Origin of the sequence: Mammaliicoccus sp. Q-M61 (assembly GCF_022386055.1) — a bacterium.
GTDB classification, from domain to species: domain Bacteria; phylum Bacillota; class Bacilli; order Staphylococcales; family Staphylococcaceae; genus Mammaliicoccus; species Mammaliicoccus sciuri_A.
The window spans coordinates 1-230,686 of record NZ_JAJNJL010000002.1; the positions used below are offsets into that span (position 1 = coordinate 1).

Consider the following 230,686-nt stretch of genomic DNA (forward strand, 5'->3'; position numbering starts at 1 on the left):
TGTAACAGTAGTTACAACAGACGAATCAGGCAACAAAACAGAAACAACATTCACAATAACAGTTGAAGATACATTGCCACCAACGGTAGATCCAATTGAAGATCAAACAACAGAAGTAAATACGCCAATCAAAGATGTAACATTGAATGGCAAAGATAATAGTGGAAAACCAGTGACACATGAAGTAAGTGGCTTACCAGACGGTGTAACATTCGATCCAGAAACAAATACAATTTCAGGCACACCGACAAAAGCTGGTGAATACACTGTTACAGTTGTAACTAGAGATAGTGAAGGCAATGAAACAACGACAACTTTCGTTATAATTGTAAAAGATGATTCATCAAATGATGGTAACAATCCCGGCGATGATGACGGTGACGATAACTCAGGAGGTAACGGAGATGATTCATCCAACGGTGGAAACGATAACTCAGGAGATAACGGAGATGATTCATCCAACGGTGGAAACGATAACTCAGGAGATAACGGAGATGATTCATCCAACGGTGGAAATGACAACTCAGGAGATAACGGAGACGATTCATCAAACGGTGGAAACAACAACTCAGGAGATAACGGAGATGATTCATCAAACGGTGGAAATGACAACTCAGGAGATAATGGAGACAATTCATCCAACGGTGGAAACGATTCTAAAGTATTACCAGATACAGGTGAACAAGATAAAAACTTAACTTTATTTGCATCTGTTATTGCGTTATTTGGTGGAATTTTAACATTTAGAAGAAAGAAAAAAGATTCTAAGACCGATAAGTAAAATAGTTAGAATCTTAACTAAAAAATAAACACTTTTAAACACAAAAGGACTGATAAGAAAATTTATTCTTGTCAGTCCTTTTTATTTTGTCATAGATATAAATGTATCTTTTCGTAAGAAGCATTATAAGTGATATCCTAAATAACATGCTCCGATTGATAGTATGACTGTAGATACGATATAAATAGTCATCATTTTATATGATTTTAATAAGTATCGTTCATATATTTCTAAAAAGTGAGTAGAGAATGTTGTAAATCCACCGCAAAAGCCTATTGCGATAATTGCATATGAATAACTATTATCATTTAAATATTGTGCGGCAAATCCTATTATAAGGCTTCCGATTACGTTAACAGTTAGAGTAGCTACTGGGAAGTGATTTGTATATAGTTTAGTGAAGAATTCATTCACGAAATTTCTGCAAAGAGCACCTATACCTGAACTTATCATAATATATAATAACGTCATGCTTCATCAGTTCCTTTCCTATAACCTATTGCAATAAATATGAATCCGAGAAGTAAACTAACGAGTAAATATGTGCCTGCAAGGAAGATATGTCCACGTTCTAGTAACTCAACTGTTTCTAAACTTAAAGATGAATATGTTGTTAAAGCACCTAAGAAGCCTGTTGTAATTAATTTTTTAATATTTGGATGTGCTTTGAAATAGCTAATGAAATATGTAGAGAATATACCCATTAAAAGAGCTCCGATTACGTTAACAGTTAAGGTGGAGAACGGGAAAGCGTCATTAGTGATCATTAACGAAACTAAATATCTTAGCCCTCCACCTATAGCACCGCCTAAAAATATTGCTAAATATACCATTTAATAAACCTCCTCATTAAAAAAAGGAAACATTATGTTTCCCTTAAATTATTCCGAAAAATCTTATTATAACGACAATATGATATAAAATGACGATGAATAAAACAATTGGTAATAGTTTATTCAATTTTGATAGTGTTGAGTGTTTATCAGTTTGATATTTAATTGACTTATCAGTTGTAAAGACAGCAATTAATAATAAAATACCGTTTAATATACTACTTATTAGTACGAGCGACACTAAAGATCCAAACATTGTTTCTAAAAATGGGTTTTGTGCACTTAAAAATAAACTAATAATAATAAGTATAATTGATATATAAAAATAGCGTTTAGCTTTATCCATGATGCCCTCCAAAAATTCCATATAATCGTTTATGTTATCATATAAATTATTTTATTGCATCTAATAATTCCATTACTTCTTCAAAGTCGTCCATTTTTTTACAATGACTAGGAATGATAAAAAGAGAGGTATTCGCATTTTCTTTTAAATCAATAAGCTTTAAATGGGTTTCAATGAAAAGTTCGCCGTTGTATGCTTTGCGCAACAATCTTTTAGTAGGAAGGTCATTCTTTTGAATATTTGAACGGCACCATGCGGCATCGCTACACATAAAAATCATTAAATTAGAGAATGTCATCATTAAGCCGAATTGACCTGGCATGGCTCCTGGCAAATCATAGCTAACTAAGGCATCTTGATTGAAGACTTTATATCCTTTACCCAAAATAGGGTGTTCAGTTTGTACAAAATCTTCTACAAATTCAATGCGTTCTTTAAAGTTATCCGGCATAACATGAAAGCTTAATTGAAGGTTATTGTTGTTGGAAACTTGTTGTGTAATAAAATCGTGATAAGCTTCACTTGAAGTTATGATTGTCGCATTTTTAAACGCATTTAAATATCCGAGATGATGACTTGAAAAATTTGTAATGATACAATAATCGATCTCATCTGGATGTACGTGATCTTTCAACAATTGACTTGGCAAAGTTTCGTACACTTTATAGTCTTGTCTGCGAAATAATTTTAAAGTTTTTAAATCCGTACTTGGTTTCACATGTTCGGAAAAGCCTGTATTTATGAGTATTTTGAAATCATTAATTTCTAAATAGTAGGAAAAAATATAGTACCGTTCAACTCGGCTCGTAGGACTATTATTGATGACTGCTTCGTCACCTAAAAATGAACCGGTCGTATATAGTTTGAAATGCTTTATTGTTTCTATATTATCAGCCATCAAAATACACCACCTAAGCAATTTATATTACTTAAAAAATATTATTTGATTTATATTTATTCTTATTATGCCATAAAGCACCTCAAAATACATTTAAAATAACTCGGATATTGGCGTTTTAAACAAATAATTTAGTAAGCGATTGCAAATTATGGTACGATAAATGCACAACATGTAGAAAGGAATGAAATTCATGAGTAATCTTAAAGTACAAGTTTTTGCTGATGGTGCAGACATTGAAGAAATGAAACAAGCCTATCAGAATAAAGAAGTTGATGGTTTCACAACAAATCCAAGTTTAATGAAAAAAGCAGGTGTAACGGATTATAAAACATTTGCTGAAGATGTCGTTAAAGCAATACCAGATGCTTCGATTTCATTTGAAGTATTTGCAGATGATATAGAAACAATGGCTAAAGAAGCAGAGATTTTAAAACAATACGGTGAAAACGTATTTGTCAAAATTCCTGTTGTAAATACAAAAGGTGAATCAATGATTCCTTTAATTAAAAAATTATCAGAAAGTGATGTTAAAGTTAATGTCACTGCTGTTTATACAATTGAACAAGTTAAAGAAATAGTAGAAGCAATTAAACCAGGAGTTGAAACATATGTTTCAGTATTCGCAGGTAGAATTGCTGATACAGGTGTAGATCCACTACCATTAATGAAAGAATCAGAAAAAGTTTGTCATAGTAAAGAAGGCGTTAAATTATTATGGGCAAGTTGCCGTGAATTATTTAACGTTATTCAAGCAGACGAAATTGGCGTAGATATCATTACATGTCCTAAAGATGTAGTAGCAAAAGTACCAAACATCGGAAGAGATATTAATGAATTATCTGTAGATACAGTTCAAGGGTTTGCTAAAGATATTAAAGCAAGCGGATTAAGCATTTTATAAGAATGTAGTTCATCAAACTCAGCAAAGTTATCTAACTTTGTTGGGTTTTTTAGTTTTGTAAGTAAAATGATTTTTAGACGTTACAAAAGTCGCAGGAATTGTAACTAAGGCGGCACATAGTAACAAAAGTCGGAGGAATTGTAACTAAGGGGGTCTATTGTAACAAATATCATCTGAACATATACTGAAAATTTTTAGATATATAAATACTATATTATAAGAGAATGTGTACTTGAAATATAGGTATGCCTAAAACATAAATATGCGAAATAATTTATATTATTTTACGATAACTAATTCATTAACTTGTCTCAAATTTTGTTATATAATCATATTTCAGTGAAAAAATTGGAGTGTTGGAAATGGCAAATAATTTGAGAATTGCACAACGTGGCGCATATATAAGTTTGGTTACTTATATTATTCTTTCTATTTTGAAATATGTAGTAGGGACAACTTATAATTCAGCTGCATTAAAAGCGGATAGTTTAAACAATTTAACAGATATATTTGTTTCTGTGGCAGTACTAGTAGGGTTGAAGATTTCGGTCAAACCTGCAGATAAGAATCATCCTTATGGGCATATGAAGACGGAGAATATTACAACTTTAATTGTATCTTTTATCATTATGTTTGTCGGGATAGAAGTTATTTCTAGCAACATTCCTAAGTTAATTCAAGGTGATTATAGTGAACCTAGCACACTGACAATATGGGTCAGTTTTATAAGTGGTATTATCATGATTTTAGTATATTTATTTAATTGGAAATTAGCGATTAAGACTAAAAGCACATCACTTAAATCAGCAGCAAAAGATAATTTGTCTGATGCGTTAGTCAGCATTGGTACTGGTATTGGCCTTATATTTACACAGTTTGGTCTACCTATAATTGATATTATTCTTGCTGTCATTCTTGGCTTTATTATTGTTTATACAGGTTTTACGATTTTTAAAGAATCGATATTCACGTTGAGTGATGGTTTTCATGAAAAAGATTTAAATAATTATATAGAAGAAATTGAAAATATAGAGGGCGTATTAGACGTACCATCTATAAAAGGGCGTTATCATGGTAATAGTGTATTTCTTGATGTAACGATCATAGTAGATAAAGATTTAACATTAGATGAAGCACATGATATATGTGATTTAGTTGAACATCAATTAAAAGAAGCTGGCGCTTATTCATCTTATGTACATCCTGAGCCTAACTTGTAAACAATTTATTGTGAAATTCAAATATTAAAATAAATTAAATAAGTATGATACTATTAGTATATGAGTGTTTGATATATATCTAAGGGGATGTTATTCATGCAAATACTAGGAAAAGGATATGAGAATGACCATCATTATTTTCATGTTATTACTGATAAAAATCATCTTATAAAAGTTAGAGTTCCAGATGATATGGATGATCATGATTTAAGACACTTACTTGAAGCAGTTTGTAATGATTATGACGAGGCTAATAGCTAAATTTAATGAATATATGAATGCATTTAAATATTTGTATAAAAAAAAGCATATCACGTGTTATCTGAAATTAATTTCAGATACGTGATATGCTTTTTATTTACACTGTATTTAATCTATTATGTCGTCTCCATAAGAAGAATTCAATAATTGCGACTGGAATAAGTGATAATCCGAATAATGGCATTGCGATTCCTAGTATAACTAGGAAAACAATGAGTCCAATTGGAATTTGATTAGTAGTTCTTATTGGTGCGCTAAATGAGTTGGATTTCTTTCGTTTCATCCATGATAAGAAACCAAATGTAATGCCACCAATAAAGGCTAAACATACTAATAGGTTAATGATTTTATTTGCAGTTCCAAATAGGTGACCTTCATGTAAAGGTATGCCGAAACTGAACCATTTACCGATAATACCATAATCATCATAGTCTACTTTATCTAAAAGTTTACCTGAATATTGATCGAAATATGCTGTTGATTCTTCTTTTGGTGCAACGTCAAGTCCTGTAACACCTGTATTACTACTTTTCGAAACAGTGAATACTCCTTTTTCATCAGAAGGGTAAACGATAGAGAATGGCTTTTTAATGCCATTTTCTTCAGCACTTGCGATAATATTTTCTAAACTTTGTTGTCCATCTGCACCAATCACATTACTCATAGAACCGTGATGTGCGGCATGTGGATCTTTTTTAGATGACGGTTTCTCCTTAGTACGCGTTGCCCATGGTAATTCATTGTCTTCTGATTCTGGTGGGTTAGCTTGTAGTGCTGTATAACCAAGCTTTGGATGATCCTCAGCAAATTGGTTAATTTGTTTACCCATAAGTGCTGACCATGGTAAGCCTGTTAGAACGATTATGAATATAGGAATTGCAATAATAAGTCCTATGATCGCGTGTAATCGTCTATTTAATAAGAATGATGATTTCTTTTTAGTTGGTTTCAATGCTTTTGATTTAAAAGTTAAATAAATACCTGATATAATCATAAAAATTGTCCAACATGCTGCTAGCTCAACTAAATAATTTACAAAACTACCACCAACAAATAAAGAACTATGTGTTTCTCTTAATACGTTGGAATATGTATATTTAGCGTTTTGATTTGCAACTCTTTGATTATGTTCATCCAAGAAAATATAGCGTGAATCTCCATCTTCATTCCCGATTGTAACTCTGTTATTGTATGGCTCATCCATAATACTAATCTTTTGAATGTCGTATCCTTTATATACATCTCTAATTTCTTGAATAGCATCATCTAATGATTGATGACCTTTCGTAGCGCTATCTTTAAAAAATTCATCATGGTAAATATTATTTTCTACATTTGTATAAAATAAATAACCAATACCTGTAAGTGAGAGTGTTAATAATAAAGGTGTGATAAAGAAAGCTGCATAAAAATGTAACCGTCTCAATGGATTAAAACTTTTGTTCATGTACTCAACCTCTATTTCAAATAATGTATAACTTCTATTTAACATTATTATTTTTTGAAATTAATTACAATATGGAAACGACGTAATTTTTGACGCTTTCGTGAATGCCGAAAAACTTATGTAATAAATGACTTGAAAATGTAATAATAAAATACTCTAAATATTCAGTTTAAGATGTTAAAATATAAGCAACGGGATGAGGTGAATGACTATGTTAACAAACCTAAAATTATTCGACGATCACGATAATCGTACTCAAATTATTAATCAATTTTACAATGGATTAAATCAAGAGAATATACACGATGCAGTCATTTCTTTAGAAGAAAGAAAGCATCAAGATTTTCCTCATGGTTCAGTGTATTTTAAGAATGATTTATTAAATGCAAAACAAGATGAATTAAACTTAAATGAGTCAGATGGCTTATTTATTATTGAAGAGAATGGGACACAAAAAGGTTCTATTATCCCATTACATGATATCGTGCAATATTTAGCAACAAATAGAGAGCGCATTGCACAGGAAAAATCACTTAGTTTAATTCAATTAGAGAACATTATCGATCGTTTAGAATTGACACTTAAATCAGAAGATTTATAATCAAAATAAGAGACCGGGATTAAGAATAGTCCTAGTCTCTTATTTTTTTAGAATGGAGTGTATGAACATGTACGATGCAATCATATTTGATTTTGACGGTACGATAATAGATACAGAAATTAATTTATTTAACACGTTAAATAAACACATTGAACAAAAGAATAACGAAAAGATAAGTTTAGATGAATATAAAGCTTCAATAGGATCAGTATCAGAAGAATTAAATGATAAAATATTGAATGCTTTAGGTTCAAAACAGGCTTTAGAAGAGATGTTTGAAGATCATTATGAAGGTACGAAATCTCTGCCTATTAAACCAGTGGTTAAAGATTTAATAGAATATGGTACTCAAAATCAAAAGAAAATGGGTATCGCGACTAGTAGTTATAAAGCACATATTATGCCTAATGTACAAAGATTAGAATTAGATAAATATGTCGATGTTATAAAAGGGCGTGAAGATGTTGCGTTTGTTAAGCCGAATCCAGAATTATATATTCAAGCAGCACATGATCTTGAAGTAGAACCAGAAAAGTGTTTAGCAATTGAGGACACGACGAATGGTGCACAAGCTGCAATAGATGCTGGTATGGACGTAATCGTTATAACGCATGAAATTACAGAAGATTTGAATTTTGATTCATTAAATATTTTAGCAAAGAATATAGAAGCTGAAGAAATTATCAATCGCTATTTGTAATGTGAATATACATTGTATCTTTTTCTAAAATGAAGCGGCGTCATATTTCGGTGATTTTTAAAGACTTTTGTAAAATGAGCTTGGTCATAAAAGTCATATTCTAAAGCTATATCTGAAATAGATTGATGTGTATTGAAGATAAGTGCAACAGTAGCTTCAAACAATTGACGGTTTCTATAATGATTGTGGTGGTAAAGACTTACATAAGAATCGTTAGTTGAAATTTTAGGATAAGGTGGCTGTTTAATATCATCTAATAACGTAATGATACTCGTTGAAACGGTCGTCGTTAATTGTTCTTTATGATAAGGTGCAAGAATATTAAGCGTATTTAAGTGATCATATACTTTATCAAATTTGAAAGACTGAATAATAGGATAGAAATTTTTGAGTAAGAAGTATTCATAGATATTTGAAGCTAACGTATATATTAATAATTTATTAATATTCAGTATACATATTTGACCATTAACTGCATAAATAAAACTATATTCATCAAATGGTACAATGCACAAAAATCCTTTGTTCAATGTCATCATGTAATTCGATGTATGATAAAAAATATTAATATAACCATTTGTGACATATATGATCGATGCGTATTCATTATGATAAATCCATTTATTTTCATGTGAAATAAAGTTGATATTAAAATTAAACATTATTTTCACTCCTTCAAAATAGCAATTTTGAAAAATAATCAACGTAGTGATTGATTAATGTTATAATTAAAATATTAATGAATTTTAGAGGTGTGTAATGAATAACGAACAATATAAATCCATTGTTTATAAAAAGCTTTGGTTTATCAATAAAAAAGAAAAAAATATAGCGCATGAAAAATTAAACCATCATGCAGATAAAAATTTAATCGATGAATATGGTAAACCAAGTAAATTTGTGAATGAATTTGTAGAAAATGAAATTATAGATAAAGCAACACCACCAAGTAGTTTATATAAAGTAATTACGTTAGGTGGACTATTATTTGGAAATGTCTTAATGGCGGGCATTTTAATAACAGCTGCTTTGTTGATATTAGGGACATTTACATTATATTTCACAAAACCAATTGGTGAAGCATTAACATTACAAGCCTTATACCTTGTTATAGGTATTGTGTTATTTTTTATAGGTTATAAAGGTATCAAATGGGTAAATGCATTCTTTACAAGGCGTTTATTAATCGCTAGAAGATTTAAAGAATTTTCATAGATTACTGACTAGGGGGTGTTGTAGATGAGCTTGTTATATTTTGATGAATGGCGTGATACACGTGCAACAATAAGATATATTGTTCAAATTATGGGGAAATGTTGTTTAGCTGTGAATACACCTGAACCATTATATAAGCACGTCATGTTAACTGTCAATCAAGTTGGGCTATCTACAGGTGAATTAAAAAAGGACAACCATACATTTGAAATTAACTTAGATTTAATCGATCAGTTATTAATCGTTAAAATAGATGAAAAGGAAGAATCAATGATCGTCAAATCTGGACGTACAATACAAGAATATTATCACTTTATATTTGATACATTGCATGATAACGGCATTGATATTACAATCAATACGAAGCCATATAATATTCCATATGAAAAAACGTTAGATGAAGATGATAAAGAACGTATCTTTAATCCAAAGACTGCATATCACGCACTAAGATTAATGCAGCAAGCTCAATATGATCATTATCAATTTTTGCATTCAAGAAATATTAAAGATGTCAAAACAGGATTGTTTTGGGATAAATTTGATGTAACATCTATTTTTTACGTAGAAGGTAATGATGAGTATACCGTATCACTTTGTTATTACTTTGGAGATAAATATAGAGAGTCTCCTTATTATATTATTAAGATTAATCCGTTTAAGCAAGATAAAATCAACTTGAAACAAGTAGAACCATCATATGCTGAATATAATGGTAAAGATGGAAGCTTTTTAATTTATGAAGAAGATTTAGAAAGTATCATTAGAAGAGATGAAGTACTGCTGACATTCTTTAATAGTGCATACCAAGCATTGTTATCAGGTGTAAGTAGCAAGTTAATATAACATGACAAATAAAGCCGTTACGCGTTTAAAGCGTAACGACTTTTATATATATGAGGGTAGATTTAGTCTGTTAAGATGATGCTTTTGAAACTGAATGAGTCTTAATGATTCACCGAGTTTTCTACTGATGATAGGATATTCATGATATATCACTTTCGTATGCTGATTAATTAAAAACAATTTAGTGTAATGTTTGTATGCGTCGATATGAACAATGTGTTTACTGTTAATCAGCATATAATTGTAGTTAGATTTAGCACTTGTTGGAAATAATACGAAATCCTCAGTGGCATAGATGAGAATAGGAAGAAGTTTAGAAATTTTTAGGACATATTTGGCGTAACGTTCTCTTGATTTTAAACTAGCACCTTCAATTTTCAGTGCATCGTTAATAAGATAAGGGATAGAATGATTAGTATAAATGGTTGATTGATCTAAATATTCGATTTGGAATCTATAAGCTGAATCATCAGCGTATTTCAGTAATGTCATATTAGGGTTGATCAAAGTCAATTGATACACCTCCCTATATAACATGTTACTTAAATTTTGGAAAAAATGATTGTAATTTTTGAAGATTCATTTGTAATTAAAATAAAAAATGAGATTTCAATTTACGACGTGCATTTTTGCGATAATACTTAATGGACGATTCACTTTTATTTAAATATATCGCAATTTCTTGAGTTGAGAAGCCTTGTAATGTTAACTTTAGCCACATAAGTTCATCTTGAGACAAAATCTCTAACATACTAAACGTTTCAAATTGATGAGATTCAATGAAACTTTGATCTAACATTTCATTATTTGAAGTGGGGGAAACACGGTTTGAATCTTTACTTTGCTTTCTGATACAGTCAATGAGGTAATACTTTAATTTCGTATATAAATATTTATCTAGTGAAGCGGTCTTTGAAAAATCATAACGCTCTATTTCAGTCCATAGTTTAATTAATAACAGTTGATAATAATCTTCGTAACCATATTTGATTTGATATCGATGCAGTAAATAATGAATCATATTTTTATATTGCTTATAATAAAGTTCAAATTTGTGTTGTTTCATGTTGTCCTCTTTGGTGAGCATGCACACGGTTATTTCCGGATAAACGCATTGTAAATAATAAATAAGCACTTTAAAAATCAGTTAAATATTAAAAAAACGGACAAACTTTAAAATAGAACATAATTTATGAGATTATTTTGAAAAAATAAAGACTTTTTCTCGAAAATATCTTATAAAAACATAGATTGAAATGATTTACATTTTCGCTTCAAACGTGTATATTTGGTTATATATATGGACATATGTTTTATTGGGGCAAAGATTAGGAGGCTCATCATATGGATTACGAACATCTAAATTTAGAACACTTTTTTGCAAGAAATAATGACTTGAATACGATAAGAGATAACGCAGATTTTGTAATGATTAACAACGTAAACAGATTTATGAATTATAGAAATGGCGAAGAAGAGGGTACAATCAATTTAAGCCACTATAACTATAAGAATAGATCAGCGGCAATGTCATTTATATTTATGAATTATTCAACTTATAAATAAGCAAACATACTTTCAAAGCATGTTTGCTTTTTTTGTTGAAATATAATAGTAATTAAAACGTAACATTCTTATTTTTGAATAATAAGCCCTTATCCTATAGAATATAAAGAGTAAACTTTAATACAATTGTAAAAATTAGGTAATAAATTATGATTGATGGTGGTTTACAAACATAGAGGTGAAACGATGAAAAATGCCAGGCTAGAAACCATTAAAAATTTAGTCATATTATCAATAGTCTTGTTAGTTATTGTTGGCCTGTTTTATTATTTGATTTCAGATCATTTGAAATTTTATGAAGTAGATAAACAAGAAGATAATGTAGAAGTTCCATTAACTTTAAGTAAAGCGGTAAATAAACAATATAAAAATGATACGAAAATGCAAGTAGCAACAGAGTCAGGCAATTGGAAAAATGCAACACGAAGCGAAATATATGAAGTGATGGATGTAGAAAAAATCTTAAATGATAAAAAACAAGTATATCAATTCTTGAACTTATCAGAGTATCAAGGAATTGAAGAAAAACGAATTCATCATATGTTAAGAAAACAAGAAGTACTTGAAGATTATACAACAGAATTTTTAAATGCTGCTAAGAAAGAGCATGTTAATGAAGTGTATTTAATATCTCACGCGATATTAGAAACAGGTAATAACAAAAGTGAATTAGCAAATGGTGTCATGTTAACTGAGAAAGGGAAAGTAACGAAATCTAAAGAAGAATCTGATGGTAAAAAGTATTATAACTTTTATGGTGTCGGCGCTTTAGACAGTGATCCTATTGGTACAGGCGCAAATTACGCTAAAAAAAGAGGCTGGGATACACCTCAAAAAGCCATATCAGGTGGCGCGAAGTTTATACATGATCATTATTTATCAAACCCAGAGCAAAACACATTATATAGTATGAGATGGAACCCAGAGAAACCAGGCGTACATCAATACGCAACAGATATCAAATGGGCACAAAGTAATGCACGTATAATAGCAGATTTCTATAACGAACTTAAAACAGAAGGAAAGTACTATATCGTATATAAATACGAAGATACAGATAAGTCACTTTCAATCAAAGCATTAGATGAAAAATTAGATAAACAAGAAGAAAATAGTAATTAAGAAGACTCGAGACACATGTTTCGAGTCTTTTTTGTGTGAGTGGAGTATAGAAGTAGTCGTAATGGACTATTGTTATTAGCAGATTTGGTGAGAAGTGCAAATACTGGTGCCGTTAACTGGGTTCCTTAGTTACAAATCTCAGGAGTTTTGTAATTAAGGAGGCCGTTAGTAACACTTTGGCCAAGTTTTGTAACTAAGGCGGTCCATAGTAACACTTCAGCCGAGTTTTGTAACTAAGGCAGTCCATAGTAACACTTTGGCCAAGTTTTGTAATTAACAATCCCGTTATGAACAAGTTTGGGCGAAAGTGTTCACAAGACCCCCGTTATGAACAAGTTTGGGCGAAAGTGTTCACAAGGAACCACACCTGTCCAAATCAAAAAAGACTCGAGGCATTAACCTCGAGTCTTTACTATTTATGATGCTTTATCTGAACTGTTTGATGAACTACTGCTTGATGAGCTAGATGATCCGCCTTGTAAGTCTTCTATTTTCTTAGCGTCTTTTGCTTCATCTGGAATCTTAATTTCATCAATTTCGTTTAACTTATTATATGTGACGTTTGTCTTCATATCAGCGGTTTCGTCATCTTTAGTTAATTTAGCATTTAATTTGTATGAATCAATATGATTATCTTTATTTACTTTCAATACAGCATTACCTTTAACTTTATCAACTTGTGATTCAAATTGTTCTAGTTGATCTTTGTTACCTGAGGCGTTAGCTAACTTAGTGAAATCTTCTTTGTTTTTGATGTCATATGTAAGTTCATATCCATCGTCAACTTTTTTAGCTTTCGCATCTTTAAAAGCACTTAAAGTTTTTGCGTATTTTTCATAATTTAATTGATCTAGAGAACTATCGATATTCATATTTTCTACTTGAGAAGATAAGTCTACCCATTGGTCATCTACTTTAGCGAGCATTTTATCGCCTTGTACATAAATTGACATTTTCTGACCAGCTTGGTCCATATCTAATTTAGCTGTTTCTTTTTCATCAACATCCATGCCAACTTCTACAGTTTGACTATCTTCGCCTTCAGCAGAAACTTCGATTTTGTTATCAGTGTGATAACTTTTAACATCTTTCGCACTACTTTGTAAGTCTTTTACGACTTGGCTAGAACTTTTAGTGTCATCTTTCTTTTCTGATTTTGTATCAGAATCTGAACTATCTGAGCCATTCCCGCATGCTGCTAAAACAAGTGTTGATGATAAAAATAAACTTCCAAGTATTCTATATTTCATATTACTTCCTCCTTTGTTTTAACTATACTAACACTATGCAATTCATAATAGCAAAAAATTATATAATTACATAAGTTATTAATGTAAATTATTTGAGTTTTTTCTTAGGTGAAAGTATTAAAATAACAATAGTTGCTACAATTACTTTAAATATAAATTTCATTTAATATCACTCCGAAAGTGTTTGAGGTTGTGGACCTTTTTGCTTTCTCTTTGTTGGGTCTAATTTCTTTTCAATATATCCTAAAAATAAATCACTTAATACTGCTAATAAAGCGGTAGGGATTGCACCGGCTAAGATTAATGATGTACCATCTGTAGCGTTTGTACCTCTAATAATGATATCACCAAGTGTAGATGAACCAATAAATGATCCGATTGCAGTAACACCAATTGCAATAACGAATGCGATTCTTATTCCACCAATCATAACAGATAAAGAAAGGGGAAGTTCAACCATCGTCAAGATTTGACGTGATGTCATACCCATACCTTTACCAGCATCTTTTATACTAGAATTTACGTTATTAATACCAGTATACGTATTTTTGATAATCGGTAATAAAGCGTATAAGAATACTGTCATAACAACAGTGTTAGAACCAAGACCCATTACAAGCATTAGTATAGCTAGTAGGGCAAGTGCTGGAACCGTTTGAATTATATTAGCTAGTGAAATAACAAAGCCGGATAATTTAGAATATCTAGCAATGAAAATTCCTACTGGTATACCTATTATAACCGCAAATAACACACCATAAACAGAAATAAGTAAATGAGTTAGAAAAAGTTGAAATATATATCCACCATTTGTTGCATAATAATCGACTAATTGTGACCATACATGATTATCAACCACTATTACTCACCATCCTTTTCATCGTCAAAATAATTGTGCTTTTTAAGGAATTCTTCAGCTACTACGGCAGGTTCTTTAAGGTTATTATCTGCTTCGTAGTTTAATTTTTGCATTTGTTCTGTTGAAATTTTTCCTCTTAATTTATTCATTGCACGATCAACATAAGGTTTTTCTTTAATTAAAGATTTTGTAACTAATGGACTTGCATCATATGGAGGGAAGAAGTTCAAGTCATCTTCAAGCACAACTAAATCATAGCTCGCAATTCTTCCGTCTGTCGTGTAACCTAAAACAACGTCCATTTTACCTGTGTTTAACGCATCATATACAAGACCAATTTGCATTGGACGAGTACGTTTAAAATCGAAACCATATTTTTCTTTAAATGCTGGGTATCCATCGCCAGGACGTTTCATCCAAGATGAGTCAACGCCTGCTTCTAATTTGTTTGCTACTTTTTTCATATCTGAAACTTTTTTAAGGTTGTATTTCTTCGCTGTTTCTTTCGTAACCATCATGGCATAAGTGTTTTCAAAACCATATGAACCATACCATTTTTGGTCGTAATCTTTATCGAATGCATCTCTCACTACTTTTAAAGCTTTTTTAGGATCAGTGATAGGGTCTTTACCCAATGCACCTGTTAAATCAGTTCCCGTATATCTAGCACTTGAAATGTTAACATCACCACTATTTTGTGCATTAAATGTAACAGTTGATGATCCTAAATTATTGATAAGCTGAATGTTGTTTTCTTTTACGTTATCTTTTTTAGCTTCATGTTCTATCATCAATTTATCAATATGTCCCATAATTTGTGATTCACTTGTATTTTGCATACCTATTTTTATTGAGTTTTCATCACCTGAAGCGCCAAGAAAAGGTAATGAACATCCAGATAAAATGACAGATAAAGCCATGATAGGCAATAACAGTTTAAAATATCTATTCATGTTTATATTTCCTCCTTATCTTGAAACTTTTAACCCTTTAGGTGTAACCCATAGTTCAACTTTAGAAAGTACAAAGTCCATAATAAGCGCGATTAATGTAACACTTATGGCACCGCCAATAATTAAATCAGGTTGGTATAAGTTCAAACCATTAAAGATAAAGTCGCCTAAACCACCAGCACCAATGAAACTTGCTAATGTTGCCCAACTGATTGCATAAACACTTGATAAGCGTACGCCACTCATAATAACTGATATAGCAAGTGGTAATTCGATCATGAACATTTCTTGGAATTTTGTCATACCCATACTTAGTCCAGCTGCTTTAACATTTTTATCAACATTATTAATACCGATATATGTGTTGTTTAAAATCGGTAATAAGATATAAATAAATAATGCTAAAATGGCAGGTAATTTACCAACACCTATGAAAGGAATCATAAGTGCTAATACTGCTAATGACGGAACGGTTTGTAGAACACTTGCAATAGATAATACGACTTTGGCTAACTTTTTAGTTCGTGTTAATAAAATGCCAAGCGGTATCGCTACGATCATTGCTAAAAGTAAAGCTAATAATGAAATATAGAAGTGTTCCAGTGTTTTCTGAAGTAGTTCGTTTCCGTTAACTTGTAAGAATTCAATCACTATTTTTCACTCCTTATTTAATATCACTTTTTTCAGTTGCTTCTGCTTCTTCAGGTTGTCCCCATATAGAATCGTAAACAATATCTACTAAGCTTGCTCTTGTTATAACACCTTTTATGTAATATTGTTCATCAACCACAGGAATTAATCTCACATTTCGTTTTAAAATTGTACGAACAGAGTCTTGAAGCATCGTACCTGTCTTAACTGTATAAATATCTCGATGCATAATATCGATAATGTCTGATTTTTTACGATATCCTTCGTTTAAATCTTCAATATCAATATATCCGACAAGTTTACCTTTTACATTTGTAATAAATAGCGTATCTACGCGTCGCTCTCTCATAATTGAAACTGCTTCGTCAATAGTCTTCTCAGAAGTGATGGCTATTGGATCTTTCATTGCATCATCAACAACACGTATGTTAGGTCTATCTTGAATAAGTCTGTTCTGACCGATAAACTCGCGCACGAAATCATTAGCTGGATTTTTTAAAATATTGTTTGGTGAATCAAATTGAATGATTTCACCTTGAGACATAATACAAATTCTATCTGCCAATTTAATTGCTTCATCCATATCATGCGTAACAAATATAATGGTTTTACCAAGTTTTTGTTGTAGCGTCTTAACAAGGTCTTGCAATGTATCTCTCGTAATAGGGTCTAACGCGCCAAATGGTTCGTCCATTAAAATGATATCTTGGTCTGCTGCAAGTGCTCTTACAACACCAATACGTTGTTGTTGTCCACCAGATAATTGAGATGGATATAAATCTAAATATGATTCTGGTAAGTCTACTAATTTAATAAGTTCTTTAGCTTTTTTCTCTTTTTCTTCTTTAGTCCATTTAAGTAATTTAGGAACTAATACGATATTTTCACGTATTGTCATATGTGGCATTAAACCAATTTGTTGAATGACATAACCTATATTTCTTCTTAAATTAACTGGATTCATCTTGCTTAAATCTTTCCCGTCAAGCGTAATTGTCCCGCTAGTTGGCTCAATCATGCGGTTAATCATTCTTAAAGCAGTTGTCTTCCCGCTACCACTCGTACCGATAAAAGCTATGAATTCACCAGATTCAATTTCCATATTGATGCTATTAACGGCTTTTTTACCGCCACGATAAACTTTAGTTAAGTCTTGGATTGATAACATAACACTTCTCCTTTTTTTGAAATTTATAATAATGACGTTTATTATTATAACACATTAGTTGCATAATTATGAAAATCGCCCAAATCGTGTAATTTATGTTTATTGTTATTTAAAAAAAGGAATAAATACAAAAAGTGTGAATTAGGCTAGAGGTATGTATAAAGACAAGTCATGTTTTTCACATGTATAATAGATTTATAAAATTCGGTATTTTTTGCATATTATGCATTGAAAGATTTGGAGGGGTACAATTTGAAAGTAGCAATAATAGGAATGGGAACTGCTGGTGTTAGTACATTAAACCAATTAGCAAAACATAAAAAATTCAAAAAAATTACGGTAGATATATTTGATAGTGTCGAAGATATGGGTATGGGCAAGCCATTTCAAAATGATAGTGATCGCTTACTCATTAACTTACCAGCTAATCAAATGTCTTTAAGTCCAGATGATACGAAAGATTTTAAGAAATGGTATAAGAAAAATGATGATTTTGACTATGGAAAAGCGAAATATTTACCAAGATTAGTATTTGGCCATTATATGAAATCTATTTTAAATGACTTGTTAAATAAACACGATAATATATTCGTACATAAGCATAAAGTTGATAGTTGCTATGTCGAAGAAATTAAAGATGAAAGAGGTCAATATAAAATAGATGTCTGTTATATAGAAGATGATGAAGCGGTATGCCAAAAGTATGACTATGTATTTTTGACTATTGGAACTTTACCTTATAAAGATCCGTACAATTTATCTGGATTAAAAGGTTATATTGAATCACCATATCCAACAATTAAAGCATTGCGTGATGTAAAAGAAAATGACGATATTGCGATAATTGGAACGGGACTTAGTTCAATAGATGTTATTAGATTTGTAATGGAAAATCATAAACAACTGCCAATTACTGTAGCATCAAGACATGCTCAATTTCCGACAGTTAGAGGTATTAAACATGAAATCAATTTGAAGTATATTACGAAAGATGCAATAGAAAAATTAAAAAAGACGCATAAAGGTATCGCACCATTAAAAGAAATAGAAAATCTCTTTGCGAAAGAATGTGAATATCAAAATATTAACTTGAAAAAAATGCTTTATCGATTTAAAAAAGATAATGTAGCGAATATGAAATATGATCTAAGACATGAAGATGAAGTAGGGCATTTCCAATCATTTGTTGAAGAAGTAAAACATCATATGATTCCTGTTTGGAATGCCATGACAATCGATGATAAGACGACATTTTTAGAAAAGTATGGGCATCACTTTAAACGTAATGCGAATCCAATGCCTCAATCGTCTGCTAAGCAATTAATCGAATGGATTGAAAATGGAGACATTGTTGTTAAAGAAGGATTAGAAAATGTACGAAAATATTACGGTAAATTTAGAGTTAAATACGAAGGTGAACAAGAAGAATCAAGTTACCATTATGTCATAAATGCAACTGGTCCTAAAAAACATTTGTCAGAACTGACAGAAGAAGAGCATTTTATTAAAGGATTAGAGAATAAACAAATTATAGCTGCACATCCATTTGGAGGTATTCTAGTCATGCCATATTCAAATGAAGTCATTAGTCCTAAATTTGGTACAATGCCTAATTTAAAAGTGATTGGACAATTAACAAGTGGTGTTAATTTTGACGTAAATGGTGTTTCATTATTAGTCGATCAATCCGTAAGAGCAGTCAATGACTTATACGTTGAATTAGAAGAAAGAAAAAAAGTTAAAAAGGCGAAATCTAAAAAGAAATAGAATAGGGAGCGGGACAGAAATCTAATTTGTATAAAAAGATTTCGTAGTCCCGCCCCGGCAAGGATGACTAGAGTTGAAAAAAGCTTGATACAAGCGCATTTTCAATTCAGTCAGCTACTGCCAAGATGCTAAAAGAGTCTGAAACATTACATTATGTCCAGACTCTATTTTTATGTGTATGGGTGATGGGGAGTTATAAGCAGTTTTGGCTGAAAGTGCAAATAGTGGTGTCGTTATTAGCAGTTTTGGTAAGAAGTGCAAATAACGAGTGTGTTAGTAACAATTCAGCCGACTTTTGTAACTAAGGGGGCACATAGTAACAATTCGGACGAGTTTTGTAACTAAGGGGGCTCATAGTAACAATTCGGACGAGTTTTGTAACTAAGGCCGGCCATAGTTACAATTCTGATGAGTTTTGTAATTATGGGTGTCTATAGTTACAATTCTGATGAGTTTTGTAAATAACAACCCCGTTATGAACAAGTTTCATTAAAAGTGTTCACAACGCCCGCCGTTATCAGCTTTTTGAAACCATCACACAAATCCCAACTAAATAAATTTAACTTCTTCATTTGTAATTCTTAGTGAAATGGTATAGAATGATGTCATCAGTGATTACTGATATATAATTTAATAATATATTCTTTCGGGGCAGGGTGAAATTCCCAACCGGCGGTATAATAGCCCGCGACCCATAAGTGAATTTTCATTTATGGCTGATTCAGTAACATTCTGAAGCCGACAGTATAGTCTGGATGGGAGAAAGAATAGACGACAGCGTATACTATACGCTTATTTCGTTATACTTAAAATGTTAAAGTCTTTTTTATAAAAGGCTTATTTCGTGATACATTTTTACTCCCAACCACCGAAAAGTGATTTTCGGTGGTTTTTATTTTTAGGAGGTAAAGAAATGAATCAATATTTAGATTTTGCAATTGATTTAGCTGAACGTGTACAAGGACAGACGGGTACGAATCCTTCTGTTGGTGCAGTTATTGTTAAAGATCATAAAATTATAGGTTTTGGAGCGCATTTAAAAAAGGGTGAAGCACATGCTGAAATACAAGCTTTAAAAATGGCAGGTGAAGAAGCTCAAGGTGCAACAATATATGTTTCTTTAGAACCTTGTTCACACTATGGTTTAACACCACCTTGTGCGAAAGCGATTATCGATAACGGTATTCAATCAGTTGTATATGCAGTCAAAGATGGTTCTCTTAAAAATAGTGGTCATGAAATGTTGTACGAAGCTGGAATAGATGTAAAACATGAGCCTTCTAAAAGAGCAGAAGACTTATATGAAGCATTTTTTCAACAACAACAAACGAAATTACCTTTTATTACTTTGAAAATTTCTACGAGTCTAGATGGTAAAGTTGCGACTGATTACAAAGAAAGTAAATGGATTACATCTAAAGAAGTTAAACAAGATGTATTAAAGTTGCGCTCACAACATGACGCTATTATTACAGGTGGGATGACAGTTCGTGAAGATAATCCATTATTAACTTCTCGTAATCCTGAGTTAAGTAATCCAACTAGAATTGTATTAACAGAGCAATCAAGCTTTGAAGGTGATTATGAGATATTCAAAGATGAAGATAATCCTGTCGTTGTTGTAACGAGTTCGGAATCATTTCACACGTATGAGAATCAACATATTAAAGTTAAGAACAGTGATTTATCAAATTTAAAAACGATTATGAAAGATTTATATGAAGAAGGATATGCTCAAGTGATGGTTGAAGCAGGTCCTAAACTTGTAAGTCAGTTTATTGAACAAGACTTAGTAGACCAATTAATTATTTATCAAGCCCCGAAGATGATTGGTGGTCAAGGAAAATATCAATATTATCAAACGCAAGATGTCGTTCCTTTATCCAATAGTAAATTATTTCAAATTATATCAACAGAAATCATTGGTGGAGATCTTAAAATAACATTAAGAAAGAAGTGACAAGATGTTCACAGGACTCATTGAAACAGTTGGTGTAATCAAGAATACAAGTACAAACCAAGGCGTTAAAACATTAACAATTGAAGCCACTGAAATAATGGATGATTTATCACTAGGTGATTCCGTTGCTGTTAATGGTGTTTGTTTGACCGTTACTGAGAAAGCAAGTTCTACTTTTAAAGTGGAAGTGATTACTGGAACAATCTCAGTAACTTATTTAGAACATTTGAAAATGAATGACAAAGTCAATCTTGAAAGAGCGATGTTAGCGAATGGAAGATTTGGCGGTCATTTTGTAAGTGGACATGTAGATGGTCAAGGCATTATTAAACATATTTCAAAGAGACAAGATGAATGGATTATTGAAATATCTACAGAAGCACATTTATTAAATCAAATGATTGATAAAGGATCTATCACAGTTGATGGTGTTAGTTTGACAATTTTTAAATTATATCCTCAAAAATTTGAAATCCATTTAATTCCTGAAACGAGAGATCGTACAATCTTTGTTAATAAGAAACAAGGTGACAGCGTACATATTGAAACGGATTTGTTATTTAAATATGTGCAGAAAGCAACAGGACAAAATCATTCAAATTTATCAGAAGAGAAATTACTTAATCTAGGATTTTAGGAGGCTATAACATGTTTGATAACGTAGAAGATGCCATACAAGAACTTAAAAGTGGTAAACCGATTATTGTAGTAGATGATGAAGATAGAGAAAATGAAGGTGACCTCGTCGCTATATCTGAGTATTTAACAGCTGAAACGATTAATTTTATGGCTACACATGCGAGAGGTTTAATCTGTGCATCGATTAGCAGTGAAATTGCTCAACAATTTGGTTTGAAATTGATGACTGAAACGGGTGATAAATATAAGACTGCATTTACTGTAAGTATTGATCATGCATCGAGTACGACAGGTATAAGTGCTTTTGAAAGGGCAGATACGATTAAAGCCTTAATAAATGAAACGTCACCAACAGCATTTGTTCAACCAGGTCACGTATTTCCATTAATAGCTAAAGACAATGGTGTTCTTGAAAGAATAGGTCATACAGAAGCTTGTGTTGATTTAGCGAAACTTTCTGGAGCGAAACCAGCTGGTGCTATTTGTGAAATTATGAATGATGATGGCACGATGGCTCGTAGAGATGATTTATATCAATTTAAACGTAAACATGGTTTGTTAATGATAACAATTGATGAACTTGTAAAGTATAGAAAACGACATGATCAAATTATTCATCTTGAATCTAAAGTTAAATTGCCAACTTCATACGGTGAATTTGATATGTACGGCTTTACATCTCAATTAGACGATAAAGAATATATTGTCATTAGTTCAGGTGAAATCAAAAATGGTATGAATGTACGTATTCATTCCGAATGTGTGACAGGTGATATTTTCCATAGCGCTAGATGCGATTGTGGAGAACAGCTTGAATATTCAATGAAATACATTCAAGAACATGGTGGCATGATTTTATACTTACCTCAAGAAGGTAGAGGAATAGGTCTGATCAATAAACTTAAAGCGTATGAACTTATTGAACAAGGTTATGACACGATTACTGCTAATGAAGCTTTAGGATTTGAAGCGGATTTAAGAGATTATACTGAAGCGAGTCAGATTTTGAAATACTTTAATATAGAAGAAATTCAACTCATCAGTAATAATCCAGATAAATTTAATCAATTACAAGATTTAGGTATACATGTTTCTAATAGAGTTCCAGTTGTAATTGAACCGAACGAAACAAACGCATCATATATCAATACTAAAAAGCATGAAATGGGACATTTAATATAAAATAGAATGGAGTTTTTAAAATGAAATTTGAAGGTAAAATGGATGGATCACAATTAAAAGTAGCAATCGTCGTGAGTAGATTTAACGATTTTATAACAGGTCGTTTATTAGATGGAGCTAAAGATACTTTAATTAGACATAACGTGGATGAAGAAAATGTTCATGTCGCATATGTACCTGGCGCGTATGAAATTCCTTTAGTAGCTAAAAAGTTAGCGAAGTCAGGTAAATACGATGCAGTCGTAACATTAGGCTGTGTTATTAGAGGGGCGACTACACATTATGATTATGTATGTAATGAAGTTGCGAAAGGTATTTCTAAAATAAATGATGAAACGGAAGTACCTGTAATATTTGGAATCGTAACGACAGAAACAATTGAACAAGCGATTGAAAGAGCAGGAACAAAAGCAGGTAATAAAGGTGGAGATGCTGCCTTAGCTGCAATTGAAATGGCAAACTTACTTAAAAATATCGAAACACAAATATAAAAACAAATAAGCCAGGACGAGCGTCCTGGCTTATTATGTGTTATTTTTTCTTACCTTTAGCAATGCCGCCAATACCCAATAGCGTTAAGCCAGCTAATACACTAGCTCCGATAGCGATTTTTCCTTTATTCTTTTCACTAAAGATATCTAATAACATTAAATTAATATTTTGTGGTCTTTCTGCTAATCTTCTCATAAAGTAACCGAACCAATCTTCCCCAAATGGTACGTACATACAGAAGTTATAGCCTTCGTTAGCAATTTGATATGCATAATCTGTTCTAAAACCATATAACATTTGGAATTCAAATGAATCTCTTGAGATATTATGATCTTTAACAAATTGTTTAACATGATTAATTACATTATGATCGTGTGTTGCAATTGAAGTAAATGCTTTAGCAGTTAATAATCTTTTTTCAATTAATGCTATATAATTTTTATCAATTTCTTCTTTAGTTTGAAAAGCAATATGTGGTGCTTCTTTATATGCACCTTTTACTAATCGTAAACGTACATCATTGTATTTATCCATAATATTCATAGCATCAAATAAGTATGCTTGAATAACTGTTCCTACATTTTTAAATTCACCTTTAAGTTTATCTACTATTTCAGTAGTACCAACTAAATCTTCATATTTTTCAGCATCGATGTTTACAAATGTATTTCCATATTCATGAGCTTTTAACAAAATTTCTCTCGTATTTTGATAAGCAAACTCTCTATCTATATTAAGACCTAATTGTGTAAGTTTAATAGATACATGCGCATCAATATTAGCATTGTAGTTTCTTCGCATAATTTCAACAATATTTTGTTGAGCTTCTAAAGCTTCTTGACGTGATGTTACGAATTCCCCTAGATTATCTAACGTACATGAAATTCCTTTCATATTTAATCTTTCAACTGTATCGATTGTTGAATCAATATCAACGCCCGCTACGACCTTGTTTGCACCTAGTGCAGGACCCATTTTCTTAGCTGATTCATTCATGAATTTGTTGTTAGATAATGCAATAAAAAAATCTTTTACGACAGGCATAGCAAGTCCTCCTTAAATATATATGTTCATTTAATTTATTTTATCATGGAAATACAAATTTAGTTAAGCGTTTACATTTTTAATATAATGTAAAATTATACTAATTATGAATTCTGACACGAAAAAGAACGCCCCCGTAAGGCGTTCCATAATATTGACAATATTTTGTCCGAAATTAGAAATTGTATACACGTATATTAATGTAGTTTAAATAGATTTGTATAATGCCATTGAACAATTAAATCTTAACCGTATTTAGGACTTTCTCCATATTTGTTTGGTGCTTTATGTCCGTCACCACACGCCATAATTAGTATTGCTAGATTCAAAAAGAAACAGATAATCATTAAAACAGCATATATTACAATAATAGTTGTATTTGTAACGTAACTATTAAATAAACTATACAAAATATCTAAAGTCAAAGTAAGTGCATAAGTTATAGTTGGAAATGTCATTGTCATATTTAAATCATGGAATCTTCTACTAGTTACAGAAATAGAAGCAATAAAAGTTGCGAAATTAAATATGAAAGAAATAACAACTGTAATAAGTTCAGGAATAGGTATCAATCTAATTAATAGATTTCCCAGCATAGTGATAATGATTGTAGCAAGTATTGGATACCAGAATTCTTTACGTCTAGATCGACCGTGAATATTAAAAGCATTTAACCAAAATAGTTTGTAGTAATGCAACATAATAAATCCCTCCGAGAATACTTTTCTTAGATGTAATTAATACTATTATATACATAAATGTATAAAAAAGGAATTTATATTGTAATAAAGAAACTGATCGGGAAGGTCAGTTTCTTTGTTAGTTCATTATTATTTAATTTTTTTAATATTGCTTATTATGGTTTAGGGGGTTGATGTTGAAGTTACTTGCTCATAGTTTGGTGAAATGGGTTCTGCTGCTATGCTAATTGCATGTGGTAGAAATGTGAATATAAACAAAGAAATAATTATTTTTTTAAAGAAATGCATTTTATCATGCTCCTTTAAAGGCGTCTTATGTTACATCTTTAAAGTAACACGACAATATGAATTGATTGCTAATTCAATGTAAAGATTTAATGGCTATTAATGTTAATTTTATGTTAAGGAAAGTGATGAATCTTTAAAATATCTTAATAATTATAGCTCGTTTATCGTGATACAATTAATGTATTAGAAATGACTGTAAAGGAGAAATCGGGATGTTTAGGGATATGGCATTTTATATGTTTGGGAAACCTTTAGATAGTTTCGTGCAATTGTTTATTTTTGAGCCAATTGTGATTGGTATTATAGCAATTTTAGTGGCGATGATTACTAAAAAGTCATGGACAGTTTTTATAACAATCATTGCTTTAAATATTATTGATAATTTCTTACTCGTTAACTACCATTTTAGTGGGGCAGGTATAGGCACAATATTAGTTCAGAATGTTGTCTTCTTCTTTGAGAAGTTCTTCTCAATGTTTTATGAAATAATTATCGCTTATATCGTTGTAAAATTACCGTTTATGCATAGCAAATTTAAAATAGCGTAACAAAAAAGGATTGGGACATTGTGTCTCAATCCTTTTTATTATTTATTGATCTGCTTTATAAATCTCAGCTTTTTCAATATATGATGCATTGATTCTTTTTAATTCATTATAATCATCTTCTGTTAGTTCTCTAATGACTTTTGCAGGACGACCAAACGCTAACGTATGTGGTGGGATTTTCTTTCCTGGTGGAACGAGTGATCCAGCACCGATAAATGCATATTCTCCAATTTCTGCACCATCAAGAATAGTTGAATCCATTCCGATTAACGCGTGCTTACGAATAATACTAGAATGTAATGTCACTTTATGACCAACTGTTACAAAATCTTCTATTATAAGTGGTTGGTTAGGACTTTGGTGTAAACAACATAAATCTTGGATATTAACACCTTCACCAATAATTGTAGGTGCAACATCTCCTCTAATAACTGAGTTGAACCATACTGAGCTTTTAGGACCTATCGTAATATCACCAATTAAAGTTGCATTTTCAGCAATATAACAGCTTTGATCGATTTGTGGTTTTTGACCTTTAAAAGATTTAATCATTCAAGATTCTCCATTCTTTTGAAAAATTTTGTTATACTAAGTTTAACAAAAAAGTAGCTATTTAGGTAAAAGGAGTAATATATTATGTGGAAATGGGAAACTGAGAAAGAAGCTAAAGGAATTGTAGTAATTGTACATAATATGCTAGAACATACAGGAAGATACGCATACGTAATCACTAAGCTACGAAGAGAAGGTTACCACGTTATTATGGGTGACTTAAAAGGGCAAGGACAAACTTCCCGTGTACATAGAGGACATGTTGATAAATTTGAAGAATACCATGAGCAAGTACTTGAATGGATATCTATTGCTGAAGAATATCACTTACCAGTATTTACATTAGGTGTTGGTCTAGGTGGACTTATTCTTCTTAATTTATTAGAAAAAGTAGATTTAAAAGTAGAAGGCGTACTATTGATTTCACCGTTAGTTGCTTTTCAACAAAATATTTCAACAAGACGTAATTTCTTAGCTTCAAGTTTCGGTACAGTCGCGAAAGATGCTAAATTTGATACAGGTATTAAAGTAGAAAGTTTAACAAGAAATAAAGAAGTAATAGATGATACGAATAAAGATGCTTTAATGCTAAATAAAGTGAGTTACCACTGGTATAAGACCATTTTAGAAACGATGAAAACAACTATGGAAAATATCCACCACATATCTCCAATTCCTACATTGCTGATGCTAGGTACAGAAGATAAAATAGTAGATACAGAATCAATTCGACAAATCGGTAAAACAATCAATACAAACGAATTATATTTCAAAGCTTGGCATGGACTTAATCACGAAGTACATAATGAACCAGAACGCGAAAATGTTATGAAATATATCATTTCATTTATGAATAATCGCATTCACTATGTAGGATTATTAATAGATGATGAAACAGAATAATTTATAAAATATCATACAAATAAGCTTAAGCGTTACTATATCGGGTATATAACACATATAGAGAACGTTGGGGGCGAGTTTATGACAGAGAAAGTAAATAACGTAAGTGACTTAATTCTATTAGATGATATTCAAAAAAATATAAATATTATTTTTTATAAAATCGAAGAAAAGTTTGATATAGAAAAAGAAGAGTTTCTTACATTAATCATGTTATGGAATAATGGTTCAATGAGTTTGAAAGAATTGGATGGTTATATAGATATCAAGCCATACAAACGAACAAGATTATACAATAACCTTGTGAAAAAAGGGTGGATTAAGAAAGTACGCCCAGAGAATGATGAAAGAACAGTAATCGTTGAAGTGAATAAAGACTTCGAAGACAAGAAAGATGCAATAATCGATTTCGCTTGTGAAGAAATCAAGAATAGAAAAGAACATTTTGAAAAACAATTTGAATCAATCGTTAATACATGTAATATATAAGAACGCAAACCTGATGATCAGGTTTGCGTTTTGTCATTTTCGAGGAATTTTGGGGAGGTATATAGGTTTTGGCTGCAAGAATTAAGAAAGAAGAAGGTTAAAAAATGAGTGAGCAGTTTAGGAGTGAAAAAGATGTGAGTTAAAGGTGGAATAAACCCACGAGTCATGGCTTAAGTACCGAGTAAAGCCAAGAGATGAACCAAGTCATGGCTTAAGTACTGAATAAAGCCAAGAGATCGTCCAAGTCATGGCTTAAGTGCTGAATAAAGCCAAGAGATGGACCAAGTCATGGCTTAAGTACCGAATAAAGCCAAGAGATCACCCATGTCTTAGCTTAACTACTGAATAAAGCCAAGAGATCGTCCAAGTCATGGCTTAAGTACCGAATAAAGCCAAGAGATAGTCCAAGTTATGGCTTAAGTACCGAGTAAAGCCAAGAGATCACCCATGTCTTTGCTTAACTACTGAATAAAGCCAAGAAATGAACCAAGTCATGGCTTAAGTACCGAATAAAGCCAAGAGATGAACCAAGTCGTGGCTTAAGTACTTAATAAAGCCAAGAGATCGTCCAAGTCATGGCTTAACCACCGAATATATCCAAAAAACCTCAAATCTCACACATGAAAAAACGCAAACCTATTCCTAAGGTTTGCGTTTACTCATCTTACTCATTTTTATCTTTTTTCTATTGCTAATATATATGGTGGATTGTTTTTTTGGTTTATAAATTGATAGTGAAGTACGTGTGCTGATTGTTGATCTATTGAACTTACGTAATTGATGACTTCGTTAGATTCTATCTGGCCTTCTGGGTGTCCTGGATATACGACTAATACGATGATGCCATTTTTACTTGTCATTTCGAATAGACATTCAATTGCTTTAATTGTTGTCGGTGCATTCGTTGTAATATGTTTATCGCCTTTTGGTAAATAGCCTAAATTAAATATTGAAGCATCAATTTGCTGATGACGTTCTTTTATTATAGGTGCTGCATTTTCATGACCAGATTGATAATAATGGATATTACTAAATGCTTCTGTTTTGATTTTAGTATTTTTAATGGCTTCTTCTTGTATGTCGAACGCATAAACTTCTCCGTTTGGAACTTGATTTGCAAGGAAAAGTGTATCGTTGCCGTTACCGCATGTTGCATCAACTACGATACTTTTGTCTGTTATATGTGTTGTTATTAAATCTCTTGCGAATGGTAAAATTCCTTGAACAATCATTTTTGAACTTGTTCTGCTTTCTTGAATTTAGATCCTTGCATTGTGCCACGTTCTTTAAGTTCATTGTCTATAGCGTTAAGGACTTCCCACTTATTTACACTCCACATAGGGCCAACCATTAAATCGATAGGGCCATCACCTGTAATACGATGAATGATCATTTCTTCTGGTAAAATTTCTAACTGGTCACAAACGAGTTGCGTATAATTATCTTGAGTCATGAATTCAAGCATACCTTTTTCGTATTGTTTAACCATTGGAGTACCTTTAAGTAAGTGTAACAAATGAATTTTAATCCCTTGAACGTCCATTTGTGCGACTTCTTTAGCAGTTTCCATCATCATATCGTAATCTTCACCAGGTAAACCGTTAATGATATGTGTACATATATTGATATTATGCTTTCTTAATTTAGCGATACCTTCGTAATAGCATTTCATATCATGAGCACGGTTAATTAAATCAGATGTTTCTTGGTGTACAGTTTGTAATCCAAGTTCTACCCATAAATATGTTCTTTCATTTAATTCTGCTAAGTATTCTACAACATCATCTGGTAGGCAGTCTGGTCTGGTCGCAATTGATAGTCCGACTACATTTTCTTCTGATAAAGCAGCTTCGTATTTTTCTCTTAATACTTCAACTGGTGCATGCGTATTTGTAAAAGCTTGAAAATAAGCGATATATTTTCCTTCAGACCATTTTTCATGCATTTTGTCTTTAATTTCTTTAAATTGTACATGAATTGGTTCTGCACGATTACCTGCAAAGTCACCGCTCCCGGCTGCTGAACAAAATGTACAACCCCCATGAGCTACTGTGCCGTCACGGTTTGGACAATCAAATCCACCATCTAATGCGATTTTAAAAATCTTCTCACCAAATTTATTTCTTAAATGATAATTCCATGTATGATATCTCTTGTTATCAAATGCATAACGGAATTGTTCTGTCATTATATTTCACATCCTGTTCTACAAACTTATCTAAAGCATTTTAACATATAATATTGAACTTTTGCAGAAAAAGGTTTAGACTATTAAAATTGACAAAATTTGAGAGGAGGTCGAAATCCTTGAGAATGCCGAAAATTGTTAAAATGCTCATCATAGGAATGGCGATCAATATTACAGGATCAAGTTTCTTATGGCCACTTAATACAATATATATGAATGAAGAGTTAGGTAAGAGTTTAAGTACAGCTGGTATCGTTTTAATGATTAATGCATTCGGGAGTGTAATTGGGAATTTATTAGGCGGAAGTTTATTCGACAAAATTGGTGGGTTTCGTTCTATTATTTTTGCGTCTATTTTAAATATTTTAAGTTTAATCGGGTTAAACTTTTTAAATGATTGGCCATGGTATCCTTTCTGGCTTGTGATACTTGGTTTTGGTGGAGGCGTAATTGTGCCAGCTATTTATGCGATGGCTGCTGCGAGTTGGCCTAACGGAGGACGCACAACATTTAATGCAATTTATCTTGCACAGAACTTAGGTGTTTCTATTGGGGCTGCAGCAGGTGGATTTGTAGCGGATTTTAGCTTTAATTATATTTTTATGGCGAACTTACTACTATATGTCGTGTTTATCATAATAGCGTTAAAATATTACAACATAGATTTAGATATTCATTTGAAAAATGATGAAGGCATCACGAGTGCTATGCAAGTTAAAGATAAAAGTAAATTCACTGCACTTATACTTCTATGTATTATGTTTAGTTTATGTTGGATCGGATATGTTCAGTGGCAAACGACAATTGCAACCTATACACAGTCAGTTGGAATTTCCTTGAAACAATATAGTTTCCTTTGGACAATAAATGGTGTATTGATTTTAGCAGGACAACCTTTAATTGCGCCATTTATCAATAGATTTAAAGAGAAATTGAAATTACAAATGTTTATAGGGCTGACGATTTTTATATTAAGTTATGTCATTACAAGTTTTGCTGAGCAATTTACTATGTTTGTAGTAGGGATGGTTATTTTAACATTTGGAGAAATGTTTGTATGGCCAGCAGTACCTGCAATCGCAAATAAATTAGCACCTAAAGGCAGAATGGGTGCATATCAAGGTATTGTAAACGCATCTTCAACAGTAGGGAAAGCATTTGGGCCAGTTGTAGGTGGCGTAATAGTTGATATGTTTGATATGAAAATGATGTTTTACAGTATGATATTACTTATTTTAATAGGTTATTACTTCTTATACATTTATGATAGAGGTATTCCAAAGCAAGATACATGATATTAATAAATAAGACTTGCAAAATATATTGAAATTGCATAATATTAGGATGTATATAAGTAAAGTAGCTTTAATGCGAATCTTAAGAGAGTCAGTGGTGCTGTGAACTGATGATATCCATTAAGTGAACTTATGAACGATTTATTATTTATTAAAAGCAATCTTAAACCATATAAATGAAGCGCACTTAATTGTGAATTCTGGGTGGTACCGCGGCATATTTATTCAAGTCGTCCCAACTGTTATGATGGTTGGGATGGCTTTTTTTATTTTATAGGAGGAACGAACAAATGAATTATAATCATCAACAAATTGAAAAGAAATGGCAAGATTTTTGGGCAGCTAATAAAACATTTAAAGCTAACGATAATCTTGGACAAAAGAAATTCTACGCTTTAGATATGTTTCCATATCCATCTGGCGCTGGTTTACATGTAGGACATCCTGAAGGTTATACAGCTACAGATATCGTCTCAAGATATAAAAGAATGCAAGGTTACAATGTACTTCACCCAATGGGTTGGGATGCATTTGGTTTACCAGCTGAGCAATATGCTATCGATACAGGGAATGACCCTAAAGAATTTACAGCTAAAAATATTGCGACTTTTAAAAGACAAATTCAAGAGCTAGGTTTCTCATATGACTGGGATAGAGAAGTGAATACAACTGACCCAGACTACTATAAATGGACGCAATGGATTTTCATTCAATTATATAATAAAGGATTAGCTTATGTTGATGAAGTAGCAGTAAACTGGTGCCCAGCTTTAGGCACAGTATTATCTAATGAAGAAATTGTTGATGGTGTTTCAGAACGTGGAGGACATCCAGTTGTTCGTAAACCAATGAGACAATGGGTATTAAAAATCACTGAATATGCAGATCGCTTATTAGAAGATTTAGATGAATTAGATTGGCCTGAATCTATTAAAGATATGCAAAGAAACTGGATTGGTAGATCTGAAGGTGCTGAATTAAAATTCAATATTGATAATACGGATTTATCATTTGAAGTATTTACAACTCGTCCAGATACAATTTACGGTGCAACTTTTGCCGTACTTTCACCAGAACATCCTTTAGTAGATTTAATTACGACTGAAGATGAAAAAGAAGCAGTTGAAGCATATAAATTAGCAGCTTCTCGTAAATCTGATTTAGAAAGAACAGATTTAGCAAAAGATAAAAGTGGTGTATTCACTGGTGCATTTACAACAAACCCATTCACTGGTAAAAAAATGCCGATTTGGGTTGCTGATTATGTGTTAATTAGTTATGGAACAGGTGCAGTTATGGCAGTTCCAGCACACGATGAAAGAGATGCTGAGTTTGCAGAGAAATTCAATTTAGATATCATCACAGTATATGATGAAGATGGAAAAATGATTGATTCAGATGTATTAAATGGCTTAACAAAAGAAGAAGCGGTACCTAAAGCAATTGAATTACTTGAAGAAAAAGGTATCGGTCATAAAAAAGTAAGTTATAAATTAAGAGATTGGTTATTTAGTAGACAACGTTATTGGGGTGAACCAATTCCAGTTATTCATTGGGAAGATGGTACAATGACAACTGTTCCTGAAGAAGAACTTCCATTAATCTTACCTGAAACAGATCAAGTTAAACCATCAGGTACAGGAGAATCTCCTTTAGCTAATATCGATGATTTTATTAATGTTGTAGATCCTAAGACAGGCATGAAAGGTCGTCGTGAAACGAATACGATGCCACAATGGGCAGGAAGCTGTTGGTATTACTTAAGATATATAGATCCTCATAACAATGAACAATTAGCTGATCCTGAAAAACTTAAACACTGGTTACCAGTAGATTTATATATCGGTGGTGTAGAACATGCCGTGCTTCATCTATTATATTCAAGATTCTGGCATAAAGTGTTATACGATATCGGTGTAGTACCAACTAAAGAGCCTTTCCAAAAATTATTTAACCAAGGTATGATTCTTGGTGAAGGTAATGAAAAAATGAGTAAATCAAAAGGTAATGTTGTTAACCCTGATGATATTGTACGTTCTCATGGTGCAGACACATTACGTCTATATGAAATGTTCATGGGTCCTTTAGATGCAGCAATTGCATGGAGTGAAAATGGATTAGACGGTTCACGTCGTTTCTTAGATAGAGTATGGCGTTTATTTGTTACTGAAGAAGGGAACATTACGGATAAGGTCGTTGAAAACGAAACACCAGACCTAGATAAAGTGTATAACCAAACAGTTAAGAAAGTAACTGAAGACTTCGATACACTAAACTTCAATACTGCAATCAGTCAAATGATGGTATTCATCAATGATTGTTATAAACAAGATCAAATCAGCAAAACATATGCTGAAGGTTTTGTTAAAATGTTATCACCAATTGCGCCACATATTTCTGAAGAATTATGGCAAAAACTTGGTCATAACGATACTTTATCTTATGAAGAATGGCCTACATTTGATGAGTCATTACTAGTAGATAACGAAATAGAAATTGTTATCCAAGTTAACGGTAAACTAAAAGACAAAATCAAAATTTCTAAAGATTTATCGAAAGATGAAATGGAAGCAGTTGCGATGGATAATGAAAAAATCAAAGAAGCGATTGAAGGTAAAACAGTCCGTAAAGTGATTGCAGTTCCACAAAAGTTAGTTAATATCGTAGCAAATTAATCAATTAGGAGTGTTCTAGTGATGAAAGAAATTACAGTAACAGAATTAGCAGAAAAAATTACATCTAATAGTCCAATTAATATAGTTGATGTGAGAGAAGATCATGAAGTAGCATTAGGTGTAATCCCTGGTGCTAAACATATTCCAATGGGAGAAATTCCAAATGAATTAGATCATTTCTCTAAAGACCAAACATATTATATTGTATGTGCAGGTGGCGTTAGAAGTGCTCGAGTAGTTGATTATTTAAATGACCACGACATTGATGCAGTAAACGTAGAAGGCGGCATGAATGAGTGGGGCGACGATGGTTTAGAAAACAAAAGAATTTAATGAAGAAATAAATAAGGGAGCGGAACAGAAATCTAATTTGTATAAAAAGATTTCGTAGTTCCGCCCCGGCAAGGATGACTAGAGTTGAAGAAAGCTTGGTACAAGCGCATTTTCAATTCAGTCATCTACTGCCAAGACACTATATAAGGCTGAGACATTACATTATGTCTCAGCCTTAAAATATGTGTGAGTATAATATTATTTAGAGTTAGTAACAATTCTAGCCAGTTTTGTAAATAAGGATGTCATAAATCACAGCTCACACTAAAAGCATGCTATAGAATTTTAATCATTAAATTGTGCTGCGTTATAGCCTGCTACATATCCTGTGACAAGTGCACTTGTTATATTATAGCCACCTGTATAACCGTGGATATCTAGTACTTCTCCTGAGAAGTATAGTCCTGCACATATTTTGGATGCCATTGTATTAGGTTCGATTTCTTTAATATTAACACCGCCACCTGTTACGAAAGCTTTATCGAGTGGAAGTGTACCATTTACTGTGAATGTAAATGATTTAAGGTTTTCTACGAATGTTCGAATGGCTTGCTGGGACAGATGATGGTATGTCACATCTAAATCAATACTTGACTGTTGTAAGATAAAATGTAAATATCTTTCTTGGACTAGTCCTTTTAGTGCATTTTTAATTGCTTTATTTGGTTCGTCTTTTAATTTTTTTACAATTTGTTGTTCTAAGTCATGTGCTTTAATTTCTGGAAAGGCATCTATAGACATTTGTATGTCGGTTTTCTTTTGAGATTTTTGTTCTTTGTAAACAAATTGACTACATCTTAATGCTGCTGGTCCTGAAACGCCAAAATGTGTAAACAACATATCCATTTGATGTGTGATTCTAGGTTTACCATTTTTCTTGAGGACGGATAGTCCGACATTTTGTAAACTTAATCCTTGAAGTGTTTTGTTTTTAATGAATGGTTCACTAGATTTAATTGGTACTTCTGTTGGGAATAGTTCTGTTATGGAATGACCTAAACACTCAGCGAATTTATACCCGTCTCCTGTCGATCCAGTATGTGGTACACTGCAACCGCCTGATGCGATGATGACAGTCTTTGCAGGGATAAATGTACCATCTTGTAGTGTGACGCCTGTTATTTGTTGATTTTCACTTTCAACAGATGATACTGTAGTTTCTTGGCGTATTTCTACACCATTTTGTTTAATGGAATCAACTAGTGCATCAACAACATCTTGAGCGCGATTTGAAACAGGGAACATTCGTCCGTGATCTTCTTCTTTTAATTGTACAGATCTAGATTCAAAAAATTGTATAATAGATTCATTATCGAATGTTGAAAATGGACTATATAAGAATTTTCCATTACCAGGAATGTTTTTTATAATTTCTTCATAAGGTAAGCGGTTGGTAACGTTACATCTACCGCCACCAGATATGCGGAGCTTTCGTCCTAAGCCTTTTTTCTTTTCGAGTAGCAAGACGTTTTTACCATTTGAACTTGCACTATATGCGGCCATTAAACCACTAGGTCCAGCGCCGATAATTATTGTGTGATACATAAGTTACCTCCATAAGTCGATGTAATAATATTTTAACGAATAATGTGTCTTTAAAAAAGTAGTAGAATAGAAATAAACCTGTTATTATTAAATTTAAAAGTAAATTAGATAGGGATGAAATTATGTCAGAAAGTAAAGCGCTAGTAAGGGGAACCTTCCTACTTACTGCAAGTATTTTAATAACAAAAGTAATTGGTATTCTTTATTTAATACCTTTTTACGCTATTATAGGCGATGAAAAAAATCTTGCTCCATTTACATATGCTTATCAACCATACACAATCATGATAACAATAGCAACTGCGGGCGTTCCTTTAGCAGCTGCGAAATATGTATCTAAATATAACGCATTAGGTGCTTATAAAGTAAGTAGAAAATTGTACCGGTCAAGCTTTTTAGTTATGACGGTATCAGGATTTATCGGATTTTTATTACTTTATTTCTTATCACCAACTATTGCTCAATTAACTTTAGCAAATAAAGGTGGTATAGAAGGTGGATGGGGTATAGAAGATATTACAACTGTTATTAGAACAATAAGTTTTGTAGTATTATTTATTCCATTACTCGCAACATGGAGAGGGATCTTCCAAGGATTTAATTCAATGGGTCCTACAGCTGTATCTGAAGTAACTGAACAAGTAGCACGTATCGCATTTATACTTGGAGGAAGTTATATCGTATTAAATGTCATGGATGGTTCTGTGTTAATGGCCAACCAAGTTGCAACTTTTGCAGCTGGTATCGGTGCAATTATCGCATTACTGACTTTACTTTATTTTTGGATGAAGAGAAGACATTTAATAAAAGCAGAAGTTGAACAAGATACAAGTGATATTGATGTATCGTATATCAAAATATATAAAGAAATCATTAAATACAGTATTCCATTTGTAATCGTAAGTTTATGTTTCCCAATTATAAACTTAATCGACCAGTTTACACATAATACTGGGTTAGCGATGGCGGGTGTAGGCAGTGAATTACAAGATATTTATTTCACAATGCTAAGTATGACAACTAATAAAATTGTTATGATTCCGACATCTCTTGCAGCAGGATTTGCAGTGAGTTTAGTACCATTTATTACGAATACTTACAATTCAGGTAGAATTGATGCAATGCATCATCAAATCAGAAAATCATTAGGCGTATTATTATATTTAACAGTTCCAGCATCACTTGGCATTATGGTATTAGCACAGCCTTTATATAACGTGTTCTATAGTTACAATCCAATGGGTACAGAAATATTATTCTGGTATGCGCCAGTTAGTATTTCAATCGCATTATTATCTGTAACAGCTTCAATGTTGCAAGGTATTGATAAACAAGCCTTAACAGTATGGATCGTTATCGCGTCATTAGTCATTAAAGCAGTTATTAACTTACCACTTATTATGGTATTCCATACGTTAGGTGCTGTTATTGGTACGGCAATCGCATTATTAGTAGCTGTTATCTTAAATTGTGTAGTTCTATATAAATATGCAGACTTTAAATTTAATATCACAATTTACCATACATTAAGAATTACTTTCTATACTATAATCATGGTATTATTCGTTGAGTTAAGTTACTTTATTGTGTCATTAATCATTGATCCAACATCAAAATTAGGTGCGCTTATCACACTTATTGTAGGTGGATGTGTAGGTGTAATCGTATATGGATATTTAACAATGCGTTCACGTTTAGCGGATGAATTTTTAGGTGATTTAACTGCAAAAATTAGACGCAAAATTAAGTGGGTGTAAATGATGAGATTAGATAAATTTTTAGCAAATTCAGGTATCGGAACAAGAAAAGAAGTTAAAAAGTTTCTAAAGAAAAATCTCGTTACCGTTAATGATGAAATCGTTAAGAAACCTGAAATGCATATTAATCCAGAAGAAGATGTCATAACATTTGATGATATTCCGATAGAATATGAACCAGTTGTTTATTTAATGATGAATAAGCCATCAGGATTCGTTTCAGCAACAGAAGATGATGAACATGAAACTGTCATTGATATTGTCCCAGAATATATGCATTTAGATTTATTCCCGGTAGGGCGTTTAGACAAAGATACAGAAGGTTTATTACTTTTAACAAACGATGGTAAATTCTCGCATCAACTTATGAGTCCGAAACAAAAAGTCGCTAAAAAGTATTATGTTGAAGTATCTGGACACATTTCAGAAGATGCAATAGATATTTTTAAAGTAGGCATTGATTTAGGAGACTTTACATCTTCTCCAAGTGAATTAGAAATTGTAGAAAATGGGGAAGACTCTATTGCTTACGTTACGATTTATGAAGGTAAATTCCACCAAGTTAAGCGAATGTTTCATGCGATAGGTTGTGAAGTGACTTATTTAAAACGTGTTCAAATTGCTGATTTAGAACTTGATGAACGTTTAGAACTTGGTGAGTATAGACATTTGTTAGAAGAAGATTTTAAACTTTTAAATTTATCTGTTTAAAATGTTTAGAAAGATTTCCTCGGGGTAATATAATAAATATTAACTAAATAGAGGTGGATACAAATGGCTAAAAAAGCAGGATTATTTAGAACGTTAGTAGTATTAGGGGGAACTGCAGCAGCAGTTGTCTTATCTAAAAAAGAAAATAGAGATAAATTAAAAAATGAATACGGGAAATATAAAGAAGATCCAGAGAATTACAAAGAAAATGCTAAACAAAAAGCAAATGAACTAAAAGGTAAAGCACAAGACGAGTACTCAAAATATAAAGAAGATCCAACTTCTTATAAAGAGTCAGCTAAAGAAAAGGCAAAAAATGAATTCCAAAAAGCAAAAGAAGATCCAAAAGGTTATGCATCAAATGCTAAATCTCGTCTAAAAAAAGAGGATCAAGATCCAACTGAACAAAGAGAAGCTAAATTTGATGATGAAGGCGGAACTGCAAACAACAATTTAAGAGTTGTTACAGAAGAAGACTTGAAGAAATAATTTTCTTCTTATGTTCAATATTGGCTAAAACTAGGGCAACTTATTTGTCCTAGTTTTTTTTGTTAACAACTTTTGTCGTGTCGGGAAATAATAAGATTCAAAAAAATAATTTTATATAAGACTTTAGTCGTACGTAAAAGGAAATAACTTTTCGCATAAAAAATTAAAAATTTATCGGTAATTCTATTTCATATTTACAAAAATATCATGTATTATATAGATAACTATTCAAGTTAAGAAAGAGATGATTTTCGATGTGGAGAAATAAAGTTAAAGAATATGAAGAAGATATTATAAATGATTTAAAGGGGCTATTAAGCATCGAAAGTGTAAGAGATGATGCAGCAAGTACATACGATGCGCCAGTTGGACCAGGTCCAAAAGAAGCGTTAAATTATATGTATAAGTTAGGGGAAAGAGATGGATTTTCTCACGTTGATATAGACAATATCGCAGGTAGAATTGAAGCGGGTAAAGGTGACGATTTATTAGGTATACTTTGCCATGTCGACGTTGTGCCAGCAGGTGCTGGATGGGATTCTAATCCGTTTGAACCTGTAGAAACAGAAGATGCAATTATTGCAAGAGGTACACTTGATGACAAAGGACCAACAATTGCAGCATACTATGCCGTTAAGATACTTGAAGATATGAAAGTCGAATGGAAAAAAAGAATACATATTATTGTAGGTACTGACGAAGAATCTGATTGGAAATGTACAGATCGTTATTTTGAAACTGAAGAAATGCCTTCAGTAGGTTTTGCACCAGATGCAGAATTCCCTCTAATCCATGGAGAAAAAGGGATTGTAACATTCAACATCGTTCAATCTGGTTATGTGGAAGATAATGATGAGCCTGAAGTAGAATTAAAAGCATTCTTCTCAGGTGAAAGATTCAATATGGTACCAGATACTGCTCAAGCTAAATTACTTATCAAAGAACAAATGACGAATGTTGTTCAGAAATTTGAATCATTTTTAAATGAACATGAGATTGAAGGCGAAACAACAATTGATGAAGGATTCTTAAACATCGTTGTTCATGGTAAATCAGCTCATGGTATGGATCCTACATTAGGTGTGAATGCTGGGTTATACCTTATTCAATTCTTAAATGAATTAAATTTAGATAAATACGCGAGCTCATACGTGAAATTTGCAAATGAATATTTAGTTGATTCTCCAAAAGGTGAAAAAATGGGTATGAAATTTGCTACTGAAGAAATGGGTGAAGTGACGACTAATACAGGTATTATGAGTTATACAGATGTAGATGGTGGTCAATTTGGTATTAATTTAAGATATCCAGAAGGCTTTAATTTCGATCAGTCAATGTCTCGTTTTTCTGAAGAAGTGAAAGAAAAAGGCTTCGACATTGAAATGGACAAACACCAAGTTCCACATTATGTAGATAAAAATGATCCATTCATTGAAAAATTATTATCAGCATATCGCAATCAAACAGGTGATCAGTCCGAGCCGTATACAATCGGTGGCGGTACATATGCTAGAAACTTAGATAAAGGTGTGGCATTCGGTGCGATGTTTAAAGATTCTGAAGATTTAATGCACCAAAAAAATGAATATATCACGAAAAAACAATTATTTAATGCAACTGCAATTTATTTAGAAGCTATATACAATGTCTGTGTAAAGGGTGATGATGAATGAGTTATATTTATATAAATGATGAGTTTGTTGATGAATCTGAAGGTAAGGTTAGCTATTCTGATAGAGGTTATAACTTTGGTGATGGCATATACGAATACATACGTATATATGATGGTAAAGTATTTACATCTAAAGAACACTATGAAAGATTATTTAGAAGTGCGAAAGAAATCGGACTTAATTTAGACGCGTATTCTGTTGAAGGTTTAACAGAAGTAACAAAAGAATTAGCAGCAAAGAATAATGTTGTAAATGGTGGCGTGTATATTCAAGTGACACGTGGTGTTGCACCTCGAAACCATCCGTTTCCTGATGCAAGTACAAAGCCTGTATTTTCAGCATTCTCTAAAAGCTATGACAGACCATATGACGAATTAGAAAATGGTGTTAAAGCTATTACAGTTGAAGATATCAGATGGTTAAGATGTGATATTAAGAGCTTGAACTTATTAGGTAACGTGCTAGCAAAAGAGAAAGCTACACAAAATGATGCTGCTGAAGCAATCATGCATAGAGGCGAAACAGTTACAGAAGGTAGTTCAAGTAACGTTTATGCGATTAAAGATGGCAAGATTTATACACATCCTGCAAATAATTTAATTCTTAATGGGATTACGAGACGTGTTATAAAAGAATTAGCCGAGGATTTAAATATTCCATTTATTGAAGAATCATTTACATTAGATTTCTTAAATAATGCAGATGAAGTGATTATTTCAAGTACATCTATTGAAGTCATGCCAGTTGTGCAAGTAAATGATCAAAAAATAGGTGTCGGAAAAGTCGGACAAATTACGAAGCAATTACAAAATGCATTTAATAATTATATAGAGTCAAAATCATAAAAATTTTTTAGTGTAATTTTAATATCTTAAGTAATTCAAGTGGATACTGAATTTATAAGACTTATTGTATATGAATAGGTTCAAAATACTCGAAAGTTTTCATTTATGAGGTTGAAATCTTAACCGAAAGATAATAAAATTTAAATCAAGCGCACTAAAATTACAAAAATTAAACAAAAATTTTTAAGATTAAAATATGACTCTTGAAAAAGAATATTCTTGAGTCTTTTTCTTTTTCTTTTATTGAAAGTGAGGTGGATAGGTTGGAACATTTTTATCAATTAGGATGGACATTAGACTCAGCAGGTGGTGCATCTGGTGAAGCATATATGGCAGAACAAGATGGCCGCAAGCTCTTCCTAAAACGTAATTCAAGTCCTTTCTTAACAGCATTATCTGCTGAAGGTATCGTGCCAAAATTAGTTTGGACAAAAAGAATCGAAACAGGAGAAGTTGTAACTGCACAACATTGGAAAAATGGTAGAGAGTTAGTCCAAGATGAAATGAATTCTAACCGTGTTGCCAAACTTCTTAAAAAAATACATTCTTCTAAACAATTATTAAATATGCTTAAACGTATGGAAATGAAACCTATGCATCCAGAGATTTTATTTAATAAAATTAACAGCTCATTGTCACGACATGTATTGTCTAATCGCACTGTGAGAAAAGCATTGTTATATTTAGAAGATAACATGCCAACATTAGACAGTAGATTCTATACAGTCATACACGGAGATGTGAATCACAATAATTGGCTTTTATCTGATCAAGATGAACTTTTCTTAGTAGATTGGGAAGGTGCAATGATTGCAGATCCAGCTATTGATATCGGAATGATTTTATATACTTATGTTGATGAGAAAGATTGGTCAGATTGGCTAAGTATGTATGGCATTAACGATACGCATGATTTAAAGAAACGTATGAAGTGGTATACATTGATTCAAGCTATCGCAATGGTAGAGTGGTATGAAGAGAAAAAACGTTATAAAGATATGAATGATTGGTTACACTTCTTAAATGAAGTGATGACAAGAAATGTATTTATATAAGGAGTAACTTTGAATGAGAATGAGAAATAAACCTTGGGCTGACGATTTCTTAAAAGATCATCCCAATATAGTAGATGTAGATCTTAATCATCAATATAAGATGGCAGAATGGTTTGATAAAGATCAACCCATTCATATTGAAGTCGGAACTGGTATGGGTAGATTTATTACTGAGACGGCTAAACAAAATCCTAATATCAATTACGTAGCAATTGAAAAAGATAAAAATGTTATGGTCCGTGTTCTTGAAAAAGTTAAAGAAATGGAATTAAACAATATTAAATTGATTAATCAAGATGCTAAATTATTAACAGAGTATTTTGTTGAAAATGAAGTTTCTAGAATTTATTTGAATTTTTCAGATCCATGGCCAAAGACAAGACATGCTAAAAGAAGATTAACTTTTTCTAGCTTTTTAGAAATTTATCAGCATATTTTGAAAAAAGATGGGCAAATACATTTCAAAACAGATAATCAAGGATTATTTGAGTATAGTTTAGAAAGTATGTCTCAATATGGTATGTCATTTGATTATATTAATTTGAATTTACATGAAGATGAGCCTGAAGATAATATCCGTACTGAATACGAAGATAAATTCTCTAGTAGAGGTTTTAGAATCTATCGTATGGAAGCAAGCTTTAAATAAGGAAGTTGGAATCGTTATGATTCTAACTTCTTTTTTTATGCCATTTTTAACTAATGTGTTGTAGCAATCATGAAAGATGTTCATTACTCTAATTAGTGATAAAATAATAATAAATGATTGGAGGGGAATTTCTTGTTAAATATAGGTGATTTTAAATTATATCCATTACAAGGTGGTATTACTCAAATGGATGGTGGTGCAATGTTTGGTGTCGTTCCAAAAGCATTGTGGACTAAAAAATATCCGCCTAATGAACTTAATCAAATACCTCTCGTAACACATCCTATATTCGTTCAAACAGATGAACACAATATTATAATTGATGCTGGGATAGGTAATGGTAAATTAACAGATAAACAAAAAAGAAACTATGGTACAACTTATGAAAGTGATATTAGTAACTCATTAAAGCAATTTAATTTGACCATAGATGATATTGATATTGTATTGATGTCTCATATGCATTTTGATCATGCTTGTGGACTTACAACTGCAGATGGTCAATCAGTATTTAAAAATGCAACAATTTATACATCACAAATTGAATGGAATGAATTGAGAGCCCCAAATATACGAAGTAGTGCTACATATTGGGAACAAAATTATAAAGGTATTGAACATCAAGTTGTAACATTTGTGGATTCGATGGAAATCGTTCCAGGCATTAAAATGATACATACTGGTGGTCATAGCGCTGGGCATAGTGTCATTGAAATTGAAAGTAATGGTGTGAAAGCTGTGCATATGGCTGATATCTTGCCTACATTAGCCCATCTGAATCCTTTATGGGTTACAGCTTATGATGACTATCCAATGGATTCTATTAATGCTAAGGAAAGGCTTTTACAGAGATATATTAAAGAAGATTATTGGTTCGTGTTCTATCATGATGCCAATTATTTTGCGCTTAAGCTTGATGAACAAACGAAGGGAATTAAAGAAGAAATAAGAAGGGATGATTTAATTGAAATATAATTTTGATGAAGTGATTGATAGAAGGGGAACAGCAACAGTAGCATATGATGGACAACGTAAAGTTTATGATTATGAGAACTTAGAACCATTTTGGATCGCTGATATGGATATTAAGACACCTGATTTTATTATTAACCATTTGAAAAATAAATTAGATCAAGCACATTTCGGTTATTTAGTATGGAAGCAAGAAGCATATTTAAATGCGATTAAAAATTGGTACAAAACAAGATTTTCTGTGAACATCCAAAAGAATGATATATATTATGTGCCAAGTATTTTGTTTACGGTAACTGAAGTTATACGTGAATTTACGAAAGAAGGCGAAGGTGTCTTAATACATACACCTTCATATAATGCTTTTTTAAATTTAATTGAAGGTAATAAAAGAGTTGCTGTCGAATCTCCATTAGTAGCGACAGATAACGGTTATGAGTTGGATAAAGAACAATTTGAAGAAATGGCAGCGCGTGATGATGTTAAAGTGTTAGTACTGTGTAGTCCTCATAATCCAACAGGTAAAGTTTGGACGAAAGAAGAATGTGCATTTATGAAAGATGTTTGTGAAAGACACGATGTCTTTATTGTTTCTGATGAAATTCATATGGATTTTGTGAGAAGTGAAAATGGATTCTATTCTATGACAAATGAAATGACATTAGATTCTCCAATTCTTGTTGTTACTGGATTAGGTAAAACATTTAACTTAGCGAGTTTAGCAAGTAGTTATATGATTACAAAACATCGCTATTTCACATTACAATTCAATCGTAAATTGGCAACATATTATGGATTGTCTGCTGCAAATACATTGGCTGTTGAAGCAGTTAAAGTAGCCTATAATGAAGCAGGTGAATGGGTAGATCAATTAAATGAGCATATCGAGAAGAATATGACCATCTTAGATGAATTTATTAAAAATGAAATGTCTGATCAGTTATCGTTCATTAAACCTGAATCGACATATTTAGCTTGGATAGACTTTTCTAAAAGTGGTTACGTAGAAAGTGATGTTCAAAAAGCATTGCAATCTGTAGGTAAACTTGCAACAGGCATCGGACATTCATATGAGCTTGGAGAAAGTCATCATTTCAGAATGAATTTAGCTTGTAGTGAAGAAAAATTAAGAAGCGGTTTAGAATCTATTAAAAAGTCATTCGACGCACTAGATCACGGTGAAGTTGAATAATGTTTCAGTCATAAAAAATAGAGTCTGAGGTTTAAATTAATCACTCAGACTCATCTTTTTAAACTTATTAAATTTCAAATATATCAATGACTTGGCCATTAAAGGCATCGGCTATAAATTCATAGTGTACTTGTTTATCATCATTGTTAACGGTAATACCACCATGCACAACTTTAGTTTCAATGCCGAATTTTTGGTAGGTCTTTGGGATATGTAATATATAAGAGGCTTCAACATTATTAAATTGTGCTTTGACTTGTTTAAGTATTTCTTCACAACTATATGGTTTATATTGCTTAGCATATACGATAGAAGCAATAATTCCTAAACCAGTAAAAATGGACAATAATATAATGAAAAAGCGGAACTTATTATTCTGCATGACCATGCCTCCTTCTATTTAATTTAAGTTTAACACAAAGACTGAATGATAGATAAATATTTCAATAAGGAGATTTACAATGACACAAATTAGACAAGAAACACTTAATAGAATGAAAGAATTAACAGAATTACACGCTGTACCTGGATTTGAAAATGAAGTACGTGAATATTTAAAAGAAAAAATGGCACCATTTGTTGATGAAATTATTGGTGATAATATGGGCAGTATTTATGGTGTGAAAAAATCCAAAAAAGAAAATGCTCCTAAAGTATTAGTAGCAGCTCATATGGATGAAATTGGCTTTATGGTTACTGAAATGACAAAAGAGGGTATGTTAAAGTTCACACCACTTGGCGGTGTGTCATCAGACGTATGGCTATCACAAACACTACAGTTAAAAACGCGTGACGGTAAATACTATAACGGCGTAGTTGGCAGTATCCCTAAACATTTTAGAACTGGTAAAGAGTCAGGTGTTGCTATTGAAGATATGCTTTTAGATGTTGGTGCAGAAAGCATTGATCAATTAAAAGAAATGGGCATTAAAATTGGTGATACAATTGTTCCAAGTACGAATTTTGAACAACTAACAGAGAATAGAATACTCGCTAAAGCATGGGACAATAGATATGGTTGTTTAGTCGGATTAGAATTACTCGAAGCAGTTAAAGATGAAGAGCTTGATGTTGATTTATATGTAGGCGCAAATGTTCAAGAAGAAGTTGGTTTAAGAGGTGCTTCAGCAAGTGTGAATTTAATCAAACCAGATTTAGCATTAGTTGTGGATTGTTCACCTGCAAATGATATGAAAGGACACATTGGCTTATCAGGTGCTTTAGGAAAAGGTGTATTAATTAGAATTTTAGATCGTACGATGATTTTATCTGAAAGAATGAGAGATTATTTAATTGAAATGGTTGAAGAAAAAGAAATTAATCATCAATACTTCCAATCACCAGGTGGTACAGATGGTGGAGAAATTCATAAAGCTCTAACAGGTATCCCAACTGCGGTAATCGGTGTTTGTGCTAGATATATCCATACAAGTAAAGCTATTTATGACGCAAGAGATTACGAAAGTGCAAAATTATTACTCAATGAAATCGTGTTAAATTTAAGTTCAGAAAAGATTGAATATTTGAAATTTAAATAGTCCAGATTTTAGTAATTGACAGTAGTTGTAATTCGGTCTAAAATATGTTTATTCCGATTTGGATACTAAGAATAGAGGGATGTATAAATGAAAAAGGGTATATTTTTAATTATTGCATTAATTGTTGTGTTAGCTGCATGTGGAAACAGCAACGACAAGAAAGAAAGTAGCAAGAAAGATGATAAAACAATTGTAGTAGGTACAGAAGGTACGTATTCACCATTTAGCTTCCATGATAAAAATGATAAGTTAACTGGATATGATGTAGAAGTAACAAAAGCAGTTGCTAAAGAAATGGGATACAAAGTTGAATTTAAAGAAACACAATGGGATTCAATGTTTGCTGGGTTAGATTCAGGACGTTTTGACATGATTGCTAACCAAGTTGGTATCAACGATGAAAGAAAAGCAAAATATAAATTCTCAGATCCATACACTTATTCAAATGGTGTATTAGTAGTAAATGAGAATAATAAAGACATTAAATCATTCGACGACGTTAAAGGTAAAAAGTTAGCACAAACTTTAACATCTAACTATGGTAAACTTGCAAAATCTAAAGGTGCAGATATTACTAAAGTAGATGGCTTCAACCAAGCGATGGATTTATTACAATCAAATCGTGTTGAAGGTACTTTCAATGATAATGTTTCATATTTAGATTATAAAAAGCAAAAACCTAACGCTAAAATAAAAGCAATTCAAGGTGATGCTGAACAAAGTCAATCTGCATTTACATTTAGTAAAAAAGAAGATGACAAAGTGATTAAAGATTTTAATAAAGGTCTAAAAACTTTAAAAGATAATGGCGAATTAGAAAAAATAAGTAAGAAATGGTTTGGCGCTAATGTTTCAGAGCCTAAATGATGAGCAACTTCATGCATTAAATGCTGCCAAACAAGCATTTCTACCGATGTTAGAGGGTCTAGTTAAATATTCTATTCCTATTACTTTAGTTACTTTTGTACTTGGTTTAATCTTGGCATTAGTTACAGCATTAATGCGTATATCAAGTAGTAAAGTTCTAAAAGGGATTGCACGTTTTTATGTTTCAATCATTCGTGGTACACCTATGATTGTTCAATTATTCATTATCTTTTACGGAATCCCTGAGATTGGTAGATTGGCAACAGGAAATGCAGACAATCAATTAACTTTGTCACCTGTCATAGCTGCGATAATTGGTCTTTCTTTTAATGTAGGTGCATACGCATCTGAAATTTTAAGAGGTGGAATTATGTCTATTCCGAAAGGTCAAACTGAAGCGGCATACTCGATTGGTATGAATTATAAACAAACTGTACAAAGAATTATATTACCTCAAGCAATTAGAGTTTCAGTACCTGCATTAGGTAATACATTCTTAAGCTTGATTAAAGATACGTCTTTACTTGGCTTTATTTTAGTAGCAGAAATGTTTAGAAAAGCACAAGAAGTCGCTTCTACAACATATGAATTCTTAACGATTTATTTACTAGTAGCGATATTGTATTGGATTGTATGTTTTATCATATCAATCGTTCAATCTTACTATGAATCTTATATTGAAAGAGGGTATCGTTCATGATTGAACTTCAAAATATTAAAAAGTCATTTAATGATAAAGAAGTCATCAAAGGGATTAATCTTTCAGTAGATAAAGGTGAAGTAATTACTTTAATTGGGAGATCAGGTTCTGGTAAGACAACTTTATTGAGAATGATGAATGCATTAGAAATTCCGACTGAAGGTACTGTAGTTGTTAATGGCGAAACGTACACGGCAGATAATAAGAAGTCCCAAATTAAAGTACGTAAACAATCTGGTATGGTGTTTCAAAATTACAACTTGTTTCCACATAAAACAGCAATTGAAAATGTTATGGAAGGTTTAGTTACTGTTAAAAAAGTAAATAAACAAAAAGCATATGACGAAGCACTTCAACTTTTAGAAAAAGTAGGATTAGAAAGTGTTAAAGATCAAAGACCTCATGCTTTATCTGGTGGTCAACAACAACGTGTGGCGATTGCGAGAGCATTGGCAATGAACCCTAAAGTGATGTTATTTGACGAACCGACATCAGCATTAGACCCAGAGTTAGTGAATGATGTATTAAAAGTTATTAAAGATTTAGCCAATGAAGGTATGACGATGGTTATTGTTACACATGAAATGAGATTTGCTAGAGAAGTTTCTGATAGAATGATATTCATTCATGATGGTTTAATCGGTGAAGAAGGTAAACCGGAAGAAATGTTTACTCAACCGAAAACAGACGCATTGAAGAAATTTCTAAATGTTATAGAAGTATAAAGTTTCAATATACACATGTTATTATTTTAATTTAAATAATGACATGTGTATTTTTTATTGTATAATCCTTTTAAGGAGTGTGAATAAATGGAACGCGTAAAATCTTTTTTTAATCGAACAATTATAGATGGATTAAGTTATATGGCTTTAGGTTTGTTTAGCACATTAATTGTTGGACTGATTATTGAAACTTTAGGCCAATCATTAAATACATATTTTGATACTTCAATGATGATAGAAATAGGTAAGTTAGCTCAAACTTTAACTGGAGCTGGGGTAGGGGTAGCAGTGAGTTACGGTTTAGGCGCATCACCACTCATTATATTTACAACTGCTGTAACAGGAATGTATGGATATGAACAAGGGGGCGCTGTAGGTAGTTATTTATCTTCAGTATTTGCAAGTGAACTTGGAAGATTATATTCAGGCAAAACTAAAATAGATATTATTTTATCACCGATTTTAACGTTATTTATAGGTGCAGCAATTGCAAAGTTTATAGCACCATTTATCGATGCATTTATGAAAGCATTAGGAAACTGGATACAATTAAGTACGGATCAACAACCTTTATTAATGGGGATATTCGTCAGCCTTATAGTTGGACTTACACTAAGTAGTCCAATTTCAAGTGCAGCTTTAGCGTTAATGCTTGGCTTAAGTGGAACAGCGGCAGCAGCAGCTACGATAGGTGGTTGTTGTCATATGGTCGGATTTGCAGTAACAAGCTATAAAGATAATGGTATTTCAGGTGTTATTGCTCATGGTATTGGTACAAGTAAACTTCAAATTCCAAATTATTTAAAGCAGCCTTTTATATTAATACCACCAGTCGTAGCAAGTATTGTCGTAGCGCCAATTATGACAGTCTTTTGGCCAATGGAAAATAATGCTGCTGGTGCTGGAATGGGTTCAAGTGGACTTGTAGGGCAAATTATGACGATTAAAACAATGGGTAGTACGACTGAAGTATACTTACAAATTGCATTCTTCCATTTCTTATTACCAGCTGTAATCAGTTTATTTGTTTATCAATTGTTGAAGAAGTATCATATAATTAAAGATGGTCAACAAACATTAATGATAGGAAGTGCAAAGAAATGAAACAATTAACGTCAATCGAAGAATACAAATCATTGATTAACGAACCAACAATATTTATGTTCACAGCATCTTGGTGTCCGGATTGTCATTTTATAGATCCTGATTTACCTGGACTTGAAGAGAAATATCATCAATATCAATTCGTATCAGTTGATCGTGATGAATTTATTGATTTATGCCAAGAAGTTGATGTTATGGGCATTCCAAGTTTTATCGCTTATAACAACGGTCAAGAACTTGATAGATACGTTGGTAAAGAAAGAAAAACAATTCCACAAATTAGTGAATTTATTGATGGATTAAATAATTAAATTTATATAAAAAAAGCAGGTCGAAAAAAGTTTCTTTTATTTTCGAATTACCTGCTTTTTTATTTTATTTAACTTCATTTAAATATGTTTATCACTGTTACATAACTGCGATTTGTTGTAAACTATATAGAGGTATAAAAATAGGAGTGTTAAGTATGAATGTCTTTCAAATGAGAGATTTATTAAAAGACCGATTGAAAACTTTAGATGCAAATTTTAAGTTTGATAGGGAAAATGAAAGTTTAAGAATTGAACGAACGGATAATCAAAAAGGGCTTTCAGTTAAATTAGCTCCGATTATTGCTAAATATAAAAATAACGGTAATAAAACAATAGACGAAATTGTTTATTACGTCACTGAAACTATAAATGCAATGCAAGATGAATCTAATAAAGAAATTAATAAGATTGAGATCTTGCCTGTCATAAGGTCTACTAGTTTTCATAAAGAAACGAAAGAAGGTACACCTTTTGTCATTGATGAACATACAGCTGAAACAAATATATATTATGCGCTTGATTTAGGAAATACTTATAGACTAATAGATGAGTCTATGCTCAGTGAACTTAATTTAACGAAAGAACAAATTAAAGAGCAAGCGTTATTCAATATTAAAAAGAGAAAAACAACTTACAAGTCTGATGAAGTTCAAGGCAATACATTCTACTTCATTAACACGAATGATGGATATGATGCTTCACGAATTCTCAATCAAACATTCTTAAAAGATGTTTATCAAAATATTGAAGGGGAAATGTTATTAGCTACACCTCATCAAGATGTATTGGTGATTTGTGATATTAAAAATGAAATTGGATATGATATTGTAGCGCAAATGACGATGCAATTCTTCCAAAATGGCTTAGTGCCAATAACATCATTATCATTCTCTTATACACCTGATAAACCTTTAGAACCAATATTTATTTTAGGTAAAAATCACTCTCGTAAGAGAAACCAAGAAGTTATTGAGCGTTTAGAAAAAAATAGAGAAATATTTAAAAAAATGAAAAATAATCAAAAAAGATTGTAAGGAGTAGGAGAAATGAATTTATTTTATAATAAAAATGGTGTTGGCGACGTATTAATGGTTACTTTAGAACCTTTAACTGAAGGATTAGAATATGATTTTCAAAATGATTTAACAATTATCAAAAGCGAAGATAAAATTGTTGGATTGAATATATTCAATGCTTCTAAATATGTTCAAATAGAAGGCAATGGCAATATTAAAGTTGAAGAGAAACACATTAATAGTATTCAAGACTTACTAGAGAAAAATAATATTAATTATAAATTAGACGTTGATTTATCTCCTAAGTTTGTAGTAGGATACGTATCTGAAAAATCAAAACATCCTGATGCAGATAAACTATCAGTATGTAAAGTTGATGTTGGAAATGAGACATTACAAATTGTATGTGGCGCTCCAAATATTGATCAAGGACAAAAAGTTGTTGTTGCTAAAGTAGGAGCGGTAATGCCTAGTGGAATGATTATTAAAGATGCAGAATTACGTGGTGTTCCTTCTAGCGGTATGATTTGTTCAATGAAAGAACTTGATTTAGAAGGTGCTCCAAAAGAAAAAGGTATAATGGTACTAGATGATAGTTATACTGTAGGAACACCATTCTTTGAAGACGAAAGGTAGTGAACCTATGAGTTGGTTTGATGATATATTCGGGCAATCGAAAAATGAACAAAAAAATGAAAAGCAAAAAAGCGATCAAGTGTCTTTTGATCATCATCCAGATGACGATTCAACTAATGAAGAAATTTATAGAAGACCTAAAGGCAAATTTAGATTTCCGATACAAATGGAATATGAAGAGCAATCCAATCAAGAGCATCATCAACGTGATAATGAAACAAGTCAACGAGAAGAGAAATATCATGATAGTAGATTTTATGATGAAAGCTCAGCTTCTTTTCCAACGAATAGAAGAAGACGTAGAAGAAATCGTAATGTAGATTCATATGAACCTGCTAAGAAGTCAAGAAGTTATGACCAGGATGTAACACATCATTACGGTACGAAAAGTAAACAATCTTCTCAACGATACGACAACAGTAAACGTCATCATGATGACTATCAATTTCAAGAGAGATTAAATGCTTTACATCAGCCAAAATTTAAAGCTTCTGAAGTGCCTTCAGCAATATTCGGTATGAGAAAACAAAAAGAAGTTCCTAATAGTGGTTTGAAAGATCATTCAGCTCAATCTTCACAAAATGATGCTGTAAAAGAAAATAAACGTAAACAAAGTAGTGAAATCGTACGAGATGTCCCTACTTATTCAAAGACGGACAATACGATTAACATTGAAAATATTTATGCTTCACAAATTGTTTCTGAAATTAGAAAAGAACGTGAGAAGAAACTTCAAAAGAAAAAACAATTTGAAAAAGCTTTAAGAGAAAAAAGAGAACAAGAGCTTAACAGTCTTGATTCAGAAGAGAAAAAGTCACAAATTAAAAATCAAGACTATTACTTAAAACAACAAGCTTCATATATTAAAAATGATCCAAAAGATTATCAAGACGTGGAAGATGAACAAGAAGACTTACACGATGAATTACAAAATGACATACATCAAGATGAAACAAGCGACTTACATGATGAGACGGCTAATTCTAATGCGTTACAACCAGATGTCAATGATTTAACTACATATGAATTTAAAGAGATAGACTTGGATTTTGATGATACAGAAGACGACATTCAGCAAGACAATGTTGATGAAATCGTTGAAGAAGTTGATGCTGAACAAGAAGAAGTCAACTCAACTCACGATTCAAATGAAGAGGAAGTTTCAGAATTTGAAGAAGTAGAATCAAACAATGAAGTAGAAGAAATTCATAATGCTGAAGACAGTACGGAAGCTGAAGCAATACAGTATTTTGAAGAAGATAATGATGATTCTAATGAAGCTGTTATCGAACCTTCAGAAATAATCGATACGCATGATTCTCTCGAAGAAGACAATGATGCATCCATTACGCAATCAGAACAATTTGTCGAAGATGATATTTATTTTGAAGAAGTAGAAGATTCTGATTCTGAAGCTGAAGAAATAGATACAATCGAAAATGCTGAAGATTTATTAACATTTGACGAAACTGAAGAAGATAGAGATGAAAGCTTATTCGAGTCTGATCATGTTGATGTGGAAAGTGATACTGAAACAGAAGAAGCGGATAATGTTATTGCAGAAGAATCAAATAACGATCCTATAGAAGTAGAGGACACGGTTCAACAACCTGAAGAACCTAAAGAGACAACTTCTCACGAACCTATCTTGAAGCCTAAACCTGTTAGAAAGTCTTCACCATTTAACGTGATGATGACACCTTCAGATAAGCGTAAACATCAAGCATTTAAGAGTTCATCAAATATCAACAAGACACAAACATCAAACATACAACAAGCAGAAAGTGAAACTCAAAACGAACAACATGGGTCTAACCAAGCTGTTAAACGTAAAGGACCATCTTATGTACTTCCACCAGTATCTATATTAGATGATGTTGTCGAGGAAGAAGATAATAGTGAATGGTTAGAGGAAAAGAAAAAAGAACTAGATGAAGCTTTTTATCATTTTAATGTGCCTGCACATGTAGTAAATATGATACAAGGGCCAACTGTAACGAGATTTGAATTATCTGTTGAAAAAGGTGTTAAAGTATCTAGAATTACTGCTTTACAAGATGACATTAAAATGGCATTAGCTGCTAAAGATATTCGTATTGAAGCACCTATCCCGGGTACAAGTTTAGTAGGTATCGAAGTGCCTAATCAAAGTCCTAAAAAGATTCCGTTAGGCCAAATGATTACGTCTAAACCTTTCCAACAAGCAGAGAGTAAACTAACTGTAGCTATGGGCTTTAAAATAAATAACGAGCCGCTATTAATGGATATTGCAAAGACACCTCATGCGCTCATTGCCGGTGCAACAGGTTCTGGTAAGTCAGTATGTATTAATGCTATTTTAACAAGTTTACTTTATAAAAATCATCCAGATGAACTGAAACTATTACTGATTGATCCTAAAATGGTAGAGCTTGCACCGTATAACAATTTACCGCATTTAGTTGCGCCAGTTATTACCGATGTAAAAGCGGCAACAGCTAGTTTAAAATGGGCTGTTGAAGAGATGGAACGTAGATATAAACGTTTTGCAGAATTACATGTTAGAAATATTACAGCATTTAATAAGAAAGCAAATTACGAGCAAAGAATGGCAAAAATCATTATAGTTATAGATGAGTTAGCTGATTTAATGATGATGTCACCTCAAGAAGTTGAACAATCTATTGCTAGAATTGCACAAAAAGCTAGAGCATGTGGTATACATATGATTCTTGCGACACAACGACCATCCGTCAATGTGATTACAGGTTTAATTAAAGCAAACGTACCAACAAGAATATCATTCATGGTATCGTCTTCTATTGACTCTAGAACAATTCTTGATGTTGGTGGAGCAGAGAAATTACTTGGTAATGGTGATATGTTATATCTTGGTAACGGTATGAATAAACCGATAAGAGTTCAAGGTGCATTTGTATCAGATGATGAAATTGACGAAACAGTAGAAAATGTAAGTAGTCAAATGAAACCAAATTATCTATTCAAAGAAGAAACATTGTTGAAAAAGGTAAATGAACAACCTGCTGATGCACTGTTTGATGAAGTTTGTGAATTTATGTTAAACGAAGGTCATATTTCAACTTCACTTATACAAAGACATTTCCAAATTGGATATAATAGAGCAGCTAGAATGATTGATAACCTTGAAGAGAGAGGTTATATATCTGGACCTAACGGCTCTAAACCAAGAGATGTACTCATTACTAAAGATATGATAGAAGAAAGAGAAACTAACATTTAAGAAATAGAAGGAGTGACATGAAATGACATTATTTCATTTTGTCGGCATAAAAGGTGCAGGTATGAGTTCACTTGCACAAATCATGCACGACATGGGACATAAAGTACAAGGTTCTGATATAGAGAATACAGTATTTACTGAAATAGCATTAAAAAATAAAGGCATTAAAATACTACCATTTGATGTTGAAAATATTCAAGAAGGTATGACTGTTATAGCAGGTAATGCCTTTCCAGATACACACCCTGAAATAGCTAAAGCATACGAAATGGGACTTGAAGTGAAAAGATATCATATTTTCCTAGGAGAATTTATGTCCCAATATACGTCAGTTGCTGTTACAGGTGCACACGGTAAAACATCGACAACTGGATTATTATCACATGTCATGAATGGTGATCAAAAGACATCATTCTTAATAGGTGATGGAACAGGTATGGGATTACCTGATAGCTCATACTTTGCTTTTGAAGCTTGTGAATATAGAAGACACTTTTTAAGTTATTATCCAGATTATGCGATTATGACAAATATTGATTTTGATCATCCGGACTATTTTAAAGATTTACAAGACGTAACAAATGCATTCCAAGAGATGGCTAGCAATGTTAAAAAAGCAATCGTTGCTTGGGGACATGATGCTGAGCTTAGAAAAATTAAAGCAGATGTTCCAATTTACTTTTACGGTTTTGAGCATGACAACGATGTCTATGCTGACAATGTTCAAACGTCTTCTAAAGGTACAACATTTGATGTTTACTTTAAATCTAAAAACGAACTCATAGGTACATTTACAACACCTATGTATGGTGATCACCACGTTCTAAATGCATTAGCAGTTATTGCAATTTGTCATTTAGAAAAACTAGATATTGAAAATATTAAAGAAGCATTATTAACATTTGGTGGTGTAAAAAGAAGATTTAGTGAAAGTTTTTACGATAATCAAATCTTAATCGATGACTATGCACACCATCCGAGAGAAATTAATGCTACAATTGAATCAGCTAGAAAAAAATATCCTGAAAACGAAGTGGTTGCAGTATTTCAACCTCATACATTTTCAAGAACAGAAACTTTCTTAAACGAATTTGCTGAAAGTTTAAACCTTGCTGATAAAGTATACTTATGTGACATCTTTGGTTCTATTCGAGAACAACAAGGTGAGCTGACAATACATGATTTAAAAGCATTAATTCCTAATGCTGATTTAATAAGCGAAGAATCAGTTTCTCAGCTACAAAAGCATGATAATGGTGTTATACTATTTATGGGTGCTGGAGATATTCAAAAAGTTCAAAAAGCCTATGTTTCTTCACTATCACATTAAATATAATATGTTTATACTTTAATAGTGAGGGTATTAAATATTAGTAAATCGAATAAAGATTAGTTTTATAATTATTAGGAGGCGTTCAGTATGGATTGGATTTTACCAATAGCAGGCATAATTGCTGCGGTTGCATTTTTAATTATTTGTGTTGTCTTAGCACTATTTTTAATGCAATTATTAAAAACAGTTAAAGGAATTAATGAAACTTTAGATGGCATTCAAGGCCAAATACAAGGTATCACACGTGAATCTACTGATTTACTTCATAAAGCAAATCGTTTAACTGAAGATATTCAAGATAAATCATTACGCTTAAACTCAGTAGTAGATGCAGTTAAAGGTGTTGGAGATTCTGTACAAACACTTAATAATTCAGTAGATAGAGTTACAAATTCTATTACTCACAATATCTCACAAAATGAAGATAAGATTTCTCAAGTTATTCAATGGTCAAATGTTGCAATGGAAGTTGCAGATAAATGGCAATTAAGAAGAGATCGTAGAAGTAACGTATCATACAAAAATAATGTAAATGCTTCTAAAGATTTTGAAGCGCAAGTGCCGAAAGACTACAATGAAACAACAACATCAGGTGACAACTTGGATGAAGATAAAATTGGTGCCGGCTTGAAAAAATAAAGTGCATGGAAGCAAATAACAATCTTTTCAGGCTGAGGCATATCAAAAATGTCACAGCCTGATTTCTTTAATAAAATTAGGGGGAAAATATAATGGAAAACAAATACAATAGAGATTTATATACACATGGTTTAGAAACGTATGAAGCTGAATATGAAAAAAATACAAACGGTAGAGATTTTGTATTTGGTGTAGTATTAGGAACAGTAGTAGGTGGAATTGTTGGTTTATTACTAGCTCCTAAATCAGGGAAAGAATTACAAGATGATTTAAGTGAGAAATCAAACAAAATTATCGATGACGTTAAAACTAAAACTGATGACTTAAAAGTTCAAGCTCAATCTAAAGCTGAAGAAATCAAAACACAAGCTGAAGAAAAGAAAGAAGAAGTCAAAACTAAAGTTGAAGATAAAAAAGCACAAGCTAACGAAAAAGCAGAAGAAGTGAAAGCTAAAGCTGCTGATAAAAAAGAAGAAGCTAGTCAAAAAGCGGAAGAAGTAAAAGCTAAAGCCGCTGACAAAAAAGAAGAAGTTAAAACAAAAGCTTCAGAAAAGAAAACAGAAACTAAGAAAAAAGCAGAAGAAGTAAAATCTAAACAAGCTGAAAAGAAAGCTAACAAAGGCGTTGTAACAGCTGACGATGTAGGCGACGAAGAATTAAAAGCACAAAAAAGTGCAATTAAATCTGAAGTAGAAAATGAAGACTTAAAAGGTCCAAAAACAGTTGTAGAGAAAAAAACTTTCGATAAAAAATAATAAATAAGTGATGTATAACGCATATTATTTGTACTACCGAAAAGTCATAACATAACTTTTCGGTAGTTTTTTATATTGTAATGAACACTATTATAAATTAAAATATACTTTATTAGTCTGATTAGTAATAAATTTTAATATTTTTGAGATGTTGGGGTTGAATCAGAGCATTTTAATTGTTATACTAACATCTAATTACTTATATATTTTATCGCTTTAAAGTATGTGAGTTAAATTGTTTACATGAGGTGAAAAGGATGTCAAATGAATTAGAGAATTTAAGAAAAAGAATTGAAGGTATTAATGATGAAATTTTAGCTTTATTACAAGAACGTGGTACTTTAGCTAAAAAAATTGGTGAAGAAAAACGTAAACAAGGTACTCAAGTATATGATCCACAACGTGAAAAAGAAATGTTAAATCATTTAATTGATAATAACCAAGGACCATATAACGACAATACTATTAAGCAATTATTTAAAGAGATCTTTAAAGCTTCTACTGACTTACAAAAATCTGAAAATGAAAAACATTTATATGTTTCTCGTAAATTAAAACCAGAAGATACTATTGTACAATTCGACAATGGTGCAATTATTGGTAATAATAAAAAATCATTCGTATTCGGTCCATGTTCTGTAGAATCACAAGAACAAGTTGATGCAGTTGCGAAAGATTTAGCTGATAGAGGCGAAAAATTCATTAGAGGTGGCGCATTTAAACCACGTACTTCTCCTTACGACTTCCAAGGTTTAGGTGAAGAAGGATTAAAAATTCTTAAAAATACTAAAGATAAATACGGTTTAAATATCGTAAGTGAAATTGTAAATCCTGCACACTTTGAAATGGCTGATGAATACTTAGATGTATTCCAAATTGGTGCAAGAAACATGCAAAACTTTGAGTTATTAAAAGAAGCAGGTAGAACAAATAAACCTGTCTTATTAAAACGTGGTCTTTCTGCAACTATCGAAGAATTCATCTACGCTGCAGAATACATTCACTCACAAGGTAACAATAACATTATCTTATGTGAACGTGGTATTAGAACATATGAAAAAGCTACAAGAAACACATTAGATATTTCAGCAGTTCCTATTTTAAAACAAGGTACACATCTTCCAGTTATGGTCGACGTTACGCATAGTACTGGACGTAAAGATATTATGTTACCATGTGCTAAAGCTGCATTAGCAGTTGGAGCTGACGGTGTAATGGCAGAAGTACATCCTGATCCATCAGTAGCATTAAGTGATGCTGGTCAACAAATGGACTTAAACGAATTTGATGCATTCTACAAAGAAATCGTTGAAGCTGCTAAATTATACGAAAAATAATATTCATATACATCAACTGGCGAAAAGTTATCATAACTTTTCGCCAGTTTTTTTATGTTGTAAATTAACATATGTTCGTTTGTTTTCTGAAAAACTATTTACAATTTACACAAAAACCAAAAATATTAGAGCAATTGTATCGACAACACCTCTATAATCTTTTATAATTGGTAATTGTGAGTTCGCTTTCATATACTTTGAAAACATTATGAAAACGTGCTAGAATAAAGTAGAAAACGTTTTCAAGATAGGAGGATATTATGACTGTAACAATATATGATGTTGCAAGAGAAGCAAAAGTATCAATGGCAACAGTTTCACGTGTCGTAAATGGTAACCAAAATGTTAAACCTTCAACACGTGATAAAGTAAATGAAGTCATTAAAAGATTAAATTATAGACCTAATGCTGTAGCTAGAGGTTTAGCAAGCAAGAAAACAACAACTGTTGGGGTAATTATTCCTGACATTTCAAATGTTTATTATTCTGAATTAGCTCGTGGATTAGAAGATATTGCCACTATGTATAAATATCATACAATCATTTCAAATTCTGATAATGATAGTGAAAAAGAACAAGAGATATTTAATAATTTATTAAGTAAACAAGTTGACGGTATCATTTTCTTAGGTGGTACTTTAACAGACGAAACAGTGGATCTTATTGATAAATCATCAGTACCAGTAGTCGTATCAGGTACGAATGATAAAGACTCTAAACTTGCTTCAGTTAACATTAATTATACAGAAGCTAGTAAAGAAATTGCTGAATCATTGATCAAGAAAGGTGCTAAGAAATTTGCATTTGTAGGTGGAGGATATTCAGAAAAAGCACAAGATGATGCTTTTAAAGGATTAGAACTTGCACTTCAAGAAGCTGGCCTTGAAATCGAAGACAATGCTAAATTTGTTGGTAATGAAACATATAAAGATGGTAGCCGTGCTTATGAGGCTGTTTCACAAGATAAGCCGGATGTTATTTTATGTATTAGTGATGAACAAGCAATTGGTATTGTACACGCAGCACAAGATGCAGGCGTTAATGTACCAAATGATTTACAAGTTGTAAGTTTTAATAATACAAGATTAGTTCATATGGTTAGACCTCAATTATCAAGTGTGACACAACCATTATATGATATTGGTGCAGTTGGTATGAGATTATTAACTAAATATATGAATGACGAACAAATTGATGAACCTAATGTGATTTTACCTTATAGAGTAGAATATAGAGGTACAACTAAATAATAGAAAAAGACGACTGAAACATATCAATTGTTTCAGTCGTCTTTTTTAATATCTAATTAAACCAGTCTAATATTCTTAGTTTAGTATTATTATTTTTTTCAGTTATTTCTGTTCTTCTTGGTATTTCAGTATAGTCTTCTTTTTCATCTACCCAAGTTGAAGGTAGTGGTAATGGTGCGTGTGATTGGTATTTTTGTAACCATGAATCTGGTAGTGAGCCTTCAGGTGTTTGTAGGTCATTTAGTGCAAACCATACATGTGACCACGCTCTAGGTACAACGCGCCATATATTATAGCCACCGCCACCAATCATAATGATTTTGCCATCACAATATTTGTCTGCTAAACCTTTAACGATATAAGGTATTTTATACAATGTATCAAGTGTGCAGCTCAAATGTGTGAGTGGATCTAAATAATGTATATCCACACCATTTACACTAAGTATGACATCTGGCTTATATGCTTTACAAACGGCTTCTACTGTATCTTTAAAGACGTCTATGTATGAATCGTCTTCTGTATAAGCATCTAATGGTACATTGACTGTGGTTCCAAATCCTTTACCATCACCGCGTTCTGTTAACGCACCAGTGCCTGGAAATAAGTATCGACCAGTTTCATGTATAGAATAGTTCATGACGTCTTCGTTTGTATAAAATGACCATTGTACACCATCGCCATGATGAGCGTCTGTATCAATATATAAGACGCGTTGATTATACTTTGATTGCATGTATTGAATGGCAACAGCGCTGTCATTATATATACAAAATCCGCTCGCTTTACCTTTAAAGCCGTGATGTAAGCCACCACCAAGATGGCATGCTCTTGTTGCTTTTCCAGACATAACAGCATCTACTGCACTTAAAGTTCCACCAACAACACGTGCACTATTTTCATGCATATTTACAAATTGTGGTGTGTCTTCAGAATTTAATCCGTATTTATCATATTCTTCTAATGGTAATTCACCATTGCCAGCTTTCTTTATTGCTTCTATATAATTTGGTTCATGTACGAGTTGAAGTTCTTCATCAGTCGCTACCCGAGGTGGAATAATATGCGCTTCGGTTAATACCCCTAAATCAAAGAGTAAATCAGTTGTTAATTTAAGTCTCATTTGATTGAAAGGGTGACTATCTGAAAAACGATATTTCAATAAATCTTCAGAATATACATATTTAACATTAGTCATTTTTTATACCAAACGGATAGATGACATGGTAATCTTGTTCTTCTAATAATTTGTATATTTTCTCTGGATTCATTGATTTCACTCGTAACATCAGGTATCTCTTATTAATATCTTGTTGATCTGCATAAGCTAGAACGTTTAAGATATCAATATTTTGTTCTTTAAATATTTTTGTAATATCATGAAGTGCGCCAACTTTATCATCAATATGTACTTCAATAATAGATCCAGGCATAGTCACACCTGTAAGTTCTAAAAATGTATTAAGCATATCTTTTTGGGTTACGATACCAATTACTTTATTATCTCGAATAACTGGAATTGAACCGATAGACATTTCATAAAAATCTAGTGCAATATCTTCTACAAAATCAAGTGGATGGCAACGTATCACATTACGTCTCATAATTTTTGAAACAGATAATGACAAACTTTTATTGGGCTCGTCATCAGATAATATACTAGGCAGTGCCATTTTTATATCTCTATCAGAAATAATACCGAGTAAATGATCTTCTTCATCAACAATCGGTAAATGTCTAATTTCTTTTTGTGTCATTAATACTAAAGCATCTTCAATAGATTTATCACTTTGTATTGTTGTACAAGGTGATGTCATAATTTTTTCAACTAACATAAATTTAACCCCCCTCTAAAAGAAAAATCGATTCATAAATCTGAGCTTATCAAATGCTTCCATTTGTTCTTGTTGAATATTTTGTCCAATTCTTGCCATTAGGCTATTTGCTGGATGACTAATAATTTCAGGATCATCTGTTGCAAACACTTCTAATCCACCTTCAGCCATCATTTTATGCATGATTTTTTGATATTGATAAACATCTAAACCACTGTTTTTTAAATCCCAATGCCAATAATATTCAGTTGTAATGACGATGAAATCTTCCATTTCTGGTGCTTTCATAGCAAGTTGAAGCATTTTTTTACCTAGACCATATTTACGATAATCTAAAGACAATTCAATAGCGCCTAATTCTAGAATATACGGTAAATTACCATCTGACCATCTCTCTAATGGGTCAGGGTATAAGTATGTTGTATAACCAATAATATGTTGATCAATACGTGCAATAATTATTCTTCCTTCTGGTAATTCAGCAATTTCAATGATCGCTTCAAATTGTTCTTTAGATACTCTAAAACTATTGAGTCCTTCATCAAAAGTCATGTTCCGTAATTCATCTGGATGAACAGGTCCTTCAACGATAATATCTGTGTCTTTATCATAGGGGACAGTTTCAGATATAAAAGTCTTCTTGAATTCCAATGTTGTACCTCCTTTCATTAAGTATGATATTCTATATTTGTAATATGTATTTTGAATAATCAAATTTTTTTGAAAAGTATCATCTATTTATATTATAATGTAAATAGGCTTTATTGAAAACGATTACATTCATAAAAGGGGAGATTTAAATGAAAGTCGAAGTATACGAAGCATTAAATGATTCTTATAACCTTGCTGATTATGATGAAACAGTAAAAAATCATAATTGGAAAGATATCGAAAAGAATTTCAGTTGGAGTGAAACTGGAAAAATAAATATGGCTTACGAATGTATAGATCGTCATGTAGATAATGGTAAAGGGGACAAAATTGCACTTCATTATAAAGATAGCAATAGACAAGATAGTTATACATTTAAAGAATTACAAATCGCGAGTAATAAAGCTGCAAATGTCTTGAAAAATGAAGCGAATGTACAAAAAGGTGATAGAGTATTTATATTTATGCCTAGAACACCTGAATTATATTTCTCTTTATTAGGTACTTTGAAGATTGGGGCTATCGTAGGTCCATTATTCGAAGCTTTTATGGAAAAAGCAGTTAAAGACAGATTAGAAAATAGTGAAGCTAAAGTTATCATTACGACGAACGATTTAGTTGGTAGAATTCCGAAAGATGAATTACCAAACCTTGAACATATTGTCGTTGTAGATGACGAAGTAAGTGATGAATACATTGATTTCAATCAATCATTTGAACAAGCAAGTGAAGAATTTGATATTGAATGGTTAGATCGAGAAGATGGATTGATCTTACATTATACATCAGGTTCTACAGGACAACCTAAAGGTGTATTACATGTTCAAGAGGCTATGATCGTACATTATATATCTGGTAAATATGTATTAGACTTTAAAGAAGATGACGTTTATTGGTGTACAGCTGACCCAGGTTGGGTAACTGGAACATCATATGGTATCTTTAGTCCATGGTTAAATGGTGTTACAAACTGTATCGTAGGTGGAAGATTCTCACCAGAAGGCTGGTATGACTTTATTCAAACATATGGCGTAACGATTTGGTATACAGCGCCAACTGCGTTACGTATGTTAATGGGTGCTGGCGATGATGTTGTTAGTAAATATGATCTTTCATCATTAAGACATATACTTTCAGTTGGTGAACCGTTAAACCCAGAAGTTATTAAATGGGCACATAACGTATTTAATCATAGAGTACATGATACTTGGTGGATGACTGAAACAGGTGGACATATGATTGTAAACTATCCTTCTATGGATATACGTGCTGGTTCAATGGGTAAACCTTTACCAGGTATTGAAGCAGCAATTGTAGATGATCAAGGTAATGAATTACCACCGAATAGAATGGGTAACTTAGCCCTTAAAAAAGGTTGGCCATCAATGATGAGAACAATTTGGAATAACCAACCTAAATATGATTCTTACTTTATCAATGATGAATGGTATGTTTCAGGAGATTCTGCATATAAAGATGAAGATGGTTATTACTGGTTCCAAGGTAGAGTTGATGATGTCATCATGACTGCTGGTGAACGTGTAGGTCCATTTGAAGTTGAATCTAAACTTGTTGAACATCCAGCTGTTGCTGAAGCGGGTGTTATCGGTAAACCTGATCCAGTAAGAGGTGAAATTATTAAAGCATTTATTGCTTTAAGAGATGGCTATGAAGAATCAGACGAACTTAAAGAAGAAATTAGAAAGTTTGTTAAAGAAGGATTAGCTGGACATGCAGCACCTCGTGAAATTGAATTTAAAGATAAATTACCGAAGACACGTTCAGGTAAAATTATGAGACGTGTACTTAAAGCTTGGGAATTAGATTTACCAGCAGGTGACTTATCTACGCTTGAAGATTAATTTAAATAAAGTTCACGTCATATAATTGGCGTGATCTTTTTTACGGGAAATTTGAATAAAAGTAGCTTACATATCGACTTTTATGAGTGAATTGTATATCCTAATAGTGTTAGGATATGTCATTTAATATTTAATTTGTAATATAAATTTAAGGAGTGAACGATGTTGAGTCATTTATCAGATTTAGAAATTGCAAAACAAAGTACTTTAAGACCAATTAGTGAAATAGCTGAGAAGGTGGGGATTTCTCATGAAGCTTTGGAACCTTATGGTCACTATAAAGGAAAAGTTGATATTACAAAGCTAAATGATCTAGAGGAAAAAGGTAAAGTTGTACTTGTAACAGCTTTAAGTCCAACGCCAGCTGGTGAAGGTAAATCAACGGTAACGGTTGGATTAGCAGATGCCTTTAATCAACTTAATCAAAATGTAATGGTCGCATTAAGAGAGCCTTCACTTGGTCCTGTATTTGGTATGAAAGGTGGCGCAACAGGTGGTGGTTATGCACAAGTTTTACCAATGGAAGAAATCAATTTACATTTTAATGGTGACTTACACGCGATAACGACTGCAAACAATGCGTTGTCAGCATTTATAGATAATCACATCTATCAAGGTAACGAACTTAATATTGATTCTAGACGCGTTGAATGGAAACGTGTACTTGATATGAATGATAGAGAGTTACGTCAAGTCGTAGTTGGTTTAGGTGGTCCAACAAGAGGTGTACCAAGAGAAGATGGTTTTGATATCACAGTTGCATCTGAAATAATGGCTATATTCTGTTTATCAAACGGCATTAAAGATTTAAAAGAAAATCTAGCTAACATTACAATTGGCTATAATGTGGATAAGCAACCCGTAACGGTTCGTGATTTAAAAGTAGAAGGTGCTTTAACGCTTATTTTAAAAGACGCGCTAAAACCTAACATTGTACAAACGATAGAAGGTACGCCTGCATTAGTACATGGTGGACCTTTTGCGAACATTGCGCATGGATGTAATTCAATTATTGCTACTAATACTGCTAGAAAGTTAGCGGATATCGTCGTAACAGAAAGTGGATTTGGTTCAGATTTAGGTGCAGAGAAGTTTTTAAATATCAAAACACGCAAAGCTGGATTTGATCCAAGTGCAGTTGTTATAGTCGCAACTATTCGTGCGTTAAAAATGCATGGTGGCGTAGCAAAAACTGATCTTAAAGAAGAAAATGTTCAAGCTGTTCAACAAGGTATCGTAAACCTAGAACGACATGTCAATAATATTAAACAGTTTGGCGTTGAGCCTGTTGTAGCAATTAATGCGTTTATTCACGATACAGATGATGAAGTACAAGTTGTCTTAGATTGGTGTAAAGAAAATAACGTAAAAGTAGCTTTAACAGAAGTTTGGGAAAAAGGCGGAAAAGGTGGCGTCGAACTTGCTAAAGAAGTATTAAAAGTATTAGAAACGCCACAATCATTTAAACATCTTTATGACTTGGATTTATCTATAGAAGAAAAAATAGAAACAATTGTTCAGAAAGTATATGGCGGTAGATCTGTTAAATTCAGTGATAAAGCCTTAAAACAATTGAAGACAATTAAAGAAAACGGTTGGGATAAATACCCAGTTTGTATGGCGAAAACACAATATTCATTTACAGATGATCCAAAAGAACTTGGTGCACCAGTAGACTTCGATATAACAATTAGAGAACTATCACCAAGAACTGGCGCAGGATTTATCGTAGCATTAACAGGGGACATCATGACAATGCCAGGTTTACCAAAGAAACCAGCAGCATTAAATATGGATGTTAACGAAGACGGTTCTGCAGTAGGATTATTCTAAATAGAATATAAGTCAACAAAAAATAACACCTCATTTTCACTGAAAATGAGGTGTTATTTATTTTGAACTAGAAAGTTTATCTAATTATTGCCACTTGGTGGTGCGGTGCTTGTACCACTGGATGGCTTGCTATTGCTGTTTGAATTACTATCTTTATTGCTGCTTGATTTATATGACCAAGCTTCTTTAGAATTTTTAGATACGCGTTCTTTTGGTTTAACTTTTGATGATGTGTTTGTATCAATTGCTTGTCCTAGTCGTTTTAATACATAGTCAGAATTAATATCTTTATTCGAAGTATCGACTTTATCAGATATTAATGTAGAAGATTTAGATTCACCACTGCTACAGCTTCCTGTAGAATTTGTGTATTGGCAAATTGTGTCTTCTTTAACTGTGCTAGGTCTAGAGAATTCACTATCGTATCCTAATTTTTCTCTATCTGTAGAAGATAATGCATTAACCATATCTCTCCACATAAATAATTGATAATGACTGTCTTCATCAAATGTTATTGGTTGGTCATAACCCATCCAAATACCTAGTGTAACTTTTGGTGTATAGCCTACAAACAAGCTATCTTTAGCATCTTGTGATGTACCTGTTTTACCAGCCCAGTTACCGTCAAATGAATTCTTAATTTGGTAACCTGAACCATCATCAAGAACACCTTCTAATATACTAGTTGTTAAATATGTTGTTGATTCACTAAAGATACGTTTAGGATCTTTTTTGTGTTGATAAATCACTTCACCATCTCGTGATTTAATAGATTCAATCATATAACTTTCATTATATTCACCTTTATTAGCTAAAGTACTGTAACCATTCACATCTTGTTCTAATGTGAAGTCTGCTGTACCGAGTGTTAAGGCTAAACCATCTTGGATATCTTTAGGTACGGTCATACCCATTTTATTTAAGTTTTCCCATGGTTTGTAGTCTTGAACATTACTATACAATCTTAATGTACTTAAGTTTAAAGAGTTTCTTAATGCATAATCTGCTGTTACTGGTCCAAATTCTCTTCTATCGTAGTTATCAGGTGAATAACCTTGGAAGTCGAATTTTTTATCCAGTAGGGCAGTGTTTGGTGTGATTAATCCATTTTCAAAGGCTGGTGCATATGTGAGTAATGGTTTCATTGTTGAACCTGGTGAACGTTTAGCACTTGTTGCATGATTGATTTGTGATTTTTCGTAATCTCTACCACCAACGAACGCTAAAATTTTACCAGATTGATTTTCTTTTAATAATGCACCGACTTCATGTTGAAACTCTTTGGAAGCTTTTTTACCTTCACTGTTTGTATAACTTGCTTCTCTATCCCAAGAGTAGCTACCAGAATTATCTTTAACTTCTTGAAGTTTATCGTACATATCTTTTTCAATCGTTGTATCTACACGGTAACCTTCAGTTCGCATAGCTTGATTAGCTTTTTCAGTATATTTCGTCATAAGAACTGGCGTTTGATCAAGTTCTTTCTTAGAAATATTATCTTCTTTAGCTAAATGATATTTAAGAATATCGACAGTACGTTTTTCAACTTCTTCAGTTAAGAATGGATATTTCTGATTAGGTTCTTCAACTTTATCAACAAATGATTTCTTGATGTCGAATTTTAATGCTTCATCGTATTCTTTTTTCGTAATTTTTTCTTCTTGATACATTCTTTTCAGAACATAGTGTTGACGATTGATGCCGTATTTCAAGGATTCATCATCTTTCAAATCACCATTCGGTAAGAAAGGTGTGTATGTGTAAGGATTCTGTGGTAATCCAGCAAGATACGCAGATTGTGCGATGTTTAAATTCTTAGCCGATTTACCAAATACACCTTGAGCAGCGGCTTCAATACCCGCTATATTAGAACCATTTGAATTTCTTCCGAATGAAACGACGTTTAAGTAACTATCAATAATTTCTTCTTTTGATAAGTTCTTTTCAACATTCATTGAAAGTAGCATTTCTTTAGCTTTACGTTCAAATGATGTTTCATTAGTTAAAAGTTGGTTCTTAACAAGTTGTTGCGTTAATGTACTCCCGCCAGAAGAATTAGCACTACCAAGTACTTCTTGTACTGATGCTCTTATAAAAGCTTTAGGTACAATACCATTATGGTTATAGAAGTCTTCATCTTCTGTTGATATAAGTGCATTTTTAACATTCTTACTTATGTCTTTCCCTTTAATAACATCCCTTTGGACATCACTTTTTAATCGACCAAGTGACTCTCCAGAACCAAAATAAACAGATGTGCTTTCTGTCATTGAATAAAGTTGTTGCTTCATTTCCTTTTTAGACATTACTTTTTCATCTTTGACAAGTCCTGCGAAGTATCCGCCGCCAATACCCAATCCTAAAGCTAATAATAAACAACTAATAAATACAATAATGAAAAATAAATTGCTTATTACATTGTATGTAGTATGGAATATGAGTTTTGGGGACCATTTTGTTTCTTTAAAAGTATCTTTATATTTCTTACTTGAACGATTAAATTGTTCTTTAAGTTTGTTTTTAGACTGATTTGAACTCAAATTTTTACCTCCAATCTAATCATCAATATTATAACATATATGTTTAGTGTTGACTTTTAAAAAAGTTAGCATTATACTTTGTAATTAATTGCATAAGGTAATGAACTAAAGGAGAAGTAGTGATTATTTTCTTTTTAAGAGAGTCAGTGGTGCTGCGAACTGATAAAGTGATAATGATGAATACACCTTTATAACAACAAGTTCAACGTTTTTAATGTACGTAACATTAAAGAGTGATGATGTATGAATTTACGTCATAAGTATGGTGGTACCGTGTATTCAAGCACCCTTACATTTTTTGTGAGGGTGCTTTTTTATATTCTATTTTAGAGGAGGAAAATATAATGACAAATGAACTTTTAGAAGATTTAAAATGGAGAGGTTTAATTTATCAACAAACTGATGAACAAGAAATTGAAGACTTATTAAATAGAGAGTCAGTTAAAATATATTGTGGTGCAGATCCTACAGCTGATAGTTTGCACATTGGACATTTATTACCATATTTAACATTACGTCGTTTCCAAAACCATGGACACACACCAATCGTCTTAGTCGGTGGTGGTACAGGTATGATTGGTGACCCATCAGGACGTTCAGAAGAAAGAAAATTACAAACTGATGAACAAGTTGAAGCTAATGTAAGAGGAATCATGAATCAAATGCATAAAATATTTGATTTTGAAGGTGAAGACTCAGCGATTCTTGTTAACAATAAAGATTGGTTAAAAGAAATAGACTTAATTTCATTCTTAAGAGATTACGCTAAACATGTGGGTGTAAACTACATGTTAGCGAAAGACTCTGTTAAGACGAGATTAGAAACAGGTATTTCTTACACTGAGTTTACGTACATGATCTTACAAGCCATTGATTTCGGATACTTAAACCGTAATTACGATTGTAAAATGCAAATCGGTGGTTCAGACCAATGGGGTAACATCACGACAGGATTAGATTTAATGAGAAGAATGTACGGTGACACTGAAGCTTACGGTTTCACAATTCCACTTGTTACAAAAGCAGATGGTAAAAAATTCGGTAAATCTGAATCAGGTACTGTATGGTTAGATAGAAGCAAAACATCAGCTTACGAGTTATACCAATTCTGGATTAACTCACAAGATGCCGATGTTGTAAAATACTTAAAATACTTTACTTTCCTTGATAGAGAAGAAATTGAAAGACTTGAAAAAACAGTTGAAGAAGCACCTCACTTAAGAGAAGCTCAAAAAGTATTAGCTGAAGAAATGGTTCGCTTTATACATGGTGAAGAAGCTGTAGAAGAAGCTAAAAGAATTACAGATGCACTATTTAAAGGCGATATTAAATCATTAACAAAATCTGAAATCGTAGAAGGTTTTAAAGACGTGCCAACAGCTGAAGTAAGTTCTGAAACTGTACAACTTGTTGACTTTATTATTGAAGCAGGTGTTTCTCCTTCAAAACGACAAGCACGTGAAGATATCACAAATGGTGCAATCTACTTAAACGGTGAACGTATTCAAGATGTTAACCACGAGATTTCAAGCGAAGATAAAATAGATGATGAATTTACAATTGTTAGAAGAGGTAAAAAGAAATACACAATGGTTAAATACGTTTAATATTTATGAGTTATAATGGCTGAGACAACGATGTTTGTCTCAGTCTTTTTTCGCATACATATGGTATTTATTGTATAATAAAGAAGACCATTTATTTATAAAAAGAAAGGGAGACATTTAATGAAAAAATATTTAGGACCAATTATTGTTGTTGTAGCAGTAATTGTTATTATTGGTTTATTTATGATCGGTCCATACAATAGATTAGTTGGACTTGAAGAAGAAGCGGATAAGTCATTATCTAATATTGATAATCAGCTTCAAAGACGTGTTGACTTAATTCCTAACTTAGTTGATACAGTTAAAGGTTACACGAAACATGAAGAAAAAGTATTTAAAGATGTATCAGATGCACGTAGTAAATTAGCAGGTGCGAATACGCCAGAAGAAAAAGCAGAAGCAAATGGAGAAGTTAATAGTGCGTTAAGTCGTTTACTTGCTATCAGTGAAAATTATCCAGATTTAAAAGCAGATAAGCAATTTACAGGATTAAGAGACGAATTAGCTGGTACTGAGAATAGAATTGCAGTAGCTAGAAAAGATTATAATGAATCTATTAATGAATATAATCAAGCTACTCGTAGATTCCCATCTAGTATCATAGCAGGATTGTTTAATTTTGATAAGAAAGAATATTTCCAAGCCAAAGGTGAAGCTAAAGATGCACCAAAAGTTGACTTTGGCGGAGACGAATCTTAATGAAATCAATGTTTAAACGATTTTGTGTCTTGCTTATTGTTAGCTTTTTTTCACTAAGTTATGTCGTACATGCAGCTGATGATAAATTTCCTAAGTTAGAACAGCCTGTATTTGTACAAGATCATGCTAAATTAATGACTGATCAAGATAAAGACAAAATTAATCAAAAAGGTCAAAAATTACAAGATGGAACAGATGCAGATATCTTGTTAATGACGATGAAATCAATAGGTCAAACACCTCGCCAAGATTATGCGTTAGAAGCGGGGAGACACTATAAAGTTGGTGACCAAAAGCATAATCGTGGGATTGTTATCCTATTAAATATGGATAACGGTAATGAGAACAATAATAGAGGTATTGATATAGCAGTTGGAGATGGACTTGAAGGTGTCCTCAATGACTCTAAAGTTGGGGAATTGATCGATTCTAAATTCATGCCTTACCAAAAGAAAGCTGCTCAAACTAAAGATACTAAAAAAGCAAACGCTTATTACAGTCAAGGTTTAACAAATTTATATGATGCAGTGTGGGATGAAGTAGCTAAAAGTTACGGATACGATGGTAAGAAGTTCACAGAAGACGAACCACAAAGTAGTGGGTTAGGAAAAATACCATTTATCATCTTTATCATATTTATTATTGTATTCTTCATTATTTACTTCAAAAATGGAGGCGGTAGACCTCCAAGAGGTGGAAATAGAAGAGGTACAAGACGCGGTATGACTGGTCCATTTATCTTTGGAGGCTCATCAGGTAGTTCTGGTGGCGGTTTCTCAGGTGGAGGCTTCTCCGGAGGTGGCTTCGGCGGAGGAGGCGGCTTCTCTGGCGGTGGCGCAGGTAGAGGATTCTAGTTTGAAATATGTATATAGAAAAAGCATGCAACTCGATATGAGTTGCATGCTTTTTTGAATTAGTTTTGTTCTTTCAATGTGATTTTTGTTGTATGTGTTTTGCCATCTCTAATGTATTTGATTGTGATTTTGTCACCTGGTTTTTTCTCATTGTAGATATAATTTTTAATATCAGAAACGTCTGATACATCTTTATCGTCTACTTTTGTGATGACATCATCTTTTTTAAGCCCGTTGTCTGCTTTTTTATCTACTTCAGAAATGTAAACACCTTTATCTGTAGTGAGATTTAATTCTTTCTTATATTGGTTTGGTATATCATCTATTGAAATCATGCTGATGCCGATATAAGGTCGTGTTACTTTACCGTCATCCATAATATCTTTAATGATATTATTTACTTCATTACTTGGTATTGCAAAGCCGATACCTTCTACATCTGATCTTGAAATTTTCATTGAGTTAATACCGATAAGGTTACCGTTTAAGTCGATTAATGCGCCACCTGAGTTACCTGGGTTTATGGCAGCATCTGTTTGAATAACTGTTGCTTCTGTAACACCTTGAGAAGTTTGTACATTCATCGTACGTTCTTCTGAAGAAATAATACCTTGAGTCACACTGTTTGCAAATTCTACACCTAATGGGTTACCTAAAGCAAATACTGTTTCACCAGCTTTAACTTTAGATGAATCTGCGAATTTAATTGGTTCTATATTATAATTGCCTTCTATTTTTAATACTGCTAAGTCTGTCATAACATCTGTACCAACAAGTTTGGCTTTCACTGATTTATCATTGTGAAGGCGAACTTCTATTTCATTTGCACCTTCTATAACATGGTTGTTCGTTACGATATAAGTACTATTACCATTAGATTGATAAATCACGCCTGTACCTGTTCCCGTTTCTTCTGAATCACCAGACCCGTCTGAATCCTCGGAGTTGTTACCACCGAAAAATGATTCTAGTCCGCTTGCTTTTTGTTTGTTTATAACACCTACAATTGAAGGTGAAACATCTTCAATCATTTTAGAAACGGATTTGTTACTTGATTTATTATCTTTAATATTGCCACCTTTTTCATTAGCTGGTGCTTTTGTAATATTTGCTTCATCATTATAATTGCTAAATACATCTACTATTTTAGTCCCGCCGATATATAATGCGAGTATTAATACCGCACCTAAAATACCAGAAATAAATGGGATAAGACAACTTTGATACCAAGGGATTTTATTTTTTTGTTTGTAATAGTAACCATTTGAAGTTGTCTTATTAATATTTTGTTGATCCTCATTTTGATTTTGATCCATTGTATTGCCTCCTTAAACACTGTCCATAAAATAATTATTATAGAAATTCTTTTAAAAAGCTAATGATATGGTCGTTTTAAATTGTTACAATATTTTGTATGAAAACTTGTTACGTAAGTACGACAATGATAGAATATGTATATCATTAAGAAGAGAGTGGTCATTAAATGTATAAATTTGCGAGTACTGTTTTACATACTATTTTTCAAAAATTCGGGAAACAAATTGTAGCAATCAACAAAGAAAAAGTTCCTGATGAACCTTATATCGTTACATGTACACATACAGGATATGTAGAAGTGATTATGTTAGCTTTAAGTTTATATCCTACAGAAATTAATTATATGGCTAAAAAGGAATTGTTTTCGAAAGACTGGTCAGATAAGTTCTTTCATTCATTGAATGCATTTCCAGTTGATAGAGAAAAACCAGGTCCAAGTACTTTAAAAATACCTGTTAAATTATTAAATGAAGGTAAAAGTGTTGGTATTTTCCCATCTGGTCATAGAGCAGAAACAGGAGAAGCACCTTTAAAAAGAGGGGCTGCAACAATTGCTGTATTAAGTAACAAACCAATTGTACCAGCTGCTTTTGAAGGACCTAAACAAGTTAAATCAATTTTTGGATTTAGACAAAAGTCGTTTATTAAATTTGGAGAGCCAATTGATCCAAACGTCTTTCCAAGTGATATGAAGAAAAGTGAAAAAATCGCTAAAATTATGACTTTATTAGAAGAAAGAACGAATACTTTACAAAAAGAAGTGACGTATATCGCTCAGAAATCTAGACAAAAATAACATTTAAAAATCTTACAAGCGACCATTTGCTTGTAAGATTTTTTTGTATTTTAAACTAAAACGTTTTCATTTATCTTATGTTGTAATACTACTGTATTCAGTAATAATCTATGCTAAAATTATAATCAGAATGTTCAAAAAATGGAGGCATAATATGAAACAAGTATTATTTGATGTAGACGGTGTTTTTTTAAGTGAAGAAAGATGTTTTGATGTTTCTGCTTTAACAGTTTATGAAATTTTACATAGTGAAGCTTTTTTAAACTTAAAAGGAACAGTAGACATAGAAACATTAGACGAACAAGATATTAAACAAATTAGAAAAGACATATTTATTGATGATCAAATTCTGAATCAACTTAAGTCTTTAGGTTTAAATTCTAACTGGGATATGCTTTTTATTGTGATTAGTACACATTTAATTGAATTGTTAAAGCAATCAAAAGCTACAAATCTTGACTTGAGTAACGTTAACTTTGACGACAATACTTTGAAAAATTATGCTCAACAAATAGTAGGTAAAGAGATAAATATAGAAACTCCTCGTCGATTTTTATCTAAAGCGACTTCCGGTAAAGAAAATATTTATCATGATCTTATCGCTTTTGCACAAGAAGAACTAAATGTAGAAGATGCTTCAATTTTTGAACTGAAAAGTAAGTTCTGGGATGTAGCACAAGAAGTATATCAAGAATGGTACTTAGGTACTGAGCTATATCAAGAAGTTGAACATAAGACACCTCGTACAACTTTTAAAAATGGTTATATAAAAGAAGAAGTAGTGTTAGCTGATGTGGATGAAGTGACACAATTGCTAGAAGATTTGAAAGAAGCAGGCTATCAAATTGGTATTGCTACAGGTAGACCAAGAACAGAAACAATCGTTCCATTTGAAACAATCGGTTGGTTAAAACAATTTGATGAATTCCATATTGGAACAGCATCAGAAGTGCTTAAAGCAGAAACCACATATCCAGAATTTAAACCACTCGGTAAACCAAATCCATTTAGCTATTTAATAGCGAATGGTGGAAATGACCCAGAGAACTATTTAACTTATATTAAAGAACAAGAACAAGTGTTTAGTGAGCTAGAGATATATATAGTAGGTGATTCATTAGCTGATTTATTGAGTGCACAAAAAACAGGTGCAACATTTATAGGCACACTCACTGGATTAAAAGGTCAGTCAGCAAGAGCAGAGTTAGAAGATTATGATGCTGATTTTATTGTAGATAACGTATTAGATATTAGAAACGTATTATTATAAATTGAAAATCTCACAAATCATCAAAGATTTGTGGGATTTTTTTATGAATAAAAATTCTATAAGATTTCATTACAATATTTACTTACAAATATTGTATAATAGAACTGTGGAAAAATTTTGAAAAAAAAATGGGGGTTGGAATTATGTATATTGATATTTTACTTAAAAATCATGATGCTGATAGAAACCACTTTATAAGGCAAACTGGGTTCTCTCATAAGAAAATTTCTAAACTCAATAAGCAAGATCCTAATTCGTATAGTGATGATTTAATAAAAGAGATTGCTCAATTTCTTAATTTAAGCTATGACAGTACTAGAAATGAATTACGGCAAATTAAAGAAAAGGGGACACTTTATAAAGCGCAAACTGTCGAAGAACTAAAGATTGTGATTGATACGAGTCCTAAAGAATTTTTAGTGAGTAAAGAGGTTTATAGTCTGATTAATGATATTAAGCAATCTGATATATCTCATGATCAACAATATATGAAAGACGTTTCTCAAACTGTTTTAACGTCATTTATTTTATGGATTGTTGGTAAAGTGAAAAGTATTTGTAAATCATCTGAAGAAAAATTGATCAATGATTTAAGGTTACATATCTTAACGTACTATGATATTCATGAAATGAACAACAATCGAGCAAGACTCGTACTGAAAGCATTTGTTAGTTAAATATGCATAATAAAAACCACGTGCTAGCTGAATGCTAAAACGTGGTTTATTGTTTATAGTTGTTTATTTAGTTCGACTTTTTTAATGCTTTGGAAGCCATCAATAGCAAATAAGTCATCTATTGTTTCATCTGAAGCTTCTTCATCTATTGATAATATCATTAATGCTTCTCCACCGATAGAATGTCTACCTAAATGCATTGAAGCAATATTAATGCCATGTTCTCCTAAGATTTGGCCCATTTTACCTACGATACCTGGTCTATCATTATGATGGATAAGTAACATATGTTTTTCAGGTTTGAAATCTACTGGATAGTCATTGATTCTTACGATACGAGGTCCATAACCATTTAATACAGTTGAACCGATTTTAATAGAATGATCTTTGTTCACTAATTCCAATTCAATATAGTTGCTGAAACCATATTTTTTACTATTTTTTTCGATTTGATACGTTACACCTTGTTCATTTAACAATACGAGTGCATTGATTAAATTAACATGATCACCTAAGTCTTGTTGTAAGACACCCATAACAAGTTGTCTTGTAATTAAACTTGTATCATCTAATGCAATTTCACCATGATATTTAATTTTTAATTCTCTTGGACCTTTTTCAAATAGTTGGATACCAACTTCACCAGTTGTTCTACTTAATTCAACAAAAGGTCTAAGTTCTGCTTCAACTTCACCAGACATTTGTGGTGCGTTTACAGCATGTAAGACGTTATTATTTTCAAAGATATCAATGATTTCATTTGCAACAGATACTGCAACTTTTTCTTGAGCTTCAATAGTTGAAGCACCAAGATGTGGTGTTACGATGATTTTTTCATGTTGCGTAAGTGGTGTGTTATTTGCTGGTTCTTCAGTAAATACGTCTAGAGCGGCTTTTTCGATTTTACCTTCATCAAGTGCTTTAATTAAGGCATCTTCATCGATAATACCACCTCTAGCAACGTTGATGATTTGTAAGTTAGGTTTCGCTTTATTGAAGAAGTCTTCATTTACAAGTCCTTTAGTCTTTGGTGTAAGAGGGGTATGCACTGTAATGAAGTCTGCTTGTTCAGCAATTTCGTCTACAGTTGCTCTCGTAATTTCTAAACGTTTCGCATCATCGCTAGATAAATAAGGGTCAAATGCAAGAATATTCATGCCGAAACTTTGAGCACGTTTGGCAACACCTAAACCGATTCTACCTGCACCAATTACGCCAAGTGTCTTCTTGTATAATTCAGTCCCACGATATTTTTTTCTATCCCAATTACCCTCTTGTAAAGAGCGATGTGCTTCTGGAATATTTCGAGCCATAGAAAGAATCATTGCCATAGAATGTTCAGTTGCAGAAATAGTGTTACCATCAGGCGCATTAATAACAAGAATACCTTGTTTGGTTGCGTGATCGATATCAATATTATCAACACCAACACCAGCTCTAGCTACAACGCGAAGATTTTTTGCTGCATCTAGAATAGGGGGTGTGATTTGAGTTTGGCTTCTTACGATTAAAGCATCATAGTCACCGATAATGTTAACGATTTCTGATTCACTCAAGCCAGTTTTGATGTCTATTTCGAATTTTTCATGATCTGTTAAACTTTTTAAACCTTCTTCTGATATTGGATCGACTACAATTACTTTAAACATATTGATTAACTACCTCCTGGAATTTTGAAACACCTTTACCAAGTACTGATTGTTCTCGTATTTCTGAAAGTATAATTTCTAATGCGCTAATAAATTGCAACATGTCATTCGGAGAGACTTTACCCATATGACCAACTCTTAATATTGTTCCTTTAAGATGCTGTTGACCACCTGCAATTGTAATGTTGAATCTATTAAGTAATTCATCTTTAATCGTCTTAACTTCATCTTTATTTGGCACAAAAGCTGTTACAGTAGGTGAAGCAAATTCATCTTCAACTAATAGTTCCATATCTAAAGCTTTTAAACTTTCTCGAACGGCTGTTTTACATACTTCGTGTCTTTTGATTGTATTTTCAAATTTTTCTTCTTGAATTAAATCACAATAAGTTTGTACACCTCTAATAAGTGATACAGCTGGTGTGAAAGGTGTTGAATCATCCTTTAAAGAAGTTATGTATTTATTTAAATCTAAATAAAATCTTGAAGTTGTCACTTCTTTAAACCTTTCGATAGCTCTATCATTATATGCTACAAAAGCTGCTCCAGGTGGTAACATGATTGCTTTTTGACTACCTGAAACGAGCACATCGATGTTGTCTTGTTCCATATCTACTTCAACTGCCCCAATAATACTAACGCCATCCACTACAAAATAGATGTCAGGATTAAATTGTTTAACTAACTTACCTAAAGCATTAATAGGGTGTTTTACAGAAGTAGATGTTTCACAAAATTGTGTGAATACGGCTTTAACATCAACATTAAGTGAGTTTAAATATGTTTCAAATTCTTTTAAATCGACACCTTTTCCCCATTCAACTTCAAAAATATGTGCCTTAAATGGATATGAGGATGCGATTTTTCTAAACCTATCCCCAAAAGCGCCTGAAACAATAATGACAATATCATCTTCAGGATTCGCTACATTAACCATAGCTGCTTCAAGAGCACTTGTTCCTGATGAAGTTAGAATAGCAACAGGGTGTTTAGCCCCAAAAATTGTTTGTAAATCTCTCGATGCTTGATGGATAATTTGACTAAATTCCTTTGTTCTATGTCCTGTCATAGGTTGATTCATACTTTCTAAAATCTCCCTAGGAACAGTTGTAGGACCTGGTGCGAGTAATAAAGAATCATGCTGATACATATATATACACTCCTTACTGAATTTATGTTCTATATTGTAGCAAAGAAAATAGTAAAATAATAGTGAATTTATTGAAAATTCTGATTAAAACGCTTTCATTACTAAAATCTTATTTCACCTGTTGCTACAACTTGAACATTACCAGCTAAAGCACGTGTTATCATACAAGATTCTTCTGCTTTTTGAACAAGTCTGTTTAATCTTTTTTGTAAATTTTCATCTGGTTCTTCAGATAAATAAATAATAGGGAAATGTTCTATTTTTTTATAAGTGATCACGCCATCTTCGAAATCAACATGACCTTTAGAATCTACTTCGATTCTTTCAATATCAATTTCAGAGCGTTCAATCATTGCTGCCAATGTAATCATATAGCAAGTTGAAGCTGCACCTAGTAACATCTCGTCTGGATTTGTACCGATTTCTGGTCCGTCCATTACTTCAGGGATTGATACTCGAGTAGATAAATTATCAGTTGTAATATGGCCAGAAGCATTTCTGCCTTTAGTCCATGTTCCTTTTAAATTAAAAATATGTGTTGTCATATTCATGTTCCTTTCTATATTTAAAAATATTTGGGTATAATCTATAGTATGACTGATTTTAAAGGAGTAGACAATGAATGTGAATAATCAAAATTGCAAATTAAAAGTTGCACATAGAGGTGTTCCATCATTAGCACCAGAAAATACAATGATTTCTTTTAAACGTGCAATAGAATTCAATATAGATGTTCTTGAAATAGATATACATAGAACGATGGATGGTGAACTTGTTGTTATTCATGATCCAACAACGAACCGTACTTCACAAGAAAAAGGGGTCATCAGAAAATTAACATATGAAACATTGAAAAAATATGATGTCGGTAAATGGAAAGGGCAAGCATATATTGGTGAGCAAATTCCATTATTTCAAAATGTACTTAAATTAATAAAAGACACACATTTAAAGCTACTTATAGAAATCAAGCAACCAGAAAACTATCCAAATATCGAATCAGATATTATTGCTATGATCAAACAACATGATATTTCGCACAATCAAATTATCATTCAGTCATTCAATAGAAATTCAATTCAACAAATAAACAGTTTATGGCCAGAAATAGAATTAGGTGTCTTGATTAAGAAGAAAGATCGTTTTATAAATAGAAGGACAATTAAGAAAATAGGGGAGTATGCAAACTATATTAATCCGAATTATAAAATTGTAACGAGAAGATTTGTAGAGGCAGCACATGTATCGCAACTTAAGGTATTACCGTATACGATAAATGATAAATCTACGGCTCAAAAAATGTTAGCGATGGGTGTTGATGGTTTAATATCGGATTATGCACATTTATTAGATGAATGGATGAAGTCATAAATTATAAAATAAAAAACCACTTTCGAAATGAAAGTGGTTTTGTTTGAACAAAGATTAACGAGAGTAGTACTCAACGATTAATTGTTCATTGATTTCAGCAGATAATTCGCTACGTTCAGGAACGCGTACGAAAGTACCTTCTAATTTGTCAGCATCGAATGATAAGTAATCAGGAACGTGATGACTTAATTCAACTGATTCTAATACGATGTTTAATTTTTGTGATTTTTCACGAACACCGATAGTTTGACCTGGTTTTAAAGTGTAAGATGGGATATCAACACGAGCGCCATCTACAGTAATGTGACCGTGGTTAACTAATTGACGTGCTTGACGACGAGTACGAGCTAAACCTAATTGGTAAACTACTGCGTCTAAACGTGAAGCTAATAGTGCCATGAAGTTATCACCGTGGATACCTTTCATGTTACCAGCTTTATCGAAAATAGTGCGGAATTGACGTTCGTTGATTCCGTACATGTAACGTAATTTTTGTTTCTCTTGTAATTGAAGACCATACTCAGATAATTTTTTACGTTGAGTTGGACCGTGTTGTCCTGGTACGTAAGGACGTTTTTCTAATTCTTTACCTGTGCCGCTTAATGAAATACCTAAACGACGTGATTTTTTCCAGTTTGAACCTCTAAATCTTGCCATTTTGAAGTTCCTCCTTTTTCTTGTTTGATTGTTATGAAGAAACAAGAAAGAATGTTAAATGCTCATAGGGATATGTTATATTTGTGTGCCTTCACCTTGCAGCCGCGGTTACACAACACGCCTTCTTTGGGAATAACATAGAGCCTTATAATATTTAACTGCTACTTTCGTTAATTCACACAAAAGCTATTATACATTTTTGTTTAGTTAATGTCAATTTATATTTTAAAGATGGATATGCTTTTCTAGCGTTTTGACAAGTAATTCTAAGCCTTCAAGATCAGTTTGATTAAATCTTGATTTAACAGGTGCATCTATATCTAACACACCGATGATTTCTTTGTTATAGTATATAGGTATAACGATTTCTGATTGGCTATTAGCATCACATGCTATATGCCCAGGGAATTGATTAACATCTTCAACAAGTTGTGATTGCTTTTCGGCAACAGCTGTTCCACAAACCCCTTTACCAATTTCAATGTCTACACAAGCTGGTAATCCTTGAAATGGACCAAGTTTTAAGGCATTATTTTTAATAAGATAAAATCCAACCCAATTAATGTTTGGTAAGAATTGGTTGATGAACGCAGATGCATTACTTAAATTAGCAATTAAATCTTGTTCTCCTGATAATAAACCATCTAATTGGCGGTTGAGTAATGAATAATCTAGTTGTTGTTCTGACATTTTTATTCCTCATTTCAATATTTATTTGAATTATATTACTATTTTATGATTTTGAATATGTTTTGCATAGAAAAAGGTTTGTTGGATATATATTTTACGTTATAATAAAGAGAACGATTTAGGAGGAGAATACATAATGGCAATTTATATAACACTTGCAGTTATAATCATTATATTAATTGGTATTGGTATAATGTTATGGTTGCGTACATCAAAGCGAAATTTGATTACTGAGACTGAGCAGCGTAAGCAAAAAATTAAGCAATTACCTTTTCAAGATGAATTAGCGAAGCTTAAAAAATTAAATATCCATGGTGAAGCTAAAGACAAGTATGACCAATTTAAGAGAGAATGGCAAACTGTTTTACAAGAAGATTTAAAAGTTGTAGATGCAAAAATTCACGATGCTGATGCAGAACTTGATAAATTTAAGTTCTCACAATCAGAAGAAAGTATTGCTGATGCTAACAAAATAATGGATGGTATAGAAAAGAAATATACGCGTTTAACTCAGAGTGTTACAGAATTAATGACAACAGTGGAAACAAGCGACAAACTATACGATGAATCTAAACAGATTTATAGAGAAACGAAGAGAGAAGTATTAGCGAATAGACACCAGTTTGGGGATGCTGCTGAACTAATCGAAAAAAACATCGAAGCTTTTCTACCTAGAATTGAACAATATGAAGAACTTGTTGAAGATGGACACTACATTAAAGCAAGTGGTCATATCGATCAATTGAATACGGATATGAAACGTATGCAAGAAGATATGGAGGAAATTCCATTATTAATTAAAGATGTACAAAAAGAACTACCAGGTCAATTCCAAGACTTGAAATTCGGATGTAGAGATTTAAAAGTTGAAGGTTATAACCTTGAACACGTTAAAGTGGAAGGTACATTACAAACTTTACGTGGCAAATTAAATTTAGTTGAACCATTGATTGGAAGATTAGAATTAACAAAAGCTGAAAGCATTATTAATGAAATTAATGATTCTTTAGATGATATGTATGATTTAATCGAACATGAAGTGAAATCTAAAAATACTGTCGAACAATCTAAAGAAATTATTACAGATGAATTATTCCATGCTAAAGATATGAACTACACACTTCAAACTGAAATTGAATATGTTAAAGAGAACTATTATATTTCTGAAGAAGATGTACATAAAGTAAGACAGTATGAGAATGAAATTCAAAACTTAATTAGTGTATACGATGAAATTTTAGGTGAAATGGCTAAAACAAATGTACGCTATAGTGAAGTTGAAGATAATCTACTATATATAGAAGAACATGTTAAAGTAATTAATGATAACCAACAAAAAATACAAAATCATTTAGTTTCTCTTAGAGAAGACGAAGCTACAGCTCAACAAAATACATTACGTGTTCAATCTAAGAAAGAAGAAATATATAGAAATTTATTAGCATCTAATTTACCAAGTGTACCTGAAAGATTTATCATTATGAAAAATGAAATTGATCACGAAATTCGTGAAGTAAATAAAATCTTTAGTCAAAGACCTATTAATGTACAATATGTGAAAGATAAAGTAAGTAACATTGTTCTTCAAATGAATAAATTTGAAGATGAAACAACAGATGTACTTATCAATGCAGTTCATGCTGAAACATTAATTCAATATGGTAATAGATACAGAAAAGAAAATAATGAACTGAATAAGAGTCTTAATGAAGCAGAAAGACTGTTTGCTAACAATAGATATAAACGTGCTATTGAAATAGCTGAAGCGGCACTTGAAAAAGTAGAACCTGGTATCAGTGAAAAAATAGAAGAAGATGTAAATAAACGATAAGAACGTCATAAAGGTGAAGACATGGTAAATGTCTTTGCCTTTATTTTTTTCTGAGTTAGTGGATGTTTTTTCTAAGTCAATTAGTATATCTATACGAAATGACTTGTGGTATCATTATATAATGAAAAAAAGAGGTGACAGTATGATATATCTTGATAATGCTGCAACGACAAAGCCTAATGAGGACGTTATCCAAACATATACACAAATGAATCAACAATACTTTTTCAATCCAAATAGTCCTCATTCTGCCGGCATAAAGATTGCTCATTTACTTGATAAAGCAAGAGAAAATATTAAACAATATTTAAATTTAAAAGATCCATTCAATATTATATTTACAAGTGGTGCTACCGAATCGAATAATATCGCACTTCAAGGAATGGCCAAAGCGAAAAAGAGATTTGGTAATACAATCCTTACAACAAAGATGGAACATCCGTCAGTTCTTGAAACGATGAGAGGATTAGAGGACGAAGGTTTTAATTTGAAATATATTAAAACGACGAATGATGGCAAATTAGATATATCATCTTTACAAGAATTACTAAACGATGATGTTGTACTTGTTACATGTATGCATGTTAATAATGTAATGGGACAAATTCAACCGATTGAAGAAATTAGTCGAATTTTAGAAGAATATCCTAAAGTGCATTTTCATGTAGATGGTGTACAAGGTTTTGGGAAAGTACCATTAGATATTAATTTAGCGGATAGTTATAGTTTAAGCGCACATAAATTTCACGGACTAAAAGGTTCAGGTATTTTGGCAATTAAACAAATTAAATCGATTAAACAAATTATATTTGGTGGCGGACAAGAGCAAGGCTTAAGAAGCGGTACAGTTAATGCACCTGTCAATATTGCATTAGCAAAAGCGATGAGAATAATGAACGATCGTATGGAAGGTAATGCTCAAGCATTAAGTCAAAGAGGTAAAGAAATTAGAACGTTTGTTGAACAATATAAAGGTGTCTTGATTAATTCACCAATCGATGCAGCACCATATATCTTAAATATTTCTTTTCCAGGTGTTAAAGGTGAAGTATTAGTCAATGCATTTTCTAAATTTGAAATTTATTTGTCTACAACGAGTGCATGTTCTTCAAAGAAAAGTTCTCATAATGAAACGTTAAAAGCAATGGGATTAAGCAACCTTGTAATTGAAGGAAGTATAAGAATAAGTATTGCACCAGATTTAACGAATGAACAAATAGAACGTTTTAAAGATGCCTTTGATAAAGTATATAAAGAGGTAAAGGAGTTAATAAAATATGAATTATGATCACATATTAGTGAGATACGGAGAGCTGACTTTAAAAACAGGTAATAGAAATATGTTTGTGAATAAATTAAAAGCAAATATCAAAAGCCGATTAATGCCACTTCAAGGTTATAAAGTACGTGCAAATCGTGACCGTATGTATATCGATGTACACGAAGGTTCTGACATTGAAGAAATGATGAGCAGAATTCAAACTGTGTTTGGCGTACATTCTGTAAGTCCAGTAGTTCGAATTGAAAAAGATTTAGATTTAATGAAAGAAGTCGCTTTAAAGTTTGCGCATGATTTTAAAGATGGTGACACATTTAAAATTGACGTCAAGCGTGCAGATAAAACGTTTGAACTTGATACTTTTCAATTGCAACAAGAGTTAGGTGGTCATGTACTTCAAAATACTGATCATATAACAGTAAATGTTAAACAACCAGATCATAAAATTAAAGTAGAAGTTCGTAAAGATGCTATTTATATGTACAACCGCGTACTTGAAGGCGCTGGTGGATTACCTGTAGGAACTGGTGGTAAAACATTACTTATGCTTTCAGGTGGAATCGATTCACCAGTAGCAGGTATGGAAGTAATGAAACGAGGCGTGACAATTGAAGCTATTCATTTTCATAGTCCACCGTATACAAGTGAACAAGCTAAACAAAAAGTAATCGATTTAACAAAACAACTTGCACATTTAACAGGCGATATCAAATTGCATATTGTACCTTTTACAGAACTTCAAAAGCAAATTCATAAAGTCGTTGAAGAAAGCTTTACAATGACTAGTACAAGAAGAATGATGTTAAGAGTTACTGAAAAAGTGGCACATGAAATCGGTGCACATGCAATTGTAAATGGTGAGAACTTAGGACAAGTAGCGAGCCAAACTTTAGGTAGTATGTATGCCATTAACAGTGTAACATCAATGCCAATTTTGCGTCCGTTACTTACATTTGATAAAGAAGATATCGTTAAAAAGGCGAAAGCTATTAATACATTTGATTTATCAATTCAACCATTTGAGGATTGTTGTACGATATTTACACCAAAAAATCCAAAGACAAATCCTAAATTAGAAAAAGTGGAATATTTTGAATCTAAATTTGATTTTGGTCCACTAATTGATGAAGCGGTTAAAAATGTAGAAACACTTACAATTTCTAAGCACGATGATTTGAATCAACAAAAAGACGAATGGATGGATGAACTACTTTAATACGAACGTTGGGATGTCGTTATCATTAAAGTAGAGGAGATATCCATATGGAGTTTGATTTAAATATATTATTAATCATTATTTTGTTTGGTTTAATTGCATCATTTATCGATTCGGTAGTAGGTGGAGGAGGATTAATTTCTTTACCTGCATTACTAGCAGTGGGAATGGATCCAGCCACAGCTCTAGGTACAAATAAATTAGCGAGTTCATTCGGTTCATTTACGAGTACGATGAAATTTATAAGAGCGAAGAAAGTAGATTTCGATATTGTAGGTAAATTATTTCCATTATCCTTTGTAGGTTCGATATTCGGTGCGATTACTGCTACATATTTACCACCAGAATATTTAAAGCCATTGGCAATCATTATATTGGCACTTGTAACCATATACTCAATAGTAAAGAAAGATTGGGGAGACATTAATCGATATAAGAAATTGTCACTTAAAAAAGCAATCTTGTTTATTATTGGTGTAACGTTAATTGGTTATTATGATGGATTTCTTGGAGGCGGGACAGGATCATTCTTCCTATTTGCTTTATTAATGATTGGTCTTGATTATTTACACGCAGCCGGAAATGCTAAATTTTTAAACTTTGCTTCTAACATAGGTGCATTACTGTTATTTATGGTTTTAGGACATGTCAATTATATATATGGATTAAGTATGGCAGTATCTATGGTAATCGGTTCGTATTTAGGGGTTACATTTGCTATTAAAAAAGGCGTATCTTACGTTAAAGTATTATTTATTATTGTAACGATAACGTTAATTCTCAAAAATCTATATGACTATATTAGTAGTCACTTTATGTAAAAAACACCTTAGCGTCTATGCGCTAAGGTGTTTTAGTTTATGGGTTGTTGCTTATTGTTATAAGAATTTTCTTTGTACTTTACTCCAGAATGAATTCTGAGGTAATTTCAATGTTCGAATATATTTATCTTGAATTCTAAGTGAAATAAAGTCTGTTTCTTGAATGCTTAATGCTTCGTTATCTAGTCCCATAATTGGATAATAGTTACCTTCTTTATCAAGAATGATTTTAAGGGTTCTTGTATCACCCAATACTACTGAACTACTCACTGTTCTGAAATTATTGTTATTCAGTGATGCGATTTCAGTTAGTTGCATGCTTCTAATTTTAGGGTCAATAATTGCGCCGTCTAATGATTTGTTATATCCAGTTGATCCTGTTGGTGTTGAAATTAATAAACCATCTCCGTTGAATGCTTCGAAGTATTCGTCGTCAATGTATATTTCCATCTTCATCGGCTTGATGACACTTGATTTAATGTAAAAATCATTTAAACACATATAAGACATTTGGTTATTCAAGTTTACTTCTAGGACGGGATATTTTCTCACACTTACTTCATGAGAATCAATAGATTCAATTAAATGTGGAATGTCATCTATACTAAAATCTACATATAAATAATTCTGATCTAGTCGTGTTTTAATACCTATATAAACTTTGTCTTTATTAAAGTTCGTTTTTCTACAAGCTTGTAAGAAACTCCCATCTCCCCCGACTGAAGCAATAATATCTGCATCATCGTAATTTGAAACAAATTCAAATCCGTGTGGTTCCATTTCTTTCTGGATTTTTTCACGTGTTTCTAATACGTCACGGTCTTTTGAACTAAATAAATAAATACGTTTATACGAAGTCATAATTTGTTCCTCCCAAAAGTTACAGTTATTATTAAAGTCTGTTATTATTATAAATGTAAATATTTAAAATAGAAAGGATGATACTATGTCTAAACGAATTATTGCGATAATCATCGCAGCTGTTTTAGTTGTAGGTGGTATAGTTGTCAGCACAGTTGGCATATTTTTAGACGATTCGTGGAAAAAAACAGTAACAGATTCAGATGGCATAAGTGAGTCTGTCGTATCTGGTAGTGATAGTAGTAGCAAAATTGTTAAATTATCAGTAGATGGTACCATTCAAGATACAGGTGTCCAAGAGTCATTATTTAGTGGAGGAGGGTATAATCATCAATCCTTCTTAAAACAACTTGATAAAATTAAAAAAGACGATCAAGTTAAAGGTGTACTTCTAGTTGTGAATTCACCAGGTGGTGGAACATATGAAAGTGATGAAATACATAAAAAATTAGAAGAAATTAAAGCTAAAGATAAAAAAGTTTATGTTCAAATGAAAAATATGGCAGCATCAGGTGGCTATTATATCTCAACACCAGCAGACAAAATTTATGCAGGTTCACAAACTTTAACAGGTTCACTTGGGGTAATTATTTCAAGTATTAATTATTCTGAACTTGCGAATGATTTAGGTGTGAAAGATGAATCTGTCACTTCTGGTAAACATAAACAAATCTTGAACCCAATGAAAGAAATGTCGAAAGAAGAACGCGAGATCATGCAATCTATCATCGATGATAGTTATAAACAATTTGTAAATGTTATTAAAGATGGTAGACATATGTCAGAATCAGAAGTTAAGAAATTAGCTGATGGTAGAATTTATTCAGCACAACAAGCTAAATCAAACGGTTTAATTGATGAAATTGGTTATGAAGATGATGCTATTAAAGCATTAAGAAGTGACATTAAATCCAAACATGCACAAGTTGTAACATATGATACAACAGGCGGATTCTTAAACTTCCCAATGGCTGCTAAAAGTAAACTTTCTTCTATGATAGGTTTAGATGATATGACTAAATATGAAGCCTTAATTAAAGCGAATAAATCACCACAACCTATGTATTTATACGGTGAATAAGGAGGGATTGTAATGACAGAAACAAGTTATGAACAAGTCGCTACTACACGTCAACAAAGTGAAATTGAGCGTACTGTCAATAAATATATGTCTGATATTAAATCCATCGTATTTGCTGGATTCTGGGTCCGATTTTTAGCTTATATCATCGATATTTTAGCTTTAGCAGGATTTAAAGGTATTGTACTAAGTCCGATATTTGCACTTACAGATATCAATGATTCTTATCTATGGGTGCCATACTTCAGTGTTGAAAATATGGCTAGTGCCTTAATATTTTATTTATATTTCGTGTTGATGACGTATTATTTTAAAGCAACACTAGGCAAGATGATTTTAGGTTTAAGTGTCTATCGAGAAGATGCTCAACCGCTCAAATTGAAGGATGTCCTATTTAGAGAATGGATCGGACGAATTATTTCTGGTGCATTATTAGGCATTCCATATATTGTAGTAGCATTTACGAAAAAGCATAAAGGTATTCATGACTATTTTGGGGAAACAGTCGTTCTCAAAAACAAATATGTTCAAATGAGAAAAGACTTCCAAAATGTGATTGGATAACTAAGTTATAATCAAAAGAATTTTAAAGTCTCTTTAATCATGATAAAATGTATTTATCAAGAATAAGGAGGCTTTTTTTATGGCGCAAGTTACATTCAAGAATGAACCAATTACAATATTAGGTGAGGAAGTTAAAGTAGGTTCAGTAGCACCTGATTTTACTGTATTAGCAAACGACCTATCTGAAAAGACATTAAAAGACTATGAAGGTAAAAAGAAACTTATTAGTGCCGTACCTTCTTTAGATACAGGCGTGTGCAGTCAACAAACACGTAAATTTAATGAAGAAGCTGCAAATGAACAAGATGGCGTTGTCTTAACAATTTCTAACGACTTACCATTTGCTCAAAAAAGATGGTGTGCAGCTGAAGGTTTAGATAATGTGATTACATTAAGTGACCACCGTGATTTATCATTTGGTGAGAACTATGGTGTTATCATGAAAGAACTTCGTTTATTAGCACGTTCAGTATTTGTTTTGGACAAAGATAATAAAGTTGTTTATGCAGAAATAGTGAGTGAAGGTACAAACCATCCTGACTATGACAAAGCTTTAGAAGCATTCAAAAATTTAGACTAATTAACAACCATAAACTGCTGTCCATTTAGTGGACAGCTTTTTATACGAAAGAGGGCAATTATGACTGAAGAAAAGAATATGATGGAAGTATTATTTGAAAAACTTGATGTAAAAAGTAAAGACCTCCACGACGAGAATGGACAAAGTTATATAGAGAATCTTGGTTTGGCGATGGAAGACATTTATACAAACCAAAGAGATCTTTTAGAACAATCAACATTACAAGAACGAAGAAAAGCGTTCCAATTTGCTTATTTAAGTTTATTAAAAGAAGAAGTAATACAACCCAATCATCAAATGACGCCAGATTCAATTGGGTTTATTTTAAGCTACCTTGTAAACTTATTTAATAAAAACAAAAAAGAATTAAACATTGTAGATATTGCAAGTGGTACAGGACATTTGAGTGCAACAATCAATGAACAAAATCAAGACAAGACATTGATGCACCACTTGATTGAAGTAGATCCTGTATTACAACGTGTAAGTATACATTTAGCTAACTTCTTAGAAATACCATTTGATGTATACCCACAAGATGCTATAATGCCACTACCTTTAGAAGAAGCGGATGTCATTGTCGGCGATTTACCTGTCGGATATTATCCAGTTGATGAACGCAGTAAAGAGATGAAATTAGGCTTTGATGAAGGGCATAGTTATAGTCATTATTTATTATTAGAACAAGCTGTTACAGCAACAAGACCAGGTGGTTATGTATTCTTAATCGTACCAACAAATATCTTTGAAGGTGAAGAAGTGAAACAGCTTCAAAAATATATTGCAACAGAAACAGAAATGCAAGCATTTTTAAACTTTCCTAATTCACTGTTCAAGACAGAACAATCACGTAAATCACTATTGATTTTACAGAAGAAAGACCCTGGAATTACTAAGAGCGTTGAAGTATTGCTAGCAAACATACCAGATTTCAAGGCACAATCTCAATTGCAAACGTTTTTATCAGAAGTAGATGAATGGATGAAAGAAAATCATTCTTTATAAACTGTATTAATGCTTGATTCATAACTGTATTAGTGTTTAAATAGTATAGAATAGTATTATCAGGAGGAAGTCTAAATGACAAAAATTATAGCAATTAATGCTGGTAGCTCATCTTTAAAATTCCAATTATTTGAGATGCCTGAAGAAAAAGTTATCACAAAAGGATTAATCGAACGTATCGGATTGAAAAATTCAATTTTCTCAATTACGGTTGACGGGGAAAAAATCACAAAAACATTAGATATTGAAAATCATGAAGTTGCAGTAAACATCATGATTGAAGCTTTAAAAGAGCACAATATCATCGAAGACATTAATGATATTCAAGGTACTGGTCATCGTGTTGTTCATGGCGGAGAATTATTCCCAGAATCAGCACTTGTTACTGATGATGTATTAGCTAAAATCGAATCATTAACTGATTTAGCACCTTTACACAATCCTGCAAATATCATGGGTATTAAAGCATTTAGAAAATTATTGCCAAGTATCCCACATGTTGCAGTATTCGATACATCATTCCACCAAACAATGCCAGAAGAATCATATTTATACAGCTTACCTTACAACTTCTATAAAGATTTCGGTATTCGTAAATATGGTTTCCATGGTACAAGTCATAAATATGTATCTGAAAGAGCAGCAGAATTATTAGATCGTCCTTTAGATCAATTAAGAATTATCTCTTGTCATATCGGTAATGGTGCTTCTATTGCTGCAATTGACGGTGGTAAATCAGTTGATACTTCAATGGGCTTCACACCATTAGCAGGTGTTACAATGGGTACACGTTCAGGTAACCTTGACCCAGCTTTAATTCCATATATCATGGAGAAAACTGGTAAAAATGCTGAAGAAGTATTAAATATCCTTAATAAAGAATCAGGTTTACTTGGTATCTCAGGTTCATCAAGTGACTTAAGAGATATCGAGCAAGACGCTAACGAAGGTAACGAACGTGCTAAATTAGCATTAGATGTATTCGCATCTAGAATCCATAAATACATGGGATCATATGCTACAAGAATGCACGGCTTAGATGCAATTGTATTTACAGCTGGTGTAGGGGAAAACTCTGACACAGTTCGTGCTAAAGTATTAGAAGGATTAGAATTTATGGGTGTTTATTGGGATCAACGCTTAAACACAGGTTTACGTGGAGAAGAAGCGTTCATCAACTACCCACATTCACCAGTAAAAGTTATTGTAATTCCAACTGACGAAGAAGTTATGATCGCACGTGATGTTGTGAAATTTGGTAACTTAGGATAATAAAGTATATTTTAAAGCGAGGCAGGCGTATCTTATATGTGAATAAGATGCCAGTCTCGTTTTTTTATGTTTAAAAAGTGATTCTACGGTTATATGTAAGTAATGCATGTTCTAAGGAGGATATATAAATGAGACCAGAAAGAGCATTAATGAAATTAGTTAGAATCGTTACACGTAGAGTCGTTAAAGAACAATCAAGAAAACAAAAACAAGAAAATAATCAAAACTTAAAAAATCAAAATAATAATCAAAACTAATATAAAAGCGTTCAGCCATAAGGTTGAATGTTTTTTTATTTGGAATGTTGTTAAGAGGAGGAAGTTAAGCTATTAGAAAGGTATTCTACGTATTATACTTAGACAAAAATATCAATTTATTCAAAATTCTGACAATTATTATATACAAAAATTGGAAGTAGTATTATAATTAATTTATGCATTTCCAAATTTTACTAAATTCAAAGAAAGGAGCGTATCATGCGAAAAAAAAGACAGAGAAATAAAACAGGTATACTAGTAGCGATTATTTATTGTTTTATAATGTATTTTATTTTAAATATTTATGGGGAATCTATCGATGATATAAATAAAAGTATTCGATACATAATTATGCCCTTTGGAGTAGTAATAATTATTGTGATTTTTGATTTTTTAATTAAAAAAGATTTTTTCGATAAGAAAAAAGATAAAGCGTCCAGCCATTAAGACTGAACGCTTTTCTTATGTCTATTTATTTACCTTCGTGGTGTTCTTCGAATAATTCTTTTGTTGCTACAACTGGTTCGAAATCTTCAGGCATTGTTTCTGTTCTTACTACTAGAACGTCACATGGTGAGTTTCTTACAATTGATTCTGATACAGAACCAACGATAAATCGTTCTACTGCATTTAATCCTGAAGTACCACACATGATTAAATCTACGTCAAATTCTACTGCTAATTTTTTAGGAATAACTGTTTTTGGAGATCCGAATTCAAGCTTAGTCGCTACGTTATGAACACCATTATTCTCAGCGAATTCTTTATATCCAGATAATAAACTTTCAGCAAAACTTGTTGCTTTATTTACTATTTGAGTATCATAGGCTTCAACACTTGCATATGATCTAGAATCTACAACGTTAACAATTGTTAATTTAGCGTCATTACGTTTAGCAACGGCTACAGCTTTATTATAAGCCCATTCTGATTCAGTTGATCCGTCTACTGCAATTAAAATATTTTTGTAACTTAACATAGAAACCGCCTCCTAGTTCTTTTGTTTAATTATATCATAATTTTCTGAAAAAATAACATTATAAACTTTTAAATAATAGGGAATTTACACGATTTTTATATAATGTATGTTAAAATTGGTTGTAGTAAGAAAATTTAAAAAATTTAGAAAATAAGGATAATATAAAAATTGAATAATAATGATTGCGCTTTCAAATTTGTGGCGTTATGATAAAAACAAGGAGGAATGAAAAATGATTATTGGAGTACCAAGAGAGATAAAAAATAACGAAAATAGGGTGGCATTAACACCTAGTGGCGTGGCAAGTTTAGTTGCACAAAATCATGTTGTTAAAGTAGAAACTGAGGCAGGATTAGGTTCACAATTTACTAACGAAGATTATCAACAAGCTGGAGCAGAAATTGTAAGTCAAGAAGAAGCATGGAATGTTGAAATGGTTATGAAAGTTAAAGAACCATTACAAGAAGAATACCAATTCTTCAAGAAAGACTTAATCCTATTTACATACTTACATTTAGCTGCTGAAGAATCTTTAACAAATGCATTACTAGAAAATGAAGTAACTGCAATTGCTTATGAAACTGTTCAGTTAAGCGATCGTTCATTACCATTACTAGCGCCAATGAGTGAAGTAGCAGGAAGAATGTCAACTCAAATTGGTGCGCAATTCCTACAAAAAACACACGGAGGCATTGGAATATTATTATCTGGTGTACCAGGTGTTAAAAGAGGGAAAGTAACAATAATCGGTGGAGGTCAAGCAGGAACAAATGCTGCTAAAATGGCAGTTGGTCTTGGAGCAGACGTTACGATTATTGACTTAAATCCTACACGTTTACAACAATTAGATGATTTATTTGGTGCAAGCGTGCAAACGATGATGTCATCACCACTAAATATTGAAGAAGCAGTTGTTGAAAGTGATTTAGTAATTGGATCAGTACTTATCCCAGGTGCTAAAGCACCGAAACTAGTAACTGAAGATATGGTTAAGAAAATGAAACCAGGTTCAGTATTAGTAGACATCGCGATTGACCAAGGTGGTTCATTCGAAACATCAGATAGAATTACGACACACGATGATCCAACATATGTTAAACATGGTGTCGTACACTATGCAGTTGCTAATATGCCAGGAGCAGTTCCAAGAACATCTACAATTGCATTAAATAATGCAACAACTCCTTATGCAATTCAATTAGCAAACAAAGGCTACGTTAAAGCATGTCAAGATAACGAAGCGCTTGCTAAAGGTTTAAACACAATACACGGTAAACTAACATATAAAGAAGTTGCAAAAGCTTTTGATAAAGAATACACTCCTTATCAAGAAGTTTTGAGATAACTCCACCAAAAAAACCTGAGACGAATTTCGTCTCAGGTTTTTCTTATTATACGATTTTTGTACCGTGTACTTCATCGAATGGTATGTCTTCTATGAGTTGAGATAAGTTATCTTTATTGAGTCCGCCACCTGGCATAATTGTGATATTGCCTTTTGAATAAATCAACAATTTACCTAAATGGTTAATGTTATCAAATATCACACTATCACTAGGTCCGCCATGTGTTAGTAGGCGACTGAATTGGTGTTTAATTAACCAGTCTAATGATTTTAATTGATGATATGGATTAATAGAATCAAACGCCATATGACAAACGGCATGTATGATACCACATGTTTCTTTTAATGCTTTCATCTTCCATTCGTCAAGATGTCCGTGTTCATCTAAACAGCCAAATACAAATGCATCAACTTTCAAATCTTTCAATTGTAATATATCTTGTCGCATGATTTCATATTCGAAATAATTATAGTTAAAATCTCCACCGCGAGGTCTAATCATGACAGCGACTTCGACGTTATGTTGATGACAAAGTTCTACTGCAATCTTTACCATTCCGTAACTTGGTGTTGTACCACCAACTGAAAGGTTATCGCAAAGTTCTATTCGATTTGCACCGTTTTTAATCGCATGTTCAATTTGCGAAATTGTTTCTACACAAGCTTCTTTAATCATTTTTGGTAGCCTGTTAGTATGCGATGTCCGTCTTCAGTTACAACGATATCGTCTTCAATTCTAACGCCAGCAACACCAGGAACGTATATTCCAGGTTCAACTGTTAATACCATGCCTGGTTTGAATTCATCCGTATTAGCACTGGAAATGTCTGGGAATTCATGGACGCTTAATCCAAGTCCGTGACCAAGTCTATGTGGGAAGTATTCACCATAACCAGCATTGCTAATAATATCTCTAGCTACTTTATCGCAGTCAGCAATTTTAGCACCTGGTTTAATCATTTCAATCGCTTGTTTATTAGCATCAAGTACGACATTGTAAATTTCTTGTGCTTTTTCAGAAGGTGTACCAAATGGAACAGTTCTAGTGATATCTGAACAATAACCTTTATAAATGACACCTAGGTCAAATAGTACATATTCGTTTTCTTTTAAAGTTCTTTCTCCTGGTGTACCATGAGGAGCTGCTGCATGATCGCCGAATAATACCATAGTATCAAAGCTCATCTTAGAAATACCATGTTGTTTCATAGTTGTTTCAATATGATTTAATACTTCAATTTCAGAAACGCCAACTTCTAATTTATCAACGCCAGCTTGAATCGCTAAATCTGCATATTTAGCCGCTTCTTGTAACAACTCAATCTCGTCATTTGTTTTTACATTTCTAATATCTTTCAATACTTGATCAATATCAACAATTGTTTCAACATTAAATGCTTTTTCAATTTCACGAAGTCTTTTAACTGATAAATGCTCTGATTCAATCGCGAAAGTTTTATAAGATTGTTGTTCAATTAAATCGAATGGTGATTCTGTATCTATGTATCCAACGATGTTTCCAGTGAAGCCTGCATTTTTAGCTTCTTCTACTTCCATTTTTGGACAAAATAGTGTTTCTTCACCATCTTTAGTGACTAATAAACTAAATAGACGTTCATGTGGTTCAGATAAATAACCTGTTAAATAAAAGATGTTTAAAGGCGTTGTAATCCATGCTGCGTCCGCACCTTTATCTTTTAAAAATGTTGCAATTTCATTATGTTCCATTATTCTTCCTCCCAAATCTCTTTCTTACATCATTATTTTAGACTTCTTGATTCATAAATTCAAATTTAGGGTATATAATATACGGAAAAGACAATGTGAGGAGGGAGATTCATGAAAGTATCATTTCATGGACAATCAGTAATCTATTTTGAAAGTAAAGGACATAAAGTGATTGTGGATCCATTTATAACAGGGAATCCATTATCAGATTTAACGGCAGATGAAGTAGAAGCAGATTATATTATATTAACTCATGGTCATGGCGATCATTTAGGTGATACTGTTAGCATTGCAAAAAGAACTGGTGCAACTGTTATAGCGTTACCTGAAGCGATTGATTATTTATCTAATAAACACGGATTAGAAAACTTACATCCAATGAATATTGGTGGGAATATTGAATTTAATTTTGGAAAAGTAAAATATGTGCAAGCCTTTCATAGTAATAGCTTTACAGAAGAAAATGGAGAAATCATCTATTTAGGTATGCCAGCTGGAATTGTATTAGAAACTGAAGCGGGTACAATTTATCATACAGGTGACACTGGTTTATTCAGCGATATGAAATTAATTGCAGATAGACACCCAGTTGATTTGTGCTTTATTCCGATAGGCGACAACTTTACAATGGGCATTGATGATGCAAGTTATGCAGTTAATGAATTTATCAAGCCGAAAAAAGTAGTACCTATTCATTACGATACATTTGACTTTATTAAACAAGACCCTAAAGATTTTGAAAAAGCTGTAACGGAATCAGAAGTTCACATTTTAAAACCTGGTGAATCGGTAGAATTATAAATGAATATGGTAGTAAGTTTAGTAAGCTGAGATGATTTTGTCATCTCAGCTTTTAAGTTTAAGAAGTAAATCTGTATAAAATACTTAATTTAATAAGCGTTGTTTCAATCTTTTATTTAATTTTTAAGATATCATTTAAGACATTAAAAATGTATAATAGAAAGTAATTCATAAAATTTGATAGAGGGTATAAACATGACGAAACATGAGCAAATTATTAAGTATATTGAATCGTTATCTGTTGGACATAAAATCTCTGTCAGACAGATAGCGAAAGATTTAAACGTCTCTGAAGGTACAGCCTATCGTGCAATTAAAGAAGCGGATAATCAAGGGCTTGTAGCATCTATTGATAGAGTAGGGACAGTTAGAATTGAGAGAAAATCTAGAGAACAAATTGAAAATTTAACATTTAATGAAATTGTTAAAATTGTGGATGGTCAAGTATTGGGCGGTAAACAAGGCTTATATAAAACTTTATCAAAATTTGCAATTGGTGCAATGGAATTAAATGATGTCGTTAAATATTTAACTAAAAATACATTGCTGATTGTTGGTAATAGATCAGATGTACAAATGGAAGCTTTAAAAAGAGGTTCTGCTGTTTTAATTACGGGTGGTTTTGAAGCGAATGAAGATATTATAAACTACGCTGACGAACACGAACTTCCGATTATTTTATCAAATTATGATACATTTTTAGTTGCCAATATTATTAATAGAGCTATATATGATCAAATGATTAAAAAAGAAATTTTAATGGTTGAAGATATTATGATTCCTATTGAATCAACTTCTTATTTAGATGACAAACAAAAAGTGCGAGATTGGAATGAATTATCTCAACAAACATCTCATACGCGTTTTCCAGTTGTTGATAGCGAAATGAAAGTTGTAGGTATTTTAACGAGTAAAGATATTGTTAACGAAGAACAAGATAAAAGTATCAGAACATTGATGACGAAATCACCTATCATTGCGCATTTAAATACGACAATCGCAACTTGTGCCCATCTTATGATTTGGGAAGGGATTGAATTATTGCCTGTTGTATCAACCTCTAAAGTATTAATCGGAATTATTTCTCGTGAAGATGTATTAAAGACGATGCAATTAATGAGTAGACAACCACAAATAGGTGAAACGATTCATGACCAAATTGCAAAGCAAATCACAATGGACAATGGTAATGTTGTGGTGAATATATCTCCACAATTAACGAATCAATTCGGTATGTTAACGAAATCCGTCTATATTGCAGTTATTGAAGAAGCGTTGCGTTATGAAATAAGAAAAATGAAAAAATCAGAAATCATGATTGAACATATAGATATTTATTATTTAAAAACTGTTCAAATTGATGACGATGTAGAAGTGAAAATTACAACATTAGATATCGGTAGAATATTTGCTAAATTCGAAGTTACGATGGTGAGCGGTAGTGCGACTGTTGCGAAAGCATTACTGATGTGTCAAATTCTCGAAAAATAAAAAAGCGTTATGTGATACAACGCTTTTTAAAATATTATTGATGCTTTTTTTGTTCGAAGTCTTCCCAAGCTTTGTTCTCGATAGGTAAGTTACCTTTAAAGTATTTACTTGCTCTATAGCCATAAGATACGTTTAAAATACCAAAGAATAATAATACTAAAACAATAATATAAGTGACTAATGTTGGGAATAACAATACTTGGTCTGCTGCAAATGCGATCATAAATATACCAAAGTAAAATCTTGAACGTGCTTTATGATAAGCTTTTCTAACGTCACGTTTCGTTCTAAATGAACGTGCTAAATTTAAGATAGCAAATATTAAAGCAATAATCATAACAGTTACTGCTAAAGCAACTAGTGTAGACATAATTTCAGATGACATGTTTGATTCCTCCTACCAAGTCGAATTATATCAATTAATAAAATATAAGTAAATATAAAGAAAGAAGGATAACAATGGAAGAAATATTAAATAAAATAAAGCAATATGAAACAATTATCATACATAGGCATGTTAGACCAGACCCTGATGCATACGGCTCTCAATTAGGCTTGAAATATATATTACAAGAGGCTTTTCCAGAGAAAAATATATATGCAGTCGGTCAACCAGAACCAACGCTAACATTTATTGGAGATTTGGATGAAATTGCAGATGACACATATAATGGCGCACTTGTGATTGTTTGTGATACAGCAAACGCACCACGTATAGATGATAGTCGCTATAATACTGGTGAAGAATTAATTAAGATTGACCATCACCCTCCAGTTGACTCATATGGTGATATTAATTTTGTAAATACAGAAGCATCATCTACAAGTGAAATTATCTTTGATTTAAATAAATCATGGAATTTAAAAGGTTCAAATGTAAGTGAGAAAGCAAGTAGAGTCTTATATTTAGGCATCGTTGGTGACACAGGTAGATTCTTATTTGATAATACGTCTACACATACAATGGAAGTTGCAGCAGAGTTAATGACGAAAGAATTTGAACGTACTAAATTACTTAACCAATTGAGTGAAAGAGACCCAGCTTTACTTCACTTCCAAGGATATATTCTTCAGAATTTCAAATATGATGGTGAGGGATTCTGTTCAATTAAAATTACGAAAGATATACTTGAACAATTCAACTTGCAACCTAATGAAGCTTCATTATTCGTGAATACTGTTTCAGATATTAAAGGATTAAAAGCATGGGTATTTGCTGTCGATGAAGGTAAAGAAATAAGATGTAGAATTCGTTCAAAAGGCATAAAAATTAATCATATCGCAGCTAAATATAACGGTGGAGGACATCCAAATGCTTCAGGTGCATCTGTATATAGTTGGGAAGAGTTTGATGCATTAGCAGCAGATATTAAATCTGAAATATAGGAGGTGAGCGCATGGTAAGTCATTTAAATATTCATTCATCATATGATTTGCTTAATTCAAGTATTAGAATCCCAGATGTTGTTCAAAAAGCTAAAAATGAAAATTATCAAGCGCTTGCTCTTACAGATTTAAATGTTCTGCACGGTGCTTTACAATTTTATGATGCATGTATAAAACAAAATATAAAACCTATCATCGGATTAACTATTTATTTAGATGACCAACTCAATCAAGTTGAATGTGTGGTCTTAGCTAAAAATAAAACGGGCTATCATAATTTAATTAAGTTATCGTCTGCTATATCCATTAAAGAACGATTTTCAGCACCAATTGAATGGGTAAATGCATATTCAGAAGGTCTTATAATTATTGGTAAACAAATCAATGAAGCCAACTATTATTTATTCCAAGCTATAACAATTGATGACAATGATAAATATATTTCTCATGATTCTACGATTGATATGGATCATAAAAAAGTCTTTATGAAGTCTGCACTTTATTTGAATGAAAATGATGGTGATAGTTTAATTGCACTTCACGCAATTAAAAATAATGAAAAATTAACGATGAGTGATTTTCAACAAAACTTAAATCATCATTTTTTAACTAAACAAGATATATCGCAAATTAATATAGATGAAGCGTACATACAAAATACAGATGAAATAGCTCAAAAATGTCAGGTCGAAATTGAGTATCATCAAGATTTATTACCAAAATATAAAACGCCTGATAATCAATCAAGTGATGAATATCTTTGGGAATTATTAATGATGAATAAAGCAAAGTATCCACAATTTAATGAAGTATATGAAAAAAGACTTCAATACGAATACGATATTATTGTAAAAATGGGATATTCAGATTATTTCCTAATCGTTAGTGACTTAATCAATTATGCGAAAGATCAAAATGTATTAGTTGGACCTGGACGTGGTTCATCTGGTGGGTCTCTAGTTAGTTTTATTTTAAATATTACAACTATCGATCCGATTGAATTTGATTTGTTATTTGAAAGATTTTTAAACCCAGAACGTGTGACGATGCCAGATATTGATATCGACTTTCAAGATACTAAGCGTGATAAAGTGATTCAATATGTTCAAGAAAAATACGGTGATAATCGTGTTGCTGGGATTGTAACATACGGTCATCTTCAAGCGAGAGCAGTAGCAAGAGATGTAGGTAGAATATTGCAGTTTGATGATGCTACACTCAATTACATTTCAAAATTAATTCCTCATAAATTAGGTATTACGTTAAACGAAGCATTTGAAGATGATGCGTTTAAACAATTTGTTAACCAGAATCATTTGCATGAAAAATGGTTTCAACTAAGTAAACAATTAGAAGGTTTACCGAGACATACATCGACCCATGCAGCAGGTATCATTATTAATGATCAGTCTTTACACCAATTTGTACCTACGATGATGGGTGATACAGGTGTCTTAACGCAATGGACGATGACAGAAACTGAAAAGATCGGTCTATTGAAAATCGACTTTCTTGGTTTGAGAAATTTATCGATTATTCAACAAGTGGTCAATCAAGTGAAATATCAAGAAAATCAAATTGTAGATATTGAAAAAATTCCTTTTGATGATCCTAAAGTCTTTCAACTATTGTCTAAAGGTGAAACAACAGGTATTTTCCAACTCGAATCTCAAGGTGTTAGAAGTGTATTAAAAAGGTTAAAGCCTGACCATTTTCTCGATATTGTAGCAGTTACATCTCTATATAGACCTGGACCAATGGAAGAAATACCAACATATATTAAAAGACGTAGACAAAATGCAGAGATAGAATATTTACATCCAGATTTAAAAGATATATTGAAATCAACATATGGCGTTATTATTTATCAAGAACAGATTATGCAAATTGCGAGTAAGTTCGCAGGATTCTCATATGGTGAAGCGGATATTTTGAGACGTGCGATGAGTAAGAAGAACAGAGCAGTGTTAGAAAATGAAAGAAAACATTTCGTGAATGGTAGCTTAGAAAGAGGTTACGAGGAATCAACAGCTGTAAAAATATTTGATTTAATACTGAAGTTTGCAGACTATGGTTATCCAAAAGCACATGCAGTTGCATATAGTAAAATTGCGTATATCATGACTTATTTGAAAGTACATTATCCGACATACTTTTACGCTGCGATTCTTTCTAATGTAGTTGGTAATGAAGTTAAGACAGAACAAATGGTAACGGAACTTAAAAGAATTGGTGTGGAAATATATCCACCGTCCATTAATCATAGTGAATGGTTCTATAAAGCAACTAAAAAAGGTATATATACATCACTTGGTGCAATTAAAAGCGTTGGTTATCAAAGTGTAAAAGTGATTGTTGATGAAAGAAAAACAAACGGAACGTATAAAGATATGTTTGATCTTGTACATCGATTACCAAGTAAGGCTAAAAGTAAGAAATTGATACAAGCACTTATATATGCTGGCGCTTTAGATGATTTTGGTCAGACTAGAGCGACGTTGTTACAGTCTATTGACGATGTTTATGAAAGTAGCGAGTCTGTCGGAGATTCTAATAATTTATTGAAAGAATTAGGTTTGAATGTAAAAAAAGAATTTAAAGAAGTTGACGAAATGCCTAATCTTATGAAAAGTGAATATGAAAAAGAATACTTAGGGTTCTATGCAACTGAGCATCCAATCATTTCATTATTCAATCAACATCAATATTTATCGATTTATCCATTAAGAATAGACCATAATAAAGTACCGATGCTCGTAATGATTGCATCACTTAGGAAAATTAGAACTAAAAAAGGTCAAAATATGGCGTTCGTCAATTTAATAGATGGATTAAATGAAGTTGAGGGGGTTATATTCCCTGATGCATATAAACAAATTGAAACAACTGATATTACCAATGTCCCAGTAATTATCAATGGCAAATTCGAAAAAAGAAATGGTAAGACACAAATGATTATTAATCAAATAGATACATTAGAAGCATTTAAACAACATAAATTTAATACGACAAAAGAAGTCGTCGTAAGAAATGTAGAAGATTTAGAAGAGTGGATAACAAATGACCACGATCGTCATATTAAAGTAACGTATTTTAATGATAAAGATTATAGTTCAAAAATGCTTGGCTATTTAAACTTAAATCATGGTAATTTTGAAGAATTTATTCATAAAATCGGTTATGAAAATGTACGTCTTTTATAGGCTTTATTAATTAAATAATTTATGCTATAGTATTCTTCATGGTGGTCTGACCACTATGAAGAATTTTTTAATTTAAATATAGAAATTTAATGTATAATAAAGGGATAGATACATACAATGAAGGGATGATTATTTTGTCATTAAGAGATGATGCACTATATATGCATAAAGAAAAACAAGGTAAATTAGGCGTTTATGCCAAAGTTAAAGTCACTAATAAAGAGGAATTAAGTCTTGCTTATTCTCCAGGTGTTGCGGAACCATGTAAAGATATACATGAAGACGTAAGAAAAGTATATGACTATACAATGAAATCAAATGCAGTAGCTGTAATTACAGATGGAACAGCTGTATTAGGTTTAGGTGATATTGGTCCTGAAGCAAGTATACCTGTAATGGAAGGGAAAGCAGTTTTATTCAAAAGCTTTGCTGGTGTAGATGGTGTACCAATTGCACTTAATACGACAGACGTTGATGAAATTGTGAATACTGTTAAATTATTAGAACCTAACTACGGTGGCGTTAACTTAGAAGATATTTCAGCACCTCGATGCTTTGAAATTGAAGAACGTCTAAAAAAAGAAACTAAAATACCTGTCTTTCATGATGATCAGCATGGTACAGCGATCGTAACTGTTGCTGGTTTGATTAATGCATTGAAAATTACTGACAGAAAATTATCCGATATAAAAGTTGTTTTAAACGGTGCAGGTGCAGCTGGTATTGCAATTATTAAATTATTATACAGTTATGGTGTAAGAAATATGATTATGTGTGATTCTAGAGGTGCGATTTACGAAGACCGTCCTTATGGTATGAATCCTACTAAAGACTTTGTTGCGAAATGGACAAACAAAGACAAAACAGAAGGTCAATTATCAGATGTTATTAAAGATGCGGATGTATTTGTAGGTGTATCTGTTGAAGGCGCATTAACTAAAGAATTAGTTGAAACTATGGCTGAAGATCCAATTATCTTTGCTATGGCTAACCCAGTTCCTGAAATTATGCCAGATATAGCAAAAGAAGCGGGTGCTAAAGTTATTGGTACAGGACGTTCTGATTTCCCTAACCAAATTAATAATGTATTAGCATTTCCTGGTATTTTTAGAGGTGCATTAGATATTCGTGCAACTCATATAAATGAAGAAATGAAACAAGCTGCAGTAGAAGCAATTGCTAACCTTGTTTCAGAGGAAGAATTAAACGCTGATTATGTCATTCCTGGGCCATTCGATCCAAGAGTTGCACCATATGTTGCGAAAGCAGTAGCAAAAGCTGGTATGGAATCAGGTGTAGCACGTATTGAAGTTGATGTTGATGAAATAGAACGTAGAACATATGAATTAGCAGACTTGTCATAATTTTGGAAGGAGACTCACGTTGGATAAAGAAAAGCAAAAAGGATTAATCAAGATTGTCGAACAAATTCAGTCAATTATTGTTGAAAAAAATATTCAAGTGGGTGAAAAATTGCCTTCCGAAAGATTTTTAAGTGAAACCTTAAATGTTGGACGTTCAAGTATCAGAGAAGCCCTAAGAGCATTAGAACTTTTAGGGGTGATACATACTAGAAGAGGTGAAGGTACATTCTTAAGTGATATGTACCAACACCAGCTTTTTGATTTAATCGGAAGGTTCTTAATTCATAATGAATCACAACTAGATGAAATCAATGAATTAAAATGGATGATTGAAAATTTCTGTGAAGAACACAATAACATTGAAACAAATTCAAAAGAAGAACTTGTTTCAAATAATAATAATCAAATTATGTATATGATTTGGAAGCTACTCTCTCAATATAGTGATAGATTTGAAAGAGACAATTGTAAATAAAATCAGGGGGATAGTGACATGTTTAAAGACTTGTTCAATCGAAGCCAGAAAAAGAAAAAATATGTAACTGTTCAAAACAGTAAAGATAATGACGTGCCTGAAGGTATCATGACTAAATGCCCTAAATGTAAAAAAATCATGTATACAAAAGAGCTCGTTCAAAACTTAAATGTCTGTTTTAACTGTGATCATCATATTGCATTAACTGCTCACGATAGAATTAGAGCTGTGAGTGATGAAGATGCATTTAAAGAGTTTGATGTTGGTATGACTGCTTCAAACCCATTAGAATTTCCTGGATATGAAGAAAAATTAGAAAAAGATAGAAAAAGCACTGGTTTAAATGATGCAGTCGTTACTGGTGTAACGTCAATTGACGGTATTCCTTATGGTATTTGTGTTATGGATTCAAGATTTAGAATGGGTAGTATGGGTGCAGTAGTAGGAGAGAAAATTTGTAGAATTGTCGATTATTGTGCAGATCACAATTTACCATTTGTATTGTTCACAGCAAGTGGTGGTGCAAGAATGCAAGAAGGCATCATCTCACTTATGCAAATGGCAAAGACAAGTGTATCCATTAAACGTCATAGTGATAAAGGCTTACTATTCATTTCATACATGACACACCCTACAACTGGAGGCGTTTCAGCAAGCTTTGCTTCAGTAGGTGATTTGAACTTTGCAGAACCGAAAGCTTTAATTGGATTTGCTGGTAGAAGAATCATTGAACAAACGATAAGTGAAAAACTACCTGACGATTTCCAAACTGCAGAATTTTTACTAGAACATGGCCAATTAGATAAAGTTGTACATCGAAAAGATATGTATAAAACTTTAAGTACTGTGCTTAAGATGCATCATAACGAGGTGAAAGACAATGCTTGAATTTGAAAAACCTTTAGAAGAAATTAAAGAAAAAATAGCATCTCTACAATCTTATCAAGAAAAACATGGTGTAGACTTAACAGATGAAATAGAAATATTGGAAGCCACTTTAACAAAAGAAACTGAACACATTTATAATAATTTAAAGCCTTGGGATAGAGTACAAGTTGCGAGATTACAAGAAAGACCTACAACTTTAGATTATATCCCTTACATATTTGATGATTTTATCGAACTTCACGGTGATCGTACTTTCCGTGATGATCCAGCATTAATAGGTGGATTGGCTTACTTTAATGGCTTACCTGTGACTGTTATAGGTCATCAAAGAGGTAAAGACACTAAAGATAATATTTATAGAAACTTTGGTATGGCACATCCTGAGGGATATCGTAAAGCATTGCGTTTAATGAAGCAGGCTGAAAAGTTTAATAGACCGATCATTACGTTCATTGATACGAAAGGCGCATACCCAGGTAAAGCTGCAGAAGAACGTGGACAAAGTGAATCTATTGCTAAAAACTTAGTCGAAATGGCATCTTTAACAGTACCTGTTATTTCTATAGTTATTGGTGAAGGCGGAAGTGGTGGCGCACTTGGATTAGGCGTAACCAATCGTCTACTTATGTTAGAGAATAGTACTTATTCAGTTATTTCTCCAGAAGGTGCAGCAGCATTGTTATGGAAAGATTCTGGGCTTGCTCAAATGGCAGCTGAAACAATGAAAATTACAGCACCTGACTTATTTGATTTAGATGTTGTAGATGAAGTTGTTAAAGAACCATTTGGTGGTGCTCATAAACATCTAGAATCACAAGCATCACTTATAAAGACATCAATTGAAAAACATCTTTCAGACTTAAGAACATTAAATGCAGAAAGTTTAGTTGAAGATCGTTTTAATAAGTATCGTAATATAGGAAGTTATATCGATTAGGATATTTAAAATGACAAGTAATCATTTATACTGATATAATTTCTTTTCATAAATTTATGTATATGTGCATAATTGAATTAAAATTAAGCGATTCCAACTTTTGAAAAATTACAAAAGTTGGAATCTTTTTTTAAGAAGACGTTTACATATTTAAATAACAGTAGTTTTAATGGAATCAAGCCAATATTTGTGTTATTTTTAAATTAACAATCATATAACAAGAGAGGTCTGTATATTTATGAAAAAAATTGCGGTTTTAACGAGCGGTGGAGATTCACCAGGGATGAACGCAGCAATTCGTGCAGTTGTTCGTAAAGCTATTTATCATGATATTGAAGTTTATGGTGTATACCAAGGTTACTTAGGCTTAATAAATGATAATATCAAAAAACTTGAATTAGGTTCAGTTGGTGACATGATTCAAAGAGGTGGTACATTCCTTTATTCTGCTAGATGTCCAGAATTTAAAGAAAAAGAAGTGCGTGCGAAAGCAATTGAAAACCTTGAAAAAAGAGGTATAGAAGGATTAGTTGTTATCGGTGGAGATGGAAGTTATAGAGGTGCACAAAGATTAAGCGAAGAAGCTAAAAATCTTAAAACTATCGGTGTACCCGGTACTATCGATAACGATATTAATGGTACAGACTTTACAATTGGTTTTGATACAGCACTTAACACAATCATTGATGCTGTCGATAAAATAAGAGATACAGCATCAAGTCATGAACGTACTTTTATTATTGAAGTAATGGGAAGAGACGCTGGTGATTTAGCGCTATGGTCAGGATTAGCAGCTGGAGCGGAAACAATTTTAATTCCAGAAGTTAAATCAGACATTGAAGAAATCGCTGAAAAAATTCAACATGGTATGGATAGAGGGAAAAAACATTCTATCATTATTTGTGCTGAAGGTGTCATGACTGGTCATCAATGTGGGGAAGAATTAAAGAAATTTATTAACATTGATACACGCGTTTCATGTTTAGGCCACATTCAAAGAGGTGGTACACCTACTGGAATGGATAGAGTACTTGCTTCTCGTTTAGGCGGTTATGCAGTTGAATTACTTATGCAAGGTGATAGTGCTAAAGCAGTTGGAATCCAACAAAATGAATTAACATGTACGCATTTTGATGAAATATTCCAAGCAGAACACAACATCGACAAGAAAATGTATAATTTAGCACATCAATTATCTATATAAAAAAAGAAAAACTACGGAGGTCATTTTAATATGAGAAAGACAAAAATTGTATGTACGATAGGTCCAGCATCAGAATCAGAAGAAATGTTAGAAAAATTAATGCTTGCAGGCATGAACGTTGCTAGATTGAACTTCTCACACGGAAGTCATGAAGAACATAAAGGTCGTATAGATACAATTAGAAAAGTAAGTTCTAAATTAAATAAAAATATTGGTATCTTATTAGATACTAAAGGTCCTGAAATTAGAACACATAACATGAAAGATGGTTTAATTGAACTTACTAAAGGTAGTGAAGTAACAGTTAAAACAACTGAAGTAGAAGGTACGCCTGAAGCGTTCTCAGTTACTTACGAAAAATTAGCAGAAGATGTAGAAGTTGGATCAACAATTCTACTTGATGATGGTTTAATTGAGCTTACAGTTAAATCTATTGATATCGCTAAAGGTGAAGTTCACTGTGACGTTCAAAATACTGGCGAATTAAAAAATAAAAAAGGTGTTAACTTACCAGGTGTTAAAGTAAACCTTCCAGGTATTACGGATAAAGACGCTAGTGATATCCGCTTCGGTATCGAACAAGGTGTAGACTTTATCGCAGCTAGTTTCGTAAGACGTCCATCAGATGTATTAGATATTCGTGCAATTTTAGAAGAAAAAGAAAATAATTTTATTAAAATTATTCCTAAAATTGAAAATGAAGAAGGTATTGAAAATATCGATGAAATTCTTCAAGTTTCAGATGGTTTAATGGTTGCTCGTGGTGATATGGGTGTTGAAATTTTACCAGAAGCAGTTCCAATGGTACAAAAACAATTAATCCAAAAATGTAATAAATTAGGTAAACCAGTTATTACAGCAACACAAATGTTAGATTCAATGCAAAGAAACCCACGTTGTACAAGAGCAGAAGCCAGTGACGTAGCGAACGCTATTTACGATGGTACAGATGCAGTCATGTTATCTGGTGAAACTGCAGCGGGATTATATCCTGAAGAAGCAGTACGTACAATGCAAAATATTGCAGTAGCTGCTGAAGAAGCTCAAGATTACAAAAAATTATTATCTGATCGTTCAAAAATGATCGATACGAATTTAGTTAATGCAATCGGTGTATCAGTTGCACATACAGCTTTAAACTTAAACGTTGAATCAATCGTAGCAGCAACTGAAAGTGGAGCTACAGCGCAAACAATTTCTAAATATAGACCACATTCACACATTATTGCAGTTACACCTAATGAAACAACTGCTCGTCATATGACATTAGTATGGGGCGTATTACCAGTTGTGAAAAAAGGTAAACAAACAACTGATGAATTATTAAATAATGCTGTATCAACAGCTGTTAACACAGGTTTAGTTGATAATGGTGATTTAATCATTATTACTGCAGGTGTACCAACAGGTGAAACAGGTACAACTAACTTAATGAAGATTCATTTAGTAGGTGACGAATTGGCTAAAGGTCAAGGAATCGGTCATCATTCAACAGTAGGTAAAGCTGTAGTAGCAAATACTGCTGACGACTTAAAAGGAAAAGATTTAAGTGAGTCAATTGTAATTACACAATCAACAGATGCTGATATGGTTCCATATTTAGAAAATGCTAAAGGAATTGTAACAGAAGAAGGCGGATTAACTTCACACGCTGCAGTTGTAGGCCTTAACTTAGGCGTAGCAACTATCGTAGGTGTAGAAGGCGCTCGCGAAAAAATAGCAGATGGTACATTAATTACATTAGATCCAAAACAACACAAAGTGTTCGAAGGATATGCTAACGTATTATAATATATGTGAGATAGAGATTGGGATATGATATCCTAGTCTCTTTTTTGATTTTATGAATGTATATGCCGTTATTAGCAGTCCTGGTCAAAAGTGCAAATACTGGTTCCTATATATGACTACTAAATAAGGCTACAAAAAAACATCTCATTTTCTGATTTGCTCAAGAAAATGAGATGTTTTTAATTTACTTTATTTAAATACTTTACGTTTTTGATTAAAGTACATGAATGTCAAAATGATAAACCAAATTGGTGTAATTAATATAGCGATTAATGTCACTTTATTAGTCATCAATAACACGAATACGAAAATAAAGAATATTAATGTAATCCATGCTACTGGAACACCACCAGGTAATTTGAAATCAGAAGCTTTGTTTAATTCTGGTGATATTTTACGATATCTAATATAAGCAATAATAATTAATGACCATACTACTAAGAAAAGAACAGTTGAAACTGATGTTACATATTTAAATACTTCACCAGCGTCTTTAATTACGTAATTTAAAAGTACTGAGATCATTAATAAGAAACAACTAAATAGTGTTGCTTTATAAGGGACACCAGTTTTATTTGTTTGACCAAAACTTTTATTTGCTTGTCCATTTTGTGATAATCCATAAAGCATTCTACTATTTGAGAAAATACCACTATTACAAGATGAAGCTGCAGCTGTTAAAACAACAAAGTTGATAATTGCTGCTGCGATTGGAATACCAATCAGTCCAAATAATTTTACGAATGGACTTTCGGCAGGGTCGATTTTGTCCCAAGGTGTAATTGACATGATGATAATAAGTGAACCTACATAGAAAAGCATAATTCTAACTGGAACACTATTTATCGCTCTTGGTATCGTCTTATGTGGATCTTTCGTTTCACCAGCTGTAACACCGATTAATTCAATACCTACAAATGAGAATGCTGCCATTTGGAATGATAAGAAGAAACCATTCATACCATTTGGGAAAATACCATTATGATCCCAAATATGTGTTAGTGAAGCTGTACCGTATGGTGTTTCATATGCCATTACGATCATGATAATACCGACAACGATTAATGCTACGATCGTTGTTATTTTAATAATAGAGAACCAGAACTCTAATTCACCAAATAGTTTAGCAGTCATTAAATTCATTGTCATTAATATGAGTATTGTAAATAATGCTGTAATCCATGTTGGTATGTCAGGAAACCAAAAACTTATGTATTTTGCTACTGCAGTTACTTCAGCCATACCAGTGACAATCCAACAGAACCAGTAAGTCCATCCTGTTATATATCCCGCGAATGGGCCGATATATGTATGTGTGACATCTGCAAAAGAATGAAAATCAGTGTTTGAGAGTAATATTTCCCCTAAAGCTCTCATAAACAGAAATAAAATTAAACCTATTATAATATAGGTCAGTAGTATTGAAGGGCCTGCTGAACTGATTGTTTCACCAGCACCTAAGAATAAGCCTGTACCTATAGCACCACCTATCGCAATAAGTTGTACATGCCTATTGCTTAACTCCCTTTGTAAATTGTTAGCCATATAAAATTTATCCCTCTTTCATATACAAACTTTTATGTTATTATTATGCGCTTACTGTAAGAAAATAGCAATTAAAAAATGAATGTTTAACAACTGTTTGATACCTGTTAACATGATTTATTATTTTTATCATATATAATAATAAAAATGAATGGATGAACGACGAAATGACGTATTCTGATAAAAATGATAGGGTATTACTCACTCGTAAATCCTTTTGTGTTCACGTTTTCGGGATATATTTAATTTACTATAGCAATATTATAAAAATTATAAAATTACAACTGTTTATTTTTATTCATCTAAAATTACTAAAGAATTTAAAGTTTAAAAGTCCTTCGCATTCACAAAACTCAAGAAATTATATATAATGATAGATGAAAGCCATTACATATATGGGCAATTATTTAGTAAGGGGGATATTATTATGGCACAAGTAGCAAAAGGGTTAGAGGGCATCATTGCTTCTGAAACTCAAATTAGTTCAATCATAGATAATCAATTAACTTATGCAGGTTATGAAATAGATGATTTAACTGAAAATGCTTTATTCGAAGAAGTTATGTTTTTACTATGGAATTTAAGATTACCAAACAAAGAGGAATTAGCTGAACTAAATGAGAAACTACTAGGATATATGACTCTAAACCCTAGAATGTATACACATTTTGAAGATTATGCGACTGATAAAGTTCATCCAATGACTGGATTACGTACTTCATTATCTTATTTAGCGCATTTCGATCCAGATGCTGAAAAATTTGATGAAGAAATGAACTATGAACGTGCAATTAGAATTCAAGCAAAAGTTGCATCGTTAGTTGCAGCATTTTCTCGTGTAAGACAAGGTAAAGAAGTTGTAAAACCTAAAAAAGATTTAACATATGCAGCAAACTTCTTATATATGTTAAGAGGTGAAGTTCCAACTGATGTTGAAGTAGAAGGTTTTAACAAAGCATTAATTTTACATGCTGACCATGAATTCAATGCTTCAACATTTACAGCACGTGTAGCGGTTTCGACATTATCTGATATGTATTCAGGTGTGACAGCAGCAGCTGGCGCATTGAAAGGCCCATTACATGGTGGTGCTAACGAACAAGTTATGAAAATGTTAACTGAAATTGGTACTGTCGACAAAACTGATGATTACATTAAAGAAAAAATCGCAAACAAAGAAAAAATTATGGGCTTCGGACACAGAGTTTATAAAAATGGTGATCCTAGAGCGAAGTACTTAAAAGAAATGAGTCGTCGTATTACAGATGAATCAGGTCAAAAAGAACTGTTTGAAATTTCTTTAAGAATTGCTGAAATTATGAAAGAAGAAAAGGGATTATTACCTAACGTTGACTTCTTCAGTGCAACTGTATATCACAGCATGGGTATTGATCACGACTTATTCACACCAATTTTTGCGATTAGCCGTATGTCAGGTTGGACAGCACATATTCTTGAACAATATAGAACAAATAGAATTATGAGACCAAGAGCTGAATATACTGGTGAACGTGATCGTAAATATGAACCAATTGAAAATCGTTAATTTAATGAATATAATATAACTAACAAATTTAATGGAGGAATCATATAATGACAGCAGAAAAAATTACAACAAATCAAGGCGTTTTAAATGTTCCAAATAATCCAGTTATCCCATTTATTATTGGGGATGGAATCGGACCAGATATCTGGAATGCAGCAAGTAGAGTATTAGATGCAGCTGTAGAAAAAGCATATAATGGCGAAAAGAAAATCGAATGGAAAGAAGTATTAGCAGGTCAAAAAGCATTCGATGAAACTGGTGAATGGTTACCAAACGAAACTTTAGAAACGATTAAAGAATATTTAATCGCTATTAAAGGTCCATTAACTACACCAATCGGTGGCGGAATTCGTTCATTAAACGTTGCTTTACGTCAAGAGTTAGATTTATTCACTTGTCTACGTCCAGTACGTTGGTTCAAAGGTGTTCCTTCACCTGTTAAACGTCCTGAAGATACAGATATGGTTATCTTCCGTGAAAATACTGAAGATATTTATGCTGGTATTGAATTCCAAGAAGGCTCAGATGAAGCTAAAAAAGTTATAGACTTCTTACAAAATGAAATGGGTGCTAAAAATATTAGATTCCCTGAAACTTCAGGTATCGGTATTAAACCAGTATCTAAAGAAGGTACTGAAAGATTAGTAAGAGCAGCAATTAACTATGCATTCGATAATAATCGTAGAAATGTTACGTTAGTTCATAAAGGTAACATTATGAAATTCACTGAAGGTGCTTTCAAAAAATGGGGTTACGATTTAGCTGAACGTGAATTCGGAGATCGCGTATTCACTTGGCAACAATACGATAAAATTGTTGAAGAAGAAGGTAAAGATGCTGCTAATAAAGCACAATCAGATGCAGAGGCTGAAGGTAAATTAATTATCAAAGACTCTATCGCTGATATCTTCTTACAACAAATTTTAACGCGTCCTGCTGAATTTGATGTAGTAGCTACAATGAACTTAAACGGTGACTACATTTCAGATGCATTAGCAGCTCAAGTTGGTGGTATTGGTATTGCACCAGGTGCAAACATTAACTACGAAACAGGACATGCAATTTTCGAAGCGACACACGGTACAGCTCCTAAATATGCTGGTTTAGATAAAGTTAACCCTTCATCAGTATTATTAAGTGGTGTATTAATGTTAGAACACTTAGGTTGGCAAGAAGCTGCTGACAAAGTAACACAATCTGTTGAAGCTACAATTGCTTCTAAAGTAGTAACATATGACTTTGCTCGTTTAATGGATGGCGCAACTGAAGTTAAATCTTCAGAATTCGCTGATGAATTAATTAAAAATTTACCATAATAGATTGTTATTTGAGGAAGGTTATTTATTAACCTTCCTTTTATTATAAGGAGATGAACAACATGGCAAGAAAGAAAATTTCAATTATTGGAGCAGGATTTACTGGCGCTACAGCTGCATTTATAGCAGCCCAAAAAGAGTTAGGTGATATTGTACTTGTTGATATGCCTCAATCTGAAAACCCAACAAAAGGGAAAGCGTTAGATATTGCAGAAAGCGCACCGGTATTAGGCTTTGATTCAAAAGTAACGGGTACTGCTAATTATGAAGATACAAAAGATTCAGATGTCGTCATTATTACAGCGGGTATTGCAAGAAAGCCTGGTATGTCACGTGATGATTTAGTACAAACGAATCAAAATGTTATGAAATCTGTAACGAAAGAAATTGTTAAATACTCACCTAATTGCGTTATCTTAGTCTTAACAAACCCTGTAGACGCTATGACTTATACAGTGTATAAAGAATCAGGATTTCCGAAAGAGCGCGTAATTGGTCAATCTGGCGTATTAGACACTGCTAGATTTAGAACATTTGTTGCAGAAGCATTAGACCTTTCTGTTAAAGATGTAACAGGATTTGTATTAGGTGGTCATGGAGATACAATGGTTCCACTTATTAGATACTCAGCAGCTGGTGGCGTACCTTTAGAAAAGTTATTATCTGAAGAAAAAATTGCTGAAATTGTTGATAGAACAAGAAAAGGTGGAGCTGAAATCGTTAATTTACTTGGTAACGGTTCGGCATACTATGCACCAGGAGCAGCTTTAATTGAAATGACAGAAGCAATATTGAAAGATCAAAAGAGAGTATTACCTTCAATTGCTTATTTAGAAGGTGAATATGGTTATCAAGACATCTATTTAGGTGTACCAACTGTATTAGGTGCTAAAGGTATTGAAAAAGTCATTGAGTTAGACTTAACTGACGAAGAAAAGCAATTACTTGATGAATCTGCTCAATCTGTTGAAGCAGTAAAGAATATTTTACAATAAAATAACAGTTAAAAGGCGCATTCTGCTTTGAATGCGTCTGTTTTATTTAGCTAGTGTTAACTTTTTGTAAAGTTCTCTAAATAACCATTATTTTTTTAATAATTTAAGTTATAATTATATTAAATCGCTTAAGGAGGACCTTGAATGTCACAAAAAGTATTGGTAGTAGACGATGAGCAATCTATCGTTACATTGCTTAAATATAATATAGAACAAGCTGGTTACCAAGTAATTGTAGCTTATGATGGAGTTCAAGCGTTAGAGAAAGTTAATGAAGAGAAACCAGATTTAGTAGTATTAGATGTAATGTTACCTGAGAAAGATGGAATTGAAGTTTGTAAAACGATTCGATCAGATAAAAACCAAGTTCCCATTCTTATGCTTACAGCTAAAGACGATGAATTTGATAGAGTATTAGGTCTAGAATTAGGTGCAGATGATTATATGACTAAACCATTTTCACCTCGTGAAGTTGTAGCACGTGTTAAAGCTATATTAAGACGCGTTGGGCAAGTTGAAAATAAAAACATAGATGATGATGAAGATATTATTCTAGGTGCAATTAGAATTAGACCTGACTTCTTTGAAGTGTATAGAAATGATGAGTTATTAGAATTGACACCAAAAGAATTCGAACTTTTACTTTACCTTATTGAGAGACAAGGTCGTGTGATAACTAGAGAACATATGTTGAATTCAGTTTGGAATTATGAATTTGCTGGAGACTCTAGAATAGTCGATGTGCACATTAGTCATTTGAGGGATAAACTTGAAGAAAATCCTAAACAACCTCAATTCATTAAAACGGTGAGAGGTTTAGGCTATAAGTTAGAAAGACCAAAGAATAATGATTAAGTTCTATAATAAATTACTAATTATACTTACAACGGTTACTGTTGTAAGTTTTCTTATATTAGGGTTTTTCCTTCATAATTCTAGTTACGATTTAATTTCTAAACAACAGCAAAAATTATTAAAGACTGAATCCAAAAAAGTTTACGATATTGCAAAAAATAATCCTGAAAATCTTAAAGATATTTTAAGTGTCTTTGATCAAGATATTTTACTGCAAAAAGATGGACGAGTGTTATATCGTTCAAGTGAAAAAGATACAAATATATTTAATCAAAATAAAAAGCAAGCTATATCTGATGCAAAAGCTTTTGATGAATATTTTGCAGTAGACAAGTCAGAATCTGAAGTCATGTATGCAAGAACGTATGGTGATTATACAGTTGTCATTGCAAAACATACAGATACGATAGCGATTATTCAAAAAGATATTTGGAAATATTTATTGTTAGTCTTATGTTTTACATTACCTTTAATTTATTTTGTCGTTCGATATATTAACACTTCTTATATTCATCCAATTAAAGAAGTGACATACGCTACTAAATTATTGGCTTCTGGTAAATATCGTGTTAGAGTGCCAGAAAGTAATGTGAAAGAAACGAAAGAACTCTTTGTTAATACGAATGAACTTGCTAGAACATTAGATAATTTAAATAATGAACAGAAATTGCAACGTAATCGATTGGAAACGACTTTAGAGAATATTCCAAGTGCAATTTTAATGTTAGATAGAGAAGGTTATATTGTCATCGCAAACAAGACGTATCATGACTTATTTGATAGAAACAGTCATTCAGAAGGACAGTTATTTAAAGAAGCAATGCCTAATGTTGAGATTATACAGATGATGAACGAAGCGTTAAAATTAGAAAAACCTATGTTTGAACAAGTCGAAATGTATATCAATGATGTTCATAATAAGTTCTTTGAAGTTTCAGTTATTCCAGTATTATCCCGAAAAAAACGAAATCTATTAGGTTTAGTTGTCGTTATGCATGATATAACGAAGTTGAAGAAATTAGAACATATGCGAAAAGATTTTGTGGCTAATGTATCTCATGAATTAAGAACACCAATTACATCGATAAAAGGATTTGCGGAAACATTATTAGATGGTGCTAAAAATAATCCCGAATCGTTAGATATGTTCTTAAATATTATGTTAGATGAATCTAATCGAATTCAATCACTTGTTCAAGATTTACTCGAGTTATCAAAAATCGAACAAAATAGCGAGATACCGAAAGAACAAATATCTTTAACAGAAATTGGCGAACATTCGATTAATACAGTATCAAATGTTGCTTCTAAAAAAGACATACACATTACAAATCATATCGATAAAGAAGTGTATGGATATGGTGACAAAGATAAATTAACACAGGTGTTGATTAATTTATTAACGAACGCCATTAGTTATTCACCGAAATCTAGTGAAGTTATTATAACCATTAAAGAAGTAGATGATGGTCAAATCATTTCTGTGAAAGATAATGGTATAGGTATATCTAAAGATGAACAAAAACGAATTTTTGAAAGATTTTATCGTGTAGATAAAGCGCGTAGTAGAGATTCAGGAGGAACAGGACTTGGTTTATCCATTACGAAACATATTGTAGAAGCGCATAATGGACAAATCAAAGTTGAATCAGAAGTTGGAAAAGGATCTAACTTTATTGTGAAACTCTTTAATAAGTAATCTTCATACAATCTTTACAATTTATTCATATTGAATTAATCATGAACAGATAGAATAAACATAGACCCCTTCATTTTGATGATTATGCGAAATACATTGTGTATTTCGCTTTTTTTATTTATGCGAAACAATCTTATTATATTGTGAGATATGATAAAATATAATCAATATAAAGATGGAGGTATCTTATTGTGGAAAAATTGGTACTGATTGATGGTAATAGTTTATCATTTAGAGCATTTTTTGCTTTGCCTTTATTAACAAATAAAGCTGGCGTTTATACTAATGCTATATATGGTTTTACGATGATTTTAGATAAAATAATTAAAGAAGAAGAGCCAACTCATTTTATGGTTGCTTTTGATGCTGGAAAAACAACTTTCAGAAATAATATGTACAGTGAATATAAAGGTGGTCGTGAGAAGACGCCGGATGAATTAAGAAGCCAATTACCATATATCCGTCAACTTGTGGAAAGTTATCATATTAAACATTATGAATTAGAAAATTATGAAGCGGATGATATTATCGGTACATTATCTCGTGAAGCGGATGAGAAAAATATTAAGACGATCATTATTACGGGTGATCGAGATTTAACTCAGCTAGCAAGTGAAAATGTAACGATTTATTATACAAAAAAAGGTGTAACAGATATTGATCATTACACACCTGAATTTATCGCTGAAAAATATGATGGTTTAGTACCTAACCAAATTATTGATATGAAAGGGCTTATGGGTGATAAGTCAGATAATATACCAGGTGTGCCTGGAATTGGTGAGAAGACAGCGATTAAATTACTGAAACAGTTTGAGACTGTAGAAGGTGTTTATGAAAATATTGATGAGTTAAAGAAATCAAAAATGAAAGAAAAATTAATAGATAACGAAGACAATGCTAAGTTAAGTAAAGAGCTAGCTACGATTAATCGTGAGTCTCCTATTGAAGTCACAATTGATGACTTGAAACTTACAGAACAAAGTAATGACGAGAAGATAAAGTTATTTAAGACATTAGAATTCAAACAATTGCTTGATCAAATGGATGCAAGTGCTGAAGCAACAGATGACCGAGAGATTAAATACTCAACTGATATTGATGACTTTGATTTTGATAATGTAACTGAAGCGGCTATTCATTTTGAAACGAACGAAGCTAATTATTTAAAAGCAGATATACTTGGATTTGCGATTCATGCAAATGACGAAACTTATGTTGTTTCTCTTGATGTTTTAAAAGAACATAAAAAATTACAACAATGGCTTGAAAATGATCAAGTAACATTTGCAACTTATGATGCTAAAAAAACGATTATATTATGTAAAAGATTAGGTATTGAAATTAATGGTATTCAGTTCGATACAATGTTAGCGAGTTACATTTTAGATCCTTCTAGAACAATTGATGATGTATACTCAGTTGTATCAGAATTTGGCATTTATTATGTACCGAATGATGAAAGTATATATGGCAAAGGTAAAAAGTTGCACGTCCCAGAAGAAGATATGCTTTTTGAAAGTATCGCTAAAAAGGTAACAGCAGTTTATGAAACAAAAGATAAAATGACTGAATTACTAGATGAAAAAGATCAATTAAGTCTACACGATGATTTAGAATTACCGTTAGCACGTGTATTAGCTGAAATGGAATATATCGGCATAACGGTTGATAAAGATACTTTAGTTGAAATGCAAGAAGACTTGAAAGTACGTATCGATAAATTGATTGAACAAATTCATCATCATGCTGGTTCGGAATTCAATATTAATTCACCAAAACAGTTAGGTGTCGTATTATTTGAAGATTTAAAACTACCAATTATTAAAAAGACAAAGACAGGATACTCAACTGCAGTTGATGTGTTAGAACAACTGCGCAATGAACATCCAATTATTGAAGATATATTAGTCTATAGACAACTCGCTAAACTTCAATCTACTTATATTGAAGGATTGCAAAAAATGATTACGTCTGAAGGTAAGATTCATACAAGATTTAATCAAACATTAGCTCAAACGGGTCGTTTAAGTTCTGTAGATCCTAATCTACAAAATATACCTATAAGATTAGAAGAAGGTAGAAAAATTAGAAAAGCATTTAGACCAAGTAAAGAAAATCACGTTATTTTTGCTGCTGACTATTCTCAAATCGAATTACGTGTATTAGCAGATATTACTGGTGACGAGCATATGAAAGAAGCCTTTACTGCTAATGAAGATATTCATACGACAACTGCAATGCGTGTGTTCAATGTCAGTAAAGACGAAGTAACTTCAAATATGAGAAGACAAGCAAAGGCAGTTAACTTTGGTATTGTGTATGGTATTAGTGATTATGGTTTAAGTCAAAGTTTAGGTATTACAAGAAAAGCTGCTAAGCAATTTATTGATGATTACTTAGACAGTTTCCCTAAAGTAAAAGAATATATGGATACAATCGTACAAGATGCTAAACAAAAAGGTTATGTAGAAACGCTACTTCACAGAAGAAGATATACACCAGACATCACAAATCGTAACTTTAATTTAAGAAGTTTTGCTGAGAGAACAGCTATGAATACACCAATTCAAGGTAGTGCAGCGGATATTATTAAATTAGCAATGGTACAATTTGCGAATAAGATGAAAGATAAAGATTTTAAAGCTAAATTATTATTACAAGTACACGATGAATTAATATTTGAAGTTCCAGAAGATGAATTAGAAGCATTTCAACCGTTTGTAGAAGACATCATGGATAATGCACTCGAGTTATCTGTGCCATTAAGTGTAGAATCTAGTTCAGGACAAACATGGTATGATGCTAAATAATAAAAGGAAAGAAGATTATATATGCCTGAGTTACCAGAAGTAGAAAGTGTTAAAAAAGTGATAGAACCTAAAATTGTCGGTGCCACAATACAAAATGTAACTTTTTCAGAAAAAGTTGAATTGGGCAAATCGACAGGTAAAGAAACAATTATAAAAGGTAGTTCATTAGCTGTATTCAAAGAACGTACTGAACATTACAAGATTATGAGTGTCTATCGTAGAAGTAAATATATTTTTATGGAAATTGATAACGGTGAAAATAGCAATGTTATCATGTGTCACTTCGGTATGACGGGGGCATTTTTTACAGTTCCAGATTTAAGTCATATTGAAGTTGATAACCATAGGAAGCATTGGCACGTTATATTTGAATTAGATAACGGATTACAGCTTATATACACAGATATTAGAAGGTTTGGTGAATTAAGAGCATTGGAAGATTTAAGTGAATATCCTTCAGTCTTAAAAATTGCACCAGAACCGTTTGTTGAAGAAGCTTACCAACATTACTTAAATAAAGTGATGTCAAATAAATTTATCAATAAACCAATTAAAGTCGCGATATTGGACCATACAGTTATATCAGGTTGCGGTAACATTTATGCTTGTGAAGCTTTGTTAAGAGCGGGCGTTCTTCCGATGAGACCTGTGAAAGACTTAACTTCAAAAGAACGTAAAGCGGTCTTTGATGAAGTGGTTAACGTGTTACAAGAAGGTATCGATAACGGTGGTTCAAGTATATCTGATTACTACAATGCAGATGGTGAAAAAGGGACAATGCAAGAAAAGCATAGAATATATGGTAAAAAAGTGTGTGGTCAATGTGGCGGGCAAGTATTACAAAAAGTCATTGCCACAAGAAACACGCACTATTGTCCAAATTGTCAAAAGTAGGTGTAAAAATGGCGAAAGTAATAGGTTTAACTGGAGGTATTGCTACCGGCAAGTCTACAGTATCTCGTATTTTACAAGATAAAGGGTTTTGTATAGTAGATGCCGACGTAGCTAGTCGAAAAGCAGTCGAAAAAGGTAGCGTTGGTCTACAACAAGTTAAAGAAGTATTTGGAGAAGATGCAATTATAGATGGTGAAATGAATAGACAATATATTGGTTCTATTGTATTTAAAGATTCAACAATGCGAGAAAAGCTAAACAATATTATTCACCCGATAGTAAGAACAATAATGGATAAAGAAAAAGAAGAGGCATTAAATCATGGTAAAAATGTCATAATGGATATTCCGTTATTGTTTGAGAACAAATTGCAAAATACAGTCGATGAAACTTGGTTAGTTTATACAGATCAAGAAACTCAAATACAACGTCTTAAAGAACGTAATCAGTTAAGTGATGAAGAAGCGGAAGCAAGAATACAATCACAAATACCAATAGATGAAAAGAAAGCATTAGCCGATTGTATAATTGATAACAATGGAAGTTTAGAGGATTTACATCAAAATATTGATGATTTACTTAATAATAAGGCATTAAATCTTTAAAATTAAATAAGCTTAAAATGAAAGTGGATGAATAGCATTTGTTATTCTTCCACTTTTTTAAATTATTTTAGAAAAAGATAATAGAAAACGTTTTCAACAAACTTTTAATGTGATATACTAATTGCAATAAATAGTATATCACATTAAAAGGGGTTCTCGACTATGAAGAAAAATATCGCAATTAATGGTTTAGGAAGAATTGGAAGAATGGTCTTAAGAGGTGCACTTAAATCAAATGATTTAAATATTGTGGCTATTAATGCTTCATATCCACCAGAAACAATTGCTCATTTAATTAAGTATGATTCTACACATGGCAAATTAGATGGAGAAATTAAAGCAGTTGAAGATGGCATCATCATTGATGGTCATAAAATTTTACTTGTATCTGAAAGAGATCCTAAATTATTACCGTGGGGAACTTTAGGAATTGATATTGTTATAGAAGCAACTGGTAAATTTAATCATGGAGATAAAGCTATTGCACATATTGACGCTGGCGCTAAGAAAGTTATTTTAACAGGACCATCTAAAGGTGGCCATGTTCAAACAATTGTTAGAGGTGTAAATGATGATGCACTTGATTTAAATGATTTTGATATTGTTTCAAATGCATCTTGTACAACGAATTGTTTAAGCCCGGTAGTCAAAGTTTTAAATGATACATTTGGAATCGAAAATGGATTGATGACAACTGTACATGCATTTACGAATGACCAAAAGAACTTAGATAATCCTCATAAAGATTTGAGAAGAGCACGTTCTTGTACGGATAGTATCATTCCAACTTCAACAGGTGCAGCAAAAGCATTGTCACTTGTATTACCTGAATTAGAAGGGAAAATGCATGGAATGGCATTAAGAGTACCAACTTCTAATGTTTCTCTTGTAGATTTAGTTGTCGATTTAAAACAAAATGTAACAGTTGAAGAAGTGAATGAAGCATTACGTCAAGCTAGTAATGGACCATTAAAAGGGATTATGGATGTTAATGATGAGCCGCTTGTTTCAATTGATTTCAAAACGAATCCACATTCAGCAATCGTTGATGAACAATCTACAATGGTCATTGCAGATAATAAAGTGAAAGTACTTGCTTGGTATGATAATGAATGGGGTTACTCAATGAGAGTTGTTGAACTAGCAAAACAAATTGCTCAAATACTTTCAGAAGTGAGAGAACAAAAAATTTCATAAGTGATATAAGGTACATTTAAAACGTAATGTGGTAAATTAAATACCGCATTACGTTTTTTTATTGAATAATAATACTGTTAAGTATCTATAAGTGCATTTTGAAAAGTAGTGAGCGTTTAAAAAAATAACAAACTACTGTATAATCAACCTATGTAATAAGTATATGAGGGGTGAAACGAATGAGATGTCCAAACTGTAAATATGAAAATTCCAAAGTTGTAGACTCTAGACACGCGGATGATTTAGTAGCAATTAGAAGACGAAGAGAATGTGAATCATGTGGATTTCGTTTCACAACTTTTGAAAGAGTAGAGCTCACACCTTTAATCGTCGTAAAAAAAGACGGCGCAAGACAAACATTTAATAGAGATAAAATATTAAACGGTTTAGTACGTTCTTGTGAAAAAAGACCGGTTGCTTATCAAAAATTAGAAGAAATTACAAATCAAGTTGAAAAAGAATTAAGATCTGAAGGTAACACAGAAGTATCTTCAAATGATATTGGTGAAAAAGTTATGGAACATTTAATGGATGTCGATCAAGTATCTTATGTAAGATTTGCATCAGTATATAGAGAATTTAAAGATGTCGATCAATTATTAAAGTCTATGCAAGGCATATTGAAAGACCGAAAGTAAGGTGAGTATTAATGGCGGAATATTTTAGTGGTATCAAGCCAAGTGATGGCTTCTATGTTAAATCGAATTATAATTATACACATGTACATCAAGATATATTAGTTAGTTTATATACGCCATTAATTGGAACTGATGCAATTGGTGTTTATTTATATTTATCGCAGTTTAATTATCATCATGAAACAGAAGCGTATAATCATTATACAATTATGAATGATTTAAGAATAAATTTATCTAGCTTTAGAGATGCTTTAGACTTGTTAGAAGGTATTGGCTTACTGAAGACATATTTTAAGACGAATCAAGAAGCGCAATCATTTATTTATCAATTAGAGCAACCTGCTACAGCAGAACAATTTTTTAATGATCCTTTATTATCTGTATTTTTATATCAACAAATTGGGAAGTCGAGATATATTAGATTAAAAAATAGATATAAAGATGACAGTGTGACAACAGAAGGTTTTCATGAAGTGACCAAGAGCTTTACTGATGTATTTAAAGTGCCAAAGTTGACGAATGTTGAACAACAAGATGATATCAATATTCGACCCGAATATAAAAGTAAAGGTCTCGATTTGTCAGACGTTCAATTTGATTTTGAAATGTTAGAATTATTGTTGAGTAATCATTTGATTTCTAAAGAGATTTTAAATAAACAGACGAAAGAAGTCATCATACAAATTGCTACGTTATATGGTATTACACCAGTTGAAATGAAGTCTATTATTTTAAAATCCATTACAGAAAACCAAACGATTTCATTACAAGATTTAAGAAAACATGCACGTACAATTTATCAAATTGAGCATGAAGGTGAACTACCAACATTAGATTTAAAAAATGAAAAGCCTAAAACAAATGCGCATGCTGAAAACAGTGAAGTGAACTCTTTATTGTCTTGGTTTGAACTGTTGGATACGACAAGTCCAATAGACGTGTTATCATCATTTACGCAGTCTGAACCGACAATATCACAAAAGAGAACTGTTGAAGATATTATTACACGCGAAAAATTACCGTATGGTGTAATTAACATATTGTTAGAGTATGTAATGTTTAAAAATAATATGCAATTACCGAAAGCATATATTGAAGAAATTGCTTCGAATTGGAAAAAGCTTAAATTATCTTCAGCTGAAGAAGCTTATCATTACGTTAAAAATCTCGATAAACAAAAAGCAGAGAAGAAAAAAGAACGTAAAAGTAATGCAAATAACCCTTATAAATTAAAATCAATTGAAAAGACACCAGAATGGTTATTAAAACAAAAATCTTCTGAATCAACTAAAGAAGAGAAACAAAATGATCATGAATCTGATGCTGCGTTTGAAAAAAGAAAACAAGCGCTTCAAAAAGAAATGGAAGCTTTTTGGAAAGAAGGTGATCAATAATGGAACCACTTGGACAACATTTGAAACAAAATAAAGATTTTCAAAAACGATTAGAAAAAATTAAAAAAGATACATTGTCTCATAATGAAGTAAAGGCATTTTTAGAAGAACATCAATCTGAATTAACGAACGAAATGATTGATAGAGATTTAGATCAATTACAAGCATATAAAGATCAATCGAAATGTTGTGAGAAATGTGGGAGTTATGGCACTTGTATCAACTTTGTGAAAGGTCATGTACCTGAACTATACATTGAGAATGACCACATCAAAACAAGGTACTTACCATGTCCGAACAAAATCGAATACGATGAACAAAGATTTGAATCAAGTTTAGTGACATCATTCCAAATGCCAGAAGAAACGTTGAAAGCGACGATCAAAGATATATATATCGATAATGAATCTCGTATGCAAATTATTAAGAAGGCTATGGATATCTGTAATAAAATTGTAGCTGGTGATGAAGTTAAAGGACTATATATTCATGGTCCATTCGGAACGGGTAAATCGTATATATTAGGTGCAATTTCAAATCAGCTAAAAGTCAAAAAGCAACCTTCTACAATTATATATTTGCCTGAATTTATTAGAGTGCTTAAAAATGGATTTAATGACGGATCATTCAGTAGTCGATTTGAAGCGGCACGTGAAGCTAAAGTGTTGATGCTAGATGATATAGGTGCGGAAGAACTGACACCATGGGTTCGTGATGAAATATTGGGTCCATTATTGCATTATAGAATGGTCCATAAATTACCGACATTCTTTAGTTCGAATTTTAACTTTGAAGAGTTAGAATTTCATTTGAGCAAAACACGACAAGGTTCAGAAATAACGAAAGCTAGTCGAATAATGGAACGTATTAAAACAATCTCTGAGCCATATGAATTAGATGGTAAAAACTATCGCGCTTAATTTTAGCTTGATATTTTACAGTAGAGTTGTATAATTGAATTATCTTAAATGAATATACAAATTTAGAGGACATGACGTCTATAAAGCATTCACAGAGAGTCTCATTGAGCTGAAATTGAGATAATGCAATATAAATAGTTACTCCCTCAATACATGATGTGTTAATCCACATTCGGCTCAAGACCGTTATCTTATGTAGAGTTATCGTGCTTATTTGTTAAGTACGTTAATGAGGGTGGTACCGCGAGAGATTTCGTCCCTTTGGATGAGGTCTCTTTTTTGTGTTCTTTAATAAAAAAGAGGAGGAAGTCGTTATGAGTGAGATAAATATTAAGTTTCCGGACGGTAATGTAAAAGGGTTTGAGCAAGGCACAACTACTGAAGAAATCGCTCAATCTATTAGCCCAGGTTTAAGAAAGAAAGCTGTAGCTGGTAAATTTAATGGTCAGTTAGTAGATTTAACAAGACCTTTAGAAAATGATGGAGAAATTGAAATCGTTACACCAGGAAGCGATGAAGCTTTAGAAGTGTTAAGACATTCAACTGCACATTTAATGGCACAAGCTTTACAAAGATTATACGGAGATGTGAAGTTTGGCGTAGGTCCTGTAATCGAAGGTGGTTTCTACTACGATGTAGATACAGAACATAAAATTTCTAGTGACGACTTTGAAACTATCGAAAAAGAAATGAAACAAATTGTGAATGAAAACTTTAAAATTGAACGTAAAGTTGTAAGTCGCGATGAAGCGAAAGCATTCTTTAAAAATGATGAGTATAAATTAGAGTTGATCGATGCTATTCCTGAAGACGAAAACGTAACACTTTATTCTCAAGGTGAATTTACAGATTTATGTCGAGGCGTACATGTTCCTTCAACTTCAAAAATTAAAGAATTTAAATTGTTATCTACTGCAGGTGCTTATTGGAGAGGTGACTCAAACAATAAGATGTTGCAACGTATATACGGAACAGCATTCTTTGATAAAAAGGAATTAAAAGCATACTTGAAAGTATTAGAAGAAAGAAAAGAACGTGATCACCGTAAAATCGGTAGAGAACTAGAATTATTTACTACTAACCAAGATGTTGGTGCTGGATTACCTTTATGGTTACCAAATGGTGCGACAATTAGACGTGAATTAGAGCGTTATATTGTAGATAAAGAAGTCGCAATGGGGTATGACCATGTGTATACACCAATTATGGCTAATGTAGATTTCTACAAGAGATCTGGACATTGGGATCACTATCACGAAGATATGTTCCCACCAATGGATTTAGGTAATGAAGAACTTGTGCTTAGACCTATGAACTGTCCACATCACATGATGATTTATAAAAATAGTCGTCATTCATATAGAGAGTTACCAATTCGTATAGCTGAATTAGGTATGATGCATAGATATGAGGCAAGTGGAGCAGTATCTGGTCTACAACGTGTTAGAGGTATGACTTTAAATGACGCACATATCTTTGTTCGTCCAGACCAAATTAAAGAAGAATTTAAACGTGTTGTTAACATGATTCTTGATGTGTATAAAGATTTCGGTTTCGAGGATTACAAATTCAGATTAAGTTATCGCGATCCAGAAGATAAAGAAAAATACTTCGATGATGACGAAATGTGGAATAAAGCACAAGCGGTTCTTAAAGAAGTAATCGATGAAATGGCATTACCATACGAAGAAGCAATCGGTGAAGCGGCATTCTATGGCCCTAAATTAGACGTTCAAGTTAAAACAGCAATGGGTAAAGAAGAAACACTTTCTACTGCTCAATTAGATTTCTTATTACCACAAAAATTTGATTTAACTTATATCGGTAATGATGGTGAAGAACATCGTCCAGTTGTTATTCATAGAGGCGTAATTTCTACTATAGAAAGATTTACTGCATTCTTAATAGAAGAAACTAAAGGTGCATTCCCACTTTGGTTAGCACCAAAACAAGTGGAAATTATACCTGTAAATGTTGACTTACATTACGATTATGCAAGAGCATTAAACGATGAATTAAAATCTCAAGGTGTGCGTGTTCATATTGACGACCGTAACGAAAAAATGGGATATAAAATTCGTGAAGCTCAAATGAAAAAAATACCGTACCAAATAGTAGTCGGTGATAAAGAAGTAGAAAACCAAGAAGTAAATGTACGTCAATACGGATCTAAAGATTCAAAAACAGTTGAAAAAGACGAATTCATCTGGAATATTGTGGATGAAATTCGACTAAAAAAGTAATATCCTATTGAAATTTCTGGAATCATCGGGTATAGTTTTAATAGTGAAATTTAATTAAATATTCCTCAGTAATGAGTTAGAGGTTGCGATGTTCAAGAGTAATTATTCAGAAGCGAAATGGCGCGTATGTTGAAATAATGAAAGGGTGCATCGCCGAAACGAATCATATCCATAATATGATTTGTTGGGTCAGTGTTTAATAGATACTGGACTGTCACACTAAGTGATGTGCTACCAATTTGTATGGAATGTTCATATATCGGTCGCATATCTCTTGAGATATGCGACTTTTTTAGTGGCTCGATTGTGGAATGGAGAAAGGAAATAGCAATGAATCAAGAAAAATCAACGAACAATATTCAAAGGAAACTCAAAGATAGACATATCTCTATGATAGCCATCGGTGGTTGTATTGGTACTGGTTTATTTATGACTTCTGGCGGAGCGATTAGAGATGCTGGACCGGGTGGTGCATTACTAGCATATGCAATAGTTGGCTTGATGGTCTTCTTCCTTATGACATCATTAGGAGAAATGGCGACTTATTTACCAGTCTCAGGTTCTTTTAGTACTTACGCAACTCGATTTGTCGATCCTTCACTAGGATTTGCATTGGGATGGAACTATTGGTTTAACTGGGTTATTACAGTTGCAGCTGATATTACAATTGCATCTCAAGTTGTGAGTTACTGGGAACCATTAGAAATCATTCCATCATGGTTATGGAGTATCATTTTTATGGTTATCATATTTGGCCTTAATGCACTTTCAGTTAGAGTATACGGGGAAAGTGAATACTGGTTTGCATTTATTAAAGTAGCTACAGTAATTATTTTCATTGGTGTAGGTTTATTAACGATATTTGGTTTACTAGGTGGCGAATACTTAGGATTCGATAACTTTGTAGCAGGTGATGCACCATTCTTAGGTGACTCGAACGTTAATACATTCTTACTTGTATTAGGTGTATTCTTAGTTGCGGGATTCTCATTCCAAGGTACCGAGTTAATTGGTATTACAGCTGGAGAATCTGAAAATCCTGAAAGAGCAGTTCCTAAAGCGATTAAACAAGTATTCTGGAGAATTTTATTATTTTACATTTTAGCAATCTTTGTAATTGGTATGATTATTCCTTATACAAATCCAAACTTAATGGGTGGAGACGAAATTGCGAAATCACCATTTACACTAGTATTTGAGAATGCAGGTTTAGCATTTGCTGCTTCATTTATGAATGCTGTTATTTTAACTTCAGTATTATCAGCAGGTAACTCTGGTATGTACGCTTCAGTTAGAATGCTATTCTCAATGAGTAAAGATAAATTAGCATCACCAGTATTTTCAAAAACAAATAAATCAGGTGTTCCATACACAGCATTATTTGCAACAGCAGTAGTTGTTATACTTATATTTGCAATTGAGCATTTAAGTGGTGGCGCATACGAATATATTATCGCTGCTTCAGGTATGACAGGCTTTATTGCTTGGTTAGGAATCGCAATCAGCCATTATAGATTTAGAAGAGCATTTGATCTACAAGATTATGATAAGACTAAATTAAAATATAAAGCTAAATGGTTCCCATTTGGTCCATTGTTTGCATTTGCTTTATGTGCGATTGTAATTGTAGGACAAGATGTTGATTTCATCCAAACTGGTGAATTCGAACCAAGAAGATTCTTTATTACTTATATGGGTATTCCTGTATTTTTAGCGTTTTATATTTTCCATAAACTAAAATATAGAACTAAAATGATTCCACTTGATAAAGTTGACTTAAGTCAAGATGTGGATATGAAAGAATTTGAAAAGAATATTAAATAAACATTGACATAAGGGTTTATAATTGGTAAGATAAGTTTTGTTGAATACGAAACGGACCAAGTAGAAGCATACCCGCTTCTCACCTGTAGTGACGCGTAAAGCAGTTAGCAGGTACAATAAACCTTTAAAGTTTATGGATGAGAACGGGTGCATTATGCATTCGTTCTTTTTTTCTTGGACGACTTCGTAAAATTCTAGGAGGTGTCAACCATAGCTAAAGATCAGACTCAAGTTAACGACAAAATTCGTGCAAAAGAACTTCGCCTTATTGGCCAAGATGGTGAGCAAATTGGTGTTAAATCTAAATATGAAGCCCTTGAAATGGCTGAACGAGTAGATTTAGATGTTGTAATCGTAGCGCCTAATGCTAAACCACCTGTTGCAAGAATTATGGATTACGGTAAATACAAATTCGAACAGCAGAAGAAAGAAAAAGAAATGCGTAAGAAACAAAAAGTAGTCAATGTTAAAGAAATTCGATTAAGTCCAACTATCGAAGAACATGACTTCGAAACTAAATTGAAACATGCTCAAAAATTCTTATCTAAAGAAGATAAAGTTAAAGTATCTATTAGATTTAGAGGTCGTGCGATCACGCATAAAGAAATTGGTCAACGTGTGTTAGAACGCTTTGCAGAATCTTGTAAAGACATAGCAACAGTTGAACAAAGACCTAAAATGGAAGGGCGTTCAATGTTCTTAATGTTAGCGCCAATTTCAAACGACAAATAAACCGAAATTATAGGAGGAAATCTCAATGCCTAAAATGAAAACTCATCGTGGAGCAGCAAAACGTGTTAAAAGAACTGGTTCAGGTCAATTAAAACGTTCTAGAGCGTTCACTTCACACTTATTCGCAAACAAATCTACAAAAGCAAAACGTAAATTGCGTAAAGCTTCATTAGTTTCTAAATCAGATACTAAACGAGTTAAACAAATGTTAACGTACGTAAAATAATAAACATAGCGGACTAATGGTCCATTTTAAGGAGGAATTATCATGCCACGTGTTAAAGGTGGAACAGTGACGAGAGCTCGTCGTAAAAAAGTTTTAAAATTATCTAAAGGTTACTTTGGTTCAAAACATACATTATATAAAGTTGCTAAGCAACAAGTTATGAAATCTGGTAACTACGCTTACCGTGACCGTCGTCAGAAAAAACGTGAATTCCGTAAATTATGGATTGCACGTATTAATGCAGCAGCTCGTCAAAACGACATCAGCTATAGCCGTTTAATGAATGGTCTTAAAGTAGCTGGTATTGAAATTAACCGTAAAATGCTTTCTGAAATCGCTATTTCAGACGAAAAAGCATTTGCTGAATTAGCTACTAAAGCTAAAGACGCTTTAGCTAAATAATTGCATTTCATTGTTGTATAAGCTGTCAATAAAGTTATTAACTTTATTGATGGCTTTTTTTATGAAATAATATAGTAGAAAGTGCGTCTTCTTTACGCTTCAAATTCGCTTTGATAAAATAGTGTAGAAATAAGAATAAGGAGTTTATTATGTCTAAATTTGATGAAATGATTACAGTAGTACCACGTAAATTAATATTTAAAGACGAAGCTTATCAATTTGATGGGTTTAAATCTATTCAAGATGAAGAAACTAAATATATTTATGAAACAATTAGTCAATTTGAAACAAAACGTCGTGGTGATATGGAAGAAGATCCTTCATATAAACAACTCATTTCATATTGTATATTAGAAAATGAGGACGACGAAGTACTTGTATATGAAAGGTTAACTGGTGGTGGCGAAAGTCGATTACATGGTTTAAGTTCAATAGGAGTAGGCGGACATATGAATGATGTTCCTGAAGCTGTGACAGTTGAAGAGGTAATCAGAGAGAATGCTGCAAGAGAACTTGAAGAAGAAGTTGGTTTAAATAAACAAGATGTAGCAAACATGGAGTTAATTGGATTTATAAATGATGATCAAGATGAAGTAGGTAAAGTTCATATTGGTGTTGTTTTTAAATTAAAAGTTAATAAATCTAGCGTTGAAGCAGTCGAAACAGATACATTAAAAATTAAGTGGGCTGATCAAACAGAATTGTTGAATCATAAGAATTATGAAACATGGAGTAGTCTAATTATAGATGGTATATACAGAAGAGGTGAGTAACCTTGAGTGAAATTATTCCATTTCCAAAATTAAAAAAACAACTGGTTAACAATATTAATCTTGCGATTCGAAATGAACAATTTGATGAAGCGTATGAATTGTTTGAAACATACGAGCAACATTTTGAGATGGATGATGACTTATCAATAAAGAAATGTGAAGTCTTAAAATCTTGCGGTTACTATCTTGAATTGCGAGAAGAAGCGAGTATATTGCTGAATCAAGGTCATCCATTCTATGACAAAATAGTCATTTATTTTGTAGAAAGTTTATACTTTTTAGAACAATATCAAACAGTAGTTGAAATTATTAATCAAATTAAAGATGAAAATATCGAACACGCTACGAGAATGGCATTGCTACCTATTCAAGATATGGCTAAAGAAAAGTTGAACCAAAGGCAATTGAAAGCTTCAGAGGTATTGAGAACATTTCAAGAAACACAATTTGAAGAACAAATTAATCTACTTATAGATTTAATTGATCATCACTTAGGTATATTTAATTTAACTTTAGCTCAAATTATTGAGAATGAAGTATTACATCCTAATGTGCAAAGTTTAATATTAGAATATTTAAGATTAAGTGAATGGTCAGCTGAAGTTAAATTCAATAAAATAGATGAGAATATTACTGTTATACCGACTGAATTACCTGGTATAGAAAGAACAAATTTTACACAAAATATCATTCCTAAAGTAATTGATCAACTTGAAATTGATAGTCCTTCATCTATAGAGTTAGCTAAAAGTTTATTAAACCAACATGCCATTATTATGTATCCAATTACACTAAATGATATAAATGATGATGTTTTAGTTGCATGTTACTTGAAACTTTTATCAGAACGTTTTAATATAGACGCTAACTACGAAAGTGTGACTCAACAAGATTGGGACATATTCATTGAAGTCATTCAAAAATTGCAATGAATATAAACACTATAGTTGAAACATTAGAAAGCTATGTTATAATTAAAGAGTTGAAAATTTATAAAATTAGGATAATCACGGAGGTTTTTATTCATGACAGCAACATGGGAAAAGAAAGAAGGTAACCAAGGTTTATTAACTGTTACGGTTCCTAAAGAAGAAGTAGATAAAGGATTAGACAAAGCATTCAAAAAAGTTGTTAAACAAATTAATGTACCTGGTTTCCGTAAAGGTAAAATGCCAAGACCATTATTTGAACAAAGATTTGGTGTTGAATCATTATACCAAGATGCTTTAGATTTCATTTTACCTGAAGCATATGGCAATGCAGTAGAAGAGGCAGAAATCAACCCAGTTGATCGTCCAGAAATCGACGTTACACAAATGGAAAAAGGTAAAGAACTTATCTTTGAAGCAACTGTAACTGTTGAACCAGAAGTTGAATTAGGAGACTATAAAGGTCTTTCAATCGAGAAACAAGATCGTGAAGTAACTGACGAAGAATTCAATCAAGCAATTGAAGATGCAGTAAGCCGTCAAGCTGAATTAACAGTTAAAGAAGGCGAAATCGCTGAAGGAGACGTTGTTAACATTAACTTTGATGGTTATGTTGATGGTGAAGCTTTCGAAGGTGGTCAAGCAGAAGGTTATGATCTTGAAATTGGTTCTGGATCATTCATCCCTGGATTTGAAGAACAATTAATCGGTCTTAAAGCTAACGATAGCAAAGATGTTGTTGTCACATTCCCAGAAGAATACCACGCTGAAGAATTAGCTGGTAAAGAAGCTACTTTCAAATGTGAAGTTAACGAAGTGAAATCTAAAGAAATTCCAGAATTAGATGACGAGTTAGCACAAGAACTTGATGAATCAGTTAGCACAGTTGATGAATATAAAGAAAAATTACGTAAAGACTTAGAAGAAGCTAAAGTTAATCAAGCAGAAGCAACTGAAAAAGAAGAAGCTATTACAAAAGCTACTGACAATGCAAAAGTTGATATTCCAGAAGCTATGATTAATACAGAATTAGATCGTATGATGCAAGAATTTGAACAACGTATTTCTCAACAAGGTTTAAACCTTGAGTTATACTATCAATTCTCAGGTCAATCAGAAGAAGAACTTAAAGCACAAATGAAAGAAGATGCTGAAAAACGCGTTAAAACTAATTTAACTTTAAGAGCTATTGCTGATGCAGAGAATATCGAAGTATCTGATGCAGATGTTGAAGCTGAATTCGCTAAAATGAGCGAACAATTTGGATTATCTGTTGAAGATATTAAAGCAACATTAGGTAATAACGATATTTTAGTTAATGACCTTAAAATCCAAAAAGTTATCGATTTATTAGTAGCTGAATCAGCTGGAGAATAATAATTATTCGGTATTAAAGTAACTATAGTAGCAGAATATTTCTGCTACTATTCTTTTTTAGTCCGTTTAATTTGAAAAAGTAAAAAACATTTAGTATAGTCTAAAAAGAATAGGGGTGTAAAAATGTTTAAATTTAACGATGGTGAAGAAAACTTAAAATGTTCTTTTTGTGGTAAAGAACAGGATCAAGTTAAAAAACTTGTTGCTGGTAGTGGCGTATATATTTGTAATGAATGTATAGAATTGTGTTCTGAAATTGTAGAGGAAGAATTAAAGTCACAAGAACCAGAACAGTTTACTGATGTTCCTACACCTAAAGAAATTATGGAACAATTAAATGATTATGTTATCGGTCAAGAAAATGCGAAAAAATCATTAGCTGTAGCTGTTTATAATCATTATAAACGTGTACAACAACCTTCTGAAAGTGAAGATGGTGTTGAATTACAGAAAAGTAATATTGCATTAATCGGACCTACTGGTAGTGGTAAAACATTGCTTGCACAAACGTTAGCTAAATCATTAAATGTACCATTTGCAATTGCAGATGCAACAAGTTTAACTGAAGCAGGTTACGTTGGTGAAGACGTTGAAAATATATTATTAAGATTAATCCAAGCAGCAGATTTCGATGTTGAAAGTGCTGAAAAAGGTATCATTTACGTGGATGAAATTGATAAGATTGCACGTAAATCAGAGAATACGTCAATTACACGTGACGTATCTGGTGAAGGTGTACAACAAGCGTTACTTAAGATCTTAGAAGGTACGACAGCAAGTGTACCGCCACAAGGTGGAAGAAAGCATCCAAACCAAGAGTTTATTCAAATAGATACAACAAATATTCTATTTATCCTTGGTGGTGCCTTTGATGGTATTGATGAAGTTATTAAACGTAGACTTGGTGAAAAAGTTATCGGCTTTAGTAGTTCAGGTGATGAAATTAGTGACGAAGAATCATTATTATCACAAATTAGACCTGAAGATTTACAGGCTTATGGTTTAATTCCTGAATTTATTGGTAGAATTCCAATTGTAGCTAACCTTGAAACATTAGATGTTGATGCATTGAAAAATATTTTAACGCAACCTAAGAATGCGTTAGTTAAACAATATACTAAGATGCTTGAATTAGATGATGTTGAACTACAATTTGATGAACAAGCACTTACGGCTATTAGTGAATTAGCAATAGAACGTAAAACAGGTGCACGTGGACTTCGTTCAATTATTGAAGAAGCTTTAATCGATATTATGTTTGATATTCCATCTAGCTCTGATGTAAGTAAAGTAGTTATTACTGAAGATACAATTAGAGATCATAAATTACCAAACTTATATGATAGTGAAGGTAATTTAATCAATGATGAAAAAACATCAGCATAATCACATATGATTATAAAGGCTGAGACATGTTATTAACTGTCTCAGCCTTCTTTAATGTTTAAAAGTGATTTGATAGACCTATCGTTACTGTGTTTAAAATATAAGTAAGATAAGATATAATAAAAGAAACAAACTTGTAGGAGAAAACGATGAAAATTAATCCGAATAATGTAGATATTATAATCAGTGCAGTAGATCCAAAACAATATCCTGAGACTGGTTTGCCAGAAATAGCACTTAGCGGACGTTCAAATGTTGGGAAATCAACATTTATCAATACGTTAATTTCAAGAAAAAAAGTGGCAAGAACGTCATCGAAACCAGGTAAGACACAAACATTAAACTTCTATAATATCGATGAGCAACTTATCTTTGTAGATGTGCCAGGTTATGGATATGCTAAAGTTAGTAAAAAACAAAGAGAACAGTTTGGTAAGATGATTGAACAGTACTTAACAACTAGAGAAGCATTAAGATGTGTAATTCAATTAGTTGATATTAGACATAAACCGACTCAAGATGATGTGTTGATGTATAACTATCTGAAACATTTTGAAATACCAACTATCGTCATTGCGACTAAAGAGGATAAAATTCCTAAAGGTAAAGTACAAAAGCATTTAAAAATCATTAGACAAACCTTAGAATTAGATCCTGAAGATAAATTGATTAGTTACTCATCTTTAAACAAAGATAAGACAGACAATATTTGGGCATTATTGTCACAATTTATTTAAACAAATTACTCACATTTCTAGATTAGAAATGTTATAATTTAGACATTGGACATAAATTAATGGGGGCGTTAGAAGTGCATGTTGTTGTAGTAAGCGTAAACTATAAGACTGCAGATGTTGCAATGCGTGAAAAACTAGCTTTTAATGATCAAGAAATTGAGAATGCGCTTGTAACACTAAACAATCAAAAATCTATATTAGAATGTGTAATCTTATCGACTTGTAATAGAACTGAAGTATATGCGGTTGTAGATCAAATTCACACTGGTAAATATTATATTCAGTCATTTTTAGCAGATTGGTTTGATCAATCTTTAGATACAATTAAACAATATACGAACGTTTTAACTGAGAATGATGCAGTGGAACATTTATTTAGAGTGACTTCAGGATTAGATTCTATGGTTCTAGGAGAGACTCAAATTCTAGGTCAAATGAAAGACGCATTTCAAATTGCTCAAACAGAGGTTACAACTGGAACGATGTTTAACCGTCTGTTTAAACAAGCAATTACTTTAGCTAAGCGTGCGCATCATGAGACTGATATTGCGTCAAATGCTGTTTCAGTATCATATGCAGCTGTTGAATTATCTAAAAAAGTTTTAGGTAAATTAGATAATAAGAAAGCATTAATCATTGGTGCAGGGGAAATGGCTGAGTTAGCTGTTGCGAATTTAAATGGCAGTGGCGTTAAAGACATCACTGTTTTAAATCGTACAGTAGCTAAAGCAGAATCTCTTGCAATGCAATATAAAGGCGTAGCGAAAAGCATCAATGAATTACAATGTTCATTAATGGAAGCTGATATTGTGATCAGTTCTACTAGTGCTGAACATTATGTATTAACTAAAGATATGATGCGTGATGTAGAGCGTTTTAGAAGAAATAAACCGTTAGTATTAATTGATATTGCGGTACCTAGAGATATAGACCCAGCAGTAAATGATTTAGATTCAATGTTTAATTATGACGTGGATGATTTAAACGGACTTGTTGATGCTAATTTAGCAGAACGTGAACAAGCAGCAAGTGAAATTGAATTATTAATTGCTAAAGAAATTGATAAACACGATGAATGGGTGAATATGTTAGGTGTTGTGCCAATTATTACGGCATTAAGAGACAAAGCATCACATATACAACAAGATACAATGATGAGTGTTGAAAGAAAGCTTCCTGATATGACTGACAGAGAGCGTAAAGTTATTTCTAAACACATGAAGAGTATCGTCAATCAACTATTAAAAGATCCGATTACACAAGCAAAAGAATTATCAACGGACAAAAAATCAAAAGAAAAATTAGAATTATTCCAAGAAATCTTCAATATCTCAAGTGAAGTTGAGCGAATAAATGAAACTAAGAAAGAATTAAAACAAGATCAATTGTCTCCTAAAACAGTTGAATCTTAATACAAAATAATGGTGATGCTATGCAAGATGTAATTTCTGTACGTTTGCATGAAATAGTATTAATTATTTACATGATTTGTTTAGGGTGCTATTTTTATGACTTTATTCAAAAGAATTCTAAAGTTAGAAAGTTTGGGTATTATGCGCTAGGGATTGTTTGGATTTTTCAAACAATCTTTTTGTGCATGTATATTGTTACAACGAAACAATTCCCTGTACTAACAATTTTTGAAGGATTTTATTTTTATACATGGATGATTATCACTGTTTCATTAGTTTTAAATTATTTTAAATCCACAGATTTAACAGTCTTTATTATCAATTTGATTGGATTTGTATTTTTAGTTATTCATACATTTAGACCAGAACAGTATGACACAGAAAATACTGCTGCAAATATAATGAATGAATTACTTTTAATACATATTTCTTTAGCTATTTTAAGCTATGTTCTTTTTGCATTGAGTACATCACATGCAATTTTGTATTTGTTACAAAGAAAAAATTTAAAAGAGAAAAAATTTAATCAAAAGTTCTTTAGAATGGGCAGTATTGACCAATTAGAACAAAATGTATTTAGATTTACATTAGTAGGATTTTTAGTCTTATTAATTAGTTTAATACTTGGCATTCAATGGGGACTTATTATAATTGGTAGTGAAATTTGGATTGATAGTAAAGTAGTCGGTTCTTTAATTGTCTTACTACTTTATGGTATTTATTTATTTTTAAGAGTAAGAAAATCAATCAACACAAAAACGTTAGTTATAGCAAATATTATGATGTTTCTCGTGTGTATGATAAATTATTTGGTGGTCTCAAAATTTTCAGGATTTCATCAATGGTTTAACTAAACAATGGTGGAGGAAATTATGCGTAAAATTATTGTAGGTTCTAGAAAAAGTAAATTAGCTATGACGCAGAGTCAGCAATTTATAGATAAATTAAAAGAAAAACACCCAGATTTAGATATTGAAATTAAAGAAATCGTTACGAAAGGTGACAAAATTGTTGATGTTCAATTATCTAAAGTCGGTGGTAAAGGATTATTCGTTAAGGAAATCCAACAAGCATTATTCAATCATGAAATTGACTTTGCTATTCATTCCTTAAAAGATGTTCCAAGTGAATTACCTGAAGAATTAACTTTAGGATGTATTCCAGAACGTGAAAATCCATTTGATGCATATATTGCAAATAACCATGTTAAACTTGCGGATTTGAAACCAGGTAGCATCGTTGGTACAAGTTCATTAAGACGTGGTGCACAATTATTAGCAAAATATCCTCATTTAGAAATTAAGTGGATTCGTGGAAATATTGATACACGCTTAAATAAATTAGAAACTGAAGACTTCGATGCGATTATACTTGCTGCAGCTGGATTAAAACGTATGGGCTGGAGTGATGATATCGTTACTGAATATTTACAAGAAGATACGATGGTACCTGCTATAGGGCAAGGTGCACTAGGTATCGAATGTAGAAGTGATGATCAAGAATTATTAGATATTCTTAAATCAGTTCATGATGAGAATGTAGAAACATGTGTAACATGTGAAAGAACTTTCTTAAATGAAATGGATGGTAGTTGTAAAGTGCCAATAGCTGGTTACGCAACACTTGAAAATGATGAAATTTCATTTACAGGTTTAATCATGTCTCCAGATGGTAAAGAAAGATATGAATCAACAATAAAAGGAACTGACCCTGTTGAAATAGGTAAACAAGTTTCTGAAGAATTAAAAGCACAAGGTGCATATGAAATCATTAAGAAATTGAACGAAGAAGCATAATAAGGAGTCGTTAACATGAAGCCAATCATTGTGGTTACAAGTACAAGAACTGTTCAACGTGAAGATGTCGAAATTCGTCATTATCCGTTCATTGATATTGTTCCTATCAAATTTGAACAATCTTGTTTAAAACCGCACTATGATTGGCTTATTTTTACGTCTGTAAATGCGATCAAAATATTTGAACCATATTTAAATCAAATAGAAGTCGATCGTATTGCTGTTATCGGTACAAAAACTAAAAAAATAGCAGATCAGTACAATATCCCAGTAGATTTAATGCCAGATTCATTTACTCAAGAAGGTTTATTACATGAATTTAAAGATCAGTTCACCAATCAATCTATATTAATTCCATGTAGTAAACAAGCTAGGGATAAACTGGCGAAAGAACTTATGAAATGGGATAATCAAGTACAAGTACTGCATCTATATGAGCCTGTTACAAATATAGAAAATGTTAGAAAAGTACATGAATTGATTCAACAGCAAGAAGTAACGCATGTTACTTTTTCAAGTTCATCGGCTGTATCAAGTTATTTTGATAACTATCATCGAATTCCAGACTCAGTCGAAGTTTATGCAATTGGTGCGATAACAGAGCGAAAGTTAAATACATATCATCAACCTTCTAAAGTAGCAGAAGAATACACATTAGAAGGCATGATAAATACAATTTTGAAAGAGGTAAAATCATGAAATTTGATAGACATAGAAGACTTAGATCATCTCAAGTTATGAGAAATATGGTGAAAGAAACGTATGTTCATAAATCAGATTTAATATATCCGATTTTTGTAATTGAAGAAGATAATATTAAAAACGAAATATCTTCAATGCCAGGTATTTATCAATTAAGTTTAAACTTATTAGAACAAGAGCTTAAAGAAGCTTATGATTTAGGCATTAGAGGTGTTATGTTCTTTGGTATACCTAATGAGAAAGATGCTTGTGGAACAGGTGCTTTTATTGATGATGGTATTATACAAAAAGCAACACGATTATCTAAAAGTAAATTTCCAGATATGTTAGTTGTAGCGGATACGTGTTTATGTGAATATACAGATCACGGACATTGCGGTGTGATAAACGAAGAAACAAAAGATGTAGATAACGACCAATCATTAGAATTACTTGTGAAAACAGCTGTATCACAAGCTAAAGCTGGTGCAGATATTATTGCGCCAAGTAATATGATGGACGGATTTGTTGCTGAAATTAGAGAAGGCTTAGATCAAGCAGGATTTATAAATATTCCTATTATGAGTTATGGTATTAAATACGCATCTAGCTTCTATGGCCCATTTAGAGAAGCAGCAGAAGGAGCACCTTCATTTGGTGATCGTAAGACTTATCAAATGGATCCAAGTAATCGATTAGAAGCATTCAGAGAATTAGAAAGTGATATTAAAGAAGGTTGCGACATGATGATTGTTAAACCAGCACTAAGCTATTTAGATATCATTAGAGATGTTCGTAATCGCTCAGACTTACCAATTGTTGCATATAATGTAAGTGGAGAATACAGTATGACAAAAGCAGCTGCATTAAACGGCTGGATTGATGAAGAAAAAATCGTGATGGAACAAATGACGTCAATGAAACGTGCTGGCGCTGACATGATTATTACTTATTTTGCTAAAGATATTTGTAAATACTTAGACGGAGGAGACTACTAATATGAGATATGAACGTTCAATAAATGCCTATGATGAAGCTGTAAATTTAATGCCAGGTGGCGTAAATAGTCCAGTACGTGCTTTTAAATCAGTAGATACACCACCGATTTTTATGGACCACGGACAAGGATCTAAAATTTATGATGTAGATGGTAATGAATATATTGATTATGTGTTAAGTTGGGGCCCGTTAATTCTAGGTCATACACATGAAAAAGTAAAAGCTGCATTACATGAAGCAGTTGATAAAGGAACTTCATTCGGTGCATCAACTGAACTTGAAAATAAAATGGCTAAACTTGTTATTGAACGTGTGCCATCTATTGAAATGGTAAGAATGGTTTCTTCAGGTACTGAAGCGACATTAGCCGCATTACGTCTTGCTAGAGGATACACTGGCAGAAATAAAATATTGAAATTTGAAGGATGCTATCACGGACATAGTGATTCATTATTAATTAAAGCAGGTTCTGGCGTCGCGACTTTAGGTTTACCAGATTCTCCTGGTGTACCAGAAGGCACAGCTAAAAACACTGTAACTGTACCATATAACGATATTGAAGCAGTAAAAGTTGCGTTTGAACACTTTGGTGAAGATATTGCAGGCGTTATTGTTGAACCAGTTGCTGGTAACATGGGCGTTGTCCCACCTGTTGAAGGCTTCTTAGAAGGTTTACGTGATATTACGAAAGAATACGGTTCATTACTTATTTTCGATGAAGTCATGACTGGATTTAGAGTTGGCTATAACTGTGCACAAGGTTACTTTGGTGTGACACCAGATTTAACATGCTTAGGTAAAGTTATTGGTGGTGGACTACCAGTTGGCGCATTCGGTGGTAAGAGAGAAATTATGGAAGAAATAGCACCAGTCGGTAATGTATATCAAGCTGGTACACTTTCAGGTAATCCATTAGCAATGACAAGTGGTTACGCAACACTAAGTGAATTAACTGAAGAAAGCTATCAATATTTTAACGAACTTGGAGATTTACTTGAAAAAGGTCTTAAAGAAGTATTTGCGAAACACGCTGTACCGATTACGGTTAATCGAGCAGGTTCAATGATCGGTTATTTCTTAAATGAAGGACCTGTAACTAATTTTGAAGAAGCAAATTCTTCAGATTTAGAACTATTCAGTAAAATGTATAGAGAAATGGCTCAAGAGGGCGTATTCTTACCACCTTCACAATTTGAAGGTACATTCCTATCTACTGCTCATACTAAAGAAGATATTGAAAAAACAATTCAAGCTTTTGATACAGCATTAGAAAGAATTACAAACGAATAAAACTTACCTCAAAATATAGAAACATAAATGATATAATCTTTTTGAGGTGTTAATCATGAATAGAAATAAATGGAACATTGTATTTGTATGCTTGTTAGCCATTATACTCGGTTTTGTGTTACAAAGTATTCACATGATATTACCGTGGATGTTTGGACCTATATTTGCGAGTTTAATAATGATTAAAGTATTAAAACGCACGATTAAATGGCCAGTATGGTTAGGTAATATCGGTTTACTTATATTAGGGATACAAATGGGCTCAACATTTACGCCTACTGTCCTTCATGATATTAAAGATGAATGGCTACAAATTATATTAATGTCAGTATTTATTTTAATACTTGCGTTAATTGTGTCTATAGCATTTAGAAAAATTGCAAATGTTACATTCGAAACAGCATTATTAAGTGCAATTCCAGGTGCTTTAAGTCAGATGGTTATAATGGCAGAAGAAAATAAAAAAGCAGATTTATTAATCGTTACATTGACTCAAACATCTCGAATCATGTTTGTCGTCATATTAGTTCCAATTATTTCATCTATTTATGGTAATGATGGTACGGCGTCAGGACAAATTGAAAAAGCGCCATCTATATTTACAGCGCTAGATATCTCAGGACTATTTGTGATACTAATGAGTATCCTCGCTTTATTTTATATATTCTATAAAATTAAAGTACCTGTACCTCAGTTACTAGCACCGATATTTGTATTATTAGTATGGAATTTATATACTGGACAAATCTTTTCATTGGATTATCCGATCATTGTTGTTGCACAAGTATTATTTGGCATAAGAATAGGTGTTCAAATATCTGATTTGATTAATAATTTAACGAAAAAGACGATATTTGCTATCGCATTTCAAAATGTATCACTGATTATTGGTGCATTTGTACTAGTTTTTGTATTTGAGATATTTATAGACGACAATATAAACGACTTATTCTTAAGTGCAGCACCTGGTGGTATGGCTCAAATCATCGTTGTAGCATTAGAAACTGGTGGAGATGTTGCGATGATATCAAGTTATCACATATTTAGGATATTCTTTATTCTGTTGATCGTTGCACCATTAATTAAAATATTCTTAACAGTTAGATCTAGAAAATATGGAAATTAAAATGAATCAATATTGACTTATATAGATTCTGCTTATATTATTAAAGTAATCGAATATTTATCAAGGAAGAGTAAATCATTGATTAATGATAGAGAGTGCATGGTTGGTGTAAATGCATATTAATGATGATTGAAGGTAGCCTTAAATTGAACGTTAATTGAAACTAAGTAGGTTAATGCGTGTGCGAGCGATAATCGTTAGAGTGCAATATAAGTGATTATATTGAATTTAGGTGGTACCACGGTTTAACCCGTCCTATTTATTAGGACGGGTTTTTTATATTATAAAGGGAGTGATTTTAATGGAAATGGAACCTAAGTATAACCCTAAAAAGGTTGAAGAAGGCCGTTATCAATTTTGGTTAGATCATAATTATTTTAAGCCAAGTGAAAATAAAGAAAAGGAAACATACACAATTGTTATTCCACCACCAAACGTAACAGGGAAGTTGCATTTAGGTCATGCATGGGATACAACTTTACAAGATATTTTAACAAGAATGAAAAGAATGCAAGGCTATGACACATTGTATTTACCTGGTATGGACCATGCAGGTATTGCGACTCAAGCTAAAGTTGAAGGTAAATTAAGAGAACAAGGTTTATCAAGACATGATTTAGGAAGAGAAAAATTCCTTGAGCATGCTTGGTCATGGAAAGAAGAATATGCTGACTTTATTAGAGCTCAATGGGCTAAATTAGGTTTAGGATTAGACTATAGTCGTGAACGTTTTACGTTAGATGAAGGTTTATCTCAAGCAGTTAAAAAAGTGTTTGTTGATATGTATAACAAAGGTCTTATCTATCGTGGTGAAAGAATTATTAACTGGGATCCACAAACTAAAACAGCTATTTCTGATATTGAAGTTATTCACGAAGATATTACAGGTCATTTCTATCATATTAAATATCCTTTTAAAGACGGTGAAGGCGCAATTGAAATTGCAACGACACGTCCTGAAACGATGTTAGGTGATACAGCAATCGTTGTTAACCCAAATGATGATCGTTACAAACATTTAATTGGTAAATCCGTTATCTTACCGATTATTGGCCGTGAATTACCGATTATTGGTGATGACTATGTTGATATTGAATTCGGTAGTGGTGCAATGAAAGTTACACCAGCTCATGACCCTAATGACTTCGAAATTGGTGAAAGACATCAACTTGAAAAAATTAATGTAATGAATGAAGACGGTACGATGAATGAGCTTGCAGGTAAATATAATGGTTTAGATCGTTTTGAATGCCGTAAACAATTAATCGAAGACTTAAAAGAAACTGGCGAATTAATCAAAATAGAAGAACATGTTCATTCTGTTGGACACTCAGAAAGAAGTGGCGCAGTAGTTGAACCTTATTTATCTACACAATGGTTTGTTAAAATGGAGCCATTAGCTAAACAAGCATTAGACAATCAAGATACAGATGGTCGTATTAATTTTGTACCAGAACGTTTTGAAGGCACATTCAATAGATGGATGGAAAACATTCGTGACTGGACAATTTCAAGACAATTATGGTGGGGTCATCAAATTCCAGCATGGTACCATAATGAAACAGGTGAAACATACGTTGGTGAAGAACCTCCAGCAGATATCGAGAATTGGACTCAAGATGAAGATGTTCTAGATACATGGTTTAGTTCTGCATTATGGCCATTCTCAACATTAGGTTGGCCAGATGAAAACAATGAAGATTTCAAACGTTACTATCCAACTAATACGTTAGTAACAGGTTATGATATTATTTTCTTCTGGGTTTCTAGAATGATTTTCCAAGGACTAGAATTTACTGGTAAAAAGCCATTCAATGACGTTTTATTACACGGTTTAGTAAGAGCAGAAGATGGCCGTAAAATGAGTAAATCACTTGGTAACGGTGTTGACCCAATGGATGTAATAGATGAATATGGTGCAGATAGTTTAAGATACTTCTTAGCTACTGGTTCATCTCCAGGTCATGACTTACGTTATTCTACTGAAAAAGTTGAAGCGGTATGGAACTTTATCAATAAAATTTGGAATGCGTCTCGTTTCAGCATTATGAATATCGGTGAAGATTTTAAATTTGAAGATATAGATTTATCTGGTGAAAAATCTGTTGCAGATGAATGGATCCTTACACGATTAAATGAAACGATTGCGAACGTTACGGATTTAAGTGATAAATATGAATTCGGTGAAGTTGGCCGTGTATTATATAACTTTATTTGGGATGAATTCTGTGATTGGTATATCGAAATGAGTAAAATACCAATGAATGGTGATGACGAAGCTAAAAAACAAATGACACGTTCAGTACTAGCTTATACGTTAGACCAAACAATGCGTATGCTTCATCCATTAATGCCATTCGTAACAGAACATATTTGGCAAGCATTACCACATGAAGGCGAAACAATTATTCAAGCTTCATGGCCAGAAGTAAGACCAGAATTATCAAATGAAAATAGTAAAGTATCTATGCAACTATTAGTTGAAATCATTAAATCTGTAAGACAAGCACGTCGTGAAGTGAACACGCCAATGTCTAAAGAAGTACCAATTCACATTGAAGCTAAAGACGAAAAAGTGAAAAAACAACTTTTAGACAATAAAGACTATTTAATGCGTTTCTGTAATCCAAGTGAGCTAGTGATTGATACGAAAGTTGATATTCCAGAAAAAGCAATGACTGAAGTTGTCTTTGGTGCAACAGTTGTATTACCTTTAGAAGGTTTAATTGATATGGATAAAGAAATAGAAAGACTTGAACAAGAACTTCAAAAATGGCAAAAAGAATTAGATCGTGTTAATAAAAAATTAAGCAATGAAAAATTCGTTGCAAATGCACCTGAAAAGATTATTAACGAAGAAAAAGATAAAAAAGTTAATTATCAAGAAAAATATGATGGTGTATTAGCAAGAATTGGACAACTGAAAGGCTAGGAAATCTTATGAATTATTTAGATAGTTTACACTGGATACATGAACGCACGAAGTTCGGTATTAAACCAGGCGTTAAAAGAATGAAGTGGATGCTCGACAAATTAGGTAATCCTGAAGAAAAGATTCAAGCAGTTCACGTAGTCGGTACAAATGGTAAAGGTTCAACTGTCAGTTATTTAAGAGAAGCCCTAGTAGCTAATAACTATGAAATCGGCACTTTCACATCGCCATATATTGTCACTTTCAATGAAAGAATCAGTATTAATGGAACACCAATTACAGATGATGAATTAGTTGAGTTAGTTCAGATTGTTAAACCAATATCTGAACGACTTGAATCTGAAACTGATTTAGGTCCAGCTACTGAATTTGAAATCATTACATTAATGATGTTTGTATATTTTGGCACAGTACATCCTGTAGATTTTGTCATCATTGAAGCGGGACTAGGTGCTTTAAATGATTCAACGAATGTATTTCAACCAATAATGACGGTGTTAACAAGTATCGGTTTAGATCATACTAATATTTTAGGAGATACGTATATGGATATTGCAAGAGAAAAAGCTGGTGTCATTAAACCAAGTGTTCCTCTTGTATATGCGATTAAGCCTAAAGATGCGTTACATTTCGTTAGAGAAGTAGTTGAGAAAAATTACAATAAAGGTCTAGAACTAGATCGCGATTTTCATGTACTATCAGATGATACTGAATTTACGTATCGATATGGTAGTTATGAACTAGAAAACATTCAACTCAAAATGATAGGTCAACATCAGCATGAAAATGCTGCACTAGCGATCACAACACTTATTGAAATGTATCAAAGAGGTATGATTCAATTAAACTTTAATACAATGATTGATGCGATAGAACATACAACATGGTCAGGTCGAATTGAAAAAGTTCAAGAAGAACCACTTATTTTAATAGACGGTGCCCATAATAGAGAAAGTATTGATGCGTTAGTAGATACATTAAAACAATACTATTCAGACAAAAAAATCGATGTATTATTTGCAGCGATAGATGGTAAGCCAATAGGGAAAATGATGAATAGCATAGAAGAAATAGCCAATAGATTTTATGTGACAACATTTGATTTTCCAAAAGCATTACCAATAGATGCAGTATACGATTATTTAGAGCACCACCATATTGAAAAAGTTCAAGACTATCCTCAATTTATTGAACAATACGACGGAGAATTACTCGTTGTAACAGGAAGTTTATACTTTATTAGTGAAGTAAGAAAATTATTTAAAGATTAATAAAAATGCCTACAAAGTATTATACTTTGCAGGCATTTTTTTATGCATAGACATGTTCTTATATTTTTAAATGTAATCATTATATAACTCCACCTTTGTTTAATTATTTGATAATTATCTATGTATACCATTAGTCAATCTATATTTTAAATCATCTATCATATATCTCAATAACTTATATTTTTTAGGGTATTAAAACTTTATAAGAGTTTTTATAGTTAAACGATAGTACTAATAACGATTTTGTAACGTGCTGACGCCTGAGGGAATTGTATGAGTGAGAGACTACAGGCTCGAACCATACCCTAGGCAAGCATGCACGAACAAAATCGTAGATTTTCAAAATATACAACATTCGTTTTATATAATATTCAATATTTTCTGATAATAGTGTATGATGGTACTTATAAATAGGGGGGATTAATTTGAAAGATTTAGTTGGAAAATTTATAAGGTTCAAGAATCCTCATACATATGCTATATTGCTTTTCATTATTGCTATGAGTTGTTTACTGACATATGTGATACCTTCTGGGGAATTTGATAGGAAGTCTGTTGATGATCGGGAAGAGGTTGTTTCGGGTACATATCATTTAGTAGATAGTGAACCTTCTGGCTTTTTAGAAATATTTAGATCAATACCTGAAGGATTAATCAGTGGTGCTGATATTATCTTTTACATATTTTTAGTTGGTGGTGCATTTGGCATTATTCATAAGACAGGTGCCATTACCAATGGCGTCAATGCTGCAATGAATAAGCTTGGTAAAAACGGTAAGTTAATGATTCCACTAACGATGTTCATTTTTTCATTGCTTGGTTTCTCGATAGGTTTAGCTGAAGAGACGATTATTTTTGTGCCAATCGGTATAGCGATTGCTAGAGCAGTCGGATATGATGCAATGACAGGTGCTGCAATGATTATCATGGGCGCTGCTGCTGGCTTTCTCGGCGGAATGCTCAACCCATTTACAGTTGGCGTTGCTCAACAGATTGCAGAAATTCCACTCTTTTCAGGATGGGAATTTAGAACAATTATTTATATTTGTGTATTAATTGTAGGTATTGCATACGTTATGTTTTACGCTCGAAAAGTTAAAAAGAATCCAAAGAAAAGTTTAGTATATGAGTTAGAACAACACGAAAAAGATCAAATAGGACCGCAAGAAGAAATTGGTAGATTTACAAAGCGACAAATGTTTTGTTTAATTTTATTAGTTAGTGCAATATGTTTTAACGTATTTGGTATTTTTACATTTGGTTGGTCATTTAATGAAATGAGTGCTAATTTCTTGCTAGTCGGATTATTGGCAGGTTTTATTGCTGGTCTAGGTTTTAACGGTACTTTCGATGCATTAATCGAGGGTATGCAGTCTATTTTATTTGGAGCATTAATTGTTGGCTTCGCTAAAGCAATCGTCGTTGTATTAGAAAATGGTAAAATTATAGACACAATCGTTTATTATTTAACAAATACAATTCAAGATTTACCAGCAAGTATTACGGTAGGGATGATGTTTATCATACAAATGATTTTGAATTTCTTCATCCCATCTGGTTCTGGTCAAGCGATGACGACTATGCCATTAATGGTGCCTATTTCTGATTTATTGAATATCAATAGACAAATGGCAGTACTTGCCTTCCAATATGGTGATGCAGTAAGTAATAGTATATTCCCAACATCAGCTTCGTTAATGGGAGGATTAGCTGTAGCAGGAATCTCATACACAACTTGGGTTAAATTTATTTGGAAGTTATTATTACTGTGGGTTGTTATCTGCTTAGTTGGTATTATTATTGCATTAGCCCTAGGTTATTAAATTTTAAAATTTTACAAAACTTGAAAAACACATGCTATCTTTAGGTGTTTTTCAAGTTTTTTTAATGGATTTATAAAGCGTTTAAAAGTATTAGAGCTATTTACTAACAAAATGCGATTATAAATATTGAGGTGTTATTTGGTATATTAATTTATATCAAAAAGGAGTTAAAAAGAATGTTTAAAATGTTTATATTCGGTGTAATCATTGCAAGTTATATATATCAACTTACGGGTGTGAAGAAAGTGAACTTTCATTTGTTAACGAAGCGTTCTGTTTGTGAATCATGCCATACATCACTTAAACCAATAGATTTAATACCCATTGTAAGTTATGTAGCATTGCGCGGTAAATGTCGTTATTGTAAGAAGGATATTCCAATAAGTTTATTAATTTGTGAAGTCCTTTTAGGTATACTCTTTCTTATTCCCATTCTTTCAACAGTTCAACTAAATCCTCTTTTGTATTACTTCTTAATTATCTTTTTAATACCTTTGTCCATTTATGATTTCCATCATTTTGTCATACCGAATCATATGCTCATCATTATGTTAGTATGTAGTGTTTATTTATTTGGAATAACGCGAGAACAATTTATTTACACACTGATTATCATATTAATTTTGCACATCTTATATTTCATATCAAGGGGAGGGCTAGGTTATGGAGATATTAAATTATTTTCGTTACTCAGTTTAATTTTATCGGTATCACATTTTATATTATGTTTTATGTTTACTTTTATTTTTGCGGGTGTATTGATCACACTTTATGTATGTATCACACGAAATAAAATTCAAAAAGTACCACTCGTTCCTTTTATGACACTTGCAATTATATTTGTACAATTATTCCAAATTCAACTTAATGATTATTTTTTAGGAGGCTACTATGGTTATTAAAATTAAAGATTTACAACATGAAGATAAACCGAGAGAAAGACTTAAATCATATGGTCCGGATAAATTAACAAATAGAGAACTATTGGCGATCATTATTAATTCAGGAAGCAAACAATATTCTAGTCTAGAATGTGCAAATAAAGTATTGAATTTAGTTGAAAATACAAGAGAACTAAGACATTTAACATTGTCTGAATTACTAAGTGTTAATGGTATTGGTGAATCTAAAGCAATTACTATTCTAGCGGTTATTGAATTAGCTAAAAGAATGCATAGCAATACTGTTCTCGACAAAGTAGAAATCAATGAACCACAAGATGTTGCAGATTATTTAATGGAAAAATTAAGATATTTAAAGCAAGAACACTTTGTCGCTTTATTATTAAATACAAAGAATCAAATTATACATGAACAATCGATTTTTATTGGTTCATTAAATATGGCGGTTGTTCATCCGAGAGATTTATTGAGAGAGGCAGTTAAGCATTCTGCTGCTTCAATTGTGATTGCACATAATCATCCAAGTGGCGATCCATTAAACATAGTATCCTAAACTAGAGTACTCTAAGTACTCGAAGTTTAGGATTTTTTAATTACAGTGCTTTAACTATTAAATATATAAGGGTATTATTAATAGTAGTTAAAGTATTTAAAGGTGGTGGAAAGATGAAGGTTCAGAAAGTAATTGTGGAGGAAAAATCATATCCGTTATACATACTGCTAGATAAAGAATTTGAAGTGATAGAACCGGTTAAGCGATTTATAAAGTACTTGGATAATACGGGCAAAGCTCCAAATACCATTAAAACATATTGTTATCATCTCAAGCTGTTTTATGAATTTATGAGCCAAAGTAGAATCGAATTAGGAGATTTACAATTTGAGGATTTAGCAAACTTTGTAGGATGGTTAAGAAATCCAGCAGGGCATTTAAAGGTAATAGATATACAACCAAAGAAGGCTAAAAGAGAGGAAACATCAGTTAATTCCATACTTAACGCTGTAACTAGTTTCTTAGAGTATTTAAATCGCACAGAAAATTTTAAAGCTATAGATATGTCTAAAGAAGCAAGAGGAAGAAACTTTAAGGGGTTTCTTCACCATATTTCTAAAGGTAGATCCTATAAAAAAAATATTTTAAAGCTTAGGGTCAAAAAGAAACTTGTACAAGTATTAGAACATGGACAAGTCAAAGCAATAATTGAGGCATGTCATACCAAAAGAGATAAGTTACTTATTATGCTTATGTATGAAGGGGGACTTCGGATAGGAGAAGCATTATCCCTTCGTATTGAAGATATTTCAACATGGGATAACCAGATTAACATCAGGCCAAGAGATCATAATGAAAATGGAGCTTATATTAAACTTAAAAAAGAAAGAACTATTGATGTAAGTAAGGAATTAATGGCATTATATACCGATTACTTAGTACATGAATATGGGGAAGATTTAGATCATGATTATATATTTATTAATCTTAAAGATTCTTATTTTGGCCACCCTCTAAAATATCAAAGTGTATTAGACTTAATAAGAAGACTAGGAAAACGGACAGGGATTACTTTCACTGCCCATATATTACGTCATACGCATGCCACAGAGCTTATTAGAAGTGGATGGGATGCTGCATATGTACAAAAAAGATTAGGGCATGCCCATGTACAAACAACACTTGATACGTATGTTCATCTTTCTGATCAAGATATGAAGAATGAATATAAAAAGTATCTTCAAGGGAGAGAAACATGACAATGAAATTTCCAAGTGTAGCAACTAATCGAAAGCTTATCGCTAGTACAGAGATTAATAAAAAAATAGCTAATATGACAAGTGTTTTAAAAGGTTATTGGGCAGCAGATAGATGGGATATAAGAATTTGTCCGCATCCTAGTGCAATTGAGTTAAGTAAGAATCCGTCACTAAGAAATCGTTGGGTAAATTTCGATAAGGTGGAAAATGTCTGGTTGAAAACAGAATTAAAATATTTTTATTACCTTCACTTGAATAATGGAGCTTGGAATGCAAAATCCGTTTGGATTAGAAAGGGAACAGTGATAAGCCGGATGATGGGATTTTTAAATTTAAAATATCCTAATATTACATCGATAACCGAAGTGCCTATAAAAAAAGCTTTGACAGAATACCGGACCTACTTAACAGAACAAAAAGTAAAAACTACGACTACTAATTACAAACTTGATGTAAATCAGCAGAAAGTTACTGTACATGCGAATTCCTATTACGTTACTCATCTTAAGCAGTTTATGGAATTCTATGAGGACTTCTATTTTGATGGGGAAGAATGGGAAAAAGATGTTTGGAATCGAAGAAAATTATCATTACCGGAAGATAAGGTAAACCCAACATCCTACGAATATACGATCAACTTTAAGGGTTTTAAGAATAATTATTTTAAAGAAATAGTTAAGCGATATTGTAAACTAATGTTAAACACAGCTAGCTTTTCTCACGTAGTAGATATAGCTTCAAAATTAAAAGAATTTTTTAATTTCATGAACAAAAATTGTGAAGGTATACAAAGGATTCATCAATTAACTAGAAATGAAATTGAGCAATATTTTAATTATATTAATTTAAAAGGTTTAAAACCCAGTACTGTAACTGGACGAATATCTACTTTAGACGTTTTTTTTACTACAATTCAAAGATATGACTGGAAGGATACACCTTCTAAGATCCTTATCTTTCAAGAAGATTACCCTAAAGTGCCGAAGGCACTACCACGTTATATTGATGAACATATACTTGAACAATTAAATGGGAAATTAGATAAATTGGAACCTTATATTGCTACAATGGTTATGGTACTTCAAGAATGCGGGATGCGTATCAGTGAACTTTGTACATTGAAAAAAGGGAGCGTCATAACCGATAAAGAAGGGGATTGCTTTTTAAAGTATTATCAGTGGAAAATGAAGAAAGAGCATATCATTCCTATTTCTAAAGAAATTGCTGCATTGATATTAGTTCAAGAGCAAAGGGTGGCTGATGAACTCGATGATGGATGTGTATATGTGTTTCCCCGAAAAGATTGCTCACCATTGAAACAAGATACCTTTAGGGTTAAATTAAATGAACTAGCTTATGAAGAAAAGATAACGGACAGCAACGGAGAAATTTTTCGTTTTCATGCTCATGCCTTTCGGCATACAGTTGGCACTAGAATGATAAATAACGGAGTGCCACAACATATTGTCCAGAAGTTCTTGGGTCACGAATCACCGGAAATGACGGCAAGATATGCACATATTTTTGATGAAACCCTAAAGAAGGAATTTACGAAATTTAAGGAAACCTTAGTAACGAATAACGGTAGCATTCTGGATTTAAGTGAGGAAAATACTGAAGCTGACAATACAGATCTTCAATGGTTTAAAAAGAATATCAATGCACAGGCACTTCCTAATGGCTATTGTCGGTTACCAGTAATTGCAGGACCATGTCCTCACGCAAATGCATGTTTAGATTGTACGAATTTCTGTACAAGTAAACAATTTCTTACTGAACATGAAGAGCACTTAGAGCGAACTAAAGAAATACTAAATAGGGCTAAACAAAACCAATGGCAGCGTCAGGTTGAAACCAATGAACGTGTTAAAAATAGATTAGAACAGATTATTCATTCGTTAAAGGAGACGAATTAAAATGATTAGAAAAGGTAACACAACTGCCATAGTTCAGCTAGCTAAAGACAAGTCGGAGAAAACAAGAATTAGGGTTGAAAAGACAATTTCAGAGATGGCATTGAAAGAAGAGAAGATTAATTTTAATTCCGTTGCACAAAAAGCAAATGTTTCAAAGTCATGGCTTTACAAACAAAAAGATATTAGAACTAGAGTGGAGACATTAAGAGGGATGCAGATAAGTGAGTTAACCCCCCGTAAACCTAGTAAAAGCCCTCGTTCAGAGGACGTATTAATAAAAACCTTAAAAAGCCGTATAAAGGCGTTAGAAGAAGAGAATGAACGGTTAAAGGATCAAGTTCAAAAATTACATGGCAAGCTGTTTTAGCAGATTTGTGTTTCTTGGAATTTATTGGGCACTTTGAATTGGCTACCTAAAATGAAATCGCTAAAACCTTCAATAACTTCAATAGCCCATTTCCCTAAATGTGTTAAGGGGAAATGGGCTTTCTTCTAGTATTGTTGGCATGATCGCAGAAGTGTTTTATGCTCTTAAATAATACTTTTTAATATATTGCAAATACTCATTAGCACTTTTCTGTATCTCTTCGCCCTTCATATCCGAATTAGCACCGTAAAGTACAAACTCTGGTACATATTCAGCATGAATCTATGCACATAAAGATTTGAATGGTGTTAACATCTGGGTTAATGTATGCTTGTTTTTACCCATACTTGTAAATTCACCTTTTTTTACGCCAGCTGATATAGCTAATCCTAATTTTCGATTATAAAATATTCTTTTACCCTTTGATCCGTAAGCCCATCCATATATAATCACTTCATCGATCCATTTTTTTAATAATGAAGGAGAACTATACCAATATAATGGAAATTGAAAAATAATATTATCATGATTTTCAACTAATTCCTGCTCTCTTTTTACATTTATAATAAAATCAGGATACTCTCTATAAAGATCATGAATGGTAATTTCGTTTGAATAAGACGCTGCTTTTTCTACCCAAACTTTATTGATTCGAGAATTTGGCATATCTGGGTGAGAAACGATCACCAATGTTTTCATTGTTTCATCCTTAACATACTCAACTTTCGCACCAATAAAACAGTGTACGAAAGTTGAGTTACTTAAAAGTATTCTATTCTAAGAAATTCAAATTTGCGTGATTCCTAAGCTATTTATTTACAGCTTAAACTATAGAAGATGAACTAAACAATAACTAATCTTTACATAACTAAGTTATTACCCACGCTTTTTTAAACCTAATCCAGCTATTAAGGCAATGAGTATTGCCCCTGTAGCTGCAAGGAACGCATCTGAGTAGGACATAGCGTCCAATATATATAATGGATTTATCGGCTCAGTAGCATCACGTCGAGCGGATAATAATGCTCCAATCATACCTGCTCCAGTTCCTGCTCCAAGGTACAAAGCACCTTGGAAAATCCCCATTCCGACACCAACCTTGTCTGCATCGAGTGCACTTACTGCGGCGTTATTTGCGGGAGAATTCGTGAATGCAAAAGCAATCCCTACTCCGAGGACCCCCACGGAAACTAACAGAGGTGAAGCACCAGATGCATAGGTGGACAAGAATAAGGTAGACAGCCCCATCAGAGTCATCCCAGTAATTATCAGACGTTTATCCCCAAATCGATCAGAAAGACGGCCAACGAAGGGAGATAAGATTGCAACAGCCACACCACCTGGCAACAATATCATTCCAGCCTGTCCAGAAGAGAGTCCATTCACCTCAACGACTAGTAATGGGACGAACACAAGAACAGCGAAATAAGCAAACATCGAAAAAAATGCAATTATGACCGTATTGACATAATCCTTGTTATTGAACAGGACAGGTGGTACAAATGGATTTTCTGCGGTAACAATTCTCCAAATAAATCCCACCAAAGCTACAACAGAACCAATTAGGCTAGTTAACGATGAGAACGAAGAAAAACCAGAAGTTTCTCCTTGAGTGATGCCAAAAAGGAGTAATCCTACTGTGAGGCCGAGGAATAAACCACCAATGAAATCAAAGTTCTTATTGCTTCCTACGGATTCTGCCGGTTTAATTGTCGGTAACGCGTAGTAGGCACCAATAACAATCATAATGGCTAACAAAAATGTGAACCAAAACAAGGCATTCCACCCTAAATATTGACCAACTACTCCACCAAATATTGGACCAGCAGCAGTTCCAACACCAATACTTCCTGCGATAATTCCCAAAGCTCCCCCACGTTTTCCTTGTGGGAAAACCTTCGAAATTGCAATGATTGATAGAACTGGAATTGCGGACATCCCAGCACCCTGAACCATTCTTCCCAAAACCAACAATGGGAGGTTCGGGGCAATTGCACATAAAAGACTACCACTTGCCAGAATCATAATGGCAAAGATATATAGCTTTCGTAACTCAAAAAAGTCTGAGATTCGACCATAAATCGGAACTCCAATCGCAAGAACAAGTGCAATACCACTAACTATCCAACTCACTTGAGATTTCGAAGCTTCTAAATCTTTGCTTATTAGTGGAAGTACGGGATTGACTAAATCAGCCGTAATTGCACCTACAAGTACAGATAGGGAGAGTACCATCATTAAAAGCCTAGTAGAACCCCTTTTTTCAGATTGAATCATTTCTTTAGATTTACTATCCTTTTTCATTTTATTTCCTCCTAAAATATATTGTGATTTTAGGAGGCTAAATCCACTGCTTTCACCATAAACCTCACCTCATATCTATTTATATTGTAAAACCAAATCAACGAACTCACCATATTTCTACAGCATGATTAAAGATTCGGTTCTCCAAACTAACTGAACTGATCAAACAAAAAAAAGGCACCAGTTTAACAACCGGTGCCTAATCATTCGTATGCATTTTTACAAATGCAATAGATTCATAAATTTTTGCCCATTATATAAAAGGAGGCAAAAAGTTTTCCGGTAGTGTTTCCATTTTTTGTTTTTGTGAAAAAGGACATACTGATCCCGTTGTACCTAAATCCCCTGAAACTTTTACATGCTTTCTAAACTCGACATTAATGAAATCAATTCCCATTACTTTTTGCCTCCTTTCTCATATTGTGATAATAACACAATAATAATTGATGAAAAAGAAATAATCAACCCTACTTTTTTGAAAACCAATTTAAAGCTTTACTACTTTTACTTACATAATAAAGGCAGGTGCAGTATAAACTTTTTTAAATAGGTCTTCTTTAACGAGCAGGTAGCGTCAGTTAAAGTAGATAATTTAAGATCGAAATCATATTATAGATATTCCGAAATTGGGCGTGATTGTTGCAGGTCAAAAGCTTAATTCCTCGATAAAATAAAAAGGAATTAGTTTTTTTATTTGTGGTACATTCTTCTGACCGTAATCAATTGTCATCTAATAATTACATTGTATTTTTTCATTTGATTTAACACGTTAAATATATGTTCTTAAAGTAAAAACATTGATGTTAATGGATTTTTAGTAATTTACTCTTGATAAATCGCAACACCATCATTAGAAGATATTAAAACGACAAAGCGAATTTTATATTGTTGTGATTTAATGGGCATCGATTTATTAGATCATATTATCATTGGTGATGGAGAATTTATTAGCATATTTGAAAATGACTATATCATGCGTGAAGACTTAGAAATTAATAATATAACTGAATGATTCAATGTTATAATGTAATTAAAAATGAGTCAGGAGTTTTTATTTTGCAAATCATAACGTTCATATTTGTCGTATTACCGTTACTATTTATCATTTCTTTATTTCAACGCAAGAAAAAGCGACCAATTGTTAGAAAAGACTATGGCATCACGTTGATGTTAGGTATCATAGGTGTATTCTTAGCATCTATTATTCTTACTTTAACAAAAGATGGTTCTGCACTTTCAATTAATTTAATACTTGGTTCAATTGTTGCGGGAATTGCTTGGGGTATTCTCGTTTCAATTACATTATTCATTTTAAATAAAATATTAAACAAATAAATAAAATTGTAAATTTTCGGATATTATATTGACATTAATTTTTGAAAAGGCTATCATTAACTTAAATTTATGAGAGAGGAGGTAGTGACTTATGAGAAACATCAGAAGAAGATTTTATAAACAAACAACATCATACATCACTACCCCTACGTTAAATATGAAGCATTAGGGAGTAGTATATTCACTTCCTTTAGAATGTAATTTAAGCACACGCTTTCTTTAAGGATGCGTGTGCTTTTTTGTGTTTAATGATAGGGGTTAAGGGGGGACAACATGTTTCAAGCAATTAAAAAGTTAATGTGGTTTTTTAAAGGTCATTGGAAGAGATATACGATTGCAATTATTCTGTTGCTAATTGCGAACGTTGTAGAAGTATTGCCACCTTGGATAGTAGGGCAGACTATAGATAAGATAAGTGACCGTTCTTTGACTGAACAAATATATCATCAATTAGTAATTATTTTTATAATTGTATTAATTTTGGCTTATATCGTGAATTATATTTGGAGAACTCTAATCTTTTCAGGTTCTCAAATACTTGAATCAATTATGAGACGTAAACTGATGCAAAAATTTTTATCTATGAGTCCAACATTTTTTGAGAAAAATCGAACTGGAGATTTAATGGCAAAGTCTACAAACGATTTAAATCAAATTAGAAATACTGCAGGGATAGGGATTTTAACTTTAATTGATTCTACAACATTTATGGGAACGATAATATTAACGATGGGTATTACAGTGTCATGGAAGCTTACACTATTTGCACTGATTCCATTACCTTTACTAGCCATATTAGAAATTGAATTAGGTAAAAGAATTCATAAACGCTATTTAATATCACAAAAATCATTTGGTGATATGAATGACAGTGTACTTGAATCTATTGAAGGTGTACGAGTCACAAGAGCATATGTACAAGAAGATAAACTCAACAAAGATTTCAAAAATATGACCGAAAGTGTCGTAGAAAAATTTATGAATGTTGAAAAAATGGATGCGTTTTTTCAACCAATAACGATTATTATCACTGCTATGAGTCAAGTGATCGGAATAGGTTATGGAGCATTTCTCGTTAACAGTGGTGAAATGACAATTGGTGGACTAATTTCATTCACTGTATATTTAAATATGCTCGTATGGCCAATGTTTTCAGTTGGTATTTTGATTAATATTATGCAAAGAGGTAATGCGTCTATAGATCGTGTTGAAGAAACGTTAAATGAAGCGGAAACAGTAATTGATGTAGAAAATAAAGGCATGCCTTCACATGATATAGGTATGAATTCAGTTGTGTTTAAATATCCATCAAGTGAATCCATTAACTTGAACAACATTAATATCATACTAGGTAAGGGTGAAACTTTAGGTATTGTCGGTGCAACTGGTTCTGGTAAGACGACATTAATCAAACAAATTTTGAAAGAATATCCTACTGGTGATGGAGAAATCGTACTTGGAGATACTAATATTAATCAAATTTCAAAAAGTGATTTAAGAAGTTTAATTGGTTATGTATCTCAAGAAAACATTTTATTCTCTAGATCTATTAGAGATAACATTAGATTTGGTAAATCGAATGCTACCGACAATGAAATCGAAGAAGCGATTAAATTAGCATACTTTGAAAAAGATATCGAACGTTTACCACAAGGTTTAGAAACATTAGTAGGAGAAAAAGGTATAGCAATTTCTGGAGGTCAAAAGCAAAGAATAGCAATTGCTAGAGCATTGATTATGGATCCTAAAATATTAATTTTAGACGATGCACTATCTGCTGTTGATGCAAAAACAGAAAAGAAAATTATACAAAATATACAAAAATATAGACAAGGTAAAACTACCATTATTGCGACACATCGATTATCAGGTGTTAAACATGCTAATCAAATTGTTGTCATGGACCACGGAGAAATCACGGAGTCAGGTACACATGACCAATTACTCCAAATGAATGGTTGGTACAAATCTCAATTTGAAAGACAACGGTTGAAGGAGGTGTATAGCAAGTGAGTATTGTAAATCAACTCTTTCCATTTGTTAGCAAATATAAGAAAAGATTCATCATTGGTATTGTTATTTTAATTGGAGCAGTGGGGTTCGAATTATTAGGGCCATTGGTTGCGATGTATATTATTGATCATTATGTTAAAACATCTGCTTCACAAATTATACAATTACGACCAGTGCTACTATTATTGAGTTTGTTCTTTGTAGTGTCACTTATTCATGCGATATTAAGTTATTTTCAAACACTCGTTCTTCAACGTGCTGGATCAGATGTAATTAAAGAGTTAAGAATTAAGCTCTTTGAACACGTTCAAAAGTTACCGATTAAATACTTTGATAATTTACCAGCTGGAAAAGTAGTAGCTAGAATAACGAATGATACACAAATGATACTCGAACTATTCACTGTTATATTACCAAACTTTATTTCAGCTTTTATTACGATGATAGGTGTCATTATTGCGATATTCTTTATTAATATTAAAATTGGTTTTATCGCATTGATTACAATACCTTTCGTAATACTTTGGTTATTGTGGTACAAAAAAGTAACGGGTAAATACAACTATGTCATTCGAGAAAAAAATAGTGATATGAATGCACTTATCAATGAATCTATAAATGGTATGAATATCATTCAAGCATTTAAACAAGAAAAACAAATTATGAATGATTTTGATGAAATGAATCAAGCGTATTTAAACAATTATAAAAAAATCATACAATTTGATTCGCTGACAGAACATAATTTGTTAAGTACGATTAGAAGTATTGTGTTTTTAATGTTAATTGTCGTATTTGGAACACAATTTCTAAATTCTTCAGTCGCAATTTCAGTCGGAACGTTATATATTCTTGTAAATTATATAACAAGATTGTTTGATCCTTTGTTTGGTGTATTAAACGTATTGGGACAATTAGAACAGGCAAGAGTTTCTTGCGTAAGAGTATTTGAAATGATGAATGTCTCTGAAGAAAAAATGCCAGAACATCAAATTCAGTTGCCTAAAAAAATAGAAGGTCGTGTACATTTTAAAGATGTATCGTTTGCTTATAATGAAGGTGAATATGTATTGGAAAATATCAATTTAGAAGTCGAAAAAGGACAGACCATTGCGTTGGTTGGACATACAGGATCAGGGAAAAGTTCTATTATGAATTTACTATTCAGATTCTATGATCCTACTAATGGAACAATTGAAATTGATGGTATACCGACCATTAAGACTGATAAAAGAGATATGCGAAAACATATGGGCATTGTATTACAAGACCCATACTTATATACAGGGACTATTTTATCCAACATTACATTAGACGATCCTAAAGTAACGCGAGAAAAAGCTGTTGAAAGTTTAAATGCAGTGGGTGGAGATAGAGTGTTAGAACACTTTAAAAAAGGGATTGATGAACCAGTTATTGAAAGAGGTCGTACATTAAGTTCTGGACAGCGACAAATCATTTCATTTGCGCGAGCACTTGCATTTGATCCAGAAATTTTGATTTTAGATGAAGCAACATCAAGTATTGATTCTGAAACGGAAGAAATTATACAAAAAGCAATGACTGTGTTGTCTAAAGGACGAACATCATTTATTATTGCGCACCGACTTTCAACGATTAAGAATGCTGATCAAATTATTGTTCTTGATAAAGGTCGCATTATTGAAAAAGGAAATCATGATGAGTTAATCAAGTTAGAAGGGCAATATTACAAAATGTATCAAATGCAGTCTTTAACAGATTAATCGTGTTAAACAAACTAATGGCCTGGGATATATTATCCCAGGCCATTGTTTTATATTTTTTAAACTCATCATTGCGGTCACATAAAGTAAAGTACGCCTTGATATATGAAGTAAATAACTAAAGCGATGATTGCTAATTTTATTACAACTCTTAATAATCCAACGAAAAATCTAAAAAAGATAATTAAAAACAAGATAGCTAAAAATATATATATTAATTCCAAATTTATCACCTCTTGAATTCATTATAAAGAATAAACTCATTAAATACATCAGACTACAGAATGATTAAAGGTTTAGGTCTAAAGCCCGATGATGTTATTTGAGCAATTTTCGTATAATATAAATGAATGAGAGGTGTCTATAATTTTGAGATGGTTATTTAGATTAATTAGAAATTTATTAGCGTTATTAGCAATTGTCATTATCATTGTTATTGTATATAGAAATGTACCAGCATTGAGTGATTTAAATCCGTTTGATCATAGTAATGAACAAACGACTGAAGAAATAGCTCCACAACATGCAAATGCAACTTATAAAATTGAAGATAATCCATTATTACAAAATGTACCATTAGGTCAAACTAAACAAGCATTTAATTGGATCAATAAAAGTGAATTCATGGATGTTTCAGGACTAGAACGTATGGGATATGACGACAACTATGTTGCAGGGCAAAGAGGAACAGAGTATATCTTGTATAAATTTGGGGAACCAAAGATGTATGTTTATCAAACAGAGCAAGATTTAATGAATGATTTAAGTGCAATGCACTCAAATATAGAATTATTACCTAAAACTGCATATTAAATTTTTATTTCGGCAGTCTCTTACTTTATTTAAAGTGCTGTGTAAGCTAAAATAGTAATATCATTGTTAATGAGTCATTTGAAGATTAAGAGGTGTTCGGATTGTCGAATTTTTTTAAAAATAATAAAATAATGATTTTTCTAATTTCTATGGTTTTATTAATTGTAATTGTTGGTTATTCAGTGAGAGCGCAATCTGCATCGCTTAGTGAACAATATGCGAGTGATACATCATCGTTTGGTGGAAGAATCGTATCTTATCCAGTTACTTTTGTTTCTGATTTCTTCTCTGGAATTTTCACTTCAGACGAAGACGTTGATAAACTAAAAGAAGAAGTAAAAAGTACAGATCAAATCAAAGCTGATAAAGCAAGATTAGAAAAAGAAAACAAAGCCTTAAAAAAAGAATTGGATATGAAGGATATTTCGCAATTCAATCCAATATCAGCTACTGTAATCGGTAGAAGTCCAGATCAATGGATGAATACAATCATTATTGATAAAGGAAAAAAGAGCGGCATGAAAGAAAATATGGCTGTCATTACGAGTGAAGGTTTAGTAGGTAGAATTAAAAAAGCAAACCAATTTTCTTCACAAGTTGAATTAATATCTACAAGTGTTAAAACGAGTAAGCTTTCAGTAGATATACAGCAAGATGATGATAATATCTTTGGTATGATTAATCGATATGACGAAGATAAAGATTTACTTGTTATTAGTGATATCGATAATAAATACAGTATCAAAAAAGGATCTAAAGTTGTAACAAATGGTTTAGGTGACCAACTTCCTAAAGGTATATTAGTTGGTAAAGTTGAAAAAGTAGAAAATGATGAATATGGTTTATCTAAAGTTGCTTACATCAAGACATCTACAAACATTAAAGAATTAAACCATGTATATGTTGCTAAACGTGATCCAGAAACGATACCTTCATCTGAAGAAAGTGGTGAGGAATAATGAGATTTTACGTTATTCCTTTAATTGGTGTCTTATTATTTTACTTAGATTCATTATTAACACGTTTATCACCTTTACATTTATTTGGTGAGACATTTATTATCGTGCCTCGATTAACATTTTTGTACTTACTCATAATTGCTGTATACAAAAATCCTAAAGTTGCCATTATTTTAGCAATCGTTACAGGTATTTTTACAGATATTTATTATGGCGGTATATACGGTGTCTATACATTTGGATATGCTATTTTTGTGATTATGATGGATAAACTATTTAAAGTATTTTATAGAGATATTTTGATGATGGTTATTCTCTTAATATCTTCAGTTGTATTACTTGAAATATGGGTCATGGTTTTTTATGGATTTTTAGGCATTGCCTCTATTAATATTGGCCAAATTATTCTATTTAGATTAATTCCAACTGTCATATTTAATTTAATATGTTTAATCATCATTTTCCCATTTGTATTAAAATTATTAGAAAGAAATACTAATTAATGAAAGATTATTGACATCAATAGCTGTAGGTGGTACTCTATTGAAGTTGAGTAGTTTCTAGCTACATACAACCGCTCGATCATAGGTCTTAAAGTACGTATGTCACCTATGAATGGCGTGACTTAAAAAATTAGGAGGTGCAAGTATGTTTGCTATAATTGAAACTGGCGGAAAGCAAGTTAAAGTAGAAGAAGGTCAAACAATTTGGGTTGAGAAATTAGACGTAAATGAAGGTGATTCATTCACATTTGACCAAGTATTATTTGTAGGTGGAGATTCAGTTAAAGTTGGATCACCTGTTGTTGAAGGTGCTTCAGTTACTGCTAAAGTTGAAAAACAAGGACGCGGTAAAAAAATCACTGTATTCAAATACAAAGCTAAGAAAAACTACAAACGTAAACAAGGTCATCGTCAACCTTACACTAAATTAACAATCGAAAAAATCAACGCATAATTTATGATTAATGTAGATGTTAGTTTGAATCAAGAAGGGCAAGTTACAGATATTGAAATGTCTGGACATGCTGATTCAGGTGAATACGGTAAAGACTTAGTCTGTGCCGGTGCTTCAGCAGTTGTCTTTGGTACAACAAATGCTATCATTGGATTAACTGATGAGTCGCCTGATATAGATTACAGTGACGACGGTGGATATTTTCATATACGTAGTGTAAACTTAGAAAATGAACAAGCGCAAATATTATTACAAGGCCTTATCGTTTCTTTGAAAACAATCGAAGAAGAATATGGGCAATATATTAAACTAAATTACAAGTGAGGTGTAACTCATGTTAAAATTAAACTTACAATTTTTCGCATCGAAAAAAGGGGTAGGTTCTACAAAGAACGGTCGTGACTCTGAATCAAAACGTTTAGGTGCTAAACGTGCTGACGGTCAATTCGTTACTGGTGGTTCTATTCTTTATCGTCAACGTGGAACTAAAGTTTTCGCTGGTGAAAACGTAGGTCGCGGTGGAGACGATACATTATTCGCTAAAATCGACGGCGTTGTTAAATTCGAACGTTTTGGTCGTGACAAAAAGAAAGTATCTGTATACGCAGCTGCTGAATAATCTTTATATTTAGATGAGGCTGGGACATGTATAATTGTCCCAGCCTCAATCATTATGTTGGCAGTTATTTATATAAATATGAATGGTACGTTTTATTTATAATGAAGGTATTCAGAAATGCAGTTTCTTTTTTTATTCATAATATTAAAATGTTATAATGAGTGTTATGAATAATGATAATAAAGGTGATGGAATGAATAATTTAGATGTGTATTTAAAGTCTAGACATGATTTTGTGAATCAGTTCCAATTGTTATATACATATAAACAGTTAGGAAAACATGAAGAGGTTGATTTATTAATTGATGAATTGTACAAAAATCTCAAGCAAGAACAGTTGTTTTTAAATGCACCGTGTAGAAAATTTGTTCATAATGTATTTGAATACAAACTATCTTTGTCAGGCTCTAAATGGACATTTGAAATTGACAACTCAAATATCGATTATTATCAAAAGAACTTAGAAAGAACAGATAATACTTTAACAAATATATTTAATGATTTGAAATATGTTGTGATGAACGATATGGATGAAAAAAATATTCATATTAGTCTTACAGTAGAAGAGGAATTTGTCACAATGATTATTTGGTTAAGTGCGACTAATCAGGAGCTTAATCAAATTGAACAATCATTTTCTAAATATAACGTTGAAATTTTATCAGAAAGTAAAAATCATATAGAATTAGAATTTTTTATTAACATAAAAGAAATAGAGGTGTAAACATGTTTATAGATCAGGTCAAAATATCGTTAAAAGCCGGTGATGGCGGTAACGGTTTAGTAGCTTTTCGTCGTGAAAAGTATGTTCCATTTGGTGGACCAGCAGGTGGCGACGGTGGTAAAGGTGCTTCAGTCGTATTTGAGGTCGATGAAGGTTTACGTACTTTATTAGACTTTAGATTCCAAAGAAAATTTAAAGCTGATAAAGGTGAGAATGGACAAAGTAGTAATATGCATGGTCGTGGAGCAGACGACTTAGTATTAAAAGTACCACCTGGTACAATTATTAAAAATGCTGAAAATGAAGAGATTTTAGCTGACCTTGTTGAACATGGTCAACGTGCTACAGTCGCTAAAGGTGGCCGTGGTGGTAGAGGTAACTCAAGATTTGCTTCAGCAAGTAATCCGGCACCAGATTTCTGTGAAAATGGTGAACCTGGTGAAGAACTTGAAGTCATGTTAGAACTTAAACTTATGGCAGATGTAGGTTTAGTTGGTTATCCAAGCGTTGGTAAATCAACATTATTATCTATCGTTTCCAAAGCAAAACCAAAAATCGGTGCTTATCACTTTACGACAATTAAACCTAATTTAGGTGTTGTCCAAACAAATGATGGTAGAGGATTTGTAATGGCAGATTTACCAGGTTTAATTGAAGGTGCTTCAGAAGGTGTTGGTTTAGGCCATCAATTCTTAAGACATATTGAACGTACAAGAGTAATTGTTCATATAATTGATATGAGTGGTATGGAAGGCAGAGATCCATATGAAGATTATGTTACAATTAATCAAGAATTAAAATCATATAATGAAAATCTTTCTAGAAGACCACAAATTGTCGTTGCGAATAAAATGGATTTACCAGATTCAGAAACACAATTAGAAATGTTTAAAGAACAACTTCAAGAAGATGTTAATATTATTCCTATTAGTACAGTTACACGTCATAACGTTGATAAACTACTATATCAAATTGCTGATTTATTAGATGAAACTGAAGGAATGGACTTCGATTCAGTCGAAGAAGAAACTGGCGTACATCGTGTTGTCTATAAACACGAAAAATCACGAGATCATTTTGTTATTACAAGAGATGACGATGGTGCCTATGTTGTATCAGGTAATTCGATTGAAAGATTATTCAAAATGACGGACTTTAATCGTGATGCAGCAGTTAGAAGATTTGCAAGACAAATGCGTTCAATGGGTATTGATGATGCCTTAAGAGAACGCGGTGCTTCAAATGGCGATATTGTAAGAATTTTAGGTGGAGAATTTGAATTTGTCGAATAGGGCGTGTTCCAATTGAAAAAATCAAATGAATCAACAAAAAGGTTTTATTTAATCAGAGAAGATGTTTTGCCAGAGTCAGTGCAAAAGACAATCAAAGTTAAAAATGCATTATTAAAAAATAATAATTTAACGATTTATGATGCAGTTAAAGAATTTAATTTATCTAGAAGTGCTTTTTATAAATATAAAGATACAATATTTCCAATTGATAGATTAGAAGAACAGACCAAAAATTTAACATTAATTTTATATGTACAAGATGAAGTGGGAATGCTCGCAACTGTCTTGAATAAAATTGCTGAAGTTAAAGGTTCTGTACTTACCATACATCAAAGTCTACCAATAAAGGATAGAGCAACGATTACTATTTCTCTTAATGCTGCAAATATTGAGTTATCATTAGAAGAGTTAATGGATGCAATTAAAGAAAGTCCATATGTTGATGAAGTAGAAATTATTGGAATGAGTATGTAAAGGAAGTTGTCTAAATGTATGCATATATAAAAGGAATCGTTACACAATTATATCCTTCTCATATTGTAGTTGAGGCAAATGGTATAGGTTATGAAATTCAAACACCTAACTCATATCGTTTTCAATCTCAATTAGATAAAGAAACGCAAGTATATACACAATTAATTGTGCGTGAAGATGCCCAATTATTATATGGATTTGTGAATCTTGAAGAAAAGGATATGTTTTTAAGCTTAATTAAAGTGACAGGTATTGGACCGAAGTCAGCTTTAGCAATTTTAGCGACAAGCACGCCTAATGAAGTAGCAATTGCTATAGAAAATGAAAATGAATCATATTTAACAAAGTTTCCAGGTATCGGTAAAAAAACAGCAAGACAAATTATTCTTGATTTAAAAGGGAAATTAGTTATCACTGAAGAGTCTGAGTTATTCCCAGAAAGTAAAGATGCCGGTCAAGATGTATTAGAAGAAGCATTGTTAGCTTTAGAAGCATTAGGCTACTCTAAACGAGAAATTACAAAAGTTAAAAAGAACCTAGAAAAAGAATCATTTGATTCAGTAGATGCTTGTGTTAAAAGAGGTTTAGCATTACTTATTCAGTAAATGAGGTGATTTTTTGGATGAGCGATTAATGGATGAACATGGGCACGAAGATGATATCCAAAGTGAACTTTCATTAAGACCAGATACTTTAAATCAATATATTGGTCAAAACAATATTAAATCAAACTTAGATATATTTATTAAAGCTGCTAAGTTAAGAGAAGAACCTTTAGATCATTGTTTACTTTACGGTCCACCTGGTCTAGGTAAGACAACTTTAGCACATATTATATCTAATGAGATGAATGTTAATTTACGAACTGCAAGCGGGCCTTCTATTGAAAGACCCGGTGATTTAGCAGCCATACTTTCTGCGCTACAACCTGGAGATGTACTTTTCATAGATGAGATACACCGATTAAGCAGAGTTGTTGAAGAAGTGTTATACCCTGCTATGGAAGATTTCTTCTTAGATATCGTTGTTGGTAAAGGTGAAGAAGCTAGAAGTATTAGAATCGATTTGCCACCATTTACGCTAGTAGGTGCTACAACGCGTGTCGGGAGTCTTTCAGCACCTTTGAGAGATCGTTTTGGCGTGCATCTTAGATTAGAATATTACGATGATAATAGTTTACAAGAAATTATAAAGCGTACTGCTGAAGTATTTGAAGTAGACATTGATCAAAACAGCACAGTTGAATTATCTAAACGAAGTAGAGGGACACCTCGTATAGCAAACCGTTTGTTACGTAGAGTACGTGATTTTGCTCAAGTTGAAGGTGACGAAGCAATTTCAATAGATATTACAAAGCATGCTTTAGATTTATTGCAAGTAGATGAAGAAGGACTCGACCATATAGACTATAAAATTATGCACTGTATCCTGAATAATTATAAAGGTGGTCCAGTTGGATTAGATGCAATAGCAGCTACGATAGGTGAAGAACGTATAACACTTGAAGACGTTTATGAACCTTATCTCATCCAAAAAGGATTTATAGAAAGAACGCCAAGAGGTCGTCGTGCAACTGCATTAAGTTACGATCACTTCGACATTAAAAAGGATTAGGAAAGAGGCAAAGTTTGTGAATATTGAAGATTTCGATTTTGATTTACCTGAATCATTAATTGCACAAACACCACTGTTAGATAGAGAAAGCAGTAGGTTATTAAAATGTAATAAAGCAACAGGTGAATTGGAAGATTTAACGTTTAAAGAAGTTGTCAATCAACTTTCACCAGGGGACTGTTTAGTATTAAATGATACGAAAGTTATGCCTGCAAGGTTATTTGGTATCAAAGAAGAAACTGGTGCAAAAGTAGAAATGCTAATGCTAACGCAACAAGAAGATAATGAATGGGAAGTATTGATTAAACCAGCTAAACGTATTAGAGTTGGTCAATCTGTGTCATTTGGAGAAGGTAAAATTATTGCGACTTGTGTCAAAGAACTTGAACAAGGTGGACGTATTATGAAACTTTCATACGAAGGTATTTTACAAGAAAGATTAGATGAACTAGGTGAAATGCCTTTACCACCATATATTAAAGAACGTTTAGATGACCAAGATAGATATCAAACAGTTTATGCTAAAGCAGTTGGGTCTGCAGCTGCGCCTACAGCAGGTTTACATTTCACTGAACATTTATTACAAGAAATTGCTGATAAAGGCGTCCACATTGCTTTTATTACATTACATGTTGGCTTAGGTACATTTAGACCAGTCAGTGTAGATAATATAGATGATCATGAGATGCATTCAGAATATTACCAAATGACTGCTGAAACGGCTGATTTATTAAACCGTGTAAAAGCAAGTGGTCATAAAATCATATCTGTAGGTACAACGTCTACAAGAACACTAGAAACAATTCGATCTAAAAATGACCAATTTGTTGAAGAAAGTGGTTGGACAGATATATTTATTTATCCGGGATATGAATTTAAAGCGATAGATGGATTAATTACCAATTTCCATTTACCAAAATCAACACTTATCATGTTGGTATCTGCATTATCAACTAGAGAACATATTTTAAATGCATATAAACATGCTGTTGAAGAAAAGTATAGATTCTTTAGTTTTGGCGATGCAATGATTTTAATATAGAAAAGGAGTAATAATATGCCTGCAGTAACATATGAGCACATTAAGACTTGTAAGCAATCAGGTGCAAGACTCGGGATTGTGCATACACCTCATGGTTCATTTGAAACGCCAATGTTCATGCCTGTTGGAACTAAAGCAACCGTTAAGACAATGAGCCCTGAAGAGCTTAAACAAATGGAAGCAAAAATTATACTTAGTAATACCTATCATTTGTGGTTACAACCTGGAAGTGATATCATTTCTAAAGTGGGTGGATTACATAAGTTTATGAATTGGGATGGACCTATACTTACTGATTCTGGTGGTTTTCAAGTATTCAGTTTAAGCGATATGAGAAAAATCGAAGAAGAAGGTGTACATTTTAGACATCATTTAAATGGTTCTAAATTGTTCTTAAGTCCTGAAAAAGCGATGCATATTCAAAATGATCTTGGTTCAGATATTATGATGGCGTTTGATGAATGTCCTCCAATGCCATCTGAATATGAATATGTAAAAAATTCAATTGAGAGAACATCAAGATGGGCGGAAAGATGTCTAGAAGCTCATCGTCGCCCTGAAGATCAAGCTTTATTTGGTATTATCCAAGGTGGAGAATATAAGGATCTTAGAGAGCAAAGTGCTAAAGACCTCGTTTCACTTGATTTTCCTGGCTATGCTATTGGTGGTTTGTCTGTTGGTGAACCTAAACCTGTCATGTACAGAATGGTTGAACATACAACACCATTAATGCCATTTAATAAACCAAGATATTTAATGGGAGTTGGTTCTCCAGACGCATTAATCGAATGTTCTATTAGGGGCATCGATATGTTTGATTGCGTATTACCTACACGTATAGCTAGAAATGGTACATGTATGACATCTCAAGGTAGAGTCGTTATAAAAAATGCTAAATATCAGCAAGATTTATCACCTCTTGATCCAGAGTGTGATTGTTATACATGTAGAAACTATACTAAAGCATATTTGCGTCATCTGATTAAAGCAGATGAAACATTTGGAATTCGTCTTACTACATATCATAATTTGTATTTCTTATTAAAACTTATGGAGAACATTCGCCAAGCAATAAGAGAAGATCGATTACTTGATTTCAAAGATGAATTTTTCGAGCAGTATGGACTAAATGTAGATAACCCCAAAAACTTTTAAAGGAGATTGAATATGGAAGTATTAGTACAATTATTACCTATTATCTTAATTTTTGCGCTTGTTTGGTTCTTAATGATCAGACCACAACAAAAGCGTGCTAAAGAACATCGTGAATTATTAAACCGTTTAGAAGTTGGTCAAAAAGTAACTTCAATCGGTGGTATCAAAGGTACAGTTAGAGCAGTTGATGAGTCTATCGTTGTTGTTTCTGTAAACGATAAAGGACACGAAATTACATTTGAAAAACCAGCTATCAAACAAGTAGACCCTTCATAAAATAGTTTACTTTTTTAGGAAATTGGTTTAATATTATGTATCATATTTGATGTTAAAAGACATGGTTATCCATGTCTTTTTTTCATTCATGAATGTTATGGCTATTCAACTATAGTTGATGTATGCTATAACATATATAGTGAATTAAATATATGTAAGAGGTGTTATCGTGAAAAAGCGGAGTAGAATTATAGCCTTTTTACTTCTTGCAGTGTTGGTTTTTAGTTTAATAGGATCAACAACAAAAGATATAACAAAGAATGTAAATTTAGGTCTAGACTTACAAGGTGGTTTTGAAGTATTATATCAAGTTAATCCTTTAGACAAAGGTGATAAGATTGATAATGATGCGGTTAAATCTACTGCAAAGACTTTAGAGTCACGTGTAAACGTATTAGGTGTTTCTGAGCCGAAAATTCAAGTTGAGGAAGGTAATCGTATTCGAGTTCAATTAGCTGGTATTAAAGACCAGAATGAAGCTCGTGAAGTACTTTCTACACAAGCGAATTTAACAATCAGAGATGCAAAGGATAGAGTTTTACTATCTGGTAAAGATTTAGTTCAAGGTGGCGCTAAGCAAGGCTTTAAAGACAATACAAACGAAGTAGCCGTTACACTTAAGCTTAAAGATGCCAAAAAGTTCAAAGAAGTAACTGAAAAAGTTTCTAAAATGAATCCTAATTTAATGGTCATTTGGATGGACTATGAAAAAGGAGACAGTTACGAGAAAGAAGCTAAAAAAGAACAAGAAGGTAAAGAGCCAAAATATATTTCTGCAGCAACTGTAAGCCAACCAATCAATTCAGAAAATGTTGAAATTTCTGGTGGATTTAATGGTGAACAAGGCGTTAAAGAAGCAAAACAAATTGCAGACTTATTAAATTCAGGTTCACTACCTGTTAAATTAGATGAAGTGTATTCTACATCAGTAGGTGCACAATTCGGTAAAGATGCATTAGATGAAACAGTACTTGCTTCTACGATAGGTGTAGGTATTATATTCTTATTCATGCTCATTTACTACCGATTACCTGGTGTTGTAGCTGTTATTACATTAAGTGCTTATGTTTACTTAACATTAGTGGCATTTAACTTTATTTCAGGGGTATTAACATTGCCTGGACTTGCAGCCTTAGTATTAGGTGTAGGTATGGCCGTTGATGCTAACATCATCATGTACGAACGGATAAAAGATGAATTACGGATCGGAAGGACTTTACAACAAGCCTTCAAAAAAGGTTCTGGTTCTTCATTTATTACGATATTAGATGCTAACTTAACAACAATTTTAGCAGCGCTCGTATTATTCGTATTTGGTGAAAGTTCAGTAAAAGGTTTCGCAACAATGTTATTACTTGCGATTCTAATGAGTTTTGTAACTTCAGTATTCTTCACAAGAATATTATTAGGTTTACTAGTAAACTCAAATTACTTCAAGAAAAAATACAATTGGTTTGGTGTTTCTAAGAAAGATAGACATGATATTAGTGAAAGATTAGATGTTCATGATTTAAGAACAGTCTATGACAAAATTAATTTCGTAAAACTTGCTAAACCATTATTAACATTTAGTATTATTACAATTATCGTTGGTGCCATCATTGTATCGATCTTCAGATTGAATTTAGGTATTGATTTCACAAGTGGTACACGTGTTGACTTACAATCTGATCAAGCTATCAAGACTGAACAAGTTTCTAAACAGTTTAAAGATATGGGATTAGATCCGTCACAAGTTACAACAAGTGGAACTGGAAACAAAATGGCAACCGTACAATTTAAAGATGCATTAAACAAATCCGAAATACAAAAAGTTAAATCTGACTTTGGTAAATCACTGGGTCATGATCCAAACGTAAGTACGGTTTCACCAGTTGTTGGTCAAGAGTTAGCAGGAAATGCATTAAAAGCAATGCTTTATGCAGCAATAGGAATTGTATTATACGTATCCTTCAGATTTGAGTGGAGAATGGGTACTACTGCAGTACTTGCGTTATTACATGACGTATTTATGATTGTAGCGGTATTTAGTTTATTCAGACTCGAAGTGGATATTACATTCATTGCAGCAGTTCTAACAATTATTGGTTATTCAATCAATGACACGATCGTTACGTTTGACCGCGTAAGGGAAAATTTACGTAAAGTGAAAGTGATAACGAAACCAGAAACTGTTGATATGATCGTTAACTCATCTATTAGACAAACGATGACAAGATCAATCAATACCGTATTAACAGTTGTAATCGTAGTTGTCTCATTATTAATACTTGGATCATCAAGTATCTTCAACTTCTCATTAGCACTATTAATCGGTTTAGTATCCGGTGTGTTCTCATCAGTATTCGTCGCAGTACCTTTATGGGGTATCTTGAAAAAACGACAACTTAAAAAATCAGAAAATGGTAAAATAGTTGTATATACTGAGAAAAAATCTAACGATGAAAAAATATTAGTTTAATAAATCATGTACCTGTCCTTAGTAAAAGGGCAGGTGCTTTTTTGTTTTAGAATAAAGGTTTAACTAAGCGGTCATGATTACAAAAGTCTGGAGAATTGTAACTAAGGAGGGCCATAGTAACAAAAGTGTGGAGAATTGTAACTAAGGCGGCCTATAGTAACAAAAGTCCGGGGAATTGTAACTAAGGCAGGCCATAGTAACAAAAGTCGGCTGAATTGTAACTATGGAACCCTATAATTACAAAATCCCGACAAAGTGTAACTAACAACCTCCTCTAGATACAAATCGACTCTTTGCTCATGTTTTATTTGTTTAGTAGAGAAAGTATGATATTTCATGTATAATGTTTTGAGTAGAAATGAGGAGATTTGATATGACTAAAGCTAGTTATCAATGGAAAAAATCAGAGCTCAATCAAAATATTGATCCGCAAATCATAAAAAAATATAAAATTTCGCCACTTTTAGAAAAAACTTTAATTTCAAAAGGCTATACGTCTGAAAAGCAAATTGAAAGTTTATTATCTAATGAAGTGTTATTCCATGATCCTATGTTATTAAGTGATATGGAAAAAGCAACTTCGAGAATACATAAAGCTATTGAAAATGATGAAAGAATATTAGTATATGGTGATTATGATGCAGATGGTGTTACATCTACAACGATTCTCGTTAAGACTTTAGAGTCTATGGGCGCTACTGTAGGTTGGTATATCCCGAATAGATTTACTGAAGGATATGGACCAAGTGAAGCGGCGTTTAGAAATGCACATGATGAAGGTGTTTCTCTTATCATTACAGTGGATAATGGTATTCAAGGTCATCATGAAATTGATATTGCCAATGAACTTGGTATTGATGTGATTGTGACAGACCATCATGAATTTGGCGAAACAAAGCCTAATGCATATGCGATTGTTCACCCTATGCACCCTGATTTTAATTATCCGTTTAAATATTTAGCTGGTGTGGGTGTTTCATATAAACTTTCTAAAGCACTTAAAGCAGATATACCAGATGCATTCTTAGGACTAGTTGCTATCGGTACGATTGCCGACTTAGTGAGCTTAACGGATGAAAATAGATATATGGTTAAACAAGGGTTGCGCATTTTGAATGAACAACCTTTACCAGGGATTAAAAGTTTATTGTCCGTAGCTGATTTTACGGATGAAGTAAGTGAACAAACAGTCGGCTTTATTATCGGACCTCGTCTGAACGCAGTTGGTCGATTGGATGATGCCAGATTAGCTGGAGAGTTGCTTATGAGTGATGATGACGATGAAGCAATGTTCTTAGCTGAAGAAGTGGACCAATTTAATACAGAACGTAAAGCAATTGTTGAAAATATTACAAATGAAGCAATGGAGCTAGCTGAAATTGAAATGCAACAAAATGCCCAATTTCTAATACTTGCAAAAGAAGATTGGAATGAAGGTGTATTAGGTATTGTGGCTTCAAGAATAGTCGAGAAGTATCATTTACCAACAATTGTATTAAATGTTGATATTGAGCAAAACCACGCTAAAGGTTCAGCAAGAAGTATTGAACAAGTTTCAATGTTTGAATTTCTAACAAACCATAGCGACTTAATTCGTAAATTTGGTGGCCATCATATGGCAGCTGGTATGACATTAGATATTGACGCGATTGAACCATTGAAGAAAGCTTTGAATGCAGATATGCACAACATAACAGAAGGTAAAAAATTATTACCACAGTTAATCGTTGATGCAGAAATAGAAACTTCAGATATTACGGTTGATAACATATTTGATTTAGAAAGATTAAGACCTTTTGGTACAGATTTATTAGCACCTCTATTTTCAATTAGTAATGTTCCGGTTAAATCTGTTAAAGGTATCGGTCAAGGTAATAAACACCTTAAATTAACATTAACAGACAAAAATATTGCAGCTTTACATTGGAATGCTGGACATCTCATTCATGATATTTCTAATGATACGACAATCAATGTTGCAGGTAGTTTAAATGTTAATGAATGGAATGGACATCAATCACCACAAATTATTCTTAAAGATTTAGCGTTGAGTAATGACCATGCTATTTTTGATTATAGAAGTAAAAATAAACATGACTTGTTAAAAATTGATCAAGAAAATGCATTGTTTGTTATTAACTCATCATCAGAGAAAATAAATGAGCAATATATACATTATGGTGATGCATATCCAAATGAAGTCGAAACGTGTGTGTTAAGAGATTTACCACAAGACTTAGAATCATTCAAACAAACTTTATCTAATATTAAAGCCGAAAAATATTATTTAGTATTTAAAGGGCAAACTAATTCATACTTTGAAGGTATTCCAAGTGATGAAAAGTTCAAACAAGCTTATAAAGCTTTATATATGAATCAATCAACAAATATTCAAAATGATGGCATGAAATTATGTGAAGCATTAAAAATTAAACCTGATCAATTGAAATTCATTTTGAATTGCTTTTATGAGTTAAACTTTATTACAATGAATCGTGGTATAATTGAAATAAATAAAGATGCGGGAAAAAATGACATTCAAAACGCACCGTTATATCAAGCAAGAAAACAACAAATAGAAATAGAAAAGACATTGTTGTACAATGATAGCCAATCATTAATTAAGTGGATGCATTCATTGTTAAGTGATGTTGAGGAGGAAGTATAATGGATTTAAAACAATACGTTTCAGAAGTACAAGATTGGCCAAAACAAGGTGTTAACTTTAAAGATATTACGACAATTATGGATAATGGTGAAGCATACAAGTATGCTACTGACCAAATCGTACAATATGCTCAAGACAAACAAGTTGATGTTGTAGTAGGACCAGAAGCAAGAGGATTTATTATTGGTTGTCCTGTGTCATATGCAATGGGTATTGGTTTTGCACCAGTACGTAAAGAAGGGAAATTACCACGTGAAGTAATTCGTTATGAATATGATCTTGAATATGGATCAAATGTGTTAACGATGCACAAAGATGCAATCAAACCAGGTCAACGTGTATTGATTACAGATGATTTATTAGCAACAGGTGGTACAATTGAAGCGGCAATTCACTTAGTAGAATCATTAGGTGGAATCGTAGTGGGTATCGCATTTTTAATTGAACTTAAATATTTAAACGGCATTGAAAAATTAAAAGGTTACGATGTTGTTTCGTTAATTTCATACGATGAATAAAATAGTCACTTTGTGGCTATTTTATTTTTAATTATTATAATTAACGGTGGCATATTACTATTGAAAATTGCTATAATAGTAATATTCAAGAGAATTTTATTTGATGAGGTGGTGTCCCTATGAATAAAGAATATCCATATAGTGCTGATGATGTTTTATATAAAGCTAAAAGTTACTTATCTGAAGATGCATATCGTTTAGTAGAAAAGAGTTATGATTTGGCTTTTAAAGCACATCAAGGACAAATTAGAAAAAATAATTTGCCATATATCATGCATCCTATTCAGGTAGCGGGTATTTTAACCGAAATGAAATTGGATGGTCCAACTATAGTTGCTGGATTCCTTCATGATGTAATTGAGGATACACCTTATACGTATGATGATTTGGTAGAAATGTTTAATGAAGAAGTAGCCATTATTGTAGATGGTGTTACGAAATTAAAAAAAGTTAAATATAAATCTAAAGAAACACAACAAGCTGAAAATCATAGAAAATTATTTATAGCAATTGCTAAAGATGTCCGAGTTATATTAGTTAAATTAGCAGATAGATTACATAATGTTCGTACTTTAAAAGCGATGCCTAAAGAAAAACAAAAACGTATTGCTAAAGAAACGTTAGAAATTTATGCACCACTTGCGCATAGATTAGGGATCAATACAATTAAGTGGGAACTTGAAGATATCTCATTAAGATATATTGATAGTGTTCAATATTTTAGAATTGTTAACTTGATGAAGAAGAAAAGAAGCGAACGAGAATCGTATATCGCAAATGCGATTAAAGATATAGAGTCTGAAATGGAAGTTATGAATATTTCTGGCGACATAAGTGGTAGACCTAAACATATCTATAGTATTTATAGAAAAATGGTCAAACAGAAAAAGCAATTCGAACAAATTTTCGACCTACTTGCAATAAGAGTAATCGTTCCTTCAATCAAAGATTGTTATGCTGTGCTAGGTCTTGTTCATACATTATGGAAACCAATGCCTGGTCGATTTAAAGACTATATCGCGATGCCTAAACAGAATATGTATCAATCGCTGCATACTACAGTCGTTGGTCCAAATGGAGATCCGTTAGAGATACAGATCAGAACTTTTGAAATGCATGAAATTGCAGAACATGGGGTGGCTGCACACTGGGCATATAAAGAAGGTAAGAATTTAAGCAATAAATCAGAAGAATATTTACAAAAAATGAGTTGGCTACAAGAAATAGCTGAAACTGACAATACTTCACCTGATGCAGAAGAATTTATGGAATCTTTAAAATATGACCTTCAAAGTGATAAAGTATACGTCTTTACACCTGAAAGTGATGTAGTTGAATTACCATATGGCGCAGTTCCAATTGATTTTGCTTACGCTGTCCACAGTGAAGTAGGTAATAAAATGATAGGTGCGAAAGTTAATGGTAAAATCGTTCCGATCGATTATAAGCTATCTACTGGTGATATTGTCGAGATTAGAACGAGTAAACATTCATATGGACCAAGTCGAGATTGGTTAAAAATCGTCCGATCTTCAAGTGCGAAAAGTAAAATCCGCAGTTTCTTCAAGAAACAAGACCGCTCTGCCAATATTGAAAAAGGTAAATTCATGATTGAAGCGGAAATTAAAGAGCATGGCTACAATGTAGATGAAGTATTAAATGCTGAAAACATTAAACTTGTTAACGAAAAATATAATTTTTCAAATGAAGATGACTTATATGCTGCAGTTGGTTTTGGTGGTATAACTGCTCTTCAAGCTGTTAATAGACTAACAGAAAAGCTTAGACTTGAACGTAAGAAACAATCGCTTAACCAAGTGCAAGAAGTTAATAAATCCATTCCAATTAAACAAGATATTAGAACAGATACTGGTGTCTATGTTGAAGGTTTAGATAACATGCTTATTAAACTTTCTAAATGTTGTAATCCAATACCTGGTGATGAAATCATTGGGTATATTACAAAAGGTCATGGCGTTAAAGTTCATCGTAAAGATTGTCCAAACATCGTTAACGAAAACGAACGATTAATCGATGTTGAATGGGTTAAAAATACAAATGAACAAAAAAATTATCAAGTAGACTTAGAAATTACAGGTTACGACAGAAATGGATTATTAAATGAAGTACTTCAAGTTGTGAATGCCATTAAAGTACAATTAGTAAAAGTTTCAGGTAAAGCTGATATAGATAAAAATGCTGTTATTAACATTAGTGTAATGGTTAAAAATGTGAATGACGTATATAGAATTGTTGATCGAATTAAACAATTAGGCGATATTTATACAGTAAGTCGTGTATGGAATTAAGAGGTGAATTTTTTTGAAAGTTGTTCTACAAAAAGTAAGCCAAGCTAAAGTAACATCTGAAAATACGCAAAATGAAATTAAGCAAGGATTCTTATTATTAGTCGGTGTTGGACAAGAATCGACATATGCAGATGCAGATGTTATCGCTAAGAAAATAGCAAAGACAAGAATTTTTGAAGATCAAGAAGGTAAAATGAATTTAGATATACACCAAGTCGGTGGTGAAATCTTGTCGATATCACAATTTACAATATATGCTTCAGTAAAAAAAGGTAATAGACCTGGATTTACAAATGCTAAAAGTCCAGATGAAGCATTAAAGATATATGAATATTTTAATGAACAGTTAGCTTCTTATAACATTAACGTGAAAACAGGAGAGTTTGGCGCACATATGGATGTGTCATTAATCAATGATGGACCAATTACGATTATATTCGAAAGTAAGGATGGTAACATTCAATGAACCGAATTAATTTATGGTTTAAAAAGAGGAGAATAAAGCCTGTTCCTGTCATCAGTGTTGCCATTTTACTGATTGTTTTGTTAATCATTATTATTTATTTATTGCTTCCTAAAGAGGACGAACCTAAAACATTATCTATGAAAGAAGATGGTGAGTTAAGAACTGGACCTGCCGCTTATTATCCAATTATTTTCGATGTAAAAAAAGGAGATAGTTTTGATATAACAGATAGAGAAGGAAAATGGTTCGAAGTTAAAAATGATCAAAATGAAAAAGGCTGGATTGCTGGTTGGCATACAAATCTTGATATTAAAGAAGATGTTAATCCAGTATTAAAACCATTAAAAGGAAAAGTGATTTTTTTAGACCCTGGTCATGGTGGAAGTGACCAAGGTGCATCGAGTTCAAAACATAAAGATGTAACCGAAAAAGTCATTACATTAAAAACTGCAAAAGAACTTAAAGAAATGCTTGAAGCTGAAGGCGCTAAAGTGAAAATGACGAGAACAAAAGATGAATATGTTAAATTAAAAGATAGACAAGGTGATGGAGATGTCTTTATTAGTATCCATAATGATGCATTAGATTCATCAGCACCACATGGTTTAACAGTTTATTACCATCATGATTCTCAAAAAGAATTTGCAGATACGTTACAAACTTCAATCAATCAAAAATCCATACTATCTGATAGAGGTGTACGAAACGAAAACTTCCAAGTGATTCGTCAAACTAAAATGCCTGCTGTATTGTTAGAGTTAGGTTATATTAGTAATCCTACAGATGAAGATTTAATTGTTGATAGAAAATATAGACACATTGTAGAAACAGGTATTGTTGACGGTTTGAAAGTTTACTTTTCAAATTAGATATTGACTACTACAGATTATGGGTTTAATATTAATATAAATTATGAAATAGATTATATACCGTTTATTCTTGAATAGTATGCCGATATAGTAGGAGACAGAGAGTATAACATTTGCTGAAAGTTATATGAATACTGCGTATACTTTTGAACACAAGAAGAGGGAATCTTACGAAAATAAGATCGGTTAACATCCGTTATAATGTTGTTAAGTGAGTATTTAATGAATCATTAAATACTAATTAGGGTGGCAACACGGATTATTCGTCCCTTGTATGTATATGCATACAAGGGGCTTTTTATATTTTAAAGGAGGAAATATTATGATTAATATACCACGCGGTACACAAGATTTATTACCAAAAGACACTTATAAATGGCAATACATTGAGAACAAATTACATGAGTTAATGAAAATATATAATTATAAAGAAATTAGAACACCAATATTTGAAAGTACTGAACTTTTTAGTAGAGGTGTCGGTGATTCAACAGATGTTGTACAAAAAGAAATGTACACATTTAAAGATAAAGGTGATAGAAGCATTACATTAAGACCTGAAGGCACTGCAGGTGTTGTTAGAAGTTACATCGAAAACAAAATGCAAGGTGAACCTAATCAACCAGTTAAGCTTTATTACAATGGTCCAATGTTCCGATATGAAAGAAAACAAAAAGGGCGTTATCGTCAATTTGTTCAATTCGGGGTAGAAGCTATAGGATCAGAAAATCCTGCTATTGATGTTGAAATTATTTCAATGCTCGTACACATATACAAATCTTTCGGATTGAAAGACTTAAAATTAGTCATCAATAGTATTGGTGATGCAGAATCAAGAGCTGATTACACGAAAGCATTACAAGCACACTTTGAACCAGTAATTGATACTTTCTGTAGCGATTGTCAAAGTCGATTACACACAAATCCAATGCGTATATTGGACTGTAAAGTAGACAGAGATAAAGAAGCAGTTAAAAATGCGCCTAAAATTACGGAATACTTAAATGACTATTCTAAACAATATTTCGAAGAGGTAAAAAGCTTATTAGACGAACTTGGTATCGAGTATGAAATAGATACGAATTTAGTACGTGGGTTAGATTATTATACACACACAGCATTTGAAGTAATGAGTAATGCTGAAGGATTTGGTGCTATTACAACTTTATGTGGTGGCGGTAGATATAACGGCTTACTAGAATTACTTGATGGTCCTAAAGAAACAGGTATTGGTTTTGCATTGAGTATTGAACGTTTGTTACTAGCGCTAGAAGCTGAAGGTATTGAAATTGAAGAAGAAGATACTATCGACTTATTTATTGCAACAATGGGTGAAGAAGCGGATAGAATGTCAGTTCAATTAATCAATCAATTAAGAATGGCTGGTATTAGTTGTGATAAAGACTATTTACAACGTAAATTAAAAGGTCAAATGAAACAAGCCGATAGATTAAATGCGAAATATACGATTGTATTAGGTGAGAATGAATTAGAAAAACAAGAAGTGGAAGTTAAAAATATGGAAACTGGTGAAAAGACACTTGTTTCATTATCAGAATTAGAGAATTATTTAAAGGTGGAATCATAATGGAAAAAAGAACAACATATGCTGGTAAAATAACTGAAGAATATATTGGTCAAACCGTTACTTTAAATGGTTGGGTACAAAAAAGACGTGACTTAGGCGGTTTAATATTTATTGATTTACGTGACCGCGAAGGCGTTGTACAAATTGTCTTTAACCCAGACTTCTCTCAAGAAGCTTTAAGTGTTGCTGAGAAAATCCGTTCTGAATATGTTATTCAAGTTAAAGGTTTAGTAACTAAAAGAGACGAGAAATCAATTAATGACAAAATCAAGACGGGTAAAGTTGAAGTTCAAGTTTCTGAAATTACAATTTTAAATGAATCTGAAACACCTCCATTTTCTATAACAGATATGAATGATATTGATGAAAATGTAAGGTTAAAATATCGTTATATAGACTTAAGAAGAGAAAGTTTAGCTCAAACATTCAAAATGAGACATCAAATTACACGTGCAGTAAGAAATTACTTAGATGAAGGTGAGTTTTACGAAGTAGAAACACCTGTATTAACTAAATCTACGCCAGAAGGTGCGAGAGACTATTTAGTACCATCTCGTGTACATGATGGAGAGTTCTATGCTTTACCTCAATCTCCACAAATATTTAAACAATTATTAATGATTGGTGGATTTGATAAATACTATCAAATCGTTAAATGTTTTAGAGACGAAGATTTAAGAGCGGATAGACAACCTGAATTTACGCAAATCGATATCGAGATGAGCTTTGTAGATCAAGAAGACGTTATCAAAATGAATGAAGGTCTTATGAAACGTATCATGAAAGATGTAAAAGGTATTGATATTACAACGCCATTCCCACGTATGACATACGCTGAAGCGATGGAAAGATATGGAATTGACAAGCCAGATACAAGATTTGGTATGGAACTGATTAACTTATCAGAACTTGCTTCAAAAATGGACTTTAAAGTGTTTAAATCTGCAGTTGAAAATGGTGGAGAAGTTAAAGCAATCGTCGTTGAAGATGGTGCAGCAGACTACTCTAGAAAAGATATCGACCAATTACAATCATTTGCAAGTATTTATGGAGCTAAAGGTTTAGCTTGGGTTAAAGTAACAGAAGAAGGCTTAAACGGTCCAATTAGCAAATTCTTTGATGAAGATATTACTGCTGAATTATTAAAACGAACTGAAGCTAAAGCAGGAGACTTAGTATTATTCGTAGCAGACAAAAAAGATGTCGTAGCAGCAAGTTTAGCGCAGTTAAGAAATAAACTTGGTAAAGATCGTGGTTTAATTGATCCAAATAAATATAATTTCTTATGGGTAACTGATTGGCCATTATTTGAATACGATGAAGAATCAGAACGTTATGTTGCAGCGCACCATCCATTTACTGCACCTAAAAAAGAGCATGAAGAAATGCTTGAAACTGATCCAACAAATGTTGAAGCGAATGCATACGATATCGTTTTAAATGGCTTTGAATTAGGTGGAGGATCTATTAGAATTCATAAATCAGAACTACAAGAAAAAATGTTTAAAGCACTTGGATTCACTGAAGAACAAGCACAAGAACAATTTGGATTCTTAATTGAAGCGTTCAAATATGGTGCACCACCACATGGCGGAATTGCTTTAGGTTTAGATAGATTAGTTATGTTATTGTCAGGAAGAACAAACTTAAGAGATACAATTGCATTCCCTAAAACAGCAAGTGCTTCTTGTCTATTAACAGATGCGCCAAGTGAAGTATCTAACAGTCAGTTACATGAATTACATTTGCAACTTGATTTAGATGAAAAATAATTAAAAGTATAAATACTTGTTATTTAGAAGAATTATGATAAAATAAATTTATAAGGTAGTCATCTGAAGTGTTCGTAATAAGCTTTTTATATTTTGACCTAACACTTTTGATCAAGGGAGCCTAATTGGTTTTCTTAATAGCGCATACGCCTCGTAAGGAGGACATGCAAAATAAGAAACAGGGCACCCACCTGTATATAGCAGGCCAAAATGATCTAGCACTTAATATTACGGCACAATTGGATTCTATCGGTACGCAAGACTTTATGTCTTGCGTATTTTTGTGTAAAGGAGTAAATAATGATGAAGCATCAATTTTCAAGAAATGAATTAGCGATTGGTAAAGAAGGCTTAGATTTATTAAAAAGTAAAACAGTAGTTGTCCTTGGCGTAGGCGGTGTAGGTTCATTTGCTGCTGAAGCATTAGCGAGAACTAATATTGGTCATATCATATTAATAGATAAAGATGATGTAGATATCACAAATGTAAATAGACAATTACATGCATTAACAACAACAATTGGTCAATCAAAAGTAGATTTAATGGAAGAGCGTATTAAATTAATTAATCCTGATTGTAAAGTCACTTCATTGCACATGTTCTATACTGAAGAAACATACGAAGCTTTATTTAATGAATACGACATTGATTATTTTGTAGATGCTAGTGATACAATCATGTATAAAGTTCATCTTATGAAAGAGTGTTTGGAAAGAGGTATTAACGTTATCTCAAGTATGGGTGCTGCAAACAAAACAGACCCTACTAAATTTGAAATAGCTGATATTTCTAAAACACATACAGATCCTATGGCGAAAATTATACGTCTAAAATTAAGAAAAATGGGCATTCATAAAGGTATTAATGTTGTATTTAGTGATGAAAGTCCAATTATGATAAGAGAAGATGTAAAAGAAGTTGTAGGCGATAAAAACGCAAAAGTTAGAAAGGCGCAAATGCCACCATCATCTAATGCTTTTGTACCAAGCGTTGTTGGTTTAATTTGTGCGAGCTATGTTGTGAATGATATTTTGAAAGATATCCCAGTAAAAAGAATCAAAGATAAATAGCTAGCAGCTTTGATAATAAAAAATGAGACTGGATACGTCCAGCCTCATTTTTTTAAGTTGCGATATATTTCTGCTAATTTTTGTTCAGATTTAGATGTGAGCTTCGGTTGATAATATTGTTTGCCTTTTAAAGTATCAGGTAAATATTGTTGTTCTACATATCCATTTTCATAATTATGTGGGTATTTATAACCAATTGCATTGCCTAATTCTTTTGCACCTTGATAGTGTCCATCTTTCAAATGTTTCGGAACTAACCCAGCTTTACCTTTTCTGATGTCTGATAGAGCTTCATCAATAGATACAATAGCTGAATTAGATTTAGGTGATAAGCATAGCTCGATGACTGCTTGGCTTAATGGTATACGTGCTTCTGGAAAGCCGAGACGTTCACTCGCTTCAATAGCTGATAATGTTCTAGCTGCAGCACCTGGAGAAGCTAAACCGATATCTTCATAGCTAATTACAAGAAGGCGTCTTGCAATAGTTGGTAAATCTCCCGCTTCAATTAATCTAGCTAAATAATGTAGCGCTGCGTCGACATCACTTCCTCTAATAGATTTTTGGAATGCACTCATAACATCATAATGTTGATCGCCATCTTTATCGTGTTGGAAAGCGTTCTTTTGAATACAAACTTTCGCATCTTCAATCGTGACATGACGTTTGTCATCTTGAACATCAGCACTTAGTACAGCAAGTTCGAGTGCATTTAAAGCGCTTCTCACATCGCCGTAACTTGCTTTTGCGAAATATTCTAAAGCATCTTTGTCTACAACAGGAGCGTATGATGCTAATCCATTTTCTTCATCTTCAATTGCTCTGTTTAAAGCAATGATGATATCATCTTCATTAAGAGGATATAGTTCAAATATTTGCGTTCTGCTTCGTATAGCTGGGTTGATAGCATGGTATGGGTTTGACGTCGTTGCGCCAATAAGAACGATTTTGCCAGATTCTAAATGCGGTAATAAGAAATCTTGTTTTGCTTTATCTAGACGATGAATTTCGTCTAGTAAAAGTATAACTTGTCCAGACATTTTGGCTTCTTCAACGACAAGGTGCATATCTTTTTTAGTGTTAGTGACAGCGTTAAGTTGTCTAAATTTATATTGAGTACTCCCGGCAATAGCTTGGGCGATACTCGTTTTTCCAATTCCCGGAGGTCCATAAAAAATCATAGAAGTTAACTTTTTAGTGTTAACCATTCTCCTAATAATGGCTTTTGGACCGACTAAATGTTCTTGGCTTATCACATCGTCAATCGTTTGGGGACGCATTCTATAAGCTAATGGTTCGTTTTTCATTTGGAATCAACCTTTCTAATTACTCAAAGTGTACAAAAAATGATAAAATGAATTAATAATATTTTTTTAGAAAATAAGAGGTGTAGTACATGAAAATTTCTACTAAAGGACGATATGGCTTAACACTTATGATATCGTTGACTAAGCGTTATGGTCAAGGATGTACATCTTTAAAGTCAATCGCTGAAGAAAACAATTTAAGTGATTTATATTTAGAACAATTAGTAGGACCGCTACGTAATGCTGGTCTTATTAAAAGTGTAAGAGGTGCCAAAGGGGGCTATCAATTACAAAAAGCACCATCAGAAATTACAGCTGGTGATGTGATTAGATTGTTAGAGGGGCCAATTACACCTGTTGAAGGTATAGAAGACGAGCCACCTGCACAACAACAATTGTGGATTCGTATTAGAGACGCTGTAAAAGAAGTTCTAGATAATACAACACTAGAATACTTAGCAAATTATACAAATGAAGATGAACTTGAAGGATATATGTTCTATATCTAGTTCTCAAATTAAATAGGATAGCAATCTTCAAGTCGAATATTGGAGATTGCTATCTTATTTTTTATTTCTTAACTGTATCGAATTCATGCCTAACTGCACAAAATATTTCGTTATTTTAACAGTTAAGCATGAATATGTGTTATGTAGTGTAATATTCCCCTTTGATATTACTTTCATATTAAGATAGTTGTACACTACAACAAAGGGGAGAGTATATGAAAAATTTAAAACGATACATATTAAGTGTAGTAGCAGTTTTATTATTAAGTTTCATTTCATTACCGTTTGAAGTTAACGCAAAGACAGATGGTCCGTCATCTAGAGTTATATTACCGAAAAATGATCGTACACAAATTACGAATACAACGTCTGCACATTATCAATCGATTGCATTCGCTGATATCGGAGGTACATCAATTGCATCAGGTGTAGTTGTCGGTAAAAATACCGTTCTTACAAATAAACATGTAGTAGATGCTACGAATGGTGATGCTTCTGTACTAAAATTCTCACCAGCAGCAAATGGCGATGGGAATTTCCCAGCTGGTACATTTACAGCAACTGATTATAAAGTAGCGCCAGGCGGTGAAGATTTAGCAGTCGTTACAGTCGGTAAAAATAGTAAAGGTCAATCTATTGGTGACGCTGTTCAAGCAGCGACAATCGCAGATACATCTTCAGTTAAAAAAGGTGATAACATCACAGTAACAGGTTATCCAGGAGATAAACCTATTGCAACATTATGGGAAAGTAAAGGTAATATATTATCTGCTTCAGGTAGTGACGTATCTTACGACTTAAGTACTTATGGTGGTAATTCAGGTTCACCAATCTTTAATGCAAATAACCAAGTTATTGGTTTACATTATGGTGGCGTACCAGATAGCCATAATAGTGGCGTGTTATTTAACAGCAACGTTCAACTATTTATACAAAGTAATTTAAAATAAAAAACGATCATAAAGTGATGACTCATCACTTTATGATCGTTTTTTATGCTTCCCCGTATACATCATCTACAATTTTCTTGAATGATTCATATGATTGGTATTGTTTATCTAAATCATAAATATAGCTCACTGCCATAATTTCATCTACATTGTATTTGTTTTGGAAATCTATCAATTGTTGTTTTACAGTTTCTTCACTACCAATGAAAGATGTGTTTGTTTTAGACTGCGCCATATATTTTTCTTGTGGTGACCAAATGTTTTCAAGTTGATCAGTAGGGGGTTGTAATGGCATGCGCGCATTTCTTACAATACTTAAGAACATTAAGTGCATAGTTGAAGATAAATAAGTCGCTTCTTCATCTGTTTCGCCGACAATGACATTTAAACAAACGGTCATGTATGGCTCATCTAAATATTCTGATGGCTCAAATAAGTCTCTATATATTTCGATTGCTTGAGCCATTTGATCTGGTGCAAAGTGTGCTGCAAAGACGTATGGTAAACCTAATCGAGCAGCTAAATGTGCAGAGTCCGTTGAAGATCCTAACACATATATCGGTATATTTGTATCTACACCTGGATATGGTCTTACATATGATTGTTGTTCTTCAGGACCAAAATATTGTAGTAATTGTTTAATATCGTCACCAAATGTATATACACCTTTATGTGAATCTCTTCTTAGTGCAGAAGCGGTCATCATATCGGTACCTGGTGCTCGTCCTAAGCCAAGATTTAATCGATTAGGAAACATTGTAGCCATTGTTCCAAATTGCTCAGCAACAATAAGAGGCGCATGGTTTGGTAACATGATACCGCCTGAACCTACTTGAATAGACTCTGTATGTTCAAGTGTATGTTGAATGAGTAAAGCAGTTGCAGAACTTACTAAATTTGGTGCATTATGATGTTCTGCAATCCAGTAACGTTCGTAGCCTAATTTTTCTACATTTTGAGCAAGTGATACCATATTCTTAATAGCATCTTGTTCCGTTTCACCTTTTCTAAGTGGAACTAGATTTAATGCAGAAACTGGGAATTTTGATTTCATTTTGTGACGCTCCTTACATAATTATATATTGGAAGTATATCAACTGTATTTATGTTGTACTATTTAATTGCTCAACAACATTTGACTAATATGTAACTAAAAGTTATAATTAATGCAAATTTACAGAGAGGTGGCATCAACAATAGGCATGGATATCCAATAATTTTTTGCGCTAATAGTAAATATCGTAAAAAAACCATTGTATTACGCAATGATGATTGGATAAGTATGTCTATAATATGATGTTGCCGTTACAAACTGAGAATAGTGTAATGGTGCGTCTTCATGTGTAATACATGGGTATAGGAGGCTACATTATGCTATTTTTATTTGAAGAAAAAGCATTAGAAGTTGAACATAAAGTATTAATACCCGAGTTGACTTTTTCAATAGAGGACCATGAACATTTAGCAATCGTTGGTGTTAATGGTGTTGGAAAGTCTACATTATTAAAAGTGATTCACCAAGATCAAACAGTTGATTCAGCGATGATGGAACAAGATTTAACACCTTATAATGATTGGACAGTTATGGATTATATAATTGAATCTTACCCAGAAATCGCCAAGGTTAGATCGCAACTTAATCATACAGATATGATTAATAAATATATTGAGTTAGATGGATACCTTATAGAAGGAGAAATCGTAACAGAAGCAAAAAAGCTCGGCATAAAAGAGGAACAACTAGAACAGAAAATTTCTACTTTAAGTGGTGGAGAACAGACAAAAGTTTCATTTTTAAAAGTAAAAATGTCTAAGGCATCGTTATTATTAATCGATGAGCCAACAAATCATATGGATTTAGAAATGAAGGAATGGTTGACGAAAGCTTTTAAACAAGAACAACGTGCTATATTATTTGTATCTCATGACAGAACATTCTTAAATGAAACACCAGATGCTATATTAGAATTGAGTCCTGATGGTGCTAAGAAATATATCGGTAAATACGATAAATACAAACAACAAAAAGATATAGAGCATGAAACATTAAAGCTACAATATGAAAAGCAACAAAAAGAACAAGCGGCTATTGAAGAAACGATCAAAAAATATAAAGCGTGGTATCAAAAAGCAGAACAAAGTGCTTCTGTGAGAAACCCGTATCAACAAAAACAATTAAGTAAGTTAGCGAAACGATTCAAATCAAAAGAACAACAATTAAATCGTAAACTTGATCAAGAGCACATCGCTAATCCAAATAAAAAAGAGAAAAATTTTTCAATACAACATCATGATTTTAAATCACATTATTTAGTTCAATTTAACCATGTGTCGTTTGCATATGATAATAGGAAGATATTCGAAGATGTATCATTCTATATTAAGCGAAATCAAAATGTGATTATAGAAGGCAGAAATGGAACAGGAAAATCAACTTTAATCAAATTGATACTCGGTGAACTCGAGCCGACTAAAGGTGATATAACTGTTCATCCAGAATTAGAAATTGGATATTTCTCTCAAGATTTTGAAAACTTAAATATGCATCATAATGTCTTAGATGAAATATTAGAAATTCCTGAGATGAAAGAAGCAGATGCTAGAACCATTTTAGCAAGCTTTTATTTTGATAAAGATAGAATAAATGATGTCGTTGAAACATTGTCGATGGGTGAAAAGTGTAGGTTACAATTTGTGAAATTATATTTTTCAAATCCTCATATTATGATTTTAGATGAGCCGACAAACTATTTTGATATTGGCATGCAAGAAAAAATCATCCAATTAATACAATCATTTCAAGGATCGGTCCTTATTGTATCTCATGATGATTATTTTAAATCACAAATTAAAGACCAAATATGGACGATCAAAAATCATCAAATGACGCATGAAAATGTTCAAGTTAAAGATCCAATTAATACAGAATCTATGAAACATCAATTAAAAGAATTAGAACAATATACAGAAGAAAGAAATCGTGAAACAGAGTTCTAGTCTTTTCATAAAAATGGTGCTAGAATAGGTACATTGAAAACTAAGAAAGGACGTTCAACATGAAAGTATATGCAGATTATGCAGCAACTACTCCAGTTAAGCCCGTTGTAACTGAAAAAATAACAGAAATATTATCTGAACACTTTGGAAACCCGTCATCTATTCATTCAATAGGGAGAGACGGCAGAAAGTATTTAGATCATTCAAGACGAGAGATTGCTACATTATTAGGTGCAAAGCCTCAAGAAGTTATTTTTACAAGTGGGGCAACAGAGTCTAATAATACAGCAATAAAAGGTATAGCACGAAAACGAAAACATATAGGTCAACATATTATAACGAGTAGAATAGAGCATCATTCTGTACTGCATGTCTTTGAAGAACTTGAACGTGAAGGTTTCGATGTTTCGTATATAGATGTAAATTCAGAAGGTATTGTCGATATTGATGCTTTGAGACAAGCAATCAGACCTGACACGACATTGGTGTCAATTATGTTAGTGAATAATGAAGTCGGCACAGTTCAACCTATGTATGATATTGCAGAAGTCATAGAGAATACGGATATCGTATTTCATGTTGATGCAGTTCAAGCTATCGGTCATATGCCAATAGAATTCGATGAAATGCCAGTTGATATGTTAAGCATAACTGCGCATAAATTTGGCGGTCCAAAAGGAATAGGTGCATTGTTGGTTAAACAAGGTGTCCAGTTCGAAACGTTTATTCAAGGTGGCGAACAAGAAGTAAAGCGAAGAGCGGGTACAGAGAATGTTCCATATATTTGTGGTATGGCAACAGCACTGAAAGACGCTTATGAACACATGAATGAAAGTAATATTCATTTAATGAACTTGAAAGAAAAGCTCATTGTAGGTTTACAACAACGTGCAATTCCGTTTGAATTGAATGGTAGTATGACAGATACGACTGGTCATATTACAAATTTATATTTCCCATTTATTGAAGTTGAAACGATGTTAACGTTACTAGATATGGCAAATATATATGTTTCAAGTGGATCTGCATGTACAGCCGGTTCAACATTACCATCTCACGTTCTAGAAGCGATGTTCGGTGAAGATAATAGAGTGAAGCAATCTGTAAGATTTAGTTTCAGCTCATTAACGACTGAAGAAGAAATTAATTATATCGTAAGTACGATAATGAAAATATATCAACAATTTAAGGAGGAAGAAAATGAATAATCAATCTACCCGCGTTGTCGTTGGGATGAGCGGGGGCGTAGATAGCTCGGTAACTGCACATATATTAAAAGAACAAGGTTATGATGTAGTTGGAATTTTTATGAAAAATTGGGATGACACAGACGAAAATGGTGTATGTACAGCTACTGAAGACTATAATGATGTCATCGAAGTATGTAACCAATTAGATATACCTTATTATGCAGTTAACTTTGAACAAGAATATTGGGATAAAGTATTTACGTATTTCTTAGACGAATATAAAAAAGGTAGAACACCTAACCCAGATGTAATGTGTAATAAAGAAATTAAATTTAAAGCATTTTTAAATCATGCACTTAAACTAGGTGCGGACTATGTTGCTACAGGTCATTACGCACGTGTTAATCGTGATGGTGATAAAGTTGAAATGCTACGTGGTGTTGATAACAACAAAGACCAAACTTATTTCTTAAATCAACTTACAAAAGATCAATTATCTAAAGTGATGTTCCCAATTGGTGAATTAGAAAAAAGTGAAGTAAGAAAAATTGCCGAAGAACAAAACTTAGCAACTGCTAAAAAGAAAGACTCTACTGGTATCTGTTTTATTGGTGAGAAAAACTTTAAAACATTCTTATCTCAATATTTACCTGCTCAAAACGGTAAAATGCAAACATTAGACGGTGTTGACATGGGTGAACATAGTGGCTTAATGTATTACACTATTGGCCAAAGACACGGTCTTGGTATTGGCGGAGACGGAGATCCTTGGTTTGTAGTCGGTAAAAATTTAAAAGAAAACATCCTATATGTTGAACAAGGTTTCCACCACGAAGCATTATATAGTGACTATTTAATCGCTTCTGATATTTCATTTGTGAATGATCTTGATTTTTCACAACCGGTTAAATGTTCAGCAAAATTCAGATATAGACAAAAAGATACACAAGTAACTGTAGAAAAAATTTCTGACAATCAAATTAAAGTGATATTTGACGAACCAGTGCGTGCAATTACACCTGGTCAAGCTGTCGTATTATATGACGGTGATGTTTGTTTAGGTGGCGCAACAATCGATGAAGTATATAAAACAGAAAAGCAATTAGATTATATGGTATAAAATATATAGACTGAGATAAATTTATGTCTCAGTCTATTTTTATTTTTGTTATAATAGCAAGTAATGATATTTAAAGGAGTCACAACATGCATAGTGAAGAACAAATTGTTAAATTAATTCAAAATAAAAAATTCGACGAAGCATTGTCGCATTTATTTGAAAATATAGAAGAAGATCCAAAAGAAGTAACCAATTATATCAACGCAGGGACAATATTAGCAGAAGCAAATGATATTGAAAGAGCTGAGAAATTCTTCCAAAAAGCCATTACTGTAAACGAAAGTCATGGTGGTGCTTATTATAGTCTTGCAAATTTATACTACAACCAACAGCGCTTTGAAGAAGCGATTAAATTATATCAACATGCGATTAAAAGAGGGCTTAATGATGCAGATACTAATTTTATGTTAGGAATGAGTTTCAACGAATTAGGTGCACATACTGAAGCTATACCGTATGTAATGAGAGCTCATGAGCTAAATGAAGATGATGTAGAAATTGGATTCCAATACGGATTAACATTATGCCAATTAGAAATGTTCGATGAGGCCATTGTACAACTAGAAAAAGTATTAGAAAAAGATTCTAAACATGTAGACGCATTATACAATTTAGGATTGGCTAAATATATGAAAAATGAAAATGCTGAAGAAGCACTTGTTTATTTTAGAAAAGCGGTCGACATTCAACCAGATCATTTATTAAGTGGTCATGCTATCAACATGTTTGAACAATTATTAGAAGAGGAGGACTAACATTGGAAAACTTATCTTTATTTGATCTTTCACATGTAAAAGGTGAAGTTATTAGAATTCTTTTTCAAAACAGTGATAACTATTATACCGTTATTAAAGTCGATGTGATGGATTCAAATGAAGATTTTGATCAAGAAGTCACAATTGTTGGTTACTTACCTCAAATAGTTGAAGGAGAAACGTACCTTTTCAAAGGTAAAGTAACAAACCATCCAAAATACGGTAAACAACTACAAGCTGAAACATTTGAAAAAGAATTGCCACAAACAAAACAAGGTGTTATTCATTACTTATCGAGTGATTTATTTAAAGGTATTGGTAAGAAAACAGCAGAAACAATCGTGGACAAACTTGGTGAAGATGCACTTCAGAAAATTATAGATGACCCGGATGTCCTTAAAGAAATACCTAAACTCAATAAGCAAAAAAGAGACACGATTGCAGAATCCATACGTGAAAATCAAGCCATTGAACGCATTATGATAAAACTTAATGAACTTGGATTCGGACCGAAACTCGCGATGGCAATTTATCAATTTTATAAAGATGAAACACTTAATATTATTAAGCAATCTCCTTATCGTTTAGTGATGGATATAAATGGTATAGGTTTTCAAAGAGCTGACCAAATAGCTGAACAAGTTGGGATATCTAAAGATCATCATGATCGACTTGTAGCAGGTGTGAGTTACTTTTTAGACCAGCAATCATTACAGAATGGTCACACATTTTTACCTGTTGATATTTTGGTCAACGGGGCGTATGAATTGTTAAATCATAATCAACCTGAAGTTGTAAATAAAGATCAAATAAATGGTGTCATTATCGAAATGAGTGAAGAAAATAAACTTATTATCGAAAATGATAATTGTTTTTTACCTTCACTTTATTATTCAGAAGCAAAAAGTGTGCAAATTATTCATAGACTTTATCAACATCAAGATGAACTTAAAGAAATTGAGAAAAGTGATCTTCAATTACACATTGGTCAAATTGAAGATATGAATGATGTTTCATATGCAGATGGACAAAAATTAGCGTTAGAAACAGCTATTAATCATAAAATGATGCTTTTAACAGGTGGACCTGGAACAGGTAAGACGACCGTTATTCGAGGCATTTGTGAGTTGTATTCTGAAATACATGGTGTGAGTTTGAATTATGATGATTATCAAGAAGGAACAGACTTTCCAATTGTATTAGCAGCACCGACTGGACGTGCAGCAAAGCGTTTAAGTGAATCAACTGGACTAGAAGCGATGACAATTCATAGATTAATTGGATGGAGTAAAGATACGCAACCGGATGATGTGTTAGATAATGACATACATGCTCATTTAATCATTCTAGATGAAATGTCTATGGTAGATACATGGTTAATGTACCAATTTTTAAGAGCAGTTCCTGATTATGCCCAAATCATATTTGTAGGGGATGAAGATCAATTACCATCTGTTGGTCCAGGTCAGATTTTTAAAGATTTGATTGATTCTAAAGTTATACCGAGAGTGAACTTAACAGAAGTATATAGACAACAAGAAGGATCATCTATCATAGATTTAGCGCATAAAATAAAAAATGGATTGCCTGTTTCTATTAATGAAAAACATCACGACCGCTCATTTATTCCGTGCAGTAGTAATCAAATTGCGACAGTTGTAGAAAAGGTCGTTCAAGGTGCTGTTAATAAAGGATATAATATGCAAGATATTCAAGTGCTAGCTCCAATATACCGAGGACCAGCTGGTATTAATAAATTAAATGAATTATTGCAAGATATATTAAATCCGAAAGATGAAGATACAAGATTCCTTCAATATGGTGATATTGAATATCGAGAAAATGATAAAGTACTACAACTTATTAATCGTCCAGATGATAATGTATTTAATGGTGATATTGGTGTAGTAACAGGTGTTTACAAAGCAGAAGAAAATGCACTTGGCAAAGATGTCGTCATTGTAGATTATGAAGGGAATGACATAACATACACTAAACAAGATTTATCAGAAATTACACATGCTTATTGTTGTTCAATTCATAAATCACAAGGGTCAGAATTCCCGATAGTCATCATGCCTATTGTCAGACAATACTTTAGAATGTTACAAAAGAACATTCTATATACTGGACTTACACGTGCGAAACAGTCGCTTGTTGTGTGCGGTGAAGAACAAGCCTTTAACCAAGGTATTCAAACGCTAGGTCATGAGAGAATGACATCGTTTGATACGAAATTAAAAATGTATTTCGATACTGATGTTGAAGAAGATACGGAGTCTGAAACAGAATCTATTCAAACGAAACATATTATTTTAACTGAAGATAATATGTTTGAAATCGATCCGATGATTAATATGAATGATAAAACACCATATGATTTTATGAAATAATTGACATCTAAAAATCGAGTGATTATAATCAAATAGAATACAAAAAAGAAACCGAGTAAATAATTGATTGTTTAAGAGACATGTTGGTTGGTGAGAAACATGACAATGATTATTGAACGCTACTTCTTTTATAAAAGTTTAATAAACTTAAAGTGATGACTTTTAGTCATAACTAGGGTGGTACCGCGATACGTTCGTCCCTTTTTTAGGGGATGGACGTTTTTTTATTTTAATTGAGGAGTGAAGACAATGAAAAAATTAAAAGCTAGTGAAATCAGACAAATGTATATTGACTTTTTTGTTGAAAAAGGACATATGGTTGAACCATCTGCACCTTTAGTGCCAATTGATGACGATACTTTATTATGGATAAACTCAGGTGTTGCGACTTTAAAAAAATATTTTGATGGTCGAGAAATCCCTAAAAATCCTAAAATTGTAAATGCTCAAAAAGCAATTAGAACAAATGATATTGAAAATGTTGGTTTTACTGCAAGACACCATACATTCTTTGAAATGTTAGGAAACTTTTCAATTGGTGATTACTTTAAACGTGAAGCAATTGAATATGCTTGGGAATTTTTAACGAGTGATAAATGGATGGCAATGGATCCAGAGAAATTATATGTAACGATTCATCCTGAAGATACAGAAGCATATGATTTATGGCATGATTTGATTGGTCTTGAAGAAAGTAGAATTATTAGAATCGAAGGTAACTTCTGGGATATCGGTGAAGGACCTTCTGGACCTAATACTGAAATATTCTACGACAGAGGCGACACATACGGGAAAGAAGATCCAGCTGAAGAAATGTATCCAGGTGGAGAAAATGAACGTTATTTAGAAGTGTGGAATCTAGTATTTAGTGAATTTAACCATAATGCTGACCATACTTATACGCCACTTCCAAATCAAAATATTGATACAGGTATGGGTCTTGAGCGTATGACATCTATTTCTCAAGATGTGCCAACGAACTATGATACAGATTTATTTATTCCAATTATTGAACAAGTTGAAGCGGTTAGTGGATTAAAATACTTAGAGAATAAAGAACAAGATATCGCATTTAAAGTTATTTCAGACCATATTAGAACGATCAGTTTTGCGATTGGTGACGGTGCGTTACCTGCAAATGAAGGTAGAGGATATGTATTAAGAAGATTACTAAGAAGAGCTGTTCGTTTCAGTCAATCACTTAATATTAACGAGCCATTCTTATATAAATTAGTTGATATCGTAGCAGATATTATGGAACCTTATTATCCAAATGTTAAAGCGCAAAGTGACTTCATTAAAAAAGTTGTAAAATCTGAAGAAGAACGTTTCCATGAAACACTTGAAGAAGGTTTAGCAATTTTAAACACAATGATGGCATCAGCTAAGCAACAGGATAATGTATTATCTGGATCAGATGCATTTAAATTATATGATACGTATGGTTTCCCAATCGAGTTAACAGAAGAAATCACTGCACAAGAAGGCATTTCAATAGATAATGAAGGTTTTGAAAATGAAATGCATCAACAACGTGAAAGAGCGAGAGCTGCACGTCAAAAGACGCAATCAATGCAAGTTCAAAATGAAGTACTTGGTAGCATTAATACACCAAGTAAATTCGTTGGCTATGACGTAACAGAAGCACAAACAGAAATTACAGATATTATATTTAATGGTGAATTAGTTGATGAAGTAGAAAGTGGAGAAAACATCCAATTTATTTTAAGAGAAACACCATTTTATGCAGTATCAGGTGGTCAAGTAGCGGATAAAGGTATCATTCGTCATGATCAATTTGAAATTGAAGTGACAGAAGTTATAAAAGCACCTAATGGTCAAAATTTACATGCTGGACATGTGACATTTGGACAAGTTCATGTTGGTGAAACTGTAGAAGCTATTGTTAATAAAGATGATCGTAAATCAATTATCAAAAACCACTCAGCAACTCACTTATTACATGCAGCTTTAAAAGAAGTTTTAGGTACGCATGTTAATCAAGCAGGTTCATTAGTTGAAAGTGATAGATTACGATTTGACTTCTCACACTTTGGTCAAGTTACACAAGAAGAATTAGAAACAATCGAAAAAATTGTTAACGAAAAAATTTGGCAAAACATTCCTGTAGTAATCGAAGAAATGCCAATAGAACAAGCTAAAGAAAAAGGCGCTATGGCATTATTCGGAGAAAAATATGGTGATGTTGTAAGAGTTGTTGAAATGTCATCATACTCAATCGAGTTATGTGGTGGTATACACGTACGTAACACAAGTGAAATTGGTATCTTCAAAATTGTTTCAGAATCTGGTACAGGTGCAGGTGTTCGAAGAATCGAAGCTGTAACAGGTAGAAAGGCATATGAAACATTAAAAGAAACAGAAACAATCCTTAAAGATGTTATGCAACATGTCAAAATTAAAGACCAAGCAAGAACAATTGAAAAAATCGAACAAATTCAACAACATAATAAAGACTTAGAAAAAGAAGTTCAACAAAAGAACAAAACAATTACTGAATTAAAATCAGGCAATATTGAAGATAGCGTTGAAGAAATTAATGGCATTAAAGTACTTTCACAATTAGTTGAAGCTGAAAATCCAAAAGTATTAAGATCAATCATGGATGATTTCAAATCTAAAATGCAAGATACAGTTCTATTATTAGCTAGTGTCAACGGAGATAAAGTTTCACTTGTGTCTTCAGTACCTAAAGATTTAACGGATAAAGTTAAAGCTGGTGACATTATTAGAGAAGCTGCTCAAATTACAAACGGTAAAGGTGGCGGTCGTCCTGATATGGCTCAAGGTGGCGGAACAGATCCATCTAAAGTAACAGAAGCATTACAGTTTGTTAAAGACTACATTAAAACGCTATAATTTTACGTGTAATTAGAATATGATATAATTAATATTAAGTTAATGGAGTTAGGGAGTGTAAATAAAGATGAATAATTTTGATAAAACTATGAAATTTAACTATGATGATTTTCCAAAAGAAAATGTCAAAACAGTACTACAAAATGTTTATCGAACTTTAGAAGAAAGAGGCTATAATCCAGTAAATCAAATAGTCGGTTATTTACTTTCTGGCGATCCAGCTTATATACCTAGACACAACGAAGCAAGAAATCAAATAAGACGTTTAGATAGAGATGATATTATGGAAGAGCTTGTATCACACTATTTAAAGCAAGAAAATGAATTCAATGCTTAAAAACAGGATAATAGGTTTAGACGTCGGTAGTAAAACAATAGGTGTAGCTGTAAGTGATGCGATGGGTTGGACAGCTCAAGGTATAGATACACTCCGCATTAACGAAGAAAACGAAGATTTTGGAATTGACCAACTTATAAAAATCATTGATGAATATGATGTTGATACTGTCATTATAGGATTGCCAAAAAACATGAACAATTCTATTGGTCCTCGCGGAGAGGCATCCATTCAATTCAAAGATTTACTTCAACAAGAAAGACCAGAATTAAAAATGGTAATGTGGGATGAAAGATTAAGCACAGTTGGTGCTGAACGCACATTATTAGAAGCAGATGTTTCTCGAAAAAAAAGAAAAAAAGTAATAGACAAAATGGCAGCTGTATTTATATTACAGGGTTACCTAGATTCTATTAAATAATTGATGAGGAGAATGAATAATGACTGAACATAATCACGAAGGACATTTAGAAATTAACAATGAGGAAGAATTATTAACATTAATAGACGAAAATAATAACGAAGTCTTATACCGTAAAGTATTAGAATTCTATCACCCAGAATTCAAGAAAGAATACATCATCTTAGCTGAAGAAGGTACAGCAGATGATGAAGAAATTGAATTAATCCCAATGATCAATGAAGCAAATGACGACGGTGAAGGTGGTAAATTATTACCAGTTGAAACTGACGAAGAGTGGGATATGATTGAAGAAATCGTTAATACTGAAATGGACGATGTTTAAAATTTAATATGTAATAGTACACTTTACCCCTAATGTGATATAATCATTAGGGGTATTTATTTTACATAAGGAGTTACATATGGAAAAAAATAGTATATATAAAGATGCGAGATTATTATCTAAGTATATTAGTTTAACAATCATAAGCATCCTCTTTTTATTACTTATATTAATTACTTTAATAGGCTTGATTGTAGTAGGTATTAATGTGAAACCTGTTAACGCCGATAGCAATGAGCAAGTTATTGTCAATGTTAATCCAAACACGAATACTGAAATGTTAAGCCAAGAGTTATCCGATAAAAAAATAATTAGAAATGCTACTATTTTCAAATATTATTTAAAACTCAATAATATTTCTAGCTTTCAAGCTGGAGAATATAAGTTTTCTCCTTCAATGTCACCTAGAGATATTGCCAAAAGTTTAGAAACTGGAAAAGTGTATTTAAAAACAGCGGTCCAATATGATGTAAAAGAAGGTTCGAATATAGAATTAATTGCAGGTATTTTAGAAGAGAATACTTCTATTAGTCGCGAAAGCTTTTTGAAGAAAATGAGAGATCAAGATTTTGTGAAAAAATATCAAAAAAAATATCCCGATATGTTAACGGACGAAGTATTAAATAAAAACTTAAGATACCCATTAGAAGGCTATTTAGCACCAAGTACGTATCAGTTTTCAAAAAAAGATGTGACGATTGATGACGTTACAAATGAAATGCTGAATGAAACTTACCATACAACTTATAAAATATATAAAGAAAATGGTGGCTTTAAATATACGACTAACTATGAAGAAAAGAAGATTACTTTCCATGAGTATTTAACATTATCATCTATTGTAGAATCAGAAATGAAAAACGTTACAGATAAATCGAGATATATTTCAGTACTGTTAAACAGAATTGAAAACAATCCACAAATTGCTTTGAATTCAGATGCGACTGTAAGATATGCAAATAAAAAAGAGACAACTGAAGCATTATCAGATAAAGATTATAAAAATGATTCAAAATATAACACATATGCACATAAAGGATTACCTATAGGTCCAATATGCAACATATCTGATGAAACAGCTAGAACAACGGTAAACCCACCTGAAACAGATTATTTTTACTATACAACAACCAAAAAGGGTAAAGTATTATTTGCAGAGAACTTAAAAGAACAAGAAAAGAATAGAGATAAATAATATAACAAGAACGCTTTTAAATTTTAAAAGCGTTCTTGTTTATATATACTTACTTTTTATTCGAAAATATGGTAAAATATCTAATGTTTATGAAATCATATTGTAGATATGACTGATACATACTAACTAGTCAGGAGACTAGTTGGGTTTTTTATTATATTCGAGTGTAAGGAAGTAATGACATGGAAAAAGATATAGAATATATCGAACAATTGTTGTTTCAAAATTCATCAAATATCGATGAATTAAGGCATTATGCTGAACAATATAATGTTCCAATAATGGACAAAATCTCCACAGAGTTTGTTAAACAATTAATTAGAATTAAAGATGTGAAAAGTATTCTAGAGATTGGAACGGCAATTGGATATAGCGCGATGCATTTTGCTTCATGTGATCCGAGTATTAATGTGTGGACGATTGAAAGAAAAGAAGAAATGTATGAACAAGCTATTTCAAATATTAAAGACTTTGGTTATGAAAGCCAAGTTAATGTTATCTTTTCTGATGCATTAGAAGCTTTTGAATTATTACCTACCGACCAGTCATTTGATATGATTTTTATCGATGCTGCTAAAGCACAATCACAAAAGTTTTTTGAGCTTTATGAACCACTGCTTAAAGATGATGGCATCATTATTACAGACAATATTTTATACCATGGTTTTGTAAGTAATATTGAAATTGTAAGAAACAGAAACGTTAAACAAATGGTTAAGAAAGTTCAAAAATATAATCATTGGTTAATGAATCATGAAAATTATAAAACGACATTGATTAATATTGGTGATGGAATGGCCATTTCTAAAAAGGAGAAATTGTAATGACAGAATTACTAGTGACCCCTAAGTCCGTTGAACATATTGAACAATTAATCAAATTAGGTGCTGATGCATTTGTCATTGGTGAAGAAAAATTTGGATTAAGACTTGCTGGTGAATTTAAAGAACCAGAACTTCGTGAAGCCATTAAGCTTATCCATGATCATGGTAAAAAAGCATACGTAGCGGTAAATGGTATTTTTCATAATGAACATATTGATGATTTGGAATCTTATATTGATCTGTTACATGAATTAAAGGCAGATAGAATCATTTTTGGCGATCCAGCAGTAGTTATGGCAATGAAAAATCGTGAGAATCCTATACCTTTAAATTGGAATGCTGAAACAATCGTGACAAATCATTTTCAATGTAATTATTGGGGTGATAGAGGTTCAGCTAGAGCAGTGTTGGCTAGTGAGTTAAGTATTGAAGAAGTACTAGAAATTAAAGAAAAAAGTAATGTCGAAATAGAAGTTCAAGTACATGGCATGACTTGTATGTTCCAGTCTAAAAGAAAATTACTTGGTAATTACTTTATGTATCAAGATAAAGTCATGAAAATTGAAAATCGTAAAGAAAATAAAGACATGCTTTTATATGATGAAGAAAGAAGTAATAAATATCCAATTTATGAAGATTATAATGGTACACACATTATGAGTCCGAATGATATTTGCTTAATCGAAGACTTAGAGGACTTATTAGAAGCACAAATTGATGCGTTTAAGATTGACGGCGTACTTCAAACAGAAGAATATATTAATATCGCGACTGAGCAATATAGACAAGCGATTGACTTATATAACGAAGATCCAGAGTTATATGAAGATGAAAAATTTATGTTAGTTGAACCAATTGAAGCGGTTCAAAAAGATCATCGTCCAATGGATCAAGGATTTATGTTCAAACAAACAGTTTATTAAGTTATATTAAAGGAATGATATATATGAAAGTTCTAGAACCTATTGGCGCAAGTCGTCAAACAAAGATAAAAAAACCAGAACTTCTAGCGCCTGCAGGAAATTTAGAAAAACTCAAAATTGCTGTTCATTATGGTGCGGATGCAGTGTTCCTAGGTGGACAAGAATATGGTTTAAGGTCAAATGCTGATAACTTTACGATGGAAGAAATAAAAGAAGGCGTTCAGTTTGCAGCAAAATATGGCGCAAAAATTTATGTTACAACAAATATTTTTGCTCATGATGAAAATATTCCAGGACTAGAAGAATATTTAAAAAATCTAAATGAAACTGGTGCACACGGAATTATAGTTGCCGATCCACTTATTATAGAAACGTGTAAACGTGTTGCACCTAATTTAGAAATCCATTTAAGTACACAACAATCTTTATCAAATTATCGCGCAGTTCAATATTGGAAAGAAGAAGGGCTTGAGAGAGTCGTTCTAGCTCGTGAAACGAGTGCTGAAGAAATGCGCGAAATGAAAGAAAAAGTTGATATTGAAATAGAAACATTTATACATGGTGCAATGTGTATTGCATATTCTGGTAGATGTACATTAAGTAATCATATGACAGCTAGAGACTCAAATAGAGGTGGCTGTTGTCAAAGTTGTAGATGGGATTATGATTTAATTTCAGTAGAAGAAGATGGAGAATTAGAGCCATATTTCGATGGTAATGAGATCACACCTTTTGCAATGAGTCCAAAAGACTTGAAATTAATCGAATCAATACCTAAAATGATGGACATCGGTATAGATTCTCTAAAAATTGAAGGTCGAATGAAATCTATTCATTATATTGCTACTGTTGTATCTGTATATCGTAAAGTAATTGATCGCTATGCTGAGGATCCAGAAAACTTTAAAATTGATCCTAGATGGTTGATTGAATTAGATAAATGTGCGAATAGAGACACTGCACCAGCGTTCTTCGAAGGTGTACCACATTACGAAGAACAAATGTTTGGACACGAATCAAATAAAAAAACACCTTTTGATTTTTGTGGATTAGTGTTAGACTATGACGAAGTATCACAAATAGCTACCATCCAACAAAGAAATTATTTCAAGCCAGGACAAGAAATTGAATTTTTTGGACCTGAGATTGAAAACTTCACTCAAGTCATTGATAAGATATATGATGAAAATGGTGAAGAGCTAGACGCAGCCAGACATCCACTTCAAGTCATTCAAATAAAAGTGGATCGTCAGATTTATCCAAATAACATGATGAGAAAGGGAATCGTTTGATGGGAAAGACTACAATTATAGGTATTGCAGGGGGTTCTGGTTCAGGTAAGACTTCTGTAACATCCGAAATTATGAAAAATTTAGATGGATATAGTGTTGCATTAATAGAACAAGATTACTATTATAAAGATCAATCACATATGTCTTTTGAAGATAGATTGAAGACTAACTATGATCATCCATTCGCTTTCGATAATGAAAGATTGAAACAAGATTTAACAAGAATTAAAGATGGACATGCAATTGAAGTGCCTACGTATGATTATTCAAATCACACGAGAAGCGATAAGACGATTAGATTCGAACCTAAAGATGTTATTATACTTGAAGGTATATTCGCGCTTGAAAATGAAGATTTACGTAATTTAATGGATGTTAAGATTTATGTTGATACTGATGCTGACTTAAGAATTTTACGTCGTTTAACGAGAGATATTAAAGAAAGAGGACGTACGATGGAGTCAGTAATTGATCAATACTTATCAGTTGTAAGACCGATGCATATCCAGTTTATTGAACCAACGAAGAAATATGCGGATATCATCATCCCTGAAGGTGGTAGTAATAAGGTAGCTATTGATATTATGACTACGAAAATTCAATCGTTAGTTAAAAATATTTAAATAATTATAAAGTAAAGGAAGATGGAAGAATGGAAACACAAAAAGAATTTCCTATGACACAGGAAGGTTTTAACAAATTAGAAAAAGAACTTGAAGAATTAAAAACAGTTAAGCGACCAGAAGTCGTTGAAAAAATAAAAGTAGCACGTAGTTTTGGTGACTTATCTGAGAACTCTGAATATGATGCAGCTAAAGATGAGCAAGGTTTCATTGAGCAAGAAATTCAAAAAATTGAAAACATGATTCGTCATGCTCAAATTATTGAAGATAATGGTTCAAAAAATGACGTGCAAATCGGTAGAACTGTAACATTTACTGAAATTCCAGGTAACGAAGAAGAAAGCTACAAAATTGTAGGTTCAGCAGAAGCAGATCCATTCGAAGGTAAAATTTCTAATGAATCTCCAATTGCTAAAGCTTTAATTGGTAAAAAATTAAACGAAGAAGTAAATGTTCCATTACCAAATGGTAACGAAATGAAAGTTAAAATCGTAAAAATCGATTAATCGTATAATAATTTAATAGAAGAGCTGTAGAAACGTATTAAACAAACGTTTTTACAGCTTTTTTTTTATATATAAATCATGGTATTATGATAAAGTATAATTGATTTAATTATCTGATTATTAAAAGCGTTAACAAAGGGGTGGTAAAATTGGATATTAAGCAAGTGAGTGAGACGCATTTTATGATTTATGAACAAAATGAAATCAGTCCAGAAATAAGGAATAAAATTTCGACAATCGCATTACATATTGAATCATTGCAGCATCCAGCTGTTATAAGTGTGACATCATCATATCGATCAATCATGGTCGCATTTGATGTTAAACATTATACATACGAAACAGTCCTTGATGAACTAGACTTACATCATTTAAATCTTAATCAAGAAAATGCATCACGTTCAAAGAAATTGATAACACTACCAGTTGTATATGGTGGTGAATTTGGACCAGACTTAAATATTGTTGCTGACCATGCACAATTATCAGAAGAAGATGTGATTCAAATACATACTGAAGAAAATTATTTAATTTATGCAATTGGATTTTTACCTGGCTTTCCATTTTTAGGAGGACTAAATGAGAAAATACATACACCTAGAAAGGAAACGCCAAGAAGTAAAATCGTCCAAGGATCTGTTGGAATTGCAAATAATCAAACAGGCCTTTATCCGAAATCATCACCAGGCGGATGGCAAATTATTGGTCGCACGCCGATAGATGTTTTTAACTTAGATCGAGAGCCTATGATTTTATACGAAGCTGGAGACTATATTGCTTTTAAAGCAATTCATCAAGAAGAATTTACAAGAATCGAAGACGAAATTGCAAATGGCACATTTGATTATAGTCAGTTAGTAGGTGAATTGAAATGAAATGTATAAAACCCGGTTTGTTTACGACTGTTCAAGATATTGGTCGATCAAAGTTTGAAAAAGATGGATTTTCTGAAGCGGGTGTTATGAATCAATATTTATACAATATCGCCAATGCTTTAGTGGATAATGACAATGCACCTGTTTTAGAAGTGACTTTAAATGGTCCCACATTGAAATTTGAAGAATCGAACATAGTTGCATTTGTTGCGTATGATGCTGATATACAGCTTGATGATCAAACAATACCAGTAAATACAGCAATTTATGTAGAAAAAGGGCAAGTGCTCAATATAAAGACTATTTTATCTGGGGCGAGAGGCTATTTAGCTTTTCATAAGTCTTTAAATATTGAACCCATATTAGACAGTGTATCAACACATACTAGAAGTGGGATAGGTGGCATGAATGGAAGAACATTAAACAGAAATGATGTTTTGAAATTCAAAGATAAAACAATCAACCATGACATTATAGGTAATACGTTTAATATCAATCAATTAGAAGATGCAAATATCATTCCAATTATGGAAGGTCTACAATTTGATGAATTTACATCAGAAGCACATGACCAACTTGTTAATCAATCATATACGATATCAGAAATGTCAGATCGTATGGGCTATCGACTTAATGGTGAAGAACCACTTGTACATAAGCATAACGCAGATATTATATCTGAACCGATTGCACCAGGTAGTGTACAAGTTCCTATTAATGGTCAACCAATTATATTACTTAATGATCGTCAGACGATAGGTGGTTATACAAAGATTGCTACAGTTAGTTTTGTAGGTAGAGAAAAGCTCTCTCAATTAAAAGCAAATGACAGCATTACTTTTAAATGGATTTCGTTTGAGGAAGCAACTGTTGAATATCAAACATATATTAAACAATTAGAAGCAGATATAGATGATATTAAACTGAAAAAATATAAAGATTTAAGCAATATTCGTCCTAAATCTAAAAAAATAGCAAAACTTATAAAGGGGAATCAATCATGAATATAGAAAAGATAGAAGAACTTATTAAACTCATGAAACAAAATCAAGTGAATTATATGAAGTATAAAGATGAAACTGTCGAAGTTGAGTTAGATTTAAAATCAACTTCAAATAACGTGACTACAACACCAGCCAATAATATTGAAGAAAGCACGCCAACTTCAAAACAAGAAGAACAGCTTAATACAATTGAAGCGGAAATTCTTGGAACATTTTATTTACAAGATGAAGAAACATTACAAAATCCACTTGTCAAAGTTGGAGATGAAGTGAAAAAAGGTCAAGTTGTCGGATATATCGAATCAATGAAAGTGCTCAATGAAGTTATAAGTGAGTATGACGGTATCGTTAATGATATTCAAATTAATCATGGGGATCCTGTTGAATACGGACAAACGATTATCACATTGAAATAAGGGGGATTTATATGATTAAGCGTTTACTGATTGCAAACAGAGGTGAAATTGCGGTAAGAATTATTAGAACATGTAGAATGATGAATATCACTACAATCGCAATATATTCCAAAGCAGATAAAGATAGTTTACATGTGCAATTAGCAGATGAAGCCATTTGTATTGGACCAAGTCAATCAAGTGATAGTTATTTAGATATTGAACGCATTTTAGAAGCTTGTAAGATGAGTAAAGCTGACGCGATTCATCCTGGTTATGGATTTTTATCAGAATCTACGACTTTTAGAAAAAGAGTAGATGAAGAAAATATTATTTTTGTTGGTCCTAGTTATAACACGATGGATTTAATGGGAGATAAAATAAAAGCAAGAGAAACGATGTACAACGCGAACGTACCTATTATTCCTGGGTCTATTGGAGAAGTAAAGACAGTTAAAGAAGCAGAAGAAGTTGCTCAAAAAGTAGGGTATCCATTTGTATTAAAAGCTGCTAGTGGCGGTGGTGGTAAAGGGATTCGAATCGTACAAGAACCTGACCAACTTGAACAATTCTTTAAAGAAGCTCAATCTGAAGGCGAAAAATACTTTGGAGATAAACGTGTATATATTGAAACATTTATTGATGAAGCTAGACATGTGGAAGTTCAAATACTCGCGAGTAAACATGGAGAAGCAATTCATCTCGGTGAACGAGATTGTTCAATTCAAAGAAAGAACCAAAAGTTAATCGAAGAAGCACCTTGTGCAGCATTAGATCAAGAAACGCGAAATTCACTACATGCTGATGCTGTTAAAGCTGCTAAAGCTTGTAATTATGAAAGTGCTGGAACAATTGAATTTTTACTAACTGATGACGGCTATTATTTCTTAGAAATGAATACGCGCATTCAAGTTGAACATACAGTCACAGAATTATTAACAGGTGTTGATTTAATTAAGCAACAAATATTAGTAGCTAATGGTGAGAAGTTATCTATTAATCAAGAGGATATCCATTTTGATGGGCATGTGATTGAATGTCGTATAAATGCTGAAAATCCAGAAAAACAATTCCGCCCAGCAGCAGGTGTTGTTCAAGCATTACATTTACCTAATGGATTTAATACGAGAGTAGACAGTATGTTATATGATGGCTATCAAATTCCACCATACTACGATTCATTAGTCGCTAAAATACTTGTTAAAGGTGAAGATAGACTTGAAGCAATTGAAAAAATGAAAGGTACGTTAGAAGAAACGGTCATTGATGGTTTTCCGACAACGTTAGACTTTTTATATCGCGTGTTGAGCTATGAACCATATATTAAAAATGATATAACCATTAAATTTCTACATGAACATAAAATCGTTTAAGGAGAGGGTATTATGGTACAAGTTGATTTGAATTGTGATTTAGGAGAAAGCTTTGGTAACTATAAACTTGGTAATGATGAAAGTATATTACCTTTAATTACTTCTGCAAATGTCGCTTGTGGTTTTCATGCAGGAGATCAGCACGTTATGAATGAAACAGTTAAATTGGCAGTTCAACATGATGTACATATTGGTGCTCATCCAGGATTTCAAGATTTAATTGGATTTGGTCGTAGAAACATAGATGTTACACCAGAAGAAGTTTATGATTTAGTCATTTATCAATTAGGTGCATTATCTGGATTTTGTAAAATACATCAAACAAAAATACACCATGTTAAGCCACATGGTGCGTTGTATCAAATGGGTGCTAAAGATCCAGTAATTGCCGATGCAATTGTTAAAGCAGTGAAAGATTTTGATGATCAATTATTATTTGTTGGTTTATCTAACAGTGAACTAATCGAATCATGTAAACGTCATAATTTAACGTATAAGAGCGAAGTATTTGCTGATCGTGCATACGAAGATAATGGCCAATTAGTTTCAAGAAAAAAAGAAGGCGCGCTTATAAAAGATACTAACCAAGCTGTCGCACAAGTTATTAAAATGGTAAAAGAATCTAAAGTTATGACGATAAATGGAAATGAAATTCCGATTGAAGCAGATACAATCTGTGTACATGGAGACGGACAACATGCTTTAGATTTTGTTCAAGAAATTATTCGACAGTTTAAAGCTGAAGGCATAGAAATTAGTGCAATGAAATAGGAGGAAAGCGTATGAAGCAAAATAAAGGGTATGAGGAGTTAAATCAACCGTTTGAAATAACAAATAAACATAGAAGAATTCTATGGGGTGCAGTATTCTTAATGGCTACTTCATCTATTGGACCAGCATTTTTAACTCAAACGGCAGTTTTTACTGAGCAATTTCTTGCAAGCTTTGCATTTGCAATACTTGCATCTATTCTGATTGATATCGGTGCGCAAATTAATATTTGGCGCGTTATCACAGTTGTCGGTAAAGGTGGACAAGATATCGCGAATGATGTGTTTAAGGGGTTAGGTACATTTATCGCAATATTAATCGCTATTGGTGGGCTAGCATTTAACATCGGTAACGTTGCAGGTGCTGGACTAGGACTTAATGCGATATTCGGTTTAGATGTAAGAATTGGTGCAGGTATTACAGGCGTATTAGCGATTTTAATATTTGTTGTTAAAAACGCACAAAAAGTCGTAGATATTATTACACAAATTTTAGGTGTGCTCATGATTGCCATTGTTGCTTATGTAATGGTATTAACGAAACCACCAGTTGTCGAAGCGGCACAAAAAATGATTGTACCTGATGATATTAGTAAACTCATCGTACCAATCATCACATTGGTTGGTGGAACTGTTGGTGGTTATATTACATTTGCAGGTGCTCATAGATTGTTAGAAGCGGGTATCACTGGAAAAGGCTATATTCCATTTGTAAATAGAGCGGCCATTTCAGGTATTTTAACAACGGGTATAATGAGAACATTTTTATTCTTAGCAGTACTTGGTGTTGTTGTTACAGGATTCACTTTAAATCCAGACAATCCACCAGCTTCTGTATTTGAACATGTATTAGGACCTGTCGGTAAACAAGTATTCGGTGTTGTATTATTTGCAGCTGCATTATCATCCGTAATTGGCTGTGCATATACAAGTACAACATTTATTCAATCATTACATCCATCTATTAAAAATCATAGAAACTTAGTTATTATTATCTTTATAGTTGTTTCATCTATTGTATTCTTAACAATTGGTAAGCCAGTTAAATTGTTGATTATTGCTGGTGCATTGAACGGTTTAATTTTACCAGTAACTTTAGGAACAATTTTAATTGCTTCTAAGAAGAAAAGTATCGTTGGTGACTATAAACACCCAACTTGGATGATTGTAATTGGTGTTGTTGCTGTTGTTACAACATTAATAGCAGGGGTATTATCATTACAAGGCTTACAAAGTTTGTGGAATAGTTAAAAACTTATTTCAAAGTATACTAATTATGTTAATATAAATATTGAATGAATATGATGGAGTGATAAAGCATGATTGGTATTATTGGAGCAATGGAAGAAGAAGTAGAAATATTAAAGTCATCTATTGAAAATAGAGAAACAATCCAAATTGCACATGTTATTTTTTATAAAGGTAATATAGAAGATAAACAAGTTGTATTAGCACAAAGTGGTATTGGTAAAGTAAATGCTGCAATTACAGCAACATTACTAATCAATGAATTTAAACCAGATTTAATCATCAATACGGGATCAGCAGGTTCTGTTGATAGCGAATTAAATATTGGTGATATCATTATTAGTAATAAAGTTTATTATCATGATGTCAATGCAACGGCATTTGGCTACAAATTGGGACAAGTACCAAGTATGCCAGAAGTTTATGAAACTGATAAGGAATTAATTGACTTAGCTAAATCATCAATAGAACAACTTGATTTAAATGGTATTGTTGGTGAAGTTGCTACAGGTGATAGTTTCATTGGCTCAATTGATCAGCGTAAAGTGATTAAATCTAACTTTCCTACTGCAAGTGTCGTAGAGATGGAAGCTGGTGCAATTGCGCAAACTTGTTACCAATATAATGTGCCTATTATTGTTACGAGAGCTGTTTCAGATTTAGCAGATAAAGAATCTGATGTTACTTTTGAAGAATTTTTAAAAGTAGCTTGCGTCAATTCTAGTAAAATTGTAAAATTATTATTAAATAGAGTGGCATAAGGAGGCAGTTTCATGTTAATATTAATGGCTATCGCTGTCATTGCTACAGCACTTGTTGGTTATGTGATTTATGCGAATACAGAAGTTGAAAAATCTTCTGACCGTGAAATTACAGAATAATATTTAGTGTTGCGAATCGTAAGTGATTTGCAACACTTTTATTTTGTATTGAACTAAAGGAATGTAAATATAATTTATGTTAAAATAAAAGATAATATTGAGGTGTAATAATGGGATTATTTACAAAATATTTTTTACCAAATGAATATGTTCAATCAGTATTTAAAATCGAACCTGAACATTTAAAATCTAAAAATATAAAAGCAATTATCACAGACTTAGATAATACATTAGTTGGTTGGGATGTTAAAGATCCAACAGATGAAGTGAGAAATTGGTTTGAAAATATGAAAGATAATGGTATAACAGTTACGATTGTTTCTAATAATAATCAAGAACGTGTTGCGTCATTTTCATCAACATTAAATATTGATTATATTTTTAAAGCGCGTAAACCACGTGGTAAAGCTTTTAGACAAGCAGCTAAATTAATGAACGTCAATAAGTCTGAAGTAGTTGTTATTGGTGATCAAATGTTAACAGATGTGTTTGGTGGAAATAGAAACGGATTATATACAATTATGGTCGTACCTGTGAAAAAGACAGACGGTTTCGTTACGAAATTCAATCGATTAATTGAAAGAAGATTTTTAAATTACTTTAAGAGAAAAGGTTTAATTAACTGGGAGGAATAAATTTGACAGAGTTTGCTAAATGTATTGGTTGTGGTGCAACACTTCAATCTGAAAATCCGAATGAAGCTGGATACGTTCCACAATCAAGTTTGAATAAAGAAGATGTCATTTGTAAAAGATGTTTTAGACTTAAAAATTATAATGAAGTCCAAGATGTTGATTTAACAAGTGAAGATTTTCTAAATATGTTGAAATCTCTTCACAATGAAGATGGTCTAATCGTCAATGTTGTGGATGTATTTGATTTAGAAGGATCAATGATACATCGCTTAAAAGATATAGTAGGTAAGAAAAAAGTTGTACTTGTCGCGAATAAAATGGATATCTTACCTAAAGCCATTAATAAAAGAAGAGTTGAAATTTGGTTAAGAAATCGTGCGAAAGACTTTGGACTTAATCCAGACGAAGTTGTACTGATTTCTGCATATAAAAATCAAGGAATTGATGATTTATTATCAACTATCGAGAAAGTTAGAGATGGTAAAGATGTTTATGTAGTGGGTACAACAAACGTAGGTAAATCTACATTAATCAATAGATTGATTGAAAAGAGTGTTGGCGAAAAAGAAGTGATTACAACAAGTCATTTTCCAGGTACAACATTAGACATGATTGATATTCCATTAGATGATGATTCATATATGTTTGATACACCAGGTATTATTCAAAGTCATCAAATGACACATTACGTTACAGATAAAGAATTAAAAGTTGTTATGCCTAAAAAAGAAATTAAGCCTAAAGTGTATCAATTAAACGAAGAACAAAGCTTATTCTTAGGTGGTTTAGTTAGAGTAGATTATGTAAGTGGCGGTAGACGTTCTTTAACATGTTTTGTATCAAACGACGTACACATTCATAGAACAAAGTTATCAAACGCTGATGATTTATGGAAACGTCAAATTGGTGAACTGCTTAAACCTCCATATGATCCAACGAACTTTAACTTCGACAACTTAAAAACAACTAAGATTACAACTGAAGCTGAAAGAAAAGATGTTATGATTTCTGGATTAGGATTTGTAACTGTAGATGCAGGTGCAGAAATACATGTTACGGCACCTAAAGAAGTTGAAGTTACATTAAGAACATCTATTTTATAAGAGGTGAATTAAATGAAGTTTGGAGTTATCGGACATCCTATTAGCCATTCACTTTCACCGATTATGCATGCAGCAAATTTTGAAGCATTAGGTAGAGAAGATGAATATGGTGCTTTAGATATCCCACCAGAACAATTTAAACAAATTAAAGAAATTATAAATGAAAAAGCTTTAGATGGATTTAATATTACAATACCGCATAAAGAATCCATCTTGCCTTATTTAGATGAAGTATCATCAAATGCTAAGCATATTGGTGCTGTTAACACCGTTCTAATACATGATAATAAATGGATTGGGTATAATACAGATGGTATTGGTTTTGTTAAAGGTTTAATTGAACATTATGGTAGTATTCAAGAACGTAAAATTTTAGTGCTCGGTGCTGGTGGTGCGAGTAAAGGTATTGTTTCGGAAATGCAGAAGTTCACGAATCATAAAATAACAGTAGCAAATAGAACAATGTCTAGATTTGATAATTGGCAAATTGATATAAATACAATAAGTCTTACAGATGTTCAATCTATTCTTCATACATTTGATATTATTATTAATACGACACCGGTAGGCATGAATACTCAGCATAGTGAATTCATTATTCCTGTGGAGAAGATAAGTAAAAGTAGTTTAGTTTGTGATATTATCTATATTCCTGACAAGACACCGCTACTCAAAGCATGTGAACAAGCAGGTATTGCAATATATAACGGATTGGATATGTTCGTTTATCAAGGCGCAGAAAGTTTTAAAATATGGACGGGCCAAGAAGCTCATATAGAATCAATGAGAAATAAAGTACAAGAGGAACTTAAAAGGAGATCATTATGTTAACAGGTAAACAAAAGAGATATTTAAGAAAAGAAGCGCATCATTTAGATCCAATTTTCCAAATTGGTAAAGGTGGATTAAATGACAATATGATAGAACAAGTGCAAGACGTACTTGAAAAAAGAGAATTGATCAAAATTCATATCTTACAAAACAATATGGATGATCATAAAGAAGTAGCTGAATCAATCGCTGAACAAGCAGGTGCTGAACTCGTACAACTTATCGGTAATATTATTGTCTTATATAAAGAATCTAAAGAAAATAAAAGATTAGAACTACCATAATATTATGAAAAAGCTCATGATCTATGGAGGTCAATTTAATCCAATTCATATTGGACATATGTTAGTTGCGAGTGAAGCATATCAATTTGTTCAACCTGATAAATTCATTTTCTTACCAAGTTATCAATCACCACTTAAAGAACATAACGAATCTTATTTAATAGAATCAGAACGTGTAAAAATGTTAGAATTAGCTATTGAAGATTTGCAATTCGGTGAAGTTGATGAGAGAGAACTTAATAGAAAAGGTACGAGTTACACATTTGATACAATTAAAGAATTTAAACAAGAATTTCCTGATTATCAAATATATTTTGTAATCGGTTCAGATCAATACGAGAATTTGCATAAATGGAGAAACATTGCGGAATTGAAAGAATTATTAACATTTGTCGTAGTTAATAGAGAAGTTGATAAACAAGATGTAAAAGAAGGGATGTTAGCATTACACATTCCTAGAATTGATGTAAGCTCAACAGACATTCGCAATAGATGTAAAAATCGTCAATCTATAAAGATGCTCGTTACGCCACGAATTGAAAGATATATCAAAAGGGGACGATTGTATGAAAATTAAAAAAGCAGTCAAATTGGTTGAAGAAACGTTACCAACAAAAAGATATAATCACTCTATGAGAGTTGCCGAAACAGGTAAGAAAATGGCAGAAATCTTTGATGGTGATATGAAAAAAGTTGAATTAGCAGGTATACTGCATGATTTATGTAAATATGAAGAACTTTCAGCGTTATACCAAAGTGTAACGCAGTATGATCTAGGGCAAGATTTATTAAGTTATGGCTCAGAAATACTACATGGACCAGTTGCTGCTGCAAGGCTTAAAGATCAATATGATATAAATGACGAAGATATTTATTATGCAATTTATAATCATACGACTGGTAGAGCACAAATGAATAAGACTGAAAAAATAATTTTTATTGCTGACTATATTGAACCTAAAAGAACAACTCCAGGTGTAGATGAAATTAGAGATATTGTCTTTAAAGAACGCAACTTGGATAAAGCAGTTTATGAAATATCAAAACGTACAGTGTTACACTTAATTAATAAGGATAAAACAGTACATTTAAAAACTATAGAATGCTTAAATTATTATAATATGCATTCAGAACAATAAAGGAATGGTTAAATGAATTCAAATGATTTAATGAAACAAACGTTACTTGCATGTGATGATAAACGTGCTGAAGATATTATTGCAATTGATATGAAAGGTATTAGCGATATAGCTGATTATTTTGTTGTATGTCATGGTAACAGTGACAAGCAAGTTCAAGCTATTGCAAGAAATGTTAAAGACGAAGCGGAAATTAATGATGTATTAGTAAAAAGACTAGAAGGCTTTAATGAAGCAAGATGGGTATTAATTGATTTAGGCGATGTTGTTGTACACGTATTCCATAGAGAAGAACGTGATTACTACGATTTAGAAAGATTATATAAAGACGCACCAATTATTACACTAAATGAGGTAGCACAATAATGGCATACAATCGTATGAGTCATTATTATGACCTTCTAACTGAAGATCAACCATATGATAAATGGAAACACATCGTCGGTCATTATGTTACAGGTAATGATAACGATATTTTGGATATTGGTTGTGGGACAGGACGCTTAACAGAGCAATTATTAGAATATGGTCGCGTAAGTGGTCTTGATTTAAGTGAAGAGATGTTAGAAGTAGCTGAAAGTCGTAATCCTAATATTAATTGGTATTGTCAAGATATGAGAGATTTAGACTTACCTCAAAGTTACAATGTAATTACCATCTTTTGTGACAGCTTGAACTATATAACCGACCCTGAAGAAGTTCTTCAAGTATTTAACTATGTTAATCAATTTTTAAATGATGGTGGATTACTTATATTTGATGTGCATTCACTATATAAGATGAATCACCAATTTAATAACCGTAACTATATTGATGAAACCGAACAATTAACTTTAGCCTGGCAAGCTATTGCTGGTGAAGAACCAAATAGTGTATATCATCAAATGTCATTTTTCATTGAAAGAGAAGATGGACTTTACGAACGATTCGATGAAGAACATTATCAAGTCACATATGAAATCGACCTTTATAAACAACTTTTAGACTTTGCTGGATTTAAAGTTGAAAATGTATTTACTGATTTCAATATTGAACAATTTGATGAAAAAGGCGATAGACATTTTATAGTTGCACGAAAGTAATTTAGAACACTTCCTACGTTTAATTATGTAGGAGGTGTTTTTTTGAAATACATTCATAAAATAAAAGAATGGATAATAGAGAATTATCAACTTGCAATCATCATGATTGTTGTATTGTTTTTTATTTGTAATAGCCTTTTCACTGGTAATGATGATCATGAAGCTATTATTCATCAACAAGATACTATAAATGAAGTTAAACAACAGTCTTCAGAAGAGAAGTCAGTTGATAAGATGGATGAATCTAAATCTACTAAAGAAGTTAATAGAAACGTAGTAGTAGATGTGAAAGGAGCTGTTAATTATCCAAATACATATTCAATGTCTTCAAAGGATCGCGTACATGATGTATTAAAGAAAGCTCAAACAAAGCATAATGCAGATTTGTCTAAAATCAATCTATCAGAACGACTTAAAGATCAAATGTATATATATGTTCCAATAACTGGAGAACATGTGCCAAGTGTTAATACAAACCAACCTTCTAATGATAAAGTAGAAGTTAATATCAACACAGGAGATAAATCAGAAATTGAAAAATTACCTGGTATCGGTCCGAGTAAAGCAGATGCCATTTTACAATATAGAGAAACAAATGGAGAATTTAAAACTGTGGATGATTTGAAGAATGTTAAAGGATTTGGAGATAAAACAGTAGAAAGTTTAAAAGACTTTATCGTTTTAAATTGAATTGCATTTATACTTGTTAAATTTTACAATAAGAATATATGAAAGGTAGGTCGATGTGTAATGGATAGAATTGAATGGAAAGAATATTTTATGGCTCAAAGTCATCTATTATCATTAAGGTCAACATGTGAAAGATTATCTGTTGGTGCAACAATTGTTAAAGATAATAGAGTAATTGCTGGTGGATATAATGGGTCTGTTTCAGGAGAAGAACATTGTATAGATAATGGCTGCCTTGTAGTGGACGGTCATTGTATAAGAACCATTCATGCTGAAATGAATGCAATTATACAATGTGCTAAGTTAGGTGTTTCCTCAGAAGGTGCAACTATTTATGTTACACATTTTCCTTGTCTAAATTGCACGAAATCAATTATACAAGCTGGTATTAAACAAATTTATTATGCTGACGATTATCATAATCATACATATGCAATACAATTGCTAGAACAGTCTGGTGTACACTATGAAAAAATTAATTTCCATCCAGAAGACATTATTAAATATTTGAAGTAAGGACTAATATATAAGATGTGGTTTTATTTTGCACTTTATTTATTGTCCGGTTTAATTTTCTTTGTACATCCCTATGTAAGTATAGTCATGCTCATTATCTTAGTTATAAGTTGCTATATTAAATGGCAATCATTAAAAATTTTGGTGATGAGCTTTATATTTTTTATGATAGGTTGCTTAATTTATCCGAATGATCCAATACAATATTACGAATCATTTAAAGTTTCAAAAAATCATAAAAATTATACTGAAATGATTCAGTTTGGAGATAAGATAACGATTGATGGAGACGGCTTTCAAGCTGAAGGACAAATCCATAATCAAACGTATAAAGCATTTTATACGATTAAAAATGAAAAAGAAAAGCTTAAATTTTTGAAGAAAATGCCTTATTTAAAAAATTGCCGTATTACATACTCTGTTAATCAAACTTTACCTAATACTAACGCATTAAAATTTCAATACTTTGAGTTTTTGCAAAATCATGATATTAAAGGTGTTATTAAGATAGAACACTTATTTTTAAATACTTGTTCGAATCGGTCATTATCTATTATCGAACGTATTCAACTATATCGAACGAATTTAATTTATGAGATGAAACAACTTGATATAGATGGTGTTGATGATATTATTGCGCTCACGTTAGGTGATACAAGTTATTTAAGTGAAGAAAGAATAGATCAACTTAAGAAATTAGGTATATATCATTTGTATGCTGTAAGTGGATCACATGTCGCATTGTTAAATATATTTTTATTTAAATTATTACTTAGAATGAATATCAAATATCATCATGCCGAGAATATGATATTTATATTGTTGCCAATATATGCTGTCTTAACTGGCTTAAGTCCGAGTGTTCTTAGAGCAGTAGGGGTAGTAATGGTTTATATGATTTTGAATAAAATCATGAAAATAGACGCTTTACAAATACTATCTATCACTTTTATTGTTTATACAATTTATAATCCTCACATTATTTTCGATATTGGTTTCCAATTATCCTATATCGTCTCCACGTTTATCATTTTATGTGTACCACTTATAAAGTCTTTTAATACAATCCACAAAATCATTACGATCAATGTCGTATCTCAATTATCCTCATTTGTCATATTACTGATTCACTTTAATACTTTTCAATGGTTAGGGTTTATAACAAACTTCATCTTTATCCCACTTTTTGAATTAATTATTTTTCCACTTGTTATGTTATTCATGTTAATGTTTGCCACTTTTGGTAAAGTTCCCAATTTATTTACAACACTAATAGAAATCTGTATGAATCAAACTTTTAAATTAATAGATGTTATGAGTCATATTCCAATAAATGAGTTGGTTGTAAGAAATCTCTCAGAATGGATATATTTAATCATTCTCATTATTGTAGTACTAGTTTTAATGTTATTTATTAAAAAGAAATATATAACATCGTTACTCCTTTTCGCAATGTTAGTCATTGGAATCACATACCATTTTAATCATAACGAGGTTGTTTTAAAATTTCTTGATATTGGTCAAGGAGATGCAATGATTGCTTATCATCATGATGTGAATCAAGTTGTGATGATAGATACTGGTGGTAAAGATAAATTGAAGAAGAAACCATGGCAAACTAGAAGTAAAATATCAAATTATACAGATTCAATTATTGTGCCCGAACTTAAAGAAAAGGGATTTCAAAAGATTGATTATTTAATCATTACACATCCACATGCAGATCATATGGGAGAATTAGGTACTTTGAGTAAACAAGTATCAATCAAACATTTAATTATTAATAAGAAGACTTGGGATAGCCTTGAATTAAAACATTTGTTAGAAGAGGTTAAAGAAACGAACACACAAATTGTAGATAGCTCATATTTGAGCGAATTAAAGATTGGAGAATCGACATATAAGTTTTTTAACCAAAATAGTCCGAATTATGAAGATAAGAATGATACATCAATCGTTACTGAAATCACTACGTTTGGCAGAGCAATATTAACAACAGGTGATGCAACAGCAAAGGTAGAGGAAAGTATATTGAGTCAACTTAAAGGGAATTATGATATTTTAAAAGTAGCGCATCATGGTAGTTTGACAAGTACAAGTGATCGCTTTTTATTCAAAGCAAAGCCACATATTTGTGTCATAAGTTCTGGTCGACATAATAGGCATGGACTTCCGAAAGAGGCTATTGTAAATAAACTTAAACAAAACAATTGTAAAGTGTTCAATACACAAGATTACGGAATGGTGCAATTTGAAATCAATAAAGACAACATGATGATGACAAATGGACTACAAGAACATAATAAAAAAGCTTACAATCGACAGTAGTCGTTTGTAAGCTTATATAAATGGATTTGATATATTAGTTTGGTAGTAAACTGAATACTTGTGCAATAATATAAATTGCTGCTAAGAATACGAAACCAATTATAAATCCAAATCCAGAGTCTTTAACATCATTGTTACGCCCTTGAGTATTTTCACCTTCAAATCTGTTCATATGACTCCCTCCTATACTTACTTTCATTATATGATATTAAACTTAAAAATGCTATACTTAATTAGAACTTTATAAGAGAGGGAGACTTATTTTGGAAGACAATATTGTATTGAATTATGGTGCAGTAAATGCACTTATTGAGAAAAAATCTGACGAAATTATAAATCAATATTTAGGTGGAGAAAGAGACGATTTCAATTATGTTAAATTTGATTTATATGAAACACCTATTTCAAGCGCGATAGAAGAATCATTAACTTTACCATTCCTCTCAGACAAAAAAGTCGTACATATTAAGAATGCTTATTTATTTACAGGAGAAAAAGTTAGTACTCAAATCAATCAAAATATCGATCAATTAATTCAATTTATTGAACAATATGATGGTGAAACGTTAGTCGTATTTGATGTATTTAATGAGAAATTAGATGAAAGAAAGAAACTCGTTAAAACAGTTAAGAAAAATGCAAGGCTCAATAAAATTGACCAAATGACTGAACAAGAAATAAAACAATGGATTAAATCTTATTTGCATGAACAATATAAAGATATAAAAGAAGATGCACTAATAGAATTTTTAGAACTGACAGGTATTCAATTTAATATTATTAAAGCAGAATTAGATAAATTAGTGTTATTTATTGGTGATGAAGCGGTTATTAATAAACAAGACGTTAAAGAAATTGTGAGTCGTTCTCTAGAACAGAATGTATTTTTATTAACGGAATATATTCAGAAGGGTCAAAAAGAAAAGTCTATTAATTTACTGAAAGACTTAATCAATATGAAAGAAGAGCCGATTAAGCTATTAGCGTTAATCACAAGTAATTATCGCTTGTATTATCAATGTAAGATTCTTGCTGGTAAACATTATAGCGAACAACAAATAGCCAAAACGATTGGTGTACATCCATATAGGGTTAAACTGGCACTTCGTATTACGAGAAAGCTATCACTCGATCGTTTATTATCGACTATTGATATTTGTGCTGATACAGATTACCAATTGAAATCTTCATATATGGATAAAGTACTCATATTAGAACTTTTCATTTTAAAAATATAAGATGTGAGGTTGGTATTTCATTCCATAAAAAAAGGGCGTGACACAGAATGTTCTGTGTCACGCTCTCACATAATTAGTTAGCTTTTGACATTAAGCTTGATTTAATTCTATCAGCTTTATTTGAATGAATTAGATTGTTTTTAGAAGCTTTATCAACTTTTTTAACAGCTAATGAAACTAATTCAGCTTTGTTTTCAGCATTGTTTTCGATTGCAGTTTTAGCAGCTTTTACAGCTGAACGCATATCATTTTTTTGTGAAATGTTAGCAGCGTCTTTCTTTTCTGTAACAGCAACGCGTTTAATAGCAGATTTAATGTTTGGCATGAGAGTCACCTCCTAAATATGTTGTCCGTGATCAAAGAATTTTTGATTGCAACAAAAAATATTTTATCAAATGTAGGGCATAAGTGCAATGATTATTTACACATTCCTTATAAAGCATAACACTTTATTGATAGTTTGATAATACGTTTGCATTTATTTCATAAAGACGGTATCATATCAAAGATGCGACTTACATTTAATACATGTAAAATTAACGAGAAAGTTGGAGTTCAAATGGACAGAACTAAACGCCTAGAGCGCCAAAATAAAATTAGAAACTTTTCTATCATTGCTCATATTGACCATGGTAAATCTACGTTAGCTGATAGAATTTTGGAAAATACAAAAAGTGTAGAATCACGTGAAATGAAAGAACAATTATTAGATTCTATGGATCTTGAAAGAGAACGTGGTATAACAATCAAACTTAATGCTGTTCGATTAAATTATACTGCTAAAGATGGGGAAACATATATCTTACATTTAATTGATACACCGGGGCATGTCGATTTTACATATGAAGTTTCAAGATCACTAGCAGCATGTGAAGGTGCGATTTTAGTTGTAGATGCTGCACAAGGTATCGAAGCTCAAACGTTAGCAAACGTATATTTAGCATTAGACAATGACTTAGAATTAATACCTGTAGTCAATAAAATTGATTTACCTGCAGCTGAACCAGAGCGTGTTAAACAAGAAATTGAAGACGTAATTGGTTTAGATGCAAGTGATGCTGTACTTGCAAGCGCTAAATCTAATATTGGAATTGAAGACATATTAGAGAAAGTTGTAGAGATGGTACCACCTCCAGAAGGTGATCCAGATAACCCATTACAAGCACTTATTTTTGATTCTTCTTTTGATGCTTATAGAGGTGTAATTTCTTCTATACGTGTTGTTGAAGGTTCAGTTAAAGCTGGAGACAAAATTCAAATGATGTCTACAGGTAAGACATTTGAAGTTACTGAAGTGGGGATTAATACACCGAAACAACTTCCAGTTGATACGTTATCTGTCGGAGATGTAGGATACATTGTAGCTTCAATTAAAAATGTTGGAGATTCCAATGTTGGTGATACAATCACTTTAGCTGACAGACCTGCTGAGAAACCTTTAAAAGGATATAAAAAGATGAATCCAATGGTATTCTGTGGATTATATCCAATCGATAATAGTAAATACAATGATTTAAGAGAAGCACTTGAAAAGCTTCAACTTAATGATGCATCTTTAGAATTTGAAGCTGAAACTTCTCAAGCTCTAGGCTTTGGTTTCAGAACAGGATTCTTAGGTTTACTACACATGGAAATTATTCAAGAAAGAATTGAAAGAGAATTTAATATTGAACTGATTGCGACGGCACCTTCAGTTATTTATGAATGTGAATTAACAGATGGCGAAAAATTACAAATTGATAACCCATCACAATTCCCAGACCCACAAAAAATCAACAGAATATATGAACCATACGTTAAAGCAACAATGATGGTTCCGAATGATTATGTGGGTGCTGTAATGGAACTTTGTCAGAAAAAACGTGGTAACTTTAAGACGATGGATTATTTAGATGATATTCGTGTCAATATTATTTATGAACTTCCATTATCTGAAGTCGTATTTGATTTCTTTGATCAGTTGAAATCTAATACGAAAGGTTATGCATCGTTTGATTATGAATTAATTGGATATCAAGAGAGTAAACTTGTTAAAATGGATATTTTATTAAATGGTGATAAAGTAGATGCATTAAGCTTTATCGTCCATAAAGAGTTTGCATATGATAGAGGTAAAGCAATAGTAGATAAATTAAAAACATTAATCCCTAGACAACAATTTGAAGTACCAGTTCAAGCAGCAATTGGTAATAAAATAGTAGCTCGAACAAACATTAAATCTATGGGTAAAAATGTTTTAGCAAAATGTTACGGTGGGGATATTAGCCGTAAACGTAAATTACTTGAAAAACAAAAAGCAGGTAAAGCTAAGATGAAATCAGTAGGTAATGTGGAAATTCCACAAGATGCTTTCTTAGCCGTGCTTAAAATGGATGAAGAATAATTTTGAAACAGCTGCATAATATGTAGCTGTTTCTATTTTTAAAGGAGCGTTTATATGGCAAAAAGTGTATATATTCATATACCTTTCTGTGTGAGAATTTGTACTTATTGCGATTTTAATAAGTTCTATATTGCTAATCAGCCGGTAGATGAGTACTTAGATTGTTTGATAAAAGAGATGTCAACGAGAAAAGATAAAGAAGTTGAGACTGTCTTTGTTGGTGGAGGTACACCTACAGCATTATCTGAAGCACAACTTGAAAGATTACTGCAAGCTATTAACGATTTATTTGTGATTACAAAAGAGTATACATTTGAAGCTAATCCAGATGAATTAACAGAAGCAAAAATAAAATTACTCAAACAATATGGTGTGAACAGATTGTCATTAGGTGTTCAAACATTTGATGATGAATTGTTAAAAGTGTTAGGAAGAACTCATCATAGTGACGATATTGAAAAAGCCGTTACATTATCTAGAAAACACAAAATTCCTTCTGTAAGTTTAGATCTTATGTTTCATTTACCAGGTCAAACATTAGAACAATTTGATGATTCACTTAATAAGGCACTATCACTTGATGTAGATCATATTTCAAGTTATGCACTTATACTTGAACCTAAGACGCAATTCTATAATTTATATAGAAAAGGGCGTTTGAAGTTACCTAATGAAGATTTAGGTGAAGAAATGTATCAACATTTGAAAAAGAAATTAGCAGATTCTAACCTAAATCAATATGAAATCTCAAACTTCTCGAAAGAAGGGCATGAATCTCTTCATAATAAAGTATATTGGAAAAATGAAGAATATTATGGTTTCGGTGCAGGTGCTCATGGTTATATTAATGGTGTACGCTATGGCAATATTAATCCGGTTAATCAATATATTAAGAAATTAAAGAATGGTGAAATGCCTGTATTGCAAAGTACAGAAGTGTCATTGAAAGAACAAATGGAAGAAGAAATGTTTCTTGGATTAAGAATGACAAAAGGTGTTTCTAAATCAAAATTCAAAAATAAGTTTGACCAATCAATAGAAGATGTATTTGGTCAACATGTGAAAGAACTCATTGAACAAGAATTATTACTAGATGAACAAGATTATTTACGCTTAAGTAATCGCGGACAAATAATCGGGAATGAAGTGTTTGAGAAGTTTTTATTAAGCTAAAAATATGTATTAAAAAAAGATATAAAAATTGAATGCTTTAACGTTGACTTTCTTTGACCAATTTGATAAATTATAATTAGCACTTGGGAAGATAGAGTGCTAATCGAGGTGATGACATGATTACTGAGAGGCAATTACAAATTTTGAATGTAATTGTTGAGGATTATGTTGAGTTAGGACAACCAATTGGTTCTAAGTCGATTATTGAAAGGCATCAATTGCCGATTAGTCCAGCGACAGTTAGAAATGAAATGAAACAATTAGAAGATTTGAACCTTCTTGAGAAGACACATACGTCATCAGGTCGTATTCCTTCTGAACAAGGGATTAAGTATTATGTTAATCAATTACTTGAGACTAAATCTCAAAGTAAGAAAAGTTTAAATTGGTTTGAACATTTTCAAGATAAAAATCAATATGATGTCAACGCAATGCTTAAATGGTTAGCATTAGAAATTTCAAATCGTTCACATTATACAACTGTAGTACTCGGACCGAATAAATTTTCAAGATTTATATTTGAAATTCATTTTGTGAGAGTCAGCCCAACTCATCTCATGGGCGTCATTGTATTTACAGATGGTTATGTAGAGAAAGTTCATATTCAAATTCATGAATCTTTAAATCAATTACAGATTGAGAAATTTATGAACTACTTAAACCAATATTTTAAGCAAAATACTTTAACTACAATGATAAAAACGTTAGAATCATTATCGTTGTCATTCATTGATCAAGAATTTATTAATAATTTTAAACAAGCATTATTAACGCAAATTAATGATCATAATGAAGAAATGTTTCTAGGTGGTAAGATGCACCTAATTGACGCGTTAGATGTAACAAATGTATCTATGATTCAATCGATTTTAAAGTATCTTGAATCTGAACGTATCGCTCAATTTTTAAATGAAACTTCTAATGATTCGATAAGTGTCAAAATTGGACAAGAAATTAATAAAGATTTACATGGTATTTCGATTATAAGTACCAATTATGAAATTTCTGGTGATATAACTGGTCATTTAGCCGTTATTGGTCCAACTGCAATGCATTATAACAAAGTGATTCAACTTTTGAATCATTTTTAAATAAGGAAAGAAAATGGAGGGCATGAAATGACGGAAGAAAAGCAAAATGAACAATTCGATGAAACTAATGATCAAACTCAATCTGTCGCTACTGAAGAAGTAGAAGCAAATGAAACTGAAGAAAATGTTGAAGAGGTTGAGCAAGATAAAGTAGTCGAAATTCCGGAAGCTGAACTCGAACAACTTAAACAAAAAGCAAATGAAGAAGAAGAAAAATACTTACGTTTATACGCTGAGTTTGAAAACTATAAACGTAGAATGAAACAAGAAGCAAGCATTATTAAAGATTATCAAGCACAGCGTGTACTTACAGATGTTTTACCTGCGCTAGATAATATGGATCGTGCACTTAAACAAGAAGGTGAGTCTGAAGACTTCTTAACTTTCAAAAAAGGTGTAGACATGGTTTATAACGATTTACTTAAATCATTAAAAGATAATGGTTTAGAAGAAATCGAATCTTACAACCAACCATTCGATCCAAATGTACATCAAGCAGTAATGCAAGATAACAATCCTGACTTTGAATCAGGTGTTGTAACTGAAGAGTTACAAAGAGGATATAAATTGAAAGATCGTGTTTTAAGACCAGCAATGGTTAAAGTAAACGAATAATGAACTCGATGATTAATTAATTATAAATTGGAGGAATAATTCTTATGAGTAAAGTAATAGGTATAGACTTAGGTACAACAAATTCAGTAGTTTCAGTATTAGAAGGTGGAGAACCTAAAGTAATCCAAAATCCAGAAGGTAACAGAACAACACCATCAGTTGTTGCATTTAAAGATGGTGAAACACAAGTTGGTGAAGTTGCTAAACGTCAAGCAGTAACTAACCCAAATACAATTCAATCAGTTAAACGTCACATGGGTACTGATTATAAAGAGAAAGTTGAAGATAAAGAATATACACCACAAGAAATCTCAGCTATGATTTTACAAAACTTAAAATCAACTGCTGAAAGTTATTTAGGTGAAAAAGTAACTAAAGCTGTTATTACAGTTCCAGCTTATTTCAATGACTCAGAACGTCAAGCAACTAAAGATGCTGGTAGAATCGCTGGTTTAGAAGTAGAACGTATTATTAACGAACCAACTGCAGCAGCATTAGCTTACGGTTTAGATAAAACTGAAACAGATCAAAAAGTATTAGTATTTGACCTTGGTGGTGGTACTTTCGACGTATCTATCCTTGAATTAGGTGACGGTGTATTCGAAGTATTAGCAACTGCAGGTGACAATAAACTTGGTGGTGACGATTTCGATGACGTTATCATTAAATATTTAGTTGAAGAATTCAAAAAAGAAAATGGCATAGATTTATCACAAGATAAAATGGCATTACAACGTCTTAAAGATGCTGCTGAAAAAGCTAAAAAAGACTTATCAGGCGTATCTTCAACTCAAATTTCATTACCATTCATCTCTGGTGGCGCAAATGGTCCATTACACTTAGAAACAACACTTTCAAGAGCTAAATTTGAATCATTAACAAGCGATTTAGTAGAAAGAACAATGGGTCCAACTCGCCAAGCAATGAAAGATGCAGGATTATCTAATTCTGATATCGATGAAGTTATTTTAGTTGGTGGTTCAACTCGTATCCCAGCTGTTCAAGAAGCAATCAAAAAAGAAATCGGTAAAGAACCTAACAAAGGTGTTAACCCTGATGAAGTAGTAGCAATGGGTGCTGCAATTCAAGGTGGCGTAATCACTGGTGATGTTAAAGATGTAGTATTACTTGACGTTACACCATTATCATTAGGTATCGAAACTATGGGTGGCGTATCTACAGTATTAATCGAAAGAAATACAACAATTCCAACATCTAAATCTCAAGTATTCTCTACTGCAGCTGACAACCAACCAGCAGTTGATATTCACGTATTACAAGGTGAACGTCAATT

The 230,686-nt window shown here is 32.3% G+C and carries 223 protein-coding genes, 1 other RNA gene, 2 riboswitches and 5 other annotated features (1 of these 231 cut by a window edge); of the genes, 181 read left to right on the forward strand and 43 right to left on the reverse strand.

Annotated features, from left to right (window positions below):
• Positions 1 to 781, forward strand: a 781-nt coding sequence (locus LQ677_RS03420) for a putative Ig domain-containing protein (protein ID WP_239745031.1), incomplete at its 5' end; no start/stop codon positions are given.
• Between the two features lie 123 nt (positions 782 to 904).
• Here the strand turns inward: LQ677_RS03420 and LQ677_RS03425 are convergent.
• Genes LQ677_RS03425 through LQ677_RS03440 form a run of 4 tightly spaced genes read right to left on the reverse strand, consistent with a single transcriptional unit; the run spans position 905 to position 2,858 of the window.
• Positions 905 to 1,252, reverse strand: a complete 348-nt coding sequence (locus LQ677_RS03425) for a fluoride efflux transporter FluC (RefSeq protein WP_037588653.1) — start codon at positions 1,250 to 1,252, stop codon at positions 905 to 907.
• Positions 1,249 to 1,614, reverse strand: a complete 366-nt coding sequence (crcB, locus tag LQ677_RS03430) for a fluoride efflux transporter CrcB (protein ID WP_126477612.1) — start codon at positions 1,612 to 1,614, stop codon at positions 1,249 to 1,251. The genes LQ677_RS03425 and crcB overlap by 4 nt, the downstream gene beginning before the upstream one ends.
• A 43-nt stretch (positions 1,615 to 1,657) precedes the next feature.
• The gene (locus LQ677_RS03435) at positions 1,658 to 1,960 is read right to left on the reverse strand and encodes a hypothetical protein (protein ID WP_191835862.1); all 303 of its coding nucleotides are present in this window, start codon (positions 1,958 to 1,960) and stop codon (positions 1,658 to 1,660) included.
• 46 nt (positions 1,961 to 2,006) lie between these two features.
• On the reverse strand, positions 2,007 to 2,858 hold the full coding sequence (locus LQ677_RS03440; RefSeq protein ID WP_037588647.1) for an MBL fold metallo-hydrolase: 852 nt from the start codon (positions 2,856 to 2,858) through the stop codon (positions 2,007 to 2,009).
• A gap of 193 nt (positions 2,859 to 3,051) precedes the next feature.
• Between LQ677_RS03440 and LQ677_RS03445 the strand changes: the two genes are divergently transcribed.
• The 3 genes from LQ677_RS03445 to LQ677_RS03455 all read left to right on the forward strand — a co-directional run bounded on the left by LQ677_RS03445 (position 3,052) and on the right by LQ677_RS03455 (position 5,243).
• Entirely contained in the window at positions 3,052 to 3,762 is a 711-nt protein-coding gene (locus LQ677_RS03445; RefSeq protein ID WP_037588645.1) for a transaldolase, read from the forward strand.
• A gap of 362 nt (positions 3,763 to 4,124) precedes the next feature.
• Entirely contained in the window at positions 4,125 to 4,982 is an 858-nt protein-coding gene (locus tag LQ677_RS03450; RefSeq protein ID WP_191835864.1) for a cation diffusion facilitator family transporter, read from the forward strand.
• Positions 4,983 to 5,078: 96 nt separating this feature from the next.
• Positions 5,079 to 5,243: a hypothetical protein gene (locus LQ677_RS03455; RefSeq protein ID WP_162841912.1), complete on the forward strand. Its 165-nt coding sequence runs from the start codon at positions 5,079 to 5,081 to the stop codon at positions 5,241 to 5,243.
• Between the two features lie 97 nt (positions 5,244 to 5,340).
• Here the strand turns inward: LQ677_RS03455 and LQ677_RS03460 are convergent, their stop codons facing one another.
• Positions 5,341 to 6,690: a PepSY-associated TM helix domain-containing protein gene (locus tag LQ677_RS03460; RefSeq protein WP_191835865.1), complete on the reverse strand. Its 1,350-nt coding sequence runs from the start codon at positions 6,688 to 6,690 to the stop codon at positions 5,341 to 5,343.
• Between the two features lie 211 nt (positions 6,691 to 6,901).
• Here LQ677_RS03460 and LQ677_RS03465 point away from each other — a divergent pair, with 211 nt between their 5' ends.
• Positions 6,902 to 7,291, forward strand: a complete 390-nt coding sequence (locus tag LQ677_RS03465) for a hypothetical protein (protein ID WP_191835866.1) — start codon at positions 6,902 to 6,904, stop codon at positions 7,289 to 7,291.
• 67 nt (positions 7,292 to 7,358) lie between these two features.
• Positions 7,359 to 7,991 (forward strand): HAD family hydrolase, encoded by a 633-nt coding sequence (locus tag LQ677_RS03470; protein WP_126477609.1) that lies wholly within the window; start codon positions 7,359 to 7,361, stop codon positions 7,989 to 7,991.
• On the opposite strand, the gene LQ677_RS03475 is transcribed toward LQ677_RS03470, so the two are convergent.
• Positions 7,982 to 8,653 carry a helix-turn-helix domain-containing protein gene (locus LQ677_RS03475; protein ID WP_191835867.1) on the reverse strand — a complete coding sequence of 224 codons (672 nt, stop codon included), beginning with the start codon at positions 8,651 to 8,653 and terminating at the stop codon, positions 7,982 to 7,984. The two genes, LQ677_RS03470 and LQ677_RS03475, sit on opposite strands and share 10 nt — an antisense overlap.
• A gap of 97 nt (positions 8,654 to 8,750) precedes the next feature.
• Here LQ677_RS03475 and LQ677_RS03480 point away from each other — a divergent pair, with 97 nt between their 5' ends.
• Together LQ677_RS03480 and LQ677_RS03485 are read left to right on the forward strand one after the other, a co-directional pair.
• Positions 8,751 to 9,206 (forward strand): hypothetical protein, encoded by a 456-nt coding sequence (locus LQ677_RS03480; protein WP_126477607.1) that lies wholly within the window; start codon positions 8,751 to 8,753, stop codon positions 9,204 to 9,206.
• Positions 9,207 to 9,230: 24 nt separating this feature from the next.
• Complete coding sequence (locus LQ677_RS03485) at positions 9,231 to 10,052, forward strand: DUF5996 family protein (RefSeq protein WP_191835868.1); 822 nt, start codon at positions 9,231 to 9,233, stop codon at positions 10,050 to 10,052.
• Between the two features lie 42 nt (positions 10,053 to 10,094).
• Here LQ677_RS03485 and LQ677_RS03490 read toward each other — a convergent pair whose 3' ends face one another.
• Both LQ677_RS03490 and LQ677_RS03495 read right to left on the reverse strand, forming a co-directional pair.
• The gene (locus LQ677_RS03490; RefSeq protein WP_224658753.1) at positions 10,095 to 10,565 is read right to left on the reverse strand and encodes a competence protein ComK; all 471 of its coding nucleotides are present in this window, start codon (positions 10,563 to 10,565) and stop codon (positions 10,095 to 10,097) included.
• 76 nt (positions 10,566 to 10,641) lie between these two features.
• Positions 10,642 to 11,118: a sigma-70 family RNA polymerase sigma factor gene (locus tag LQ677_RS03495; protein WP_191835869.1), complete on the reverse strand. Its 477-nt coding sequence runs from the start codon at positions 11,116 to 11,118 to the stop codon at positions 10,642 to 10,644.
• A 278-nt stretch (positions 11,119 to 11,396) separates the two neighbouring features.
• On the opposite strand from LQ677_RS03495, the gene LQ677_RS03500 reads away from it, so the two are divergent.
• Both LQ677_RS03500 and sagB read left to right on the forward strand, forming a co-directional pair.
• On the forward strand, positions 11,397 to 11,618 hold the full coding sequence (locus tag LQ677_RS03500; protein WP_025905232.1) for a hypothetical protein: 222 nt from the start codon (positions 11,397 to 11,399) through the stop codon (positions 11,616 to 11,618).
• Positions 11,619 to 11,804: 186 nt separating this feature from the next.
• Positions 11,805 to 12,740 (forward strand): peptidoglycan release complex glucosaminidase SagB, encoded by a 936-nt coding sequence (gene sagB / locus LQ677_RS03505; protein ID WP_239748108.1) that lies wholly within the window; start codon positions 11,805 to 11,807, stop codon positions 12,738 to 12,740.
• Positions 12,741 to 13,156: 416 nt separating this feature from the next.
• Here sagB and LQ677_RS03510 read toward each other — a convergent pair whose 3' ends face one another.
• The 5 genes from LQ677_RS03510 to LQ677_RS03530 form a co-directional block, all read right to left on the reverse strand.
• On the reverse strand, positions 13,157 to 13,990 hold the full coding sequence (locus LQ677_RS03510; RefSeq protein WP_025905234.1) for a DUF6612 family protein: 834 nt from the start codon (positions 13,988 to 13,990) through the stop codon (positions 13,157 to 13,159).
• Between the two features lie 169 nt (positions 13,991 to 14,159).
• A complete protein-coding gene (locus LQ677_RS03515) occupies positions 14,160 to 14,849 on the reverse strand; it encodes an ABC transporter permease (protein ID WP_025905235.1) in 690 nt (229 codons plus the stop codon).
• Positions 14,850 to 14,851: 2 nt separating this feature from the next.
• Entirely contained in the window at positions 14,852 to 15,802 is a 951-nt protein-coding gene (locus LQ677_RS03520; protein WP_037588621.1) for an osmoprotectant ABC transporter substrate-binding protein, read from the reverse strand.
• Positions 15,803 to 15,817: 15 nt separating this feature from the next.
• Positions 15,818 to 16,453: an ABC transporter permease gene (locus LQ677_RS03525; protein ID WP_037588619.1), complete on the reverse strand. Its 636-nt coding sequence runs from the start codon at positions 16,451 to 16,453 to the stop codon at positions 15,818 to 15,820.
• Between the two features lie 13 nt (positions 16,454 to 16,466).
• Positions 16,467 to 17,621: a betaine/proline/choline family ABC transporter ATP-binding protein gene (locus tag LQ677_RS03530; RefSeq protein ID WP_159315506.1), complete on the reverse strand. Its 1,155-nt coding sequence runs from the start codon at positions 17,619 to 17,621 to the stop codon at positions 16,467 to 16,469.
• A 252-nt stretch (positions 17,622 to 17,873) separates the two neighbouring features.
• Between LQ677_RS03530 and LQ677_RS03535 the strand changes: the two genes are divergently transcribed.
• The 5 genes from LQ677_RS03535 to ribH all read left to right on the forward strand — a co-directional run bounded on the left by LQ677_RS03535 (position 17,874) and on the right by ribH (position 23,660).
• The gene (locus tag LQ677_RS03535; RefSeq protein WP_204252538.1) at positions 17,874 to 19,388 is read left to right on the forward strand and encodes an FAD/NAD(P)-binding protein; all 1,515 of its coding nucleotides are present in this window, start codon (positions 17,874 to 17,876) and stop codon (positions 19,386 to 19,388) included.
• 638 nt (positions 19,389 to 20,026) lie between these two features.
• Positions 20,027 to 20,159: riboswitch (FMN riboswitch) on the forward strand.
• A gap of 142 nt (positions 20,160 to 20,301) precedes the next feature.
• On the forward strand, positions 20,302 to 21,348 hold the full coding sequence (ribD, locus tag LQ677_RS03540) for a bifunctional diaminohydroxyphosphoribosylaminopyrimidine deaminase/5-amino-6-(5-phosphoribosylamino)uracil reductase RibD (protein WP_191835871.1): 1,047 nt from the start codon (positions 20,302 to 20,304) through the stop codon (positions 21,346 to 21,348).
• A 4-nt stretch (positions 21,349 to 21,352) separates the two neighbouring features.
• Positions 21,353 to 21,985 (forward strand): riboflavin synthase, encoded by a 633-nt coding sequence (locus tag LQ677_RS03545; RefSeq protein ID WP_037588611.1) that lies wholly within the window; start codon positions 21,353 to 21,355, stop codon positions 21,983 to 21,985.
• Positions 21,986 to 21,996: 11 nt separating this feature from the next.
• Entirely contained in the window at positions 21,997 to 23,169 is a 1,173-nt protein-coding gene (ribB, locus tag LQ677_RS03550; RefSeq protein WP_239748109.1) for a 3,4-dihydroxy-2-butanone-4-phosphate synthase, read from the forward strand.
• A 20-nt stretch (positions 23,170 to 23,189) separates the two neighbouring features.
• Complete coding sequence (gene ribH / locus LQ677_RS03555) at positions 23,190 to 23,660, forward strand: 6,7-dimethyl-8-ribityllumazine synthase (RefSeq protein WP_191835873.1); 471 nt, start codon at positions 23,190 to 23,192, stop codon at positions 23,658 to 23,660.
• Positions 23,661 to 23,700: 40 nt separating this feature from the next.
• On the opposite strand, the gene LQ677_RS03560 is transcribed toward ribH, so the two are convergent.
• Both LQ677_RS03560 and LQ677_RS03565 read right to left on the reverse strand, forming a co-directional pair.
• Positions 23,701 to 24,705: a proline dehydrogenase family protein gene (locus LQ677_RS03560; RefSeq protein ID WP_107565962.1), complete on the reverse strand. Its 1,005-nt coding sequence runs from the start codon at positions 24,703 to 24,705 to the stop codon at positions 23,701 to 23,703.
• A 245-nt stretch (positions 24,706 to 24,950) separates the two neighbouring features.
• Positions 24,951 to 25,406 (reverse strand): DUF805 domain-containing protein, encoded by a 456-nt coding sequence (locus tag LQ677_RS03565; protein WP_191835874.1) that lies wholly within the window; start codon positions 25,404 to 25,406, stop codon positions 24,951 to 24,953.
• A gap of 500 nt (positions 25,407 to 25,906) precedes the next feature.
• Here LQ677_RS03565 and LQ677_RS03570 point away from each other — a divergent pair, with 500 nt between their 5' ends.
• Entirely contained in the window at positions 25,907 to 26,242 is a 336-nt protein-coding gene (locus LQ677_RS03570) for a hypothetical protein (RefSeq protein WP_025905246.1), read from the forward strand.
• Positions 26,243 to 26,284: 42 nt separating this feature from the next.
• Here the strand turns inward: LQ677_RS03570 and LQ677_RS03575 are convergent, their stop codons facing one another.
• A complete protein-coding gene (locus LQ677_RS03575; RefSeq protein WP_037588601.1) occupies positions 26,285 to 26,794 on the reverse strand; it encodes a gamma carbonic anhydrase in 510 nt (169 codons plus the stop codon).
• Positions 26,795 to 26,878: 84 nt separating this feature from the next.
• Between LQ677_RS03575 and LQ677_RS03580 the strand changes: the two genes are divergently transcribed.
• Together LQ677_RS03580 and LQ677_RS03585 are read left to right on the forward strand one after the other, a co-directional pair.
• Complete coding sequence (locus tag LQ677_RS03580) at positions 26,879 to 27,697, forward strand: alpha/beta fold hydrolase (protein ID WP_126477598.1); 819 nt, start codon at positions 26,879 to 26,881, stop codon at positions 27,695 to 27,697.
• A gap of 81 nt (positions 27,698 to 27,778) precedes the next feature.
• Complete coding sequence (locus LQ677_RS03585) at positions 27,779 to 28,186, forward strand: transcriptional regulator, SarA/Rot family (RefSeq protein WP_025905249.1); 408 nt, start codon at positions 27,779 to 27,781, stop codon at positions 28,184 to 28,186.
• Between the two features lie 674 nt (positions 28,187 to 28,860).
• On the opposite strand, the gene mnmM is transcribed toward LQ677_RS03585, so the two are convergent.
• Together mnmM and mnmL are read right to left on the reverse strand one after the other, a co-directional pair.
• Positions 28,861 to 29,418, reverse strand: a complete 558-nt coding sequence (mnmM, locus tag LQ677_RS03590) for a tRNA 5-(aminomethyl)-2-thiouridylate-methyltransferase MnmM (protein WP_239739171.1) — start codon at positions 29,416 to 29,418, stop codon at positions 28,861 to 28,863.
• The gene (gene mnmL / locus LQ677_RS03595) at positions 29,415 to 30,374 is read right to left on the reverse strand and encodes a tRNA modification radical SAM protein MnmL/YtqA (RefSeq protein WP_025905260.1); all 960 of its coding nucleotides are present in this window, start codon (positions 30,372 to 30,374) and stop codon (positions 29,415 to 29,417) included. The genes mnmM and mnmL overlap by 4 nt, the downstream gene beginning before the upstream one ends.
• Positions 30,375 to 30,493: 119 nt before the next feature.
• Between mnmL and LQ677_RS03600 the strand changes: the two genes are divergently transcribed.
• The 3 genes from LQ677_RS03600 (at position 30,494) to LQ677_RS03610 (ending at position 34,677) form a co-directional block, all read left to right on the forward strand.
• Positions 30,494 to 31,669 (forward strand): MDR family MFS transporter, encoded by a 1,176-nt coding sequence (locus LQ677_RS03600; protein ID WP_159315514.1) that lies wholly within the window; start codon positions 30,494 to 30,496, stop codon positions 31,667 to 31,669.
• Positions 31,670 to 31,959: 290 nt separating this feature from the next.
• Complete coding sequence (gene leuS, locus LQ677_RS03605) at positions 31,960 to 34,344, forward strand: leucine--tRNA ligase (RefSeq protein ID WP_239748110.1); 2,385 nt, start codon at positions 31,960 to 31,962, stop codon at positions 34,342 to 34,344.
• 21 nt (positions 34,345 to 34,365) lie between these two features.
• Positions 34,366 to 34,677, forward strand: coding sequence for a rhodanese-like domain-containing protein (locus LQ677_RS03610; protein ID WP_037588592.1), 312 nt, complete (start codon positions 34,366 to 34,368; stop codon positions 34,675 to 34,677).
• 285 nt (positions 34,678 to 34,962) lie between these two features.
• Here the strand turns inward: LQ677_RS03610 and LQ677_RS03615 are convergent, their stop codons facing one another.
• Entirely contained in the window at positions 34,963 to 36,222 is a 1,260-nt protein-coding gene (locus LQ677_RS03615; RefSeq protein ID WP_037588590.1) for a BaiN/RdsA family NAD(P)/FAD-dependent oxidoreductase, read from the reverse strand.
• A gap of 122 nt (positions 36,223 to 36,344) precedes the next feature.
• Here LQ677_RS03615 and LQ677_RS03620 point away from each other — a divergent pair, with 122 nt between their 5' ends.
• The 9 genes from LQ677_RS03620 (at position 36,345) to LQ677_RS03660 (ending at position 45,565) form a co-directional block, all read left to right on the forward strand.
• Positions 36,345 to 37,979 (forward strand): putative polysaccharide biosynthesis protein, encoded by a 1,635-nt coding sequence (locus LQ677_RS03620; protein ID WP_239748111.1) that lies wholly within the window; start codon positions 36,345 to 36,347, stop codon positions 37,977 to 37,979.
• 3 nt (positions 37,980 to 37,982) lie between these two features.
• On the forward strand, positions 37,983 to 38,690 hold the full coding sequence (locus LQ677_RS03625) for a pseudouridine synthase (protein WP_239748148.1): 708 nt from the start codon (positions 37,983 to 37,985) through the stop codon (positions 38,688 to 38,690).
• 63 nt (positions 38,691 to 38,753) lie between these two features.
• On the forward strand, positions 38,754 to 39,179 hold the full coding sequence (locus tag LQ677_RS03630) for a YtxH domain-containing protein (protein WP_025905267.1): 426 nt from the start codon (positions 38,754 to 38,756) through the stop codon (positions 39,177 to 39,179).
• Positions 39,180 to 39,433: 254 nt separating this feature from the next.
• Complete coding sequence (pepV, locus tag LQ677_RS03635; protein ID WP_037588588.1) at positions 39,434 to 40,852, forward strand: dipeptidase PepV; 1,419 nt, start codon at positions 39,434 to 39,436, stop codon at positions 40,850 to 40,852.
• Positions 40,849 to 41,697 carry a D-amino-acid transaminase gene (gene dat / locus LQ677_RS03640; protein WP_239748112.1) on the forward strand — a complete coding sequence of 283 codons (849 nt, stop codon included), beginning with the start codon at positions 40,849 to 40,851 and terminating at the stop codon, positions 41,695 to 41,697. The genes pepV and dat overlap by 4 nt, the downstream gene beginning before the upstream one ends.
• Before the next feature lie 263 nt (positions 41,698 to 41,960).
• Positions 41,961 to 42,752, forward strand: a complete 792-nt coding sequence (locus LQ677_RS03645) for a phosphotransferase family protein (protein WP_025905270.1) — start codon at positions 41,961 to 41,963, stop codon at positions 42,750 to 42,752.
• Between the two features lie 13 nt (positions 42,753 to 42,765).
• Positions 42,766 to 43,401: a tRNA (guanosine(46)-N7)-methyltransferase TrmB gene (gene trmB, locus LQ677_RS03650; protein ID WP_025905271.1), complete on the forward strand. Its 636-nt coding sequence runs from the start codon at positions 42,766 to 42,768 to the stop codon at positions 43,399 to 43,401.
• Between the two features lie 132 nt (positions 43,402 to 43,533).
• Complete coding sequence (locus tag LQ677_RS03655) at positions 43,534 to 44,376, forward strand: YtnP family quorum-quenching lactonase (RefSeq protein WP_232193771.1); 843 nt, start codon at positions 43,534 to 43,536, stop codon at positions 44,374 to 44,376.
• Positions 44,366 to 45,565 (forward strand): MalY/PatB family protein, encoded by a 1,200-nt coding sequence (locus tag LQ677_RS03660; RefSeq protein ID WP_037588582.1) that lies wholly within the window; start codon positions 44,366 to 44,368, stop codon positions 45,563 to 45,565. The genes LQ677_RS03655 and LQ677_RS03660 overlap by 11 nt, the downstream gene beginning before the upstream one ends.
• Before the next feature lie 67 nt (positions 45,566 to 45,632).
• Here the strand turns inward: LQ677_RS03660 and LQ677_RS03665 are convergent, their stop codons facing one another.
• The gene (locus LQ677_RS03665; protein WP_204258595.1) at positions 45,633 to 45,947 is read right to left on the reverse strand and encodes a hypothetical protein; all 315 of its coding nucleotides are present in this window, start codon (positions 45,945 to 45,947) and stop codon (positions 45,633 to 45,635) included.
• A gap of 79 nt (positions 45,948 to 46,026) precedes the next feature.
• Here LQ677_RS03665 and LQ677_RS03670 point away from each other — a divergent pair, with 79 nt between their 5' ends.
• The 14 genes from LQ677_RS03670 (at position 46,027) to ccpA (ending at position 61,017) form a co-directional block, all read left to right on the forward strand.
• Positions 46,027 to 47,103 carry a M42 family metallopeptidase gene (locus LQ677_RS03670; protein ID WP_204258594.1) on the forward strand — a complete coding sequence of 359 codons (1,077 nt, stop codon included), beginning with the start codon at positions 46,027 to 46,029 and terminating at the stop codon, positions 47,101 to 47,103.
• A gap of 87 nt (positions 47,104 to 47,190) precedes the next feature.
• On the forward strand, positions 47,191 to 47,970 hold the full coding sequence (locus LQ677_RS03675; protein WP_058611995.1) for an amino acid ABC transporter substrate-binding protein: 780 nt from the start codon (positions 47,191 to 47,193) through the stop codon (positions 47,968 to 47,970).
• On the forward strand, positions 47,951 to 48,670 hold the full coding sequence (locus LQ677_RS03680) for an amino acid ABC transporter permease (protein ID WP_191835880.1): 720 nt from the start codon (positions 47,951 to 47,953) through the stop codon (positions 48,668 to 48,670). The genes LQ677_RS03675 and LQ677_RS03680 overlap by 20 nt, the downstream gene beginning before the upstream one ends.
• The gene (locus tag LQ677_RS03685; protein WP_025905278.1) at positions 48,667 to 49,395 is read left to right on the forward strand and encodes an amino acid ABC transporter ATP-binding protein; all 729 of its coding nucleotides are present in this window, start codon (positions 48,667 to 48,669) and stop codon (positions 49,393 to 49,395) included. Before LQ677_RS03680 ends, LQ677_RS03685 begins: the two co-directional genes overlap by 4 nt.
• Before the next feature lie 87 nt (positions 49,396 to 49,482).
• Positions 49,483 to 50,499, forward strand: a complete 1,017-nt coding sequence (locus LQ677_RS03690; RefSeq protein ID WP_159315521.1) for a PTS sugar transporter subunit IIC — start codon at positions 49,483 to 49,485, stop codon at positions 50,497 to 50,499.
• A complete protein-coding gene (locus LQ677_RS03695) occupies positions 50,496 to 50,810 on the forward strand; it encodes a thioredoxin family protein (protein ID WP_239748113.1) in 315 nt (104 codons plus the stop codon). Before LQ677_RS03690 ends, LQ677_RS03695 begins: the two co-directional genes overlap by 4 nt.
• 155 nt (positions 50,811 to 50,965) lie before the next feature.
• On the forward strand, positions 50,966 to 51,844 hold the full coding sequence (locus LQ677_RS03700) for a DUF1444 domain-containing protein (RefSeq protein WP_025905281.1): 879 nt from the start codon (positions 50,966 to 50,968) through the stop codon (positions 51,842 to 51,844).
• 12 nt (positions 51,845 to 51,856) lie between these two features.
• Positions 51,857 to 52,462 (forward strand): YtpR family tRNA-binding protein, encoded by a 606-nt coding sequence (gene ytpR, locus LQ677_RS03705; protein ID WP_126477592.1) that lies wholly within the window; start codon positions 51,857 to 51,859, stop codon positions 52,460 to 52,462.
• Entirely contained in the window at positions 52,446 to 55,703 is a 3,258-nt protein-coding gene (locus LQ677_RS03710; protein ID WP_308193291.1) for a DNA translocase FtsK, read from the forward strand. Before ytpR ends, LQ677_RS03710 begins: the two co-directional genes overlap by 17 nt.
• Before the next feature lie 22 nt (positions 55,704 to 55,725).
• Positions 55,726 to 57,033 (forward strand): UDP-N-acetylmuramate--L-alanine ligase, encoded by a 1,308-nt coding sequence (murC, locus tag LQ677_RS03715; RefSeq protein ID WP_037588568.1) that lies wholly within the window; start codon positions 55,726 to 55,728, stop codon positions 57,031 to 57,033.
• Positions 57,034 to 57,123: 90 nt separating this feature from the next.
• Positions 57,124 to 57,675, forward strand: coding sequence for a DUF948 domain-containing protein (locus LQ677_RS03720; RefSeq protein WP_025905285.1), 552 nt, complete (start codon positions 57,124 to 57,126; stop codon positions 57,673 to 57,675).
• A 92-nt stretch (positions 57,676 to 57,767) separates the two neighbouring features.
• Positions 57,768 to 58,430 (forward strand): YtxH domain-containing protein, encoded by a 663-nt coding sequence (locus LQ677_RS03725; protein WP_126477590.1) that lies wholly within the window; start codon positions 57,768 to 57,770, stop codon positions 58,428 to 58,430.
• A 257-nt stretch (positions 58,431 to 58,687) separates the two neighbouring features.
• Positions 58,688 to 59,767: a bifunctional 3-deoxy-7-phosphoheptulonate synthase/chorismate mutase gene (locus LQ677_RS03730; RefSeq protein ID WP_037588564.1), complete on the forward strand. Its 1,080-nt coding sequence runs from the start codon at positions 58,688 to 58,690 to the stop codon at positions 59,765 to 59,767.
• A gap of 260 nt (positions 59,768 to 60,027) precedes the next feature.
• The gene (gene ccpA, locus LQ677_RS03735) at positions 60,028 to 61,017 is read left to right on the forward strand and encodes a catabolite control protein A (protein WP_025905288.1); all 990 of its coding nucleotides are present in this window, start codon (positions 60,028 to 60,030) and stop codon (positions 61,015 to 61,017) included.
• Between the two features lie 52 nt (positions 61,018 to 61,069).
• Here the strand turns inward: ccpA and LQ677_RS03740 are convergent, their stop codons facing one another.
• The 3 genes from LQ677_RS03740 to LQ677_RS03750 are packed head-to-tail and all read right to left on the reverse strand — an operon-like array spanning position 61,070 to position 63,503.
• Positions 61,070 to 62,215, reverse strand: coding sequence for an acetoin utilization protein AcuC (locus LQ677_RS03740; protein ID WP_191835685.1), 1,146 nt, complete (start codon positions 62,213 to 62,215; stop codon positions 61,070 to 61,072).
• The gene (locus LQ677_RS03745) at positions 62,208 to 62,852 is read right to left on the reverse strand and encodes a CBS and ACT domain-containing protein (protein WP_037588560.1); all 645 of its coding nucleotides are present in this window, start codon (positions 62,850 to 62,852) and stop codon (positions 62,208 to 62,210) included. The genes LQ677_RS03740 and LQ677_RS03745 overlap by 8 nt, the downstream gene beginning before the upstream one ends.
• Before the next feature lie 15 nt (positions 62,853 to 62,867).
• On the reverse strand, positions 62,868 to 63,503 hold the full coding sequence (locus LQ677_RS03750) for a GNAT family N-acetyltransferase (RefSeq protein ID WP_037588559.1): 636 nt from the start codon (positions 63,501 to 63,503) through the stop codon (positions 62,868 to 62,870).
• Positions 63,504 to 63,652: 149 nt separating this feature from the next.
• On the opposite strand from LQ677_RS03750, the gene acsA reads away from it, so the two are divergent.
• Positions 63,653 to 65,365 carry an acetate--CoA ligase gene (acsA, locus tag LQ677_RS03755; protein WP_126477587.1) on the forward strand — a complete coding sequence of 571 codons (1,713 nt, stop codon included), beginning with the start codon at positions 63,653 to 63,655 and terminating at the stop codon, positions 65,363 to 65,365.
• A 165-nt stretch (positions 65,366 to 65,530) separates the two neighbouring features.
• The gene (locus tag LQ677_RS03760; RefSeq protein ID WP_126477622.1) at positions 65,531 to 67,198 is read left to right on the forward strand and encodes a formate--tetrahydrofolate ligase; all 1,668 of its coding nucleotides are present in this window, start codon (positions 65,531 to 65,533) and stop codon (positions 67,196 to 67,198) included.
• Positions 67,199 to 67,278: 80 nt separating this feature from the next.
• On the opposite strand, the gene LQ677_RS03765 is transcribed toward LQ677_RS03760, so the two are convergent.
• Positions 67,279 to 69,738, reverse strand: a complete 2,460-nt coding sequence (locus LQ677_RS03765) for a transglycosylase domain-containing protein (RefSeq protein WP_037588556.1) — start codon at positions 69,736 to 69,738, stop codon at positions 67,279 to 67,281.
• 100 nt (positions 69,739 to 69,838) lie between these two features.
• Positions 69,839 to 70,032 (forward strand) — a binding site (T-box leader).
• Between the two features lie 50 nt (positions 70,033 to 70,082).
• On the opposite strand from LQ677_RS03765, the gene tyrS reads away from it, so the two are divergent.
• The 3 genes from tyrS (at position 70,083) to LQ677_RS03780 (ending at position 72,898) form a co-directional block, all read left to right on the forward strand.
• Positions 70,083 to 71,345 carry a tyrosine--tRNA ligase gene (gene tyrS, locus LQ677_RS03770; protein WP_103361687.1) on the forward strand — a complete coding sequence of 421 codons (1,263 nt, stop codon included), beginning with the start codon at positions 70,083 to 70,085 and terminating at the stop codon, positions 71,343 to 71,345.
• Positions 71,346 to 71,465: 120 nt separating this feature from the next.
• A complete protein-coding gene (locus tag LQ677_RS03775; protein WP_037588552.1) occupies positions 71,466 to 72,044 on the forward strand; it encodes a LemA family protein in 579 nt (192 codons plus the stop codon).
• Positions 72,044 to 72,898: a TPM domain-containing protein gene (locus LQ677_RS03780; protein WP_037588550.1), complete on the forward strand. Its 855-nt coding sequence runs from the start codon at positions 72,044 to 72,046 to the stop codon at positions 72,896 to 72,898. The genes LQ677_RS03775 and LQ677_RS03780 overlap by 1 nt, the downstream gene beginning before the upstream one ends.
• Before the next feature lie 59 nt (positions 72,899 to 72,957).
• On the opposite strand, the gene LQ677_RS03785 is transcribed toward LQ677_RS03780, so the two are convergent.
• Entirely contained in the window at positions 72,958 to 74,214 is a 1,257-nt protein-coding gene (locus tag LQ677_RS03785) for a S1C family serine protease (protein WP_078099924.1), read from the reverse strand.
• A gap of 167 nt (positions 74,215 to 74,381) precedes the next feature.
• On the opposite strand from LQ677_RS03785, the gene LQ677_RS03790 reads away from it, so the two are divergent.
• The 3 genes from LQ677_RS03790 to LQ677_RS03800 all read left to right on the forward strand — a co-directional run bounded on the left by LQ677_RS03790 (position 74,382) and on the right by LQ677_RS03800 (position 76,958).
• Positions 74,382 to 75,011, forward strand: coding sequence for a lysophospholipid acyltransferase family protein (locus tag LQ677_RS03790; protein WP_037588548.1), 630 nt, complete (start codon positions 74,382 to 74,384; stop codon positions 75,009 to 75,011).
• A gap of 154 nt (positions 75,012 to 75,165) precedes the next feature.
• Positions 75,166 to 76,281, forward strand: coding sequence for an HAD family hydrolase (locus LQ677_RS03795; RefSeq protein WP_239748114.1), 1,116 nt, complete (start codon positions 75,166 to 75,168; stop codon positions 76,279 to 76,281).
• A gap of 143 nt (positions 76,282 to 76,424) precedes the next feature.
• Positions 76,425 to 76,958, forward strand: coding sequence for a hypothetical protein (locus LQ677_RS03800; RefSeq protein ID WP_239748115.1), 534 nt, complete (start codon positions 76,425 to 76,427; stop codon positions 76,956 to 76,958).
• A 53-nt stretch (positions 76,959 to 77,011) separates the two neighbouring features.
• Here LQ677_RS03800 and serA read toward each other — a convergent pair whose 3' ends face one another.
• The 3 genes from serA to LQ677_RS03815 form a co-directional block, all read right to left on the reverse strand.
• The gene (gene serA, locus LQ677_RS03805; protein ID WP_037588542.1) at positions 77,012 to 78,607 is read right to left on the reverse strand and encodes a phosphoglycerate dehydrogenase; all 1,596 of its coding nucleotides are present in this window, start codon (positions 78,605 to 78,607) and stop codon (positions 77,012 to 77,014) included.
• On the reverse strand, positions 78,600 to 79,757 hold the full coding sequence (locus LQ677_RS03810; RefSeq protein WP_239748116.1) for a pyridoxal-phosphate-dependent aminotransferase family protein: 1,158 nt from the start codon (positions 79,755 to 79,757) through the stop codon (positions 78,600 to 78,602). Before LQ677_RS03810 ends, serA begins: the two co-directional genes overlap by 8 nt.
• A 101-nt stretch (positions 79,758 to 79,858) precedes the next feature.
• Positions 79,859 to 80,302, reverse strand: a complete 444-nt coding sequence (locus tag LQ677_RS03815) for an SACOL1771 family peroxiredoxin (RefSeq protein ID WP_037588539.1) — start codon at positions 80,300 to 80,302, stop codon at positions 79,859 to 79,861.
• 73 nt (positions 80,303 to 80,375) lie between these two features.
• On the opposite strand from LQ677_RS03815, the gene LQ677_RS03820 reads away from it, so the two are divergent.
• Positions 80,376 to 81,128: a glycerophosphodiester phosphodiesterase gene (locus LQ677_RS03820; RefSeq protein ID WP_191835680.1), complete on the forward strand. Its 753-nt coding sequence runs from the start codon at positions 80,376 to 80,378 to the stop codon at positions 81,126 to 81,128.
• Positions 81,129 to 81,182: 54 nt separating this feature from the next.
• Here LQ677_RS03820 and rpsD read toward each other — a convergent pair whose 3' ends face one another.
• Together rpsD and LQ677_RS03830 are read right to left on the reverse strand one after the other, a co-directional pair.
• Positions 81,183 to 81,785: a 30S ribosomal protein S4 gene (gene rpsD / locus LQ677_RS03825; RefSeq protein ID WP_037588534.1), complete on the reverse strand. Its 603-nt coding sequence runs from the start codon at positions 81,783 to 81,785 to the stop codon at positions 81,183 to 81,185.
• Positions 81,786 to 82,010: 225 nt separating this feature from the next.
• Positions 82,011 to 82,475 carry a GAF domain-containing protein gene (locus LQ677_RS03830; RefSeq protein ID WP_037588533.1) on the reverse strand — a complete coding sequence of 155 codons (465 nt, stop codon included), beginning with the start codon at positions 82,473 to 82,475 and terminating at the stop codon, positions 82,011 to 82,013.
• A 136-nt stretch (positions 82,476 to 82,611) separates the two neighbouring features.
• Between LQ677_RS03830 and ezrA the strand changes: the two genes are divergently transcribed.
• From ezrA to LQ677_RS03850, 4 genes are all read left to right on the forward strand, one after another.
• Positions 82,612 to 84,306, forward strand: a complete 1,695-nt coding sequence (gene ezrA, locus LQ677_RS03835) for a septation ring formation regulator EzrA (RefSeq protein ID WP_037588531.1) — start codon at positions 82,612 to 82,614, stop codon at positions 84,304 to 84,306.
• Positions 84,307 to 84,448: 142 nt separating this feature from the next.
• Positions 84,449 to 85,594, forward strand: a complete 1,146-nt coding sequence (locus LQ677_RS03840; protein WP_239748117.1) for a cysteine desulfurase family protein — start codon at positions 84,449 to 84,451, stop codon at positions 85,592 to 85,594.
• Positions 85,584 to 86,801: a tRNA uracil 4-sulfurtransferase ThiI gene (gene thiI, locus LQ677_RS03845; RefSeq protein WP_126477580.1), complete on the forward strand. Its 1,218-nt coding sequence runs from the start codon at positions 85,584 to 85,586 to the stop codon at positions 86,799 to 86,801. Before LQ677_RS03840 ends, thiI begins: the two co-directional genes overlap by 11 nt.
• A gap of 47 nt (positions 86,802 to 86,848) precedes the next feature.
• Positions 86,849 to 87,622, forward strand: coding sequence for a sulfite exporter TauE/SafE family protein (locus LQ677_RS03850; RefSeq protein ID WP_126477579.1), 774 nt, complete (start codon positions 86,849 to 86,851; stop codon positions 87,620 to 87,622).
• A gap of 57 nt (positions 87,623 to 87,679) precedes the next feature.
• On the opposite strand, the gene LQ677_RS03855 is transcribed toward LQ677_RS03850, so the two are convergent.
• Positions 87,680 to 88,483 carry an NAD kinase gene (locus tag LQ677_RS03855; protein ID WP_025905507.1) on the reverse strand — a complete coding sequence of 268 codons (804 nt, stop codon included), beginning with the start codon at positions 88,481 to 88,483 and terminating at the stop codon, positions 87,680 to 87,682.
• Positions 88,484 to 88,568: 85 nt separating this feature from the next.
• Here LQ677_RS03855 and sppA point away from each other — a divergent pair, with 85 nt between their 5' ends.
• The 7 genes from sppA to LQ677_RS03885 all read left to right on the forward strand — a co-directional run bounded on the left by sppA (position 88,569) and on the right by LQ677_RS03885 (position 93,689).
• The gene (sppA, locus tag LQ677_RS03860; protein WP_037588522.1) at positions 88,569 to 89,564 is read left to right on the forward strand and encodes a signal peptide peptidase SppA; all 996 of its coding nucleotides are present in this window, start codon (positions 88,569 to 88,571) and stop codon (positions 89,562 to 89,564) included.
• Between the two features lie 12 nt (positions 89,565 to 89,576).
• Complete coding sequence (locus tag LQ677_RS03865) at positions 89,577 to 90,128, forward strand: RDD family protein (RefSeq protein WP_037588520.1); 552 nt, start codon at positions 89,577 to 89,579, stop codon at positions 90,126 to 90,128.
• 79 nt (positions 90,129 to 90,207) lie between these two features.
• A complete protein-coding gene (gene tpx / locus LQ677_RS03870; protein WP_025905504.1) occupies positions 90,208 to 90,708 on the forward strand; it encodes a thiol peroxidase in 501 nt (166 codons plus the stop codon).
• 60 nt (positions 90,709 to 90,768) lie between these two features.
• Complete coding sequence (locus tag LQ677_RS03875) at positions 90,769 to 91,713, forward strand: class I SAM-dependent methyltransferase (RefSeq protein ID WP_107577536.1); 945 nt, start codon at positions 90,769 to 90,771, stop codon at positions 91,711 to 91,713.
• Between the two features lie 75 nt (positions 91,714 to 91,788).
• Entirely contained in the window at positions 91,789 to 92,985 is a 1,197-nt protein-coding gene (locus LQ677_RS03880; protein ID WP_037588517.1) for an acetate kinase, read from the forward strand.
• A 128-nt stretch (positions 92,986 to 93,113) separates the two neighbouring features.
• Positions 93,114 to 93,242 carry a hypothetical protein gene (locus LQ677_RS14680; protein ID WP_257213200.1) on the forward strand — a complete coding sequence of 43 codons (129 nt, stop codon included), beginning with the start codon at positions 93,114 to 93,116 and terminating at the stop codon, positions 93,240 to 93,242.
• Between the two features lie 219 nt (positions 93,243 to 93,461).
• Positions 93,462 to 93,689 (forward strand): hypothetical protein, encoded by a 228-nt coding sequence (locus LQ677_RS03885; RefSeq protein WP_126477578.1) that lies wholly within the window; start codon positions 93,462 to 93,464, stop codon positions 93,687 to 93,689.
• A gap of 25 nt (positions 93,690 to 93,714) precedes the next feature.
• Here LQ677_RS03885 and LQ677_RS03890 read toward each other — a convergent pair whose 3' ends face one another.
• Positions 93,715 to 94,221, reverse strand: a complete 507-nt coding sequence (locus tag LQ677_RS03890) for a universal stress protein (RefSeq protein ID WP_025904325.1) — start codon at positions 94,219 to 94,221, stop codon at positions 93,715 to 93,717.
• 232 nt (positions 94,222 to 94,453) lie between these two features.
• Between LQ677_RS03890 and ald the strand changes: the two genes are divergently transcribed.
• Entirely contained in the window at positions 94,454 to 95,566 is a 1,113-nt protein-coding gene (ald, locus tag LQ677_RS03895) for an alanine dehydrogenase (RefSeq protein ID WP_126477577.1), read from the forward strand.
• A gap of 46 nt (positions 95,567 to 95,612) precedes the next feature.
• Here the strand turns inward: ald and LQ677_RS03900 are convergent, their stop codons facing one another.
• Positions 95,613 to 96,242, reverse strand: coding sequence for a copper homeostasis protein CutC (locus LQ677_RS03900; RefSeq protein WP_126477576.1), 630 nt, complete (start codon positions 96,240 to 96,242; stop codon positions 95,613 to 95,615).
• Entirely contained in the window at positions 96,239 to 97,297 is a 1,059-nt protein-coding gene (locus LQ677_RS03905; protein ID WP_371683274.1) for a M24 family metallopeptidase, read from the reverse strand. Before LQ677_RS03905 ends, LQ677_RS03900 begins: the two co-directional genes overlap by 4 nt.
• 108 nt (positions 97,298 to 97,405) lie before the next feature.
• On the opposite strand from LQ677_RS03905, the gene LQ677_RS03910 reads away from it, so the two are divergent.
• Together LQ677_RS03910 and LQ677_RS03915 are read left to right on the forward strand one after the other, a co-directional pair.
• Positions 97,406 to 98,095 carry a metal-dependent hydrolase gene (locus LQ677_RS03910; RefSeq protein ID WP_037588512.1) on the forward strand — a complete coding sequence of 230 codons (690 nt, stop codon included), beginning with the start codon at positions 97,406 to 97,408 and terminating at the stop codon, positions 98,093 to 98,095.
• A 195-nt stretch (positions 98,096 to 98,290) separates the two neighbouring features.
• Entirely contained in the window at positions 98,291 to 99,586 is a 1,296-nt protein-coding gene (locus tag LQ677_RS03915) for a DRTGG domain-containing protein (RefSeq protein WP_037588511.1), read from the forward strand.
• A gap of 34 nt (positions 99,587 to 99,620) precedes the next feature.
• Here the strand turns inward: LQ677_RS03915 and LQ677_RS03920 are convergent, their stop codons facing one another.
• Positions 99,621 to 99,971, reverse strand: a complete 351-nt coding sequence (locus LQ677_RS03920; RefSeq protein ID WP_191835678.1) for a YtpI family protein — start codon at positions 99,969 to 99,971, stop codon at positions 99,621 to 99,623.
• A 74-nt stretch (positions 99,972 to 100,045) separates the two neighbouring features.
• Between LQ677_RS03920 and LQ677_RS03925 the strand changes: the two genes are divergently transcribed.
• The 8 genes from LQ677_RS03925 (at position 100,046) to pyk (ending at position 110,834) form a co-directional block, all read left to right on the forward strand.
• Positions 100,046 to 100,972: a DHH family phosphoesterase gene (locus tag LQ677_RS03925; protein WP_239748118.1), complete on the forward strand. Its 927-nt coding sequence runs from the start codon at positions 100,046 to 100,048 to the stop codon at positions 100,970 to 100,972.
• An 11-nt stretch (positions 100,973 to 100,983) separates the two neighbouring features.
• A complete protein-coding gene (locus LQ677_RS03930; protein ID WP_239748119.1) occupies positions 100,984 to 104,175 on the forward strand; it encodes a DNA polymerase III subunit alpha in 3,192 nt (1,063 codons plus the stop codon).
• Between the two features lie 134 nt (positions 104,176 to 104,309).
• Entirely contained in the window at positions 104,310 to 105,539 is a 1,230-nt protein-coding gene (gene ystJ, locus LQ677_RS03935) for an NADP-dependent malic enzyme (RefSeq protein ID WP_025904316.1), read from the forward strand.
• 19 nt (positions 105,540 to 105,558) lie between these two features.
• Positions 105,559 to 106,014, forward strand: coding sequence for a FadR/GntR family transcriptional regulator (locus LQ677_RS03940; protein ID WP_025904315.1), 456 nt, complete (start codon positions 105,559 to 105,561; stop codon positions 106,012 to 106,014).
• A gap of 18 nt (positions 106,015 to 106,032) precedes the next feature.
• Positions 106,033 to 106,902 (forward strand): acetyl-CoA carboxylase, carboxyltransferase subunit beta, encoded by an 870-nt coding sequence (accD, locus tag LQ677_RS03945; RefSeq protein ID WP_025904314.1) that lies wholly within the window; start codon positions 106,033 to 106,035, stop codon positions 106,900 to 106,902.
• Positions 106,895 to 107,839: an acetyl-CoA carboxylase carboxyltransferase subunit alpha gene (locus tag LQ677_RS03950; protein WP_126477571.1), complete on the forward strand. Its 945-nt coding sequence runs from the start codon at positions 106,895 to 106,897 to the stop codon at positions 107,837 to 107,839. The genes accD and LQ677_RS03950 overlap by 8 nt, the downstream gene beginning before the upstream one ends.
• Positions 107,840 to 108,077: 238 nt before the next feature.
• The gene (pfkA, locus tag LQ677_RS03955; RefSeq protein WP_037588500.1) at positions 108,078 to 109,043 is read left to right on the forward strand and encodes a 6-phosphofructokinase; all 966 of its coding nucleotides are present in this window, start codon (positions 108,078 to 108,080) and stop codon (positions 109,041 to 109,043) included.
• A 30-nt stretch (positions 109,044 to 109,073) separates the two neighbouring features.
• Complete coding sequence (gene pyk, locus LQ677_RS03960; protein ID WP_191835675.1) at positions 109,074 to 110,834, forward strand: pyruvate kinase; 1,761 nt, start codon at positions 109,074 to 109,076, stop codon at positions 110,832 to 110,834.
• A gap of 189 nt (positions 110,835 to 111,023) precedes the next feature.
• On the opposite strand, the gene LQ677_RS03965 is transcribed toward pyk, so the two are convergent.
• Complete coding sequence (locus tag LQ677_RS03965) at positions 111,024 to 112,379, reverse strand: amino acid permease (RefSeq protein WP_037588496.1); 1,356 nt, start codon at positions 112,377 to 112,379, stop codon at positions 111,024 to 111,026.
• Between the two features lie 427 nt (positions 112,380 to 112,806).
• Between LQ677_RS03965 and LQ677_RS03970 the strand changes: the two genes are divergently transcribed.
• From LQ677_RS03970 to LQ677_RS04150, 37 genes are all read left to right on the forward strand, one after another.
• Positions 112,807 to 113,925: a citrate synthase gene (locus tag LQ677_RS03970; protein WP_037588495.1), complete on the forward strand. Its 1,119-nt coding sequence runs from the start codon at positions 112,807 to 112,809 to the stop codon at positions 113,923 to 113,925.
• A gap of 47 nt (positions 113,926 to 113,972) precedes the next feature.
• Positions 113,973 to 115,241, forward strand: a complete 1,269-nt coding sequence (gene icd, locus LQ677_RS03975; protein WP_025904308.1) for an NADP-dependent isocitrate dehydrogenase — start codon at positions 113,973 to 113,975, stop codon at positions 115,239 to 115,241.
• 62 nt (positions 115,242 to 115,303) lie between these two features.
• Positions 115,304 to 116,236 carry a malate dehydrogenase gene (gene mdh / locus LQ677_RS03980; protein ID WP_191835674.1) on the forward strand — a complete coding sequence of 311 codons (933 nt, stop codon included), beginning with the start codon at positions 115,304 to 115,306 and terminating at the stop codon, positions 116,234 to 116,236.
• Positions 116,237 to 116,380: 144 nt separating this feature from the next.
• The gene (locus LQ677_RS03985; protein ID WP_037588492.1) at positions 116,381 to 117,091 is read left to right on the forward strand and encodes a response regulator transcription factor; all 711 of its coding nucleotides are present in this window, start codon (positions 116,381 to 116,383) and stop codon (positions 117,089 to 117,091) included.
• Positions 117,084 to 118,790 carry a two-component system histidine kinase PnpS gene (gene pnpS / locus LQ677_RS03990; RefSeq protein WP_191835673.1) on the forward strand — a complete coding sequence of 569 codons (1,707 nt, stop codon included), beginning with the start codon at positions 117,084 to 117,086 and terminating at the stop codon, positions 118,788 to 118,790. Before LQ677_RS03985 ends, pnpS begins: the two co-directional genes overlap by 8 nt.
• 191 nt (positions 118,791 to 118,981) lie before the next feature.
• Positions 118,982 to 121,603: a DNA polymerase I gene (gene polA, locus LQ677_RS03995; protein ID WP_191835672.1), complete on the forward strand. Its 2,622-nt coding sequence runs from the start codon at positions 118,982 to 118,984 to the stop codon at positions 121,601 to 121,603.
• Positions 121,604 to 121,624: 21 nt separating this feature from the next.
• Positions 121,625 to 122,497, forward strand: a complete 873-nt coding sequence (gene mutM, locus LQ677_RS04000; RefSeq protein ID WP_126477565.1) for a bifunctional DNA-formamidopyrimidine glycosylase/DNA-(apurinic or apyrimidinic site) lyase — start codon at positions 121,625 to 121,627, stop codon at positions 122,495 to 122,497.
• An 8-nt stretch (positions 122,498 to 122,505) separates the two neighbouring features.
• Positions 122,506 to 123,102, forward strand: coding sequence for a dephospho-CoA kinase (coaE, locus tag LQ677_RS04005; RefSeq protein ID WP_191835671.1), 597 nt, complete (start codon positions 122,506 to 122,508; stop codon positions 123,100 to 123,102).
• A gap of 162 nt (positions 123,103 to 123,264) precedes the next feature.
• Positions 123,265 to 124,299: a glyceraldehyde-3-phosphate dehydrogenase gene (locus LQ677_RS04010; protein ID WP_191835670.1), complete on the forward strand. Its 1,035-nt coding sequence runs from the start codon at positions 123,265 to 123,267 to the stop codon at positions 124,297 to 124,299.
• 179 nt (positions 124,300 to 124,478) lie between these two features.
• Positions 124,479 to 124,937 (forward strand): transcriptional regulator NrdR, encoded by a 459-nt coding sequence (nrdR, locus tag LQ677_RS04015; protein ID WP_025904300.1) that lies wholly within the window; start codon positions 124,479 to 124,481, stop codon positions 124,935 to 124,937.
• Between the two features lie 11 nt (positions 124,938 to 124,948).
• Positions 124,949 to 126,331 carry a replicative helicase loading/DNA remodeling protein DnaB gene (gene dnaB / locus LQ677_RS04020; RefSeq protein ID WP_191835669.1) on the forward strand — a complete coding sequence of 461 codons (1,383 nt, stop codon included), beginning with the start codon at positions 124,949 to 124,951 and terminating at the stop codon, positions 126,329 to 126,331.
• Positions 126,331 to 127,251 (forward strand): primosomal protein DnaI, encoded by a 921-nt coding sequence (dnaI, locus tag LQ677_RS04025; RefSeq protein ID WP_191835668.1) that lies wholly within the window; start codon positions 126,331 to 126,333, stop codon positions 127,249 to 127,251. Before dnaB ends, dnaI begins: the two co-directional genes overlap by 1 nt.
• Positions 127,252 to 127,565: 314 nt before the next feature.
• Positions 127,566 to 129,494, forward strand: coding sequence for a threonine--tRNA ligase (gene thrS / locus LQ677_RS04030; protein ID WP_239748120.1), 1,929 nt, complete (start codon positions 127,566 to 127,568; stop codon positions 129,492 to 129,494).
• 69 nt (positions 129,495 to 129,563) lie between these two features.
• Positions 129,564 to 129,736: riboswitch (Lysine riboswitch) on the forward strand.
• Between the two features lie 88 nt (positions 129,737 to 129,824).
• The gene (locus tag LQ677_RS04035; protein WP_159315695.1) at positions 129,825 to 131,318 is read left to right on the forward strand and encodes an amino acid permease; all 1,494 of its coding nucleotides are present in this window, start codon (positions 129,825 to 129,827) and stop codon (positions 131,316 to 131,318) included.
• 52 nt (positions 131,319 to 131,370) lie between these two features.
• Positions 131,371 to 131,496, forward strand: a sequence feature (ribosomal protein L20 leader region).
• A 23-nt stretch (positions 131,497 to 131,519) separates the two neighbouring features.
• On the forward strand, positions 131,520 to 132,050 hold the full coding sequence (gene infC / locus LQ677_RS04040) for a translation initiation factor IF-3 (protein WP_025904295.1): 531 nt from the start codon (positions 131,520 to 131,522) through the stop codon (positions 132,048 to 132,050).
• A 25-nt stretch (positions 132,051 to 132,075) separates the two neighbouring features.
• Complete coding sequence (rpmI, locus tag LQ677_RS04045; RefSeq protein ID WP_016910907.1) at positions 132,076 to 132,276, forward strand: 50S ribosomal protein L35; 201 nt, start codon at positions 132,076 to 132,078, stop codon at positions 132,274 to 132,276.
• Between the two features lie 42 nt (positions 132,277 to 132,318).
• The gene (gene rplT / locus LQ677_RS04050) at positions 132,319 to 132,678 is read left to right on the forward strand and encodes a 50S ribosomal protein L20 (RefSeq protein WP_025904294.1); all 360 of its coding nucleotides are present in this window, start codon (positions 132,319 to 132,321) and stop codon (positions 132,676 to 132,678) included.
• A 149-nt stretch (positions 132,679 to 132,827) separates the two neighbouring features.
• Entirely contained in the window at positions 132,828 to 133,451 is a 624-nt protein-coding gene (locus LQ677_RS04055) for an NUDIX domain-containing protein (protein ID WP_025904293.1), read from the forward strand.
• A 2-nt stretch (positions 133,452 to 133,453) separates the two neighbouring features.
• Positions 133,454 to 134,383: a hypothetical protein gene (locus LQ677_RS04060; RefSeq protein ID WP_191835667.1), complete on the forward strand. Its 930-nt coding sequence runs from the start codon at positions 133,454 to 133,456 to the stop codon at positions 134,381 to 134,383.
• 93 nt (positions 134,384 to 134,476) lie between these two features.
• Positions 134,477 to 135,757 carry a trigger factor gene (gene tig, locus LQ677_RS04065; protein ID WP_025904291.1) on the forward strand — a complete coding sequence of 427 codons (1,281 nt, stop codon included), beginning with the start codon at positions 134,477 to 134,479 and terminating at the stop codon, positions 135,755 to 135,757.
• A 123-nt stretch (positions 135,758 to 135,880) separates the two neighbouring features.
• Positions 135,881 to 137,143, forward strand: a complete 1,263-nt coding sequence (gene clpX, locus LQ677_RS04070) for an ATP-dependent Clp protease ATP-binding subunit ClpX (protein WP_025904290.1) — start codon at positions 135,881 to 135,883, stop codon at positions 137,141 to 137,143.
• A 149-nt stretch (positions 137,144 to 137,292) separates the two neighbouring features.
• Positions 137,293 to 137,880, forward strand: coding sequence for a ribosome biogenesis GTP-binding protein YihA/YsxC (gene yihA / locus LQ677_RS04075; protein ID WP_239748121.1), 588 nt, complete (start codon positions 137,293 to 137,295; stop codon positions 137,878 to 137,880).
• A 74-nt stretch (positions 137,881 to 137,954) separates the two neighbouring features.
• The gene (gene hemA / locus LQ677_RS04080; RefSeq protein ID WP_204171241.1) at positions 137,955 to 139,292 is read left to right on the forward strand and encodes a glutamyl-tRNA reductase; all 1,338 of its coding nucleotides are present in this window, start codon (positions 137,955 to 137,957) and stop codon (positions 139,290 to 139,292) included.
• A gap of 20 nt (positions 139,293 to 139,312) precedes the next feature.
• Positions 139,313 to 140,146 (forward strand): cytochrome C assembly family protein, encoded by an 834-nt coding sequence (locus tag LQ677_RS04085; protein WP_037588464.1) that lies wholly within the window; start codon positions 139,313 to 139,315, stop codon positions 140,144 to 140,146.
• Between the two features lie 18 nt (positions 140,147 to 140,164).
• Positions 140,165 to 141,088, forward strand: a complete 924-nt coding sequence (hemC, locus tag LQ677_RS04090) for a hydroxymethylbilane synthase (protein WP_191835665.1) — start codon at positions 140,165 to 140,167, stop codon at positions 141,086 to 141,088.
• Positions 141,089 to 141,103: 15 nt separating this feature from the next.
• Entirely contained in the window at positions 141,104 to 141,787 is a 684-nt protein-coding gene (locus LQ677_RS04095) for a uroporphyrinogen-III synthase (RefSeq protein WP_191835664.1), read from the forward strand.
• The gene (gene hemB, locus LQ677_RS04100) at positions 141,784 to 142,767 is read left to right on the forward strand and encodes a porphobilinogen synthase (protein ID WP_025904284.1); all 984 of its coding nucleotides are present in this window, start codon (positions 141,784 to 141,786) and stop codon (positions 142,765 to 142,767) included. Before LQ677_RS04095 ends, hemB begins: the two co-directional genes overlap by 4 nt.
• A 1-nt stretch (position 142,768) precedes the next feature.
• A complete protein-coding gene (hemL, locus tag LQ677_RS04105) occupies positions 142,769 to 144,058 on the forward strand; it encodes a glutamate-1-semialdehyde 2,1-aminomutase (protein WP_037588456.1) in 1,290 nt (429 codons plus the stop codon).
• A gap of 55 nt (positions 144,059 to 144,113) precedes the next feature.
• The gene (locus LQ677_RS04110) at positions 144,114 to 145,184 is read left to right on the forward strand and encodes an AbrB family transcriptional regulator (protein WP_191835663.1); all 1,071 of its coding nucleotides are present in this window, start codon (positions 144,114 to 144,116) and stop codon (positions 145,182 to 145,184) included.
• A 48-nt stretch (positions 145,185 to 145,232) separates the two neighbouring features.
• Positions 145,233 to 145,445: a binding site (T-box leader), on the forward strand.
• 40 nt (positions 145,446 to 145,485) lie between these two features.
• Positions 145,486 to 148,116 carry a valine--tRNA ligase gene (locus tag LQ677_RS04115; protein ID WP_239748122.1) on the forward strand — a complete coding sequence of 877 codons (2,631 nt, stop codon included), beginning with the start codon at positions 145,486 to 145,488 and terminating at the stop codon, positions 148,114 to 148,116.
• An 8-nt stretch (positions 148,117 to 148,124) separates the two neighbouring features.
• Positions 148,125 to 149,387 carry a bifunctional folylpolyglutamate synthase/dihydrofolate synthase gene (locus LQ677_RS04120; RefSeq protein WP_126477556.1) on the forward strand — a complete coding sequence of 421 codons (1,263 nt, stop codon included), beginning with the start codon at positions 148,125 to 148,127 and terminating at the stop codon, positions 149,385 to 149,387.
• A 425-nt stretch (positions 149,388 to 149,812) separates the two neighbouring features.
• Positions 149,813 to 151,210, forward strand: a complete 1,398-nt coding sequence (locus tag LQ677_RS04125; RefSeq protein ID WP_239748123.1) for a YfcC family protein — start codon at positions 149,813 to 149,815, stop codon at positions 151,208 to 151,210.
• A 176-nt stretch (positions 151,211 to 151,386) separates the two neighbouring features.
• Complete coding sequence (locus LQ677_RS04130; protein WP_191835659.1) at positions 151,387 to 152,112, forward strand: prepilin peptidase; 726 nt, start codon at positions 151,387 to 151,389, stop codon at positions 152,110 to 152,112.
• Positions 152,102 to 152,665, forward strand: coding sequence for a RadC family protein (gene radC, locus LQ677_RS04135; protein WP_204206573.1), 564 nt, complete (start codon positions 152,102 to 152,104; stop codon positions 152,663 to 152,665). The genes LQ677_RS04130 and radC overlap by 11 nt, the downstream gene beginning before the upstream one ends.
• Before the next feature lie 113 nt (positions 152,666 to 152,778).
• Positions 152,779 to 153,864 (forward strand): tyrosine-type recombinase/integrase, encoded by a 1,086-nt coding sequence (locus tag LQ677_RS04140; protein WP_000867971.1) that lies wholly within the window; start codon positions 152,779 to 152,781, stop codon positions 153,862 to 153,864.
• A gap of 2 nt (positions 153,865 to 153,866) precedes the next feature.
• Entirely contained in the window at positions 153,867 to 155,780 is a 1,914-nt protein-coding gene (locus tag LQ677_RS04145; RefSeq protein ID WP_029658482.1) for a tyrosine-type recombinase/integrase, read from the forward strand.
• A 1-nt stretch (position 155,781) separates the two neighbouring features.
• Positions 155,782 to 156,147: a DUF6262 family protein gene (locus LQ677_RS04150; RefSeq protein ID WP_000619629.1), complete on the forward strand. Its 366-nt coding sequence runs from the start codon at positions 155,782 to 155,784 to the stop codon at positions 156,145 to 156,147.
• A gap of 282 nt (positions 156,148 to 156,429) precedes the next feature.
• Here the strand turns inward: LQ677_RS04150 and LQ677_RS04155 are convergent, their stop codons facing one another.
• The 3 genes from LQ677_RS04155 to LQ677_RS04165 all read right to left on the reverse strand — a co-directional run bounded on the left by LQ677_RS04155 (position 156,430) and on the right by LQ677_RS04165 (position 158,848).
• Positions 156,430 to 156,846, reverse strand: a complete 417-nt coding sequence (locus LQ677_RS04155) for an NAD(P)H-dependent oxidoreductase (RefSeq protein WP_000855243.1) — start codon at positions 156,844 to 156,846, stop codon at positions 156,430 to 156,432.
• Positions 156,847 to 157,023: 177 nt separating this feature from the next.
• The gene (fexA, locus tag LQ677_RS04160) at positions 157,024 to 158,451 is read right to left on the reverse strand and encodes a chloramphenicol/florfenicol efflux MFS transporter FexA (protein WP_015585966.1); all 1,428 of its coding nucleotides are present in this window, start codon (positions 158,449 to 158,451) and stop codon (positions 157,024 to 157,026) included.
• Positions 158,452 to 158,704: 253 nt separating this feature from the next.
• Entirely contained in the window at positions 158,705 to 158,848 is a 144-nt protein-coding gene (locus LQ677_RS04165; protein ID WP_002360221.1) for a hypothetical protein, read from the reverse strand.
• 438 nt (positions 158,849 to 159,286) lie between these two features.
• Between LQ677_RS04165 and LQ677_RS04170 the strand changes: the two genes are divergently transcribed.
• The 28 genes from LQ677_RS04170 to LQ677_RS04305 all read left to right on the forward strand — a co-directional run bounded on the left by LQ677_RS04170 (position 159,287) and on the right by LQ677_RS04305 (position 187,191).
• Positions 159,287 to 159,463 (forward strand): JAB domain-containing protein, encoded by a 177-nt coding sequence (locus tag LQ677_RS04170; protein WP_308193305.1) that lies wholly within the window; start codon positions 159,287 to 159,289, stop codon positions 159,461 to 159,463.
• Positions 159,464 to 159,507: 44 nt separating this feature from the next.
• The gene (locus LQ677_RS04175; protein WP_191835657.1) at positions 159,508 to 159,786 is read left to right on the forward strand and encodes a hypothetical protein; all 279 of its coding nucleotides are present in this window, start codon (positions 159,508 to 159,510) and stop codon (positions 159,784 to 159,786) included.
• A gap of 273 nt (positions 159,787 to 160,059) precedes the next feature.
• A complete protein-coding gene (locus LQ677_RS04180) occupies positions 160,060 to 161,799 on the forward strand; it encodes an ABC transporter ATP-binding protein (protein WP_126477551.1) in 1,740 nt (579 codons plus the stop codon).
• Entirely contained in the window at positions 161,796 to 163,544 is a 1,749-nt protein-coding gene (locus tag LQ677_RS04185) for an ABC transporter ATP-binding protein (RefSeq protein WP_239748124.1), read from the forward strand. Before LQ677_RS04180 ends, LQ677_RS04185 begins: the two co-directional genes overlap by 4 nt.
• A gap of 369 nt (positions 163,545 to 163,913) precedes the next feature.
• Entirely contained in the window at positions 163,914 to 164,357 is a 444-nt protein-coding gene (locus LQ677_RS04190; protein WP_191835654.1) for a DUF4930 family protein, read from the forward strand.
• Between the two features lie 101 nt (positions 164,358 to 164,458).
• Positions 164,459 to 165,316: a rod shape-determining protein MreC gene (gene mreC, locus LQ677_RS04195; RefSeq protein WP_037588437.1), complete on the forward strand. Its 858-nt coding sequence runs from the start codon at positions 164,459 to 164,461 to the stop codon at positions 165,314 to 165,316.
• Positions 165,316 to 165,819: a rod shape-determining protein MreD gene (mreD, locus tag LQ677_RS04200; protein WP_037588435.1), complete on the forward strand. Its 504-nt coding sequence runs from the start codon at positions 165,316 to 165,318 to the stop codon at positions 165,817 to 165,819. Before mreC ends, mreD begins: the two co-directional genes overlap by 1 nt.
• 59 nt (positions 165,820 to 165,878) lie before the next feature.
• Positions 165,879 to 165,952: a sequence feature (ribosomal protein L21 leader region), on the forward strand.
• Between the two features lie 12 nt (positions 165,953 to 165,964).
• Positions 165,965 to 166,273, forward strand: a complete 309-nt coding sequence (gene rplU / locus LQ677_RS04205; RefSeq protein WP_016911517.1) for a 50S ribosomal protein L21 — start codon at positions 165,965 to 165,967, stop codon at positions 166,271 to 166,273.
• A gap of 3 nt (positions 166,274 to 166,276) precedes the next feature.
• Positions 166,277 to 166,597, forward strand: a complete 321-nt coding sequence (locus LQ677_RS04210) for a ribosomal-processing cysteine protease Prp (RefSeq protein WP_037588433.1) — start codon at positions 166,277 to 166,279, stop codon at positions 166,595 to 166,597.
• A 10-nt stretch (positions 166,598 to 166,607) separates the two neighbouring features.
• The gene (gene rpmA, locus LQ677_RS04215) at positions 166,608 to 166,892 is read left to right on the forward strand and encodes a 50S ribosomal protein L27 (RefSeq protein ID WP_025904267.1); all 285 of its coding nucleotides are present in this window, start codon (positions 166,608 to 166,610) and stop codon (positions 166,890 to 166,892) included.
• A 166-nt stretch (positions 166,893 to 167,058) separates the two neighbouring features.
• Positions 167,059 to 167,616 (forward strand): Spo0B domain-containing protein, encoded by a 558-nt coding sequence (locus tag LQ677_RS04220; protein WP_239748125.1) that lies wholly within the window; start codon positions 167,059 to 167,061, stop codon positions 167,614 to 167,616.
• Positions 167,617 to 167,618: 2 nt separating this feature from the next.
• The gene (gene obgE, locus LQ677_RS04225; RefSeq protein WP_025904265.1) at positions 167,619 to 168,908 is read left to right on the forward strand and encodes a GTPase ObgE; all 1,290 of its coding nucleotides are present in this window, start codon (positions 167,619 to 167,621) and stop codon (positions 168,906 to 168,908) included.
• Positions 168,909 to 168,920: 12 nt separating this feature from the next.
• Positions 168,921 to 169,382 carry an ACT domain-containing protein gene (locus LQ677_RS04230; RefSeq protein WP_025904264.1) on the forward strand — a complete coding sequence of 154 codons (462 nt, stop codon included), beginning with the start codon at positions 168,921 to 168,923 and terminating at the stop codon, positions 169,380 to 169,382.
• Positions 169,383 to 169,396: 14 nt separating this feature from the next.
• Complete coding sequence (gene ruvA / locus LQ677_RS04235) at positions 169,397 to 169,987, forward strand: Holliday junction branch migration protein RuvA (RefSeq protein ID WP_206166955.1); 591 nt, start codon at positions 169,397 to 169,399, stop codon at positions 169,985 to 169,987.
• Between the two features lie 28 nt (positions 169,988 to 170,015).
• Entirely contained in the window at positions 170,016 to 170,996 is a 981-nt protein-coding gene (gene ruvB, locus LQ677_RS04240) for a Holliday junction branch migration DNA helicase RuvB (RefSeq protein ID WP_371683273.1), read from the forward strand.
• A gap of 16 nt (positions 170,997 to 171,012) precedes the next feature.
• On the forward strand, positions 171,013 to 172,038 hold the full coding sequence (gene queA, locus LQ677_RS04245; RefSeq protein WP_037588426.1) for a tRNA preQ1(34) S-adenosylmethionine ribosyltransferase-isomerase QueA: 1,026 nt from the start codon (positions 171,013 to 171,015) through the stop codon (positions 172,036 to 172,038).
• Positions 172,039 to 172,053: 15 nt separating this feature from the next.
• Positions 172,054 to 173,193 (forward strand): tRNA guanosine(34) transglycosylase Tgt, encoded by a 1,140-nt coding sequence (gene tgt / locus LQ677_RS04250; RefSeq protein WP_025904260.1) that lies wholly within the window; start codon positions 172,054 to 172,056, stop codon positions 173,191 to 173,193.
• Between the two features lie 12 nt (positions 173,194 to 173,205).
• The gene (gene yajC, locus LQ677_RS04255) at positions 173,206 to 173,469 is read left to right on the forward strand and encodes a preprotein translocase subunit YajC (RefSeq protein ID WP_025904259.1); all 264 of its coding nucleotides are present in this window, start codon (positions 173,206 to 173,208) and stop codon (positions 173,467 to 173,469) included.
• A gap of 169 nt (positions 173,470 to 173,638) precedes the next feature.
• Positions 173,639 to 175,930, forward strand: a complete 2,292-nt coding sequence (secDF, locus tag LQ677_RS04260) for a protein translocase subunit SecDF (protein WP_204258562.1) — start codon at positions 173,639 to 173,641, stop codon at positions 175,928 to 175,930.
• 373 nt (positions 175,931 to 176,303) lie between these two features.
• Positions 176,304 to 178,598: a single-stranded-DNA-specific exonuclease RecJ gene (gene recJ / locus LQ677_RS04265; RefSeq protein ID WP_239748126.1), complete on the forward strand. Its 2,295-nt coding sequence runs from the start codon at positions 176,304 to 176,306 to the stop codon at positions 178,596 to 178,598.
• The gene (locus tag LQ677_RS04270; protein ID WP_025904256.1) at positions 178,598 to 179,116 is read left to right on the forward strand and encodes an adenine phosphoribosyltransferase; all 519 of its coding nucleotides are present in this window, start codon (positions 178,598 to 178,600) and stop codon (positions 179,114 to 179,116) included. Before recJ ends, LQ677_RS04270 begins: the two co-directional genes overlap by 1 nt.
• Before the next feature lie 119 nt (positions 179,117 to 179,235).
• A complete protein-coding gene (locus tag LQ677_RS04275; RefSeq protein WP_191835648.1) occupies positions 179,236 to 181,425 on the forward strand; it encodes a RelA/SpoT family protein in 2,190 nt (729 codons plus the stop codon).
• A gap of 13 nt (positions 181,426 to 181,438) precedes the next feature.
• Positions 181,439 to 181,891, forward strand: coding sequence for a D-aminoacyl-tRNA deacylase (gene dtd / locus LQ677_RS04280; protein WP_025904254.1), 453 nt, complete (start codon positions 181,439 to 181,441; stop codon positions 181,889 to 181,891).
• On the forward strand, positions 181,888 to 182,760 hold the full coding sequence (locus LQ677_RS04285; protein WP_239748127.1) for an N-acetylmuramoyl-L-alanine amidase family protein: 873 nt from the start codon (positions 181,888 to 181,890) through the stop codon (positions 182,758 to 182,760). Before dtd ends, LQ677_RS04285 begins: the two co-directional genes overlap by 4 nt.
• 322 nt (positions 182,761 to 183,082) lie before the next feature.
• Positions 183,083 to 184,348, forward strand: a complete 1,266-nt coding sequence (gene hisS, locus LQ677_RS04290; RefSeq protein ID WP_126477547.1) for a histidine--tRNA ligase — start codon at positions 183,083 to 183,085, stop codon at positions 184,346 to 184,348.
• Positions 184,348 to 186,120 carry an aspartate--tRNA ligase gene (gene aspS / locus LQ677_RS04295; protein ID WP_191835646.1) on the forward strand — a complete coding sequence of 591 codons (1,773 nt, stop codon included), beginning with the start codon at positions 184,348 to 184,350 and terminating at the stop codon, positions 186,118 to 186,120. The genes hisS and aspS overlap by 1 nt, the downstream gene beginning before the upstream one ends.
• A gap of 57 nt (positions 186,121 to 186,177) precedes the next feature.
• A non-coding RNA gene (gene ssrS, locus LQ677_RS04300) (6S RNA) lies at positions 186,178 to 186,370 on the forward strand.
• A 53-nt stretch (positions 186,371 to 186,423) separates the two neighbouring features.
• The gene (locus LQ677_RS04305; protein WP_025904250.1) at positions 186,424 to 187,191 is read left to right on the forward strand and encodes a tRNA threonylcarbamoyladenosine dehydratase; all 768 of its coding nucleotides are present in this window, start codon (positions 186,424 to 186,426) and stop codon (positions 187,189 to 187,191) included.
• A 44-nt stretch (positions 187,192 to 187,235) separates the two neighbouring features.
• On the opposite strand, the gene LQ677_RS04310 is transcribed toward LQ677_RS04305, so the two are convergent.
• Positions 187,236 to 188,498 carry a replication-associated recombination protein A gene (locus LQ677_RS04310; RefSeq protein ID WP_191835645.1) on the reverse strand — a complete coding sequence of 421 codons (1,263 nt, stop codon included), beginning with the start codon at positions 188,496 to 188,498 and terminating at the stop codon, positions 187,236 to 187,238.
• Positions 188,499 to 188,587: 89 nt separating this feature from the next.
• Between LQ677_RS04310 and cymR the strand changes: the two genes are divergently transcribed.
• A complete protein-coding gene (cymR, locus tag LQ677_RS04315) occupies positions 188,588 to 189,007 on the forward strand; it encodes a cysteine metabolism transcriptional regulator CymR (RefSeq protein WP_025904248.1) in 420 nt (139 codons plus the stop codon).
• A gap of 215 nt (positions 189,008 to 189,222) precedes the next feature.
• On the forward strand, positions 189,223 to 189,957 hold the full coding sequence (locus LQ677_RS04320) for a trypsin-like serine peptidase (RefSeq protein ID WP_191835644.1): 735 nt from the start codon (positions 189,223 to 189,225) through the stop codon (positions 189,955 to 189,957).
• Between the two features lie 43 nt (positions 189,958 to 190,000).
• Here the strand turns inward: LQ677_RS04320 and LQ677_RS04325 are convergent, their stop codons facing one another.
• Positions 190,001 to 191,011, reverse strand: coding sequence for an LLM class flavin-dependent oxidoreductase (locus LQ677_RS04325; protein ID WP_025904246.1), 1,011 nt, complete (start codon positions 191,009 to 191,011; stop codon positions 190,001 to 190,003).
• 317 nt (positions 191,012 to 191,328) lie between these two features.
• On the opposite strand from LQ677_RS04325, the gene sal(A) reads away from it, so the two are divergent.
• The 33 genes from sal(A) to LQ677_RS04490 all read left to right on the forward strand — a co-directional run bounded on the left by sal(A) (position 191,329) and on the right by LQ677_RS04490 (position 222,892).
• Positions 191,329 to 192,954, forward strand: a complete 1,626-nt coding sequence (gene sal(A) / locus LQ677_RS04330; protein WP_191835643.1) for an ABC-F type ribosomal protection protein Sal(A) — start codon at positions 191,329 to 191,331, stop codon at positions 192,952 to 192,954.
• 59 nt (positions 192,955 to 193,013) lie between these two features.
• On the forward strand, positions 193,014 to 194,162 hold the full coding sequence (locus LQ677_RS04335; protein WP_191835642.1) for a cysteine desulfurase family protein: 1,149 nt from the start codon (positions 193,014 to 193,016) through the stop codon (positions 194,160 to 194,162).
• Entirely contained in the window at positions 194,155 to 195,264 is a 1,110-nt protein-coding gene (gene mnmA, locus LQ677_RS04340; protein ID WP_103360766.1) for a tRNA 2-thiouridine(34) synthase MnmA, read from the forward strand. The genes LQ677_RS04335 and mnmA overlap by 8 nt, the downstream gene beginning before the upstream one ends.
• A gap of 86 nt (positions 195,265 to 195,350) precedes the next feature.
• On the forward strand, positions 195,351 to 196,019 hold the full coding sequence (locus LQ677_RS04345) for a tetratricopeptide repeat protein (protein ID WP_191835641.1): 669 nt from the start codon (positions 195,351 to 195,353) through the stop codon (positions 196,017 to 196,019).
• 2 nt (positions 196,020 to 196,021) lie between these two features.
• Positions 196,022 to 198,412 carry an SF1B family DNA helicase RecD2 gene (recD2, locus tag LQ677_RS04350; RefSeq protein WP_191835640.1) on the forward strand — a complete coding sequence of 797 codons (2,391 nt, stop codon included), beginning with the start codon at positions 196,022 to 196,024 and terminating at the stop codon, positions 198,410 to 198,412.
• A gap of 39 nt (positions 198,413 to 198,451) precedes the next feature.
• Positions 198,452 to 198,617 (forward strand) — a binding site (T-box leader).
• A gap of 44 nt (positions 198,618 to 198,661) precedes the next feature.
• Positions 198,662 to 201,292 carry an alanine--tRNA ligase gene (gene alaS / locus LQ677_RS04355; RefSeq protein WP_191835639.1) on the forward strand — a complete coding sequence of 877 codons (2,631 nt, stop codon included), beginning with the start codon at positions 198,662 to 198,664 and terminating at the stop codon, positions 201,290 to 201,292.
• A 67-nt stretch (positions 201,293 to 201,359) separates the two neighbouring features.
• The gene (locus LQ677_RS04360; RefSeq protein ID WP_037588397.1) at positions 201,360 to 201,629 is read left to right on the forward strand and encodes an IreB family regulatory phosphoprotein; all 270 of its coding nucleotides are present in this window, start codon (positions 201,360 to 201,362) and stop codon (positions 201,627 to 201,629) included.
• Entirely contained in the window at positions 201,622 to 202,050 is a 429-nt protein-coding gene (gene ruvX / locus LQ677_RS04365; RefSeq protein WP_025904238.1) for a Holliday junction resolvase RuvX, read from the forward strand. The genes LQ677_RS04360 and ruvX overlap by 8 nt, the downstream gene beginning before the upstream one ends.
• A 19-nt stretch (positions 202,051 to 202,069) precedes the next feature.
• Entirely contained in the window at positions 202,070 to 202,375 is a 306-nt protein-coding gene (locus tag LQ677_RS04370; RefSeq protein ID WP_025904237.1) for a DUF1292 domain-containing protein, read from the forward strand.
• 79 nt (positions 202,376 to 202,454) lie between these two features.
• A complete protein-coding gene (gene mltG, locus LQ677_RS04375) occupies positions 202,455 to 203,570 on the forward strand; it encodes an endolytic transglycosylase MltG (protein WP_191835638.1) in 1,116 nt (371 codons plus the stop codon).
• Positions 203,571 to 203,752: 182 nt separating this feature from the next.
• Positions 203,753 to 204,394 carry an O-methyltransferase gene (locus LQ677_RS04380; protein ID WP_159315577.1) on the forward strand — a complete coding sequence of 214 codons (642 nt, stop codon included), beginning with the start codon at positions 203,753 to 203,755 and terminating at the stop codon, positions 204,392 to 204,394.
• Complete coding sequence (locus LQ677_RS04385) at positions 204,394 to 205,317, forward strand: peptidase U32 family protein (RefSeq protein WP_239748128.1); 924 nt, start codon at positions 204,394 to 204,396, stop codon at positions 205,315 to 205,317. Before LQ677_RS04380 ends, LQ677_RS04385 begins: the two co-directional genes overlap by 1 nt.
• 23 nt (positions 205,318 to 205,340) lie before the next feature.
• Entirely contained in the window at positions 205,341 to 206,609 is a 1,269-nt protein-coding gene (locus tag LQ677_RS04390) for a peptidase U32 family protein (RefSeq protein ID WP_037588390.1), read from the forward strand.
• Positions 206,609 to 207,232: a uridine kinase gene (gene udk / locus LQ677_RS04395; RefSeq protein WP_025904232.1), complete on the forward strand. Its 624-nt coding sequence runs from the start codon at positions 206,609 to 206,611 to the stop codon at positions 207,230 to 207,232. The genes LQ677_RS04390 and udk overlap by 1 nt, the downstream gene beginning before the upstream one ends.
• A gap of 29 nt (positions 207,233 to 207,261) precedes the next feature.
• Entirely contained in the window at positions 207,262 to 207,738 is a 477-nt protein-coding gene (greA, locus tag LQ677_RS04400) for a transcription elongation factor GreA (RefSeq protein ID WP_025904231.1), read from the forward strand.
• 140 nt (positions 207,739 to 207,878) lie between these two features.
• Positions 207,879 to 208,613: a 5-oxoprolinase subunit PxpB gene (gene pxpB / locus LQ677_RS04405; protein ID WP_308193299.1), complete on the forward strand. Its 735-nt coding sequence runs from the start codon at positions 207,879 to 207,881 to the stop codon at positions 208,611 to 208,613.
• Entirely contained in the window at positions 208,610 to 209,617 is a 1,008-nt protein-coding gene (locus LQ677_RS04410; RefSeq protein ID WP_191835636.1) for a 5-oxoprolinase subunit C family protein, read from the forward strand. The genes pxpB and LQ677_RS04410 overlap by 4 nt, the downstream gene beginning before the upstream one ends.
• Complete coding sequence (locus tag LQ677_RS04415; protein ID WP_191835635.1) at positions 209,614 to 210,033, forward strand: acetyl-CoA carboxylase biotin carboxyl carrier protein; 420 nt, start codon at positions 209,614 to 209,616, stop codon at positions 210,031 to 210,033. Before LQ677_RS04410 ends, LQ677_RS04415 begins: the two co-directional genes overlap by 4 nt.
• A gap of 14 nt (positions 210,034 to 210,047) precedes the next feature.
• Positions 210,048 to 211,385, forward strand: coding sequence for an acetyl-CoA carboxylase biotin carboxylase subunit (accC, locus tag LQ677_RS04420; RefSeq protein ID WP_239705345.1), 1,338 nt, complete (start codon positions 210,048 to 210,050; stop codon positions 211,383 to 211,385).
• A 12-nt stretch (positions 211,386 to 211,397) separates the two neighbouring features.
• Positions 211,398 to 212,156 carry a 5-oxoprolinase subunit PxpA gene (gene pxpA / locus LQ677_RS04425; protein ID WP_037588380.1) on the forward strand — a complete coding sequence of 253 codons (759 nt, stop codon included), beginning with the start codon at positions 211,398 to 211,400 and terminating at the stop codon, positions 212,154 to 212,156.
• A gap of 11 nt (positions 212,157 to 212,167) precedes the next feature.
• Positions 212,168 to 213,406, forward strand: coding sequence for an NRAMP family divalent metal transporter (locus LQ677_RS04430; protein ID WP_103360755.1), 1,239 nt, complete (start codon positions 212,168 to 212,170; stop codon positions 213,404 to 213,406).
• A 68-nt stretch (positions 213,407 to 213,474) separates the two neighbouring features.
• A complete protein-coding gene (locus LQ677_RS04435) occupies positions 213,475 to 214,164 on the forward strand; it encodes a 5'-methylthioadenosine/adenosylhomocysteine nucleosidase (protein WP_126477531.1) in 690 nt (229 codons plus the stop codon).
• Between the two features lie 230 nt (positions 214,165 to 214,394).
• Positions 214,395 to 214,919 (forward strand): YqeG family HAD IIIA-type phosphatase, encoded by a 525-nt coding sequence (locus LQ677_RS04440; RefSeq protein WP_191835633.1) that lies wholly within the window; start codon positions 214,395 to 214,397, stop codon positions 214,917 to 214,919.
• A 2-nt stretch (positions 214,920 to 214,921) separates the two neighbouring features.
• Positions 214,922 to 216,022 (forward strand): ribosome biogenesis GTPase YqeH, encoded by a 1,101-nt coding sequence (gene yqeH / locus LQ677_RS04445; RefSeq protein WP_191835632.1) that lies wholly within the window; start codon positions 214,922 to 214,924, stop codon positions 216,020 to 216,022.
• Positions 216,023 to 216,034: 12 nt separating this feature from the next.
• Positions 216,035 to 216,853 (forward strand): shikimate dehydrogenase, encoded by an 819-nt coding sequence (gene aroE / locus LQ677_RS04450; RefSeq protein WP_191835631.1) that lies wholly within the window; start codon positions 216,035 to 216,037, stop codon positions 216,851 to 216,853.
• Entirely contained in the window at positions 216,847 to 217,137 is a 291-nt protein-coding gene (yhbY, locus tag LQ677_RS04455) for a ribosome assembly RNA-binding protein YhbY (RefSeq protein WP_103360667.1), read from the forward strand. Before aroE ends, yhbY begins: the two co-directional genes overlap by 7 nt.
• 4 nt (positions 217,138 to 217,141) lie before the next feature.
• Positions 217,142 to 217,714, forward strand: a complete 573-nt coding sequence (gene nadD, locus LQ677_RS04460; protein ID WP_037559799.1) for a nicotinate (nicotinamide) nucleotide adenylyltransferase — start codon at positions 217,142 to 217,144, stop codon at positions 217,712 to 217,714.
• Complete coding sequence (gene yqeK, locus LQ677_RS04465; RefSeq protein WP_159315590.1) at positions 217,704 to 218,276, forward strand: bis(5'-nucleosyl)-tetraphosphatase (symmetrical) YqeK; 573 nt, start codon at positions 217,704 to 217,706, stop codon at positions 218,274 to 218,276. The genes nadD and yqeK overlap by 11 nt, the downstream gene beginning before the upstream one ends.
• A gap of 12 nt (positions 218,277 to 218,288) precedes the next feature.
• A complete protein-coding gene (rsfS, locus tag LQ677_RS04470) occupies positions 218,289 to 218,642 on the forward strand; it encodes a ribosome silencing factor (RefSeq protein ID WP_025904219.1) in 354 nt (117 codons plus the stop codon).
• On the forward strand, positions 218,639 to 219,358 hold the full coding sequence (locus LQ677_RS04475) for a class I SAM-dependent DNA methyltransferase (protein ID WP_374199836.1): 720 nt from the start codon (positions 218,639 to 218,641) through the stop codon (positions 219,356 to 219,358). Before rsfS ends, LQ677_RS04475 begins: the two co-directional genes overlap by 4 nt.
• Before the next feature lie 42 nt (positions 219,359 to 219,400).
• Positions 219,401 to 220,048, forward strand: coding sequence for a helix-hairpin-helix domain-containing protein (locus LQ677_RS04480; protein WP_191835629.1), 648 nt, complete (start codon positions 219,401 to 219,403; stop codon positions 220,046 to 220,048).
• Positions 220,049 to 220,108: 60 nt separating this feature from the next.
• Positions 220,109 to 220,564, forward strand: coding sequence for a ComE operon protein 2 (locus tag LQ677_RS04485; RefSeq protein ID WP_037588364.1), 456 nt, complete (start codon positions 220,109 to 220,111; stop codon positions 220,562 to 220,564).
• A gap of 147 nt (positions 220,565 to 220,711) precedes the next feature.
• Entirely contained in the window at positions 220,712 to 222,892 is a 2,181-nt protein-coding gene (locus LQ677_RS04490) for a DNA internalization-related competence protein ComEC/Rec2 (protein ID WP_239748129.1), read from the forward strand.
• Between the two features lie 34 nt (positions 222,893 to 222,926).
• Here the strand turns inward: LQ677_RS04490 and LQ677_RS04495 are convergent, their stop codons facing one another.
• Positions 222,927 to 223,064 (reverse strand): YqzM family protein, encoded by a 138-nt coding sequence (locus LQ677_RS04495; RefSeq protein ID WP_075577996.1) that lies wholly within the window; start codon positions 223,062 to 223,064, stop codon positions 222,927 to 222,929.
• A gap of 91 nt (positions 223,065 to 223,155) precedes the next feature.
• Here LQ677_RS04495 and holA point away from each other — a divergent pair, with 91 nt between their 5' ends.
• A complete protein-coding gene (holA, locus tag LQ677_RS04500; protein ID WP_191835627.1) occupies positions 223,156 to 224,130 on the forward strand; it encodes a DNA polymerase III subunit delta in 975 nt (324 codons plus the stop codon).
• A gap of 73 nt (positions 224,131 to 224,203) precedes the next feature.
• Here holA and rpsT read toward each other — a convergent pair whose 3' ends face one another.
• The gene (rpsT, locus tag LQ677_RS04505) at positions 224,204 to 224,455 is read right to left on the reverse strand and encodes a 30S ribosomal protein S20 (RefSeq protein WP_025904213.1); all 252 of its coding nucleotides are present in this window, start codon (positions 224,453 to 224,455) and stop codon (positions 224,204 to 224,206) included.
• Positions 224,456 to 224,689: 234 nt separating this feature from the next.
• On the opposite strand from rpsT, the gene lepA reads away from it, so the two are divergent.
• The 5 genes from lepA to dnaK all read left to right on the forward strand — a co-directional run.
• Positions 224,690 to 226,513: a translation elongation factor 4 gene (gene lepA / locus LQ677_RS04510; RefSeq protein ID WP_049318748.1), complete on the forward strand. Its 1,824-nt coding sequence runs from the start codon at positions 224,690 to 224,692 to the stop codon at positions 226,511 to 226,513.
• Between the two features lie 54 nt (positions 226,514 to 226,567).
• Complete coding sequence (gene hemW / locus LQ677_RS04515) at positions 226,568 to 227,686, forward strand: radical SAM family heme chaperone HemW (RefSeq protein WP_191835626.1); 1,119 nt, start codon at positions 226,568 to 226,570, stop codon at positions 227,684 to 227,686.
• 116 nt (positions 227,687 to 227,802) lie between these two features.
• Positions 227,803 to 228,777, forward strand: coding sequence for a heat-inducible transcriptional repressor HrcA (hrcA, locus tag LQ677_RS04520; protein ID WP_191835625.1), 975 nt, complete (start codon positions 227,803 to 227,805; stop codon positions 228,775 to 228,777).
• 27 nt (positions 228,778 to 228,804) lie between these two features.
• Complete coding sequence (grpE, locus tag LQ677_RS04525; protein ID WP_037588350.1) at positions 228,805 to 229,392, forward strand: nucleotide exchange factor GrpE; 588 nt, start codon at positions 228,805 to 228,807, stop codon at positions 229,390 to 229,392.
• A 44-nt stretch (positions 229,393 to 229,436) separates the two neighbouring features.
• Positions 229,437 to 230,686, forward strand: partial view of a molecular chaperone DnaK gene (gene dnaK / locus LQ677_RS04530; protein WP_191835624.1) — the 5' portion only. It continues 586 nt past the right edge of the window; the window shows 1,250 of its 1,836 coding nt (coding positions 1-1,250); its start codon is at positions 229,437 to 229,439; its stop codon lies beyond the right edge, outside the window.

What these genes read in the sequence shown, in the direction of transcription:
- LQ677_RS03615 (WP_037588590.1), bottom strand. Translation starts at nt 36,222, where the DNA reads ATGTATCACACAATAATTATCGGCGCTGGACCTAGTGGTTTAATGGCC.
- LQ677_RS03810 (WP_239748116.1), bottom strand. Translation starts at nt 79,757, where the DNA reads ATGTATCAGCATGATTCTTTATTACTCGCACCAGGTCCTACAACTGTT.
- LQ677_RS03565 (WP_191835874.1), bottom strand. Translation starts at nt 25,406, where the DNA reads ATGTTGCATTACTACAAACTATTTTGGTTAAATGCTTTTAATATTCAC.
- LQ677_RS03465 (WP_191835866.1), top strand. Translation starts at nt 6,902, where the DNA reads ATGTTAACAAACCTAAAATTATTCGACGATCACGATAATCGTACTCAA.
- thiI (WP_126477580.1), top strand. Translation starts at nt 85,584, where the DNA reads ATGAATTATGATCACATATTAGTGAGATACGGAGAGCTGACTTTAAAA.
- LQ677_RS03820 (WP_191835680.1), top strand. Translation starts at nt 80,376, where the DNA reads ATGAATGTGAATAATCAAAATTGCAAATTAAAAGTTGCACATAGAGGT.
- aroE (WP_191835631.1), top strand. Translation starts at nt 216,035, where the DNA reads ATGAAGTTTGGAGTTATCGGACATCCTATTAGCCATTCACTTTCACCG.
- aspS (WP_191835646.1), top strand. Translation starts at nt 184,348, where the DNA reads ATGGAAAAAAGAACAACATATGCTGGTAAAATAACTGAAGAATATATT.
- LQ677_RS03575 (WP_037588601.1), bottom strand. Translation starts at nt 26,794, where the DNA reads ATGATTAAATCTTTTAAAGGTCAAAAACCACAAATCGATCAAAGCTGT.
- LQ677_RS03685 (WP_025905278.1), top strand. Translation starts at nt 48,667, where the DNA reads ATGATTGAACTTCAAAATATTAAAAAGTCATTTAATGATAAAGAAGTC.
- LQ677_RS03800 (WP_239748115.1), top strand. Translation starts at nt 76,425, where the DNA reads ATGTATATTGATATTTTACTTAAAAATCATGATGCTGATAGAAACCAC.
- LQ677_RS03520 (WP_037588621.1), bottom strand. Translation starts at nt 15,802, where the DNA reads ATGAATAGATATTTTAAACTGTTATTGCCTATCATGGCTTTATCTGTC.
- LQ677_RS03500 (WP_025905232.1), top strand. Translation starts at nt 11,397, where the DNA reads ATGGATTACGAACATCTAAATTTAGAACACTTTTTTGCAAGAAATAAT.
- LQ677_RS04275 (WP_191835648.1), top strand. Translation starts at nt 179,236, where the DNA reads ATGAATAAAGAATATCCATATAGTGCTGATGATGTTTTATATAAAGCT.
- LQ677_RS04335 (WP_191835642.1), top strand. Translation starts at nt 193,014, where the DNA reads ATGAAAGTATATGCAGATTATGCAGCAACTACTCCAGTTAAGCCCGTT.
- rpmA (WP_025904267.1), top strand. Translation starts at nt 166,608, where the DNA reads ATGTTAAAATTAAACTTACAATTTTTCGCATCGAAAAAAGGGGTAGGT.
- LQ677_RS03925 (WP_239748118.1), top strand. Translation starts at nt 100,046, where the DNA reads ATGGAAGAAATATTAAATAAAATAAAGCAATATGAAACAATTATCATA.
- LQ677_RS03695 (WP_239748113.1), top strand. Translation starts at nt 50,496, where the DNA reads ATGAAACAATTAACGTCAATCGAAGAATACAAATCATTGATTAACGAA.
- cymR (WP_025904248.1), top strand. Translation starts at nt 188,588, where the DNA reads ATGAAAATTTCTACTAAAGGACGATATGGCTTAACACTTATGATATCG.
- ruvA (WP_206166955.1), top strand. Translation starts at nt 169,397, where the DNA reads ATGTATGCATATATAAAAGGAATCGTTACACAATTATATCCTTCTCAT.
- LQ677_RS04435 (WP_126477531.1), top strand. Translation starts at nt 213,475, where the DNA reads ATGATTGGTATTATTGGAGCAATGGAAGAAGAAGTAGAAATATTAAAG.
- LQ677_RS03425 (WP_037588653.1), bottom strand. Translation starts at nt 1,252, where the DNA reads ATGACGTTATTATATATTATGATAAGTTCAGGTATAGGTGCTCTTTGC.
- LQ677_RS03900 (WP_126477576.1), bottom strand. Translation starts at nt 96,242, where the DNA reads ATGATTAAAGAAGCTTGTGTAGAAACAATTTCGCAAATTGAACATGCG.
- tyrS (WP_103361687.1), top strand. Translation starts at nt 70,083, where the DNA reads ATGACAAATGAACTTTTAGAAGATTTAAAATGGAGAGGTTTAATTTAT.
- murC (WP_037588568.1), top strand. Translation starts at nt 55,726, where the DNA reads ATGACATTATTTCATTTTGTCGGCATAAAAGGTGCAGGTATGAGTTCA.
- LQ677_RS03865 (WP_037588520.1), top strand. Translation starts at nt 89,577, where the DNA reads ATGACAGAAACAAGTTATGAACAAGTCGCTACTACACGTCAACAAAGT.
- LQ677_RS04390 (WP_037588390.1), top strand. Translation starts at nt 205,341, where the DNA reads ATGAAAGTTCTAGAACCTATTGGCGCAAGTCGTCAAACAAAGATAAAA.
- LQ677_RS03570 (WP_025905246.1), top strand. Translation starts at nt 25,907, where the DNA reads ATGTTTAGGGATATGGCATTTTATATGTTTGGGAAACCTTTAGATAGT.
- obgE (WP_025904265.1), top strand. Translation starts at nt 167,619, where the DNA reads ATGTTTATAGATCAGGTCAAAATATCGTTAAAAGCCGGTGATGGCGGT.
- LQ677_RS03950 (WP_126477571.1), top strand. Translation starts at nt 106,895, where the DNA reads ATGCTTGAATTTGAAAAACCTTTAGAAGAAATTAAAGAAAAAATAGCA.
- LQ677_RS04490 (WP_239748129.1), top strand. Translation starts at nt 220,712, where the DNA reads ATGAGCTTTATATTTTTTATGATAGGTTGCTTAATTTATCCGAATGAT.
- hemW (WP_191835626.1), top strand. Translation starts at nt 226,568, where the DNA reads ATGGCAAAAAGTGTATATATTCATATACCTTTCTGTGTGAGAATTTGT.
- LQ677_RS04485 (WP_037588364.1), top strand. Translation starts at nt 220,109, where the DNA reads ATGGATAGAATTGAATGGAAAGAATATTTTATGGCTCAAAGTCATCTA.
- LQ677_RS04320 (WP_191835644.1), top strand. Translation starts at nt 189,223, where the DNA reads ATGAAAAATTTAAAACGATACATATTAAGTGTAGTAGCAGTTTTATTA.
- LQ677_RS04085 (WP_037588464.1), top strand. Translation starts at nt 139,313, where the DNA reads ATGCAAGATGTAATTTCTGTACGTTTGCATGAAATAGTATTAATTATT.
- dnaB (WP_191835669.1), top strand. Translation starts at nt 124,949, where the DNA reads ATGGCGGAATATTTTAGTGGTATCAAGCCAAGTGATGGCTTCTATGTT.
- LQ677_RS03665 (WP_204258595.1), bottom strand. Translation starts at nt 45,947, where the DNA reads ATGCAGAATAATAAGTTCCGCTTTTTCATTATATTATTGTCCATTTTT.
- ribH (WP_191835873.1), top strand. Translation starts at nt 23,190, where the DNA reads ATGAAATTTGAAGGTAAAATGGATGGATCACAATTAAAAGTAGCAATC.
- ezrA (WP_037588531.1), top strand. Translation starts at nt 82,612, where the DNA reads ATGGCAATTTATATAACACTTGCAGTTATAATCATTATATTAATTGGT.
- LQ677_RS03480 (WP_126477607.1), top strand. Translation starts at nt 8,751, where the DNA reads ATGAATAACGAACAATATAAATCCATTGTTTATAAAAAGCTTTGGTTT.
- LQ677_RS03580 (WP_126477598.1), top strand. Translation starts at nt 26,879, where the DNA reads ATGTGGAAATGGGAAACTGAGAAAGAAGCTAAAGGAATTGTAGTAATT.
- LQ677_RS03840 (WP_239748117.1), top strand. Translation starts at nt 84,449, where the DNA reads ATGATATATCTTGATAATGCTGCAACGACAAAGCCTAATGAGGACGTT.
- LQ677_RS04210 (WP_037588433.1), top strand. Translation starts at nt 166,277, where the DNA reads ATGATTAATGTAGATGTTAGTTTGAATCAAGAAGGGCAAGTTACAGAT.
- LQ677_RS04270 (WP_025904256.1), top strand. Translation starts at nt 178,598, where the DNA reads ATGGATTTAAAACAATACGTTTCAGAAGTACAAGATTGGCCAAAACAA.
- LQ677_RS03830 (WP_037588533.1), bottom strand. Translation starts at nt 82,475, where the DNA reads ATGTCAGAACAACAACTAGATTATTCATTACTCAACCGCCAATTAGAT.
- rpmI (WP_016910907.1), top strand. Translation starts at nt 132,076, where the DNA reads ATGCCTAAAATGAAAACTCATCGTGGAGCAGCAAAACGTGTTAAAAGA.
- rplT (WP_025904294.1), top strand. Translation starts at nt 132,319, where the DNA reads ATGCCACGTGTTAAAGGTGGAACAGTGACGAGAGCTCGTCGTAAAAAA.
- ribB (WP_239748109.1), top strand. Translation starts at nt 21,997, where the DNA reads ATGTTTGATAACGTAGAAGATGCCATACAAGAACTTAAAAGTGGTAAA.
- LQ677_RS04140 (WP_000867971.1), top strand. Translation starts at nt 152,779, where the DNA reads ATGAAGGTTCAGAAAGTAATTGTGGAGGAAAAATCATATCCGTTATAC.
- LQ677_RS03455 (WP_162841912.1), top strand. Translation starts at nt 5,079, where the DNA reads ATGCAAATACTAGGAAAAGGATATGAGAATGACCATCATTATTTTCAT.
- LQ677_RS04285 (WP_239748127.1), top strand. Translation starts at nt 181,888, where the DNA reads ATGAACCGAATTAATTTATGGTTTAAAAAGAGGAGAATAAAGCCTGTT.
- trmB (WP_025905271.1), top strand. Translation starts at nt 42,766, where the DNA reads ATGAGAATGAGAAATAAACCTTGGGCTGACGATTTCTTAAAAGATCAT.
- LQ677_RS04150 (WP_000619629.1), top strand. Translation starts at nt 155,782, where the DNA reads ATGATTAGAAAAGGTAACACAACTGCCATAGTTCAGCTAGCTAAAGAC.
- leuS (WP_239748110.1), top strand. Translation starts at nt 31,960, where the DNA reads ATGAATTATAATCATCAACAAATTGAAAAGAAATGGCAAGATTTTTGG.
- coaE (WP_191835671.1), top strand. Translation starts at nt 122,506, where the DNA reads ATGGCGAAAGTAATAGGTTTAACTGGAGGTATTGCTACCGGCAAGTCT.
- rsfS (WP_025904219.1), top strand. Translation starts at nt 218,289, where the DNA reads ATGAATTCAAATGATTTAATGAAACAAACGTTACTTGCATGTGATGAT.
- LQ677_RS03475 (WP_191835867.1), bottom strand. Translation starts at nt 8,653, where the DNA reads ATGTTTAATTTTAATATCAACTTTATTTCACATGAAAATAAATGGATT.
- LQ677_RS03875 (WP_107577536.1), top strand. Translation starts at nt 90,769, where the DNA reads ATGACTGAAGAAAAGAATATGATGGAAGTATTATTTGAAAAACTTGAT.
- recJ (WP_239748126.1), top strand. Translation starts at nt 176,304, where the DNA reads ATGACTAAAGCTAGTTATCAATGGAAAAAATCAGAGCTCAATCAAAAT.
- LQ677_RS03910 (WP_037588512.1), top strand. Translation starts at nt 97,406, where the DNA reads ATGAAAGTATCATTTCATGGACAATCAGTAATCTATTTTGAAAGTAAA.
- LQ677_RS03680 (WP_191835880.1), top strand. Translation starts at nt 47,951, where the DNA reads ATGTTTCAGAGCCTAAATGATGAGCAACTTCATGCATTAAATGCTGCC.
- LQ677_RS03930 (WP_239748119.1), top strand. Translation starts at nt 100,984, where the DNA reads ATGGTAAGTCATTTAAATATTCATTCATCATATGATTTGCTTAATTCA.
- LQ677_RS04385 (WP_239748128.1), top strand. Translation starts at nt 204,394, where the DNA reads ATGACAGAATTACTAGTGACCCCTAAGTCCGTTGAACATATTGAACAA.
- hisS (WP_126477547.1), top strand. Translation starts at nt 183,083, where the DNA reads ATGATTAATATACCACGCGGTACACAAGATTTATTACCAAAAGACACT.
- LQ677_RS04440 (WP_191835633.1), top strand. Translation starts at nt 214,395, where the DNA reads ATGGGATTATTTACAAAATATTTTTTACCAAATGAATATGTTCAATCA.
- LQ677_RS04055 (WP_025904293.1), top strand. Translation starts at nt 132,828, where the DNA reads ATGTCTAAATTTGATGAAATGATTACAGTAGTACCACGTAAATTAATA.
- LQ677_RS04370 (WP_025904237.1), top strand. Translation starts at nt 202,070, where the DNA reads ATGACTGAACATAATCACGAAGGACATTTAGAAATTAACAATGAGGAA.
- LQ677_RS03560 (WP_107565962.1), bottom strand. Translation starts at nt 24,705, where the DNA reads ATGCCTGTCGTAAAAGATTTTTTTATTGCATTATCTAACAACAAATTC.
- LQ677_RS03730 (WP_037588564.1), top strand. Translation starts at nt 58,688, where the DNA reads ATGTCAAATGAATTAGAGAATTTAAGAAAAAGAATTGAAGGTATTAAT.
- LQ677_RS04495 (WP_075577996.1), bottom strand. Translation starts at nt 223,064, where the DNA reads ATGAACAGATTTGAAGGTGAAAATACTCAAGGGCGTAACAATGATGTT.
- sagB (WP_239748108.1), top strand. Translation starts at nt 11,805, where the DNA reads ATGAAAAATGCCAGGCTAGAAACCATTAAAAATTTAGTCATATTATCA.
- sppA (WP_037588522.1), top strand. Translation starts at nt 88,569, where the DNA reads ATGTCTAAACGAATTATTGCGATAATCATCGCAGCTGTTTTAGTTGTA.
- ruvX (WP_025904238.1), top strand. Translation starts at nt 201,622, where the DNA reads ATGCTTAAAAACAGGATAATAGGTTTAGACGTCGGTAGTAAAACAATA.
- LQ677_RS03440 (WP_037588647.1), bottom strand. Translation starts at nt 2,858, where the DNA reads ATGGCTGATAATATAGAAACAATAAAGCATTTCAAACTATATACGACC.
- accD (WP_025904314.1), top strand. Translation starts at nt 106,033, where the DNA reads ATGTTTAAAGACTTGTTCAATCGAAGCCAGAAAAAGAAAAAATATGTA.
- LQ677_RS03460 (WP_191835865.1), bottom strand. Translation starts at nt 6,690, where the DNA reads ATGAACAAAAGTTTTAATCCATTGAGACGGTTACATTTTTATGCAGCT.
- yhbY (WP_103360667.1), top strand. Translation starts at nt 216,847, where the DNA reads ATGTTAACAGGTAAACAAAAGAGATATTTAAGAAAAGAAGCGCATCAT.
- pfkA (WP_037588500.1), top strand. Translation starts at nt 108,078, where the DNA reads ATGAAAAAAATTGCGGTTTTAACGAGCGGTGGAGATTCACCAGGGATG.
- dat (WP_239748112.1), top strand. Translation starts at nt 40,849, where the DNA reads ATGAGTTATATTTATATAAATGATGAGTTTGTTGATGAATCTGAAGGT.
- LQ677_RS03850 (WP_126477579.1), top strand. Translation starts at nt 86,849, where the DNA reads ATGGAGTTTGATTTAAATATATTATTAATCATTATTTTGTTTGGTTTA.
- mltG (WP_191835638.1), top strand. Translation starts at nt 202,455, where the DNA reads ATGGAAAAAAATAGTATATATAAAGATGCGAGATTATTATCTAAGTAT.
- tgt (WP_025904260.1), top strand. Translation starts at nt 172,054, where the DNA reads ATGCCTGCAGTAACATATGAGCACATTAAGACTTGTAAGCAATCAGGT.
- LQ677_RS04345 (WP_191835641.1), top strand. Translation starts at nt 195,351, where the DNA reads ATGCATAGTGAAGAACAAATTGTTAAATTAATTCAAAATAAAAAATTC.
- LQ677_RS04325 (WP_025904246.1), bottom strand. Translation starts at nt 191,011, where the DNA reads ATGAAATCAAAATTCCCAGTTTCTGCATTAAATCTAGTTCCACTTAGA.
- LQ677_RS03795 (WP_239748114.1), top strand. Translation starts at nt 75,166, where the DNA reads ATGAAACAAGTATTATTTGATGTAGACGGTGTTTTTTTAAGTGAAGAA.
- pyk (WP_191835675.1), top strand. Translation starts at nt 109,074, where the DNA reads ATGAGAAAGACAAAAATTGTATGTACGATAGGTCCAGCATCAGAATCA.
- rplU (WP_016911517.1), top strand. Translation starts at nt 165,965, where the DNA reads ATGTTTGCTATAATTGAAACTGGCGGAAAGCAAGTTAAAGTAGAAGAA.
- mreD (WP_037588435.1), top strand. Translation starts at nt 165,316, where the DNA reads ATGAGATTTTACGTTATTCCTTTAATTGGTGTCTTATTATTTTACTTA.
- LQ677_RS03775 (WP_037588552.1), top strand. Translation starts at nt 71,466, where the DNA reads ATGAAAAAATATTTAGGACCAATTATTGTTGTTGTAGCAGTAATTGTT.
- LQ677_RS04360 (WP_037588397.1), top strand. Translation starts at nt 201,360, where the DNA reads ATGAATAATTTTGATAAAACTATGAAATTTAACTATGATGATTTTCCA.
- LQ677_RS03670 (WP_204258594.1), top strand. Translation starts at nt 46,027, where the DNA reads ATGACACAAATTAGACAAGAAACACTTAATAGAATGAAAGAATTAACA.
- LQ677_RS04095 (WP_191835664.1), top strand. Translation starts at nt 141,104, where the DNA reads ATGAAGCCAATCATTGTGGTTACAAGTACAAGAACTGTTCAACGTGAA.
- hemC (WP_191835665.1), top strand. Translation starts at nt 140,165, where the DNA reads ATGCGTAAAATTATTGTAGGTTCTAGAAAAAGTAAATTAGCTATGACG.
- LQ677_RS03725 (WP_126477590.1), top strand. Translation starts at nt 57,768, where the DNA reads ATGGAAAACAAATACAATAGAGATTTATATACACATGGTTTAGAAACG.
- LQ677_RS03530 (WP_159315506.1), bottom strand. Translation starts at nt 17,621, where the DNA reads ATGTTATCAATCCAAGACTTAACTAAAGTTTATCGTGGCGGTAAAAAA.
- LQ677_RS04110 (WP_191835663.1), top strand. Translation starts at nt 144,114, where the DNA reads ATGAATAGAAATAAATGGAACATTGTATTTGTATGCTTGTTAGCCATT.
- LQ677_RS04220 (WP_239748125.1), top strand. Translation starts at nt 167,059, where the DNA reads ATGAATAATGATAATAAAGGTGATGGAATGAATAATTTAGATGTGTAT.
- LQ677_RS03510 (WP_025905234.1), bottom strand. Translation starts at nt 13,990, where the DNA reads ATGAAATATAGAATACTTGGAAGTTTATTTTTATCATCAACACTTGTT.
- mnmM (WP_239739171.1), bottom strand. Translation starts at nt 29,418, where the DNA reads ATGATTGTTCAAGGAATTTTACCATTCGCAAGAGATTTAATAACAACA.
- LQ677_RS04035 (WP_159315695.1), top strand. Translation starts at nt 129,825, where the DNA reads ATGAATCAAGAAAAATCAACGAACAATATTCAAAGGAAACTCAAAGAT.
- LQ677_RS03450 (WP_191835864.1), top strand. Translation starts at nt 4,125, where the DNA reads ATGGCAAATAATTTGAGAATTGCACAACGTGGCGCATATATAAGTTTG.
- LQ677_RS04415 (WP_191835635.1), top strand. Translation starts at nt 209,614, where the DNA reads ATGAATATAGAAAAGATAGAAGAACTTATTAAACTCATGAAACAAAAT.
- LQ677_RS04155 (WP_000855243.1), bottom strand. Translation starts at nt 156,846, where the DNA reads ATGAAAACATTGGTGATCGTTTCTCACCCAGATATGCCAAATTCTCGA.
- radC (WP_204206573.1), top strand. Translation starts at nt 152,102, where the DNA reads ATGGTTATTAAAATTAAAGATTTACAACATGAAGATAAACCGAGAGAA.
- LQ677_RS04430 (WP_103360755.1), top strand. Translation starts at nt 212,168, where the DNA reads ATGAAGCAAAATAAAGGGTATGAGGAGTTAAATCAACCGTTTGAAATA.
- pepV (WP_037588588.1), top strand. Translation starts at nt 39,434, where the DNA reads ATGTGGAGAAATAAAGTTAAAGAATATGAAGAAGATATTATAAATGAT.
- LQ677_RS03435 (WP_191835862.1), bottom strand. Translation starts at nt 1,960, where the DNA reads ATGGATAAAGCTAAACGCTATTTTTATATATCAATTATACTTATTATT.
- LQ677_RS04305 (WP_025904250.1), top strand. Translation starts at nt 186,424, where the DNA reads ATGAAGCATCAATTTTCAAGAAATGAATTAGCGATTGGTAAAGAAGGC.
- rpsT (WP_025904213.1), bottom strand. Translation starts at nt 224,455, where the DNA reads ATGCCAAACATTAAATCTGCTATTAAACGCGTTGCTGTTACAGAAAAG.
- LQ677_RS03690 (WP_159315521.1), top strand. Translation starts at nt 49,483, where the DNA reads ATGGAACGCGTAAAATCTTTTTTTAATCGAACAATTATAGATGGATTA.
- LQ677_RS03920 (WP_191835678.1), bottom strand. Translation starts at nt 99,971, where the DNA reads ATGTCATCTGAAATTATGTCTACACTAGTTGCTTTAGCAGTAACTGTT.
- LQ677_RS03965 (WP_037588496.1), bottom strand. Translation starts at nt 112,379, where the DNA reads ATGGCTAACAATTTACAAAGGGAGTTAAGCAATAGGCATGTACAACTT.
- alaS (WP_191835639.1), top strand. Translation starts at nt 198,662, where the DNA reads ATGAAAAAATTAAAAGCTAGTGAAATCAGACAAATGTATATTGACTTT.
- LQ677_RS03610 (WP_037588592.1), top strand. Translation starts at nt 34,366, where the DNA reads ATGAAAGAAATTACAGTAACAGAATTAGCAGAAAAAATTACATCTAAT.
- yqeK (WP_159315590.1), top strand. Translation starts at nt 217,704, where the DNA reads ATGAAAATTAAAAAAGCAGTCAAATTGGTTGAAGAAACGTTACCAACA.
- ald (WP_126477577.1), top strand. Translation starts at nt 94,454, where the DNA reads ATGATTATTGGAGTACCAAGAGAGATAAAAAATAACGAAAATAGGGTG.
- tig (WP_025904291.1), top strand. Translation starts at nt 134,477, where the DNA reads ATGACAGCAACATGGGAAAAGAAAGAAGGTAACCAAGGTTTATTAACT.
- icd (WP_025904308.1), top strand. Translation starts at nt 113,973, where the DNA reads ATGACAGCAGAAAAAATTACAACAAATCAAGGCGTTTTAAATGTTCCA.
- pxpA (WP_037588380.1), top strand. Translation starts at nt 211,398, where the DNA reads ATGGTACAAGTTGATTTGAATTGTGATTTAGGAGAAAGCTTTGGTAAC.
- mutM (WP_126477565.1), top strand. Translation starts at nt 121,625, where the DNA reads ATGCCTGAGTTACCAGAAGTAGAAAGTGTTAAAAAAGTGATAGAACCT.
- yajC (WP_025904259.1), top strand. Translation starts at nt 173,206, where the DNA reads ATGGAAGTATTAGTACAATTATTACCTATTATCTTAATTTTTGCGCTT.
- LQ677_RS04165 (WP_002360221.1), bottom strand. Translation starts at nt 158,848, where the DNA reads ATGGGAATTGATTTCATTAATGTCGAGTTTAGAAAGCATGTAAAAGTT.
- LQ677_RS03675 (WP_058611995.1), top strand. Translation starts at nt 47,191, where the DNA reads ATGAAAAAGGGTATATTTTTAATTATTGCATTAATTGTTGTGTTAGCT.
- grpE (WP_037588350.1), top strand. Translation starts at nt 228,805, where the DNA reads ATGACGGAAGAAAAGCAAAATGAACAATTCGATGAAACTAATGATCAA.
- rpsD (WP_037588534.1), bottom strand. Translation starts at nt 81,785, where the DNA reads ATGGCAAGATTTAGAGGTTCAAACTGGAAAAAATCACGTCGTTTAGGT.
- LQ677_RS03785 (WP_078099924.1), bottom strand. Translation starts at nt 74,214, where the DNA reads ATGGATCAAAATCAAAATGAGGATCAACAAAATATTAATAAGACAACT.
- LQ677_RS03890 (WP_025904325.1), bottom strand. Translation starts at nt 94,221, where the DNA reads ATGTTAAGTTACAAAAATATTTTAATTGCAGTAGACGGATCAACTGAA.
- LQ677_RS03585 (WP_025905249.1), top strand. Translation starts at nt 27,779, where the DNA reads ATGACAGAGAAAGTAAATAACGTAAGTGACTTAATTCTATTAGATGAT.
- LQ677_RS03740 (WP_191835685.1), bottom strand. Translation starts at nt 62,215, where the DNA reads ATGACTAATGTTAAATATGTATATTCTGAAGATTTATTGAAATATCGT.
- LQ677_RS04145 (WP_029658482.1), top strand. Translation starts at nt 153,867, where the DNA reads ATGAAATTTCCAAGTGTAGCAACTAATCGAAAGCTTATCGCTAGTACA.
- LQ677_RS04310 (WP_191835645.1), bottom strand. Translation starts at nt 188,498, where the DNA reads ATGAAAAACGAACCATTAGCTTATAGAATGCGTCCCCAAACGATTGAC.
- LQ677_RS03470 (WP_126477609.1), top strand. Translation starts at nt 7,359, where the DNA reads ATGTACGATGCAATCATATTTGATTTTGACGGTACGATAATAGATACA.
- LQ677_RS03780 (WP_037588550.1), top strand. Translation starts at nt 72,044, where the DNA reads ATGAAATCAATGTTTAAACGATTTTGTGTCTTGCTTATTGTTAGCTTT.
- LQ677_RS03745 (WP_037588560.1), bottom strand. Translation starts at nt 62,852, where the DNA reads ATGTTAGTTGAAAAAATTATGACATCACCTTGTACAACAATACAAAGT.
- LQ677_RS04380 (WP_159315577.1), top strand. Translation starts at nt 203,753, where the DNA reads ATGGAAAAAGATATAGAATATATCGAACAATTGTTGTTTCAAAATTCA.
- LQ677_RS03970 (WP_037588495.1), top strand. Translation starts at nt 112,807, where the DNA reads ATGGCACAAGTAGCAAAAGGGTTAGAGGGCATCATTGCTTCTGAAACT.
- serA (WP_037588542.1), bottom strand. Translation starts at nt 78,607, where the DNA reads ATGTTTAAAGTAATTGTAGTCGATCCAATATCAGAAGAAGGTTTAAAA.
- acsA (WP_126477587.1), top strand. Translation starts at nt 63,653, where the DNA reads ATGAAAGTCGAAGTATACGAAGCATTAAATGATTCTTATAACCTTGCT.
- LQ677_RS03485 (WP_191835868.1), top strand. Translation starts at nt 9,231, where the DNA reads ATGAGCTTGTTATATTTTGATGAATGGCGTGATACACGTGCAACAATA.
- LQ677_RS03630 (WP_025905267.1), top strand. Translation starts at nt 38,754, where the DNA reads ATGGCTAAAAAAGCAGGATTATTTAGAACGTTAGTAGTATTAGGGGGA.
- LQ677_RS04130 (WP_191835659.1), top strand. Translation starts at nt 151,387, where the DNA reads ATGTTTAAAATGTTTATATTCGGTGTAATCATTGCAAGTTATATATAT.
- lepA (WP_049318748.1), top strand. Translation starts at nt 224,690, where the DNA reads ATGGACAGAACTAAACGCCTAGAGCGCCAAAATAAAATTAGAAACTTT.
- LQ677_RS03720 (WP_025905285.1), top strand. Translation starts at nt 57,124, where the DNA reads ATGGATTGGATTTTACCAATAGCAGGCATAATTGCTGCGGTTGCATTT.
- udk (WP_025904232.1), top strand. Translation starts at nt 206,609, where the DNA reads ATGGGAAAGACTACAATTATAGGTATTGCAGGGGGTTCTGGTTCAGGT.
- LQ677_RS03445 (WP_037588645.1), top strand. Translation starts at nt 3,052, where the DNA reads ATGAGTAATCTTAAAGTACAAGTTTTTGCTGATGGTGCAGACATTGAA.
- mnmA (WP_103360766.1), top strand. Translation starts at nt 194,155, where the DNA reads ATGAATAATCAATCTACCCGCGTTGTCGTTGGGATGAGCGGGGGCGTA.
- yihA (WP_239748121.1), top strand. Translation starts at nt 137,293, where the DNA reads ATGAAAATTAATCCGAATAATGTAGATATTATAATCAGTGCAGTAGAT.
- greA (WP_025904231.1), top strand. Translation starts at nt 207,262, where the DNA reads ATGGAAACACAAAAAGAATTTCCTATGACACAGGAAGGTTTTAACAAA.
- LQ677_RS03700 (WP_025905281.1), top strand. Translation starts at nt 50,966, where the DNA reads ATGAATGTCTTTCAAATGAGAGATTTATTAAAAGACCGATTGAAAACT.
- nrdR (WP_025904300.1), top strand. Translation starts at nt 124,479, where the DNA reads ATGAGATGTCCAAACTGTAAATATGAAAATTCCAAAGTTGTAGACTCT.
- fexA (WP_015585966.1), bottom strand. Translation starts at nt 158,451, where the DNA reads ATGAAAAAGGATAGTAAATCTAAAGAAATGATTCAATCTGAAAAAAGG.
- LQ677_RS03790 (WP_037588548.1), top strand. Translation starts at nt 74,382, where the DNA reads ATGTATAAATTTGCGAGTACTGTTTTACATACTATTTTTCAAAAATTC.
- LQ677_RS03620 (WP_239748111.1), top strand. Translation starts at nt 36,345, where the DNA reads ATGTCAGAAAGTAAAGCGCTAGTAAGGGGAACCTTCCTACTTACTGCA.
- hemL (WP_037588456.1), top strand. Translation starts at nt 142,769, where the DNA reads ATGAGATATGAACGTTCAATAAATGCCTATGATGAAGCTGTAAATTTA.
- crcB (WP_126477612.1), bottom strand. Translation starts at nt 1,614, where the DNA reads ATGGTATATTTAGCAATATTTTTAGGCGGTGCTATAGGTGGAGGGCTA.
- tpx (WP_025905504.1), top strand. Translation starts at nt 90,208, where the DNA reads ATGGCGCAAGTTACATTCAAGAATGAACCAATTACAATATTAGGTGAG.
- mnmL (WP_025905260.1), bottom strand. Translation starts at nt 30,374, where the DNA reads ATGACAGAACAATTCCGTTATGCATTTGATAACAAGAGATATCATACA.
- LQ677_RS04410 (WP_191835636.1), top strand. Translation starts at nt 208,610, where the DNA reads ATGAAATGTATAAAACCCGGTTTGTTTACGACTGTTCAAGATATTGGT.
- nadD (WP_037559799.1), top strand. Translation starts at nt 217,142, where the DNA reads ATGAAAAAGCTCATGATCTATGGAGGTCAATTTAATCCAATTCATATT.
- hemB (WP_025904284.1), top strand. Translation starts at nt 141,784, where the DNA reads ATGAAATTTGATAGACATAGAAGACTTAGATCATCTCAAGTTATGAGA.
- LQ677_RS04120 (WP_126477556.1), top strand. Translation starts at nt 148,125, where the DNA reads ATGAATTATTTAGATAGTTTACACTGGATACATGAACGCACGAAGTTC.
- dnaI (WP_191835668.1), top strand. Translation starts at nt 126,331, where the DNA reads ATGGAACCACTTGGACAACATTTGAAACAAAATAAAGATTTTCAAAAA.
- LQ677_RS03880 (WP_037588517.1), top strand. Translation starts at nt 91,789, where the DNA reads ATGACAAAAATTATAGCAATTAATGCTGGTAGCTCATCTTTAAAATTC.
- LQ677_RS04180 (WP_126477551.1), top strand. Translation starts at nt 160,060, where the DNA reads ATGTTTCAAGCAATTAAAAAGTTAATGTGGTTTTTTAAAGGTCATTGG.
- LQ677_RS14680 (WP_257213200.1), top strand. Translation starts at nt 93,114, where the DNA reads ATGAGACCAGAAAGAGCATTAATGAAATTAGTTAGAATCGTTACACGT.
- LQ677_RS03495 (WP_191835869.1), bottom strand. Translation starts at nt 11,118, where the DNA reads ATGAAACAACACAAATTTGAACTTTATTATAAGCAATATAAAAATATG.
- LQ677_RS04115 (WP_239748122.1), top strand. Translation starts at nt 145,486, where the DNA reads ATGGAAATGGAACCTAAGTATAACCCTAAAAAGGTTGAAGAAGGCCGT.
- LQ677_RS03915 (WP_037588511.1), top strand. Translation starts at nt 98,291, where the DNA reads ATGACGAAACATGAGCAAATTATTAAGTATATTGAATCGTTATCTGTT.
- LQ677_RS03625 (WP_239748148.1), top strand. Translation starts at nt 37,983, where the DNA reads ATGAGATTAGATAAATTTTTAGCAAATTCAGGTATCGGAACAAGAAAA.
- ytpR (WP_126477592.1), top strand. Translation starts at nt 51,857, where the DNA reads ATGAATTTATTTTATAATAAAAATGGTGTTGGCGACGTATTAATGGTT.
- thrS (WP_239748120.1), top strand. Translation starts at nt 127,566, where the DNA reads ATGAGTGAGATAAATATTAAGTTTCCGGACGGTAATGTAAAAGGGTTT.
- ccpA (WP_025905288.1), top strand. Translation starts at nt 60,028, where the DNA reads ATGACTGTAACAATATATGATGTTGCAAGAGAAGCAAAAGTATCAATG.
- ribD (WP_191835871.1), top strand. Translation starts at nt 20,302, where the DNA reads ATGAATCAATATTTAGATTTTGCAATTGATTTAGCTGAACGTGTACAA.
- LQ677_RS03885 (WP_126477578.1), top strand. Translation starts at nt 93,462, where the DNA reads ATGCGAAAAAAAAGACAGAGAAATAAAACAGGTATACTAGTAGCGATT.
- ruvB (WP_371683273.1), top strand. Translation starts at nt 170,016, where the DNA reads ATGGATGAACATGGGCACGAAGATGATATCCAAAGTGAACTTTCATTA.
- LQ677_RS03855 (WP_025905507.1), bottom strand. Translation starts at nt 88,483, where the DNA reads ATGACTTCGTATAAACGTATTTATTTATTTAGTTCAAAAGACCGTGAC.
- mdh (WP_191835674.1), top strand. Translation starts at nt 115,304, where the DNA reads ATGGCAAGAAAGAAAATTTCAATTATTGGAGCAGGATTTACTGGCGCT.
- LQ677_RS03815 (WP_037588539.1), bottom strand. Translation starts at nt 80,302, where the DNA reads ATGACAACACATATTTTTAATTTAAAAGGAACATGGACTAAAGGCAGA.
- hrcA (WP_191835625.1), top strand. Translation starts at nt 227,803, where the DNA reads ATGATTACTGAGAGGCAATTACAAATTTTGAATGTAATTGTTGAGGAT.
- LQ677_RS04010 (WP_191835670.1), top strand. Translation starts at nt 123,265, where the DNA reads ATGAAGAAAAATATCGCAATTAATGGTTTAGGAAGAATTGGAAGAATG.
- clpX (WP_025904290.1), top strand. Translation starts at nt 135,881, where the DNA reads ATGTTTAAATTTAACGATGGTGAAGAAAACTTAAAATGTTCTTTTTGT.
- pnpS (WP_191835673.1), top strand. Translation starts at nt 117,084, where the DNA reads ATGATTAAGTTCTATAATAAATTACTAATTATACTTACAACGGTTACT.
- LQ677_RS03545 (WP_037588611.1), top strand. Translation starts at nt 21,353, where the DNA reads ATGTTCACAGGACTCATTGAAACAGTTGGTGTAATCAAGAATACAAGT.
- LQ677_RS03985 (WP_037588492.1), top strand. Translation starts at nt 116,381, where the DNA reads ATGTCACAAAAAGTATTGGTAGTAGACGATGAGCAATCTATCGTTACA.